This is a genomic window from Mesorhizobium sp. M0340 (genome assembly GCF_040321535.1).
Lineage (GTDB): Bacteria > Pseudomonadota > Alphaproteobacteria > Rhizobiales > Rhizobiaceae > Mesorhizobium.
The window spans coordinates 1-224,371 of sequence record NZ_JAMYRR010000005.1; the positions used below are offsets into that span (position 1 = coordinate 1).

The 224,371-nt window shown below is 62.1% G+C and carries 225 protein-coding genes, 5 pseudogenes and 1 riboswitch (1 of these 231 cut by a window edge); of the genes and pseudogenes, 108 read left to right on the forward strand and 122 right to left on the reverse strand.

Annotated features, from left to right (window positions below):
- Positions 1–320 precede the first annotated feature (320 nt).
- Positions 321–632 carry a hypothetical protein gene (locus tag NKI79_RS08810; RefSeq protein WP_352801106.1) on the forward strand — a complete coding sequence of 104 codons (312 nt, stop codon included), beginning with the start codon at positions 321–323 and terminating at the stop codon, positions 630–632.
- Between the two features lie 256 nt (positions 633–888).
- Entirely contained in the window at positions 889–1,200 is a 312-nt protein-coding gene (locus NKI79_RS08815) for a DUF736 domain-containing protein (protein ID WP_352801108.1), read from the forward strand.
- A gap of 88 nt (positions 1,201–1,288) precedes the next feature.
- Here the strand turns inward: NKI79_RS08815 and NKI79_RS08820 are convergent, their stop codons facing one another.
- From NKI79_RS08820 to NKI79_RS08830, 3 genes are all read right to left on the reverse strand, one after another.
- A complete protein-coding gene (locus tag NKI79_RS08820) occupies positions 1,289–1,813 on the reverse strand; it encodes a Ros/MucR family transcriptional regulator (protein WP_352801110.1) in 525 nt (174 codons plus the stop codon).
- Between the two features lie 365 nt (positions 1,814–2,178).
- On the reverse strand, positions 2,179–2,427 hold the full coding sequence (locus NKI79_RS08825; RefSeq protein ID WP_352801112.1) for a conjugal transfer protein TraD: 249 nt from the start codon (positions 2,425–2,427) through the stop codon (positions 2,179–2,181).
- Between the two features lies 1 nt (position 2,428).
- Entirely contained in the window at positions 2,429–2,755 is a 327-nt protein-coding gene (locus tag NKI79_RS08830) for a conjugal transfer protein TraD (protein ID WP_352801114.1), read from the reverse strand.
- Between the two features lie 172 nt (positions 2,756–2,927).
- On the opposite strand from NKI79_RS08830, the gene traA reads away from it, so the two are divergent.
- Both traA and NKI79_RS08840 read left to right on the forward strand, forming a co-directional pair.
- On the forward strand, positions 2,928–5,975 hold the full coding sequence (gene traA / locus NKI79_RS08835) for a Ti-type conjugative transfer relaxase TraA (protein ID WP_352801116.1): 3,048 nt from the start codon (positions 2,928–2,930) through the stop codon (positions 5,973–5,975).
- A 128-nt stretch (positions 5,976–6,103) separates the two neighbouring features.
- A complete protein-coding gene (locus NKI79_RS08840) occupies positions 6,104–6,319 on the forward strand; it encodes a helix-turn-helix transcriptional regulator (protein WP_352801118.1) in 216 nt (71 codons plus the stop codon).
- A gap of 84 nt (positions 6,320–6,403) precedes the next feature.
- Here NKI79_RS08840 and NKI79_RS08845 read toward each other — a convergent pair whose 3' ends face one another.
- Entirely contained in the window at positions 6,404–6,646 is a 243-nt protein-coding gene (locus NKI79_RS08845; protein ID WP_337091395.1) for a helix-turn-helix domain-containing protein, read from the reverse strand.
- Positions 6,647–6,783: 137 nt separating this feature from the next.
- On the opposite strand from NKI79_RS08845, the gene NKI79_RS08850 reads away from it, so the two are divergent.
- From NKI79_RS08850 to NKI79_RS08880, 7 genes are all read left to right on the forward strand, one after another.
- Complete coding sequence (locus NKI79_RS08850) at positions 6,784–7,464, forward strand: hypothetical protein (RefSeq protein ID WP_352801120.1); 681 nt, start codon at positions 6,784–6,786, stop codon at positions 7,462–7,464.
- A 36-nt stretch (positions 7,465–7,500) separates the two neighbouring features.
- Positions 7,501–8,049 carry a helix-turn-helix domain-containing protein gene (locus NKI79_RS08855; RefSeq protein WP_352801122.1) on the forward strand — a complete coding sequence of 183 codons (549 nt, stop codon included), beginning with the start codon at positions 7,501–7,503 and terminating at the stop codon, positions 8,047–8,049.
- Complete coding sequence (locus NKI79_RS08860; RefSeq protein ID WP_352801124.1) at positions 7,970–8,680, forward strand: hypothetical protein; 711 nt, start codon at positions 7,970–7,972, stop codon at positions 8,678–8,680. Before NKI79_RS08855 ends, NKI79_RS08860 begins: the two co-directional genes overlap by 80 nt.
- A 77-nt stretch (positions 8,681–8,757) precedes the next feature.
- A complete protein-coding gene (locus NKI79_RS08865) occupies positions 8,758–9,126 on the forward strand; it encodes a beta-barrel domain-containing protein (protein ID WP_502909800.1) in 369 nt (122 codons plus the stop codon).
- A gap of 620 nt (positions 9,127–9,746) precedes the next feature.
- The gene (locus NKI79_RS08870) at positions 9,747–10,679 is read left to right on the forward strand and encodes an alpha/beta hydrolase (RefSeq protein WP_352801126.1); all 933 of its coding nucleotides are present in this window, start codon (positions 9,747–9,749) and stop codon (positions 10,677–10,679) included.
- Positions 10,680–10,698: 19 nt separating this feature from the next.
- Complete coding sequence (locus NKI79_RS08875) at positions 10,699–11,646, forward strand: sigma-70 family RNA polymerase sigma factor (protein WP_352801128.1); 948 nt, start codon at positions 10,699–10,701, stop codon at positions 11,644–11,646.
- Positions 11,647–11,683: 37 nt separating this feature from the next.
- Positions 11,684–12,421 (forward strand): SGNH/GDSL hydrolase family protein, encoded by a 738-nt coding sequence (locus tag NKI79_RS08880; protein WP_352801130.1) that lies wholly within the window; start codon positions 11,684–11,686, stop codon positions 12,419–12,421.
- A 794-nt stretch (positions 12,422–13,215) separates the two neighbouring features.
- On the opposite strand, the gene NKI79_RS08890 is transcribed toward NKI79_RS08880, so the two are convergent.
- Both NKI79_RS08890 and NKI79_RS08895 read right to left on the reverse strand, forming a co-directional pair.
- Positions 13,216–13,863 (reverse strand): TetR/AcrR family transcriptional regulator, encoded by a 648-nt coding sequence (locus NKI79_RS08890; RefSeq protein WP_352801132.1) that lies wholly within the window; start codon positions 13,861–13,863, stop codon positions 13,216–13,218.
- 101 nt (positions 13,864–13,964) lie between these two features.
- Complete coding sequence (locus NKI79_RS08895) at positions 13,965–14,153, reverse strand: hypothetical protein (protein WP_352801134.1); 189 nt, start codon at positions 14,151–14,153, stop codon at positions 13,965–13,967.
- Between NKI79_RS08895 and NKI79_RS08900 the strand changes: the two genes are divergently transcribed.
- Entirely contained in the window at positions 14,152–15,045 is an 894-nt protein-coding gene (locus NKI79_RS08900; RefSeq protein WP_352801136.1) for an NAD(P)/FAD-dependent oxidoreductase, read from the forward strand. The genes NKI79_RS08895 and NKI79_RS08900 overlap by 2 nt on opposite strands.
- Positions 15,046–15,614: 569 nt before the next feature.
- Here NKI79_RS08900 and NKI79_RS08905 read toward each other — a convergent pair.
- On the reverse strand, positions 15,615–16,094 hold the full coding sequence (locus NKI79_RS08905) for an SRPBCC family protein (RefSeq protein WP_352801138.1): 480 nt from the start codon (positions 16,092–16,094) through the stop codon (positions 15,615–15,617).
- Between the two features lie 16 nt (positions 16,095–16,110).
- On the reverse strand, positions 16,111–16,470 hold the full coding sequence (locus tag NKI79_RS08910; RefSeq protein WP_352801446.1) for an ArsR/SmtB family transcription factor: 360 nt from the start codon (positions 16,468–16,470) through the stop codon (positions 16,111–16,113).
- A gap of 569 nt (positions 16,471–17,039) precedes the next feature.
- Between NKI79_RS08910 and NKI79_RS08915 the strand changes: the two genes are divergently transcribed.
- Positions 17,040–18,251: a carboxymuconolactone decarboxylase family protein gene (locus NKI79_RS08915; RefSeq protein ID WP_352801140.1), complete on the forward strand. Its 1,212-nt coding sequence runs from the start codon at positions 17,040–17,042 to the stop codon at positions 18,249–18,251.
- Positions 18,252–18,446: 195 nt separating this feature from the next.
- Here the strand turns inward: NKI79_RS08915 and NKI79_RS08920 are convergent, their stop codons facing one another.
- Together NKI79_RS08920 and NKI79_RS08925 are read right to left on the reverse strand one after the other, a co-directional pair.
- Positions 18,447–19,043: an NADPH-dependent F420 reductase gene (locus NKI79_RS08920; protein ID WP_352801142.1), complete on the reverse strand. Its 597-nt coding sequence runs from the start codon at positions 19,041–19,043 to the stop codon at positions 18,447–18,449.
- Positions 19,044–19,104: 61 nt separating this feature from the next.
- Complete coding sequence (locus NKI79_RS08925) at positions 19,105–19,839, reverse strand: SDR family NAD(P)-dependent oxidoreductase (protein ID WP_352473458.1); 735 nt, start codon at positions 19,837–19,839, stop codon at positions 19,105–19,107.
- Between the two features lie 270 nt (positions 19,840–20,109).
- Between NKI79_RS08925 and NKI79_RS08930 the strand changes: the two genes are divergently transcribed.
- Positions 20,110–21,006, forward strand: coding sequence for a LysR family transcriptional regulator (locus NKI79_RS08930; protein WP_352801144.1), 897 nt, complete (start codon positions 20,110–20,112; stop codon positions 21,004–21,006).
- A gap of 201 nt (positions 21,007–21,207) precedes the next feature.
- Here NKI79_RS08930 and NKI79_RS08935 read toward each other — a convergent pair whose 3' ends face one another.
- The 5 genes from NKI79_RS08935 to NKI79_RS08955 all read right to left on the reverse strand — a co-directional run bounded on the left by NKI79_RS08935 (position 21,208) and on the right by NKI79_RS08955 (position 28,782).
- Entirely contained in the window at positions 21,208–23,433 is a 2,226-nt protein-coding gene (locus tag NKI79_RS08935) for a mechanosensitive ion channel family protein (protein WP_352801146.1), read from the reverse strand.
- Positions 23,434–23,870: 437 nt separating this feature from the next.
- The gene (locus tag NKI79_RS08940) at positions 23,871–24,941 is read right to left on the reverse strand and encodes an adenylate/guanylate cyclase domain-containing protein (RefSeq protein WP_352801148.1); all 1,071 of its coding nucleotides are present in this window, start codon (positions 24,939–24,941) and stop codon (positions 23,871–23,873) included.
- Positions 24,942–24,944: 3 nt separating this feature from the next.
- A complete protein-coding gene (locus NKI79_RS08945) occupies positions 24,945–25,436 on the reverse strand; it encodes a Rab family GTPase (protein WP_254818889.1) in 492 nt (163 codons plus the stop codon).
- A 15-nt stretch (positions 25,437–25,451) separates the two neighbouring features.
- On the reverse strand, positions 25,452–28,109 hold the full coding sequence (locus tag NKI79_RS08950) for an OmpA family protein (protein ID WP_352801150.1): 2,658 nt from the start codon (positions 28,107–28,109) through the stop codon (positions 25,452–25,454).
- A gap of 7 nt (positions 28,110–28,116) precedes the next feature.
- Positions 28,117–28,782 carry a DUF3450 domain-containing protein gene (locus tag NKI79_RS08955; protein WP_352506856.1) on the reverse strand — a complete coding sequence of 222 codons (666 nt, stop codon included), beginning with the start codon at positions 28,780–28,782 and terminating at the stop codon, positions 28,117–28,119.
- Between the two features lie 536 nt (positions 28,783–29,318).
- Here NKI79_RS08955 and NKI79_RS08960 point away from each other — a divergent pair.
- Positions 29,319–32,174, forward strand: coding sequence for a trifunctional glycosyltransferase/class I SAM-dependent methyltransferase/polysaccharide deacetylase (locus tag NKI79_RS08960; RefSeq protein ID WP_352801152.1), 2,856 nt, complete (start codon positions 29,319–29,321; stop codon positions 32,172–32,174).
- Between the two features lie 86 nt (positions 32,175–32,260).
- Here NKI79_RS08960 and NKI79_RS08965 read toward each other — a convergent pair whose 3' ends face one another.
- From NKI79_RS08965 to NKI79_RS08985, 5 genes are all read right to left on the reverse strand, one after another.
- Positions 32,261–32,941, reverse strand: a complete 681-nt coding sequence (locus tag NKI79_RS08965) for a redoxin domain-containing protein (RefSeq protein WP_254818884.1) — start codon at positions 32,939–32,941, stop codon at positions 32,261–32,263.
- A 19-nt stretch (positions 32,942–32,960) separates the two neighbouring features.
- The gene (locus tag NKI79_RS08970; RefSeq protein ID WP_352801154.1) at positions 32,961–36,260 is read right to left on the reverse strand and encodes an ATP-binding protein; all 3,300 of its coding nucleotides are present in this window, start codon (positions 36,258–36,260) and stop codon (positions 32,961–32,963) included.
- Between the two features lie 210 nt (positions 36,261–36,470).
- Positions 36,471–37,856, reverse strand: coding sequence for a hypothetical protein (locus NKI79_RS08975; protein ID WP_352801156.1), 1,386 nt, complete (start codon positions 37,854–37,856; stop codon positions 36,471–36,473).
- A gap of 123 nt (positions 37,857–37,979) precedes the next feature.
- Complete coding sequence (locus NKI79_RS08980) at positions 37,980–38,504, reverse strand: GNAT family N-acetyltransferase (RefSeq protein WP_302895874.1); 525 nt, start codon at positions 38,502–38,504, stop codon at positions 37,980–37,982.
- 73 nt (positions 38,505–38,577) lie between these two features.
- The gene (locus NKI79_RS08985) at positions 38,578–39,402 is read right to left on the reverse strand and encodes a hypothetical protein (protein ID WP_352801158.1); all 825 of its coding nucleotides are present in this window, start codon (positions 39,400–39,402) and stop codon (positions 38,578–38,580) included.
- A gap of 198 nt (positions 39,403–39,600) precedes the next feature.
- Here NKI79_RS08985 and NKI79_RS08990 point away from each other — a divergent pair, with 198 nt between their 5' ends.
- On the forward strand, positions 39,601–41,016 hold the full coding sequence (locus tag NKI79_RS08990; RefSeq protein ID WP_352801160.1) for an adenylate/guanylate cyclase domain-containing protein: 1,416 nt from the start codon (positions 39,601–39,603) through the stop codon (positions 41,014–41,016).
- Positions 41,017–41,067: 51 nt separating this feature from the next.
- On the opposite strand, the gene NKI79_RS08995 is transcribed toward NKI79_RS08990, so the two are convergent.
- The 8 genes and pseudogenes from NKI79_RS08995 to NKI79_RS09030 all read right to left on the reverse strand — a co-directional run bounded on the left by NKI79_RS08995 (position 41,068) and on the right by NKI79_RS09030 (position 51,875).
- Positions 41,068–41,547, reverse strand: a complete 480-nt coding sequence (locus NKI79_RS08995; protein WP_352801162.1) for a class I SAM-dependent methyltransferase — start codon at positions 41,545–41,547, stop codon at positions 41,068–41,070.
- 208 nt (positions 41,548–41,755) lie between these two features.
- Positions 41,756–42,937 carry an ABC transporter permease gene (locus NKI79_RS09000; protein WP_352801164.1) on the reverse strand — a complete coding sequence of 394 codons (1,182 nt, stop codon included), beginning with the start codon at positions 42,935–42,937 and terminating at the stop codon, positions 41,756–41,758.
- Complete coding sequence (locus NKI79_RS09005) at positions 42,934–43,932, reverse strand: ABC transporter permease (protein ID WP_254818875.1); 999 nt, start codon at positions 43,930–43,932, stop codon at positions 42,934–42,936. Before NKI79_RS09005 ends, NKI79_RS09000 begins: the two co-directional genes overlap by 4 nt.
- A 2-nt stretch (positions 43,933–43,934) precedes the next feature.
- The gene (locus NKI79_RS09010) at positions 43,935–45,833 is read right to left on the reverse strand and encodes an ABC transporter substrate-binding protein (RefSeq protein WP_352801166.1); all 1,899 of its coding nucleotides are present in this window, start codon (positions 45,831–45,833) and stop codon (positions 43,935–43,937) included.
- On the reverse strand, positions 45,830–47,725 hold the full coding sequence (locus tag NKI79_RS09015) for an ABC transporter ATP-binding protein (protein WP_254818873.1): 1,896 nt from the start codon (positions 47,723–47,725) through the stop codon (positions 45,830–45,832). The genes NKI79_RS09010 and NKI79_RS09015 overlap by 4 nt, the downstream gene beginning before the upstream one ends.
- A 150-nt stretch (positions 47,726–47,875) precedes the next feature.
- Positions 47,876–49,216: an adenylate/guanylate cyclase domain-containing protein gene (locus NKI79_RS09020; RefSeq protein WP_352475782.1), complete on the reverse strand. Its 1,341-nt coding sequence runs from the start codon at positions 49,214–49,216 to the stop codon at positions 47,876–47,878.
- Positions 49,217–49,267: 51 nt separating this feature from the next.
- A complete protein-coding gene (locus tag NKI79_RS09025) occupies positions 49,268–50,611 on the reverse strand; it encodes a nucleotide sugar dehydrogenase (RefSeq protein WP_352801169.1) in 1,344 nt (447 codons plus the stop codon).
- A 104-nt stretch (positions 50,612–50,715) separates the two neighbouring features.
- Positions 50,716–51,875 (reverse strand): annotated as a pseudogene (locus NKI79_RS09030) (DUF3095 domain-containing protein).
- Between the two features lie 92 nt (positions 51,876–51,967).
- Here NKI79_RS09030 and NKI79_RS09035 point away from each other — a divergent pair.
- Both NKI79_RS09035 and NKI79_RS09040 read left to right on the forward strand, forming a co-directional pair.
- Positions 51,968–53,056 (forward strand): glycosyltransferase family 4 protein, encoded by a 1,089-nt coding sequence (locus NKI79_RS09035; RefSeq protein WP_352801171.1) that lies wholly within the window; start codon positions 51,968–51,970, stop codon positions 53,054–53,056.
- Positions 53,053–53,829 carry a polysaccharide deacetylase family protein gene (locus NKI79_RS09040; protein ID WP_352801173.1) on the forward strand — a complete coding sequence of 259 codons (777 nt, stop codon included), beginning with the start codon at positions 53,053–53,055 and terminating at the stop codon, positions 53,827–53,829. The genes NKI79_RS09035 and NKI79_RS09040 overlap by 4 nt, the downstream gene beginning before the upstream one ends.
- Before the next feature lie 51 nt (positions 53,830–53,880).
- On the opposite strand, the gene NKI79_RS09045 is transcribed toward NKI79_RS09040, so the two are convergent.
- From NKI79_RS09045 to NKI79_RS09055, 3 genes are all read right to left on the reverse strand, one after another.
- Positions 53,881–54,735: an MBL fold metallo-hydrolase gene (locus NKI79_RS09045; RefSeq protein WP_352645135.1), complete on the reverse strand. Its 855-nt coding sequence runs from the start codon at positions 54,733–54,735 to the stop codon at positions 53,881–53,883.
- Positions 54,736–54,857: 122 nt separating this feature from the next.
- On the reverse strand, positions 54,858–55,307 hold the full coding sequence (locus NKI79_RS09050; RefSeq protein ID WP_023675957.1) for a cyclic nucleotide-binding domain-containing protein: 450 nt from the start codon (positions 55,305–55,307) through the stop codon (positions 54,858–54,860).
- Positions 55,308–55,464: 157 nt separating this feature from the next.
- Positions 55,465–58,179 carry an ABC transporter transmembrane domain-containing protein gene (locus NKI79_RS09055; protein ID WP_352801175.1) on the reverse strand — a complete coding sequence of 905 codons (2,715 nt, stop codon included), beginning with the start codon at positions 58,177–58,179 and terminating at the stop codon, positions 55,465–55,467.
- 336 nt (positions 58,180–58,515) lie between these two features.
- On the opposite strand from NKI79_RS09055, the gene NKI79_RS09060 reads away from it, so the two are divergent.
- Positions 58,516–59,184, forward strand: a complete 669-nt coding sequence (locus NKI79_RS09060; protein WP_352476068.1) for a class I SAM-dependent methyltransferase — start codon at positions 58,516–58,518, stop codon at positions 59,182–59,184.
- 120 nt (positions 59,185–59,304) lie between these two features.
- Here NKI79_RS09060 and NKI79_RS09065 read toward each other — a convergent pair whose 3' ends face one another.
- The 5 genes from NKI79_RS09065 to NKI79_RS09085 form a co-directional block, all read right to left on the reverse strand.
- The gene (locus tag NKI79_RS09065; RefSeq protein ID WP_352801177.1) at positions 59,305–60,471 is read right to left on the reverse strand and encodes a glycosyltransferase family protein; all 1,167 of its coding nucleotides are present in this window, start codon (positions 60,469–60,471) and stop codon (positions 59,305–59,307) included.
- A complete protein-coding gene (locus NKI79_RS09070; protein ID WP_352801179.1) occupies positions 60,468–61,712 on the reverse strand; it encodes a glycosyltransferase in 1,245 nt (414 codons plus the stop codon). Before NKI79_RS09070 ends, NKI79_RS09065 begins: the two co-directional genes overlap by 4 nt.
- 1 nt (position 61,713) lies before the next feature.
- Positions 61,714–62,928, reverse strand: coding sequence for a glycosyltransferase family protein (locus tag NKI79_RS09075; RefSeq protein WP_352801181.1), 1,215 nt, complete (start codon positions 62,926–62,928; stop codon positions 61,714–61,716).
- A 776-nt stretch (positions 62,929–63,704) separates the two neighbouring features.
- Positions 63,705–63,938: a hypothetical protein gene (locus NKI79_RS09080; RefSeq protein ID WP_352801468.1), complete on the reverse strand. Its 234-nt coding sequence runs from the start codon at positions 63,936–63,938 to the stop codon at positions 63,705–63,707.
- 128 nt (positions 63,939–64,066) lie between these two features.
- On the reverse strand, positions 64,067–66,115 hold the full coding sequence (locus NKI79_RS09085; protein ID WP_352801183.1) for a N,N-dimethylformamidase beta subunit family domain-containing protein: 2,049 nt from the start codon (positions 66,113–66,115) through the stop codon (positions 64,067–64,069).
- A 198-nt stretch (positions 66,116–66,313) separates the two neighbouring features.
- Here NKI79_RS09085 and NKI79_RS09090 point away from each other — a divergent pair, with 198 nt between their 5' ends.
- From NKI79_RS09090 to NKI79_RS09135, 10 genes are all read left to right on the forward strand, one after another.
- Complete coding sequence (locus NKI79_RS09090) at positions 66,314–67,087, forward strand: SDR family NAD(P)-dependent oxidoreductase (protein WP_352801184.1); 774 nt, start codon at positions 66,314–66,316, stop codon at positions 67,085–67,087.
- A gap of 80 nt (positions 67,088–67,167) precedes the next feature.
- A complete protein-coding gene (gene hisD / locus NKI79_RS09095; RefSeq protein ID WP_352801186.1) occupies positions 67,168–68,490 on the forward strand; it encodes a histidinol dehydrogenase in 1,323 nt (440 codons plus the stop codon).
- A 15-nt stretch (positions 68,491–68,505) separates the two neighbouring features.
- Positions 68,506–69,528 (forward strand): zinc-dependent alcohol dehydrogenase, encoded by a 1,023-nt coding sequence (locus tag NKI79_RS09100; protein ID WP_352801188.1) that lies wholly within the window; start codon positions 68,506–68,508, stop codon positions 69,526–69,528.
- 30 nt (positions 69,529–69,558) lie between these two features.
- A complete protein-coding gene (hutC, locus tag NKI79_RS09105) occupies positions 69,559–70,290 on the forward strand; it encodes a histidine utilization transcriptional repressor HutC (protein WP_352801190.1) in 732 nt (243 codons plus the stop codon).
- Positions 70,291–70,514: 224 nt separating this feature from the next.
- Complete coding sequence (locus NKI79_RS09110) at positions 70,515–71,516, forward strand: ABC transporter substrate-binding protein (RefSeq protein WP_352801447.1); 1,002 nt, start codon at positions 70,515–70,517, stop codon at positions 71,514–71,516.
- Between the two features lie 97 nt (positions 71,517–71,613).
- On the forward strand, positions 71,614–72,411 hold the full coding sequence (locus tag NKI79_RS09115; RefSeq protein WP_254818910.1) for an ABC transporter permease: 798 nt from the start codon (positions 71,614–71,616) through the stop codon (positions 72,409–72,411).
- 10 nt (positions 72,412–72,421) lie between these two features.
- Complete coding sequence (locus tag NKI79_RS09120; protein ID WP_352801192.1) at positions 72,422–73,204, forward strand: ABC transporter ATP-binding protein; 783 nt, start codon at positions 72,422–72,424, stop codon at positions 73,202–73,204.
- Between the two features lie 266 nt (positions 73,205–73,470).
- Complete coding sequence (locus NKI79_RS09125; RefSeq protein WP_352801194.1) at positions 73,471–73,872, forward strand: YciI family protein; 402 nt, start codon at positions 73,471–73,473, stop codon at positions 73,870–73,872.
- An 85-nt stretch (positions 73,873–73,957) separates the two neighbouring features.
- The gene (locus tag NKI79_RS09130) at positions 73,958–75,013 is read left to right on the forward strand and encodes an RNA polymerase sigma factor (protein WP_352801196.1); all 1,056 of its coding nucleotides are present in this window, start codon (positions 73,958–73,960) and stop codon (positions 75,011–75,013) included.
- Complete coding sequence (locus tag NKI79_RS09135; protein WP_352801197.1) at positions 74,997–75,215, forward strand: hypothetical protein; 219 nt, start codon at positions 74,997–74,999, stop codon at positions 75,213–75,215. The genes NKI79_RS09130 and NKI79_RS09135 overlap by 17 nt, the downstream gene beginning before the upstream one ends.
- A 138-nt stretch (positions 75,216–75,353) precedes the next feature.
- On the opposite strand, the pseudogene NKI79_RS09140 reads toward NKI79_RS09135, so the two are convergent.
- Positions 75,354–75,780 (reverse strand): annotated as a pseudogene (locus tag NKI79_RS09140) (type II toxin-antitoxin system VapC family toxin).
- Positions 75,780–76,022, reverse strand: coding sequence for a type II toxin-antitoxin system Phd/YefM family antitoxin (locus tag NKI79_RS09145; RefSeq protein ID WP_352801199.1), 243 nt, complete (start codon positions 76,020–76,022; stop codon positions 75,780–75,782). The pseudogene NKI79_RS09140 and the gene NKI79_RS09145 overlap by 1 nt, the downstream one beginning before the upstream one ends.
- 193 nt (positions 76,023–76,215) lie before the next feature.
- Between NKI79_RS09145 and NKI79_RS09150 the strand changes: the two genes are divergently transcribed.
- From NKI79_RS09150 to NKI79_RS09175, 6 genes are all read left to right on the forward strand, one after another.
- Positions 76,216–76,539 (forward strand): ArsR/SmtB family transcription factor, encoded by a 324-nt coding sequence (locus NKI79_RS09150; protein WP_254818851.1) that lies wholly within the window; start codon positions 76,216–76,218, stop codon positions 76,537–76,539.
- Complete coding sequence (locus NKI79_RS09155) at positions 76,536–76,946, forward strand: SRPBCC family protein (protein ID WP_352801201.1); 411 nt, start codon at positions 76,536–76,538, stop codon at positions 76,944–76,946. Before NKI79_RS09150 ends, NKI79_RS09155 begins: the two co-directional genes overlap by 4 nt.
- 74 nt (positions 76,947–77,020) lie before the next feature.
- Positions 77,021–77,413 (forward strand): VOC family protein, encoded by a 393-nt coding sequence (locus NKI79_RS09160; RefSeq protein WP_352701963.1) that lies wholly within the window; start codon positions 77,021–77,023, stop codon positions 77,411–77,413.
- A gap of 86 nt (positions 77,414–77,499) precedes the next feature.
- Entirely contained in the window at positions 77,500–77,730 is a 231-nt protein-coding gene (locus NKI79_RS09165; protein ID WP_352645168.1) for a hypothetical protein, read from the forward strand.
- A 4-nt stretch (positions 77,731–77,734) separates the two neighbouring features.
- A complete protein-coding gene (locus NKI79_RS09170) occupies positions 77,735–78,205 on the forward strand; it encodes a DUF1801 domain-containing protein (protein WP_254818847.1) in 471 nt (156 codons plus the stop codon).
- Positions 78,206–78,295: 90 nt separating this feature from the next.
- Positions 78,296–78,694, forward strand: a complete 399-nt coding sequence (locus NKI79_RS09175) for a DUF1801 domain-containing protein (RefSeq protein WP_352476064.1) — start codon at positions 78,296–78,298, stop codon at positions 78,692–78,694.
- Here NKI79_RS09175 and NKI79_RS09180 read toward each other — a convergent pair whose 3' ends face one another.
- Complete coding sequence (locus tag NKI79_RS09180) at positions 78,695–79,603, reverse strand: dihydrodipicolinate synthase family protein (RefSeq protein WP_352801204.1); 909 nt, start codon at positions 79,601–79,603, stop codon at positions 78,695–78,697. It lies immediately after the preceding gene.
- Positions 79,604–79,867: 264 nt separating this feature from the next.
- On the opposite strand from NKI79_RS09180, the gene NKI79_RS09185 reads away from it, so the two are divergent.
- The 6 genes from NKI79_RS09185 to NKI79_RS09210 all read left to right on the forward strand — a co-directional run bounded on the left by NKI79_RS09185 (position 79,868) and on the right by NKI79_RS09210 (position 85,618).
- The gene (locus tag NKI79_RS09185) at positions 79,868–80,965 is read left to right on the forward strand and encodes a Gfo/Idh/MocA family protein (protein WP_352801206.1); all 1,098 of its coding nucleotides are present in this window, start codon (positions 79,868–79,870) and stop codon (positions 80,963–80,965) included.
- An 11-nt stretch (positions 80,966–80,976) separates the two neighbouring features.
- On the forward strand, positions 80,977–81,636 hold the full coding sequence (locus NKI79_RS09190) for a ThuA domain-containing protein (protein ID WP_352801208.1): 660 nt from the start codon (positions 80,977–80,979) through the stop codon (positions 81,634–81,636).
- Between the two features lie 153 nt (positions 81,637–81,789).
- Positions 81,790–82,986 carry a mannonate dehydratase gene (gene uxuA / locus NKI79_RS09195; protein WP_352801210.1) on the forward strand — a complete coding sequence of 399 codons (1,197 nt, stop codon included), beginning with the start codon at positions 81,790–81,792 and terminating at the stop codon, positions 82,984–82,986.
- A complete protein-coding gene (locus tag NKI79_RS09200) occupies positions 82,983–83,897 on the forward strand; it encodes a PfkB family carbohydrate kinase (RefSeq protein WP_352801212.1) in 915 nt (304 codons plus the stop codon). Before uxuA ends, NKI79_RS09200 begins: the two co-directional genes overlap by 4 nt.
- Positions 83,898–83,993: 96 nt before the next feature.
- Positions 83,994–84,776, forward strand: coding sequence for an SDR family NAD(P)-dependent oxidoreductase (locus NKI79_RS09205; RefSeq protein WP_352475755.1), 783 nt, complete (start codon positions 83,994–83,996; stop codon positions 84,774–84,776).
- A gap of 71 nt (positions 84,777–84,847) precedes the next feature.
- Positions 84,848–85,618 (forward strand): GntR family transcriptional regulator, encoded by a 771-nt coding sequence (locus NKI79_RS09210; RefSeq protein ID WP_352801215.1) that lies wholly within the window; start codon positions 84,848–84,850, stop codon positions 85,616–85,618.
- Between the two features lie 59 nt (positions 85,619–85,677).
- Here the strand turns inward: NKI79_RS09210 and NKI79_RS09215 are convergent, their stop codons facing one another.
- Genes NKI79_RS09215 through NKI79_RS09225 form a run of 3 tightly spaced genes read right to left on the reverse strand, consistent with a single transcriptional unit; the run spans position 85,678 to position 86,228 of the window.
- Positions 85,678–85,866 (reverse strand): hypothetical protein, encoded by a 189-nt coding sequence (locus tag NKI79_RS09215; protein WP_352801217.1) that lies wholly within the window; start codon positions 85,864–85,866, stop codon positions 85,678–85,680.
- Between the two features lie 8 nt (positions 85,867–85,874).
- The gene (locus tag NKI79_RS09220) at positions 85,875–86,009 is read right to left on the reverse strand and encodes a hypothetical protein (protein ID WP_352688544.1); all 135 of its coding nucleotides are present in this window, start codon (positions 86,007–86,009) and stop codon (positions 85,875–85,877) included.
- Between the two features lie 6 nt (positions 86,010–86,015).
- The gene (locus NKI79_RS09225; RefSeq protein ID WP_352801219.1) at positions 86,016–86,228 is read right to left on the reverse strand and encodes a DUF2934 domain-containing protein; all 213 of its coding nucleotides are present in this window, start codon (positions 86,226–86,228) and stop codon (positions 86,016–86,018) included.
- Positions 86,229–86,376: 148 nt separating this feature from the next.
- Between NKI79_RS09225 and NKI79_RS09230 the strand changes: the two genes are divergently transcribed.
- The 9 genes from NKI79_RS09230 to NKI79_RS09270 all read left to right on the forward strand — a co-directional run bounded on the left by NKI79_RS09230 (position 86,377) and on the right by NKI79_RS09270 (position 92,874).
- Entirely contained in the window at positions 86,377–86,847 is a 471-nt protein-coding gene (locus tag NKI79_RS09230) for a hypothetical protein (protein WP_352801221.1), read from the forward strand.
- The gene (locus NKI79_RS09235; protein ID WP_352801223.1) at positions 86,844–88,064 is read left to right on the forward strand and encodes an NRAMP family divalent metal transporter; all 1,221 of its coding nucleotides are present in this window, start codon (positions 86,844–86,846) and stop codon (positions 88,062–88,064) included. Before NKI79_RS09230 ends, NKI79_RS09235 begins: the two co-directional genes overlap by 4 nt.
- Positions 88,064–88,426 (forward strand): hypothetical protein, encoded by a 363-nt coding sequence (locus NKI79_RS09240; RefSeq protein WP_352475750.1) that lies wholly within the window; start codon positions 88,064–88,066, stop codon positions 88,424–88,426. The genes NKI79_RS09235 and NKI79_RS09240 overlap by 1 nt, the downstream gene beginning before the upstream one ends.
- A complete protein-coding gene (locus NKI79_RS09245) occupies positions 88,426–88,764 on the forward strand; it encodes a hypothetical protein (RefSeq protein ID WP_352801226.1) in 339 nt (112 codons plus the stop codon). The genes NKI79_RS09240 and NKI79_RS09245 overlap by 1 nt, the downstream gene beginning before the upstream one ends.
- A gap of 34 nt (positions 88,765–88,798) precedes the next feature.
- Entirely contained in the window at positions 88,799–90,085 is a 1,287-nt protein-coding gene (locus NKI79_RS09250; protein WP_352801228.1) for an SDR family oxidoreductase, read from the forward strand.
- Positions 90,085–90,558, forward strand: coding sequence for a DUF2269 family protein (locus NKI79_RS09255; RefSeq protein WP_352801230.1), 474 nt, complete (start codon positions 90,085–90,087; stop codon positions 90,556–90,558). The genes NKI79_RS09250 and NKI79_RS09255 overlap by 1 nt, the downstream gene beginning before the upstream one ends.
- Before the next feature lie 269 nt (positions 90,559–90,827).
- Entirely contained in the window at positions 90,828–91,556 is a 729-nt protein-coding gene (locus tag NKI79_RS09260; protein ID WP_352801232.1) for a WXG100 family type VII secretion target, read from the forward strand.
- Positions 91,553–91,948: a phage holin family protein gene (locus NKI79_RS09265; protein WP_352801234.1), complete on the forward strand. Its 396-nt coding sequence runs from the start codon at positions 91,553–91,555 to the stop codon at positions 91,946–91,948. The genes NKI79_RS09260 and NKI79_RS09265 overlap by 4 nt, the downstream gene beginning before the upstream one ends.
- Positions 91,945–92,874: a hypothetical protein gene (locus NKI79_RS09270; RefSeq protein ID WP_352753316.1), complete on the forward strand. Its 930-nt coding sequence runs from the start codon at positions 91,945–91,947 to the stop codon at positions 92,872–92,874. Before NKI79_RS09265 ends, NKI79_RS09270 begins: the two co-directional genes overlap by 4 nt.
- Positions 92,875–93,412: 538 nt before the next feature.
- Here NKI79_RS09270 and NKI79_RS09275 read toward each other — a convergent pair.
- The 10 genes from NKI79_RS09275 to NKI79_RS09320 form a co-directional block, all read right to left on the reverse strand.
- On the reverse strand, positions 93,413–93,982 hold the full coding sequence (locus tag NKI79_RS09275; RefSeq protein ID WP_352801236.1) for a c-type cytochrome: 570 nt from the start codon (positions 93,980–93,982) through the stop codon (positions 93,413–93,415).
- Positions 93,963–94,847: a cytochrome c oxidase assembly protein gene (locus NKI79_RS09280; RefSeq protein ID WP_352801238.1), complete on the reverse strand. Its 885-nt coding sequence runs from the start codon at positions 94,845–94,847 to the stop codon at positions 93,963–93,965. The genes NKI79_RS09275 and NKI79_RS09280 overlap by 20 nt, the downstream gene beginning before the upstream one ends.
- Positions 94,844–95,185: a hypothetical protein gene (locus NKI79_RS09285; RefSeq protein ID WP_352612694.1), complete on the reverse strand. Its 342-nt coding sequence runs from the start codon at positions 95,183–95,185 to the stop codon at positions 94,844–94,846. The genes NKI79_RS09280 and NKI79_RS09285 overlap by 4 nt, the downstream gene beginning before the upstream one ends.
- A 1-nt stretch (position 95,186) precedes the next feature.
- Positions 95,187–95,792, reverse strand: a complete 606-nt coding sequence (locus NKI79_RS09290; RefSeq protein ID WP_352801240.1) for a cytochrome c oxidase subunit 3 — start codon at positions 95,790–95,792, stop codon at positions 95,187–95,189.
- Positions 95,789–97,765, reverse strand: coding sequence for a cytochrome c oxidase subunit I (gene ctaD, locus NKI79_RS09295; RefSeq protein ID WP_352801242.1), 1,977 nt, complete (start codon positions 97,763–97,765; stop codon positions 95,789–95,791). Before ctaD ends, NKI79_RS09290 begins: the two co-directional genes overlap by 4 nt.
- Entirely contained in the window at positions 97,762–98,736 is a 975-nt protein-coding gene (coxB, locus tag NKI79_RS09300; RefSeq protein WP_352801244.1) for a cytochrome c oxidase subunit II, read from the reverse strand. The genes ctaD and coxB overlap by 4 nt, the downstream gene beginning before the upstream one ends.
- Before the next feature lie 38 nt (positions 98,737–98,774).
- Positions 98,775–99,308 (reverse strand): c-type cytochrome, encoded by a 534-nt coding sequence (locus NKI79_RS09305; protein WP_352476448.1) that lies wholly within the window; start codon positions 99,306–99,308, stop codon positions 98,775–98,777.
- Positions 99,305–100,174: a substrate-binding domain-containing protein gene (locus NKI79_RS09310; RefSeq protein WP_352801246.1), complete on the reverse strand. Its 870-nt coding sequence runs from the start codon at positions 100,172–100,174 to the stop codon at positions 99,305–99,307. Before NKI79_RS09310 ends, NKI79_RS09305 begins: the two co-directional genes overlap by 4 nt.
- The gene (locus NKI79_RS09315; RefSeq protein WP_352801448.1) at positions 100,155–101,912 is read right to left on the reverse strand and encodes a methanol/ethanol family PQQ-dependent dehydrogenase; all 1,758 of its coding nucleotides are present in this window, start codon (positions 101,910–101,912) and stop codon (positions 100,155–100,157) included. Before NKI79_RS09315 ends, NKI79_RS09310 begins: the two co-directional genes overlap by 20 nt.
- 104 nt (positions 101,913–102,016) lie before the next feature.
- Positions 102,017–102,796: a heme-binding protein gene (locus NKI79_RS09320; RefSeq protein ID WP_254818820.1), complete on the reverse strand. Its 780-nt coding sequence runs from the start codon at positions 102,794–102,796 to the stop codon at positions 102,017–102,019.
- A gap of 214 nt (positions 102,797–103,010) precedes the next feature.
- Here NKI79_RS09320 and NKI79_RS09325 point away from each other — a divergent pair, with 214 nt between their 5' ends.
- The 3 genes from NKI79_RS09325 to NKI79_RS09335 all read left to right on the forward strand — a co-directional run bounded on the left by NKI79_RS09325 (position 103,011) and on the right by NKI79_RS09335 (position 105,338).
- Entirely contained in the window at positions 103,011–103,841 is an 831-nt protein-coding gene (locus NKI79_RS09325) for an SIR2 family NAD-dependent protein deacylase (protein WP_502894251.1), read from the forward strand.
- 281 nt (positions 103,842–104,122) lie between these two features.
- Positions 104,123–104,758, forward strand: coding sequence for a LysE family translocator (locus tag NKI79_RS09330; RefSeq protein ID WP_352476452.1), 636 nt, complete (start codon positions 104,123–104,125; stop codon positions 104,756–104,758).
- Positions 104,759–104,768: 10 nt separating this feature from the next.
- Positions 104,769–105,338 (forward strand): hypothetical protein, encoded by a 570-nt coding sequence (locus NKI79_RS09335; RefSeq protein WP_352801249.1) that lies wholly within the window; start codon positions 104,769–104,771, stop codon positions 105,336–105,338.
- Positions 105,339–105,379: 41 nt separating this feature from the next.
- Here NKI79_RS09335 and NKI79_RS09340 read toward each other — a convergent pair whose 3' ends face one another.
- From NKI79_RS09340 to NKI79_RS09350, 3 genes are all read right to left on the reverse strand, one after another.
- The gene (locus NKI79_RS09340; RefSeq protein ID WP_352476454.1) at positions 105,380–105,679 is read right to left on the reverse strand and encodes a DUF982 domain-containing protein; all 300 of its coding nucleotides are present in this window, start codon (positions 105,677–105,679) and stop codon (positions 105,380–105,382) included.
- A gap of 32 nt (positions 105,680–105,711) precedes the next feature.
- Entirely contained in the window at positions 105,712–106,059 is a 348-nt protein-coding gene (locus tag NKI79_RS09345; RefSeq protein ID WP_254818815.1) for a DUF982 domain-containing protein, read from the reverse strand.
- A 118-nt stretch (positions 106,060–106,177) separates the two neighbouring features.
- The gene (locus tag NKI79_RS09350) at positions 106,178–106,381 is read right to left on the reverse strand and encodes a hypothetical protein (RefSeq protein WP_254818814.1); all 204 of its coding nucleotides are present in this window, start codon (positions 106,379–106,381) and stop codon (positions 106,178–106,180) included.
- Positions 106,382–106,677: 296 nt separating this feature from the next.
- On the opposite strand from NKI79_RS09350, the gene NKI79_RS09355 reads away from it, so the two are divergent.
- The gene (locus NKI79_RS09355) at positions 106,678–107,262 is read left to right on the forward strand and encodes a sigma-70 family RNA polymerase sigma factor (protein ID WP_254818908.1); all 585 of its coding nucleotides are present in this window, start codon (positions 106,678–106,680) and stop codon (positions 107,260–107,262) included.
- Between the two features lie 11 nt (positions 107,263–107,273).
- On the opposite strand, the gene NKI79_RS09360 is transcribed toward NKI79_RS09355, so the two are convergent.
- From NKI79_RS09360 to NKI79_RS09410, 11 genes and pseudogenes are all read right to left on the reverse strand, one after another.
- A complete protein-coding gene (locus NKI79_RS09360) occupies positions 107,274–107,450 on the reverse strand; it encodes a hypothetical protein (protein ID WP_352688573.1) in 177 nt (58 codons plus the stop codon).
- 179 nt (positions 107,451–107,629) lie between these two features.
- The gene (locus NKI79_RS09365; protein WP_352801449.1) at positions 107,630–107,848 is read right to left on the reverse strand and encodes a hypothetical protein; all 219 of its coding nucleotides are present in this window, start codon (positions 107,846–107,848) and stop codon (positions 107,630–107,632) included.
- Between the two features lie 192 nt (positions 107,849–108,040).
- A pseudogene (locus NKI79_RS09370) lies at positions 108,041–108,838 on the reverse strand (class I SAM-dependent methyltransferase); the annotation flags it as partial.
- Complete coding sequence (locus NKI79_RS09375; RefSeq protein WP_352801252.1) at positions 108,835–109,824, reverse strand: GNAT family N-acetyltransferase; 990 nt, start codon at positions 109,822–109,824, stop codon at positions 108,835–108,837. The gene NKI79_RS09375 and the pseudogene NKI79_RS09370, both read right to left, overlap by 4 nt.
- A 7-nt stretch (positions 109,825–109,831) precedes the next feature.
- Complete coding sequence (locus NKI79_RS09380) at positions 109,832–110,896, reverse strand: glycosyltransferase family 4 protein (RefSeq protein ID WP_352801254.1); 1,065 nt, start codon at positions 110,894–110,896, stop codon at positions 109,832–109,834.
- 20 nt (positions 110,897–110,916) lie between these two features.
- Complete coding sequence (locus NKI79_RS09385; protein WP_254818810.1) at positions 110,917–111,849, reverse strand: glycoside hydrolase 5 family protein; 933 nt, start codon at positions 111,847–111,849, stop codon at positions 110,917–110,919.
- Entirely contained in the window at positions 111,842–112,603 is a 762-nt protein-coding gene (locus tag NKI79_RS09390; protein ID WP_254818809.1) for a TIGR04290 family methyltransferase, read from the reverse strand. Before NKI79_RS09390 ends, NKI79_RS09385 begins: the two co-directional genes overlap by 8 nt.
- A gap of 2 nt (positions 112,604–112,605) precedes the next feature.
- On the reverse strand, positions 112,606–113,406 hold the full coding sequence (locus tag NKI79_RS09395) for a nucleotidyltransferase family protein (protein WP_352645229.1): 801 nt from the start codon (positions 113,404–113,406) through the stop codon (positions 112,606–112,608).
- Positions 113,406–114,509, reverse strand: coding sequence for a CgeB family protein (locus NKI79_RS09400; RefSeq protein ID WP_352688582.1), 1,104 nt, complete (start codon positions 114,507–114,509; stop codon positions 113,406–113,408). Before NKI79_RS09400 ends, NKI79_RS09395 begins: the two co-directional genes overlap by 1 nt.
- Positions 114,510–114,524: 15 nt before the next feature.
- Positions 114,525–115,121 (reverse strand): histidine phosphatase family protein, encoded by a 597-nt coding sequence (locus tag NKI79_RS09405; RefSeq protein ID WP_352801257.1) that lies wholly within the window; start codon positions 115,119–115,121, stop codon positions 114,525–114,527.
- Positions 115,118–116,221: an inositol-3-phosphate synthase gene (locus tag NKI79_RS09410; protein ID WP_352801259.1), complete on the reverse strand. Its 1,104-nt coding sequence runs from the start codon at positions 116,219–116,221 to the stop codon at positions 115,118–115,120. The genes NKI79_RS09405 and NKI79_RS09410 overlap by 4 nt, the downstream gene beginning before the upstream one ends.
- A gap of 159 nt (positions 116,222–116,380) precedes the next feature.
- Between NKI79_RS09410 and NKI79_RS09415 the strand changes: the two genes are divergently transcribed.
- Positions 116,381–118,213, forward strand: a complete 1,833-nt coding sequence (locus tag NKI79_RS09415) for a hypothetical protein (RefSeq protein ID WP_352801261.1) — start codon at positions 116,381–116,383, stop codon at positions 118,211–118,213.
- Here NKI79_RS09415 and NKI79_RS09420 read toward each other — a convergent pair.
- From NKI79_RS09420 to NKI79_RS09460, 9 genes are read right to left on the reverse strand one after another with little or no spacing between them, the layout of a single operon-like run.
- On the reverse strand, positions 118,150–118,509 hold the full coding sequence (locus NKI79_RS09420) for a hypothetical protein (protein ID WP_352801263.1): 360 nt from the start codon (positions 118,507–118,509) through the stop codon (positions 118,150–118,152). The genes NKI79_RS09415 and NKI79_RS09420 overlap by 64 nt on opposite strands.
- Positions 118,457–119,503, reverse strand: a complete 1,047-nt coding sequence (locus NKI79_RS09425) for a UDP-glucuronic acid decarboxylase family protein (RefSeq protein ID WP_254818803.1) — start codon at positions 119,501–119,503, stop codon at positions 118,457–118,459. The genes NKI79_RS09420 and NKI79_RS09425 overlap by 53 nt, the downstream gene beginning before the upstream one ends.
- Before the next feature lie 23 nt (positions 119,504–119,526).
- Positions 119,527–120,636, reverse strand: a complete 1,110-nt coding sequence (locus NKI79_RS09430) for a CgeB family protein (protein WP_352801265.1) — start codon at positions 120,634–120,636, stop codon at positions 119,527–119,529.
- Positions 120,633–121,727 carry a CgeB family protein gene (locus NKI79_RS09435; protein ID WP_254818801.1) on the reverse strand — a complete coding sequence of 365 codons (1,095 nt, stop codon included), beginning with the start codon at positions 121,725–121,727 and terminating at the stop codon, positions 120,633–120,635. The genes NKI79_RS09430 and NKI79_RS09435 overlap by 4 nt, the downstream gene beginning before the upstream one ends.
- Complete coding sequence (locus NKI79_RS09440) at positions 121,724–122,854, reverse strand: CgeB family protein (protein WP_352801267.1); 1,131 nt, start codon at positions 122,852–122,854, stop codon at positions 121,724–121,726. Before NKI79_RS09440 ends, NKI79_RS09435 begins: the two co-directional genes overlap by 4 nt.
- Before the next feature lie 2 nt (positions 122,855–122,856).
- Positions 122,857–123,957 (reverse strand): glycosyltransferase family 4 protein, encoded by a 1,101-nt coding sequence (locus tag NKI79_RS09445; RefSeq protein ID WP_352801269.1) that lies wholly within the window; start codon positions 123,955–123,957, stop codon positions 122,857–122,859.
- The gene (locus NKI79_RS09450) at positions 123,942–125,234 is read right to left on the reverse strand and encodes a TIGR04295 family B12-binding domain-containing radical SAM protein (protein WP_352801271.1); all 1,293 of its coding nucleotides are present in this window, start codon (positions 125,232–125,234) and stop codon (positions 123,942–123,944) included. Before NKI79_RS09450 ends, NKI79_RS09445 begins: the two co-directional genes overlap by 16 nt.
- Positions 125,231–126,310: an NAD-dependent epimerase/dehydratase family protein gene (locus tag NKI79_RS09455; RefSeq protein ID WP_352801273.1), complete on the reverse strand. Its 1,080-nt coding sequence runs from the start codon at positions 126,308–126,310 to the stop codon at positions 125,231–125,233. Before NKI79_RS09455 ends, NKI79_RS09450 begins: the two co-directional genes overlap by 4 nt.
- Positions 126,307–127,413, reverse strand: coding sequence for an NAD-dependent epimerase/dehydratase family protein (locus NKI79_RS09460; protein WP_352801275.1), 1,107 nt, complete (start codon positions 127,411–127,413; stop codon positions 126,307–126,309). Before NKI79_RS09460 ends, NKI79_RS09455 begins: the two co-directional genes overlap by 4 nt.
- A 257-nt stretch (positions 127,414–127,670) precedes the next feature.
- Here NKI79_RS09460 and NKI79_RS09465 point away from each other — a divergent pair, with 257 nt between their 5' ends.
- On the forward strand, positions 127,671–127,943 hold the full coding sequence (locus tag NKI79_RS09465) for a hypothetical protein (protein ID WP_352801277.1): 273 nt from the start codon (positions 127,671–127,673) through the stop codon (positions 127,941–127,943).
- A 29-nt stretch (positions 127,944–127,972) separates the two neighbouring features.
- Here NKI79_RS09465 and NKI79_RS09470 read toward each other — a convergent pair whose 3' ends face one another.
- Entirely contained in the window at positions 127,973–128,569 is a 597-nt protein-coding gene (locus NKI79_RS09470; protein ID WP_352801279.1) for a response regulator, read from the reverse strand.
- A gap of 367 nt (positions 128,570–128,936) precedes the next feature.
- Between NKI79_RS09470 and NKI79_RS09475 the strand changes: the two genes are divergently transcribed.
- The 7 genes from NKI79_RS09475 (at position 128,937) to NKI79_RS09505 (ending at position 134,083) form a co-directional block, all read left to right on the forward strand.
- The gene (locus NKI79_RS09475; protein ID WP_352801281.1) at positions 128,937–132,041 is read left to right on the forward strand and encodes a CheR family methyltransferase; all 3,105 of its coding nucleotides are present in this window, start codon (positions 128,937–128,939) and stop codon (positions 132,039–132,041) included.
- Positions 132,038–132,397 (forward strand): response regulator, encoded by a 360-nt coding sequence (locus NKI79_RS09480; RefSeq protein WP_352801283.1) that lies wholly within the window; start codon positions 132,038–132,040, stop codon positions 132,395–132,397. The genes NKI79_RS09475 and NKI79_RS09480 overlap by 4 nt, the downstream gene beginning before the upstream one ends.
- Positions 132,398–132,549: 152 nt before the next feature.
- Positions 132,550–132,768, forward strand: a complete 219-nt coding sequence (locus NKI79_RS09485; protein ID WP_254818791.1) for a hypothetical protein — start codon at positions 132,550–132,552, stop codon at positions 132,766–132,768.
- A 27-nt stretch (positions 132,769–132,795) separates the two neighbouring features.
- The gene (locus NKI79_RS09490) at positions 132,796–133,233 is read left to right on the forward strand and encodes a GFA family protein (protein ID WP_352801285.1); all 438 of its coding nucleotides are present in this window, start codon (positions 132,796–132,798) and stop codon (positions 133,231–133,233) included.
- A gap of 148 nt (positions 133,234–133,381) precedes the next feature.
- Positions 133,382–133,540 carry a hypothetical protein gene (locus NKI79_RS09495; protein WP_352801287.1) on the forward strand — a complete coding sequence of 53 codons (159 nt, stop codon included), beginning with the start codon at positions 133,382–133,384 and terminating at the stop codon, positions 133,538–133,540.
- Between the two features lie 135 nt (positions 133,541–133,675).
- Entirely contained in the window at positions 133,676–133,861 is a 186-nt protein-coding gene (locus tag NKI79_RS09500) for a hypothetical protein (RefSeq protein ID WP_254818788.1), read from the forward strand.
- 3 nt (positions 133,862–133,864) lie between these two features.
- A complete protein-coding gene (locus NKI79_RS09505; RefSeq protein WP_352590409.1) occupies positions 133,865–134,083 on the forward strand; it encodes a hypothetical protein in 219 nt (72 codons plus the stop codon).
- A 41-nt stretch (positions 134,084–134,124) separates the two neighbouring features.
- Here NKI79_RS09505 and NKI79_RS09510 read toward each other — a convergent pair whose 3' ends face one another.
- Entirely contained in the window at positions 134,125–134,583 is a 459-nt protein-coding gene (locus NKI79_RS09510; RefSeq protein WP_352801289.1) for a hypothetical protein, read from the reverse strand.
- Between the two features lie 251 nt (positions 134,584–134,834).
- Between NKI79_RS09510 and NKI79_RS09515 the strand changes: the two genes are divergently transcribed.
- From NKI79_RS09515 to NKI79_RS09555, 9 genes are all read left to right on the forward strand, one after another.
- Entirely contained in the window at positions 134,835–135,551 is a 717-nt protein-coding gene (locus NKI79_RS09515; protein WP_254818786.1) for a GntR family transcriptional regulator, read from the forward strand.
- Positions 135,548–136,645, forward strand: a complete 1,098-nt coding sequence (locus NKI79_RS09520) for an LLM class flavin-dependent oxidoreductase (protein ID WP_352801291.1) — start codon at positions 135,548–135,550, stop codon at positions 136,643–136,645. The genes NKI79_RS09515 and NKI79_RS09520 overlap by 4 nt, the downstream gene beginning before the upstream one ends.
- A complete protein-coding gene (locus NKI79_RS09525) occupies positions 136,645–137,190 on the forward strand; it encodes a flavin reductase family protein (RefSeq protein ID WP_352688599.1) in 546 nt (181 codons plus the stop codon). The genes NKI79_RS09520 and NKI79_RS09525 overlap by 1 nt, the downstream gene beginning before the upstream one ends.
- Before the next feature lie 89 nt (positions 137,191–137,279).
- The gene (gene dctP, locus NKI79_RS09530; RefSeq protein WP_352476480.1) at positions 137,280–138,257 is read left to right on the forward strand and encodes a TRAP transporter substrate-binding protein DctP; all 978 of its coding nucleotides are present in this window, start codon (positions 137,280–137,282) and stop codon (positions 138,255–138,257) included.
- A 74-nt stretch (positions 138,258–138,331) separates the two neighbouring features.
- Complete coding sequence (locus tag NKI79_RS09535; protein WP_352801294.1) at positions 138,332–138,844, forward strand: TRAP transporter small permease; 513 nt, start codon at positions 138,332–138,334, stop codon at positions 138,842–138,844.
- Positions 138,845–138,847: 3 nt separating this feature from the next.
- Positions 138,848–140,158: a TRAP transporter large permease gene (locus tag NKI79_RS09540; protein ID WP_352801296.1), complete on the forward strand. Its 1,311-nt coding sequence runs from the start codon at positions 138,848–138,850 to the stop codon at positions 140,156–140,158.
- 26 nt (positions 140,159–140,184) lie between these two features.
- Positions 140,185–140,898, forward strand: coding sequence for a hypothetical protein (locus tag NKI79_RS09545; RefSeq protein ID WP_352801298.1), 714 nt, complete (start codon positions 140,185–140,187; stop codon positions 140,896–140,898).
- A 41-nt stretch (positions 140,899–140,939) separates the two neighbouring features.
- Complete coding sequence (locus NKI79_RS09550) at positions 140,940–141,698, forward strand: HpcH/HpaI aldolase family protein (protein ID WP_352801300.1); 759 nt, start codon at positions 140,940–140,942, stop codon at positions 141,696–141,698.
- A gap of 12 nt (positions 141,699–141,710) precedes the next feature.
- Entirely contained in the window at positions 141,711–142,667 is a 957-nt protein-coding gene (locus NKI79_RS09555) for a C-terminal binding protein (RefSeq protein WP_352801302.1), read from the forward strand.
- 241 nt (positions 142,668–142,908) lie between these two features.
- Here the strand turns inward: NKI79_RS09555 and NKI79_RS09560 are convergent, their stop codons facing one another.
- From NKI79_RS09560 to NKI79_RS09595, 8 genes are all read right to left on the reverse strand, one after another.
- Positions 142,909–143,388: a MaoC/PaaZ C-terminal domain-containing protein gene (locus NKI79_RS09560; protein ID WP_352476485.1), complete on the reverse strand. Its 480-nt coding sequence runs from the start codon at positions 143,386–143,388 to the stop codon at positions 142,909–142,911.
- A gap of 1 nt (position 143,389) precedes the next feature.
- Complete coding sequence (locus NKI79_RS09565) at positions 143,390–144,466, reverse strand: Gfo/Idh/MocA family protein (RefSeq protein WP_352801304.1); 1,077 nt, start codon at positions 144,464–144,466, stop codon at positions 143,390–143,392.
- On the reverse strand, positions 144,459–144,788 hold the full coding sequence (locus NKI79_RS09570) for an L-rhamnose mutarotase (RefSeq protein ID WP_023676093.1): 330 nt from the start codon (positions 144,786–144,788) through the stop codon (positions 144,459–144,461). The genes NKI79_RS09565 and NKI79_RS09570 overlap by 8 nt, the downstream gene beginning before the upstream one ends.
- Before the next feature lie 9 nt (positions 144,789–144,797).
- Entirely contained in the window at positions 144,798–145,910 is a 1,113-nt protein-coding gene (locus tag NKI79_RS09575) for a mandelate racemase/muconate lactonizing enzyme family protein (protein WP_352801306.1), read from the reverse strand.
- A gap of 4 nt (positions 145,911–145,914) precedes the next feature.
- Positions 145,915–147,012 carry an ABC transporter ATP-binding protein gene (locus NKI79_RS09580; RefSeq protein ID WP_352801308.1) on the reverse strand — a complete coding sequence of 366 codons (1,098 nt, stop codon included), beginning with the start codon at positions 147,010–147,012 and terminating at the stop codon, positions 145,915–145,917.
- A 1-nt stretch (position 147,013) separates the two neighbouring features.
- Positions 147,014–147,880, reverse strand: a complete 867-nt coding sequence (locus tag NKI79_RS09585) for a carbohydrate ABC transporter permease (RefSeq protein ID WP_352645278.1) — start codon at positions 147,878–147,880, stop codon at positions 147,014–147,016.
- 2 nt (positions 147,881–147,882) lie between these two features.
- Positions 147,883–148,779 carry a carbohydrate ABC transporter permease gene (locus tag NKI79_RS09590; RefSeq protein WP_254818773.1) on the reverse strand — a complete coding sequence of 299 codons (897 nt, stop codon included), beginning with the start codon at positions 148,777–148,779 and terminating at the stop codon, positions 147,883–147,885.
- A gap of 142 nt (positions 148,780–148,921) precedes the next feature.
- Positions 148,922–150,241, reverse strand: coding sequence for a type 2 periplasmic-binding domain-containing protein (locus NKI79_RS09595; protein WP_352801311.1), 1,320 nt, complete (start codon positions 150,239–150,241; stop codon positions 148,922–148,924).
- Between the two features lie 156 nt (positions 150,242–150,397).
- On the opposite strand from NKI79_RS09595, the gene NKI79_RS09600 reads away from it, so the two are divergent.
- Entirely contained in the window at positions 150,398–151,186 is a 789-nt protein-coding gene (locus NKI79_RS09600; RefSeq protein ID WP_352801313.1) for an IclR family transcriptional regulator, read from the forward strand.
- A 67-nt stretch (positions 151,187–151,253) separates the two neighbouring features.
- On the forward strand, positions 151,254–152,090 hold the full coding sequence (locus NKI79_RS09605; RefSeq protein WP_352801315.1) for an amidohydrolase family protein: 837 nt from the start codon (positions 151,254–151,256) through the stop codon (positions 152,088–152,090).
- A 65-nt stretch (positions 152,091–152,155) separates the two neighbouring features.
- Here NKI79_RS09605 and NKI79_RS09610 read toward each other — a convergent pair whose 3' ends face one another.
- Genes NKI79_RS09610 through NKI79_RS09625 form a run of 4 tightly spaced genes read right to left on the reverse strand, consistent with a single transcriptional unit; the run spans position 152,156 to position 155,289 of the window.
- Complete coding sequence (locus tag NKI79_RS09610; protein WP_352801317.1) at positions 152,156–152,389, reverse strand: hypothetical protein; 234 nt, start codon at positions 152,387–152,389, stop codon at positions 152,156–152,158.
- 21 nt (positions 152,390–152,410) lie between these two features.
- A complete protein-coding gene (locus tag NKI79_RS09615) occupies positions 152,411–153,553 on the reverse strand; it encodes an extracellular solute-binding protein (RefSeq protein ID WP_352801450.1) in 1,143 nt (380 codons plus the stop codon).
- A 20-nt stretch (positions 153,554–153,573) separates the two neighbouring features.
- Complete coding sequence (locus NKI79_RS09620; RefSeq protein ID WP_352505388.1) at positions 153,574–154,734, reverse strand: CaiB/BaiF CoA transferase family protein; 1,161 nt, start codon at positions 154,732–154,734, stop codon at positions 153,574–153,576.
- A 3-nt stretch (positions 154,735–154,737) separates the two neighbouring features.
- Positions 154,738–155,289, reverse strand: a complete 552-nt coding sequence (locus NKI79_RS09625; RefSeq protein WP_352505387.1) for a MaoC family dehydratase — start codon at positions 155,287–155,289, stop codon at positions 154,738–154,740.
- A gap of 190 nt (positions 155,290–155,479) precedes the next feature.
- Here NKI79_RS09625 and NKI79_RS09630 point away from each other — a divergent pair, with 190 nt between their 5' ends.
- On the forward strand, positions 155,480–156,577 hold the full coding sequence (locus tag NKI79_RS09630; RefSeq protein WP_352801319.1) for a lactonase family protein: 1,098 nt from the start codon (positions 155,480–155,482) through the stop codon (positions 156,575–156,577).
- A 7-nt stretch (positions 156,578–156,584) separates the two neighbouring features.
- Here the strand turns inward: NKI79_RS09630 and NKI79_RS09635 are convergent, their stop codons facing one another.
- Positions 156,585–157,298 (reverse strand): GntR family transcriptional regulator, encoded by a 714-nt coding sequence (locus NKI79_RS09635; protein ID WP_352801321.1) that lies wholly within the window; start codon positions 157,296–157,298, stop codon positions 156,585–156,587.
- Positions 157,299–157,556: 258 nt separating this feature from the next.
- On the opposite strand from NKI79_RS09635, the gene NKI79_RS09640 reads away from it, so the two are divergent.
- The 6 genes from NKI79_RS09640 to NKI79_RS09665 all read left to right on the forward strand — a co-directional run bounded on the left by NKI79_RS09640 (position 157,557) and on the right by NKI79_RS09665 (position 163,543).
- Positions 157,557–158,645 carry an ABC transporter ATP-binding protein gene (locus NKI79_RS09640; protein ID WP_352801323.1) on the forward strand — a complete coding sequence of 363 codons (1,089 nt, stop codon included), beginning with the start codon at positions 157,557–157,559 and terminating at the stop codon, positions 158,643–158,645.
- Positions 158,646–158,681: 36 nt separating this feature from the next.
- The gene (locus NKI79_RS09645; RefSeq protein WP_352801325.1) at positions 158,682–159,971 is read left to right on the forward strand and encodes an ABC transporter substrate-binding protein; all 1,290 of its coding nucleotides are present in this window, start codon (positions 158,682–158,684) and stop codon (positions 159,969–159,971) included.
- 254 nt (positions 159,972–160,225) lie between these two features.
- Positions 160,226–161,134 carry an ABC transporter permease gene (locus tag NKI79_RS09650; RefSeq protein ID WP_352801326.1) on the forward strand — a complete coding sequence of 303 codons (909 nt, stop codon included), beginning with the start codon at positions 160,226–160,228 and terminating at the stop codon, positions 161,132–161,134.
- 4 nt (positions 161,135–161,138) lie between these two features.
- On the forward strand, positions 161,139–161,957 hold the full coding sequence (locus NKI79_RS09655) for an ABC transporter permease (protein WP_352801327.1): 819 nt from the start codon (positions 161,139–161,141) through the stop codon (positions 161,955–161,957).
- A gap of 2 nt (positions 161,958–161,959) precedes the next feature.
- Positions 161,960–162,700: an aspartate/glutamate racemase family protein gene (locus NKI79_RS09660; RefSeq protein WP_352801328.1), complete on the forward strand. Its 741-nt coding sequence runs from the start codon at positions 161,960–161,962 to the stop codon at positions 162,698–162,700.
- A 6-nt stretch (positions 162,701–162,706) separates the two neighbouring features.
- Positions 162,707–163,543, forward strand: a complete 837-nt coding sequence (locus NKI79_RS09665) for a GNAT family N-acetyltransferase (RefSeq protein ID WP_254818760.1) — start codon at positions 162,707–162,709, stop codon at positions 163,541–163,543.
- 47 nt (positions 163,544–163,590) lie between these two features.
- Here the strand turns inward: NKI79_RS09665 and NKI79_RS09670 are convergent, their stop codons facing one another.
- The 6 genes from NKI79_RS09670 to NKI79_RS09695 form a co-directional block, all read right to left on the reverse strand.
- Positions 163,591–163,737: a hypothetical protein gene (locus NKI79_RS09670; protein ID WP_352801329.1), complete on the reverse strand. Its 147-nt coding sequence runs from the start codon at positions 163,735–163,737 to the stop codon at positions 163,591–163,593.
- A 75-nt stretch (positions 163,738–163,812) separates the two neighbouring features.
- On the reverse strand, positions 163,813–165,105 hold the full coding sequence (locus NKI79_RS09675; protein ID WP_352801330.1) for an NAD(P)/FAD-dependent oxidoreductase: 1,293 nt from the start codon (positions 165,103–165,105) through the stop codon (positions 163,813–163,815).
- The gene (locus NKI79_RS09680) at positions 165,105–166,085 is read right to left on the reverse strand and encodes a branched-chain amino acid ABC transporter permease (RefSeq protein ID WP_352801451.1); all 981 of its coding nucleotides are present in this window, start codon (positions 166,083–166,085) and stop codon (positions 165,105–165,107) included. The genes NKI79_RS09675 and NKI79_RS09680 overlap by 1 nt, the downstream gene beginning before the upstream one ends.
- Positions 166,082–166,990, reverse strand: a complete 909-nt coding sequence (locus NKI79_RS09685; protein WP_352801331.1) for a branched-chain amino acid ABC transporter permease — start codon at positions 166,988–166,990, stop codon at positions 166,082–166,084. The genes NKI79_RS09680 and NKI79_RS09685 overlap by 4 nt, the downstream gene beginning before the upstream one ends.
- Complete coding sequence (locus tag NKI79_RS09690) at positions 166,987–167,736, reverse strand: branched-chain amino acid ABC transporter ATP-binding protein (RefSeq protein WP_352801332.1); 750 nt, start codon at positions 167,734–167,736, stop codon at positions 166,987–166,989. Before NKI79_RS09690 ends, NKI79_RS09685 begins: the two co-directional genes overlap by 4 nt.
- Entirely contained in the window at positions 167,733–168,530 is a 798-nt protein-coding gene (locus tag NKI79_RS09695) for an ABC transporter ATP-binding protein (protein WP_352476508.1), read from the reverse strand. The genes NKI79_RS09690 and NKI79_RS09695 overlap by 4 nt, the downstream gene beginning before the upstream one ends.
- A 124-nt stretch (positions 168,531–168,654) precedes the next feature.
- On the opposite strand from NKI79_RS09695, the gene NKI79_RS09700 reads away from it, so the two are divergent.
- Genes NKI79_RS09700 through NKI79_RS09725 form a run of 6 tightly spaced genes read left to right on the forward strand, consistent with a single transcriptional unit; the run spans position 168,655 to position 173,040 of the window.
- Entirely contained in the window at positions 168,655–169,398 is a 744-nt protein-coding gene (locus tag NKI79_RS09700) for a GntR family transcriptional regulator (protein WP_352801333.1), read from the forward strand.
- Positions 169,395–169,883 (forward strand): DUF3830 family protein, encoded by a 489-nt coding sequence (locus NKI79_RS09705; RefSeq protein WP_352801334.1) that lies wholly within the window; start codon positions 169,395–169,397, stop codon positions 169,881–169,883. Before NKI79_RS09700 ends, NKI79_RS09705 begins: the two co-directional genes overlap by 4 nt.
- The gene (locus NKI79_RS09710) at positions 169,884–170,243 is read left to right on the forward strand and encodes a TIGR04076 family protein (protein WP_352801335.1); all 360 of its coding nucleotides are present in this window, start codon (positions 169,884–169,886) and stop codon (positions 170,241–170,243) included. It begins immediately after the preceding gene.
- Positions 170,240–171,295, forward strand: a complete 1,056-nt coding sequence (locus tag NKI79_RS09715; RefSeq protein WP_352505371.1) for an aldo/keto reductase — start codon at positions 170,240–170,242, stop codon at positions 171,293–171,295. Before NKI79_RS09710 ends, NKI79_RS09715 begins: the two co-directional genes overlap by 4 nt.
- A gap of 8 nt (positions 171,296–171,303) precedes the next feature.
- A complete protein-coding gene (locus tag NKI79_RS09720) occupies positions 171,304–171,732 on the forward strand; it encodes a DUF4440 domain-containing protein (protein WP_352801336.1) in 429 nt (142 codons plus the stop codon).
- Positions 171,733–171,780: 48 nt separating this feature from the next.
- Positions 171,781–173,040: an ABC transporter substrate-binding protein gene (locus NKI79_RS09725; RefSeq protein WP_352801337.1), complete on the forward strand. Its 1,260-nt coding sequence runs from the start codon at positions 171,781–171,783 to the stop codon at positions 173,038–173,040.
- A 74-nt stretch (positions 173,041–173,114) separates the two neighbouring features.
- On the opposite strand, the gene NKI79_RS09730 is transcribed toward NKI79_RS09725, so the two are convergent.
- The 3 genes from NKI79_RS09730 to NKI79_RS09745 all read right to left on the reverse strand — a co-directional run bounded on the left by NKI79_RS09730 (position 173,115) and on the right by NKI79_RS09745 (position 175,271).
- Complete coding sequence (locus NKI79_RS09730) at positions 173,115–174,032, reverse strand: sigma-70 family RNA polymerase sigma factor (protein WP_352801338.1); 918 nt, start codon at positions 174,030–174,032, stop codon at positions 173,115–173,117.
- Positions 174,029–174,592, reverse strand: a complete 564-nt coding sequence (locus NKI79_RS33215; protein WP_502909801.1) for a dihydrofolate reductase family protein — start codon at positions 174,590–174,592, stop codon at positions 174,029–174,031. Before NKI79_RS33215 ends, NKI79_RS09730 begins: the two co-directional genes overlap by 4 nt.
- A gap of 139 nt (positions 174,593–174,731) precedes the next feature.
- On the reverse strand, positions 174,732–175,271 hold the full coding sequence (locus NKI79_RS09745) for an Lrp/AsnC family transcriptional regulator (protein ID WP_352801339.1): 540 nt from the start codon (positions 175,269–175,271) through the stop codon (positions 174,732–174,734).
- A 48-nt stretch (positions 175,272–175,319) separates the two neighbouring features.
- Between NKI79_RS09745 and NKI79_RS09750 the strand changes: the two genes are divergently transcribed.
- The gene (locus NKI79_RS09750; protein WP_352801340.1) at positions 175,320–176,495 is read left to right on the forward strand and encodes an MFS transporter; all 1,176 of its coding nucleotides are present in this window, start codon (positions 175,320–175,322) and stop codon (positions 176,493–176,495) included.
- 49 nt (positions 176,496–176,544) lie between these two features.
- Complete coding sequence (locus tag NKI79_RS09755) at positions 176,545–176,976, forward strand: GNAT family N-acetyltransferase (RefSeq protein WP_352801341.1); 432 nt, start codon at positions 176,545–176,547, stop codon at positions 176,974–176,976.
- On the opposite strand, the gene NKI79_RS09760 is transcribed toward NKI79_RS09755, so the two are convergent.
- From NKI79_RS09760 to murA, 9 genes and pseudogenes are all read right to left on the reverse strand, one after another.
- Positions 176,973–178,103, reverse strand: coding sequence for an anhydro-N-acetylmuramic acid kinase (locus tag NKI79_RS09760; protein ID WP_352801342.1), 1,131 nt, complete (start codon positions 178,101–178,103; stop codon positions 176,973–176,975). The genes NKI79_RS09755 and NKI79_RS09760 overlap by 4 nt on opposite strands.
- A 5-nt stretch (positions 178,104–178,108) precedes the next feature.
- On the reverse strand, positions 178,109–179,110 hold the full coding sequence (locus NKI79_RS09765; protein ID WP_352801343.1) for a serine hydrolase domain-containing protein: 1,002 nt from the start codon (positions 179,108–179,110) through the stop codon (positions 178,109–178,111).
- Between the two features lie 70 nt (positions 179,111–179,180).
- Positions 179,181–180,929, reverse strand: a complete 1,749-nt coding sequence (locus NKI79_RS09770; protein WP_352801344.1) for an ABC transporter ATP-binding protein — start codon at positions 180,927–180,929, stop codon at positions 179,181–179,183.
- Positions 180,926–181,765: an ABC transporter permease gene (locus NKI79_RS09775; protein ID WP_352801345.1), complete on the reverse strand. Its 840-nt coding sequence runs from the start codon at positions 181,763–181,765 to the stop codon at positions 180,926–180,928. The genes NKI79_RS09770 and NKI79_RS09775 overlap by 4 nt, the downstream gene beginning before the upstream one ends.
- The gene (locus tag NKI79_RS09780) at positions 181,765–182,724 is read right to left on the reverse strand and encodes an ABC transporter permease (RefSeq protein WP_352801346.1); all 960 of its coding nucleotides are present in this window, start codon (positions 182,722–182,724) and stop codon (positions 181,765–181,767) included. The genes NKI79_RS09775 and NKI79_RS09780 overlap by 1 nt, the downstream gene beginning before the upstream one ends.
- A gap of 34 nt (positions 182,725–182,758) precedes the next feature.
- Positions 182,759–184,279 carry an ABC transporter substrate-binding protein gene (locus NKI79_RS09785; protein ID WP_352801347.1) on the reverse strand — a complete coding sequence of 507 codons (1,521 nt, stop codon included), beginning with the start codon at positions 184,277–184,279 and terminating at the stop codon, positions 182,759–182,761.
- 99 nt (positions 184,280–184,378) lie between these two features.
- Complete coding sequence (murQ, locus tag NKI79_RS09790) at positions 184,379–185,284, reverse strand: N-acetylmuramic acid 6-phosphate etherase (protein WP_502900490.1); 906 nt, start codon at positions 185,282–185,284, stop codon at positions 184,379–184,381.
- A 169-nt stretch (positions 185,285–185,453) separates the two neighbouring features.
- A complete protein-coding gene (locus tag NKI79_RS09795) occupies positions 185,454–186,344 on the reverse strand; it encodes a glucosamine kinase nucleotide-binding domain-containing protein (RefSeq protein WP_352801348.1) in 891 nt (296 codons plus the stop codon).
- A pseudogene (gene murA / locus NKI79_RS09800) lies at positions 186,341–187,598 on the reverse strand (UDP-N-acetylglucosamine 1-carboxyvinyltransferase). The gene NKI79_RS09795 and the pseudogene murA overlap by 4 nt, the downstream one beginning before the upstream one ends.
- Before the next feature lie 186 nt (positions 187,599–187,784).
- Here murA and NKI79_RS09805 point away from each other — a divergent pair.
- From NKI79_RS09805 to NKI79_RS09815, 3 genes are all read left to right on the forward strand, one after another.
- Positions 187,785–188,633, forward strand: a complete 849-nt coding sequence (locus tag NKI79_RS09805; protein ID WP_352801349.1) for a MurR/RpiR family transcriptional regulator — start codon at positions 187,785–187,787, stop codon at positions 188,631–188,633.
- Between the two features lie 231 nt (positions 188,634–188,864).
- A complete protein-coding gene (locus NKI79_RS09810) occupies positions 188,865–189,974 on the forward strand; it encodes a carbohydrate kinase (protein WP_352801350.1) in 1,110 nt (369 codons plus the stop codon).
- A 12-nt stretch (positions 189,975–189,986) separates the two neighbouring features.
- Positions 189,987–190,916 (forward strand): pseudouridine-5'-phosphate glycosidase, encoded by a 930-nt coding sequence (locus tag NKI79_RS09815; RefSeq protein WP_352801351.1) that lies wholly within the window; start codon positions 189,987–189,989, stop codon positions 190,914–190,916.
- Positions 190,917–190,951: 35 nt separating this feature from the next.
- On the opposite strand, the gene NKI79_RS09820 is transcribed toward NKI79_RS09815, so the two are convergent.
- The 7 genes from NKI79_RS09820 to NKI79_RS09850 all read right to left on the reverse strand — a co-directional run bounded on the left by NKI79_RS09820 (position 190,952) and on the right by NKI79_RS09850 (position 198,936).
- Positions 190,952–192,367, reverse strand: coding sequence for an FAD-binding oxidoreductase (locus tag NKI79_RS09820; RefSeq protein WP_352801352.1), 1,416 nt, complete (start codon positions 192,365–192,367; stop codon positions 190,952–190,954).
- Positions 192,368–192,448: 81 nt separating this feature from the next.
- Positions 192,449–193,729 carry an amylo-alpha-1,6-glucosidase gene (locus tag NKI79_RS09825; RefSeq protein WP_352801353.1) on the reverse strand — a complete coding sequence of 427 codons (1,281 nt, stop codon included), beginning with the start codon at positions 193,727–193,729 and terminating at the stop codon, positions 192,449–192,451.
- Between the two features lie 34 nt (positions 193,730–193,763).
- Positions 193,764–194,804, reverse strand: coding sequence for an ABC transporter ATP-binding protein (locus NKI79_RS09830; protein ID WP_352801354.1), 1,041 nt, complete (start codon positions 194,802–194,804; stop codon positions 193,764–193,766).
- Positions 194,805–194,825: 21 nt separating this feature from the next.
- Positions 194,826–195,668 carry a carbohydrate ABC transporter permease gene (locus NKI79_RS09835; protein WP_254818730.1) on the reverse strand — a complete coding sequence of 281 codons (843 nt, stop codon included), beginning with the start codon at positions 195,666–195,668 and terminating at the stop codon, positions 194,826–194,828.
- Entirely contained in the window at positions 195,665–196,510 is an 846-nt protein-coding gene (locus NKI79_RS09840) for a carbohydrate ABC transporter permease (protein WP_352801355.1), read from the reverse strand. Before NKI79_RS09840 ends, NKI79_RS09835 begins: the two co-directional genes overlap by 4 nt.
- A 77-nt stretch (positions 196,511–196,587) precedes the next feature.
- The gene (locus NKI79_RS09845; protein WP_352801356.1) at positions 196,588–197,856 is read right to left on the reverse strand and encodes an ABC transporter substrate-binding protein; all 1,269 of its coding nucleotides are present in this window, start codon (positions 197,854–197,856) and stop codon (positions 196,588–196,590) included.
- 36 nt (positions 197,857–197,892) lie between these two features.
- The gene (locus NKI79_RS09850) at positions 197,893–198,936 is read right to left on the reverse strand and encodes a substrate-binding domain-containing protein (protein ID WP_352801357.1); all 1,044 of its coding nucleotides are present in this window, start codon (positions 198,934–198,936) and stop codon (positions 197,893–197,895) included.
- A gap of 226 nt (positions 198,937–199,162) precedes the next feature.
- On the opposite strand from NKI79_RS09850, the gene NKI79_RS09855 reads away from it, so the two are divergent.
- The 10 genes from NKI79_RS09855 to NKI79_RS09900 all read left to right on the forward strand — a co-directional run bounded on the left by NKI79_RS09855 (position 199,163) and on the right by NKI79_RS09900 (position 210,897).
- Positions 199,163–200,137, forward strand: a complete 975-nt coding sequence (locus NKI79_RS09855) for a sugar-binding transcriptional regulator (protein ID WP_023676028.1) — start codon at positions 199,163–199,165, stop codon at positions 200,135–200,137.
- 44 nt (positions 200,138–200,181) lie between these two features.
- Positions 200,182–201,627, forward strand: a complete 1,446-nt coding sequence (locus tag NKI79_RS09860; protein WP_254818725.1) for an ABC transporter substrate-binding protein — start codon at positions 200,182–200,184, stop codon at positions 201,625–201,627.
- A 150-nt stretch (positions 201,628–201,777) separates the two neighbouring features.
- Positions 201,778–202,701: a carbohydrate ABC transporter permease gene (locus NKI79_RS09865; RefSeq protein ID WP_352476538.1), complete on the forward strand. Its 924-nt coding sequence runs from the start codon at positions 201,778–201,780 to the stop codon at positions 202,699–202,701.
- Positions 202,702–202,710: 9 nt separating this feature from the next.
- Entirely contained in the window at positions 202,711–203,568 is an 858-nt protein-coding gene (locus NKI79_RS09870) for a carbohydrate ABC transporter permease (protein WP_023676025.1), read from the forward strand.
- Between the two features lie 4 nt (positions 203,569–203,572).
- Positions 203,573–204,691, forward strand: coding sequence for an ABC transporter ATP-binding protein (locus tag NKI79_RS09875; RefSeq protein ID WP_352476539.1), 1,119 nt, complete (start codon positions 203,573–203,575; stop codon positions 204,689–204,691).
- Positions 204,688–205,812: an ABC transporter ATP-binding protein gene (locus tag NKI79_RS09880; protein ID WP_352476540.1), complete on the forward strand. Its 1,125-nt coding sequence runs from the start codon at positions 204,688–204,690 to the stop codon at positions 205,810–205,812. The genes NKI79_RS09875 and NKI79_RS09880 overlap by 4 nt, the downstream gene beginning before the upstream one ends.
- Entirely contained in the window at positions 205,812–207,374 is a 1,563-nt protein-coding gene (locus tag NKI79_RS09885; RefSeq protein ID WP_352476541.1) for an FGGY-family carbohydrate kinase, read from the forward strand. Before NKI79_RS09880 ends, NKI79_RS09885 begins: the two co-directional genes overlap by 1 nt.
- Before the next feature lie 7 nt (positions 207,375–207,381).
- Positions 207,382–208,422: a 2-hydroxyacid dehydrogenase gene (locus NKI79_RS09890; RefSeq protein WP_352476542.1), complete on the forward strand. Its 1,041-nt coding sequence runs from the start codon at positions 207,382–207,384 to the stop codon at positions 208,420–208,422.
- A gap of 19 nt (positions 208,423–208,441) precedes the next feature.
- The gene (locus tag NKI79_RS09895) at positions 208,442–209,959 is read left to right on the forward strand and encodes a glycerol-3-phosphate dehydrogenase (RefSeq protein WP_352801358.1); all 1,518 of its coding nucleotides are present in this window, start codon (positions 208,442–208,444) and stop codon (positions 209,957–209,959) included.
- On the forward strand, positions 209,959–210,897 hold the full coding sequence (locus NKI79_RS09900) for a sugar phosphate isomerase/epimerase family protein (RefSeq protein ID WP_352505459.1): 939 nt from the start codon (positions 209,959–209,961) through the stop codon (positions 210,895–210,897). Before NKI79_RS09895 ends, NKI79_RS09900 begins: the two co-directional genes overlap by 1 nt.
- Positions 210,898–210,941: 44 nt before the next feature.
- On the opposite strand, the gene fba is transcribed toward NKI79_RS09900, so the two are convergent.
- Positions 210,942–212,006 (reverse strand): class II fructose-bisphosphate aldolase, encoded by a 1,065-nt coding sequence (gene fba / locus NKI79_RS09905; RefSeq protein ID WP_352801359.1) that lies wholly within the window; start codon positions 212,004–212,006, stop codon positions 210,942–210,944.
- A gap of 256 nt (positions 212,007–212,262) precedes the next feature.
- Between fba and NKI79_RS09910 the strand changes: the two genes are divergently transcribed.
- Genes NKI79_RS09910 through derI form a run of 3 tightly spaced genes read left to right on the forward strand, consistent with a single transcriptional unit; the run spans position 212,263 to position 214,266 of the window.
- Positions 212,263–213,027, forward strand: coding sequence for a DeoR/GlpR family DNA-binding transcription regulator (locus NKI79_RS09910; RefSeq protein WP_352701788.1), 765 nt, complete (start codon positions 212,263–212,265; stop codon positions 213,025–213,027).
- A 10-nt stretch (positions 213,028–213,037) separates the two neighbouring features.
- Positions 213,038–213,796, forward strand: coding sequence for a triose-phosphate isomerase (locus NKI79_RS09915; protein WP_352777153.1), 759 nt, complete (start codon positions 213,038–213,040; stop codon positions 213,794–213,796).
- A gap of 26 nt (positions 213,797–213,822) precedes the next feature.
- Positions 213,823–214,266, forward strand: a complete 444-nt coding sequence (derI, locus tag NKI79_RS09920; protein WP_254818715.1) for a D-erythrulose-4-phosphate isomerase — start codon at positions 213,823–213,825, stop codon at positions 214,264–214,266.
- Here derI and dhaL read toward each other — a convergent pair.
- The 5 genes and pseudogenes from dhaL to mtnK all read right to left on the reverse strand — a co-directional run bounded on the left by dhaL (position 214,263) and on the right by mtnK (position 219,101).
- On the reverse strand, positions 214,263–214,898 hold the full coding sequence (gene dhaL, locus NKI79_RS09925; protein WP_352801360.1) for a dihydroxyacetone kinase subunit DhaL: 636 nt from the start codon (positions 214,896–214,898) through the stop codon (positions 214,263–214,265). The two genes, derI and dhaL, sit on opposite strands and share 4 nt — an antisense overlap.
- Before the next feature lie 9 nt (positions 214,899–214,907).
- Positions 214,908–215,915, reverse strand: coding sequence for a dihydroxyacetone kinase subunit DhaK (locus NKI79_RS09930; RefSeq protein WP_352801361.1), 1,008 nt, complete (start codon positions 215,913–215,915; stop codon positions 214,908–214,910).
- Positions 215,916–215,983: 68 nt separating this feature from the next.
- Positions 215,984–216,458: pseudogene (locus tag NKI79_RS09935) on the reverse strand (6,7-dimethyl-8-ribityllumazine synthase).
- 76 nt (positions 216,459–216,534) lie between these two features.
- A riboswitch (FMN riboswitch) is annotated at positions 216,535–216,682 on the reverse strand.
- 56 nt (positions 216,683–216,738) lie between these two features.
- Positions 216,739–217,833: an S-methyl-5-thioribose-1-phosphate isomerase gene (mtnA, locus tag NKI79_RS09940; protein ID WP_352801362.1), complete on the reverse strand. Its 1,095-nt coding sequence runs from the start codon at positions 217,831–217,833 to the stop codon at positions 216,739–216,741.
- A complete protein-coding gene (mtnK, locus tag NKI79_RS09945) occupies positions 217,830–219,101 on the reverse strand; it encodes an S-methyl-5-thioribose kinase (RefSeq protein ID WP_352801363.1) in 1,272 nt (423 codons plus the stop codon). Before mtnK ends, mtnA begins: the two co-directional genes overlap by 4 nt.
- A 135-nt stretch (positions 219,102–219,236) precedes the next feature.
- Here mtnK and NKI79_RS09950 point away from each other — a divergent pair, with 135 nt between their 5' ends.
- From NKI79_RS09950 to NKI79_RS09960, 3 genes are all read left to right on the forward strand, one after another.
- The gene (locus NKI79_RS09950; protein ID WP_352801364.1) at positions 219,237–220,748 is read left to right on the forward strand and encodes a sugar ABC transporter ATP-binding protein; all 1,512 of its coding nucleotides are present in this window, start codon (positions 219,237–219,239) and stop codon (positions 220,746–220,748) included.
- Between the two features lie 83 nt (positions 220,749–220,831).
- Positions 220,832–221,827 carry an ABC transporter permease gene (locus NKI79_RS09955; protein ID WP_352476556.1) on the forward strand — a complete coding sequence of 332 codons (996 nt, stop codon included), beginning with the start codon at positions 220,832–220,834 and terminating at the stop codon, positions 221,825–221,827.
- Positions 221,828–221,871: 44 nt separating this feature from the next.
- The gene (locus tag NKI79_RS09960) at positions 221,872–222,927 is read left to right on the forward strand and encodes a substrate-binding domain-containing protein (RefSeq protein WP_352801365.1); all 1,056 of its coding nucleotides are present in this window, start codon (positions 221,872–221,874) and stop codon (positions 222,925–222,927) included.
- 69 nt (positions 222,928–222,996) lie between these two features.
- On the opposite strand, the gene NKI79_RS09965 is transcribed toward NKI79_RS09960, so the two are convergent.
- Positions 222,997–224,371: the 3' portion of a bifunctional aldolase/short-chain dehydrogenase gene (locus NKI79_RS09965; protein ID WP_352801366.1), read on the reverse strand. The gene runs 680 nt beyond the window's last position; 1,375 of the gene's 2,055 nt are visible here — the last part of the coding sequence; its start codon lies off the right edge, out of view; its stop codon occupies positions 222,997–222,999.

Below are 224,371 nucleotides of genomic sequence, written 5' to 3' on the forward strand. Positions count from 1 at the left end.
CGTCACCGCCCCCGCCCCCCCCCCCTCCCCCTCCCGCGCCCCCGCCCCGGCGGGCGGGCGCCCGGTATCGTCCGCCGCCGCGCGCGGCGCCGGCCCCCCCCCCCCCAACACCTCGACAGAACGAAGTTTTGCAAGCGGTGGAACCCAGAACGTCCCCGACACGAATATCTCCCCGGTGTGCCATCGCCCCGCCATGTGGCGCGATACCCTGCATGAGGTGCCTGTGCGGATGCGTCCCATTCCAGGCAATGCCTCACCGTGCGCAGAAGTCAGCGTAGTCGGATCATTCGGCGATGCGGTGGAGGATCGGGTGTGATGAAATGTTCCTGGCCATCGACCTCAACCGGGCTCGCATCCAGAGACTGAAACGCGAAATCGTCACGAGGGTTGGCGGCTTGGAAGCCGCTGCGTTCAGCAATCAATCGGTCGTCTTCGGAGCCGCCCGAAGCTCGATGGCGGGTCAGCCCAAGCTGAAGGAAATCGGCCGTTCCTTTTTTCATCCGTTGGAGGAGGGACCGCACCCTCCTGGCGTTTGGGGTCAGTTCTTTGACAGGACGGAGAAGCGCCACAGTGCGGACGACATCAGCTGTGACAGATCGCAGCTTGGTGGCGGTTCCTTCCGCCAATTCTAAGCCACGCCCACGGCGTCCTCGAATGGATTGGGTCTGACCGAAGACCGCCTTCGCTTCATTCAGTCTCGATCGTCTTCCCGCAACGACGTCGCTGCGTTTTCTTCCCCTGGCCGCTGCACGGTCCAAGAAAGCCTCGCGTCGCCGTCTTCCACTTCGTTTCAGCCCCTTTGGGGTGCGGACCGATCGCCTCCGGTCTCACGACCACCATCGAGGCCGCGATGGGCGCGGCCCGAGAAAAACAGAAGGAACCATCACAATGGCTACGATCGGCACATTCTCGCGCACCGCGAACGGCTTCTCCGGCTCGGTCAAGACCCTCAATCTCAACGTCAAGACGGTGATGTTCTCTCCGGCGGATGGCGACAATGAAAAGGGTCCTGACTTCCGCATCTTCGCCGGCGCCACCGAGTTCGGGGCGGCATGGAAGAAGACCTCGCGCGAGGGACGCGATTACCACTCCGTCAAGCTCGACGATCCCAGCTTCCCCGCTCCGATCTATGCGAGCCTGGTCGAGACCGACACCGAGGGCGACTTCTCCCTCATCTGGTCCCGCCGCACCGCAGAGTGATCCGACTTAACACGAAGCCCCACCGCAAGGCGGGGCTTCGTCATGTTCAAGTCCTGCACTGCCTGGCTCGTCCGCCAGGTGCCGCGCGCTAGGCTTTGGCCGGTGCCTTGCGCGCCTTCACTGGGGACTTGATGGCTGCCGCAGCCGTTTTCGCTGCTGCCGAGCGAGCATCCCGCTTTGGTTTTTCCGCCGCGGCAGGAGGCGCAGCCGCCTTGCGCCCGAGCCCTGATGCCTTCGCCAGAGCCGAGCGGGTGGCCGCGTAGTTCGGCGCCACCATCGGGTAATCGGCAGGCAGGTTCCACTTTTGCCGGTATTGGTCAGGGGTGAGGTCAAAATGCTGAAGATGCCGCCTGAGCGATTTGAATTTCTTTCCGTCTTCCAGACAGATGATGAAGTCCGGCGTCACCGACTTCCTGATCGATACTGCCGGCTCCTGCTTGATCATAGGTTCTACCGCCGGCGTGCCGATGCCTTTCAGAGCGGCATGGATATCGGCGATCAATTTCGGCAACTCGCCGACCGGTAGTGGATTGTTCGACACATAGGCGGCGACGATGTCGGCCGCTATCGACACGGTATCCAGTTGGCCGTCTTGTTCGAGAGCAGTGGTCATATAACTTCCTTTTATTGTGTCGGACGAATTGAGCGACGTTTGATTTCCCCGTCCCGCCGCCGAGGCAAATAGTACGTTTCTCTGTAAAATCCAAATCTCTTGCACAACACTGTAAGAGTAAGCTTCGCTTTGATCGTTCCGATCGACTGCGAATACCCTTGTCGACCCAATGGGAAGCGAGGAACTTCGCCTTGCTTCCCCGCCAATGCCGCCTGTGCAGAGCAGGGCCGCAGGCTCGCAAAGCGGCCGACTGCAGCAACAATGGCCATCAATTTCCATCCGCTCCGCTCGACCGTGTATGAGCGGTTGTTGGCCGAGTGTGACTTAATGGGCGGCTTGGATCGTTCGCCGCTCGGCGACCACCGCTATGTTCGCTGGCTCTTTTGGTCTTCATGCAATTCCGATGCAAACGCCAGCTTCCCCTTCGCATTCCATAGGCTACGCGCATGCTCGCCTTCATCGCTCTGCAGCTTAGCGGCGATCCAAAGCAGCGCGCCGTAAATGGTAGCGCGATCGTCATTAGTGAGCTCGACAATGCCTGCCTTGACGACGAGACCGCCAAGCTCGATGAGCTGCCGTGTGCGCTTGCGGCGCTCGACCTGCCAGGCGCGCATGTCATTGCGAGCCCGTGCCGCCTGCCGGCGATTGTGGGCTGCCCGGTTGCGCTTGAGCGCCGCGTGGGTTGCGCTGAGATTCCGGAGCAGTTCGCCAGGACCGGCTCTCGAAAAACATCACTCCACGCTTGGCCCATGCCTCACGCTTTGCGGCGTCTTTCGTCTCGGCGATTGCGACCAGTGCGCCGGCCAGTTCGTCGGTATTGAGCTGATCGGCGCCGGTGGCGATCACCAGCTCGCCAAGTTGCTGCACCTTTCGGCTTTTGAGCTCTCGCGCTTTTTCTTCCAGCGCCTTCAGTTCTGCGTCGAAGTCCCTTGGTTTGCGCATGGCCGTCTCCATTGATTGTCGATGTGGCGATGATAGGGGAGCGCCTGCCGGAAGGCTTCAGGGTTGCCGAGACAGCCCGGGACGGGCTGGTCCATCCCGAGAATTTTTCGAGGGAGGGCGCGCTTATACGTCGTGCCGACGTGCGGTTTGACGTGCAAATGATCTGGTCCCGATGGCGATCTATCATCTTCACGTCAAGGTCATTGGCCGCAAGGCAGGCTCGAGTGCTGTCGCGTCGGCCGCCTACCGCTCGGCTTCGCGGCTGCGTGACGAGCGGATCGAACGCAGCCATGATTTTTCAGCCAAACGCGGTGTCGTTCATTCCGAGGTGATGTTGCCGGAGGATGCACCGGAGGCCTGGCGCGACCGCGAGAGGCTATGGAACGATGTCGAGGCGTTCGAGGTGCGCAAGGATGCGCAGCTTGCGCGCGAGGTCGAGTTTGCGCTTCCGCGTGAACTCACCCAGACGCAAGGCATCGAACTGGCGCGCGACTTTGTACAAGTCGAGTTTGTCAGCAAGGGCATGGTTGCGGACCTCAATGTGCATTGGGACAGGGCGGAGGATGGCAGCCCCAAACCGCATGCTCATGTCATGCTGACCATGCGGTCCGTGGACGAGAACGGTTTTGGGGCAAAGGTTCGAGACTGGAATGCTACCCAGATCGTCGAGCGCTGGCGCGAGCGGTGGGCGGAGCTGGCCAATGAGCGCCTGGCCGAACTCGACATCGACGCGCGTATCGATCATCGCAGTCTGGAAGCGCAAGGCATTGCGCTGGAGCCGCAAACCCAGATTGGTGCGCCAGCCCAACGCATCGAGGGCAGGGGCCTGGACACTGCCAGCATTGAAGCCGATCGCGCCGAACTGCATCGCGAGATCGCACGCAAAAATGGCGCGCGCATCATTGCAGAGCCATCCGTGGCGCTCGATGCCATCACCCATCAGCAATCGACCTTCACCCGAAAAGACATCGCGAAGTTCTCGCATCGGCACAGCGATGGAATGGAGCAGTTCAACCAGGTGATGGCAGCGATCACCAATGCACCCGATCTGATTGAACTCGGCAAAGACGGACGCGGCGAAGACCGTTTCACCACAAGGCAGATGATCGACACCGAACAGCGCCTTCACCACGCGGCGGAGCGTATCGATTTGGACGAGCGCCACGCGGTGAGTGACGCGCATCGCGAGGCAGCGCTGGCGCGGGCTGTGCAACGCGGGCTTGTCCTTTCGGGCGAGCAAAGCGATGCGCTTGCGCATATCACCGATGGTCGCGGTCTTGGTGTCATTGTTGGCTTTGCCGGAACGGGCAAAAGCGCCATGCTGGGCGTTGCGCGCCAGGCATGGGCAGCGGCGGGCTACGAGGTTCGAGGCGCCGCACTCTCCGGTATCGCCGCCGAGAATCTGGAGGGCGGTTCAGGCATCCCGTCACGCACCATCGCCAGCATGGAGCATAGCTGGGGACAGGGCAGGGATCTGCTCACCACGCGTGATGTCCTGGTGATCGATGAGGCCGGCATGGTCGGCACGCGCCAGTTGGAGCGCGTGCTTTCCCATGCGGCGGACGTTGGCGCAAAAGTCGTCCTCGTCGGCGATCCGCAGCAGTTGCAGGCAATTGAAGCCGGTGCTGCATTCCGCTCGATTCACGAGCGTCATGGCGGCGTCGAAATCGGTCAGGTGCGCCGGCAGCGCGATGACTGGCAGCGTGAGGCCACGCGCGATCTGGCAACCGGCAGGATCGGCGCCGCGATCAGCGCCTACGATGCGCAAGGCATGGTGCATCAAGCTGCAACGCGCCACGAAGCGCGGAATGAACTCGTCGAGCGCTGGGATCGCGACAGGCAGGCGCATCCAGAGGCGAGCCGGATCATCCTTACCCACACAAACGACGAGGTGAGTGCGCTCAACCATGCGGCGCGCGAGCGCATGCGCGCTGCCGGCGATCTCGGCGACGAGGTTCAGGTGGATGTCGAACGAGGTGCAAGGAACTTCGCCAGCGGCGATCGCGTCATGTTCCTGCGCAACGAGCGCGGACTTGGCGTCAAGAACGGCACGCTTGGCATCGTGGAGGAAGTCAGCAAACAAAGCATGACCGTGCGCACCGACGACGGCAGGTCGGTTCGCTTCGACCTGAAAGACTACGCGCACATCGACCACGGCTATGCCGCGACCATTCACAAGGCACAGGGCATGACCGTCGACCGGACCCATGTGCTCGCAACACCTGGCATGGACGCGCATGGCAGCTACGTCGCACTGTCGCGGCATCGCGACGGGATGGACCTGCATTACGGCAGCGATGACTTCACGACGCGCGAACGCCTCGTCCGGACGCTGTCACGCGACCGCGCCAAGGACATGGCGTCGGACTACCACCAGATCGACCCGGCGCAGAGCTATGCCGAGCGGCGCGGCATCACGTTCCGCGAGCGCGTGTTCGAGATGGTGCGACAAATCGTTCCGGAGAAGCTGCGCGACAGGATCGGCGGACTGTTGGACGGGTTGCGCTCGCCCGGAGACGGCGAGCCCAGCCAGGAACGTGGACCTGGGCCGGGAAGGGAAAGTGTTGGGGCGCGGATCGGAGATGTTGGCACCACGCCTGGAAGAGAAGCTTTTGCTGGCGGAGCGCAGCGCGACACCAATGTGCCGGTGGACGCGGAAGCGGCGTTGCGCAGAGCTCGTACACAAGCGCTTGTGCGCCACGCGCGTGCCATCGACGCGATCCTGCGCACCGGAAATGCGGACGGACAGGGCAGTCCCGAGCAAATGCGCGAATTGAGAGATGCCCGCAGCGATTTCGGGAAGGTTCGGCCTCATGGCTGGCGCGATGCCGAAGCGGCTTATGTGAAAAATCCCGAACTTGTCCGTGAGGCGGGCGCCGGCCGCGTCAGCCGCATCGTGCTTGCTCTCCAGCTTGAGACGGAAATCCGCACTGGGATGGACATCGATCCCGGCCGCCGCGCCAACCGTTTCGTGGAACGTTGGCAAAAACTCGACCGGACGGGACAGGAGCAATATCAGGCCGGCGACATGTCCGGCTACAAGTCAACCCGCGCAGCCATGTCCGATATGGCCAAGAGCCTCGAACGCGATCCGCAGCTTGAATCCCTACTGGCAAACCGCAAACGCGAGCTTGGCATCAACGTGGATTCGGGTCGTCGCCTGGGCGCGGAACTCGCCTTCAGCCATGGCATCGGTAAGGGTCGCGGAATCGGTATCTGAACCCCTCCGATTTGCGGCCGTTTCCACGCTACAGGCGGATGAAGCGAAAAATCGGATTGCCTCCGGCATGGGTTCGTCCTGTCTGTCCCAACAGAAATCAGCAACAACCATTCAGGTGGAGGCAAGCTATGTCCGAGCCGGATCGTATCGTTCGTCTCAAAACAGTCCTCGCCAGGACCGGCCTGTCCCGCTCGACAATCTATCGCAAGATCGCCGACGGCACGTTCCCGGCTCAACTGAGGATCAGTACCAATGGCGCCGGGTGGCATGAATCCGAGATCAACCGCTGGGTTGACGATCCCATTCGATGGGGGCCGAAGTCTGAGGTGAAGAGGTCCGATTGAACGGGTAGGTGCAACAACCTGGGGCTTCCTTGCCGGTTCTGCAAATTGTCAATTTGCACTAGCGCGGTCACGCGCTCCCATCGCTCAACCTGTTACTTCCGATAGCTTCTTGATGGCTGACGGAGCGTTAAAACCGAGAATCTCGGCGAGGTTTATAAACTCCACGACATCAACACGTCTCTGTCCGCTTTCTAGTCGAGCTACGAACGATTGGTATTGGCCGAGCCTGGTTGCCAACTCAACTTGAGTAAGGCCTGCCGCTTCACGTTTTTTGATCAGCAGCGCGATCAAAGCTTTGTGCCGATTCGTACCGAGTGTATCGACCACTTATCACCTCATCTGAACTCAGATGGGGGCTTCCTTTATATCTGATTTTCAGTTATCTTAAATTCAGATATTTGGCTGAGGCCGCCAAAGCGTTTGGCTGTATCACCAACCAAGCAAAGCTGTTTGGAGCTCGGATCATGGATGACTCCGACAATAGCATAAATTTGTTTTTCATCACCCGGCGGCACTTGCTGACGGGAACGGCCACCGGCGCGGCGGCATGGCCCTTCCAGGCAAAATCGCTGGCTGCCGAACTGACGGACTGCAGCGCGGCCGATCCTGCTCTTCGTCTGTGTGGGAGCTGGCAAAGAATCCACGATGAGACACTGGCGCTGTGCCGCGAACAGCAGCGGTTGGAGACACACCTCGCCAGGACAGTTGGCTTTCCCTGCGCCAAGGTGCGGCTTGCCGATGGTACGGACGTGACGCTCCATTCCATCGAGAGCCTGAATGATGCCCACTCTCCTGAAAATGAAGTCGAATGGGGCAGAGCGCTTGCGGATTTCGCGGCACACCAGGCGCGCTGGGACGCTGCTGATGCTGAGATCGGCTATTCGAGAACAGACGAACTGATCCGGCAATCGGAAACAGCCGAAAGCGCACTTCTGGATGATCTACCGCAGACAGCGGCCACGTCCATCGAGGGCATTTTGGCCAAGCTCAAGGTGATCCTGCGTGACGGTGAGCACTGGGAACATCCAGACGATTTCCCCTGGCCGCACATCCGCTCGGTACTGAATGACCTCATCCGGCTTTATGGCTTAGACGCTGCAACGAACCCAAGCTCAGAAAATCGGCAAAACTCACAGAGCAGGTGAAGCCTTGTTGAAAATCTTGGATCGTTTCAAAGCGGTGTGGCACCTAATGGTGAGGTCGGTCCCCATTCGGCCGACCGTCATGTCGGCAGGCAGATCGCGACTCTGCGAGTCCAGTCGGACGTCTCGCAGGCGCAACTGGCCCATGCGATCCGCATCAGCTTTCAACAGCTCCAGAAATACGAAAGCGCGCGCAACCGCGTCAGCGCTGTCAGCCGCTTCTTCGATGGTCTGCCGGGCAATGGCGAGGCAACCGCTCCGCTCCTGCCCGTCGACGAACGCCTGGAATTCATCGCCAGCGCGGAAGGCAGACGCTTGATCAAAAGGCTGATGCGACTTCCCCAGCGTGTGCGCAACCGCGTGTCGTCCCTGCTCTTTGAATTGGGAAAGGAAATCGATCCTGTGCAAAGCACGCAAGAGGGCGCGTGCAACGACCCATTCAAGCCATCAACGCCGACCACGGCATTTGCTGACTGGGCTGCTGAGGTGCGGTGCCTGTGGCGCGGGGATGTCGTCAAAAGGCATCGACAAGTCCAGGCGCATTCGCATCCGCTGTTCGGCCGCGACAGAAAGCGGGATTTGCGCTGATCCGAAGACCTTCTATTTGGATACGGTCGAAACTGCAGTTTTGAATGGCCTTACCGCCGAGTTGCGCCATCCCGAAGTGATTGCCCAGTACGTCCAGACGTACCACGAAGAACGGAAGCGCTTGGCAGCGGATACCGATGCCAGGCGCACCCGTTTGGAGCGACGGCTCCAAGAGCTAACTCGGGAGATCGAGCGGCTGGTCAACGCCATTGCCAAAGGCCATGGCGATCCAGCCGTACTGGGACCGCAATCAACAACGTTGAACGAAGAGCGCAAGTGCATTCTGGCTGAGTTGGATCAGGTGCCGGCCGCGACAGGAGTGATCGCGCTGCACCCTGCGGTGCTGGCCCGCTACGAGGAACAACTGAATCAACTTCAGACCGGGCTCGCAAACGGTATTGCTTCCGGCGATTCCGAATGTGCAGAGGCAATGCGCGACTTGGTCGAAACAGTCACGGTGTTTCGAGATCCGTCGAGAACCGGCGGGTCGAGGCGAACGAACAGATCGAACGCGGCAAGACACAGCGCATCGAGCAGGCGGTCAGCCAATTGTCCCAGACACGCACCTCGCTGGCGGACGTCGAGGAACAGGCCCTTGCGGCCGAGGCCATCCTGGCCCGCACGGTGGTGAAGGCTCCCAGCGACGGCATCGTGGTCTCAACCGTCTACAATTCGCCCGGCAGCGTTATCTCGCCGGGAGAAAAGCTGATGGAGATCCTGCCGACGAGTTCGCAGGTTATTGTCGAGGCACAATTGAGCCCGCGCGACATTGATGCCGTGCATGTCGGGCAGAGCGCAAGGTTGCGCCTCTCGGCGCTCAACGCCAGGCTTACGCCGGAGATCGCAGCAACTGTTACAGAGGTATCCGCCGACAAGCTGATCGATGAAACCACGCATCAGCCCTACTACAGGGCAAAGCTGCATATCGCGGAGAGCCTTCCGGCCAACGTAACCGCAGAGCAGCTCTATCCGGGAATGCCTGTCGAAACCTTCATCAGCACCGGCGATCGCACTTTCGCCGAGTACCTCGCGCGGCCAATCCTGGATTCGTTCCAGCGGGCGTTCGTGGAAGAGTAAGAGCAAGGGCCGCAAGGAAAGCCGATTCGGCTCTTTGGATGATTGGAGCGGTGACGGTACTTTTCGAGACGGCTCGGGCGCGCCGTCGAACGCCACAAAGTGCAAAAATCGCCCGATTGGTCCCGATAGTTGGTGAAACCTCAAAATATTTTTTGCGGCGATTTTCCATTTAAAATCAAAAGCGTAACTTTCTGACGGTCTTGATGTCGGAGTTTGCGCGACGCTAAAAAATATTTGATAGTGATTTCAATGAGTTATATGCTGTTTAAACAATCGAGTGGGAGTGACGGGGCGTATTGTGGCGTAGAAGAGGATAGAGCAGCATGTTTAAAGCGATGTTGGCTCGGCGATAATAGTCAATAGTCCCAGCCCCCGGCCACCCGGCGACGGCATAGACGAAGCATCTGGCCGATCGGCGAATGTCTGGAACGAACGTCCCACAGAGAAGGGTGGAGCAGCCAAGCCTTGCTGGGTTTGACACCCGGGGTCCGCGGCAACTGCCACCGGCGAGGCGTTGCATCTGCCGGCCACGTATCCTTTCGCTGGGTTCATCCGTCTTAGCTGTTCATGGGCACGGTCATCCTTGACATCGCCCTCCTGGACGAATTGGAGCGTGACAAATGAACAGCAAGCAGAGCCTAGCGAACAAGATACACTACGAAACGCTCGCGGAGGCTTTCCGCAGCGGTCGAGAATCGCCACAGGAAGCATCCGAGTGGTCCGTTTTGACGGCAGAACCGGGCGGCGTCGATTACGTCGAGACGAACGTCGGCGACAAGACCGCGCTGTGGGTTCAGCCAAAAACGGCAGCCAAAGACCGGGTCATGCTTTACCTGCACGGCGGTGGCTATGTCGGCGGATCGATCTGGACCCATCGCAAGATGGTCGGACACCTTGCTAAGGCGATCGGCTGTTACGCTCTGCTCGCTACGTACGACTACGTTTTCCAGAGCAAGTTTCCGCGCCAAATCGAGCAGGCCGTGACCGCGTTCGAATGGCTCGCCGAGCAGGGTGTCGCGCCGAAGCACACCATAGCTGCAGGCGATTCCGCTGGTGCTGGCCTGATCGTTGCGGCGGCGATGAAACTCCGTGATGCGGGACGGCCGCTGCCGGCCGCGATCCTCAGCATCTCTGGCTGGTATGATCTGTCGGCGAGCGGGCACTCCTACGAAAGCAACCGCGAGAAGGACGCCTTCTTCCAGAAGGCGGTCGTGGATATGCTGGTATCGCAAGTCCTTGCAGGGACCGATCCCCGGCATCCACTCGCCAGCCCGATCTTTGCCGATCTGAAGGGCCTGCCGCCGATCTATCTGCAAGTGGGCGGAGACGAAACCCTGCTCGACGACAGCCGAGCGCTCGCCGACCGCGCGAAAGCCGCCGGCGTCGAGGTGCGCATAGACGTATTTCCGGGGATGCTGCACTCGTTCCAGATGATGGCCGGCCGCGCTCCCGAAGCCGACGACGCGATCGCGCGGTTGGCACAATGGGTTCGCCCCAAGCTTGGTCTGGCCGCAACCGCGGAAACACGCGCGGAAGGTCAGGAGGTCGCATGACTGGCAAATTGAAACCCAGATGTGGCAGCTGAAGGACATGCCCGAGCGACCGACCGGCCTGTTCGATGCGCGATATCGCGCCTTCCTCGAGACGGTGTCAGGCGTCCGCGCCCAACTGCATCGCTACTGCGCCCGCATGACGGCCTCACGCCTCGACGGTGAGGATCTCGTGCAGGAGACACTGTTCGAGGCCTATACGAACATTGAGACCCTCGACGATGCCCGCCGGCTGAAGCCCTGGCTGTTTCGCATCGCTCACAATCGCTGCATCGACTTTCTGAGGCGACGCGATGTGCGCGAGCGCGCGGAGCACGCCTATTCGGACGACATCGGCGTTGTCTCTGCAGAGCCGGCAGCGACCGATGCACGCCGCGCCATAGAACGGCTGGTTGGCCGCTTGCCGCCCAAGGAGCGCGCCTGCATCCTCCTGAAGGACGTGTTCGACTATTCGCTGGAAGAGACCGCAGAACTCGTGGACTCGACGGTTGGGGGCGTCAAATCCGCGCTCTCCCGCGGACGGGCGAAGCTCGCCGACTTGCCCCCTGAACCTGCCGGTGAACCGAACCGTCCGCTTGATCCCGACACCGCGCGGCTCTTGCAGCGCTATGTTGACCTCTTCAACCGCCATGACTGGGATGGCGTGCGGAGCCTCACCAGCGCCGATGCTCGGTTGCGGGTCGCCGACTGCTTCGACGGCCTGCTCAGAAGTTCTCCCTATTTCGTCGAATACGAGCGAAACCCGGAGACGTGGACCATGGAGTTGGGGGCGATCGACGGAGAGCCTGTCCTGATCGTGCTCTTCCAGCGAGGCGACCGGTGGCTGGTCGCGTGGCCGGTTCGTGTCCATGTCGCCGGTCGCGTCATCGATCGCATCGAAGATTATTATGGCTGTCCATGGATGTTGGGAAACGCCGCGGAATCCGACCTGAAACTCATGACTGGGCCAGCCATTTTGGGAAGAGCATAAGGCGACGATTTCTCACTTCTGGCCTGGCGGAGTTACGATGGTGCGTCCTCAACGAAAAATCGTGGCGTGCCTCGGATCGAGCAGCACGGCGGGCAAGGGCCAGGCATTCGATTGGATGGCGGAGCTCCGCCGGCGGCCGGGCAACGGGCAATTTGAGTTCCGGAATTTTGGCGTCGGCGGCGACTTGGCCTACAACGCGCTGCAGCGGTTGCCGGATGTGCTCGCCTGTCGTCCCGACAAGGTCATCGTCTGGGTCGGCGGGAATGATGTTCTCACGCTCGTGTCACGCAAAGTGCGGCGGTTCTTTACGTTTTGGAAGCGTCTGCCCCGCACGCCTTCGCCCGATTGGTTCCACGAGAATCTGGCCGAGATAGCACGCAGGCTGAAGCGCGAGACGGCGGCGGACATCGGCCTTTGCTCGCTCCCTCCGATAGGAGAAGCGCCGGATTCGGACGACCCGTTCCAGAGCGAGCTCAACCGGCGGATCAAGGAATATTCTGCGATCGTGGCGGCCATCGCGCACGAGGAACGCTGCGGCTATGTCCCCCTCCATGAGGCGCTCACCGAGGCGGTTCGCGCCTCGCCTGGCCGGGCCTACACGGCGTTCAACTTTCTTCCATTCTATCGCGATGCTTTTCGCGTACTGGTGCTGCGGCAGAGCCCGGACGATGTCGCACGCCGAAATGGCTGGCAGTTTCACACCGACGGCGTGCACTTGAACAGCCGCGCAGGGCGGATCGTGGCGGATCGCATGCAGAAGTTCATTGACGCCTGAACCTGTGCGGCCGTGTCCGATTGTGCAGCTGTCTGAATTGTCTTATCGCGCAGGCTGTCGGCATTTTTCTCAGGTTCGGCCCAACTGATCTCGCGTAGTGACGGTACTTCTCTCGCTCACGCCAAACTACGCTATGGGCTCGATGAGACGAGAAATCGACCGATTCATGCCGGTAGTCGCTGGAACCGACTAGATTTCCACCATCGAAGTTCCCCTGCAAATTTCTGACGGATCGCGGAGTCGATCTTTTGGCGAAGGCCGAAAAGCTTTGTGCTTCTGAAACAGCACATTACAATACGTCGCGAGGATCGAGTGGGAGGGCCGCTCGGAGCTTTTGGCGGTGCTTTTCGTATCCGATAGAGCATTCTAAAAAGTACCGTCATTCGTTCTTAGGGTTTGACGGTACTTTTCTGTGCGTCAACGCTTTGAAATATATAACGGAAATTGCCCGTAGCATGACATTTTCCGCGCTGACGGTACTTTAGTTATCGACATACATAGTTTCAGCTTTGGCTGCGGTACCGATCGATGTTCCGGACCTGATCGCATATCGTCGGATCGCACCGTCGCATCACCTATCAAAATGTTGTCCCGACTGCTGCCGGATCTGCGATGGAGAGAAGCGTCGACCGCATCCAGGCGGGAGCTTGGACCGCGGTAGATGCGAGCGTCTTTTATCGTTGGGAGAAAGATGAGGTGCCGCGATCTGTGCAAGCTCGGCCGCGCGCGCCGGCCCAATATTACGAAGCGCCTGGACGACGGTCCCGGCCAAGCTGCCCGGAGCAATCAAATGCTTATCCGCCCGCGTGGTCGTTGCCACCGTGCGCGGCGATGAACATGGCGACGGCCGACCGGCAATAGGATTCGATTTCGTTGTCGTCCTCTGCTCTCGCCTCATCGAAGCGTGCGATAATCAGGAGATCGGATCCTTTGAAAAGCGCGGCAAACAAGCGGGCGGACCGGAGAGGATCGGGCACGTTCAGAACCGCCTTCGCGTGCAACTGACGCAACAGGGCCTCGATTTGGGCGATGACATGGGCGGGGCCGGCTTCGTAATGGAGCTTGCTTAACGACTTCTGATTCGTCTTGTCGGCCATGATCATGGCTTCGACATTGCGGACGTCCGAGCTCAACAGCGTGCGAAGCAGGGATGATCCCACCGCCATGAGCTGATCTTCGGCCGAACCGCCGAGGCCTTCAAAAAGGGCCTGTGGTGCAAACTGATGGCAGCGGGTCGCGATGGCCGCGCTGAACAGCGCCTCCTTGTTCTCGAAGTGCCGATAGATGCTGAGCTTGGATATTTTCGCCCGCTGGGCGACCTTGTCCAATGTCGTCGCTTGAAAACCCAATTCCACAAAGAGTTCGCACGCGGCGTCGACTATCGTTTGGCCAAGCGCCTCGTTGGCGGGCCGGCCGCGCCGACCCTGGCTGTTTTCGGTCACGACAATTCCCGTACTTGACAGTATCCTAATTCTTGCGTTACGATACCATGTAGTATCTGAAATGTGCAAGCCAATGGGTAGGTTTCAACCTGTCCTCCAAATCAAATTTCCCCGGGCCGCCCGGCGATATCGAATGCGGCATTGTCCGGCCGGTCAACACAGTGATGGGCGACTTTCTCGTCGATGCCGAAGCCCTGCTCGCTGCCCGTCTCGAGCGCGTATCGCTGGACGATATTTCGCGCCAGGCCCAGCCCAACCCCCTCCATCCACAACACGGAGTTTATCACCATGGATGACGTCATCATCATCGGCGGCAGCTTTGCCGGTCTCGCCGGCGCCCTGCAGCTCGGCCGTGCCCGTCGCAAGGTTACCGTTCTCGATACCGGCCTACCGCGCAATCGCTTCGCCGGCCACTCGCATGGCCTGCTCGGTCACGATCACAAGCCACCTCTGGACATCCTGGCCGAGGCGCGGCAGCAGCTGGCGCGTTATCCCACGATCAGGCTGGTCAGTGCCCGGGCCGACAGCGTTTCCGGCGCCATCGACGATTTCTCCGTCCTCACTGGCGATGGCGAAAGCCTTGCGGCGCGCCGCCTGATCCTGAGCTATGGCGTCGCCGACCAGATGCCTGATGTTCCGGGCTTTGCCGAAAGCTGGGGCACGTCCATCGTGCCCTGTCCCTATTGCGACGGCTTTGAAGTCGCCGGCCAGCATTGGGGCCTTGTCTGGTCCGGCCCGCAGTCGCACAATTATGTCAGGCTGTACCACGATTGGACCGACAGGTTGACGCTCTTCGCCGATGGTCACGACGTTCCACCCGATATCCGGGCCGATCTGGCGCGCCGCAACATACCTGTCGTCGATGGCCGGATCACCGAGATCGCCCATCGCGGGGGCCATATCGCCACCGTCAATCTCGATACCGGCCGCAATGTCGCGGTCGACATCCTGTTCGCCCATCCGCGCAACAAGCCGTCCGCAAGCCTGCATGAATCATTGGACCTCGCCACGGTCGATACGCCCCTCGGCATCGCCCTCAAGGTCGACGAGCGCCGCGAAACCAGCATTCCCGGCATCTACGCCGCCGGCGACCTCGCCAACCCCCTCATGGCCTCGGTCACCACGGCATCATCGCACGGCGCGATGGCGGGTATCTCCGCCCAGCAGTCGATGCTGGTTTGAGAGCACAGATACCCTTCTCCGGTTGCCGCGGGCCATCATATTCTGAAGGTTGCGGGCCGGTGCCACGGAACGCGGCCCCCTCTCCCCTGAGGGCGTCTTTGGCCGGTCAGCCGTCTCGAAGGGGCAGTTGAGCAAAACGATTCCCAGGCTCAGGCCGGTCCGCAAACGGTCCCAAAAGACCCACAGGCTTTCCACAGGTTATTCAACCTCCCCCGACCCCCTCCGGGAAGAAGTTCAGCAAGCGAGGGCGCGACATTGCACCTTGAACCGTGCTGTCGCGCCCTCGGAGCGGGACTGAGCGGCCGAACCATCCTCGACGAGGACATTTGATTGCGGCCCACCGCGCACGTCGGCCTCGGAATGCGTTTCCGAATGCGGTAGTGCTCCAGCGTAGAATGGCGCGCAAAAAGGTGGTTGAGGCGGACGCGCACGACGAGACCACCTCGGTTGGTCGTGTTGCCAATGAGGTTGATGATGGTCTCGTAGGTCCGCAGAGGGCGGCGACGACCTCGTCGGGGTTCTCTTCCGCGTAGTGAAGAGCCAAGCGGCCGACCGCGAGATCGACGACTTCATGACCGTCCCACGCGCGCGCCCAGGGTGATAAGAAGCTCGTCCAGTTGCTCGAACGTCTCGACCATTGCATCCGCCGCCCCGGTGCCGGCAGCCTCGAGAACTTCCTTCGAGGGATAGAGCTCGTGCAGGACCAGCAGCGTCTTGCCACCTTTTTCCTCGAAGGTCACCGTGGTCACGGGCCCACCCTCACCATCTTCCTCATTGGTCCAGACGAGGCGCGAGTGCGCTGTCACTTCGAGGTACGTGCCGAAGAACGCCATAGCATCGGGTTCGAACTCGAGACGGTACTTGCCCCCGACACGAACATCCATTTCGCAGGAACGCAGGAGCATGCCCATCGACTTCGGCACCCACCACTGCTTGAACAGCTCCGGCTTGGTCCACGCCTCGAACACGATGCGCGCCGGGGCGTCAAAGGTTCGCGTAACGACTAGCTCACGCTCGGACTTCCGTTCCACCGTCGTGCGGTTCTTCATGGGGGTAGGCTCACTCTCACTTCCTGCGTCCATCGACCTTCTCCTTCTGTTTCAGTTCCTCGATAACCTTATCCAGCCCGTCGAAGCGTGCGTCCCAGAGCCGGTTGTACCTCTCGATCCATGCCGCCTCTTCCTCTAGTCGGCGCAGGCCGAGCTTGCAGGTCCGCACGCGTCCGACCTTCTCCGTGGTGACGAGCCCCGCCTGCTCCAAGACGCCGACATGCTTTTTCATGCCCGTGAGGGTCATGTGGAACTTCTCGGCAAGGTCCGTGATCGAAGCGTCTGCACGTCCGAGCTGCTCCAGAACGCCGCGTCGGGTGGCGTCCGAGAGCGCGGCGAACGAGGCATCGAAGCGGGTCGGAGAACACTGAACCATGCGGTTCAGTATGTAACGCACGGATTAGCGGCATTCAAGGGGAGGCCGAGCGCGCGCTGCGTTGGTTCTCCATTGAGTGTAGAAAAAATTGCGCCGTTAGATCAGTGCCTTGCCATACTCAAGAACAATCGAGTGGAGTGAGGGGCGTGCTGTGGAGTAAAGTAGGATAGGATATCGCGCTGTAGGCGATACCAGCACAGCAAAAGTAGCCGATAGTTCTCAATTCGCGATGACTGGGATCAGCCGGCATTAGCGTCGGCTCCGATGATACAAACCCTCGACTGCAGAGGTCACGTTCCGAGGGTTTGTATCAAATCCGGCTGTGCCGGGTGTGGGCCGGTCGCGACCAGCATTCCTTGTCGAGCGCCTTCGACTATGGCTAGTTCCGCGATGCCTTGTTTGGGTTCACGGCCAAGTCCGGCACGCTTCGTGAGAGAGATCGCCGATGTCGTGTCGCCCTAACGCAGCAATAACCGAGCACAGCGCACCGCATCCGGCCAGAGTTCTTTGGAGCTGCCCTTGTCGCCGTGGGCGGGACTCTCGCCACGATCAATCAGAAAGCATATGCAATGACAACAACATCTCAAGCTAGTCGTTATTCGCGCGGTCTTGAAATCTTACGGCAGATTGGCGGAGAGAATTTCGACGCGCCGATTAATAGTCTTGCCGAGACATCCGTCGACCTTTCTCGTTTCACCGTAGAATACCCATACGGAGACATTCTATCGCGGCCAGGTCTCGACCTCCCATTGCGTCAGCTGTGCACTATTTCAATGCTGCTTGCCGACGGAAGCGCCCAGCCGCAGTTGAAGTTTCATATGGCGGGCTTTCTCAACGCCGGCGGCGAGCCGAAGGCGCTCATCGAACTCATGTTTATATCTGTAGCGCTCCTCGGCTTCCCGCCAACGGTAAATGCGATCGGCCTTATTCGTGCGGTGTTCGCTGAGCGCAAGCTCGCTTTTGAACCCATCGAGCCCTCCGCAGGCGATGGATCGACACGCCGACAGGCCGGGTTGGAGGCGCTCGACCGGCTCTCTGGAGGCGATGTGCAGGCATATTTCGATGGCTTTGCTGCCGGTTCGTCTGACCTCGCGCAACTCTCCATCGAGTTCGCCTTTGGTGAAATGCTGGCGCGCGACGGCCTCGAACAAAAAGCCAAACTGTTAGCAATCATCTCGATGCTTGCTGCCAGCGGCAATCGTGCGGCGGCGCTCCGTCTTCATCTCGCCGGCGCGCTTGCCCATGGCGTGACGCGAGAGGAAATCATCGAGGTGCTGATCCAGCTCAGCGTCTATCGGGGTTTTCCGGCAGCGCTCAACGCCTTCGCCGTCGCCAAGGATATCTTCGCTGCCGGGTCGCCAACGATTGCGGCAAACGTGCCCCCACCCGCCGTGGTCGAGAGCCGCGCAGACCGGTTGGAACGGGGGCGTGCTACGCTTGCAAAGACGTCCGGTTCATCGGGCGATGCCGTGGTCCGCAGTTTCGATGATGTCGCACCTGATCTCGGTCGAATGATCGTCGAGCATTCTTATGGTGAGGTGTTCTCGCGGAGCGGAATCGACATGAAGTCTCGGGAACTCAGCGCCTGCGCTGCTCTAGCAGCCGTTGGGTCTGCCACGGCAGAGATTCCGCTTCGCGTGCACATCAACGCCGCGTTGAACGTTGGCGCGACGCGGGAAGAAATCCTGGAAACGCTCATAAACCTCACTCCTTACAGCGGATATCCCGCGACACAGCAGGCGGTTCGTATCGCAGCCGAGGAATTCTCTAAGCGCGGTTAGTCCCAAAAGGGCAGATCACCTCAGGGGCTTTCAAAACGCTGACGACGGCCGATAACGGTGGAGCGGACGTAGGAGAGGCCGTCGCGAAACGGTCTCTCTCGCCCATGCGCTTTACTGCTGACGGTCTTTTATCAGGCGCTATGCCGAATGTGCGTGTGCCTGCGAAGCGAAAAATCGACCAATTGATGTCGATAGTCACTCCTTCTTGAACAAATCCTGGAAGATAAGCTGGCCCCAAGTACGGCCGCGTGCGTGCACCAGCGCGCCACCCTCGTTGAGCTTTCCCAGCTTGACGGGTGCGAACCCGAGTTGTTTGGCCAAGGCCGCCACGGGAGCGATCGCGTCCTCGTCGTCGCTCGACAGAAAGACGACCCGGTGGCCGCCCTCGACGGTCGGATCGGCAGCCAGGGTGGCCGCAATCAGGTGATTGAAAGCTTTGACGAGCTTGGCGCCGATGAACGCCTTCGCGATGACGACGGAGGACGGGAGACCGTCCAGCTCTTCAGGGACTGGAAACACGTTCGTCGCGTCGATGACTGTCTTGCCTTCCCAGCTCGGCAGGGCCTTCGCGACCTCGCGGTGCTCCCAGAACGGGATTGCCAAGATGATCGTATCGGCCTCGAGTGCTTCCCGCAGCGACTTGGCGACGACCGTGGGGCCGATCGCCCGAGCCTGCGGCGCCAACGCCTCGGGCGGCCGGCGGCTCGCGACGGTCACGTCGATGTTTTTACGGGCGAAGGCGTGGGCGAGGGCCTGGCCTATCTTACCGAATCCTACAATCGCGTAGCTCATGATCTTCTCCGATCCGTGTTGGTATTGATTCCCCGGCCTTCAACGGCGCTGGGTTAGCGCGTCAGAGTTGCGCAAGACCGCCGTCAACGGCGACCTCGCTGGCAGTCATGAAGCTGCTGTCCGACGACGCGAGAAAGGCCGCCGCCGCCCCGATCTCCGCCGGATCGGCCATGCGCTGGAGCGGAGTCATCGAGGCGAAGACCTTCTGGCCCTCCTCGCCCAGCGCTTCCTTCGCTAGCTCGGTCGCAGTGGCCCCGGGCGACAGCACGTTTACCCGGATGCCGGTGCCCTTTAGGTCCTCCGCCCAGGTCCGCGCGAGGTTGCGCACTGCCGCCTTGCTCGCGCTGTAGGCGCTCATCCCCGGGGCGCCAGTGGTGCCAGCGCTCGATCCGGTCAGGATTATCGAACCGCCCTCGCTCATCAGCGGCAGCGCCTTCTGGATCGTGAAGATCGTACCCTTCACATTGGTGTCGAAGGTTTCGTCAATGTGCTCGGCGGTAATCTCGCCGAGCCGAAGCTGGCTTCCCGCCCCAGCATTGGCAAAGACGATGTCGAGGGTTCCACGCTCGGCCTTCACCGCAGCGTAAAGTCGGTCGAGGTCGGTCAGATCGGAGACCGAGCCCTTCACCGCGCGGGCATTGGGGCCGAGGTCGGCCACAGCGGCGTCGAGCGCTTCCTGCCGGCGGCCGAAGATGAAAACGAAGGCGCCCTCCTCGATGAAGCGCTTTGCTGCGGCGCGGCCGATGCCGGTAGCGCCGCCGGTGATGACTGCAACCTTCCCTTCAAGCTTTCCCATGACTTATCCTTCCAGGCCTTCGCCTTTGGTTGTGCGGGGACACCCCCGAGAACCTCGAAATAGGTCCGCCGGCGTCAGGTGTTGAGTGCGGAAGCGCGCACATCGGTGGTGCAAAATCCATCCGGCGGGACGCCAGCCGCGACGATCGATGTCCGCCGTTCGGAATTGGGCCGCGCTCGTCGACATAAGCTATGATTGACCGCCCGTACTGCTGTTCGATGTGTTAGAGACGGGCTTTGGAAGGCGCACCGTGCGGTGCCGGATTGCACCATGATCGACTGGGATGACGTTCGCTATTTTCTTGCCGTCGCGCGCGGAGGCTCGGTGCGGGCCGCCGCCGAGCGCGTCGGGGTGAATCACTCGACCGTGCTGCGGCGCATCGCCCAGCTCGAGGAACGCCTCGGGGCGCACATGTTCGAAAAGCTGCCTTCGGGCTACCGCCTGACGGCTGCGGGCGAGGAGGTCCTCGAACTCGCGAACCAGATGGAAGCGTCGTCGCACCAGCTGGAGACGCGCGTCTTCGGGCGCGACCAGAGCGTGCGCGGGCTTCTGCGGGTGACGCTGGCACCGCCCCTCGCGACACACCTGCTCATGCCGGATTTCGCCGATTTCGCGCGTCTGCATCCGGACATCGAGATGGAAATCTTGTCGTCCGGCGAGCTGGCAAATCTGACCAACCGGGAGGCCGACGTCGCGATCCGCGTCGTCTACGACCGCAAAACCCTGCCGCTCAATCTTCACGGCCTGAAGGGACCGGAGCTGTTCGGCGGCGTCTACATGTCTCGCGATCGACTAGCCGCGTGGCGTGCGGGCGCGCCTGATCCCATCCGGTGGATCGTCATAAGCATTCATGGCATCCCGGACTGGGCCAGCGAGGGTGAGGTTCGTACCACGGGGGTTCCGTTCAGGACCACGGACGGCGAGGCGCAGATCGTTGCAGTACGGCAAGGGCTCGGGATGACGACACTGCCGTGCTTCGTCGGAGATGCCGACCCCCTACTGGTGAGGGTGCCGGGCACCGACCTGCACATGTACGGAACGCTCTGGCTTCTCACACAGGGGGAGACACGCAAGACGAAGCGAGTGCGGCTCTTCACCGAGTTCGTATCCCGCACGCTCGCCGCGTACGCGCCGCTTCTCGCGGGACGGTCCTTATCGCGTGACTGACGCGCGGCAGGTAGCCGATGGCGCTGTCTCGAGCGTACCGCTGTATCAACTTACGCAGCCCGATGTAAATCTCGGGACGGACTCTGGTTGTAGACTGCCTCGTGACCGTCTTTTTCGTCTTAACGGTTGAAGATAGAAGAGTATCCCTGCCACGGGCGATGCGCGGAAAGCGACGCTGTGACCGGCAGGTGTCACAGCTTTCTACTCCGTCGTGCTAGCTTTTTTTCTGCGCCGATTGGTGTGCGACTGCGCGACGGCCATTTTCAACTCGGGTGTGAGCTCCAACGGCGCATTCTCTGCCCCATGTGGGTTCTGTAGCCCCTGGACCTGGACGGTCGGAAATGGGAGTTCGATGCCCTGCTCCTTGAAGACCTGGCGCAGGCGTACATAGAACTTGCGTTTCATACCGAAGGCGCCTCCCGGTCTGGTTGTGGCCTTGACCCTCAATACGATGCCGTATTCCCCGAACTCCTGCACGCCCTGCATCTTGATCGGGTCGAGCACCCAGTGTTTGAACTCTGGATCTTCCGCCAGTTCGAGGCCGATCCGCTTGATCAGCTTGCGAGCGAAGTCGATATCGGTGTCATAACCAACGGTGATGTTGAATTTGTCGATAACCCAGTCACGACTCTGGTTCTGGACTGCCCCGAGTTCACCGAAAGGTATCGTGAACAGCGGACCACGATGGTGGCGCAGCTTCACCGAGCGCAGCGAAAAGCTTTCCACAGTACCCTTGTAATTGCCCGATGAAATGTATTCGCCGACACGGAACGCATCATCGAGCAGGAAAAACACGCCTGAAATGACGTCCTTGACGATGGTTTGTGCCCCAAAGCCCACGGCGACGCCGACGACGCCAGCGCCGGCGATCAGCGGGCCGATCTGGATACCCAGCGAGGCGAGCATCATAAGCACCGCCATCACGATGATCGATGCGAGCAGAATGTTCTGGAGGATCGGCAAGAGCGTGTGCAGCCGCGCCTGCTGCGGATCGAGGACCGGAACGTCCTCGTCGCTGATCACAGGGTGCGGTGTTTCGATGCCCAGCTTTCGTTCAATCAAAGCTTTGATGATCGACCAGCCGAAATCGGCTGCTAGGGCAATGACCACGACATTGACCAAGCCGCGCAATATGAACGTCGTCGTCGTATCGCTGTCCCGCATGGATTGCATGTCCAGACCCCAGACACGTGCGAGAAAGTAAGCCGCCGCCAGGATGAAAATCATTCGGATTGCGCGATCGATGACAGCGATCGTCACCGCCGGGATCGTAGGCCGGCCGACATCTTCCGAACCTGGCCGCAGAACGAAATTAACCCCGCGCTGCGTCATCACGATTGCAAAAGGCAGGAAGAATGCGGCGAAGGTAAACCAGAAGTATGTATAAAGGCCGGCGATGCGCTGCAGGAACAGGACGACGAAATAAGCAGTCAATAGCCACGTCGCTTCCGTGTGACCGATGTGGCGCGCACCGTCTCGCTGCGTTCTTGGCCGACGCCAAATGGCAAGCAGCAGGAGCAACAGCAGCACGAAATCGGCGCCCAGTGACAGGACCATCATTCCGTCCTGATCGATGCCGAGACCTGGCAGGAGGATAAACGCGGCGCCGAAGAAGGCGAAGACGCCGACGATCCAGGGTAGCCAAAAGGACCAATGGTCAGCCGCTTCGTTGGTGATCGGCAAAGCACGAACCTCGACGGCGTTCTCGACGTTCATGAAGGAAGGGACGAGCATGGCCATGACGTACATGCGCACACCCCATGTAACGACTGCCGCCATCAGAAATGTGAGTACAATCTCGCGGATAAGCATCGGCCAGTCGAACAACATGAATGCGCCGGCGCTGCCCAGTGCGAAAGAGACTATCAGCATGCTGGAATAAAGCAGGCGGCCACCAATCTTCTTGGCTCGCCCAACCGGCGTATCCTTCGGTTGCGCGATAATCCAGAGACGAAATGGGCGGGTGAGCTTGTACGTTGCCCAAGTGAGCGCCAGGCCGGCAGCGATGAACATTGCAATCAGCACAAATACGCCGGCAGGCCCCTTGCTGGACATATCCTCCATTGTCTCTGCCCGAACGCGCGCGAACTGGCTTGGCAGCAAGGGCAAAGTTCGCACGATTCTTTCGATATGATGCCTGATCCCATCGAGCGTCGAGGATGCCATCGTATTCATCGGGCCTGGTGCGGCCACGGCGCCGGACGATGCGTCGGTCGGCGAAGCCCCTGGCTCGGCAGGCGCTCCCGTTGACCCGTCGTCCTGATTTCGCTGTTCGGCCACCCAGGCCTTCACTGACGGATCGTCGAGAAGCTCGAACAGCTGTTTGACCCTTTCAGGCGGGACCGTCGCCGGCGCCTGCGCCTGTGCCTGACCAGCCAACAAAAGGGCGATCCCAAAGACGAGCGGCCTGGCAATCAAGGCAAGCATCGCGGTCAGGTCTCCGAGACGCCGTGCCGGGCGCGCCAGATTCCTGGCCCCCAATCGTCGAGTGATGCGTGGCATCGTGCTGTAACCTTCCGGTCAAATCGGCAAGCAACGACATCTATGTCGGTTGTTGCCCTACCTTGAAGAAACCGATGTTGCGGTGCAAGACGTCATCGTTCCGAGCCGGACCTTGCGCCGGGTACTTGGCGGTGTTTATTTAGCCGCGGGGGCAGGGCATTCCGACCTCGGCCCAGGTCTCCGGCCGTTCTATGAACTGGGCATCGACGTTAAACCTCAGGAACTGATTTCCTGAGCTGACCAGGACAGACCTTTGGCGGTCGCTCGGTGGTCAACTGCTTCGCGCACCGCTGCGGACATTGGAAACCATGATGTTGCTTGAGATGCAATGCGCTTCCGAGTCGGCGCTGCCATGCGGCAAATCAGGCCGGGAGCCGCCACATTCGCACACGACCTGTACCACGCAATTCCGTTTCCGCGAGTGGGTCGCAAGCAAAATTTGGTCCAAGCAGTTGATGAGTTGCATCCGAAATGCGGATTTCATCGGGCTCCGCGGACGTTTGGATACGTGCGGCGAGATTAACGGTGTCGCCCCATAGGTCATAGGCAAACCGCCTTTTGCCTATGACGCCCGCCACGATTGGTCCTGAGTGAATTCCAATTCTGAGTCTTATCGGTTCTCCTGCGAAGCGTTCGCGCTTGACCTCGTTGCGCAGTTCAAGTGCATAGTGCGCAAGGGCTTCCGCATGATCGGATCGCGCGGCGGGCAGGCCAGCCACCACCATTACACAATCGCCGATTGTCTTGATCTTTTCGCAGCCGTATTGCTCCGAGAGCAGATCCGCCGCCTTGAAGAAGTAATTTAAAATAGCGAGCGTCGTTACGGCTCCGACGCTCCGCGCTCTTTCCGTGAAACCGACGATGTCGGCAAAAAGCACACTCACGTCAGCATGGTTGTCTGCAATTTGTTCGTCCGCTTTCAAGCGCTCCGCGATCGACGCCGGAAGAATGTTGAGGAGTAGGGCTTCGGCGCGTTGGTATTCACGCGACAATCCCTCTTGGCTCGCCCTCAACGCCTCGTTCATCGATTGTAATTTCTCGTTGAGTTGACGCTCCCTCTCTTGCAGAAGCGTCATTTCATAAGCCTTCTGTTGAAGCCGCTGCCTATTGTCGCGTTCGGCAGCGGCGTCAAGAAAGAGCAGCCACACGCAGGCATTGTCAGCAAAAAGATGGAGGTCCGCGACACGCCCGCCGGGCAGTTCGACCATGTCCATATCAAATGGAAGCTCCGGGCAGGGCAACAAACCTTCCATGAATTCAAGCTGCTCGGCAACAGGCTTACCTATGCGAACTGACGAGAGTCCGTAATGTTTAACGTTACCGCCCTTCGCAGCTACGCAAAGCTGGGCGTCGATTTTTAGATATGCGACCGAGCGCTCGTTGTAGAAGAAATCGTAAATCCAGCTTCTAACTTCTCTTGGCAAGACATGCATGGTTTATTTGCTGACCATCGAAGCAAGTTGACGAAACGCATCATCAACATGTTCACCAGAAAGCGCACTTGTTAGATAGATTTGCCATCCAAGTTGCCTCAGTTCGTCAATTTCACTATCCGATATTGCCCACCGATCGGCCAGATCGGATTTGTTGAACAGCAATACAAACGGCATAGCGCCGAATTCAGCCTCGGCCCGCTCGCGCAACGTGAGCGCCACGGCAAGAGTAGCAGCGCGTGTTCCATCGACGACAAGCACGAGCCCACTCGCACCTCGCACATAGCTGACGCGGAATGAGCCGATATCGTCTTCGCCGGCCAAGTCCCACAAAATCAGATCCACGGTTTTGTCCGGGAATGCGACACTCTTCTTGTCGATTTTCACTCCCACCGTGGTCAAGTAGGTTTCTGAAAAGATGCTTTGCACAAACCTGCGAACCAGACTCGTCTTTCCGACAGCGAACCCGCCCAACATGCAGATCTTCTTTTGCAATATCCTGGGCTCCGCCTAGTGGAAGTTTACCGTAACCGAAACTCTGCGGTTCGCGGAGCTCCCGGTTCGGCTATTTTCGGTCTCCGCTGGCTCAAAGGTGCCCGCGCCGCGAACCAAGAGCAATTCCGGATCGACGCCGCGTTTCTTGAGAAGCGCACGAACTGTTTCCGCGCGCGCCGCGCTGATCGACAACTTGGCCGTTTCACGGCCCGTCTCGTCCGAATGGCCGGTCAACATGAATTGTGCTGTTACCCCTGCCTTGCGGGCGTCCGTGGCCAATTCCTTCAACTGACTCGCCAATTTGTCGAGAACCGGCAGTTGCTCTGGTCCCGGTACAGCCTTGCCAGAATCGAAGAAAATGCTGACCGTTTGAATAGCCTCCCTCAAATGAGTCAGTTCCGGAGGGGTCAACTCACGCAGCTCGGAGAGTTCTAGAGAGAGTCCGTCCGCGGACAGCTGTTGGGCGGCGACCCGCGCCCGATCTATCCAGGCGGCAGGAGCCTCACCCTGGGCAACGATGCGATCCTTGATGATCGAAAGCCGTACTGAATCCGGCGGAGTCAGCGACGCCATCAGCCGCTTCACCACGAACTTCGGATGAAGGCTTTGATAGAATTGCCATTGCGAATGAACGCGGGCAGGATCGACACCTGTTCCGGACAGCAGAACCTGCGGGTCGGCGGCCTGCGGGTCTCTCAGGCCGGAAATATAGAAATGTCCGCCCCTCGCCGTTTGCTGGGCGACGATGATTCCCGCTTGGGCCTCCAGTCGTGACACATAGGCCTGCCAGTGCTCCGCCGCGCGTGCTTCGGGGCTCACATCACGAACTTTGGAGATGTCGAATTCCGGTCCGCCTGCCGAAAGCTGTCGGGCCGCTGCGCGCGCCCGATCTATCCAGGTGTCGGGAGCCTCACCCTCGGCAACGATGCGATCCTCGACGATCGAAAGCCGAACCGATTTCGGCGGGTTAAGCGACGCTGTCAGCCGCTTCAGCACGAACTCCGGCTCAAGGCTCTGATAGAATTGCCACTGCGAATGAACGCGGGCGGGATCGACCTGCGTACCGGCCAACAGCGACTGCGGGTCGGCGGCAAGAGGGTCTCTCAGGCCGGCAATATAGAATTGGCCATCGCGCACCTTTTGTTCGGCAACGATAATACCCGGCTGGGCCTCCAGTCGCGACACATAAGTCTGCCAGCGGTCCGCCGCGCGTGCTTCGGGGCTCACATCACGAACCCTGGAGATATCGAATTCCGGTCCACCTGCCGAAAGTTGCTGGGCTGCTGCGCGCGCCCGATCTATCCAGGTGTCGGGAGCCTCCCCCTCGGCAACGATGCGATCCTCGACGATCGAAAGCCGTACTGAATCCGGCGGAACCAGCGACGCCGTCAGCCGCTTCAGCACGAACTCCGGCTCAAGGCTCTGATAGAATTGCCAGTGTGAATGAACGCGGGCGGGATCGACCTGCGTTCCGGCCAACAGCGACTGCGGGTCGGCGGCAAGAGGGTCTCTCAGGCCGGTAATATAGAATTGGCCATCGCGCACCTTTTGGTCGGCAACGATGATGCCCGGCTGGATCCCCAGTCGCGACACATACGCCTGCCAGCGCTGCCCGGATTGCCAGGAAAGAAAGAACCAACCGCCTGCGGGAATCAAAACCAGCAGGACTGCAGCCAGGACCAGCCACGGAAATCCCTGGTTTGATTCCTCCTGCTTCAGATCAACGCAGGTCTGCAACTGCGTCTCGACGCCGGCCAACTGCGAACTGTCGCCGTCAAACTGCTCCAGGGCCTGTGAGCATTCATCATGGATGCGAAGCAATACATCGCGAATTATTTCATGTAATTCCTCCGGCGGATTTCCCCGGATCACCGCAACCAAGGTCGCAAACGGCCCAACTTCCGACCAGAGACGAAGCTCCCCGAAACGGATAGTGTCCAGGCCACTCTGTTCTTTCTCGTTAAATGAGTCTTTTACAAAATCCTGAATTGCACTAAGCATCGAGGAAATCAGTTGAGGATCTTCGCTGGTTGCGTTTTCGGCAGTTACATGCTTGATCAAAAGCCCGGAATTGCGGTGAATGAGAAAGACATGTTCTACACGATAGACAAGAGAATGCCTAAGAACAACTTCTGAGAAGCTTGCCCCCGTTCTCCAAGCTTCAAATCTCCACTTGAGCCCATGCCAAGTAAATATATGTCTTAAGGTTTCATTCAGCGACTGAAAGGTTTGGTCGATCTTTTCGCCGATCGACTTGCGAATAGCCGGCAGAAACACCGGGTATAATATATCCGTCAGCGTGCGCGGGCTTTTCTGGATGGACCGTTGCACAGCCCTCTCGACAACTGGCGCAAGGGCCTCGCCGAGTTGCGCATGAGACGCCCGTGCGGCTGCACCGGGGAGGACGCCCCCCACTGCCGCCGCAAGCTGCTCAGGTTCGTCGAGCAGGTGGGTAACTCGTGAAAGCTCCGAAATTTCGCGGCCGACCAGCAACTGGCGAAGCGTTTCCATGCGAGGATCGGCGGTTGGGATTCCGTCGAGACGCGCACGATAGTCCGGATCAACGTTCCGGGCAATTTCGATCAACAGGCGGGCCAGAGCCTCGCGATCAATCTCTGTATCGTTCGAAGCCGCTCTTTTAGGGAGGCTGATTGGGTCGACAGTCGACGTCAAGTTCCCATCAACTCACTTTCCAGGTACGCTCCGAGTTGTTCTTGCTGCCCACCGGATCCTGATTTAGACATTTTGCAACCTCGACAAACAGGCCAGCCAAAAGATTTCGGTCGGTCTTGACATTGCCGAGATCGGAAAACATTTTCTCCATCAGCATCTGAATGCTTTCATTCTTTTGCTTGATTTCCTCACGCAGCAAATGATCGTTTCGATTTATCCGGTCCGCAACTTCCCGCTCAAGCTCGCTCAACTGATCCGACAACGCGCGCACCTGCTTTTCGAGCGCCTGATTTTGCTCGCGAAGATTCCGATCAATCTCCTTATCGGCGTCGGCTCGCGCGTCTTTTTCGTTCCGCAATTGCGCCGCAAGCGAGTCGACCTGCTTCTTTGCATTTGACTCGTACATTTCAAGATTGCGCTTGGCCTCGGATTCGACATCCTTGAAGCGCTGCAAGACCCGTTCTTCAAGCTTGGAAAAGCGGCGGTCATAGTCCTGCATCTGGTTGCCGAACAGCAGATCACGTATCTTGTCGACACCTACAGCGTCGCCGGGAGGCCCGCTCTCGCGAGCCTGGCCCGCCATGAAGTTCAGCCCGCTTCCGTCTGCATTACTTGTCAGATTTGCGTCCGCTTTATTTGCCGAAGAAGCGGTACTCGAAGATTCCTTGGCCATCCCATGCCCCTTCTTTTGACATTGCCACAGCGCTAATTTAGAAACTGATAAACATGTCAGCAAAATAGCCGACCCGCAAGCCGGAATTTTCTCGGCTCAAGTCGGTTCGTGCGTCCCCATTCGGATAGATTTCGACATGCGGCTCGATCCGGATCAGCTTGCGCTCGTGTCTTCGCCCGCGATCATCTCTTTGCAGATGAAATGCGCGAAAGGAAATGCCCAGGCACATCGACCTCAGCTCCAAGCCGTCGGGCATGCGCGCTTGCTATTCGGCCTGTCTTCAAGTCTTTTGCCTGTCTCTAATTCGCCCCGATCTTGACAGGGCAGTGCTGCCATCCGATGCCGTCATCCGGTTTTGACATTCGCCGACTCTTGCCGAAGAAAACGAAAGCTCGATGATCCAGGACAATGCTACCGCAAGGCGGTATGGTACCGATTTTCAATGCCGAGCAAACCGTCGGCGCAACGCTTGCCGGCACGCCAAGAAAGATCAACGCATCTTGTTGTGCCTTTGGACCGGGCGCGGGTAAGACGGCGTGGCGCATGATCCCTTGGTTTCAATCGTGATTCCTGCGCACAACGCGGAGGTAACGCTGGCGCGCACACTCGATTGCCTTCTCGATCAGGAAATAGTGGATTGGGAGGCGATCATCGTCGACGACGCCTCCACGGACCGCACCCCCTCGATCATCGCCGGGTATGTAGAGCACGATGCCCGATTTCGGACGTTGAGGTCGTGCGCGTATAGCGCCGCCGGCGCGCGCAATAGCGGGATTTCGACAGCGCGCGGCCGCTGGCTTATGTTTCTGGATGCCGACGATTGGGTGGATGCCAGCTTCCTCGCCAAAATGCTGGCCGCACTGAAATCCGTTCCCGATGCAGTGGCCGCCTATTGCGGTTCCCGGCGCGTGATGCCCGATGGCGAACTCACCCCGTCGAGCATCGCAACGGAGGTTGCGATCCAGCCCTTCGAGACATTCGCCCGCAGACGTGCCATCGCCATTCACGCGCTGCTGGTCGACCGGGAGACAATTGTCGCGTTGGGCGGTTTCGATGTGTCGCTGCGCACCTGCGAGGACTGGGACCTGTGGCAGCGCCTCGCACGTCTGGGCAAAAATTGGGTGATGGTCGATGAGCCGCTCGCTTTCTATCGGACCAGCCTCAACGCGCTCAGCCGCAATTCGACGCAGATGCTGGCAGATGCTGAAATCGTGATCGCCCGCGGCTTTTCCGCCGATCCCAGGGTCAAACACCCGGCGTCGGCTCATGCCAATGGAGCGATCGAGGCGAACGGCGGCACCGCCTCCGAGGCACTCGCGTGGTTCGCGTTGTGGAACGCCGCGTCGGATTGCGGCAGCGGCTCGCGCTCGATCAACCCGCAGTCCCTGCGCGCGCTCCCGCCAGGACGCAAATGGGCGCGAGAGATCGCCAAGGTGATCTTCGATGGCCTAGCGGTCGGAAGCCTGTCGGTGCCAGCGCAATTGGCTGCCAGGTGGGACAGGTTCGGCGGCTCCCTCACCGAGTTGATCATCGAACTCGGTAAGGTCTGGAACAATCCCGATGCGGCTCGCCGCGTCCAGTATCATCTTGAGCAAATGCTGCTCGATGTCGACGATCTCGCCGCGCCGCGCAGGCTGGCGCGGACACTTGGAATTCGTGTCGACGCGCGAAATCCGACCTCGATCGAAGTGCCGGAAGGAATCGATCAAATCTATGCCTATCTGACGATGGATGGCCAGATCGAGGCTGTCGTGCAATTCGGCGTACTTGGGACAGTGACAAGGGATTATTGGATCGAATTGATCCTGAATGTCGTGCCCCCCGAGCGGCTTGAAGGCCGGTCCGATCCGGACAGTCACTTCGGCAAACTCGCCCAATTGGCCGAGGAAGCGCGGGAGCTGGTTCGGTCGAGCGCCGAACCCGCGGAGCCTCCCCCGGCGCTGCGCCGCGCACGGGCCAGGCACGACAAGGATCGCACGTCGTTCTGGAATGGCTATTTCGCGACCGAGGATCCCTGGAATTACGGTTCGTCCTATGAGCAGGAGAAATATGAGCGGCAGCTCGAAATTCTGCCTGCCGGTCCCATTGGACGGGCGCTTGAGCTGGCCTGTGCGGAAGGCCACTTCACGCGGCAACTGGCGCCGCGCGTGAGCCATTTGACCGCAACTGACATCTCCGCCATAGCCATCGAGCGGGCGCGCGCGCGATGCGGCGATCAGCCGAATGTTGAGTTCGGCGTACTGGATTTCATGGCCGATACGCTACCGGGTGAGATGGATCTGATCTTCTGTTCGGAAGTGCTCTACTACCTGGATGATCTCGCCGAGTTGCAACGCTTCGCCAAGAAAGTCGTTGAGGCATTGGCGCCTGGCGGCAGCTTCATCAGCGCACACGCATTCGTGCTACGTGACAATCCTGAGAGGACGGGCTTCGACTGGAACACATTCGGTGCACAAGCGATCTCGGAGACGCTGGCGGGGACCGAAGGTCTTGTCCTCGAGCAATCGATCCAGACCGAGCTCTATCGCATAGACCGCTTCCGCCGCCTGTCACCAGGCGACGTGGCGATGGAACCAGTCATTGATCATGTGCCAATCCGCGCGCGCATCGATATGGGGGTCGCGCGAAAAATCGTCTGGGGCGGGGCGCGGGCCTTGCGCCGCGACGTCGCACGTAGCGAGCGGCGGCAGCGTATCCCTGTCCTCATGTATCACAGCGTCTCCGATGAAGGTCCGGCCGCGCTCGCCCGTTTTCGGCTCACGCCCGCCGCATTCGCCAGCCAAATGACATGGCTGCGCGCCAATGGCTTTCACGCGATTAGCTCCGAGCAGCTGGAATGGTTCATTGCCAACCGTCAGCCTTTCGTTGGCCGCCCGGTGCTCATCACCTTCGATGACGGCTTCCAGAACTTTGCCGACCATGCCTGGCCGACCCTGCGCGCGAACGACCTGACCGCGGAAGTGTTCCTGGTGACGGACTTGGTGGGTGAAAGTGCACAGTGGGACGCCTACAGCGGCCCGCCGACGCCGCTTATGGACGCCGGGACGGTGCGACGCCTCGCCGGCGAAGGTGCCTTCTTCGGAAGCCATCTGGCGACGCATCGCGCGATCGATGGTCTGTCGAGCTCTGACTTGGCCGCTGAGCTTCTGCGCTCTCGTATGTTCATCGAACGGTGGACCGGTCGGCCAACCGCGGCGTTCGCGGCACCCTTCTCAGTCACCGACCGACGGCTTGGCAGGCTGGCCAAGGAGTGCGGCTATCGAATCGGCTTCGGCGGCAGACACGGGCCGGCGGACCTCGATTGCGATCCCATCGACCTTCCGCGCATCGAAATTCGTGGGGATCGTTCGCTCGATGACTTTGTTGCGGTTGTCGAGGCCGTGCTCGCATGAACCGTGAACTTGTCAGTGTCTAGATTTGTAACAAGTTGGTTCCGCGTTTTGTTCAGCGTCCCGTTCCGCTTACCTCGTTCGCAAGTCTATTGGGCGACTTGGGACACGGCTGACATCAGCTCCTGCGGGCTTGGCGCCCCAAACATGTATCGCCCGCCCTCTGGAACCTCCGTGAAGCTCCAGCGGACGATCCCTTGCCGGTCCAGCAGGAACTGACCGATCAATTGTCCGTGTCCCGTTGCTATCATCTGCTCGTCGGCTTCCGTCAGTTCGTAATGGTCTTTCTTGTTGAGGATTTCGCTGGCCTCAAGAGGATCCATAGGACCGGGCAACTCGCCTGGTATGTCGACCCGCATATCCTTTGCCGCTGCCATCGAGACCTTGTACGGCCAGTTCGTCTCGTTTTGGGTGAATTCGAGATTGGGCAGTCCAAAAGCACGATGTGAAGCACGTTCAGGGTCGGAGGCCGCAAGCAGATTCGGCATCGGATGGTAGCGGAAATAGAGACGCGCCCGTTCGATCGGCGTGTTGACCACCGTCAGGCTCTCCACGCCCTTTTCGCGCAGCTCCGGATCAAGCCGCGCCTGGGCGGCGATATGGCGCCGGCAAAACGCACAATGCAGACCTCGAAACAGGCCGACCAGCACCGGTTTTTGGCCGCGAAAGTCGTCAAGCGCGATCTTGCCTTCCTGTGTAATGGCGTCGAGTACCACGTTCGGCGCACGGTCGCCCGGTTGAAGCGGCACCAAGTCACTACGCGCGGACATTTCCAACCTCCAACCCCGGCTAGTCGAGAAAAGGCAGCACCACGAGCGCTTCCGGGTCGAGCCCGTGCTGGGCGCATATACCCTGCGCCAGGGAAAAGTAGCGTTCGGCCTCGGCCAGATTGTCGAGGTCGAGATTAAGCGTTGCAAGACCATCATAGCACGGAAACAGCAGTTGGGGTTCGCCCGTTTCGCGGGCTACGTCCAGTGCTTCGTGGAACAAACCAACGGCCAGGTCCGGACGGCCGTTGCACTGGTGGATCTGCCCAAGCACGATCAACGGCACCGGCAGGTGCTCGCGCTGGTCGAGCGCCCGGTCGATCTCGATGGCCTTCTCGGCAGCAGGCACGCCCTCCGTTGGACAGCGATCCGTGAAAGTACAACAAGCGACCGCCAGATTGGCGAGGAGGCGCGCCTGGAAACCCAAATCACCAATACGGCGCGCCACTTCAAGACCGCGCCGACAGACCTCCATCGCCTGTGCCGGATCGATGGTCGTGTATAGCACGCCGAGATTGGTGTAGCCGCGGCAAGCTGCGCCCAGCAGACCGGCGGCTTCGGCCAATTCAATGCTACGCTCAACCTGACGCACGGCCTCACGGTTTCGCCCAAGGCGAGCCAGCGCGACAGCTTTGGTATTGAGTGCCTCGGCGGTCACAAGAGTGGCATCACGCCCTACCTCGGAGACATGCTCCGTTGTCAGATTGCGTACGCAATCCAGCGCCGCGTCTGCCCATTTTGCCGCGAGAGCGTGATCTCCGCTACGGAACGCCTGTCGGCCACGTTCTTGCCACAGATGCGCCTGCTCGATCGGGGCATCCGCTCCATCGAGGAGCGCTGCCGCCTCAGCATAGCAGGGTTCTGCCTTGTCCCGCTTGCCGACGTCCCAGAGCAGCCGACCGATCTTACGCAAAACTCGCGCCGAGGCGACGCGATTGGCCGATTCGCGGTATGCCTGCAACACGGTCTCGTAGTGGTGGTGCGCGATCTCGCGGCGGCCTGCCGGGCCGCTCAAATCGGCAATGCGCTCTGCAATTGCCAGTTTGAGCGGTGTTTGCCCGATCGCGTCCAATGCTGTCAGTGCTCGCTCGTAGAAACGAAGGGCGTCGTCGTTGGCGTATATCATGCGAGCGCGATCGCCTGCCGCCTGCAGGTAATGCGCGCCCTTCTCCCGCTCGGCGCTCAGTGCGAAATGATGACCGAGCACGGTCAAATCCTCGAGCCGTTCCGGCTTGTCGCCGCACAGTTGCTCCAAGGCAGCACCGACCCGCCCGTGGATGTCGGTCCGGCGTTGCAGGAGCAGATTCTGGTAGATCACGTCCTGCAGCAATGTTTGCGTAAAGCGGTAGCTTTGCGACGAGACCGAGCCTGATCCGGCAACTTCCTCGATAATTTCCGCATCGCAAAGCAGTTCGCAGCCGGCTTCAAGCCGGCCGGGGTCGGCCGTCACGGATTTCAGAAGTGTGGCGTCGAAGCGCGGGCCGATTACCGCGGCCTCCTGAGCCAACCGGCGCACCTCTGGGGGCAGCCGGTCGACGCGGGCAAGCAACATCGCCTGGATAGTGGCGGGGATGCCGGTTGCGGCTTCGCCGGCCACAGTCCGCCATCGCTGGCCCTCTCGCATCAGTACACCGCGATCGATAAGGCCGCGAACAATCTCCTCTACAAAAAGGGGGTTGCCGCCCGCGCGCTCGAGGATCTGATCGAGAAGCCCTCCTGCGGAGTTTACCCAGCTCTCGCCGAAAAGCGCCGCGAGCAGCCTGCGTCCGTCATCACTATTGAGCGGCGGAAGCCTGAGCGCTGTGTGACTGACCCGACTTGAGTCGAGCTGGTCGTTGTCCGGCGCCGGACGATGCGTGACCAGCAACATCAACCGCGTGCGTTCTAACCTGTCCATCACGAAACGTAGTGCCTCGAGCGACACGGCGTCGGCCCAGTGCAGGTCTTCGACGACGATCAACAGCGGCGACAACGCAAGCCGCCGTTCGATGATTGTGCGGACTGCGTAGAGAATTTGCCGCCGCAACTGCTCAGGCTCGACATGCTGCAAGGTGGCGTCGGGGTCGCCAAGGCCGAGCACATGATAGAGCAAAGGCATCAGCCGCTTCGCCTCCTCGCCCTGCAGGCCGAGATCGGCAAGCAAGCCTGCGAGCTTCCCCCGCATTTCGTCCCCATTGTCGTTTTGCATCATCCCGGCAGCGCTGCGCACCACGGCGCCCAAGGCGCCAAAAGATTGTTCACCCAGCGGTGAGCACGTGGCCTGCCGCACGGCGACGTTGCGAAAACGATCCTCGTCGCCGACGCGGGCGACGAACTCCTTCACCAGCCGCGACTTCCCGATGCCGGCTTCTCCGACGAGGCGGACAAGTTGGGCCGAGCCGCCGCACGCCTGGTCAAGGCTCGCCAGCATTCTATTGAGCTCCGCACCACGACCAATTAGCGGCGCACTGAGGCCGAGCGCCTCGAGCCCGCGCGCTGCACGCGGCACCGCTAACGGTGCGTCCAGTCGATGGACGAGCACGCTGCCAGCTTTGCCGCGAAACACGACATCACCGAGCGACTCATAAGAGAAGGCATGCCGGGTCAGCCTGTGAGTGAGCTCGCCTACCAGCACCTCACCCGGTGCGGCCAGCGATTGCAGGCGTTGCGCCGTATTCACTGTGTCGCCGGTCACCGAATAGGATCTGGCGGTGCCGATGCCCAATCCGCCAGTAACGACCGGACCAGTGTTTATGCCGATGTGGAGTAACAGAGGCGAGCCGGAGTGGGGGGTGCTTTCGCCGAGCCGCGCCGTCCGGGCGATCATGTCGAGAGCGGCGCGAAGCGCACGTTCCGGATCGTCCTCATGCGCGACCGGCGCACCGAACAAAGCGAGCAGTGCATCGCCGATGAATTTGTCGACGAAACCACCAAAGTTTCGCACGGCCGCCGTCAATTCCTTGAACAGTTTATTCTGCAGCGCTTGCATGACCTCGGGGTCGAGCTGCTCACTGAGTGTCGTGAAGCCGCAAAGGTCGGCGAACAGGACCGTTACGGTCCGGCGATCGGCGTCGGAGACGGGATGCAGCCCTTCTTCGCTTTCGATGTTCGGAAGCAGCGACGGAGTTCGAGAAGGCGGCACAATGGTCCGGCTTGGTGCCGGAGCAGGCCGTTCGACGGCTTTTGCGGGCGCACCGACGCTTGCCCCACATTTCGGACAGAACTCGAAATCAGGTGCGCAGGTGTAGCCGCAACTGGCGCATGCCACGGGCTGGCGCCTGCCACACCTCGGACAGAAGGCGTAACCGCCCTCAATCTCGAAACCGCAGCCCGAGCAGTCCATCGAACAAGACCTCACTAGTGGCCGTGACGGCGTGATCTCGCCCGCACTGCACGGCCAGGCTAATCACAAGGATGCACCGATAGCCGTCGACGAGCAAGCGGCAGCGCAAATGGGCATCGAGCCATCCGTGTGGGTCCGGTGGCAGAGCGCTACGCATGACCTCTTGATGCAACGGCTGGCTCGCTGTCAGCTTGCGGTTGCGAATTAGGCTCAGGTCGGCTTGATCTCTGCCTGGCCGATCTTGCGCCATCTGGCGTTTTCGCGAACCAGTTTTAGGTCGTCGGTCGTCTCGGCAAATGTCCGCAATCGGTATTGCCGGAGCAGGTCCGGGAAGAGCGCTCCTTCCGGCAGGCCGGCAAGCTGCTCGCGGACTGAGATCTTTTCATCGATGACCCGCATGCCCCAGGCATTTTCCCGAACCTGCAGCTCCGCAGCCAGATCGCGCTCTTCCGGCGCGTTTTCGTCTAGCGCGGCCAGAAGGATAGAGTGGAAAAGCGCTACATAGCCAATCTGTCTTAGGCCCCCCACGACCCGCGCGCGCGGCAATATGGCAAGGACGAGGAACGTCAGGAACAAGTTCGGCAGCAGCACGCCGTCCAGCAGCGCCTGCCTGAGATACGGCCGCTCGAACGGGATGGAAAGACCTTGCGGCCTGTCGGGCTCGATCAGGTGCCCGTTCTCGAGAACGAGTTTGCGCACGCGCTCCTCGCGGATGCCCCAGAAATAGTCCGTGGCATTGGGCAGGAATCTGCCAAATGGGCTCGATGCGGCCTCTTGCCAGGCACGTTCGAGACGCTGGCGTCTTGCGGGTTCAATGAGCAGTCTGGAAAGAAGGCTGCCGTCATATTCCAGATGCCGCGCCATGGCAGCCGCGGCGGCTCGATCATCGATGAAAACCGGCAGGGCCATGCCGGCACGATCCCAATTGCCGACCAGATCCTTGTTCAGGGCAGTCAGCGCATCGGCGGCGGTTTCAAACACCTTGTCCTGACTGGCAAGCAGTGTGCCCAGCCAGCGGCTGGCATCCGTTTCATCGCCCACCGTTTCGAGCGCGCGCTTGTTGAGGGAGACGGGACCGGCCACGCAGGCGCTTTTGCGGCACAGTTTGTGGCGCCCCATGCCGAACAGGTTGACCTTGTCGTCGCCGACATCGAGCCATCCCGGCCCCTCCCGGCCAACTGTCTCCATGGTCATCGTCGCTCCCATGAAGCCGACGAAGGCCGACAGCCCGTTTTCGACCGCGCCGAGCCAGGCAAGCAGGAGGGCATCGAAGGTGATCCGGTCCATCAGAAGCAGGCAGTGCAGGCCGGACTGAATCACCGGTCTGTGCTCGAACTCGTCGAGGGCTTTGCCGATCTCCTCAGGCCGCATGATCCTATCGAGTCGCTGATGCAGGACTTCGCGCAGGATCGAGCGGGCAGCGATCGCCGGGCCCGATGCAGGCCTTGCCACCGGCCGCCACAGATGGCGGGCGTAATCGGAAACCGGTGCATTCCAGTTCTGCTCGATGTCGCGCACGACCTCCGGGCAGAGCAGCGACAGCACAGCCAGAATTTCCGGCGGAGGGGTAGGGGTTGGATCAAAGACGGCGGTCATTGGTCCCGTCTAGCCGCTTGCGGTGTAAACGCCAAGCGAGAGCAGACTTGGTGGATGCAGCCCTGTTCGCTGACTCGGCACGAATTGTCAGATTGGCTAAACAGCTAAGGCAAACGGCGGATCTTAGAACCGCAGCCGGGCCATGCTCAGGAGATCGTGGTACTGCCCGTCGGTAAAGCCGGCCTTCACATGCCGGCCTTCGATCTCAAAGCCGTGGCTCTTGTAGAGACGGAGGGCCGGTTCGTTGTCGGCATAGACGGTCAATTCGACTCGCTTCAGGGCGCGCCAGTTGTCGGCCACGTCAAGCAGCGCGCCAAGTATGGCAGAGCCGATACCTTTGCCGACAAAGGCATCGTCAAGGCCGATATTGATCTCGCCGATGTGCGAACGGCGGGGTGAACCCTGCACGACCAGGCTGCCGTGGCCGACGACCTTGCCGTCCAGCTCGGCAACGATCCAGGTGGTTTCCGGGCCGGACTTGGCGATGCGCCGCGCCACCTGCTCCACCATCTCGAAAGGCATCCTGAGCGTGCCCTGGCGGAAGCCCGGCATGTTGAAAATAGCGCAAAGCGCCTCTGCATCGCTTGGCCGGACGGACCGGAGCAGCGGCTGGCTTTTCTCGGAGGGTGGCGACGTCGTGCTGGTCATGGCGTTCCCGGCGAAGGCAATCGGCCCGGTACGATGCACCGGACGCCACCTGAAAATCCAGCCGTCTCTCAACCTATGATGCCGATTGCGAGCTGAAATACCGGGAGGCGGCGTAGAGTTTGAAGACGCCGCTGATGCCGATCCAGCCGAAAAGCGTGAGCCAGCACAATGTCCCGATCGCCGTCCAGTCGATCCGGTGCACCGCAGCGTCGGTGATGACGACGCCGAGGATGGCAAGCAGGCCAACCAGAAACTGTGCCAACCCGAGCACCAGCAGTTCCTGGCGCGGCGCGCTTCTCCAGACGAGATATATACCGCCCGCACCGGCGAGGAAGATTGCGCTGTAGACCTGAGCGTGGAAGGCATCGATCGGCCATGGCCAGATGCCACTGAATGTCAGGGGAAACAGCAACAGGCCGACGCCATAGAGCCCAAGGATCGCGGATTCCACCGGCATGTAGCCGCGCCATGCGGGATTTAAGGTCACGCCTTTCGCAGAAGGACGGGCTCTGGCCCGCCACAGGAACAGCCCGGATACCGCGACCGAAGCAAGATAGACCAAAAACCACAGCCAGGGCGCTTTGCGCTCGAAGTTGAAATAGCCGAGATTGATGAACGAAGCCACCGACACGATGACGGTGAAGATGAAGGCCATGACGAGCACGAGCCTGCCGGGCGACCAGCGATTCCAGACCAGCAGCGCCGCCATCACGACCATTTCGGCGGTGTAGAAGCCGCCGAGAAAGCGCGCATTGAACGGCGTGACGGCCCAAGGCCAGCCCGGTTTGACCAGAACAGGCACGAAAAACAGGCCGGCGCCTACGATCAGGACGATGATGACGACCGCAGAGAAAAGGCGCAGGGTCGCGGGAAATGGCGGATTGTCGGATGTCGGCATGGGAGAAAATCCCAAAGATGAAGGCTCCATGGACCATCATAATGCTGCTTGCGGCCGGTTAAAATCGGCCTAAGTGAACGGTCACCAGGCTTATCCATTCGAATGGCCGCACGGTTCGTTTCGAAGTAAGATGGAGCATTCGGACCAAAGACCGGTCCGGTCAAAACGCCACGGGGTGCATTTTCCGGAGCCTGCACGATGAACGAAGCTCAGGATCTGTTCTCACTTCTGCGACAATCGGCCGATGTCGATCCACAGGCGATCGACGCGATCAAGCGAACCATCGCGGAGGGCGAGGACCGCGAACTTTGCCGCATCAATGCGCCAGCCTTCGCCAGCAAGCATGGCCTCGACGAGGAGCGCGCAATAGGCGCCTTTCTCCATGCCGCGCGGGTGGGCATCTTCGACATTTCCTGGAATGTTCTGTGCCCCGGCTGTGGCGGCGTGCTCGACACCAACGCCACGCTGAAAACCCTGCAAAAGGACGAATACACCTGCGCGCTATGCTCCGAGGGCTATTCACCGACCCTCGACGAGATGGTCGAGGTGACATTCACCGTCAGTCCCCGCGTGCGCAGGATTGCCGCCCACAATCCACACGAACTGCCGGTGGCGGAATATTTCCGCCAGATCTACTGGGCGTCCGGCGTCGATCTGCCGGAAGAGCAATTCGCGGAAAAGATGGAAACGTTCTCGCTGGAGGATATCGAGCTTGCGCCCGGTGAAAAGGCGGTTCTGCCCATACAGCTTCCGTCCGAATTCATCATCGTCTTCGAGCCGGTCACCCACTCGGCGCAGTTCATCGACGGGAAGGGCGAACCAACAAAGGAGCGCCGGAGCCTCTCTTTGGTTTTCGACCGCGACCATGTCCAGAACCAGACGCTGGAGATGCAACCCGGCCCGTTGCGCATTTCGCTGGAAAACCGGACCGACACCCGCGTGCTGCCGACGGTCTTCATCGCCAGCCAGGCATTGCATGATTTCCTGGGAAAACGCCGGCCCTTCCTGACCGCCAAGCGCCTGCTCACCAACCAGACGTTCCGCGATCTCTATCGCACGGATACACTCGACATCAACCAGCGCCTGAAGATCACCAGCCTGACGTTCCTGTTCACCGACCTGCGCGGATCGACCGAGCTTTACGAGCGGGTGGGCGACCTTTCAGCCTTCGATCTCGTACGCGAGCATTTCCAGGTTCTGCACGAGATCGTCACGGCGGAGGCAGGCGCGGTGGTGAAGACGATCGGTGATGCGGTGATGGCGACCTTCGCGACGCCCGATCGTGCGATCGCTGCAGCCCTCAGGATGCGCGATGCCATGCGTACGCTCAACGACAAGAGCGGGCGCGAGGATCTGCTGCTCAAGATCGGAGTCCATGCCGGCCCCTGCATCGCCGTGTCTATGAATGAGCGACAGGACTATTTCGGCCAGACGGTCAACATTGCTTCGCGGGTCCAGAACCTTGCCAACGCACAGGCGATCTTCGCCACTCGAGCGGTGGTCGACGACAATCTCACCGCTGATCTCTTGCACAGGAATGCGCTGACGCCCGTGCCCCACGAGGTCTCGCTGCGCGGCATTGACCGGGAGATAGCAGTATACACGATCCCCTGAAGGTTCGGCCCCTGAAGGCTTGGCCCTGAAGATTTGGCTCGTCCCGGCCCCTCACACACGCCTATAGATAAAATAACGATCGGCGGGAACCGAAGGTGGCGGCGGGAGGCGTTGCAACTGCGGGTGATCGAGCGGCGTGCCGCTGACCGCGATGCCGCCGACGCGAAGTAGGCGCGCGGTCAGATCGGGAAGCCAGGTAGAGATCACTGCATCGCGATCTTCATAGCCGGTGCCGATGTCGGCATGAACAAGGGCGGCGTCGATGCCAATGAACCTGCTCGCCGTCTCGCGTATTTCGCCGAGCACGAGGTTTTCAGCTTCGGGAATTGAGCTGGCGTGTGCGGCAAGTGCACGGTCGAACGCTATGATCCGGCGTCCGGGCAGGCGCTCGCGCAGATGGTGGAACGTCCGGCCATTACCGAGGCCGAGCTCGAGCACGGGGCCCTCTATCTTCGCCACCTCGGCGCAGACATGATCGAGTATGTCGCGCTGTGCGGTCATCCTCCGGATGAAACTGTCGAGGCGACTCATGCGCGATTGTATCTCCTGAACAAGTCCACGAAATCAACTGCCCCCGACCAGAGCGTTTCGCGGCTGAAACCAGAGGCGACGTGTTAAACCCCGATCGAGTCTTGCCGCGTGTAGAGGCGAACGATGAACACTGCAACAAGGGAACAGGCTGCCGACAAGGATCATACCGGGTGGAGTCGGCGGCGCGGCGCGCGGCGGTATGGTGATGTCACTTGTAGGGGTCCGCGGCGTCCCGCAACCCATCGCCGAGGAAGTTGAACGCCAAGATGACGAGAACGACGGGGAGCATCGGCAAAAGCAGCCATGGATAGAACGCGATCACGCTGACGCTGCGCGCCTCGGTGAGCAGGATGCCCCAGCTGGTTATCGGCGCCCTCAGGCCGAGCCCGAGGAAGCTCAGCGCTGTCTCGCCCAGGATCATGCCGGGTATGGAGATCGTTGCCGTCGCGATCAGATGCGACATGAAGCCGGGGATGAGATGCCGCCGTATAATGCGGCTGCTTCTGGCACCCATCAATTGCGCAGCCAGAACGTAATCCTCCTCGCGCAAGGCTAGAAGCTTCGAACGCACGGCCCGCGCCAGTCCGGTCCAGTCGAGCAGCCCGAGGATGACGGTAATGCCGAAATAGATCAGGATCGGACTCCAGGTTATCGGCATGATCGCCGCCAGAGCCAGCCATAGCGGAATGCTGGGGATCGATTGCAGAACTTCGATTATCCGTTGAACGATCAGATCGAAGATACCGCCGTGATAGCCGGCCAGTCCGCCGATGACAATGCCGAGCAGGAAACTGAAACTGATGCCGACGAGGCCTATTGTCAGTGAAATGCGTGCGCCATAGATGATGCGCGAGAGCACATCGCGCCCCAGCCTGTCAGTGCCGGCCAGAAAGAGCTGGCCGTTTTCGGCGGGGCAGACAAAATGCCTGTCACCTTCGATCAGGCCCCAGAACCGGTACTTGTCGCCCTTGCAGAAGAAACGGATCCGCTGAACATCATCCTGTTGCTCGATGTAGTTCCGCTTGAGCGTGTCCATATCCAGCGTCATCTGGCGGCCATAGACGAACGGCCCGACGAACTGGCCGTTGTGGAACAGGTGCACCCGTTGCGGCGGCGAATAGATGTAGTCCATGTTGCGCGTGTGCAGATCGTAGGGCGCCAGGAACTCGCAGATCAGTATCCCGAAATAAAGCGTTGCCAGGAATATGCCGGATACAAGGGCAAGCCGGTGCCGGCGGAATTTCCACCACATCAGCCGCAGCTGCGACGCCTGAAAGACCTTCTCCTGCTCCGGCGTCATCGCCTCGACCGACTGCAGGTCAAAGGACTCGATGGAAACGTAGTGTTGCAGTGGGGCACCCGGAGCGGGCAGCGGCGATTGCGTGTTCATTTGGTGCTGCCGCCTTGCAAACGAATTCGCGGATCAAGTAGCGCCAGCGCCAGGTCGGAAATCAGGACGCCGATGACCGTCAGGAAGGCGAGGAACATCAGGAACGACCCTGCGAGATACATGTCCTGGCTTTGCAGCGCCTTGATCAGCATCGGCCCGGTCGTTTCCAAAGACAGCACGATCGCCGTGATTTCGGCACCGGAGATGATGGCCGGCAGGATAGAGCCGATATCCGAAATGAAGAAATTGAGCGCCATGCGCAGCGGATATTTGACCAGCGCCCTGAAGGGATGAAGGCCTTTGGCGCGCGCGGTCACGACATATTGCTTATGCAGCTCATCGAGCAGATTGGCGCGCAGCCGCCGGATCATGCTTGCCGTGCCCCCGGTGCCGATGATCAAGACCGGGATCCAGAGATGGGCGAGGATCGACTTCGCCTTGGCCCAGCTCATCGGCTCGCCGAGATATTGCTGGTCCATGAGGTGGCCGATGGACGTGCCGAACCAGATGTTGGCGAAATACATCAGGATCAGCGCCAGCATGAAGTTCGGAATCGCAAGGCCGAGAAGGCCGAAGAAAGTCAGGCCGTAGTCGCCCCAGCTGTATTGATGCGTGGCGGAGTACATGCCGATCGGAAAGGCAATGAGCCAGGTGAAGATGATCGTGACGAAGGAAACCAGCACCGTCAGCCACATTCGGTCCCCCACGACGTCGCGAACCGGCAGCTCATATTCGAAGGAATAGCCGAAATCGCCGTGCAGCATCCCGCCGACCCAGTAGAAGTAGCGAATGACCGGTGGCTTATCGAAACCATATTCCTTGCGCATCATCTCGATGCGATCGGAATCCACCGCTTCGCCCTGAGCCCGAAGCTCGGCAACATAGCTGTCGAAATAGTCGCCTGGGGGAAGTTCGATGATCGTGAACACCAGTGCCGATATGACCAGCAGCGTTGGAACCATCACGGCGATGCGCCAGACCAAATATCGAAGCACGCTCAGGACTCTCCAAGCCAGAATGTATCCGGCATATAGACACCGAAATAGGCGGTCGGGTCGTAGCCGTAAAGCGCCTTGTCGGGCAGATTGCGCAGCCGCGAGGATGCCAGAACCGGCTGATGCGTTCCGTTCACCGTGCCGATCGAAAACACCTGATCGGTATAGATCGACAGCATTGAATTCCAGATCTCGGCGCGCTCCGTGGCTTCGGTCGATGCGTTCCAGCGCTTGAGTAAATCCATCAACTCGACCACGGGCGGAAGATCGGGCGCTTCGCCGACCTTGCCACGGGACAAGTAGTGAGCACCCCAGAGCGGCCATTGCAGCTGGTCGTCGACGGTGGGGGCCAGTTGGTAGGGGTTCATGTCGGCGGTCGGCACGCCATTGTCGATGCCCGACCACATCGACATCATGATCTGGCCACCAAGCGCGCGGCTGCGGAAGATGTCGCGCTGCGAAGTCCGGATGAACAGAGCGATGCCGATCTTGCGCCAGTGATCAGTGATGAGCTCGAGCGCGTCGGTTTCCAGCGTGCTTTCGCCGGCCGTTTCCACTACGAGCTGCGCCGGGCGTCCGTCGGGAAGTATCCGCAGGCCGTCATCGTCACGCGCCTGAAGGCCGACCTCGTCGAGCAGGGCATTGGCCTGGTCGGGATCATGGGCGACCCAGGCTTTCGCGAATTCCGGCCGGTAGAGCGGGCTCTCCGGCAGGACCGTATCGGCACTTTCCTGCGCCAACCCGTAGAACACGGCCAAATTGATCTCGCGCCTGTCCACAGCGAGCGAAAGTGCGCGGCGCACGCGCACGTCACGAAAAAGGCCGCGCCACACCTGGTCGGCACAATTCAGATTGGGCAGCAGCGCCAGCCGCGAACCTTGTGTGCGTTTCCAGAGATGCATCTTTACCGGGTAGCGCTTCTCCGCATCCTTCAGGAAGGCGTAATCGGTGAAGTCAATTCCCATGCCTTGCAAGTCGCTCTCGCCCGCACCGGTCTTGGCGGAAATGATCGCCGACGAGCTGACGTTCATGACTATCCGGTCGACATAGGGCAGTTGCCGGCCATTCTCGTCTATTCGATGAAAGAACGGGTTCCGCTCGAAGACGAACTGCTCAGCCGGCGGCTTGGTCCGGTTCTGCCAGGGATCGAGCGTCGGCAGTTCCGGGTTCTCCGGGCGATATTGCCGCGACATGCGGATATGCAAGAGCGTCCATTTCTTGGCCCGGTTCTCCTTCATTAAACCGGCGAGCCGGAATGGATCCTGGTATTTCTTGTGGAACTGCTTGAGATAGGCGGCCGGCAGAACAAGCGATAGGGGCGAAGCAGCGGCGAGCTTGGGCAGGAAGTCGGGATTGGGCGCATCCCAACTGTAGCGGACCGTCAACGGATCGACGATTTCGAAGCGTGGCGGCTTGCCGTCCGCCAGCAGGGCCGGGGCGAGCCCGCCTTGCGAAAGCTCATCGTTCAGCCAGACATCTTCCCAGCAATAGCGAAAATCCTCCGACGTCAGCAGGCTACCGTCAGACCATTTATGTCCTTCTCGTATCTTGAAAGTGAAGACACGATCATCCGCTACATCGAAACTTTCGAGAATGTCGGCTTGCAGGTTAAGCTTTTCGTCATAGCCGACCAGGCGAGCGTACCCGTAGATCGTCATCATCCGGATATCTTTCTGGCTGCCGATGATCGTGCGCAGCGTGCCGCCATATTGGCCGGGCTGCCGGCCCATCGCAGCGAGATTCAACGCGCGCGGGCGCTTGGGCAGGCGTTCGGCGAGTGCCGGCAGCGCCCTGGCCTTCAGCTGCGGCTGAAGAAATTCCGGCTCCAGATCGCCGGCGCGCAACGTGCCCGGCAGAAATGCCGAAGCCATGAGTCCAAGGACGGTGCGCCGGCTGATCAATGGCGTAGCTCGCTGACATCGGCCGAACGTCGCGCCAGCACGAGGTGGCCGCCGCCAAGATCGAGCGGCGACAGCATGTCCTCGTCGCCCTGGTCGCGGAATTGCGGTCCCCATGCGCTGGTATCGGAAGCGCCGCTGAGCTTCAGAGTCTTGAAATCCATCGGCCTGTCGAGATCGGGGAAAGGGACTGCGGCGACCAGTGAGCGCGTGTAGGGGTGGACCGGTTTCCTAAGCAGAATTTCGCGCGGCGCTAGCTCGACGATACGCCCGCCGCACATCACCGCGATGCGGTCTGCCATGTAGTCCACCACCGCCAGGTTGTGGGATATGAACAGGTAGGTCAGGCCCAGTTCCTTCTGCAGGTCCTTCAGAAGATTCAGGATCTGCGCCTGGACAGAGACATCGAGTGCCGAAACTGGCTCGTCGCAGATCAGGAGTTCAGGCCCCAGCGCCAACGCGCGCGCGATGCCGATACGCTGACGCTGTCCGCCGGAGAAACTGTGCGGATAACGCTTTATGAAGCGCGGGTCGAGTCCGATTGCCTGCATCAGGTTCTTGACCGTGGCGAGTCGGGACGCGGCATTGCCACGTTGATGGATTTCCAGCGGCTCGCTCAAAATGTTCTCCACCGTCATGCGAGGTGAAAGCGACGAAACCGGATCCTGGAAGACCATCTGGATTTTCGCGCGCAGCATGCGCAGAGCGTCTCCCTCGGCTTTCAAGACGTCGATCGGACCATCGCGGCCGTTGAAGATCACAGAGCCGCCGCTAGGGGTGACAGCCCGCATGAGGACCTTGCTGACGGTGGTTTTGCCGGAGCCGCTTTCGCCGACAAGACCCAGGCACTCGCCCCGCCTGATATCAAAGCTCACGCCGTCCACGGCGCGAACAGAGGTTTGATGACCTCCGCCGAACCATCCGGACTTGCGGATCGTGAAGGTCTTTGTCATATCCCTGACCGACAGCAGGAGGTCGTCCGGCCCCTTCGATGCCGGCGCCGTCTGCTTGCCGAGCAGGTTCCCGACATTCACCGGCACCTCGCGGAGCGCCTTTAGCCTTTCGCCGGGCTTCAGGTCGAAATGCGGAACGGCGGCCATCAGGCCCTTCAGGTAAGGGTGGCCCGGCCGGCGGAATATCGCCTCCACAGGTCCCGCTTCCATGATCTCGCCATGGTACATGACCACCACCTCGTCGGCGACATTGGCGACGACGCCAAGGTCGTGCGTGATCAGCAGCATCGCCATGTTCAGCTTCGTCTGAAGCTCGCGCAGCAATTGCAGGATTTGCGCCTGGATGGTGACGTCCAACGCCGTTGTCGGCTCGTCGGCGATCAACAGGGCGGGCCGGCAGATAAGCGCCATGGCGATCATGGCGCGTTGACGCAATCCTCCCGAAAGTTCAAAGGGATACATGTCATAGGCGCGCTTGGGGTTGGGAAAGCCGACAAGTCCGAGCATTTCCTCGGTCCGCGCCTTGCGCTCCACCCGAGCCGTGGGCGTATGAATCTGCAGGGATTCGCTGACCTGATTGCCGATCGTATGCAGCGGCGACAGTGATGTCATCGGCTCTTGAAATATTTTGCCGATGCGGCTGCCTCTCAACGCCCGGATTTCGGGTCCGTCACGCGGCATCTGCAGGATATCCTGCGTCGTGCCGGGCTTTTCAGGATCGGAAAACAGGATACGGCCGCGAACATGGGCTGTGTTCGGCAAAATGCCCATCACAGCCTGGCTGAGAACCGATTTTCCGGAACCGGACTCGCCCACAAGCGCGGTAACCTTGCCGGGCAAGACGCGAAGATTCGCACGCCTGACGGCATGCAACGGTCCCCCTATAATGGCAAAAGAGATGCCAACATCCTCGATCCGCAGCAGATCAACGCCCAAATTCATTCTCACACCAGCCCCCACTCTGGCCGCTCCAGAAGGCGAGACTAGCGCATTGCCAGCCTAGAGCAACTTGGATTCGAACAGTCGCCAGTTCCCTGGCGGAACCGACGATCGGACTGCATACCAAACGCGTTCGGATCAGATCGTGGCGGTTTACTGGAGCTTCCTCGGGTCGCCCGCGGACGGCCGCGCGGCATTGCGATGAAGCAGCATGACCTGCTCGGCGTCCGATATTCGGTCGTAAATCGGCTCCACCGCACCGTCTTCGTCGAGCGAGAGAGCACCCGTCAAATCGGGTGAAAGCACCGTTAGCTTCTGCCTGATGCCCGCCAGTTCCTCCATGCCGAGCGCCAGCCAGTTGTTGGCGCCGCAATAGCTGGCGAAGTCTTTGCTGGCGAGAACGCTGTGCGGATATTTCTTGGTCAGGGTCTGGAGGCGCTGGACCTCGTTTACAGCCGAGCCGAAGACGGAGAATGTGAGCCGGTCGGTAAGCCCGACATTGCCGAACATCACATTGCCGACATGCAGGCCGATACCATAGTTTATGTCGCTCAATCCCTGCTGCTTTCTGCGCAGATTGAGATCCATCATGCGCGCGGTGGCCTTGTGCGCTGCTGCAAGAGCGGCCTGGCAGGCGATCTCAGACTGTGAACGGTGCCTTGCGCAAGGGTAAACGGCAATGAAGCCATCCCCTATGAAACTCATGATCTGCCCGCCCTTGCGATTGAAAGGTGCAGCAGCGGCATCGAAAAACTGGTTCAGCGTATCGATATAGACTTCGCGGCCGGAGGTTTCGGCAAGTCTTGACGACCCGCGCATGTCGCCCATGACCAGTGCCGCCCGGATTGTATCACCCTCGCCGCGCTTGATCTGGCCGTCGAGCACGCGCCTGCCGGCGTCGCCGCCGAGATAAGTGGTCATCATGTTGTCGGCAAGCTTGGTGAGCACGGCCATCTTGGTTGCGATAGCTAGATGGTTCTGGATGCGCAGCAGCGCCGCAATCATGCTGTCGCTGAAGCCTGCGGCACTGTCGGTGGACCAAGACCCGATCATGCCCTGACTGGTGTTGCCGCTGAAGGGATGGACGAAAGCCATGTAATCGGTGACGCCCATCAGCTTGAGGTCATCGAAAACAGGAAATTCCGACGGCACCGACGGGTCGAGCCGGCGCCGCAGATGGTCGAGCTTGTGGCTGAGCAGATGGTAGTATGGGCTGGTCAGGAATCTGTCGGAATGAACGCCGTTCTCCTTGCGGAAGCCTTCCACTTCCAGGCCCTGGCCGCGGAGCCAGGTGAAGCCGAGCGCGTCATAAAGCGGATGAAGCATCGAAAAGCTCAAATGCACCCGCTTCAACGGCAGGCCGGCAGCAGCCAGCCGTTCACAAAAGCCCCTTACCAATGTTTCCAGGTCGTCGCCCGCCAACGCCGATTGCGTCAGCCAATCGGCAACCTTATCCATGAGAATGGCAGAAATTTCTGCTTGCGCTGTGCTCATGCTATCTCGAAATCTCCTTGATCCGCCACAAATTCGCCGGCTCGGACGCCGTCAGGCCTTCACCACCGTCTCCCGGGCTAGCCCGAGGCGGCCAAAAATATTGCGTGTGTCAACGATCAGTAGAGCGTGATCCGCGATCGCCTGATAGTCGATCGCGTCGTGGTCGGTTGCAACGACGACAGCGTCGAAATCCTTCAGGGCCACCTCGGTCAATTCGACCGAGCGACGCCCCTTGATCGCCATATGCTCCCGTGTGGTCGGGATTTCGGTAACATGCGGATCGTGGAATTCCGCCTTGCCGCCCCATTCCTCGATGAGTTCAATGAGCCGCAATGAGGGGCTTTCGCGGATGTCGGGCACATTCTTCTTATAGGCGAGCCCGATGATGAGAATGCGCGAGCGGCTGAGCGCCTTGCCGCAGCGCCGGTCCAGCGCCTTCGCCAGTTCATCGACCACATGACGCGGCATGGCCGTGTTGATCTCTGCCGCCAGCTCGATGAAGCGGGTCGGCAGTTCGTATTCGCGCGCCTTCCACGTCAGGTAGAAAGGATCGATCGGAACGCAGTGCCCGCCAAGTCCAGGGCCAGGATAGAAAGGCATATAGCCGAACGGCTTGGTCTTTGCCGCCTCGATCACCTCCCAGATGTCGATTCCCATCGCACCGAGCACGACCTTCAACTCGTTGACGAGGGCTATGTTGACCGAGCGGAAGATGTTTTCCGTCAGCTTGACCGCCTCGGCGGTTGCCGTGGTGGAAACCGGAACGACGGTCTTGACCACGCCATGGTAGAAAGCCTGCACGAGCATCGCCGCTTCAGTGCCGTCACCTGCCACGACCTTGGGGATCGTCGCGACTTCAAAGCTGCGGTTGCCGGGATCCTCGCGTTCGGGCGAGAAGCCGAGGAAGAAATCTATCCTCGACCGCAAGCCGGTTTTTTCCAGGATGGGCTTGATCACGTCGTCGGTGGTGCCGGGATAGGTGGTCGATTCCAGCACGATCAGCTGGCCGAGACGCAGATGCTTCGCGATGGTGCCTGCCGTGTTCCTGACAAAGGAGAGATCCGGCTCGCGGTGTTTCGTCAGTGGTGTCGGAACGCAGATGATGATGACATCGCAGACGGCCAGCTCGGCAAAATCCGCAGTGGCGCGGAACCGTCCGCTCGCCACCTGGCCGGCAAGGGCTGTCGACGTCACCGCCTCGATGTAGGATTGGCCGTTGTTCAGGCTCTCGACCTTTTGGGCTTCGATGTCGAAGCCGGAAACCGGGAAGCCGGCGCGTGCGATCGCAACCGCCAGCGGCAACCCGACATAGCCCAGTCCGATCACGCCGACTTGCGCGGCACGCGTCGAAATCCGGTTCAGAAGACGGTCATATGTCGATCGTGAGGCGCCCAAAATGTGCTTCCCGTCAATTCGGACAGGCCGTCCGCTTCCATGGTGAGGCTCACCGCTCACAAGAGCCCCGAGGCATATTGCGGAAAATCGATGTCCGCAAGCCGTCAGACCGGCACCTTCGCCTTAAGGCTTGCGGCAGCCATCGCATAGCCGCCGGCGGCGCCATCGATGAAATGAACGTGATCGCGCTGCAGCGGCGATGCGACGAGGCATGTCATCAAGGCCGATTTCTGGCGGTGCAGGCCATAGTTGCAGATGCCCGCCTCTTCCGCCTGTTTCAGCCGGTTCTCGATCCGTTGCAATACATCCGCGTCAACGTCGATGGTCATCTTCAAGCCATCGTCGAACTTCCGGAAATCCGAATTGCTGGCCACTTCCCGTTTGTAGATCTTCGGATCGAATCTGCCGATCGTCCAGCCATATCTATCCGTAACAGCCGTAAGCGTCATCAGGAACACTATCCACAGCTTCGACAGCCACCGCCGTCCTGCCGGCGCCATGGCCGCGCCTCGATATCGAGGCCGGCGGGCAGCAAACTGTAGTCCGGCCCGTTCACTGGCACCGGGTGGCCATCGCGTTCCTGCCTGCCGGCAAGGGCGATGATGTCGGAAACCAGAAACTGAAAACCGCGCAAGTCGCGCGACGCCCCCGGTATGGCTATGATCGAGACGATTTCGCCATGCCGGGCTTCGATTGGGTTCCAGCGGCAGGAGAGGCCGGTCAGATCCGGCCGCGCGCCGGCCGGCGCAGGATCGATGCGGTAGCGCCCCGCTTTCATCTCGGCTTCCGCCCAACTGCCGCCACCTCCGGCGAACATGGCATAAAAGACTGCATCGGAGGCCTGGAACCTCGCCACGCGAACGTCGAGGCCTTGCGCTCTTATATCCTTTATCGGCACGATTGCGGCACGCAAGGTCAGATCCAGCTCGTCCGCCACCCATCTCTGGACAGCCGCCAGCGCGTTGCGGGTGATCTCCAGCGCCGAGCCGGGAAACGCCACGAGCGCCCCGTCGCCACCGAAGACAAAGGGAAGATCTTGCCTACCCAGCGCATTGAGCAGCGCCGAAATGACGCTGGCACCGGCCATATTGACGGTTTTATAGCGCCCCGCCTCGATCGCCTTGGTCGAGCCGACGATATCTGCGGTGGCCAGCGCCCAGCCATCGGGGAGAGGCCGATAGTTATCGATATCGGCAACGCTTTCGAACCTGGCGAAGACCGGTAGGGAAGCGACAAACGGGTCGGACGCGGCAGCTGTTTCCATGAGCATCAGATAGCACATTCCAGTGCTTGAGGGTGAAGTCGATCATGCTTCGAAATTGACTTGCGCAGGCTTTCCGATGATAGGGTCCGGCGATGCGAATTGCCTTCTACGCGCCGCTGAAGTCGCCCAATCATCCCGTTGCCTCCGGCGACCGTCAGATGGCACGGATGCTGGTCAAGGCGCTGGAGCATGGAGGGCACAGCGTCGAACTGGCATCCGAATTGCGCTTCTATCTACGCGAACCGGATTCGAAAAGTTTCGATGCGCTCAACATCGAGGCCCGGGAGGAAGCCGCGCGGCTGGCAGGGCTTTGGGATCGTGACGGCAAGCCCGATCTGTGGTTCACCTATCATCCCTATTACAAGGCGCCCGACCTGATCGGGCCCGAACTGGCGTTGGCCTTTGGCGTTCCCTATGTGACAGCGGAAGCCTCCTATTCGAGGCGGCGCAACACCGGTTTGTGGGCCGATACGCAAGCGTTGGTGGCGCGAGCCGTCGAACAGGCGGCGCTGAACATCTGCTTCACGCAAAGGGATCGTCAGGGACTGGCAGATGCGATACCCGACGCCGCTTTCGGCATGCTTTCGCCCTTCATCGACACATCGCTATTCCGGGAAACACCGGCACGGGGTTGTCCGACGCGCCTCGTTACCGTCGCCATGATGCGCCCGGGCGACAAAGTCGAAAGCTATCGCATGCTGGCGCAGGCGCTCGGTTCGATCGGTCATCTGCCCTGGACCATGTCGGTCGTCGGGGACGGACCTGCCCGCGAGGAGATCAAAGCGCAATTCGCCGGCTTGCCCGCCGAGCGTATCGAATGGCTTGGCGCGCTTGAGCCAGCCGCAGTGCCGGATGTCCTCTACAGTGGGGGAATTTACGTCTGGCCGGGTTTCGGCGAGGCCTATGGCGTTGCCTATCTTGAAGCACAGGCCGCCGGCCTTCCGGTTGTGGCTCAGGACGTCGCCGGCGTGCCGGAGGTCGTGCGGGATGGCCAGGCCGGGTTTCTCACCCCGCCGGGCGATGTGGCGGCGTTCGCTTCTGCCATCGAAAGGCTTCTGGCCCGTAACGACGAAAGATCCATCATGGCCGCAGAAGCCAGACGTTTCATCCTCGAAGAACGTTCTCTCGGTGCTGCGGCGGCGCGTCTGGCCGAACTTCTTGCGAAGATCCCGGTCTCATGACATCCGATCAAATCTGGCAACCCTTGATGGAGGAACTGGCGAGCCGGCAATGGGCGGACCGTAAGGCACAGTTCTGGCTGCGCGACGATGACGCCGTGGATCCGACGCCTGCGCTTGATCGGTTGCTCGAGCTCACCGGTGAATTCGCGGTTCCGGTGACTCTGGCCGTCATTCCCGCCCTGACTGACGAAAAGCTCGTCGTTCGGCTTGACGAGGCGCCGCATGCCACGGTCGCCATCCATGGCTGGGCGCACCGAAATCATGCTCCCGAGGGCCAGAAGAAGCAGGAGCTCGGCGCGCATCGGCCACGCGAGGTGGTGCTCGATGATCTGGCTCGCGGGCTGTCGCACATAACCGGCCTGCACGGCGCACGTGCCGTTCCGATGCTGGTGCCACCCTGGAACAGGATCGACGCCGGCTTGGTATCCGACCTTGGATCGATAGGATTTTCGGCATTGTCGGTCTATGGGCCGCCAAGACCGGCTTCACTTGCGGTCATCAACAGCAATGTCGACATCATGGATTGGCATGGCACGCGCGGCTGCCGCGATCATGGCCTATTGGTTCGGGCCATCATCGCGCAGTTGCAGCATGCATTCGATGGAGGCGAACCGGTCGGCCTGCTCACCCACCATCTCGTACATGATGAATCGGCCTGGCTCTTCCTCGAACGGCTGTTCACAGTCACCGCACAGACTGAAGCCTGCGTATGGCTTCCGATCAGGACATTGATCGGGCGCAGCGCCGGTAGAGCAATTCCAGGAAAGGTGTGAACGGTTTTCCGTCCGGAATTGCGTCAAAACAAAGAGATAGAGGAAAACAGCTCAGCGCTTTTTGCGCAATGAGACTGGAAATTTGAGCGTCTGGCCATCCCGCGCGGCAAAAGCGCCGGTAAACCTGTCTTTGGCCAGTTTCTCGATCTCGTCCAGTTCCTCGTCGATCCGTGTCGGATCGTGGTGAAACAGCGCAAGCCTCCGCGCACCGGCCGCCTCACAGAGCTTGACACCCTGTTGCCATGTCGAGTGCCCGTAACCGCGGCGGCGTTCCATTTCCTCCTCGGTGTAGGTGCAATCGTAAATGACGAGGTCGGCATCTTCGATCAGGCCGAGCACCGCCTGATCGAGTTTGTCCGGCTCGTGCTCAGTGTCTGTGATCATCGCCACGACGCGGCCGCCCCATTCGACCCGGTAACCTATGCAGCCGCCCGGATGGATAAGACTGCCGGTTCGGACCACCACCCCTTCGCGCGGGCGAAGCACGTCTCCGGATACGAAATCGCGATAGTCGAGGCTTGCCTTGCAGGCTTCCAGTTTCACCGGAAACCACGGCGGCTGCATGAACTCATCGACCATCTGCCGGGTCGTCATGTGTCCTGCAAGATGCCCGGACCAAAGCGTAACCTTGGCGCCCCGATCATAGATCGGCGCAAAAGACGGCAACCCGATGATGTGATCGTAATGGCAATGGGTGAAAAGCAGGTCGAAATCGGTCACGCCCAACGCCTGAAGTGCGGCGCCGGCAGGCCGTAGGCCAGAGCCTGCGTCGAACAGAAGCGTATGCTTACCGCATCGCATTTCGACGCAGATTGAGTTGCCGCCATAGCGAGAGAATTCTGGCCCTGATACCGAAATGCTGCCGCGGACACCCCAAAACCTGACCAGGAAAACGTTGTCGTCCATGCTACCCCTTCGCCCATCATATCCAAACAACCGCTGCTAGGCGAGACAGGCTTTCTCCGGGTGATCTTCTCAGCGAGAGGACAGTGCCGTCACGACGGCGAGGATCGGGCGCACGTCCTTCGTTATTTGGCGCTTCGTGCGTCGATCAGATCCGCGGTCGTATGGCTTAGGCGATCGGCAAGAACCCGCAATATCTCGATGGTCATTTCCGGGAACTCCCTCATAAGCCTCAGGAAATGATCCTTGCGGATTCTCAAGGCTTCCAGCGGACTTGCCGCTCTGACGGTGGCAGTGCGGGAGCTGTTGCACAATATGGCGATCTCGCCAACGATCGAATTTGGCTCCAGTTCGGCAACTTTTATCGGTCCGCTATCGGAATCGACAAGAATATCCGCTCTGCCTGAAAGGATGACATAGGCGGCGTCTCCCTCGTCGCCCTGCCTGAAAAGGATCTGGCCGGCGCTGTAGCTCACACGATCGGATGTGAACGCAAGCAGCTTGAGCTTTGTCGGCTCGATGGCAGAGAACAAGGGAACGCGTTGCAGCATTCCAACTTCATCCTTGAGCAGCATTGTCGCAAACCTTCCAAAATTCGCGTTTGCCAGACTAGAGCAAAGGACGCCCACATGGAATTAATTCTCTTTCCGGCATGGCGAGACAAACCACGCGAAAGGTGGCGAGCCCGATGTCGTGCACCCCCCAGAATGATCCATCTGAATGTCCGTTGCTCTATGACAACAGTTCCTTGAAGATACCGTTCCCCGCCAAAAGTGTCTCGTGTGTTCCGTCTTCCGCCAACTGACCCGAGTCGAAGACGACAACGCGATCGAACATCATCGCCATTGCCGGATTCGTCACGACCCACACAATTGCCGGCGAATGGCCGTCGCGCCTGGCTTCCTCGAGCACATTTCGCAGCACTTTATCCTGCATGCGCTGGTCGAGCGCCGACAGCGGCCGGTTGAGAATGAGAAAATCGGGACGCTTGAGCAAGGCCCGGGCAACATCGAGCTTCTGTCGCTGTCCACCGGTCAGCCGCCTCCCGCCGGAGCCGACGTTGAAGTCCAGGCCGACATCCAGAAGTTCGCCATAAAGCCCGAGTTCGTCAAGAATGTCATAGACGATGGAGCGTATGCGGTCGGGCGCGTCGGGATGATTGTTGCCCACACGCCCGAACAGGACATTATCCATGACGGTGGCCGCGGCAATGTATTTGGCAGGATCATACCGTTCGATCGCATTGTGCAACTCGGGCGGCAGGTCTTCATAGAACCGGTTGCGTGCAGCGACGATCTTGCTCATCAGCTCGTCGCTCAGCAGGCCGAAGCGGTGCCGGGGCTCGATGTAGGCAAAGCTCAAGGTGACGATCATGGCGCGATCGTTCTCCGAAACCGCCTCGTAGGGACGGTTCTTGAGCCGTTGCAGCAAGGTTTCGTAGGCGGGTATCTCCTCCGCGCTCATGAAGGCGAGCTGCTGGAAGAACTGGTGATCGGGCGGCAGGTCGGCAAACAACTCGATCGCCTGTTTGGCGATCTCCAAGCCCATTTCGTAGAGCGTGCGGTCGAGGCCGGCTTGCCTCAGCACGGAAGCAAAATAGGGATTGGCCGCCAGCGCCCTGTCGGCCAGTTCGGGGCCGGCGGCAGCGCCGAAGAGCAGGTTTTGGCCGATCGTTGCTTCCTTGTTGTAGGCGCCCGGTTCGAAAGGAACCACCAGTCCGCTCAGCCCCTCTTGTTCCAGCCGGGCCCGCAGCGCCGCACGCAGTTCGACGATCCGCCTGGCAAGCTCCGTGTGACGGGTGAGGTCAGCTGAAGAGCGCAATCCGAGATCCAGAATGTCACGCGACAGAACAACCGCGTCGAGCACCCGGCGCACTGCTTCAAAGAGGTCGTGCGGGCCGGTAGCGCCAGCGGAAGCATAGTTGATCCAGTCGCCGTGGATATCAAGATCCGGATTGCCCGACCGGCGCGCCTCGTGAATGTTCCAGCGGTGCTGATCTGCCGCAGCACCGTCATAAGGCACCGATGTCAGCGGCGCATGCTTCAACCCGTAGAGCAGGTTGTCGCGGAGGCTTGCCTGGAACAGGAAAACATCCGACGAGGCGTACGATATGCGCCGGCCGGTTACTGCTTCCGGGAGTTCAAGCAGGTCGTCGGTGCCCGAAGCGACCTTTCCGCTGTCCGGCCAGATCAGCCGCGCGAAGGCTTCTGCAAGCGCCTCCGCTCCACCTGTTGCGGTACTGACCAGTGCCACCGTCTCACCCGGCTTGACCTGGAGGGAGATACGGTTGAGGAGCATCGCACCGCCATCGTCTGCTATGGACAGATTGATCGCTGACAGCGGCTTGGTCATCGGATCGGGATCGTCCATCGTCAATGCCATGATACTCGGCGCGATGAGACCTTCGACGGTGAACTGTTCAACGACCTGTTGATATTTGACCTGGACATCCTGCCGATCCTGATCCCAGTCGATCAGTTCCTTCATCGGTCCGGGCAGGTCCTTGTAGGCGCCGATCACGGCCACGAGCTGGCCGACGTCCAGCCGTCCCTGGAGGACCAGATACCCGCCGATCATGTAGAACAGAAAGGGCGTGAGCTGCGCGAGAAAATTGTTGAGGAACTTCACCATGAATTTCCATTGGTAAAGATCGAAGCGGATCTTGAAGATGAGCCCGAGCCGGGCAGCTATGTCGGCGCGCTCGTAGTTTGATGTATCGTGGACGTGAACCGTGCCGATGCCGTCGACGATTTCGCCAACCCGGCCCGAAAGCGCGCGCGCCGTCAACTGCCGTTGGCGCCCGAGCACGATCAGCCGCCGCCGCATTCGCGGGATGAGCACGATCTGGATCGCCACGATCACGACCGCTATCATTCCTAGCCAGACGTTCTGGATCATGATGAACAGCATGGCCGTCAGCGCTTGGCCGCCGAGCAGTACCGGCTGCAGGAAGGCGTCGCCGATGAAGCCGCCCAGCGGCTCCACCTCGTCCTTCACCATGGTCGCCACTTCGGCGGATTTCACCCGCTTGAAGTAAACCGGCGGAAACCGCAGCACACGGTCGACCAGATCGAAGCGGATACGCCGCAGCATGCGTTCGCCGAGGCGGCCCTTGTAGGTGTTGATGTAGAATTTGAACAGGCCGTTGATGACGACTAGCAAGAGGAACACAAGGCTCAGGGCAAACAGGGTCTCCTCGCGGTCGAGCTGAAAACCGGAGAAGAGCTGGACCTCTCCAATGAACGGCAGGTTATAGTGTAGCCTCATGAATGGCTGGGTCGCGCCCGGTTGCTCGAAGCCGCGACCTTGGATCGGTCCGTTGACGATCAGCTTCGGCAGGTCGAAAGACATGAAATATGGGATCATCGAAAGCACGACGATCATCAATATCCAGAGCTGCTGCTTCTTGGTGTGCGTCCAGATATAGCGGGCTAGGCTGGCTTCCATATGCGACTGTGGACCCTTCAGTTGGAAGCGTGCAGGATGTAAAAGCACCTGCTGGCGAATGGCGTATCGGCAATTTCTTCATCGCCAACGAGCTGGCCAAACGGTCCGCGGCTTTCGCAGGGCTTTGGCGAACAGCTGAGCAGCACGAGGCCGCAGCTGCGCGGCTGGTGCTGGCGGATGGACGCCGATGATCCGGACAGATGCAATAGGCTCTCTCCGGCACCGGGCAATAGCCAAGCGGCTTGCAGCATGATCACGTCCGCGGAATCAAACAGTCTTGCGGGAGGCAAGATTGCGTTGTGTCGCCCAGAATCCCAACATACAAGACGAATTATGATGGATGTCACGCAACCACGCAATGCCATGGACTGGCATGAGCAAGCCTTGGACCTCACACGGGGAATTGCTGCTTATGTCAACTGCCCTCTCGTGGCAGGGCTGGCGCGCGTCGTCGCCAAGCATCCGAAGGCCGATATTGCCAACGCCTTCAACCACAAGCAGGTCGCCTGCAAGATGTGGGCGCTCGACAGGCTGTTCGAAAGCGGCGGCGGCCGCTTCGGGCGCATATGGGTTCTGGGTGGATGGTACGGCGTATTGCCGGCAATGCTTTTCAACGATGCCCGCTTCGACATCGCGGCGATCGATAGCATAGACATCGATCCTGAAGTCGCGCCGGTCGCCCGGACCCTCAACCGGGAAGCCGGCGACCGGTTCCGGGCGCTGACGGCAGATATGTACGCACTCGACTATGCGGCCGGGCGGCCCGACCTGATGGTCAATACGAGCTGCGAACACATAGCCGATCTGCGCGCCTGGCTTGCTCTGCTTCCGCCGGGCACGAATGTACTGCTGCAATCGAACGATTATTTCAGCGAGCCGACGCACATCAACTGCGTGGCTTCGCTTGCAGCCTTCGAGGCAATGGCGGCGCTACGGGAGGTGCGGTTCTCCGGCGAACTGCCGACAAAAAATTATACGCGCTTCATGCTGATTGGAACTGTTTAATGCATTTCGCCCAAAAGTGCGTAGCGGTTTTGGGACAACGACACGCATAAAAACAGGACTTGAAGCGCGTCGCACGAACCTCACAGACGCTACGCGCGTTAGGATCTATCGTCTGTTTGATCATGAACTTCTCCGAAACCGGGCCCGGGACCATGTTCGATACCGCTCGCGCAGGATTTGCGCCGAGCGACGCCCGCCTTCCAGATCGAGACGATGCGCGGATGGCGTCCGTCCCACAAGCGCCTGTTCGATAGCTTGCGCCAAACCTTCAGGCGTCAGGTCCTTTTCCGTCAGCACCGTTGCAAGACCGAGTTCTTCGAGCATCAGGGCGCGAACCGTCTGTTCGGTTTCCCCGCCGGCTGCAAATGGAACGAGCAGGGAGCGACAACCCGCGCGCAGTACATCGCAGACCGTGTTGTAACCCGCCTGCGAGACTGACAGGCGGGCGCCGGTCAGCAGGCTGGCGAAATCCTCGCGGAACCGGAAGATGGACAGGCCCGGCGTGGCATCGCGTGCGATCGCGTCAAACTCGTCTTTCGGCAGGTTCGGGCCGGTGATCAAACACCATTTCCAAGCGTTGTTGGCATTCCGCGCCGCTGCGATGGTGGAGCTGACAAGGCTCCTTCCGGCAGCCCCGCCGCCAACCGACACCAGAACGTCGAAGCGCTCGGAGGCCGCGGGCGATGGCGGCGCGGCAACGAGCCCTGTGTAGGTGACCTCGGCCCTGATCGCCCCAGCCAATGGAAATGTCTTGTCGATGGTTGCGAAAGCCGGATCGCCGTGGACCATAACAAGGTCGAAATGCCTGTTGATGAGATCGACCGTTTCCTCGTTTCGGCCCGGCTTGACGCGCTCCTGGAGGATATCGCGGACGGACGTCACCAGCAGCGGTCTGGGCGACGTCGCGTCGATGGCCTCGATCAGCGGCAAGAGTTCGAAACGCATCTGCCGGCGTCCAAATGGAAACGCTTCGACAATGACGATATCAGGCCTGCAATCCCGGAATGCCTGCAGCAGCATCTCTGAACGCCATTTCTTGAAATCATCGTCGATCGGGTTGCCTTGCAGGTCGACAAGTCCCGAAAATCCTTCATCACCGGAGGTGACAGGTGGCAGGGTTACAGATTTTACCCCCGGTCCCGGAAACCCGGCGATCGGCGCTCCACCGGTCACGACGGTTACGTCAAACCCGTCATCGACCAGAGCCGCCGCAATGCGGCTGGCGCGCGCGAGATGGCCGATGCCGAGCAGGTGCTGGACATAGAAGAAAGCGCGCAGCCGCTTCATTCGGCGGCCCGCCACTCCCGCTCGAACAGTTCCTTGAGCTGTCCAATGCTTGCCATATGATCGAAATTGCCGCGCACGCGCCGCTCTGCGGCGTCGCCGAGACGGCCGCGGAGCCCGGGATCACGGATCAGGCGCTCCAGCGCCTGTGCCAGGGCAATCGGGTTTTCCGTCGGAACCAGCAAGCCGGTTTCATCCGGCGATAAAAGCTCTGGCACGCCGGAAATATCGGTCGACACGCAGGCAAGCCGCTGGCTAGCCGCCTCCACCAGAACATTCGGCAGACCGTCCCGGTCGCCATTTGCGGTGATCCTGCAGGCCAGGGCGAAGATGTCGGCGCGGCGGTAGTGCTCAAGCACCTCCTCCTGCGCAAGCGCGCCTTTCCAAGAGACGCGACCATCCAGGCCGAGCTTTTGCGCCAGCGCCTTGAACCGTTCCAGTTCTTCGCCGCCGCCGATATGCTCGAAACGCCACGCCAAATCGCCGGGCAACAGGGCAAGGGCCTCCAGCAACGTGTCGTAACCTTTCTTTTCAACGGCGCGCCCGACACTCAGAACGACAACCGGTTCGTCCGGAGCCGAGCCGTCATGCTGCTTTCGCGCCTCATCGAAACTGCCAAAGCGATCAAGGTCGAGCCCATGATAGCTCAGATGCACAGACGAGTTGCCGTTAGCGAGTTTTTTCAGACGGTCGAAGCCGGTTTTCGTGCAAGTGACCGTCCAGCGCGCCGAGGAAAGCTTGCCGGCCAGATCCCAGTCCGCCGAAGTCCAGATGTCCTTGGCATGGGCCGAGCAGGTCCAGGGCAGGCCACGAAGCTGGCTGGCATAGCGCGTCACCGATGCAGGCGTGTGCGCGAAATGAGCATGCAGCCAGCCCGCGTTTTCCGGCCATTCGGCCGCCAGCACGAGCGCTTGCCCGAAGCGGCGCGCGCGATTGCGCGTAAAGTCGCGGGGCATATCGGCAGCCAGCGATCCGAGCGCGCGCCAGAAGCCCGGACGCAGCAGATAGGCAAACAGCGAGCGAAACACGCGCAGCGGCTCTTCATGCAGATATTCCGGCAGATAATGGACGGGCGCTTTGATCTCGTCATGCACGGGGTGGCGTTTTTCGTCGGTCGGCCGCCTGAGCGCGACAAGTATCAGGTCGAACCCCGCACGCTCAAGACCGAGCAGTTCCTGCGCGATGAAGGTTTCGGACAGCCGCGGATAACCCTTCAGAACCACGACGATCTTGCGATGTTGCAACTCACGTCATTCCTTCAATGACCGAAAGGTGATGGCCGGCCCGCCGGTCGAGCAGTTCGGCGACGATTTCGGAAATATGAGGCAGCCCTTCCAGCGTCAGATGCGGATTGCTCTGCGATGGGCGGGGCCGGTCCGGCAGCACCTTCAGTGCATCGGCAAACCGCCGGGAATCCTCGGCTTCTTCCGGCAAAAACATCTCGATGAGGCCGAGTTCGGCCGCGCGCCGTGCGCGGATCAGTTGTTCCTTGCGGGGCTCGACGCGCGGCACGATCAGCGCCGGCTTGTCGAAAGACAGTATCTCGCAATAGGTGTTGTAGCCGCCCATCGCCACTACCGCCTTGGCGCCGGCAATCAGGTCTTCCATGCGGTTGTCGAACTCGATGATCCTGATATAGGGGATCTTGGACCCCTTCTTGAGCAGCTTGTTGCGCTTGCGCGCCGGCATGTAAGGCCCAAGCACGATCAGGGCCCTATGCTGCAATTGCGGATCCTGCTGATAGGCATCGATGACGTCGTGAATCAGATCGGCGCCGTCACCGCCGCCACCGGTGGTAACGAGGATATAGTCGCCCTCGGGCCGATGGCCGGGCAACTCGTTCCGCTGCAGGCTCCGTTGCAGGAAACCGACGAACCTCATCTTTGCCCTGACAGCCGGCGGCACATCCAAGCCGGTCAACGGATCGTAGAAATCCGGCGGGCCATAGGCCCAGACCTTGTCGTAGAACAGGCCTATCTTGCGCATCACGTCCCGGCGTGCCCACTCTGCTTCGAGCAGATGCGGCGCATCCATCACCTCGCGCAGGCCAAGCACCAGCGTGGTGCCCCGCGTCTTGAGGTAGGACAGCGTGTCCTCAATCTCACCGCGCAGGCCGAGCGGTTCCTTGTCGACGATGAAGATATCCGGCCGGAAGGTCTCGGCCGTGTGGCGGATGATCGACTGGCGCATCCTTAGCGTCTCATGCAGATCGATGTCCTTTTCCAGCGAGGTGTATTCGCCGTTGCGCAGCTTGATGACGCTGGGGATCTTCACGAAGTCGACACGGGCACGGTAGTCGAAGGCGCCAGCGATAGTCGCACCCGAAATGATAAGCACCTGAAGTCCGCGGAAATCCTCGACCAGCGAATGCGCGATAGTTCGGCAGCGCTGCAAGTGGCCCAGCCCGAACGTGTCGTGGCTGTACATGAGAATTCGAGCGTTTTCTGTGTGCTGGGTCATTGTTGAACGTCTCTTAGAATTCTCGCTTTGAGGACCGTGAGCGACCCGCCGGCTTCGAAACCATCCTGGTTTTGAAACAAGAGGCCGCGATTTTGAATTTGCATTACTTCTGTGGAATGCCTGTCAGATAGGGCTTTCTGATTGCCTGAGTCCGAAACTAGATGGAGTGGCGAATATCGCCTCGGCCGGGGCGGGCCGAGACTCCCCGTTGTTGTTTTGGGATGAATCGAAGGGGAAAGCGGTGTCCAAAGGATCGGCAGAAGTCATCCCTCTTGATTCCAATAAGCTCCGGTCTCTCCGAACTCGATGGTTTCGGAGCGGTGAAAGCGATTCCGCGATCCTGCCCATATAGTCAATTGCTTGATCGGTATACGAAAGGACAGGGTCGCCGGGCGTCGCACGGCACATGTTGTTGCAGAACTCGTTTCGCGCGCCATCGCTCTCGGTCTTGGGAGACCAAAGGTGCTGCCCATCAATCTCTTGACGGGCGGTCTGATTATGATTCACCGACCAGAACTGAGCCATCTATCGCCCAAGCTAGCCTGAATTTCGCCAGGAATCGAGTGGATGCCAGCGCTCACAACACACCGCCCGCAGCGGGGTATGTGCAACACCGGTTGCTTGTCGATCGCTATGGCCTCTGGCTAATGCCTTAGCGGGGGCGGTGGCGGTACTTTTTGAGACGACCTCAGCGGGCCATCGAAACGTCGCGAGGTGCAAAAACCGCTCGATTGGTCCCGACAGTAGGCGAAACCTCAAAATTTTTTGCGGCGATTTTAGCATTTAAAGCCAATAGCATAATTTTTTGACGGCGTTGAAGTCGCCGCGATCGGGGAAAAACGCGGCATTTCTCTCCCCCAGTCCGCCCATTGCTGCAAGCCGACGGCATCAATCGCATCCTGCTCGGGCTTAGGCAGGCTGCCAAAGCGAGCGAGGTCTTCGGGCTTCATGGTGTAGACGGCAAGAAAGCGGGGTATGCAGCGGTTTTTCCTTCGTGCTGTCAGAAGCATGCTGGCTGCTTAGACTCTTGGAGGGCCCAAGTCACTGCGCAGTACCACTCTCTAAATGCCCGCCCGCTATCGGGGACGCCGCGCTCCTCAAGGTCCCGCAGTCCGCTGGTCAGTACCTTCGCCGAAGGTTATTGATTTTCTCGGCCGGGTTCTTCTTTCGTGGTGCCGAGGCGGTTAAGCAGATTGAGCGTGATCCTGCCGACATCGTTCATGGCGCCTGCGGCTGGCAGCGCGCCGCACCAGGCAACCGAGCTTGCCGAAAAGATCAAGCCGCCTGCTGCGAGCTTTCGCAGGGTCATTTCGGCGCAGCGGCGGGCGATGCGTTGCGTATCGCCGCCCTCATACCAGCGCGTCGGATCCTGGAAGAAGCTGTCGGGAAATCCCGTCGCCCGCGCGATCACGACGGTGTCAGCGGAAGTGCCGAGGGCTGGATCTGTCGCATCCACTTCGTAGCCCGCGGCACCGCCCAGCACGATGCCGTCCGTGCCGAAGGTCGCATTTTCAACGCCTTCGAACAGCCATGCGCATCCTGCTTCACGGCTTTCCTCAGTGCGCGTGAAGGGGCGCGCGCCTTCGAATCCCATCAGTGAGATCGCGCCGCCGATCAGCGAGAATTCGCCTCGGCCGCGCGAGCGGAGATAGCCGCCTGGTTCGTTGGTGATCGACAGCGCCTGTTCGGCGACCGGGCCATCCCAGGTGCGGCCTGCCTCCAGCGGCGAGCGCCGCAGCTCCATCAGGTCGTCCTTGAAAGCCACAGTGGCAGCGAAGCCGTTTCCGCCGAGATAGGCGATGCTGCCGCCTTCGGCCACAAACTCCCGCAGCGCCTGCTCCATCTCGATCGACATATATTCAGGGTGACTGCCGGTGACGACGGCTTGATGTCGACGCAGACCGTCTATGCCGCATTCGTGCAAGTCGTGATCGGTCAGGACGTCAAACATGATTCCATTTCCGTGGCAGAATCGGAGGAAGTGCAGATCGACCGGCAAATTGTGTGGGCAGCCGCAGAGCGGATAATCGTAATCGTCCCTGAGCGTCACTTTCGGCTTTTTGTAGGAACAGATGGAAACACCGCTAAGGTCGGAATGGTAGTCGTAAAGAGATTTCAGATTGTTGGCGATCGCGAAGCGATGTCCCCGGTCGTCGCCTTTCCATTCATAAAGATGATCCGGGAGATATTCGTCGGCATAAGCGAGATAGGTGGCCGTCGGCACGAGATACAACAGCGGCGACGAGACCTGTGACGAGGTGACGAAGAACACCACGCGTTCGTAGCCACCCTCCCATTCGACCTGGAACGCGTAGACGCCTGGGTGTGCGTTTTCCGGGATCGTCACGCGGTGCGATGCCGGCCACTCAAGCGGGCCGATGTCGTCGTCGTGGCAATGGATAGCGTCGTAGTGCGACGGCACCAAGCGAGGCTCGAAGCTCGATCCGTCCGAGCGTGCCGAAGTCACGCAGAAGGCTGGCTGATTGATCACTTCTAGGAGCAGCGGATCTGCTCCGCCAGACGACAGGATCGGTTGCGTTGGTAACAGCGTCGGGAAATCCCAGGCAACAGTCCCCTGTGGGGTGTCGATCCGGATCGCAGCAAATTTCGCGTTGAGGGTAGGTTCGTGGTTGGTGGCACTTGCGCCGAAATGGATGCCGTGCCCTTGGAGGTTCCACGCCGGGCTGCCAAAACCTTCACGGAGTTCGTAAGGCGCGAGAAGATCATGGGATTTGATGCGCAGACGCGATTGTTCCAACTCGACAGTAAGCCACACACCGGTTGGCGCCTTCTTCTCGACAAGAGTTTCGCCGCCGATTTCCACGACAAATGCGCCGTCGCGGAGGCGCAGCCCGACGGCGCCTGCCTCCAGGATCGTGCGCGCGCCTTCGTTGCGCGTGAGGAACAGCTCAAAACGTATGCCGTGGACGGCTTGTACCTTGGCCAGTTCGCCGGGTCGCACGAACAGGAACGACCCCTGGTCGAAATGCCGATGCCGTGCTTCACCTACCGTTTCGATGGGCCAGGTGAGAAATTCCGGAGCCGGCTTGTCGAGCCGGCAAATTCGTGTGGCCTTTATCGGCCGATCGCATGACAGGCTGAGCTTGATCCGCTGGCCTGCTTTGGCACTCCAGGGGGTGGTATAGCCAACCACGCTCATCGCGTCGTGGTCTACTGCGCGCTTCATCTATCCCTCCCGATGAACTCCAGATGGGCTGGGGCGAACCGCGTAGACCGGTCCGATGGCGGCCAATGCGCTGCCGCTCTGACAAGCAAAGTTTCGCATGGCGCACTACAGCCATAATGTACATGCTTGTATAGATAAGCTGCATTCGGATAGTCTCGACGCGATCGGTCCAAGCGCGACATTACCAAGGAGGATGACATGCGCAACGCATCTCTCTTCGATCTGTCAGGCAGGAAGGCGCTTGTAACCGGCGCAAGCCGTGGCATCGGGCGCAGCATCGCCGAGGCGCTCAGCGCGGCCGGCGCCGACGTCGCCGTCACGGCGCGCAGTGTGGCCTCGCTCGAGAAGACGATAGCCGCCATCCGCACCGCCGGCGGGGTCGCGCACGCCGTCGCCCTGGACGTCACTGACGTCGACCGGTGCCGGACGGCGACAGCCGAGGCCGGCAGCCTGCTCGGAGGTCTCGATATTCTCGTCAACAATGCAGGTACGGAAGAGATCCGGCCTTCACTCGATGTCGACGAGGCCTTGTGGGACAGGATTGTCGATACGAATCTCAAAGGCGCCTTCTTCTGCGCCCAGGCCGCTGCGCGGCAGATGAGAGACGCCGGACGGCCCGGCGTCATTATCAATCTCTGTTCGTTGACCTCCGAGGTTGGGGTTCCCACGGCGGTGCCGTACGGCTCGTCGAAATCAGGCCTCCTCGGCATGACGCGGGCGCTTGCGGCGGAGTGGGCCGATCTTGGGATCCGGGTCAACGCCATTGCGCCTGGCTATTTCAGGACAGCGATGACAGACGTTTTCTACAGCAACCAGGCATGGCAGCAATCGATGCTCGCCAAGATTCCGCAGCGCCGTTTTGGTGATCTCTCGGACCTGCACGGAATCGCGGTGTTCCTCGCTTCGGATGCGGCAGCCTACATAACCGGCCAGTCCATTCCCGTGGATGGAGGCTTTCTCGCATCGATTTGAAGGCTTCAGGGGCTGGAGATGTGTCCCAGAAGTGATCGACAAGCGCTAACCGTAATTGCGTCCTAAGAAAAGGAGCCGCCATGTCTGACGTCAGCTTCCACCGCCTGTCATCCCTCAGTGTCGATCAGCGGTCCAGTTTACTGAAACGCGCAGAAGGAGATCTGTCTTCCTTCATCGAAAAGGTCCGTCCAATCATCCAGGCCGTCAAGGATGAAGGTGACGCGGCCTTGCTCCGGTTTGCGCGCGAACTCGACAAAGCCGATGTTGCCGACGGTGGGCTGAAAGTTTCGGAAGCGGAGTTCGACGCGGCATTCGACAAGGTCGACAAGGATGTCGTGGAGAGTATCCGGTTCGGAATTGAGAACATAAGGCATTTCCACGAGGAGCAGCGCCCGGAAACGATGTGGCTCAAGGAAGTTCGGCCGGGCGCCTATGCGGGTGACCGATACACACCGATTGCTTCCGTTGCGCTTTATGTTCCGCGCGGCAAAGGCGCCTTCCCCTCGGTGACGATGATGACCTCGGTTCCGGCGGTGATTGCCGGGGTTCCCCAGATCGCGATCGTGACGCCTGCGACTTCGGATGGTTCCGTCGACGCCGCGACGCTGGTTGCTGCCCGCATTGCCGGCGTGGAGACCGTGTACAAGTGCGGCGGCGCCCATGCGGTCGCCGCCGTCGCCTATGGAACCGAGACCGTGAAGCCTGCCGTCAAGATCGTCGGGCCGGGGAGCCCGTGGGTGGTGGCGGCAAAGAGCGTGTTGTCCCCGATCATCAACACAGGCCTGCCTGCCGGCCCGTCCGAAGCGATCATCTTTGCTGATGACAGCGTCGACGGCGGCCTGGCCGCTCTTGACCTGTTGATAGAGGCCGAGCACGGCCCGGATTCGTCGGCCTATCTGGTGACGCATAGCCGCAAGGTCGCCGAAGCCGCGTTGATTGCGATACCGGAACACTGGTCCCGAATGAGCGAACAGCGTGTGGAGTTCTCGCGCGCGGTGCTGACTGGAAAGCGCGGCGGCATCGTGCTGACCGAGTCGCTGGAGGACAGCTACCGTTTCATCAACGATTATGCCCCGGAGCACCTCGAGATTCTGTCAACGGAGCCATTTGCGCATCTTGGACGTATCACAGAAGCCGCCGAGATCCTCATGGGACCGCACACGCCGGTGACCCTCGCTAACTTCGTCCTGGGACCCAATGCGGTGCTGCCGACCAGCCGGTGGGCGCGAACCTTTGGACCGCTTTCGGTGACGGATTTCGTCAAGAGATCGTCGGTCGGCTATGTGACCTCGGCGGCCTATCAGGAACTCGCGTTGCATGCCCGCAGGCTCGCCCGCTACGAAGGGTTTAGCTCGCATGAGAACGCGGTTTCGGAGATCCGCGATCGCTATCTCGCCGGCTGAGCGGAAACGATGACGATGAGGGCGGCGCGACTCCATGGACCCCGCGACCTGCGCGTCGAGGATATCGCCGCGCCAGGCGCTCCCGAGCCAGGCTGGGTGAAGCTGAGGGTCGATGCCGCAGGCATTTGCGGTTCCGATCTTCACAACTTTCGCACGGGCCAATGGATAAGCCGGGCGCCCTCGACGGCTGGCCATGAGCTCACAGGCACGGTGATCGCCATCGGCGAGGGCGTGGACATCATCGCTGTTGGCGACCGCGTGGTCGCCGATTCCCGTTTATGGTGTGAAGAATGCGCGCAATGCCATGCAGGCAGGCGGCATCTTTGCACGTCGCTGGGCTTTGTCGGCGAGATATGCGACGGCGGATTTGCCGAACAGGCGGTCCTGCCCGCACGCCTGCTGCACGTCGTCGATGCCGCGCTTGACGAACGGGTCGCTGCGATGGCCGAGCCGCTGGCTGTAGCGTTGCACGCAGTGCGGCGTCTGCCGAAAACGGCCGGCTCCGTTCTTGTGGTCGGCTGCGGGACTATTGGCGGGCTTGCCGCACTGCTGCTTTCCCGGACATTCGCAGGTACCGTGCTCGTCGCCGATCGCAACCCTGGCCGATGCGCCCGGGTGGCGCGGGTGACCGGCGCCAGCATCGTCGACTTGAACCGGGACGCCATTGCCGCCGCCACCGCGGATGCCCCCCTGCTTGCTGCCGTCGAAGCGACCGGCAGCATCGCAGCACTCAGCCAGTTGCTCGGCGTTCTCGATGCCGGTGGCACCGTTGCGATGGTCGGCATATTCCATGGGCGCCTCGACATCGATCCCAACATCCTGGTTGAACGCGAAATCGCATTGCTGGGATGCCACGCCTTTGCCGATGAGCTTCCCGACGCCATTCGGATGCTCGGCGAATTGACCGAGCCCATGGTCGAACTGATCGACCGCGAGATCGGCCTGGATGATGTTCCCGCAGCCTATGAGCGGCTGTTGGCGGGGCAGGGCGATGGTTTGAAAACAATCATCCGGATGCGGTCTTCCGGGCGCGTGTGATTTCCGAACGTTGCCGGAAAGGATTTTGAAATGATCACTTTGCCCGACACCGCCAGCCCTCTTTACGAGAAGGTCAAGGACTACATCCTGACGAACATCGGAATGGGCCAATGGAGCAAGGACCGGAAGCTGCCGTCCGAAAATGAATTCGTGGCGACACTCGGCGTGTCCCGGATGACGGTCCATCGTGCCTTGCGGGAGTTGACCTCTGCGGGTTTTCTGATCCGGCTCCAGGGCGTCGGCACATTCATCGCGCCACCTCGACCGCAATCAGCACTGATCGAGATCAACAACATCGCGGCGGAAATTGTCGCGCGGGGAAACAGGCATCGCTCCGAGGTTATCGTGCTCGAAAAGATCACGCCGACAAAGGAGCTCGCGCTTTCCTTCGAGTTCGCAAAACGCGCGCCGGTCTATCATTCCATCGTCGTCAACTTCGAGAACGACCTGCCTGTGCAACTGGAAGAGCGCTTCGTGAACCCGGGCCTGATACCCGACTACGACAAGCAGGACTTTTCCAAGACAGCAACCTACGACTACCTCATGCAGAAAACCCCGGTGACGGAGGTCGAGCACATCATCTCGGCGACCCCTGCCGATGCGGAGACGGCGCGGTATCTGGGCATCGATGTCGGCAGCTGCTGTCTGTTTCTGCATCGCCGGACATGGACGGGCGCCATCGTTGCCACGATCAGCAAGCTGACTTACGTTGGCAGCCGCTATTCGCTTGGCAGCCGGTATTCTCCGTCCAAAAAAACTTGATCGCAGTGAAGCGAATCAGACTCGGGAGAAGGGGGCTAACTTGTATATGCATGTATGTATTTAGCCTTGACATCCACTGTTGCTAACGTTGAAGTGTCGTCGCACTTTCGTTGAACGGACAGCTAAGATGCCGAGGCACGGTGCCGCAAGAGCAGACGCCGGCATTCTCACCAGGCCGGAGTTTGGTTCAAAAAAGCGGCCTGATCATCAAGGGGAACAAGATGATGCGTAATCTAGCAGGACAATTTCGGGCACTCGTTATGGCTGCTGCTGTCGGGTTTGCCCCGGCGGCCTACGCGGCCGACACGACAATTCCGGCGACGCCTGAGGCAGGAACGTTCAAGATCGGCATCGAGCCATGGCTGGGCTACGGCCAGTGGCATGTCGCCGAGGCCAAGGGCCTGTTCAAGGCAAGCGGGCTGTCCGACGTGCAGATCGTGAACTTCGCAGAGGACAAGGATATCAACGCCGCCCTGGCGAGCGGCCAGCTCGATGCCGCCAACATCGCGACGCACACGGCTATGGGAATGGTTGCGGCCGGCCTGCCGGTGAAGATCGTGCTTCTGCTCGACGTCAGCATGACGGCAGACGCCATGATCGCCGGCAAGGACATCGCCTCCGTCGCCGACCTCAAGGGCAAGCAGGTCGCTTTCGAAGAAGGCACCACGAGCGACATCCTGCTCAAATACGCGCTCGCCAAGAACGGCATGTCCATCGCCGATGTCCAGCCGGTTCCAATGCCGGCGGCGGATGCCGGCAGCGCCTTGATCGCCGGCCAGGTTCCAGTCGCAGTCACCTATGAGCCTTATCTCACCGCGGCAAGAGCGCAGAACAAGGACCTCAAGCTGCTCTTCACCGCGGGCGAAGATCCCGGCCTGATCAGTGACGTATTCGTGGTGCGCGACGAGGTGATCAAGTCGCGTCCCGGCCAGGTGCTTGCCATGATCAAGACCTGGGATGCGGCCCTGAAGGCCTACAACGCCGACACGCCCGACGGCCGGGCGATCATCTCCAAGGCGGTCGGGTCGAGCGTCGAAGACCTCAACACCGCCTTTGATGGCGTGCGTTACTATACTCTCGCCGAAAACAAGGATGCCCTGACCGGGGAGTTCTCCACCAAGACATTTGCGGATGTAGAGGCGGCCGCCAAGAACGCCGGGCTGCTGCAGGCGGACGTGACGCCGGAACAGATGATCGACCCGTCATTCGTCAAGGCCGCGAAATGACGAGGGCCGGCTCGCGGTGGTGACGCAAATGTCCGAGCAGCGTGCGACCGAGCCAAGCCCGTCTCACGCAGCGCCGGGGCCGGCGATCAAACAGCCGATGCGCCGTCGCCGATCCTCCGGGATCGGCGCGCCCATCGCACGCTCGCGCTTCCTGATGATAGCAGTGGCCGTCTTTGCCGGCCTCGGCCTCGCCTGGTGGGCGGCAACGGGGCTGGGACTGGTAAAGCCAATTTTCCTGCCGTCGCCGGGAAGCGTGGTGACCCAGCTCGGCAAGCTCTCGGGTGACGGCACGCTGTGGCTGGATCTCAGGACCTCGATATACCGTATTTCTGTTGGCTTTCTCATCGCCTCCGCATTGGCGATTCCGATCGGCGTGCTGATCGGCAGCTTCAGAACCTGGGAAGCGGCGATCGAGCCACTTGTGGATTTCATCCGCTACATGCCGGTGGTCGCTTTCGTGCCTCTCTCCATCCTGTGGTCGGGGACGGGCGATGCCCAGAAATTCCTGATCATCTTCATAGGCACCTTCTTCCAGCAGGTGCTGATGATCATGGACAATGTGAAGCGCGTTCCCGCTGATTTCATCGGCCTTGGCAGGACGCTCGGCCTGCCGGATCGCAAGATCCTGACGCGCATCGTCGTTCCCAGCGCCTTGCCAGGCATCTGGGATACGTTGCGCATAAGTCTCGGCTGGGCATGGACCTGGCTGGTGTTGGCGGAACTTGTCGCGGCGACATCAGGCCTCGGCTACCGCATCACCGTGTCCCAGCGCTATTTCCAGACAAACACCATCATCGGCTACATCCTGCTGCTGGGCGTGCTTGGCCTCATTACCGACCAGGTCATGAAGGCACTGGGAAAAGTGCTGTTCCGGCAGGAGGGCCACGTGCAATGAGGCCGGGCCAATGAGTTTGCCCAAACTGCGGATCGAAGGCCTCCACAAAAGCTTCGGCACGGGCGCACGGCGCACGGAAGCACTGCGCGATATCAATCTCGATCTTGCCGACAACGAGTTCGTCTCGCTGGTGGGCACGTCGGGTTGCGGCAAGAGCACGCTGCTGTCGATCGTTGCCGGACTGCAGGATTTCGAAGCGGGAGATCTTGCTATCGATGGTGCGCCGATCCTGCGGCCGGGCCTCGACCGCGGCGTCGTCTTTCAGTCCTACACCCTGCTTCCCTGGCTGACGGCGCAGCAGAACATCGAGTTCGCGCTCAAGGCCGCGGGTCATGACCGCGCGACCTGCCGCAGGATAGCGCGCGAGCATCTCGATCTGGTCAAGCTCCCTCATAGCGCCAATCGCTATCCATCTGAGCTTTCTGGCGGCATGAAGCAACGCGTGGCCATAGCGCGTGCCCTTTCCTATCGACCCAAAATGCTTCTGATGGACGAGCCCTTTGGCGCGCTCGATGCCTTGACCAGGCATCAGATGCAGGAACTCCTGACGCAGATCTGGGAGGAGCACAGGCTCACCGTGCTCTTCGTCACCCATGATGTGGAAGAAGCCGTCTACCTGTCGGACCGCATCGTCGTGATGGGGATCGGGCCGGGACGCATCATGCAGACCTTCAATGTCGATATCGAGCGCCCGCGCCGGGAAGAGGTCATGGAAACTCCGGCCTTCATGGATTTGCAGCGCCGCGTGCACAAGGCGATCCGCGAGGCTTCTAAACGTCCCGAAATGGTTTAGGCGGGCCGCTCATGCGTGTCGGGTTCAAGAGCGGAACCAACGCGGCTGGACGCGGAGGACTCTAGCGTAGAATTACTTGCAATCGGCGACCAGCGTTGCCCCCAAATCTCGATATCGCACCATCGCGACCCCTGACCAGGGGAGCAGCCATCGGCATCTTTCTCTTCAAGCTCGAAAAAAAATCTGCAGGACAATGTCGATTTCCTAAACTCCGTTCGTCGTTTCGCTGCCGGTCGGTGAGGCCGGCTCAAACAAGGAGACAGACGATGCGTGTGATGGTGCTCGTGAAGGCTACCGAGGACAGCGAAAAGGGCTTTCTCCCGACGGCCGAGGCGAAAGAGGCGATGGAGGCGATGGGCAAATTTAACGACGAGCTGCGCAATGCCGGCATCTTGCTCGACGCCGACGGCCTCAAGCCCTCCTCGCAGGGCAAGCGCGTTGCGTTCGATGGTCCCCGCCGGACGGTCATCGACGGGCCTTTCGCCGAGACCCGCGAACTGGTCGCCGGTTTTTGGCTCTGGGAAGTCAAGGACATGGACGAGGCGGTCGCCTGGGTGAAGCGCTGCCCCAATCCCATGCCGGGACCGAGCGAGATCGAAATCCGGCCGCTGTACGAGATGGCTGATTGGCAATGGGAATCTGACGCCGGAGGTCACGGAAATCCGTGACCGGACGCGCGAGAAGCGCAGCGGCAACTGAACCTGTCGGCCGCAACCTGCTTGCCTCCATTGTGGCTTTGGCCGACAAGGCAGCATGACCGCAGGCGAGACGCACCAGGCGATCGAGGCGATTTTTCGCATTGAACGGGCCCGGCTCATTGCGGGCCTGGCCCGCCTCGTGCGCAATGTCGACCTTGCAGAGGAACTGGTGCAGGACGCCCTGGTCATAGCCCTCTCCGAATGGTCCAGGACCGGCGTTCCGGCCAATCCCGGCGCTTGGCTGATGACGGTCGCCAAACGCCGCGCCATCGACGCGATCCGTCGCGACAAGATGCGCGAGCGCAAGCATGAGGAGATCGCCCGGGAGCTGGACGGCGAGTGCGACCGTACGGCCGAGGGAAACGAAATGGCCATGAACGACGATCTTGGCGACGAGCTGCTGGGCCTCATCTTCACAGCCTGCCACCCGATACTCTCGGCCGACGCTCGCGCAGCGCTCACGCTGCGTGTCATCGGCGGCCTGACGACGGACGAGATTGCCCGTGCTTTCCTGTCGAGTGAGGTGACGATCGCCCAGCGCATCGTCGGCGCGAAGAGGACGATCGGAAAGGCCGGGCTCAGCTTCGAGGTGCCGCGCGGTGCCGAGCGTGCGGAGCGTCTCTCCTCGGTGCTGGAGGTCATCTACCTCATCTTCAATGAAGGCTATGCTGCCACGGCCGGAGACGACCTTGTCCGGCCGGGCCTGTGCCTGGAGGCACAACGGCTGGGCCGTATGCTGGCGGGTCTGATGGCCGAGGATGCCGAGGTGTTCGGTCTGCTGGCTCTGATGGAAATCCAGGCATCGCGCCTGCCCGCACGCATCGGGCCGGACGGCGCCCTCTTGACCCTGACCGAGCAAAACCGCGCACGCTGGGACCAACTGCTGATCCGCCGGGGCCTTGACGCGCTGGCCCGTGCCGAAGCTCTCGGGGGCGATGGCCCCTATGTGTTGCAGGCCGCGCTTGCAGCCTGTCACGCGCGGGCGCGCAGTCCGGCCGATACCGACTGGCCCCGCATCGCAGCGCTCTACGACCGGCTACGAGCAGTGATGCCCTCGCCGGTGGTCGATCTCAAATCGAGCGGTCGCCCACAGCATGGCCTTCGGGCCTGAAGCGGGCCTGCGGCTGGTGGACGAGATTGCCGACGCCGCCGCCTTGCGCAATTATGCGCCATTGTCGGCGGCGAGGGGCGATTTTCTGTTTCGGGCCGGCCGGCTGGCCGAGGCCCGCGCCGAATTCGAGGCTGCGGCCAAGCTCACCCGCAACGCGCGCGAAGCGGCCTTTCTCCTCGCCCGTGCAGACGCTTGTGGTTGACAGCATCGCTCTGCGTGCCCGACGCGCCGCTAGGGCAACATCGAAAGCCGTCAGTTCGCTCCCGGCCAGCTCCCTTCAATGAGCGTGATCAACTCGCAACGCAGCTTGGGTATATTCATTTTGGAGGAGAGGCCTTGATCATGCCAGCAACTGCGTCGGTACGCCGAGAATCGGTCCTGCCTCGGCGAGCCGCTGGTCGAGGGTCCACACTGTGGCGCCATGCTCCGATGCCGTCGCGAGGTGCAGGGCGTCGCCAGCACGAAGCCCGAGCATATGCTGATCGGCGAATTTCGCGGCGACCTGAAAATGCCCGCCCGTCACCGGCAGCACGGTGAAGCTCTCAGCGACCAGCTTATTGAACATCGCGAGCGCAGCCGCGCGCTGCTCCAAGTCGATCTGTCCGGTCCGAAGCTTGATCGCCATGGCGGAGGACATCTCGGTGATGCTCCAGGTCGCTGATCACAAGTTGCGCTGGGTCCTGCTCCGCCAGCCAGCCCTGAACGCGCGCGGTCATGGCTTCGTTGGATAGCGCCGCGACGATCAGCGAAGTATCGAGATAGGACATCAATAGCGATCGCCATCTCGCATCGATCGCACCAGATCGGCGGTAGCCTGAGCCTGCAGAGGCATGGTTGCGGTCAGGGATTGGAGCAGGACGGCGTCGATCCGTTTGCGAGGGCGGGCCACGGCCGTGAGCCTGGCGACCGGCTTGCCACGCCGGGTTATGTCGATCGAGTCTCCAGCCTCGACCCGGTCGATGAGCTCACTCAGATGTGCCTTGGCGTCCGCCAGATTGACCGCGTCCATGTCAGCTCCTGACCATGTAGATGGTCATATAGCGCATCACGTGTGACAATTCCAGTGCACGGCGAATAAGCAACTGGCTGCGTGAGCGAAGAAAGTGACTGCTCCTGCAACGAGAATTATGCCGCTTCCCGCTTGACTCACACATATCCCGCTGGTTATGCATTGATCAATAGCCGAAGGGTTATCTATCCCAATGCCAAACGCTCACGATGTGCTCTTCAGAACGCTTGCCGATCCGACTCGGCGCGCTATTTTTGAGCGACTGTGTCGCGAGGGAGAGCAGACAGTCGGCGCTCTGACGGCTCAGGCCGGGATCTCGCAACCGGCCGTGTCGAAACATCTCGGGATTTTGCGGCAGGCGGGGCTGGTGCGCGACCGCCATGCGGGACGGCAGACCCATTATAGCGCGCAGCTCGCCGCGCTTGCCCCCCTGATCGACTGGACAAGCCAGATGACCGGGTTCTGGCAGAGCCGGTTCGACGACCTCGAGGACCTGCTCAAAAGGATGGACCAGTGAACGAAATAGCGACCGAAACGCTCTCCGTCATTGTCGAACGGGAAATCGCTTATCCGCCCGAGAAGATCTGGCGCGCGCTCACGCAACCACACTTGATCGAGGAGTGGCTTATGAAAAACGACTTCAAACCTGTCGCGGACCACCGTTTCAACCTTCACGCGGCCTGGGGCTCTGTCGAATGTCAGGTCCAGACGGTCGAGCCGAACAGAACGCTGACTTACACGTGGAATACCAAGGATCTCAAGAGTGTCGTCTCCTGGACGATCACCCCCACGAGCACCGGCGCCCGCTTGCGCATGGAACAGTCCGGCTTTCGGCCGGATCAGCAGCCTTACTTCCGGGGTGCCAAAGTCGGCTGGCCGAGGTTCTTTGACGATCTGGAGCAGGTTCTGGCGCGAACGGACTGAGATCCGCCAGCGCTATTCAAGCAAGGGCTCTGTTACAGGGCGGCAGATGGCGGAGCGATAATGGAGGCAAGCCAATGAAGATCAAGTTGACCAAAGTATACGTGGATGACCAGGAAAAGGCTCTGGGTTTCTACACCGAAACGCTCGGCTTTACCAAGAAGGCCGATTTCAGCAATGGGCCGTTTCGCTGGCTGACCGTCGCATCACCCGACGAGCCGGACGGTGCCGAGCTGCAACTCGCGCTCAATGACAACCCCGCTGCAAAGACCTACCAGCAAGCCATTTTCCAGCAGGGCCAGCCCGCGGTCATGTTCTTCACCGATAACGTCAAGGGGGACTACGAGCGCATCAAAGCGCGCGGCGCCAAGTTCACCATGCCGCCAACCGAAGTAACCGGCTCGATCATAGCCCAGCTGAACGACAACTGCGGCAATCTCGTTCAAATCACACAGCTGGCGCGCTGGTAAGGCATGCATTCAGTGGCGTGGCTGCCCGGCGGGAGCCGCCAAACGGGCCGCCCGATCCGCTCGGTTCGTCTTCAGAGGAGGTCTCAATGGATTGGAACAAATGGGTTCGGCAGATCCACCGCTGGCTGTCGATCATCTTTGCGGCGGTCGTCGCCGCCATCTTCATCAGCCTGGGAGTAGGCAAGGAACCCTCCTACTGGGTATACCTCTTGCCGCTGTTTCCACTCGGCTTGCTCCTGCTTACCGGACTGTACATGTTCGTGCTGCCTTACGCGCCCAAGCGGCGCAGCGCGGGGGGCACCGGCGCATTGGAGTGAATGCATGGCCAACAAGACGTCCATCAGGTCATCGGCGGTCGCGAAGAAGTCCGCCGCCAAGCCTGCAGCCGCCAAGCCGGTCCTCCTCGCAGGCGGCAACCCGCAGATCCCGAAGGGTGATGGTGACGCTCCTGTGCAGGCCTACATCGCGGCCATGCCGGGCTGGAAACGCGACGTCGGGCGTCGCCTCGACGCGCTCATCGTGCGCAACGTCCCTGACGTGCGCAAGGCCGTCAAATGGAACTCGCCCTTCTATGGCGTCGAAGGCCAAGGCTGGTTCCTCAACTTCCATTGCTTCACAAAGTACATCAAGCTGGCTTTCTTCCGCGGCGCGTCGTTGCGTCCCGTCCCACCCGGTGAGTCCAAGCACAAGGACGTGCGCTACCTCGATATCTACGAGGACGACCTGCTCGACGAAGCTCAACTCGCCGACTGGATAAAGCAAGCCAGCCAGTTGCCTGGCGAGCGAATGTGAGTGGAATGGCAGTCATCTCGGCAAATCCGGTGCCGACTAGCGGTATTCATGTGACGGGCGAGCGGCAACAACCAAGGGAAAGCGACAATGATGATGAAGAGTGACTCGATGGAAGGAAATGCAGGCAACTCTCCCTCTCAGCTGATCGATGCGAGGATCAGCGAACTGGGCGATTGGCGAGGCAAGACGCTTTCCCATGTCCGCGCCCTCATCAAGCAGGCCGACCCGGAAGTGGTCGAGGAGTGGAAGTGGCGAGGCGTTCCGGTGTGGTCGCACGCCGGAATAATCTGCACTGGCGAGACCTACAAGAACGTCGTGAAAGTGACCTTCGCAAAGGGCGCCTCGCTGCAGGACCCTTCCGGCCTGTTCAACTCCAGCCTCGAAGGCAACACCAGGCGCGCCATCGATATCCGTGAGGGCGAAGACATAGATGAGAATGCGTTCAAGGCGCTGATACGCGCTGCTGCCGCCCTGAACACGGCCCGATAGTCAGCTCCGGCCGATATGGTCGGCTAGCGGGCCGAGAGCGGCGAGCACGGCTTCGCCGGTGGCTTGCGTCGCGTTCTCATGCGGCGCGCGCAGATTCAGCCAGCGTCTGTCGCCGGACCGTACCGCCAGCACTGCCTTCATCGCAGTGATGAGGCCAGCGTCCTGGATGATTTTGCGGAACGCCCTGATGGCGGCATCCGCGTCGGTAGTGTCCTCTCCCGCCAGCACTGCGTCGTAGAGGGCCCGGATCGCTGCGGCATTCAGATTGACTGTCGCCGAGATGCAGCCGGCAGCACCGTTGGCGAGACCTTTCGTCAGCTGTGCTTCCGAACTCGGGAACACCGCGACCCTTGGGGCTGCCGCAATGACCGCCGCGGTGTTGTTCCAGTCGCCGGCGCTGTCCTTGTAAGCCACCACGACATCGGGAAACGCTTCGCTCAAGCGGGCGGTCAGCGTCGGGCTCACCGCTACGCCGGAATTTTGCGGGATGTGGTAGAGGATCATCCTCATCGCCGGGTTCGCCACCCGTTCGATCAGCTCGCCATAGTAGCGGGCCTGACCGTTGTCGCCGGCGGCCGTATAGAAGAACGACGGCAGCACCATCACCCCGGCACAGCCGAGCCCGACGGCGTGCGCGGTCAGCTCGACAGTCTCGGCAAGTGCTGTGACACCGGTGCCGGGCATAAGCCGGCTTGGCGAAATGCCGGCCTCGACCAGCCACTCCAGCGCTTGCATGCGCTCGCGCAACGAGACGGACAAGGCCTCGCCCGTGGTGCCGAACGGCGACAGGAAATGCGCTCCCTGATCCAGCACCCACTTGGCGTGTGATATCCAGAGGTCGCGGGCAATGCAGCCGTCGTTTTCGAACGGCGTCAGGATCGGTGCGATGGTTCCTTGCGGGCGGGTCATGTGCGTCCTACTACGGGTGAAAATCTGTGCTGTGCTCAAAGCCGGCATCAAAATGTCGAGCAAGCTACAGGAAGCAGTGTTGCTGAGTACCGGCCGTTCGACCTCGAAAGCAAGTGGCTCGCGCATAAGCGCGCGATTGTGATCGGGCGGCGGTTCTGAGGCTCTCGAGGTATGTACTTGTCACGGGACAACCGCGTCCGGCCGAAAGGGGGGTGACAAACGAGTTCTGCTGTTTCATCAATGCCGCCTTTTGAGGAGAAGCCTATGCGGAGCATCGGTGTCGGCATTATCGGCTGCGGCAACATTTCGGATGCCTATCTGAAGGCATCGCCGCAATTCCCGGTGCTCGACATTATCGGCGTCGCCGACATCAACCGGGCGGCAGCCGAGGCCAAGGCAGCGGCCTACGGCCTGGCTGCGATGCCGGTCGACGCGCTGTTGGCCGATCCGCGCGTCGAGATCGTGCTCAATCTGACGACGCCGCAGCATCATGTGCCGGTCGGCCTGCAGGCTGTCGGGCAAGGCAAGCACGTCTATTCCGAGAAGCCGCTGGCAACGACGCTCAGCGACGCCGAGCGGCTGGTCGCGGCCGCGCGCGAACAGGGCGTGCGCGTCGGCTGCGCACCCGACACTTTTCTTGGCGGCTCCCACCAGACGGCGCGTCGGCTGGTCGAGGAAGATATCATTGGAACCATCGTCGCCGGCTCTGCCTTCATGCAGGTGCCCGGCCACGAGCTCTGGCATCCCAATCCGGATTTCTACTATCAGCCCGGCGGTGGGCCAATGCTCGACATGGGACCGTACTATCTGACCTGCCTGGTCAATCTCCTGGGTCCGGTAAAATCCGTGACCGGACAGGCGAAGTCATCCTATCCCACCCGCATCATCGGTTCCGGACCGCGCCAGGGCGAAACCATCCGGGTCGAGGTGCCGACCCATATTTCCGGCCTGCTCGCATTCGAGAACGGCGCGGCGGTTTCGATCACCACCAGCTTCGACGTCTGGAAGCATGAACACAATCACATCGAACTTTACGGGACCACCGGCTCGATGATCGTCTCCGATCCCAATCAGTTCCAGGGCGACATCAGGACCAGCCAGCGCAAGGGCGACTGGACGGTGGCCGATCAGATCCATCCCTATGGCGACGGCAATTACCGGGGCCTCGGCCTCGCCGACATGGCGCAGGCGATCGTCTCGGGCAGGCAACACCGCGCCAGCCTCGATCTTTCCCTCCATGTCCTGGAAATCATGGAATCGATCATCTCTTCAGCAGAGACAGGGCGGCGTATCGACCTGAGATATGGCTGCGCGCGGCCGGCGCCAACGCACGCCGATCTGCCTTTCGGAATTCTGGAATAGGGGATGACACGATGAGCAAGACGGCACTGATTTTCTGGGGCGGCTGGGAAGGCCACACGCCGGCCCGTAGCGCCCACATCGTCAAGGAGATGCTGGCCGGCAACGGCTTCGACGTGCAGCTGGAGCAGGGGACTTCGGCGCTTGCCGATCCGCAACTGGGCAAGCTCGATCTCATTGTCCCGGTGATCACTATGTCGACGATCGAAAAGCCGGAACTGCAAAACCTGACCAACGCCGTCGGGGCCGGCACCGGCCTTGCGGGCTTTCACGGCACGATGTGCGACAGCTTCCGCAACGAGCCGGAATACCAGTTCATGACCGGCGGCCAGTGGGTCGCCCATCCCGGCAACATCATCGACTATCACGTCGATATCACCATGCCAGACGATCCGGTCATGCAGAGCATCGACGGCTTCGCGTACCGTTCAGAGCAGTATTACATGCATGTCGATCCGACCAACGAGGTGCTGGCGACGACTACTTTCACCGGCGAGCATCTCGATTTCATCGCCGGCGTCGTCATGCCGGTTGTCTGGAAGCGCCGCTACGGCAAGGGCCGCGTCTTCTACAGCGCACTCGGCCACACCGCCGACGAGTTCGCAGTGCCGCAAATGCGTACGATGTTCGAGCGCGGCATGCTTTGGGCCAGCCGAAACCCGGATCTTGCGTAGCCGTTCAATCTGAACGCCACGTATCGTTGTAATCTCTCATAGGGCGGCCGCCCGAACGCGGACACAGCACTGGGCTGCGGCAAGCAATTGACTGCCATGGTAGTATCCAATAGACCTGCAGTCTCGTCGGGGAGTTCCGTAGCTGGGGGTCGAATGGAGCAGACGTGGCGATGGTTTGGCCCGAGCGACGCGGCAACGCTTGCCCATGCTAGGCAGGCCGGCGCGACCGGCATCGTGACGGCATTGCACGACATTCCTTACGGCGAAGTCTGGCCGATCCACGCCATCAGGCAGCGCCAGGCGCTTATCGAGGCGGATCTGGCGATGGGCCTCAAATGGAGCGTCGTCGAGAGCGTGCCCGTGCACGAGGACATCAAGCTCGGCCGCGGCGATCTCGACCGGCTCTACGACAATTTCAGGCAGACCTTACGCAATCTCGGCGCCTGCGGTGTGCGCACGGTCTGCTACAACTTCATGCTGATCCTCGACTGGACCCGGACCGACCTGGCTGCGCCGCTGCCGGGCGGCGGGCGGGCGCTCCGCATGAACATGCACGAGCTTGCCGCGTTCGATTGTTACATGCTGCAGCGCAAGGGATCTGAGCGCGACTATGCGTCCGATGTTCTCCAGCGGGCAAGCGAATGGTTCGAGGCGACGCCGGATGCGTCAAAAGAGCGTCTGCTTGCCAACATCATGGCCGGCCTGCCGGGCGCCTTCAAGCGCTATGACATAGCGGAATTGCGCGAAGTTGTGGCCGAGCAGTCGAGCCTGTCTCACGACCGGCTGCGCGAGAATCTCGTCCGTTTTCTCGAACACGTGCTGCCGGCGGCCGAAGAGGCGGGCGTCACGTTGGCGATCCACCCGGACGATCCGCCGCGCGATCTCGTCGGCCTGTGCCGGATCGTCAAGAACGCCGACGACATCGCCTTTATCCTGGACGCGGTGCCGTCGGCCCATAGCGGCCTTACCTTGTGCACGGGGTCGCTGGGCGCCAATCCGGCCAATGACGTGCCCGCCATCGCCAGGCGCTTTGCGCATAAGGTCAACTTCGTGCACCTGCGCAACGTCAGCAAGGATCCGGACGGGTCATTCATGGAGTCCGAGCATCTGAACGGGGATGTCGACATGATTTCGGTGGTCTCGATCTTGCTCGACGAGCAGCAACGCCGCCGCGACGCCGGGGAACCGGCGCTGCTGCCGTTTCGCCCGGATCACGGCCACGAGCTGATCGATGACGCCACGCGGCACACCCATCCTGGCTACCCCGTGATCGGCCGTCTTCGCGGCCTTGCCGAACTGAGAGGCGTAATGACGGCGATTGCCCATCAGCGCGGTTATAGGCTGCAATGAGGGCGCCCCGCCTGCTCTGCGTCGGCGCGCTCACCTACGACACGATCTTGCGCCTCGATGTCCTGCCGTCCGGCGCCGGCAAGTTCCTGCCGAGCGAGGCCGTGCAGATCGCCGCCGGCATGGCGGCAAGTGCCGCCGCGTCGGCAAGCCGCCAGGGCGGGCAGGTCTGGCTATGGGCAAGCGTCGGCAACGATGCCGTCGGCCGCGATGTCATCGCCCAGATGGAGGCGGAGCGGGTCGACTGTTCGTTGGTGCGCAGGGTTGAAGGTGGCCGCTCGGCCATTGCCACGATCCTGGTCGATGCCGCCGGCGAGCGCATGATCGTGCCCTTCTACGATGCCGTCACGCAAGCCGATCCGGACCGTCTTCCGCCCGTGGATTTTTCCCGCTTCGACGCCGTCCTGGTCGACGTTCGTTGGCCCGGAGCCGCCGCGATGGCGCTGGCGAAGGCCCGCGAATGCGGCATTCCGGCGATCCTCGACGCCGATATTGCGTCGCGACCGGTGCTCGACCGATTGCTGCCGCTCGCCTCGCATGTCGTTGCTTCGCTGCCCGCGGCGCGTATCCTTTGCGGTCCAGAGGTTTCCGCCGGTTCCGCCGTCACTATTCTGGGCGAACGGACCGGCGCCTTCGTCGCGATCACCGATGGGGCGAACGGCACCGCGTTCCAGCACCCGAGCAGCAATGATGTCCGTCATCTGCCGTCGCCGCGAGTCGAAGCCGTCGACACGCTGGCGGCGGGCGACGTGTTTCACGGCACCTTCGCTCTGGGGCTGGCTGAAGGTTGGGATGAGGAGCAGGCCATAGCAGTGGCAAGTGCTGCCGCCGCGCTGAAGTGCCTGCGTTTTGGCGGACGGCTCGGCGCGCCGACGCGCGCGGAAACACTGGCCTTCATGCAAGGATCGACATGACGCCGAATACGCTCCGGCCGGCTCGGCGAAAAGAGTACGTCATGCGTCGCTGATCGACTACCATGGCAGCCGCTGCAACTGTTCGTGGGAGGAGAAATGGCTGAGTTCAAAAAACGCGCACTGGTCACCGGGGCGGCCATGGGCATCGGCCGTGCTGTCGCCGAAAGGCTGGCCCAGCAAGGTGTCGACCTGATCCTCTTCGACCGTGTGGGCGATCAGCTGGACGAGGTCGCGGCGCAGCTTGCGGCGCGCGGCGTGACCGTGCACACCGTGCTCGGCTCGACCGCCGACGCTGAAGCCTGCGGCCGCGCCGTCGAGCTTGCCCGGTCCGCGTTCGGCGGGCTCGACATGCTTTCCCACAATGCCGGCATCCAGCGTTACGGAACGGTGGAGACCACGGACGAGGCGCTTTGGGACGAGGTGATGAACGTCAACCTCAAGGCTGCCTATCTGCTCTCCCGCGCGGCGATGCCGCTGCTGCGGCAAAGCCGCGGCGCCATCGTCCATATGAGCTCGGTGCAAGGCCTGGCCAGCCAGGAAGGGGTTCTGGCCTACAGCACGGCCAAGCACGGCTTGATCGGGCTGGTCAAATCCATGGCCGTCGACTATGCGCCGCTCGGTGTGCGCGTCAATGCCGTGGCTCCGGGCGCGGTCGACACGCCGATGCTGCGGGATGCGGTCAAGCTCAACGATAAGCCCGACGAGATCCTGCGCATCCTTGACAACATGCATCCGCTCGGCCGCACCGCCCAGCCGCAAGAGATTGCGGCCGTCGTTGCCTTCCTGCTGTCCGACGATGCCTCCTTCGTCACCGGTGAAGTCGTGCGCGTCGATGGCGGCCTGCTGGCGCGCATCGGCGGTTCTCCGCGCAAGGAATAACGTCGGCGCTGCTGCTCGCGCAGCCATTTCATGAATGGCTTGAAGCTGCCGAGCCTTTAAGGGAATTGCCGATGGCAGGGCTTTTGGGAATGCGGACCATCACCGAGGGGCGGCTTGGCGAAACCGGCCCCGGCGCTTCAGTCGCGGCGAGGACGTTCGAGGTCCTGCTCGACCAGATCCTGACCTTCCGCCTGAAGCCGCACGAGCTGATTTCCGAAAAGGCGATGTCGGAAGCCCTCGGCGTGAGCCGCACGCCGGTCAGGGAGGCGCTCGCCCGGCTGGCCGGACTTGGCCTGATCGACATCTATCCGCAGCGCGGCAGCATGGTGGCGCCGCTGCGGATCGCCGATCTCGAGAAATCGCAGTTCCTGCGCGAAGCGCTCGAAGTCGGCCTGGTCAAACGTGCGGTCGAGAGCCCGCGCCGCGCCGAACTGCTCGCCATGCTCAAAGGCGAACTGGCGGTCCAGGAGACGTTCGCCTCCATTTCGGACGACAGTCGCTTCTTCAAGTCGGACGAGCTGTTCCACCAGCACATCGCCAGCCATGCCGGCTTCCCCGGAATCTGGGCCGACATCAGCGCGGCGAAGCTGCACATGGACCGCTTCCGCTTCTTGTCTTTCCCGCGCCTCGACAGCATGTCGGTGGTTCTCGGCCAACATCGGCGGATCGTCGATGCGCTCGAGCAGGCCGACCCCCTTGCGGCGGAAGAGGCGATGCGAACGCATCTTCGCCGCATCTTCGAGGTGCTCGCAATCGTCCGGGAACGCTATCCCCATTATTTCAAGGCACCGGGCTCGGCTGGAAAGAGGACAGAAGCGGCTGCCGCCGATCTGCCCGAATGACAACCATTCGCGCGACGCAGCGAGAAGGAATGACGACGTGGAAACGTGAAACCAGCCGCTCAGTCCAGGCCTGAGCCTTTCTTCGGCGCTTCCGGAGGCAACTTGGCCTTGCTGCCGGATTTGTCGGAAGTCGGCTTGGCTTCACGATTTTGCGCCTCGCCGCCTTGCTCCTTGCGGAGCTGCTTTTCTATCGTCGATCGCGATCCTTCCGCAGGGTCCTGTTCGGGATGGCTTTCCCTAGCCGTCATGTCAGCTCCTATCCATTCTGGTCTATTGCATGTGGCGAGGGCTGAGTTTCGCCACCAGTGCTGGTCCTGTCGCGCCCAAGCATCAGCCATGCGGCGAAGAGCACGACCAGTACGACCACGATCCAGGCGACGAGGCGAGGCATTGGGGCTCACTTCCCCCGCCGCTTGCTGCCGCGCACCTCGGGATCGGAGCCGGTCCCAACCGTTGGATCGGGCACGACCGGACCGCGTTCGGCTTCGGAGCCCTCAGCTTCGATCTCCTGCACGGCCTGGTCCCAATGCTCGCGCTCGCGTCCTTGCGGATGGCCTTCGCGCTCCCATATCTCATGGGCCTGCTGCCTGATACGCTCTTCCTTGTCCATGACCTTTGCCTCCTGATATCCCTAATCCGGCGATCGAAGGTTTGTTCCGCGTTGCCAGGCAGTTCCCGACGGTTCAGTTGACGTGACCACCGGGCGCCCTAGATGAAATTGCACGCCGAAGTCGCCTGGTGCCGGGGAGAACAATCGTGTGGCAGCAACGCTACAAGCACGTGTTGTAGATGCCATTGCAGCTATCGGTCTTCGACCAGACCGGCTGTGCCTGCTGCTGACAACGTTTGTGCTGACGGCATGCTCGCCTTCCGACCAGATCGAGCAGCAGTCGAAAACCGCGGCTTCGGCCGCACAGACAGCATCGCTGGTCCTGGGTGCCTGGGCCGCCGGGGCAGCCCCTTCGACATATACGTCGCGCACGTTGCAATCGGTCGGCAAGGCGCTCGTCGATGCCGGTGCGCAAATCCAGTCCGCCAAGTCGCCTGAGCCCAGCGAGCAAGCCGGTCTGACGGCGGTAGTCGGACAGCTGTCGGCGGCGGTGACACGCGCCGCGACGGCGGTGCAGGACGGCAACCGATCGGAGGCGGAACAGGCGCAGCAGGATATCCAGGCTGCCACCGCCGCCCTGAATGCATCCTACGCCAAACATTTCGCGCCGAAACCATGAAGAAGCTGCTCGAAATATCGCTGGGCATCGTCACCAGCGTCGGTGGCTTTCTCGAGGTCGGATCGATGGCAACCGCCGCACAGGCGGGTGCAGCGTTCAGGTTCCAGCTGATCTGGGCCGTCCTCCTGGGCACGATCTGCATCATCTTCCTGGTCGAGATGGCCGGCCGCTTCGCCGCCGTCAGCCATCACACCATCGCCGACGGGATTCGGGAACGGTTTGGCTTCACCGCCTTTCTGTGGCCGTTGCTTGCGACTTTGCTGGTCAACTTCATGGTCATGGCAGCCGAGATCGGCGGTGTCGCCATTGCGCTTGAGCTCGCCACCGGCATCGGCTTTCAGTGGTGGGCCCTGCCGGTCGCTTTTCTGGCATGGCTGTTCCTCTGGAAAGGCACGTTCGGCTTCATTGAAAAGGGCGTCTCGATCCTCGGCCTGGTCACGTTGTGCTTCGTGGTTGGCGCCGTCATGCTGAAGCCCGATTGGGGGCAGGTCGCGGCCGGTGCCGTGCCCACTCTGCCCGAGCACGACGCGGCCAATTACTGGTTCATGGCGGTCAGTATTCTTGGTGCGTCGGTCTCGCCCTACCTGTTCATGTTCTATTCGTCGGGAGCCATCGAGGACCAGTGGGACAAGAGCTATCTCGGGACCAATCGGGCCATTGCCGGATTGGGAATGAGTTTTGGCGGCACAATCTCGATCGGCGTGCTGATCGTGGCGGCGCTCGTGCTGGCAGCGCACGGTATAGAGCAGGTCGACGACTACCATCAATTGCCGCTGATGCTGATCCAGATCTTCGGTTTCTGGGGGTTCGTCCTGTTCGTTGCTTCACTAGGCATAGCCTGCTTCGGCGCTGCGCTCGAAATCGGGCTGCAGCAAGCGTACTTGGTGGCGCAGGGTTTCGGCTGGACCTGGGGCGAGGACCTGAAACCGCGCGACGATCCCGGCTTCAGCACCGTCTACACGGTCTCGCTGTTTCTCGCCGCCATTCCGATCGCCTTGGGTCTCGATCCGCTGAAGCTAACCATCTTTTCCATGGCGCTGACGGCCGCCAGCCTGCCGCTGACCGTGGTGCCGTTCCTTTTCCTGCTGAATGACGAGCGTTATGTCGGCGAGCACTGCAATGGCATGATCGCGAATGCCGCGGTCATCTTCATCATTGCGCTCGGTTTCGTGCTCGCGATCGTGACCATTCCTTTGCAGATATTCGCAGGCACGTGATGGATTTGCTGCGCGACATCCTGGACAAGCAAGTGGTTGACCGTGAGCAGGTCAAGATCGGCAAGGTGGACGGGCTGGTAGCCGAGGTCAGGCCGGGCAAGCCACCCAAAATCGTTGCGGTCGAGCTCGGCTCGATCACGCTGGCGCGTCGGCTTGGCGAGCGATCCGGGCGCTGGATGGCGCGCCTTGCGGCAAGGCTCGGCGGCAAGCGCCATGCCGAACCGCACCGCATCGCCTGGAACAAGGTGCGCGACATAGGCGTCGACATCGAATTCGACATCGACGTGCGCGAAACGGCGATTTTCGACTGGCAGGATTGGCTGCGCGACCATGTCATAAGGCGTATCCCGGGAGCCGGATGATGGCCACCGTCAACCTTGAGCAATTGGCAGGCAGAAATGTGCTTTCGCAGCGCGGCAAAAGCATCGGCCATATCGAGGAGATACGCGCCGAACCGGATGGCGACGACCTCGTGGTTACCGAGTACCATATCGGCATCTACGCGGCGTTCGAGCGTCTTTCCGCTTCGGCCATCGGCACCGCGGTCCTCGAAGTCTTTCGACTGCGCAGTCGCGACAGCATGTACCGCATTCCCTGGGACAAGCTCGACATCTCCGACCCGACGCAGCCGCGACTGTTGTGCACGATGGAAGAACTTTCCGCTATGAAGGGCAGTATCGAGGGCGATAAACCGGAATGAACGACACTTTCCCGCCGTCGGAGAATGGGGTTCAGTGAAAGTCCTGGTTACCGGCGCCACCGGCCTGATCGGTGCCTCCGTCGTGGCACGCCTTCTTTCCGAAGGGCATGAGGTAATCGGATTGGTCCGCAGCCCCGGTGCAAACCGGGCCGGCAATTACCAATTGCTGGTGCTGGACATGGCGGTGGCGCTGCAGCCCGAAGACTGGCTACCGCATCTCAGGGGTGTCGACGCCGTCGTGAATTGTGCCGGCGTTCTCCAGGACAGCCCCCGTGAAAAGACGCGCGAAGTCCATCGCGATGCGGCGGTCGCACTCTTTCGCGCCTGTGCGCGGGCAGGGGTTGCCCGGGTGATCCACTTTTCGGCGATCGGCGTCGATCGGGCGCAGCCTTCGGCGTTCTCGGCGACGAAACTGGCCGGGGACCAGGCGCTTATGACGCTTGATCTGGATTGGGTGGTCCTGCGCCCGTCCGTGGTGCTCGGCCGGCCGGTGTTTGGGGCCAGCGCATTGTTTCGGGGTCTCGCTTCGCTGCCAGTGCTGCCGTCCATGCCCGGCACCGGCCGGCTCCAGGTGGTACTACTCGACGATGTGGTCTCAACGGTCGTTTTTCTTCTCGATCCCGCCAGTCCGTCTCGCGTCGTGCTGGAACTTGTCGGTCCCGAACAACTGAGCATGGACGAGGTCGTCGGCAGTTATCGCCGATGGCTCGGTTGGGCTCCGGCAGCCAGGTTTGTCTTGCCGGCGCCTGTTGCAAGGCTTCTCTACGGCCTAGGCGACCTTGCCGCGATGTTCGGCTGGCGTCCACCGATGCGCACCAACGCGGCCAGGGAGATCGCCCGAGGAGCGGTTGGAGATCCCTCGGACTGGACCGCCGCGACCGGCATACGCCCGCAAACCCTGGCGGGCTTCCTCGCGCTCAATCCGGCAACGGTGCAGGAGAAATGGTTTGCCCGGCTGTATTTCATCAAGCCGGCGATCTTCGTCGTCCTGCCCGTCTTCTGGATCATGACGGGAATTGTGTCGCTGACAACCGGCTACGGCAGCGGCGTCGATCTGATGCAAGGCACGGGGGCCGGCATCTTATCGGCACCGATCGTGATCGCCGGCGCTCTTGCCGACATCGCCATCGGCGTGCTCATAGCCTGGCGGCCGGCGGCGCGAAAAGGCCTCTATGGCGGCATCGCGCTCTCGCTTTTCTATCTGGTCGTCGGAAGCTTCCTGAGCCCCGATCTGTGGAACGACCCGCTTGGGCCGTTCCTCAAAGTGCTGCCGATCCTGGTGCTGCACTTTGTGGCCTTGGCAGTGCTGGAGGAGCGCTGATGCTCTATTTCCTGCTGAAATTTCTGCATGTCATCGGCGCATCTGCGCTGCTTGGCACCGGCGCCGGCATCGCTTTCTTCATGCTGCTCGCCCACAGGACCGGCAATGCCGCGACGGTTGCGGCGGTGGCCCGTATCGTCGTCGTCGCCGACTTCGTTTTCACAGCGACGGCCGTGGTCGCGCAACCTTTGACTGGAGCCGCGCTCGCCTGGCAGGCAGGCTACTCGCTGTCGGAGGGCTGGATCGTACTTTCGGTCGCGCTCTATATCTTCACCGGAATGTTCTGGCTCCCGGTCGTCTGGATGCAAATGGAGATGCGCAAGCTGGCATCGCAAGCCGCCGCTGCAGGCGCGCCGTTGCCGCCGCGCTACCATCGGCTGTTCTGGTTGTGGTTCGCCTTCGGCTTCCCCGCCTTCGCTGCCGTGCTCGGGATTTTCTGGCTGATGATCGCGCGGCCAGCGATCGAGTGGTAGGTCGCAGGCAGGTCCCACTGCGATAATGCCCAGTCAAAGCACTGCGGAAAATTCCGGCCCCTGCACCGCGAATATCTGCCGGAGCGGACGTGCGTCTCGACCTGTAAGTCGCACCGGAGTACGGTCTCGTATCATTTCCAACCGCGCGCTCACGCCCATCGGCACAGGACAAGATCCCGTCTTGAGGCTGGTTAGGCTTCGCTTACAAAAAGATGACGCCTGAGGGGAACACGGGAAGCACATGCAAGTTCGGTGCGCAGTGGAGGAGATTGCGCCATGAACAGTGTTATTTATCTCATCGGTCTTGTCGTCGTCGTGCTTGCGATCCTCTCCTTCCTCGGATTCCACTAGGAGACACCATGCAGGACAAAGACGATCAAGGCCGTCAGACGGCCGATTTCGAGACAGCCAGAAGCGAGCTTTCGGAAAGACTACAACGGGAAAAGCAGACCGCGACGGAAGCGCTCCACGATGCGCGTGACGAGATCACCAGGAAAGCCGGAGATTACGCATCGGAAGCAAAGCAAGCATTGTTCAACAAGGCGGAGGGAACGCAGCGCGACATGAGCGCCAGTCTCAAGGCCTTCAGCGGCGCTTTGCGCGCGGCAAGCGAGCATCTTGCCAACAATGATCAACGGACCGCTTCGAAATTCGCCCTTGACGCCGCAGGCGGGCTCGAGCGGCTTTCCTCGTCCCTGAAGGATAAACCCTTCGACGAGGTGCTTGGCGAAATTCAGTCGTTCGGCCGCGAAAACTCGGGGGCGCTGATCGCCGGCTCGGTATTGGCAGGCCTGGCTTTGGGGCGGTTCATCAAGAGCTCGCCACCCTCTGCCCAAACCGGAGCACCGGGCCAGTCGGGAAAAGGCCGGGCGCCCGAGACGGGTCCTAGCTCGAATGAGTCGGGATGGCGATCGGCAGAGCCAGTTGAACCAGCCCCGTTAGGATCCGATCAGTCCGGCGATGACTGGGCCAATGCAAGCCTGGAGCGAAACCCATGACTGACAACCAGGACACTCGCAGCCTGACAACCCTTGTCAGCGATCTGGCACAGCAGGTCACAACACTGCTTCAAACCGAAAGCAGGCTGTTGCGGGCTGAAATGTCAGAAAAGTTAAGCAAGGCCGGCGCCGGCGCCGTGGAGGTAACGGGAGGCGTCATTTGCCTGCTTGCCGCCCTGATGGTGCTTTTGCAGGCGCTGGTGATTGCCTTGGCGAGCGCCGGCCTGGGAGCCGGATGGTCCTCGCTGCTCGTCGGCGTCGTGGTGGCAGTACTGGGCGTCATACTCCTGCGCTCCGGCAAGGCAAGCATGGCTCCCTCAGAGTTGACCCCCGACCGGACACAAGACCAACTTAAACGCGACGCACGCGTGATCAAGGACCAGATAAGATGACCGACAAATCCGCAGCCGAACTCGAACGCGATGCCGACATTGCCCGTGCCAAGATAACGGACACGGCAGACTCGATCCGGAGCAAGATGACACCAGGTCAGCTGATCGACGAATTCACCGGGATGTTCAGCGGCGAGGGATCCGCCATGCTCAGCAATCTTAAGACTCAGGTCAGGGACAATCCGTTGCCGCTTACATTGGTCGGCGCGGGCCTGGCCTGGCTGATGCTAGGCAAGGGCACGTCGGTAGACAGTTCAGCACTTGGTGCCTATTCGACCGGCAGGGAACCTGACGGCACCCGAAACTTCTCTGACCAGAGGGGCTTGGGCGGGGCCTGGCAGGACTCACGCGGCGATGAGTACGGTGCCGAGGGCGAAGGTTCCGCCGGCTCCATGCTCTCCGATGCCGCCCGTTCGGTTGCGTCCGTGGCAGGCGGTGCGACTGAGGCTGTGGCAGACGTTGCGAGCGGCGCCAAAGAAAGATTAGGAAGCACGGTCGGGCAGTTCGGCTCGGCGGCCACCGATATATCGGGGCGGGTACGGCAGTCGGCGCAGGACCTGTTCCAGCGCGAACCTCTGGCAATGGCCGCGGTGGGCCTTGCCGTGGGCACCGCCATCGGCGTGATGCTGCCTCACACAGCCGCGGAAGACGCGCAACTCGGTCCATACCGCGACAAGCTTCGTGACAGTGCCGAGGAAGTCTTTGAAGAAGGCGTCGAGCAAGCCAAGCAGGTCGCCGCCGAAGCATATGAGACTGTAAAGGAAGAGGCTGACCGGCAGGGTTCCAGTGGCGACGCCGAGACGTTGGTCGACCGCGTCGAGAAAGTCGTGAAAAAGACGGCAAGCAAAACCGAGGAAGCCATTCGCGATCGTTTGCCGGAGACCGACGAGGCTCCCAAATCGAACGAGTCTCCCGAAACGACGTGATTGCGCTGCGGTCGTTCGTGGCGACTCCGACCGCGATCGCCTCGGGGTTGGAACATCGAAGCCGGCTAGGAGCCCGCAACCTTCCGCTGACAAATGTGATCGCGGCGCTCAAGTCATTAGCCGAGGCGCTCCGGTCCATTCCGATTCTTCGCTCTGAATCCGTTCGGTTCTTCGGCTCCATGAGGCGTGTCTGCCCACGGCGTGGCACGCAATTCTCAGCAGCACTGTCCAATTCGGAAAAAACAACCACCCCGTCAATTCGACTGGGACGACGACGTCGAGATTGCACTCGGCCCATTCGCCAAAGAAGCTCATGTCCGAGATGCCCGCGAAACAATCCGCACAGCAGATTATCGGGCATAGCGGCGCTCGGCGATGTCCGACGTGATCGCGGGCAGCCTCGCCGATGCGGGCCGGTTCCGAAAGGTTCGTCGGCAGCTAAGGCATCGAGCCGAAGGCGGTGACGATTGCCGGTCCCGGCAAACCGGCATCGGTAGACCGCCGGCAGGGTTTGATCTCGACTAGGCGAGCAACGATGTCATTTCATCGAATAGAGATAGGCGGCGATATCCCGTGCCTCCTGCTCGGAAATTCTGGTCGAAGGCATTGCCGTGTGCGGATTGATCTCCCTTGCGGCCCGTATCCAACGGACCATGTTTCGCGGGTTGTTGGACAATACGCCGCCGATATAGACCCGCGTGGCCAAGCTGGCGTCGAGGCGTGGACCGACCATTCCCTGCGCGCCGGGAACGCCGGTGATCGTGTGGCATCCAGCACAGCCATTGGCCATCATGATAGGTATGGCGCGGGCGCCAACACCGCCGGTTGCATTGTCGGCCTTCTGCTCCACTCGACGGCTTTGCTCGAAGTACAACGCGATCCCGGCCAGGGCTGCAACGAGCACGACAATTGCCGCGGCGCCGAGGATGGGTCCGGACGGAGTGAAGCGCGATGTGGCGCGCACGCCGATGCTGCTGGTGGCATTGTCCGTTTTGTGCGCGACCCTGACGAGGCGCTCCGGCCACAACGTCAGCGCCGCCCAAGCTGCGGCCAGCACGGCAATTGCCGTCCCGGCACCAATGACCAGCTTAGATAGCTTGGAGCGCATGCGACGTCTCCCATCTTCTCTGTCCACTTGAGCGGATCCACAGGCCGGCCAGCAGCAAAACCGCGCCGCCATAGATCAGGCCGGCCGGAACCCACATCACCAGACCGGCGAGCTGCTGGTCCTCGAGCGAACTAAGGTTCCACAATTTCGCACCGGCTGCGTTTGCCGGATACCACAGCCTTGGCGAGACCAGCAGCAGCACCCCGAGCAGGCCGGTGTGAAGCGAGGTGAAGAAGAGGTGCATGACTGCGCTGCCATAGGCTTGTTCGCGGCCTGAACGCGGCAGCAGCACCCACCAGAACAGCAGCCCTGTACCGAAGAAGCTGGCATGTTGCGCATAATGCAGGACACCCTGCGCAAGCGCCGCCTCGAACAGCGCCGGAACGTGCCACGCCCATATCGCGACGCCGTGCAGGAAGGTCGCGGCAACGGGGCGGCTGATGGCGGCCCAAACGGTTCGAAGCACCTTCGCCTGCCCGGCTGCGCCAAATGCCAGCCGCAGCTTGATCGGCAATGCCCACATCATCGCCGCCGCCGGACGGGAGGCGACCAGCAGGGGTGCCGCCACCGCCATCAACAGCTCGTGCTCGATCATGTGGGCGGTGAAAACGCGCTCACCCAATGCATGGAGCGGACTGACCAGTGCTGCCGCCAAAATGGCCCAGCCGGTCGCGAACAGCAGGGCTTGCCGCGTCCGCAACGGGCGGCTGCGGGCGCTCCGCCGCCACAGCCGAAAGGCGCCTGCCGCGTAAAGCAGTGCGACCACGCCTAGCGGCAGCGTGATCGGCAACGCCAGTGTCCAGCCGGCCTGCGGGGCACCGGCACCGTAGCAGATCGAGGTCGAGAAAAGCGCGTCGAAGCTCATCGCAGACAGCCGTCGAGAATGAGCGAGGCGGCGCCTTGCATGACGATTACCAGCGCAAACAGCAACGCGCTGAGAATGCCGATATTGGCGACGAAATCTTCAGTGCCGCGCGCACGGTCCGGTTTAAAGGCGGCGCCACCTTGCTGGCGCGCCCGCCACGACAGCGCCCCGCCGAGCAAGGCCAGCACTGTCAGCATCAGCGCAACGACCGGTATGACAGGAATGCCGTGGGCGCACTGCCACTCCACGACCGCGTAATTCAGCTGCGTCGACACCGCCCAGGCCAAAGGCCCGGACAACAGCCCGCCCCATGATGTGCCCAAGCGAAGCGCACGCATCTCAGTCAAGCCTCGGCATCCAATAGATCAACAGATAGATCGGGATCCAGGTCGCGACCACGAAATCCCAGTAGAAGACGTTGTCGCCAACATCCCCGAAACGCCGGCCGCTATAGCCATGGCGCGTGAACATCAGGACCGTCAGCACCAGCGTGTCGCCGACGTCGGTGATCAGGTGTGTGGTGTGGAGGCCGAGCAGGACCCACAGCATTGAGCCGTACGCATTGGTATCCCAATAGATGTTGAGGGCCGGAAATTCGAACCACCGCACGACAAGCGGTGCGATACCGAGCAGCGACATGACGATCAGGCCGATGCGCACGGGCACCATGGCACAGGCTTCGGCGTAGCGGTTCAGTATGTGGTTGGGCACCACGCTGGCGAGCAGCAACAGCGTGACGATGGTGCCCGGCCAATGGTTGGGCGGCGGCACGCCCAATGGCCATTCGGGCGACAGATAGGCGAGGTAAAGATAGGCGCCTGCGGCGAGCGCGAAGCCGGTGCCCTCCAGCGCCATGAAGGCGAGAGTGCCCCACCAGGTCGGGCTGCGCGGTCCGATCCCGAAGGTCGGGAGTTTGGAAAGATCGGCGGCAGGACGCTGTTTCATTCCTCATCCTCCGGATCGCCTTTCGGCCAGAACCAACCGATCAAAGTGATGGCGATTGGCCCGCCTCCCCAGACCACCGCCCACGGGCTGAAGATCGAATAGAGAAAGGTGGCGCCGATGGCGAGCGCGGCGAACAATGGCCAGATCGACGGCGTCGCGGACTTCTCGCGCACATCTGGATGCGCTTCTGCCACGGTCGAAATAACAAGTTCGCGCACGTCGACGCGAAGCCCGGTCGCGACAGGCAGCGTGTCACGTTCGGCCCAGAGCGGCTCGGAGTGGGTAACCACCGGAATCCGAGCGAAATTATAGCTCGGCGGCGGGGAGCTTGTCGCCCATTCAAGCGTGCCCGCATTCCAGGGATTGTCCCCGGCCGGGGCGCCCCTCGAGGCGCTGTACACCAGGTTTATGGTGAACAGAACGAAGCTTAGGAACAGGACGACCGCGCCGGCTGTGATGAACAGGTTGATGTTGCCCCAGCCGAGCTCCACCGGATAGGTGTAGACCCGGCGCGGCATGCCCCACAGGCCGACAATGTGCATCGGAAAGAACGCCGCATTGAAGCCTATGAAGGCAAGCCAGAAGTGCCAGCGTCCAAGACGCTCGCTTATCATCCGGCCGGTGATCTTGGGGAACCAGAAATAGGTCGCGCCGAGCAGCGGGAACACCGACCCGCCGATCAGCACGTAGTGGAAATGCGCGGTAACGAAATAGGTGTCGTGTACTTGCAGGTCCAATGGCACCGACGCCAGCATCACGCCGGTCAGGCCGCCCGCGACGAACGTGAAGAAGAAGCCGAACACGAACAGCAGCGGCGTCCTGATTATCGGGCGTCCGTCCCACAATGTCGCCAGCCAGCAGAAGATCTGCAGCCCGTTCGGGATGGCGATCAGCATGCTTGAGGCGGTGAAGAAGCTCGCGCCGAGCTTGGGTAGGCCGGTTGCGAACATGTGGTGAACCCACAGGCCGAACGACAGGAAGCCGACCGAAATCAGCGACAGAACCATGCCCAGATAGCCGAATACCGGACGCCGGGCGAAAGCGGCGATGATCGAGGACACCATGCCGGTGGCCGGCAGGAAAATGATGTAGACTTCGGGGTGGCCGAAGAACCAGAACAGGTGCTGGAACAGCAGTACGTCGCCACCCTCGGCGGGATTGAAGATATGGGTGCCGACCAGTCGGTCGAGGATCAGAAACGTCGACGTGATCATGACTGCCGGCATGGCGAACACGATGACGAATGAGGTGACCAGCATCGCCCAGACATAGAGCGGAATCTTGTCCAGCGACATGCCCGGCGCGCGTTGCTTCAGCACGGTGACGATGGTGGCAACCGCGACCGCCAACGACGACACTTCGGTATAGGTGATCATCTGCGCCCACACGTCGGAACGCTTGCCTGGCCCGAATTCAGGACCGGACAGCGGCACGTAGGAAAACCAGCCGACGTCGGGCGCCATGTCGAGTGCAAACGACACCCAGGCGAAGAGGCCGCCGGAGAGATAAATCCAGAAGCTGAATGCATTGAGGCGCGGGAAGGCGATGTTGCGGGTGCCGACCATCAGCGGCACAAGATAGATGCCGGTCGCCTGAACGATTGGCACTGCAAACAGGAACATCATGGTCACGCCATGCATGGTGAACAGCTGGTTGTAGCGGTCCGGCCCGATCAGCCCGCGCTCCGGCCCCGACAGTTGGATGCGCATGGCAACGGCGCTGAGGCCACCGAGGCACAGGAAGACGAAAGCGGTGATCAGGTACCGCCGCGCGACAATTTTGTGGTCGACGCTCGAGAGCGCACCGATGATGCCCGGCACGGTCTGCCATGTCCGCGCCAGCCAGCGCTCAAGGCTGGCCTCGTCGAGGCCGGTATCGCGAGGGCCGTCGCGCTCGGGAGCCAGGTCACCCTTTTGTGCTGCGGCGCGTTGCTGGGCGAGGTCTCGCCCATGGGCTAGGTCGGCGCTGCTCATTTCAAGCCCTCGAGATAGGCTACTATCGCATTCAGCTCGTCCCCGTTCAGTCCCACCACGGGCATGTGGGCACCTGGCTTGATCCCTTGCGGATCGGCTATCCAGGCTGCGAGATTGCCGCGGCTCATCGCCAGCGTTCCGGCAGCGAGCGTCCGCCGACTTGCGATATGTGTAAGGTCGGGAGCGACCGTACCGCCGGCGATGGTGCCGCCGATCTTGTGGCACATCACGCATGGCCGTTTGAGGAACAGGTCGTGGCCGGTTTTGGCCTCGGTCGACACGGGAGCAGCTGCCGGCCGCAGCTGATCGTTCAGCCACGCGTCGAAGACGGGCCGAGGTTCGGCGATGATGAAGGTGCTCATATTGGCGTGCTGCGCGCCGCAGAACTCGGCGCACTGGCCGCGATAGACGCCGGGCTTGTCAGCCTTCAGATCGAGAACGTTCTCGTGGCCTGGAATGAGGTCCAGCTTGCCCGAGAGGTTCGGCACCCAGAAGGAATGGATGACGTCGGTCGAGGTTACTACAAGCCGCACCGGCTCGCCCGCCGGGATGTGGATTTCATTGGCGGTCGTCAGGATGCGGTTCGGCTGATCGTTTTCGTAGCGCACCTCCCACCACCATTGATGCCCGGTCACCCGGATCGTCAGCGCCGCATCCGAGCCGATGGCGGCGAGCGTCCGGTTAGCGAAGTAGCTCAGCAGCGTCAGGCCGACCAGGATCAGGGCGGTAGCGGCGAGTGCGGCGACGACAATTCGCATCTTGCCGCGCTCGGCGGCAGCGTCGAGGACAAGCGGATCGCCGACCGGCGCGGGGCGTCGGGCCAATGGCAGGATCAGCACGGCCATCACCAAAAGCCAGACCACCGTGCACAGTGCTGTGAAGAACCAGATCAGCCATGCAAGCTCGCCCGCGGCCGGGCCTTTTGGGTCAAGCGCGGATTGCCAGCCGCTGCATCCTGCAAGGAGCAGCATGCAGGCTGCGCCGCAGCACACGCTGCAGACAAGGCGGTTCACGGTGACTTCCCCAGAGTTGCGGCATCCGGCAGGCGATTTTCGGACGGATGGGGCATCATGTCGTCGTCGCGGCTCGGCGCAGCCGATTTCGGCGCGTTGCCGCTCAACGCGCGGACGAAGGCGGCAAGCTCCCAGATCTGGTCGTCCGGGATCTTGTCCCGGAAGCTCGGCATGCCGTTTGGCCGACCGTCCCTGATCGTGGCGTGGATGCTTTCGATCGAGCTGCCATAGAGCCACTTCTGGTCCATGAGCGCCGGGCCCATGCCGCCACCGCCATTGGCATGGCAGCCGGAACAGTTGAACCAGTTGAACAGACGCTTACCCTCGCTGAGGTGGAAGGCGTTGGCCTCGAACACTCCGGCCTTGTTGTTGGACGAGGCTGGCCGCTGGCCGCCCGGCTCGAGGGCTGTGACGGCTGCCGGTTGGTCGCCCGAGCCGAGCGCCGACTGTGGACGCGTGTCGCGTTCCTCACGCTGGCAACCGGCAAGAACGAGCATCGCCGACAGCACGCATGGAAGGCCGCGGTTCATCGCGCTGCCGCCCCGGCGACGTCGAGGCGAGGCACGTCATATGCCGCCAGGATTGCATCGATCTCGGCGCGGTGTTTGGCGAGCGCTGCGTCTACCTCGCTGCGCAGCGCATCGTCGTCGTGGCGCACGCCCATCGAGATGTCGTAGATCATCGGCAGCAGCGGACCGTCGATGCGCGGTGCAACCGGCGTAATCCGCAACGGTACTTTTTGCCTGGCACCGAAGTAGCCGGCCAACGGCCCCCAGACGACGGCCATGTCGATGTCGTCATTCGCGACCGCCTCAATGATGCGCGCTGGCGGGTTCGGCGCCGAATAGTCGCCATAGACGGGGAAACCGACGAGATGACCGACGATGCCGCGACTGCCGAGCGCCTGGACGGGTGGCGAGTTGGCGCCGTCGTCGCCGATCAGCTGGACGCCGATGTGCAGATCGCGCAGGAGAGGATCGTTGAAAGATGCGATTTCCGGCGCATCTCTGCGCGTCACGAAGACGTAGGAAGACCGGTAGTAGGGCGCGGTGGTGCGCAGCATCTCGAGATTGGTGGGCGTGCCCGGCACCAGATCGCACAGGCCGGCTTTCAGCGTGTTGCGGACGAAGCCGCGCCGCTGTGCCCACCACGTGTAGGAAACAGTCGCACCCAGCTCCCGGCCGACGAGTTCGGCAATCTTGTTTTCAAAGCCTTCCCGGGCGGCATTGGAGAACGGCATGTTGTTGGGATCTGCGCAGATCCTCAACTCGCGCGCATCGGCAACGGCGGCGACAAACGAGAGCGCCAGTGCGCCAACCACGGCGGCAAGCCGCCGCGAACGCGCTTTCCGTGAGCACATAACGCGGCCGATCGTCTCAAGGCAGCCGGAACACATACAGCGTACCTCCCGGCGTGGTTACATCCTTCAGATCCTTCATGACGTTGACGAAGCCGAGCGCGGCGGTGGCGTCGCGCGGGTCGAGATCGCCGGATACGATCGCACCGGCCCAGCCGCCGACGCCCGAAAGAACCGCAACATATTGGTGCCCGTCCGGGCCGCGATAGGTGATCGGCTGGCCGATGATGCCGGACGACGTCTTGAACTGCCAAAGCAGTTCGCCGGTCCTGGCGCTGACCGCCTTGAACCAGCCTTCCATTGTGCCATAGAACACGACGTTGCCGGCGGTGGCGACGGCGCCGCTCCACACCGGAAAGTTCTCCTTCAGGCTCCACGCCGGCTTGGCGGCGGCGACATCCCAGGCAGTAAATGCACCGCGATTGCCGCCCGGCCCGGGAATCATGCGCACGTTCATGCCGACATAGGGCGTGCCGGCGATGTAATTCACCTCGACGCCTTCTTCGTCCATGCACATGTTATTATGCGGGATGTAGAGCAGGCCGGTCTTGGGCGAGAACGCCGAAGGTTGCCAGTCCTTGAGGCCCGATGCGGTGGGACAGATGTCGCGGACGACCTTGCCGGTGCCGGTCTTCTTGTCCGGATTTACAATCAGCCGGCCGGTCTTCAGGTCGACGCCCTTGCTGGAATTGACAGGCCCGAACGGCACTGCCGACAGTACTTCGCCCGTAGTGCGGTCCAACAGATAGACGTAGCCGTTGCGTTCCGGTCGGACCAGCACCTTGCGGGGCTTGCCCTGCCAGGTCATGTCGAGCAGCACCTGTTCGTTGATGCCGTCGTAGTCGTGCAAATCGTGCGGGGTCCATTGGTAAAACCATTTGGCTGCGCCGGTGTCGGGATCGCGGGCAAAGATGCCGGCGGTCCATTTGTTGTCGCCGGGCCGCAGATCCGGATTCCACGGACCGGGATTTCCGGTGCCGTGGAAGATCAGGTTGAGGTCCGGGTCATAGGAGATCCAGCCCCACACATTGCCGCCGCCGATCTTCCAGGCGTCGGGCGGCCACGATGTCACCCCGAGATCCTTGCCCTTGTCCATGTCGTAATGCGGCTTGAAATCGGGGCCGATCAGCACCTCGGCGTCCGGGCCGGTATTGTAGGCCGTCCAGACGACGTGCCCGTCGCCGGCGTCGAGCGCCTTGATCCAGCCGCGTACGCCCATTTCGCCGCCGGAATTGCCGACCAGTACCTTCCCCTTCACCACCAGCGGCGCCATGGTGATGGTCTCGCCGATATTGATGTTGCCGATATGGGTGTTCCAGACCGGTTTGCCGGTGGCCGCATCGATGGCGATGGTATGGCCGTCGAGCGTGTTGAAATAGATGCGCCCGTCGAAGAAGGCCGCACCGCGGTTGACCACGTCGCAACAGGCAACGCCCTGTGCGGCGGGCTCGGGGTTGGGCTCGAATTTCCACTTCATCGGCGCGCCGGGCTTGGTAAGGTCAAGCGCATAGAGGATGTTGGGAAACGGCGTCACGATGTACATCGCGTTGCCGACGACCAGGGGCGCAGCCTCCTGACCCTTGTTGACGCCGGTCGAGAAGGTGAAGGCCACTTGCAGGTTTTTGACGTTGTCTTCGGTGATCTCCGCAAGTTCGCTGTAGCGGGTCGAGGCGTAGTTCTTTGCCGGCATCGCCCACTGGCCGTCGTCGGGCGGAGCAGCTGCGGCCGGCGGATTTATCGCAGGGCCTGATAAAGACTGAGCAACCGCCGCCGTCATCAGTGCAAACCCCGCCAGCAGCGTCCATCCCAGCCTCGCAGCCATTGGCCTGTTTCCGCCTTTGGCTGACACACGAGTTTTCGCCGCCACCTGTCGCCCTTTCCTCATTTGCGTATCGAGCCGCCGACCCCGGCGCCAAGCTCCGCCGCCACGTCCGCCTCGCTTCCGGCACACAATGGATGGCCCCAGCCGGAGGCGCTCTTGCCGCCGGGATCGAGGTCGTAAATGATAGCGTCCTTGCGGTTTGGGTTGACGCCTGCCGGTACCTTGTCCAGCCCGAGCGCGGCGCGCACACGCCAGGCGACATTGTGGTCGGCACAGGAGGAATCGCCGCTTATCCCCAGGGCCCCGACGATCCCCTTGCCGTCGTAGAGAGCCAGGCCGCCGCCAAACACGACGACACCGCCGATAGGCTTTCCCAGCAATGGATCGCTGGAGCTTCCAAATGTCGAAGGATCGCCGGCATAGGCCACCGCTGGATTGACCGGATTGGTGGCCTGCAGGCCGAATAGAGGACCGCCGGGCTGCACCGGCGCATAGAGGTTCGCGGTGGACAACGCCATGTGGGCGAGGCTGAGCCCGTTGGCGGTATTGGCTTTTTCGGCGGCGATCAGCCGGCTGCCAGGCCACTGGGCGTCGGCGGTCGGCCCACTGAAGGCGACGGCGCAGACGGTTCCGTCGCGAGCCACGACTGCCGCCCATTCATTAGTGTCGAAGCCGCCATTGCCGGGACCGCCGCTGGATTTGACGTTGGCCTTGAGGGCGGCCAGCAACTTGTCATGGTCGGCCGGGCAAGGTGCTTGAGCCCAAGCCTTTTGCTGGACGGCGCCGATCGTAAGCAGGAACAGACATAATGCTACCGAGACAATCCGATGGCGATCCATTAGCTGCGCCGTCTTTGTTGAACACTCTCCAACGCGTAGGAGGCGCAGAAGTGCCAAAGGGAACGAAATAAATATCGGATTCGGTCGGACAAACTCGGGGACCGGAACTCGGGACAGCCGATCTCGGTGTTGGCACTCAACCGGAAATCGGAATTATTCTTGCGATGGTCCAGGCGCGGTCGGAACAGAGCAGCACTTCTGGCAGTTGTGTCGAATGCTGTCCGCAGTCGAGCAACTGGCTCAATCGGTGAAAGAGCGACGAGCTATCTTGTTCGTTGGAGCCGGGGTGTCGATGAGCGTCGGCTTGCCGTCTTGGCAAAAGCTCATCGAACACATGCAAAACGAGCTCGGCCTTGACGAGGACATGATCGGCGCACCGGAGGCCAGCTATCAGGCGCTTGCCGAATATTACCGGCTGAAGCAGGGGAGCCTCGGCCCTTTGCGCAGTTGGATGGATCGTGAATGGAGCGTCTCGCGGGAAGAAGTGCAGCGGTCGGCAATCCACAAGCTCATCGTATCGCTCGATTTTCCGATCATCTACACCACCAATTATGATCGCAACCTCGAGGTTGCCTTCGAGATTCATGGCCGGCCCTTTGTGAAGGTGGCCAACGCAAAGGACTTGCCCAAGACGACCGGCGAGGTGACGCAGATCATCAAATTCCACGGCGATTTCGACGACGACAAATCGCTGGTCCTGGCGGAGACCGACTATTTCGACCGGCTTTCGTTCGATTCGCCGCTCGACGTGAAGTTTCGCGCCGACGCACTGGGGCGCACCATCCTGTTCATCGGCTACAGCATGTCTGATATGAACATCCGTCTGCTGTTGCACAGGCTTTGGCAGACCTGGCGGCGGTCGGGCTACGAGAAGAGCCGCCCGAAATCCTTCATCTTCATGTCGCAGCCGAGCATCGTCCAGGAGGCTGTTCTTGGCCACTGGGGCATCGATATGCTGACCGAAGAGGCCGACGATCCTGAGGACGCGCTGCTCGCGTTCCTGAACGAACTCAAGGATAGGGTGGGCCGGCCAGACAGCGCGTGAGAAAACCTGCGGAAAGCGGATTGGTCCGGCAGTGGAACCGACTGATCCGATGTGAGTTCGGGAGGACTAACGTATCCGGGACCGAGCCTGAATGGGCGCACGCAAACACAAGCGAAGAATGCATGCCAAACACGACCTGTCGGCCGAGTTGGCCTATGAGATCGATTTTTTTGCCCGCAGGTGCGGCCTGACGAGGGACGAAGCACTCAAGACGATGCGAGATGCCGGCCGGTTGAAGGATAGCGCGAAGGCATCTTACGAAACCGGGGCGAAGTAGCGGCGTGGATCCCGCTTCGTGGACGGCTTTTGTCGGAACGGTCATCCTGATGCAGATGCCGCCGGGGCCCGACAGTCTGCTGGTGATTGCGCGCGGCATCGGGCAGGGCCGTGATATTGCCCTGTTCACCGTCCTCGGAATGACTCTCGGCGCCGGTATGGTCCAGCTGCCGCTCCTTGCCCTCGGCATATCGTCGCTGCTTCAGGCATCGCCGCTTGCCTTTGCCATGCTTCGCTGGGCGGGTGCAGCTTATCTCGTTTGGCTTGGATCGCGTCTGGTGCTGTTGCCCTCAGCCAGCGTCGCCGTCGAGGAGGCGCGCAATGTCGGACCGCTTGTGGCCGCACGCGAAGGAATGATCGCCAATCTGATAAATCCTTGGCCGATAACCTTTATGGTGGCATTCCTTCCGCAGTTCGTCGATCCTGCTCGCGGATCGGTCACGCTGCAATTGCTGCTGCTCGGTGGCACCCAGAAAATGACCGGTGTGCTGGTGCTGGGCACATATGCACTCGCATCCGGCACGCTCGGGGCCTGGATTATGAAACGACCGAAGGTAAGGCTCTGGCAGCAGCGGGTGGCAGGCTGCGTCGTCGTCGGTCTCGGTATCCGCATGGCAGTCGGTGGTGGCGCGCACCGCTGAGGATCGAGCGATGCAGCGGCCGCGGATGGAACATCCGCCGACAATTTTCGTTGACATGCTCCACAAGGCGAAGAGGTCGAGCATGTCGAAGTTCCAAGCCGCTACCCCGGAGCGTTTGCAGCAGCTCAGGCTTGAGGCCACGGCGCACTTTGCGCCACTCATACTGCGCGAGGCGCTGGTGCGTCTCTGCCGGGCTTGCGGAAGCGATAGCCTCGAACGTTTCGAGAAGACCATGGTCGACCAAATCGAGGCATTGCGTGACGAAAAGGCCGATTTCGACACGATGAAGGAATTTGCCATCGAACAGCTCTATGGCTGGATTCGAGAAGTCAGGTCTTCACCGGACATGACACAGCCCCTGGAGAGCGTAGATACCCGAAGGACCCCCGGCCGCTCTGAAGAGCCGCAAACGCTGGAAGACCAGTTGCAGGCAGGCCTGGAAGATTCCTTCCCGGCAAGCGACCCACCGGCTGTTGTGTCCACCGCGATTCCCGGCGGATCGAAGAAGCTGGTCGGAACCGACGAGGTCCTCAGGCAACAGCGCGAGAAAAAGGCCGAGAACGCCAATCATTCGCGATAAACCAAGCTTTGGGCGGAACTGCAGGGAGGCAGCCTGCCGCTTCACCCGCAGTCCGATATGAAGGCTGTCGTGGCATGCCCGTCATGCGGCTCGCCTTCGACGAGAATGTTTGCCTCCCACGCGGCGTCGACAAACGCTTGCCGCGCTTTGCCGGCCGTAATTTCACCGGTTCGGGCGCGATTCAATACATCAGCGGCCGCCAGCGCCAGTGGGGCATTGCGCGCCGGCCATTTCTCGCTTTTCAGGCAATGCACTGCTTCGAAAACGGAACTGACCAATCGCGATCGCCCAGGCTTGCCGAAATAGATGCAAACAGGTGTATCGAACTCTATTCTCTGCACCGTATTCCTCCCGGTTCAAGCAAGGTGTCGCTTCAAGCAAGCTGCGTGTCTTCAGGGTCTACACGACTGTCCGATGGGCGTTTCAGCCAAACGTCGTAGGCCTTCGCAGCTGTTTTGGCGCGTGCTGGTGTTTCGGCTGCGATATCGTAGGCCAGAATGCCCGCCTTGCGGGCGAATTTATCGAACGCCGCGCGCACCGTCTCGACGTCGACCTCGTCAGCCAGCCCGGCGCGACAGGCGTCGAACGCCGCCTTGTGCGCCGGACCGCGGCTCGGCCATTCATTTAAGACGTCATAGGCCTGCCAGATATTTTCGACATAGCGAGGGAAACCAAGGCCGACGAGAATTGGAACGGGGCGGCCAAACAATTTTTTTGTCATCTGTGTCTCCGCGAAAGAGCCTGTCGCATCAACGCCCGGGGCGGACCCGAGGCTCATGCTCTTTAACGCGGGATTGCTGCACGGGTTGCAGCAGGTTTGTTCGATCGTGCGCGGCCGGTCACTTGTTGGTCCGCATCTTTTGCCGAGGATTGATACCGCCTTGCGGCGTGGTGTCGTTCTCGACATCGCCTTCGAACGTATTGGTGCCCTGATCGAGCCGGTCGCCCTCCTTGATCGTGCCCCTGGAACTGCCGATGCCGGGATCGTTGGCAAGATCGCTATCGGCCGGCGTTTTGCCTTTGGCGTGCTTGTTTCCTGTCATGGACTCCTCCTGTTTCTTGAGGTGGCAGGCCGCCCTTGAGGTCGCGGCCAAGGCTCGCTGCGAATCGCATTTCGACGCGCCAAATGGCGGCGCCCGAATTGTCGGACGACCTTGATTTTGAACTCCGCGATCCCGATGGTTGTTCCGTCAAAAATATCGCCGTCGGCCGGGATTGCTCAGCCAAGCCCTCTCCGGTTTTCTGGAGTCGGGTGATTTTCGCCAACCGGAACGATCTTTCGCCCAATGCATTTAACTGGTCTGCGCTCGCGAACTCATTCTGGACGGGAGCTGGACCATTGCCACCCACAGCCTACGCCTTAGCGACCCGCGAAACCGAAGACGTTTCCATCGTCGACCTCATACCCGCTTTGAGGGCTTTCGCCCGCACCTTCTGCCGCACTCCCGATGATGCCGACGACCTGGTCCAGGAGACGCTGACCAAGGGCCTGGCCAACATTGACAAGTTCGAAGCTGGAACGCGTATGAAGTCATGGCTCTTCACGATCATGCGCAACACCTACTACACGCGTGTCAGGGCCGCCGTGAGGGAAGCGCCCGGCCTGCTCGACTGTGCTTCGCTGCGGCCGATCTCGGAAGCGACGCAGGAATGGTCCGTACAGGGCAAGGAAGTCCACCAGGCCATCCAGAGCCTTCCCGAGCATCAGCGCGAGGTTCTGATGCTGATAGGCGTGCTGGGCGTCAGCTATGAGGAAACCGCCGAAATATGCGGTTGCGCGGTGGGAACCGTGAAGAGCCGGCTCAACAGGGCCCGCGCCGGCGTGCTTGAATACCTAGGCGAAAGTTCCTCGCAAACTCTGATGGAAAGGCGCAGCTATCTGTCCGAAGGACAACTGGACTTCGAAGCCGAGAGGCGCCGCTAATATATGTCACGTTAGTTACTGGTTCCGCGCAAGCGTCTTTCGATAAGCGCATGCTGCAATTCGATCGCAAGTTTGGTCAGCCGGTCAGGAACCCTTTCCTGCTCGATTGCCGCAAGCAAGGAAGCGATTTCCCGGTCTATCGTCAGATCGGCGCGCGTGCCGACGGAATCTTCCCTTGCGCGAGACATCGCGTTCTCTTGGCAAATGTTGGTCCCTTCATCTCACTCTGGTGGCAACAGTGCGAGTTTGCAAGAATTTGCAGGCCATCCATGCGACCGGCTTCGGTCCTTGCACAGCTTCGTCAGCGGTTGGGCTCTCGCTGCGTTTCAATTGCTCGCCGGCTGCAAGCCATATGCCGCCGCAACGATCAGTCTTCAGGCCGCCGATCCGCTGAATGATCCTGGTACTGCTCGGACTTGACCCGATTGCCGTCGAGCCCACGCTCCTTGGTGTGCTGCTTCTTGTCTCTGTTGGACAGAACGGCGTTCTCTCCGATCTTGTCCTTGGGAAGATCGGTCATCGCGCCAGCGCCGGCGCCTTTGCCGTGACTGCCGCGACCGATGTGCTTCTTGTTGCCGGACGCCATCTCGTCCTCCTTCCTGCTGTCGAATAGCGGCTTTTCCCGTTCGGCATCCGAACCTGCGTTGGGCCGCAATGTTCCGCCGGAAATCGTAAGCAGGAAGGCATCGCCATCCCAGTGCCGGAACGGCTTTTCGCCGTCGACGACAACTTGCATGCCATTTGCGTTGGCGAAGTTATGAACGTCGGCGCGATCCAGCGCCGGCGATTCGCGATATGAATAATTCAAAAGCACGGCCATGCCTGGCCTCTTCAGCACGCGTGCGATTTCCACGAAATGTCGTTCCGCGAGGCCGGCCAGCACCAGATAGGGAAAGCTGTCGACGGCCAGCACGCGGTCGAAGCTGGCATCGCGAAAATCGGCAAGATCGAAACCGCGGGTAGGGCGGAATTCTACATTGCCGAGCCCGGCGCATCGCCGGCGGGCGATCGAGATCATCGCCGGGGATATATCGCTGCCGACGATCCGGTGCGACAGAGCGGAGAGCGCCTGTTCGAACCGACCGATGCCACAGCCGATATCCAGTATGTCGCGGCCGATTCCGGTAAAGCCTCGCCTCTCCAACCATGCAACGATTTCAGCCGTAGCGGCCGCGAGCTTTTCCTCATCGCCCAGCGACGACAGCTGGACGCTCGCCGCCGGCGAGATCGCCGCCGCCGCGTCAAACCCTGCCGCCAGCCGCTTGACAACCGCATCGTCGGTCTCGCCACCGCCACGCTCATGCCGAACGGCAGCACCTGTTTTGCGCAGCGTGGCGAAGATCTCGGGCCTGCGCTGAAGCAGGTCCGCAATCCGTCGTAGTTTTGCCGTCTTTCGCGGATCGGCCGAATGCGTGTTTTGTGCAATCTTCGCCAGTTCTGCGGGTTCGATTCCTGTCTCGAAACGGAGAGCCAGCCTGGCGATGACGGCTTCGACGCTGGCACCGTCTGCCATGCAGTCCTCCAGCACCCGCCTTGCTGATGTCGACCGCCGAGATCCTGGCTGGGTCGCGCTCATCGCCCTTTGCTCCGCGTCCAGATCTTGCGCATCGTCCACCGGTCGACGGCGCCCCAACTGTATTTGTAGGCCTCTTGTCCGCGCAGAAAATCGAACTCTTCCGCGCCTTCGCAGATCGCCTGCCTTATCGCCTGGCCGATGAGCAGCGCGCCGGGACTTTCCTCAGCATAGGCCGGATCGAAGCCACCGAGGTAAGCGTAAGCGCGGCCCCGATGATGGAACCCGTAATAGGCGCCCACGATCGCGTCACCGATGGTGATAAGCCAGCATCGGGCAAGCACTTGTGCGACCAGCTGCGGCAGCGCCTGACGGTGGAATGCTTCCACGCGGGAATCGGACAGAACGCCGTCGCCGTGTCCGGCCCAGCGCGCGCGGTGAAGGCGGATCAGGTGATCGAGGAATGTCTGCGGATCGGACAAAGCGGATTCGATGGAAACCTTGCCGCGTCTCGACGCGGCCCTGAGGGCGCGGCGCAATTGGCGCCTCCGCCGCGCCGGAACACAGCCCTGAAGCGTCTGGTCGCCGGCGAGAGCGAGCACCGGGCAAGCGGCATGACTGACGGCTTGGCACGATTCGAGCGCGGCATGCCCGATGGCAAGGCCGGCGCCGCCGGGAGGCAGGTCCTGCAAGATCCACTGTGACCAGCCGAGGGAAAGAACCGTGTCGGCGATGGCGATGGCGACCGGTTCGGCGGTTTCGGGAATACAAAGGACATCCAGATAGTCGCTCAACGAAATGCCGAGCGGAAGCAGCCGCGCGCCAGCGTCCTGGCATTCCAGATAAAGTGGCGCCAGGCCGACCAGATCGTCGCCACTCCAGACGGCGACCGTCGCTAGCTCGCCGGGAGCGAATGTCCGCCACCATGGCAGCAACCATGCGGGAGACTGGAACGGCGTCGCCGAGGGACTGCGCGACCAGAGTTCCCACCAGTGCGGCTCAAGGGCTTCGAGGCCGGCCGGATCGTCGATGATCTCACCGCGGAGCATGTCCCGCTCACTTCACCGTCGCGAGCTGCCCGCTGTCTGTGCCGAGCCGTGCCAGCGCCCGATAGGCGTCCATGTAGGAGGAAACCATGCGGTCGAGTGAAAAGCGCCGCCGCGCCTCGGCCCGGCAGGTCTCGGGGTCCAAGTCGCGTGCGGCAACGATGGCTTGCGCCATCTCGTCGACATCCCCGACCAGATACCCGGTTTTGCCGTGCTCGACCACATCCGGCAGTGCGCCATTCGGGAAGGCCACCACGGGGGTGCCGCAGGCGAGCGCCTCCATGGCGACGAGCGAACTGGTTTCCGCGGCAAGGCTCGGGATGACCAGGCAGCGGGCTGTGTTCAGCAGGCGCCGCTTGGCGACAAAGCCGACCGGACCAAGGAAGCGGCGCCGGTCGTCCAGCCGAGGTCCGACGTCGTCGCGAAAATACGCGGTGTGGGTTTCGTAAGGGTAGACTTTGCCGCCGATGACCAACGGCACACCGGCCTTCTTGGCTGCGTCCAGCGCCAGATGGATGCCCTTTTCCGGGCAGACGCGGCTGAGCACGAGGGCAAAGTCGCGCTTGGCCTGCCGCTCGCTGAGCGCGTCGATGTCCACTCCGTTCGGGATCGGTTCGATGAGCCTGGCTCCCGGCGGCGCGGTTCTTTGCTGAGCCGCTGATACCGCATGCAGCCACAGATCCTCCCGTGTCGGATTGAGAGCGTCGGCCGGATACCAGTCGAGCGGCAAATGCAGGGTCACCAATGTCGGCCCGTCGCCCGGCAGATAGGCGTCGAAATCGATGCCGTGCAAATGAACCACGTCGATTGGCCAGCGAGCGCGTGCGGTAGCGATTGCAGCGCGATGAGCACGCTGCGCCCGGCGCTTCGCCGCTTCATCGAGCACGCCCGGTTCGGCCGGCGTCTCGATGAGAGTGCCCGCAGCGCTCGAGCCCTGGCAGCCGATCACGATCGAGCGGTGTCCGGCCTGTACGAGCGCCTGGTCGAGCATCGACAGCACCTGCTCGGCACCACCGACCGCATCCGGCCCGACCGGGGCGAGGGGATAGGCGACGTTGAGGACGGTGAGCGTCATGGCTGGAGAGCCGAAGCTCCTCACGCCGCGGAGGCGCGTAGCCTGCCGACGGAAGGGGCAGCGATGCTGCCGGCATAGCGGCGCGTCATTGCCGCGCAGAACTCGGCGAATTCCTCCGGCACCAGCGGCGGACTGCTGTGGTGCGGCATCATTCCGCGATGCTCCGGCGTGAAGCAGAAAGTAACGGTCACGTCGAAGTCGGCCAGCGCCTCGATCTGCCGGTCGAACCAGTCAAGCGCATTCGGCCTGAAGCTGTCGGCCCAGGAAAGCCCGGTACGCAGATTGGTGACACCGAGGCGTTTCATCCAGGCAACGGCGTCATCAAGCCGGTGATCTTCGAAATGGAACCACTGCACCAGTCCTAATGCCGGCGTGTGGTGCAGGAACTCCTCGAGCGCGGGCTTTGGCGTGCCGTCCTGGCGAAGCAGGCCCATGTAGAAATGGCGATAGTAAGACGAGCCTTCCGCCTCGCGATGGCGCGTCGTCGCTTCCCACTCGCGCGGCAGGTCGTAGAGGCTGTACCATTGGATGCGCGGTGCGTTGCCGATCAGCAATTCCGCGGTCCGGCGCAGGCCCCAGACCTGTACCTCCTCGGCGCCGAAGGTCGACACGCCGACCTCGCTGACCCATACCGGAAGATCGGTGACAGCCGAGATCTCGCCGACCTTCTGCGGCCATTCGTGGATCTGCCAGAGGTTCCAGTCGAGCGGAAAGCCGTGCACGGCGACCGCGTCGACGTGATCGAGCACGCCGAATTCCTTCATCCGTGTCATGAAGCCGGCATCGATCGGCGAGATGCCGCCCAGCACCTTGGTCAAGGCGGGATTCTCCGCCGCGATTGCGTCGGCGGCCAGGATTGCCGTAGCGGCGAAGCGGCTCCAGTCGGGGTCGAGCTCGGGATCCCAGTGGGATTTGTTGTTGGGCTCGTTCCAGATCATCGCGGCTTCAATCATTTATCTGTCCTTTCGACGGGTAGACGGCGCCGCCGCCGGCCGGCACGTCGGCGGTGCGGCAGAAATAGACCTCCTGTTCCGGTTGCAGCACGATCTTGAAGCCGGCGCTGCGAAGCATGGCTTCGGTGCATGCGCGATTGGGAATCCACCAGTTGGTCGGGTCGTCGGCGTAACGATACTCGATGAAATGCAGCTTTGGGAATTCCGGCCGGTCGAACAGGTCGTGGGTCCAGAAATGATAGTTCTGCTCGAGCGCCGGCACGTTGGTGCTGCCGCGCTGCATCGACTGGAAGATCATCAGGTCCTTGGCGACGTGCTCCCGGATCAGATCGAGTGCGAGCAGAGGATGGCGCAAATGGTAGAGCACGCCCATGAACAGCACGATGTCGAACCGCTCATGCAGGGCGCCAACGTCGTAGACCGAGAGCTGCCGGAATTCGATGTCGCAGTCTGCTACCTCGGCGGCAAAGCGCGCCTGCGCCAGGTAAGCTTCATCGAAGTCGATGCCTAGCACGCGGCCGGCGCCGCGACGTTTCATCTCGATCGAGTAGAAACCCGCATTGCAGCCTATGTCGAGCACCGCCTTACCGGAAAGATCGGCGGGAATCGCGTCGGCGAATTTGCGCCATTTGATCAGCGGATAATTGCCAAGGAAATGGTCGGGAGCGGTTTCGATGCCGGCCAGCTCCATATTGTGGAACCATGGGCCGAGCGCATCGATACGGCGGCGGATCTCGGCATCGGAATGCAGCATGGCTAGCCTCCTTCGCCTGCGAGGATAGGGACGTGCTGGTGGCCGGGCAGCGTAATGGCGGCTTGGCCGTCCTGGGTACCGGCGGCGCTTTCAAGCAGCCGCAATGCGGTGCGGTAACCGTTGAAGGTGCCGACGTCGACATAAGCGGTGCCAGCCTTGATGCCATAGGCTTCGCCCCCGGCGGCGAGATAGGCGTTGACCAGCGTGCCGATATATTCGTCGCACCGGTCCCGTTCCCGCCACAGCGCGGCGAGCTGATGAAGGGTGCGGCCGGGCATCTTGAACGCACCCCAGATCCAGTTCGACGCGGCATTCTGTTGCTTGACCTGGATTTGCTTCACCCGGCCGTCCTCGTCGACAACGACGGCATCGAAGAACTCCGGCTGGTCCACCGGAAACAGCAGGAAGGACAGGCCGTCGTCCGGGAGGGCCAGGAAGCCGTCTTCGGGAAACCAGATCGTGTCGGGCAACCCGACCAGAACGGTCTCGTCGGCTGCGACGAGCGGTGCGGCGCGGAAGATGGCGTCGCAAAGGCCGACCGGAGAAGGCTGCACCACAAACAGAGCGGCCGCGTCGGCATAGCCGGCAGAATAATATTCCAGGATATCCGACTTACCCGAGCCGATGACGAAACAGATCTTGTCGGCCCCAGCGCGGACCATGCGGCGCACCAGGTATTCGCTGACCGCGCAAGGTCGCTCGGTGTTGCCGTCGATGCGGCTGCCGACCGGCAGAAGCTCCTTCGAAAAGCCGAGCGGCTGGATGCGGCTTCCCCGTCCGGCTGCGGGCACGATGCCCAACATCAAACTGCCTCCTTCAACGGCTCGCCATGCGTGGAGCCGTGCAGTGCATCGGACAGGATGCGGTCGAATTCCTTCGCACGCCGCGCGGAGGTGTGTTCGTCCAGCACCCGCTCGCGCGCACGGCGGCGGATCGCGTCAAGCTCCGCGTCGGACAGGTCGAGCGCGGCGACCACGTCGTCGGTGCTGTTGGCCACGACGATCTCTTCGCCGGGCCGGAAAAAGGCCTCCAGTCCGGGCCATGTATCGCTCACCATCGCAGCCCCGCAGGCGGCGGCTTCGAACAGCCGGCCGGAAGGACACCAGCCCCGTTCGGCCATCGCCTCGCGGGTCACGTTCAGGGTCAGTCGTGAAGATGAAAAGAAGGCGGGGTGGTCGGCCGGCGGCAGATGCCGGACGAAGAAAATATTGTCGCTCCACGGGAATTCCTGCGGATATTGTGCGCCGCCAATAATGAAACGGCGATCCGGCAGGCGCGCAGCCGGGCTGACCAGCAACCTCTCGACCCCGGCCTGGCGGTCTGCCGCATAGGTTCCAAGATAGGACAGGTCGCCGGCAAACTCCGGCCTGGGCGGGGCGGGCCGGTGTCGCTCTGGATCGACATGGCCGTAGAGCGGCATGACGCGGCGTGCACCCAGCGTCGACCTCAATGCGTCGATCGCGGTTCCTCCCGTGTAGCTCAGCACGAGATCGAAATCGCGAAGCCCTTCCGGCCCGAAATAGGCCGGAGGCTCGCCTTGTTCGATCCGCGCCAGCGTCACCGGCGTGTCCAGATCGTAGAAGACCTTCAGCCCGCGACAGGCCTGGTGAGCAAGGCGCGACGCGCTCACGGCATCGGGGCAATAGGAGGTGACGATGACGACATCGGCCTCTTTCATCGCCTGCTCGGCAACGCGCTGGATGTCCTCCCAATCCGGGTAAAGGACAAGGTTGCCGCCATCCAACTGGTCGAGATCGCGTGTACCGGCATAATAGGGGGTGTTGCGTTCGAAGAAGGTGATGGACCAGCCCAGCCCGGCCATCGCCCGGATCAATCCGCGCCACAGCGTGGCGTGGCCGTTGCCCCACGACGATGTCACGGTAAGACCGAAAATGACCATGCGCATCCGGCAAATTCCTCGTCAGGCAGCTTCGTTGAGTCTGATCAGCTTCGACCCCCAGTCCCCCCAAACAACCGTGGTGATCGACGCTGGGTCGATATCGAAGCGAAAGCAGTTCCCCAGCGACAGGCCGAGCACTTTGCACACCGCGGCCTTGATGATGTCGGCATGGCTGACCAGTGCAACGCATTGGTTCTGGTAGGTGCCGCGGACCTGTTCGATCAGCAAGACGACGCGTTGCTGCACGTCTAGCATGGTCTCGCCGCTCGGCGTTCTCGCCTGCTGACGCTGGTCGTTCCACGCTCGCCAGTCGGCATCCTTGTTCAGCTCCTCGAAGGTCTTTCCCGACCAGGTGCCGAAGTCGATCTCATCGAGTTCCTCGCGGATCACGATTTCACCGGCATTACAGGCGAGCGCCATCGGATTGGCAGTCTCCTGCGTGCGTTCGCGCGGGCTGCAGAAGATTGCCGCTACCGGCTCGCGTGCCATACGGTCAGCCAGATGGGAGGCCTGTGCCCTGCCGGCTTGGCCGAGGCAAACGCCGGCCATCCGCCCGGCAAGATAACAGCCGACATTGTCGTGCGCGGCGTGGCGCACCAGAAAAAACGTCGTCGTCATTCCGCCGCATCGAGCATCGGCTCGTCCTTGCCGGCGATGAAAGAGAGCGTGCGCTGGCGGGCTTCCGCGTCGGTGAACTGCTCGGGCGGCGATTTCATGAAATAGCTGCATGGGCCGGTCAGCGCGCCCGCGATGCCGCGGTCGAGCGCCAGCTTGGCGCAACGCACCGCATCGATGACGACGCCGGCCGAATTGGGCGAATCCCACACTTCCAGCTTGAGCTCGGCATTTAGCGGCACGCCGCCGAAGGTCGTGCCTTCGACCCGGATATAGGCCCACTTGCGGTCGGTCAGCCACGGAACATGGTCGCTCGGCCCGACGTGAATGTTGCCGGGCTCCAGGGGGACGTCGATCTGGCTGGTGACGGATTGCGTCTTTGAGATCTTTTTTGATTCCAGCCGCTCGCGCTCCAGCATGTTGAGGAAGTCGGTGTTGCCGCCGAAATTGAGCTGGTAGGTGCGATCGATGCGCACGCCGCGCTCACGGAACAGGTTGGCGAGCAGCCGGTGGACGATCGTCGCACCGACCTGGCTCTTGATGTCGTCGCCGATCAGCGGCAGCCCGTGCTGCTCGAAGCGCCGGCGCCACTCTGGCCGCGAGGCGATGAAGACTGGTATGCAGTTGACGAAGGCGCAGCCCCCCTCGAGCGCGCACTCGGCATAAAAGCGTGTTGCCTCCTCCGAACCGACAGGCAGATAGGACACCAGGATCTCGGTGCCGCTTTCGGCGAGGATCTTGCCGACGTTGGCGACCGGCTCGTCGGCCTCCTCGATCTCGTCGCGCAGATATTTGCCGATGCCGTCCAGCGTCGGTCCGCGTTCGACGCGAACGCCGGTAGGCGCAACATTGGCAAAGCGGAAAGTATTGTTGGGCGCGCTGTAGATCGCGTCTGCCACATCACGTCCGACCTTGCCCTTGGCGACGTCGAAAGCGCAGACCACCTCGATGTCCTTGACATGGTAGCCGCCAAGATCGGCATGCATCAGCCCGGGTATGGGCTCATTGCTCCTTGCGTCGCGGTAATAGGTGATGCCCTGAACAAGGGAGGAGGCGCAGTTGCCGACGCCGACTATTCCGATCCGAACTTTCTTCGATCCCACGAAACCGCTGCCTATGCTGTTGAAGGTAAGTTCTTCGTGCCAAACCGCCTTCCTCCCGGATTGTTCCTTGCCGGCTGTAAAAATCGTGCAACCGACGGTGGATCAAAGTAGCGCCCGCCGAGTTGTGCAGCCGGGGGTGAGGCCAACCGGGACGAGACAATGATCGTCTATGGCGACCACAAGCAAACTGAGAGCGCGCGATACGTTCGCGCCTCGGCTTGCGACGCGGCCGGGCACATCGCGGACATGCCAAGCGGGATCGGACGGCACGCAGCCCTGGTCGGCCTGTTCATCAAGGTCTCGGAATTGGTCCAGGGCCTTGCCGACGCGGAATTCGAGGCCAAGGGCACGGACAGGAATTCCCCACAACGGATCGCGGGCGCAAATCTCCTGGTCGGCTTGGCCCGGGACGTGGGCAGATCGTGGAGAGCCGGATTCGCCGTCGACGGCCCGGTCGATGCCGAAGTACCGCGAATGTTGGCCGAACTCGAATGCGATGGCGACATTCTGACCGGCGCGGCTGAGGGCTACGCTCATTACGGGCTTTATCCGGAGAGCTATTTCGTCGCCGCCCGGCAGTCGGGTCTCGATGCGAACACGTGCGTAATCGGCATCCGCAGCATCGGCCTGGGGCTTGCAGCGATGGTGGCTGCAGCCATCGGCGCGCCAGCACCCGTCAGCGTCCGTCCGACCGGCCACCCGTTTCGCAGGCGGCTTGCCGCCGATCCGGAGCTGATCGGGGGCTGGATGGCGAAGCCGTCGGCCCGCTTTGCCATCGTCGATGAGGGCCCGGGTCTGTCCGGCAGCTCGTTCCATGCCGTCGTCGCATGGCTACAAGCGCTGGGCATCGATGCCAGACGCATCCATCTGTTCCCAAGTCATTTGGGTGGCCCGGGCCCCGAGACATCGGCGGACATCCGTGAGGCATGGACGGTGTGCCAAAAACACACCGCGGATTTCGAACGGACTTTCCCCGCTGGATCCGCTCTGCCGGCGCTGCGGGATTGGGTGGCTAGAATGATCGGCCGCACAGCGGTCAGCCTGATGGAAATATCCGCCGGAGAGTGGCGTCGCTTGCATTATGGCTCGCAGGATCAGTGGCCGCCCGTTCATCGCGGCTTCGAGCGGCGGAAGTTCCTCGCTTCCGCCGGCCGGGAAAAATGGTCGGTCAAATTCGTCGGCCTCGGTGAAATCGGAATGCACAAGGCCGAGACCGCCAGGAGGCTGCACGACGCAGGCTTTGGCCCGGAAGTCGCGGGGCTGTGCCATGGCTTTCTGGTCGAACGTTGGATCGACGGCACAACGCTGGACCGGGCAACGCTTTCGAACGAAAAATTGGTCGCTCACCTGGCGGGCTATTTCGCCTGGCGCGCAGCCAATCTGCCCGCCTCGGAGCCAGGTGCCTCGCTGGAGGCGCTTGCGGACATGGCCGTGCGGAATACAAGTGAGGCGCTGGGCGAACGCCGCGCGGCGGAGCTGCAGACCTGGTTCTCGAAACAGGCTCCCCCCAAGACCATGCAGCGGGTCCAGATCGACGGGCGGCTTCATCCGTGGGAGTTCATCCTTTCGCGCAGTGGAACGCTGGTCAAGACGGACGCCCTCGATCATTGCCGATCGCACGATCTGATCGGCTGCCAGGACATCGCCTGGGACATTGCCGGCGCCCGTGTCGAGTACAGCCTCTCCGACCCGGCGACTGGGGCGCTTTGCAAGGCCGTGGAAGCGAGAGCCTCCCGTCCCGTCGATGCCAATCTGGTTCAATACTTTGAGCCCTGCTATCTTGCGTTCCAGCTTGGCTTGTGGAGCATGGCTGCACGATCTGGCGATGATCGGGAACAGATCCGGCTGGCGGCCGCGGCAAGACGTTATACCTCGATGTTGCTTCGTTTCCTGGAGAACCAAGGGGAACTGCGGCCCTTCGACCAGGATCAATCCAGCCGGCGAAGCATATCCGCTTCCTTTTCGAGGATAGCGACTACCTCCTCGCGCTGAAGATGCGTCATCATCAGGCTCACGCAGCATTCCAGATAGGTGATGGAGGCGCGCCGCAGGAAGGCAGCCGTCTCCTTCGCGGCCATTTGCTCGATGTCTTTGGCGGATCGCTTCGGATGCACAATCGTCTCCATGCCGGTACCTTGGCAGAACCAGAAGCTGGACGGGTTGTTCCCGCGACGAGAAAAAGTGACCAAATCCGAAACGACCGCGCGATCATGCAGCGGCCAGACGCTCCCCGCCTCAGGCTGGCAGGTTTTGCAGCCGGCCTGAGGCAGAACGCACGGTGGCGGCAATTTGACGTCTTCTGTCGATCATCTGCGCCGTCTCAAGCTCGGCAAAATAGCCGATCGTGCGCATCAAACCTTGCCTGAGCGGCACTTTTGGCGACCAGCCGAGAAGCTTCTTTGCGCGGGATATGTCGGGTTGCCGACGACGAGGATCGTCTTGTGGCAGCGGCAGGAATTTCAGGCCCGATTTGGTTGCGGTCATGCCTCTCACCAGGCTCGCCAGTTGCAGGATGGTGAACTCCCCCGGATTGCCCAGATTGACTGGCTGGCGTGGATTGGGATCGACCTCCATCAACCGGATCAAGCCGTCGACCAGATCGGAAACGTAGCAGAACGACCTGGTCTGCAGCCCGTCGCCGAATATCGTCAGCGGCCGTCTCTCGAGTGCCTGCATGATCAGATTGGAAACGATCCGTCCGTCCGCAGGGTCCATCCTGGGGCCGTAGGTGTTGAAGATGCGCGCGACACGGATATCGGCTTTTCCCATTCTCAAATAATCGAAGCATAAGGTTTCGGCGGTGCGCTTGCCTTCGTCATAGCAGGCGCGGGGGCCGATGCAGTTCACGTGGCCGACATAGTCTTCCTTCTGCGGATGCTGTTCGGGATCGCCATAAATTTCGCTGGTGGACGCCTGCAGGAAGCGGGCGCCACTACGGGCGGCGAGCTCCAGCAGATTGAGCGTCCCGATGACACAAGTCCGCGTCGTGTGGACCGGGTCGGCCTGGTAACGCGGCGGCGATGCCGCGCATGCCATGTTGAAGATGCGATCCACCGGTTCGCCAAGCTCCAACGGCCGGCAAATGTCTTGCTCGATCAGCCGAAAATCCGGACGATCGGCGATCGATGCTATGTTCTCCATGCGGCCGGTAAGGAAATTGTCGACGCAGATCACGCGCCAGCCGGCCTGGAGCATTGTCTCGCAAAGATGCGAACCGAGGAAGCCGGCGCCGCCGGCGACAAGTACGGTCCTGGTCCGTTGCGCCTTTCTTGATAGCTGCATCTCTATCTTCTCCCGTCTGCGGGTCATGCTGCGCTCTCGACGTCCAGATCGAGAACAGAACGTGGCGATTTGGCCTGCGCCAACAGCGCAACGAATTCGCGGGCTCTTGCGATGCTAGTGTGAGCTGCCAGGATGAGCACGCGCGCCTGCTTGGCCATGGCAAGCCGGGCGCCGTCGGATTCTCCAGACAGGATACCGATTACGTCCTCGGTCCTGCGCGCCGTGTGGATCGTCCGCCCTGGAAACAGGCTGTCCAGTCCGGCCCAGCAATCGCTGATGATCGCCGTGCCGCAGGCGGCTGCCTCGAAGAGTCGCACGCTGGGCGACCATCCGGCCGCGATCATGGAACTGCGCGTGACGTTCAACGTGTAGCGTTGGCGGCTGTAAAAGGCGGCATGGTCTGCCGGCGGCAGGTGTTCGATGCGATCGACATTGTCCGGCCAGGCGATTTCGCGCGGATATTGCGAGCCGGCAACGACGAAGCGACGCTGCGGCATGCGACGCGCCGGTTCGAACAGCAGGGCCTCCAGCGCCGTCTGGCGGTCGGGGCTGTAAGTGCCGAGATAGCCGAGATCCCAGCGGATCGGGTCGCCGGTTCCGTGATGCCGTTCCGGGTCGACGGAGCAGTAGAGCGGCTCGGCCCGCCTCGCGCCGAATTCCGCCGTCAGACGGGCAAGCGTCGGCCCGCCGGTGAAAGAGAAGTAGACATCGAAATACGGGACCTGCCGCCTGGCAATATACTCGCAATCATCGCTTGAAAGCTTTGCCAGCGTGACCGGCGTGTCGATGTCATAGAAGCAGAACTGACCCGTGCACAGCGATGCCACGATGTCGATGATTTCAGGGCCTTGCGGAACGAAGGAGCCGACGACCACGATATCGGCATCGCGCAGGCAGCGCGCAAAATTGCGGCGAAGATCATCGGTCGTTTCATAGTAGCGCAACGCGCAGAAATCGGGATCGCGCAGATCCCGGTGACTTGCGTACCACGGCACGTCGCGTTCGAGAAAGGTGACGCGGTGACCGAGTTCGTGGAGACCTTTAAGCAGCCCCCGAAAGGTGGTGGCGTGGCCGTTTCCCCAGGACGAGGAGAGCGACAGCCCAAGAAAGACGATGTCGAGCGGCTTCGTCATTCGGCCGCCTCCACGGTCGGACGCTCGAAATGGCGCCTGAAAATGGCGTCGGCCAAAACGGCCCGTGTCGTATAGGTATGTTCGCCAAGTACCCGCCGAAGCGCGGATGCCCCGATCGCCTTGGCCCGTTCGGCGCTAAGGCTTTGCATGATCTCGGCGACGTCCTCGCCATCGCGCGCGACCAGGATTTCCTCGCCGGGTTTCAGGAACAGGTCCACACCGAGCCAGGCGTCGGTGATGAGGCACGCGCCGGCGCCGGCTGCCTCGAACACGCGCGTCGCAGGTGAGAAGCCATTGGCCGCCATGCTGTCGCGGCTGATGTTGAGCACCGCCTTGGCCGTGACGTTCAGTGCATTGTGGTCACGCGTGCCGACATGGCCGAGCCATCGGACATTGGCGGGCATCTGCTTGTCGCCCCAGCCAGATCCGCCGAGCAGGAAGCGCTGATCGGCCGAGCGGCCCGCCGGGTCGAGGAAGAAGGCCTCGACGCGCGCCTCGCGGTCCGGCAGCCGGTTGCCGAGGAAGGCGAGATCGCAGGCAAAACGCATATCCTTGCCGACCGGATGATGCGTTTCCGGATCGAGCGCGTTGTAGATCGGCACGCATTCGGCCGCCCCCATGGCCCGATAGGCCCAGACCACCGGGTCGCCGCCGCCATAGGTCAGCACGAGGTCGATTTCCTGCAGCGCGCGATGCAGCGGATGGTCGGGCTCGTCGCGCAACTGGCCGAGCGTCGCCGGCGCATCGACATCCCAGAATACGGTCAGCGCATCGGCACGGGCGTGATCGAGCACCGCCCGCAGCAGCGCGTCGTCGGCGAAACCGACGCCACTCGCCTTGACGACGATATCCGCCTCCGCCGCCCGCGCCGCCACCTGCATCATGGCATGCGGGGTGGCCTCGTAGACGACCACGGCACACCAGTCCGGCGCCTCGATGTCGCGGTTTTTCTGGCGATCGTAGACGTCCGGCTCGTAGAAGGTGATGTCATAGCCGAGCCTTGCCAGGGCCTTGAGCAATCCGCGGTAATAGGTTGCCGCGCCGTTCCAATAGGACGACAGCAGGCTCGATCCGTAGAATGCGATCTTCATTCGGCGGCCTCCTTTGCAAGGATCGTGTCGGCGGCTTGGCGGTGCCCGCATTCGGCGAGCACGCCGAACAATTCATCCGCCCGGTGCCGGCATGTGTGCCGCAGGCGGATGGTCTCGAGGCCCGACGTCGCCAGAGAAGCGGCGAGATCCGCATCGTGCAGCACGGCGCGAAGATGACGCCGCATCTCGAAGCCATTATTTGCAAACAAGAAATCGGTGCCGGGCCTGAACAAGCGTTCGACATCGGACCAGGGCGCCGAAACAAGCGGAATGCCGCAGGCGAGCGCCTCGAACATGCGGATGGTCGGGATGCCGGGCAGGCTTTCGCGATATGGACGCCGCGGGATGTGAACCGTGATGCGGTTCGCCGCGAATGCCTTCGGCACGTCGGTATTGGCGATCCAGCCTTCGTAGCGCAGGCCGGCGGCCGCAAGGTCGGCGAGCGCCTCCCGCGGATAGCGAACACCGTGGACCGTTCCGCTCAGGCCGAGCTCACGTACCGGGCCGACCAGGAACTCCCTGATTTCGGCGCTGCGCTCGTCGTCGCCCCAATTGCCGATCCAGATAAGGTCGGAACTACGCTCGATTTCAGGATGCGGCCGGAACAGGTGGTCATCGGCTGCCTCGTGCCAGGTGAAGACCCGCTTGCCCCATCCGGCACGGAGATAGCTTTCCCGCAGCGCCTCGCCGAAGGCGAGCACGCCGTCATAATGTTCAAGCCGCAAGGAGGAGATCGCTTGCGTGGCCGATATGGCGCGATGGTGCGTGTCGTGGAACAGCAGCGTGAAACGCCCGCCATTCGCTTTCGCCCTGCCCAGCCGCGCGACAAGACCCGGCTCGGTCCACTCATGCACGATCACCACATCGGCATCGGAGATCCAGGCTTCGTGGTCGAAGCCGGCGTCATAGGTGACCGGCATCAACTCGGGAAAGTCCTTCCGGAATCGTTCGATCGCGAAGGATCCTTTCTCGGCCAGCAGGTTCGACCGGCTCCAGCCGTCGGCGGGCTCCAGCGCGATAGCTTTGTGCCCGCGCGCGACCAGCTCACGCATGATGCCGCGCAGGAAATGTGCGTTGCCGTGGTTCCAGTCGGAAACGATCGAATGGGTGTAGAACAAAAACCGCATAGTCAACTATCCGCCATGGTGGCCAGGGCCGCCTTGTCGTAGACGCCGCGCATGGCGGTCGCCTGTCTTGCCAATGAAAATCTGCGGCTTCGGCGGGCCGCTGCCTCACCGAGTTCTCGCCGGCGCTGCGCGTCGCTGCAAAGGCTGCTGATGCATCTGGCGAGATCGCCCGGATCGCGCGCGTCGTAGAACATGGCCGCGCCGTCCCAAAGTTCACGATAGGTCGAAATATCGGCGAGCACCAAAGGCGTCTTCGACATCGCGGCTTCCAGCGTGGCCAGACCGAACGGTTCGTAGAGCGACGGCGATACGAAAATGCCGGCCCGCGCCATCAGCGGGCGCACTTCCTCATGCGGTACCGGCCCGACGGGAACGGCGTGGCTGAAGCCAACATGCTGGCCGTCCGGCCCTTGCAGCGAGCCGGCGACGAAGATCGGCCATTGCGTCAGGGAGGCGGCCCGGTCCAGCACCGCCGCATTCTTTCCTTCGTCCCACCAGCGCGCGGCGGCGAAAACGACCGATTCCCGCCTTTCGCTCTTCGGCCCGGGCCGTGCACCGTTGCCGACGACGCTCAGGCGGGCGATCGGCCCGTAGCAGGTTTCCAGCATGTCGGCATGGCTGCGGCTGGGTGCAACGACAATGCCTGCTTCGTCGAGACCGCGCCGGTTGCGGTCCTTCTGCCAGGCCCAATCGCCGTCCGCCGCATGTCCCTTGACGGCGTGGAACCATGTCACCACGCAGGAATGCGACACCGCCACGACCGGGCAGGGCACGTCGAGCCCCGCAGCCTGCGTCGGCGCGTTGAGATGGACGATGTCGATGGCGTAGTCACGGATGAGCGGGAGCAGCTCCTGCTGCAATGTGTCGAGGTCGTGCTCGTCGCGGGTCATCCAGTCGGGCGGCGTGTTGAGCCAGGTCAGCGCCGCGAATGACTGTGCCTCCTCGGCCTGCTGCCTGGACGGTTCCGGACCAAGCCCGGCAAACACGACGCTGTCGCCGCCGGCGACCAGTTGCCTGGCCAGATCGAGCGCATAGCGCCAGACGCCGCCGACGGCATCGACAGTCATCAGGATGCGACGCGGCGGGCTCAGTGTCCGCAACATGTGGCCTCCAATTCAGCCAGCGGACGCGGACGCTCCTCCTGGATGTCGCTGAACGTCCGGAAGGCGGCGAGGTAATGTTCATGCGCGCGCTCCCAGGCGAGGTCGTCCGGCTCGCCCCAAAGTTCGCGGTAGCTGGGCGAACTCGGATAAGGATAAAGCGGCACCGGTTCGTTGGCCCAAACGCCGTTGTCGATCAGGTGCTTTCGCCAATAGTCGACCAGCGCGGGATCGTCTTCGACCACGCCGATGAGATTGGCCTGAACGAACGGCACATGGCGCCTTGCGTCGACCAGCAACGCAGCCAGTTCCTCGGTTCCCAGCCGGCAGCGTTTTGCCAGCATGGCGCGGCCTTCCACCGTCAGGCTTTCGAGCCCCGCCTCGATCGAGACGCAGCCGGCTGCGCCGAGCAGTTTCAGCAGTTCCGGTTTCCAAAGGTCGATGCGCGTCTGCACCCCGAACTTCACATCGCGATCGACCAGCGCTTCCAGCAATGCCTTTTGCGGCAGGAATATCTCGTCGATGAAGTAGATGTAGCCGACGCCCTGTGCGATCAGCCGGTCGATCTCGGCGATCACCGCTTCGTGGTTCCGGCGGCGATAGGCGTCGCGGAAATCGATCTTGGCGCAGAAGCTGCAATTATACGGGCAGCCGCGCGAAGCCTCGACCTCGGCGCCAAAGCCGACCTGGTTGTCGTCGAAGCGGTGATGGTGGTGCGAATGGGCGGCAATCCAGTCCGATGGCCATTCGAGCGCTGGGTGATCGATGAACGAGCTCGCATGCACGCCGCCGTTCGAAACCAGTTCTCCATCCTTAAAATGGGCGGTGGACGGCACAGCATTCCAGTCGTTGCGCCGGGCGAGTTCCGCGACCACTTCCTCGCATTCGCCGCGCACGACAATGTCGACGCCAAGCTTGCGCAAAGTCGGCGTCGGCGTCGCCGAGCCATGCGGCCCGACGGCGACGGTGCGGCCGCCGCACCCGGCAAGATGGTTGAGGAACTCAGCTGGCACGCGCAACTCGGGCGGTGCGCAGCGCCAGAACAGGTAGGTCGGCGCGGTGCTGACGACGGTCATATCAGGCTCGAAAGTGGCGACGCGATCGGCAAGCGCGGCATTGTCGAGCTTCTGGATCTGCCCGTCCAGCATCAGTACCTCGTGGCCGGTGGCTTCGAGCAAGGCTTTCGAATAGCCGAGTTCGAGCGGCAGATGCGGCTGGCGGCAGCCGAAATAGATGCTGTCCTGGTAGGTCCAGGACGGATTGACCAGAGCGACCTTCATGCCACGTACCTCGCCGGTTCGGGATGCGGGTCGACGCGATGACGATGCAGCCAGTCGGCGAGGTCGCGGATGCCGTTTCGCCACGAGACATGCGCTTTCCATCCTAGCGCCGCCTCGATCGCGCGTGTGTCGGCGACGAAGAATGGTTGGTCGCCGGTGCGTTCGCGGTCGTAACGGATCGAAACGTCCCGTTTCGTTATGTCGCAAATCTCGTTCAGTAGCATGCGCAGGCTGACGGCGTTTTCCGGTCCGCCGCCGAGATTGAATGCCTGGCCCTTGATTTCCTCGATCCGGTCGAGCACCGCGCGGTAGGCCGCGACCGCATCGGCAACATGCAGGATGTCGCGCACCTGCTTGCCGTCGCCATAGATGGTGATCGGCCGGTCGGAGAACGCGCTAAGCAGGAAATGGGCGACCCAGCCCTGATCCTCCGTCCCGAACTGGCGCGGTCCATAGATGCAGCTCATGCGCAGCACCGCCGTCGGAAGATCGTATGACTTGGCGTAGTCGAGGACATACTGGTCCGCCGCGCCCTTGGAGCAGCCATAGGGCGTGCAGAAATCAAGGCCGCGCGTCTCGTCAATGCCGTGCGCCTGGATGCTGGCGTCGCAAGGCACATATTTGCCGTCGTCTTCGCGCATCGCAATGTCAGCGAGCCGCCCATAGACCTTGTTGGTGCTGGCGAAAACGACGGGGATGCGTTTGCCGCTGCGGCGAGCGGCTTCCAGGACGTTGAACGTTCCGCGCAGGTTGATGTCGAAATCCTCGTCCGGCCGAACCAGGCTCGTGGTGACGGCGGTCTGCGCGGCAAAGTGGAAAACCGCCTTCGAACCAGCCACCAGCGGCATCAGCGCCTCGGCCTCGCGGATGTCGACGATTTCAATGGTGAGACGGCTGCCGTGCTTTTGCGTCAGCCATTCCAAGTTCTGCTCGACGCCGGGACGGCTCAGATTGTCGATGACCAGAACCGGCTCGCCATCCGACAACAGGCTGTCGGCGAGGTTGGAGCCGATGAAGCCGCTGCCGCCGATAATGGCGACGGGCGCTTCGCGAAAATCGGGTGAATCCGGTCTCATGATACCAGCCCTCGCGCTTCGAGTTCCCGCTTCATCTCGGCGCTGCGATCGATGGCGACGGTGTTGCGCACCCATGCGACGAAATCGCCGAGCGAATGCTCCAGCCGGAATTGCGGCTGGAAGCCGAGCAGTTCGCGCGCCTTCGATATGTCGGCAAAGCAATTGCGGATATCGCCGGAGCGTGCCTTGCCGAGGATTTCCGGCTGGCGGCCAGGCACGCCCATTGCTTCGGCGAGCAGCCGGGCGACGTCGCTGACTGCGTAGGCCCGCCCGCTGCCGATGTTGATGACGTGGCTGCGCGCCTGGGGCTGCTCCAGCGCCAGCCGGAAGGCGCGGGCAACGTCGCGCACGTGCACGAAATCGCGCTGCTGTTCGCCGTCCTCGAAAATCAGCGGCCGCTGGCCATTGGCGATGCGCGAGGCGAAGTTCGCCAGGACGCCGGTATACGGGTTCGAGAGCGCCTGTCCGGCGCCGAAGACATTGAACAGGCGCAGTGCCACCGCGTCGATGCCATAGGCTTCACCGAAGATCAGTACGGCGCGTTCCTGGGCGTATTTTGTCAGCGCGTAGATCGAGGCGAGGTCAACCGGTTTCTGCTCGTCCGTGGGCAGCGGCGACAGGACTTCGCCTTCCGGCGACAGGGGATTCCATTGGCCGCTGCGGATATCGTCCGGCTGCCGTCTTGCATTATCGATGCGCCGGCCGTCCGGCGTGGCATAGAGACCCTCGCCATAGACGCTCATCGACGAAGCAACGACGATCCGTTCGATCGGGCGTTTGATCAGCGCTTCCAGCAGCGTGGCGGTGCCGAGGTCGTTGGCGCCGACATAGCGGGCGATCTCGTACATGGACTGGCCGACACCGACTTCGGCCGCCAGGTGAATGATCGCGGCGACATCGTCGACCGCCTCTGCGATGGCCTCGCGATCGCGAACGTCGCCTTTGATCAGCTTGGCGCCTGGCGGCAGGCTGATTGCCTCGCCGCCATGCACCTGGTCCAGCAACGCATCGAGAATTGAAACCCCATAGCCATGTTCAACGAGTTCCTGGGCGACGTGGCGGCCGATAAAACCGCAGCCTCCCGTGACCAGTATACGTTTCACGACAACTCCTCATACGAATGGCTTTGCCGCCCCAAACTTCCGGGCGAAAGGTTTGTTCCCTTGCTTCAACAAAGTTCCCGAGCGCTGCGCTCCGGAAGCGACCGCCTTGGGCTGGGCACGGGAACATCGAAGCGCGCTTGGTGTTAGGAGCCATAATCGACCAACCGCGCGCATATGCTCGGCAGCAATGCATCTGCTGGTTGTACGAAGGCAGACCGGGATCTCGCGGTGTGCGGTGGAATCGAAGGGAGATTGGAATGTCTGAATCGAAAACGACCACCGATCATGATGAAATCCGCCGTTGGGCCGAGGATCGCGATGGCCGGCCGGCGGTGGTGCGCACCAAGGGCGAGGGCGGCATACTGCGCATCGACTTCGGCGAGCCTGAAGAGACGTTCGACCCCGTCGAGTGGGACGAGTTCTTCAGGATATTCGATGAGAACGAACTGGCCTTCCTCTACCAGGAACAGACCAGCGGCGGCAAAACCAGCCGCTTCAACAAATTCGTCGAACGCAGCCGGAAAGGCTGACCTCGTCTGATTGCCGGCAACTGCCGCGGTCAGTGCAGCAGGTTCGCTCCACGTGCCCTGACGATGTTTCGCATGATGCCGTTGAGCCAGTCCTCGGTGGAGGAGCCGGATCGCCTGCTGTCGATCTCGCCGATCGCCTGCTCCAGCGTCCGCTCGACCAGCCGGTCGGAAGCGTCCACGTCTCCCAGCAGCAGACGTGCCGCGAGCCTGAGCTTCGGCAGCAGCGAAAATACGTCGTCCGAGGGCTCCGACGATCGGCCTCCTTTCGATGCCGACGTCTCGGGCGGGAAAAGAGCATCGAACACGGCTTGGCCGTCCGAGGATTTTCTCAGGCTGCTGGCGTGGCGAAGCCGCTCCGGAATGATGATGTCTTCGTCGCCGCTGAAAAACACGAATGGCACGCCGCGGCGCATCAGTTCGTCCGCGATCGGGAATACCCGTCGTCCGTTGAGATTGACGTCCAGGATCGCGGCTTCCGCCTCATCCGTATGTTTCGATGCCTGTTCGACCGTCGCCACGGGGCCAAGCACCACGGCGCCCATCTTGCTGAAATAACGTGCAAGATCGCCCGCCAGCATCCATTCGTCCTCGACGATCAGAATATGCAAGCCTTGCAGGTCGCGCACCTCATTGTTCCTTCTTCCTGCGGGGATTTACGGCTGTCAGCGCGGACTTGTCCAAAATGGCGGGCCATAGCCTCTTGCAACCGTTCCGCGCCTCTTGCAACCGTTCCGCGAGCGCGAGCAGGCGAGGCGGGATTTCTTCGGATACCGGGACCTTGGCCAGATCCGGCGAGCGTAACGAAATTTGTTTTGCCGGCTTTGTCTCAGATGGTCGTTTTGCCATTGGAACCGCCTCGAAAACCGGGTGTTAATGCCCACCAGCGGTGCTTTGTTCCGTTCGTGAACTATTTACTGGCCCGAGGCTCGGCCCGGTCTTAGTCTGAGGGCCGATTTGGCGGTTTCGCGGGCGCGGCTGTTACCGAGGCATGGCATGGTGTTCCAGAATGGAAGATTTCCCATTGTCGGCGTCGGCGCATCCGCTGGCGGCATTCCCGCGATGGAGGGCCTGTTCAAAGGACTGACCGGCGGCACCGGCATGGCGTTTGTCGTCGTCACGCATCTCAGCCCGGAACGGGAGAGCCTGCTGCACGAGGTCATCCGACATTACACCGAAATGCCGGTCGTCGTGGCCGAGGAGGGCGTGGCGGTGCAACCGGACCAGGTCTATGTGATGCCGCAAAACGTCGTCCTCACCATCCGTAACGGCGCGCTTTCGCTGCGCCGGCCGAACACGCTCAACCGCGAACGCAAGCCGATCGACATCTTCTTCAGCGCATTGGCCGAGGACCAGGGCGAGTATGCCGTCGGCGTTATCCTGTCGGGTGGCGATTCGGACGGCACGCTCGGCGCCCGGGCCATCAAGGAACATGGCGGGCTGACCATTGCCCAGGCCTCCAACGGCTACGGCCCCCGCAATCCAGATATGCCGCAGAGTGCGATTTCGAGCGGCCTGATCGACATAGCGGCGCCCGCCGAGCAGATCGGCGCAAAGCTTCAGGCGTTTGCCCGCGGCTTCGATGTGCTGAACGGCCTCGTCGAAGCGGACGACGAGCACAAGGCCGAGATGGATCGGGCCCGCGATGAAATCCACGCTATTTTGCGCAGCCATTCCGGTCACGACTTTTCCGGCTACAAGCCCAAGACGTTCCTGCGTCGCGTAAGGCGGCGCATGCAGATCACGCAGCTACAGTCGATCACCACCTATATAGAGCGGCTGAAGAGGGATCCCGACGAGGTGGCGAAGCTGTTTCGCGACCTGCTCATCAATGTCACCAGCTTTTTTCGCGACGCCGAAGCGTTCAAATTGCTGGAGGACAAGATCATACCGCAGATTTTCGAAGGCAAGAGCGCCTCCGATGCGGTGCGCGTCTGGGTGCCCGGCTGCGCCACCGGCGAGGAAGTATTCTCGATCGGCATGCTGATGCGCGAGCGCATTGACAAGCTTTCGGCGCCGCCGCGCGTCCAGATATTCGCAACCGACATCGTCGAGCCGGCGCTCGCGGTGGCGCGTGCGGCGCGTTATCCCGAAGCGTTGCTGCACGGGCTATCGCCACAGCGCAGGCAACGCTTTTTCCACAGCGACGGCGAGAGCTATGTGCTGGGTCCAGAGGTGCGGGAACTCTGCATTTTTTCACCGCACAGCGTAATCCGCGATCCTCCCTTCTCGCGCATCGACATGATTTCGTGCCGCAACCTGCTGATCTATTTCGGCCCGCAGATCCAGAACCAGGTCATTCCGATCTTCCATTACGCGCTGAGGCCGGGCGGTTATCTGTTCCTGGGCACGTCGGAAAGCGTCGGTCAGTACAGCGACCTGTTTACCACGGTCGACAAGAAGCACCGGATATTCCAGGCGCGGGAACATGCCACGCCACGGCCGCCGGTCCTGGTCGGCGATGGCCGCACGGCTGCCTTTCCGGTCGCAAGCGGCGGCTCGAAGAAGGATGCCGCCGGCCGTTCTCTCCGCCAGGCGATCGAGGCTCAGGTGCTGGAGCGGTTCGCCCCGCCTCACGTGCTGGTCAATGGCGACGGCGACATTGTCTACTATTCGGCGCGGACGGGCAAATATCTGGAAGCGCCGCAAGGCGCCCCGAGCCGGCAGTTGCTGACCCTGGCCCGTCGTGGGCTGAGACTTGAGCTGCGCGCCGCGTTGCGGGAAGCAGTCACGACGCGCCGCACGGTCGTGCGGGAGAACATAGCTGTCGAGGAAGACGACGGACAGCTTCAGTTCATTACGCTGACGGTCGAACGGTACACCGGGCGCGGCAATGGCGAGCCCCTCTACCTCGTCCTGTTCAATCCGGTGGCACAAGCCCAGCTACGCCTCGAGCCGGCAAGCAAAAGCAGTGGCACCGACGGCGCGTCTGAACTCGAACGGGAGTTGCGCGACACGCGCGATCGGCTGCAGTCGACCATCGAGGAATACGAAACCGCGCTGGAGGAAGTAAAGTCTTCGAACGAGGAGCTCGTCTCCGTCAATGAAGAGGCGCAGTCGACAAACGAAGAGCTTGAGGCCTCGAAGGAGGAGATGCAGTCGCTCAACGAAGAGCTCAACACCATCAACGCCGAGTTGACTGGCAAGATAGAGGAGCTCGATCGCGCAAACAACGATCTCAAAAACCTGTTCGAAAGCACAGAAATCGCGACTATCTTCCTCGACCGCAACCTTGTGGTGCGGACTTTTACGCCCGCGGCATCGTCCTTCTTCAACTTGCGTCCATCCGATGTCGGCCGGCCGCTGACCGATCTTTCGAGCCGGCTCGACTACCCCGAGCTGAAGGGGCACATCCAGGCTGTGTTCGAATCGGGAGAGACCCTGAACCATCATCTTGCGCGCGACGACAACGACCGGTCTCACCTGGTTCGCATCAACCCCTATCGGGACAAGAGCGGCAGCATCCAGGGCGTGGTCGTGACACTGATCGACGTGACGACACTGGCGCAGGCTGAAGAGCGTCAGCAGGTGCTCATCTCCGAGCTGAACCACCGGGTCAAGAACATGCTGGCGGTTGTCGCCAGCATCACCAACCGTACGCGTGAATACTCGGCGTCGAAAGACGAGTTCGCCGACGCCTTGATAGGTCGCCTGCATGCAATGTCACGTGCCTACAGTCTGCTCTCGCGTGAGAGCTGGACGGAAGCCTCCGTCGAGGAATTGCTGCGCCAGGAACTCGACCCCTTCGGGCATGAACGGTTTAAGCTTGATGGCGAGAGGGTAAGCCTCAAGCCGGCACAAGGGCTTTCGTTCGGCATGGCGATTCATGAGTTGGCGACCAATGCCGCCAAATATGGCGCATTGTCGAAGCCAGCCGGGCGGATAGTTGTTAAATGGTCGGTGGCAGACGGGACCTTCAGGCTCGTCTGGCGCGAGAAGGGCGGCCCTCCCATCAAGCAGCCAACCGACAGCGGCTTCGGCCTAACCCTTCTACGCGGAGAAATCGGTTACCGACTGGGCGGAAAGGTTGAAACAACTTTCCACTCGAATGGTTTGGAGGCGGAAATCGCATTCCCCCTGACCCGCGAGGGCTCGTCGTGACCGGACAGATGCGCGTGCTGATTGTCGAGGACGAATGGCTGATCGCCGACGACGCGGCGGTTTACCTGCGCAAAGCCGGCCATCAGGTGGTTGGACCGGTGTCGTCGGTGACGGCGGCACTTCGGCTCGTTGGCGAAGGCGGCATCGACGCGGCGTTGTTGGATATCCAGTTGAACGACGAAACCAGCTATCCGATCGCGGAAGCGTTGCAAACGCGCGGTGTTCCGTTCGCCTTTCTCTCCGGGTACGGCGAACGCGAAATTCCGGCCGGGTTCCGCACTTGCAGGATCGTGCAGAAACCGGCGAGCCAGAGTGCGATCCTGAATGCCGTGAATGAGCTCGCGCGCGCCGGCTGAATTCCTGTCGTTCCAGCGGGCCCGCCTTTTCAATCCAGCGGCTTGTCGGTGGGGCAGCGTGGTGCCAGCCTGCCGCCGCCGATTCCGGGTCGAGGCCTGCCGGAACCATTTCCGCCATCGTTTGTTCGGCTCGAAGAAAGGAGCCGCGCGAAATGGAGCGACGTAACGCGTTAATTGCGATGGTGATTTCGGCCATCATCATCGTCGGCTTTCTCATAGGCTTTTTGTACGGCGATATGGGCTGGCAAACCTCGCCGCTCAAAAGAGCCCCTGAACAGAACCAGGGTGGCAACGCTCCGGCCGATACTTCGCCTGCCGCCGGCATCAAGAAGAACCCCAAGGAGAATACCGAAATGCCAGGCCAGCAATGAAGGCCGGTCCAGCAATGAAGTTAACCAATGCCACGAACTGAAACGGGCTCCTGTTTTTGCGGCGCCGTAACGGCGGAGATGCGCGGCGAGCCTTTCTGGATTTGCTCCGATCACGATGACGACTGTCGCAAGGCGATAGGAAGCCCTCTGACGGTGTGGGTCGGTTATCGGCCTTCTGAATTCACATTGCTCGCCGGCACACCGAAAACCTTCTCGAAAACCCCCGGCGTGCTCCGGTCCTTCTGCGCGGATTGCGGGACATCGATCGGCTATGTCGACCGGGGCCTGCCGGACGAACTCTATCTGGCGATCGGCTTCCTCGATCATCCCGAACGATTTCCGCCACAAGCCCACGCATATTGGGACATGAGGCTGCCCTGGGTCGACTTTCCAGACGATCTGCCGCGGGTGGGGACGTATTCGAGGCGGCGAGATCCTGCCTTCGGAAATCCGGCGGACCGCTAGCCTGCAATCCGTTGCAGGTTGGAAAACGTGCCATTCGGGGCTTGGTACGAAAACAACAATTGGCGCGCGGCCGAAAACGCGCAATTATCAGCGAATGGGCCGCCGTTTGGATGACAAGCTCGATTGCAAGGCGTGCGGGACGATCCTGATGGAGATTCCCGACAACCCGAAGGATTCGACGCCGATCTATTGCAGCAATTGCGGCGCCTATCTCGGCGAATGGGGCGAACTGCAGCAGGATTTCTACAGGCAGGCTTTCGGTACCGAGGCCTTCGATCTGAACCACGGAACCATCATCAAGAAATAACCCCGGATGTGCAGGCGTCCCCTGGCCTCAAGCCGTGGTCCGGGACCCGGCTCGTTGCGACAAGCGCCGTTCGTATCGGACCCTCGGGAACCTTTCTCCCGAGCCGCTTGTTTGGGTGGCGGAAGGAGAAACGCCATGAGCACAAAACCTCCCCCTGTTCCACCGGAGAATCTGAGCCCAAAAGGAGCCGGTGACAAGAAACCGGTAGCCGCCGACCAAGCACCGCACGGCCAATCGACCGTGCCGGATCCCGACAAGCAGGGCCAGCAAGGCAATACGAAGGTCAACACCACCCATCAAGGCAACGTCCAGGATCGCTAGGTCATGTCCACGTCGAAGAAGACTCCTGCCAGCATCCGTCAGGGTGGTCCCGGCGCGGCGCACGAAAACGCCAAGAAGCCGCTGAGCGTCGAAAAGCCGCCGGCCGATTCCGACCGGCGCAGCCACAGCAAGGTCTCCGGTGGTGGCGGCGAACGCGACAGCCACCATACCCACGACCCCGAAAAGAAAGGCGACACCCGGCCTGCGCATCAGGGCAAGTGAAATCGGGTGGCGACGCGAAGATCGGTGGCTCGAGCGAAATTTCAGCGGGGACGGCGCGCCGAGGCGAACGGCACGACATTGTCGACATTTGCCGCCGGCAAATCAAACAGCATCGGAAGCCCTCGCGTCGTGGCCATCTCCACGATCAGCTCTTCGATGGAGTGATTGGTCAGACGCGTCTCGACGCCCAGTCGGATCATCGCCGCCAGCTTGTGCACCGGCACCGGCACGGACTTCGCCCGGTCGTCGAGCAGCTTGCTGATTTCGATCACGACGTCTGCGTCGATATCCCTGGGCAAGTCTCGCATAAGCGCCTCCCCGCCAAACGAAACGAAAAGCCCGCCGCACCTTTCGATACGGCGGGCGATCCAGTAATGCGCACCGGCGAGGGGATCGGGTGGGCGTGCCGGCGCGCGCAGATCGCAAGTATCTTTAGTTAAATCCGCCAGCTTCGATGTGTCACGCGAAAACGTCTGTATGTTTTTTACCGAACCGAGCATCGCTGGCTCTCCCCGCCGTCGCGCGGCGCGACCGCACGGATGGCGTGACCCTCTGTCTTCCGGACAACGAACCCAAACAGTATACATTATAAACTTAAAACATCTTGCCAGGCGATCCAGCCTGTGCTCCACTTCGCGCTGGAACGTGGCCTGCAGGTCGAATTCTCTCGATATGTAGCTGCATTTCAACGGATCACTGCGAGAGCACCAGCCTCAAACGATATACGAAATCTTCGCATGGGAAGGCGTGGATGACGGAAACGATAGAGCTCAAACGGGTTGGCGATGGCAATCTGCGTGCCCAGGTTTATCAACAAATCCGTCTGACCATACAGCATGGCGAATTGGCGCCTGGCCAGAAGCTCGTCGATGTCGACATTGCCGCCCAGCTCGGTATTTCCAGAATGCCTGTCCGCGACGCCTTGATGCAGTTGGTGCATGAGGGCTATCTCGTCGGCACCACACGCGGCTTCACGCTGCCCACGCTTACCGCAACGGATGTCGCCGACATCTTCGAGGTCCGCCGCTTGCTCGAGCCGCGGGCCGCCGCACACGCTGCGCGGACACTCGACGCCGCTGGCCTCAAGACGCTTGCGGCCGCGCTTCGGGAGGCGGAGGCTGCGGCCGCCGCCGGCGATGCCGACCGCTTCTTCCAGGCCAATTCGGCATTCAGGAATTGTTGGCTCGGCGCTGTCGAGAACCAGCGCCTTTCACAAACCATTGCAAGGTTCGCCGACCATGTCCTCGTCGTCCGTTTAAGGACGCTGTCGCACCAGCCGACGCAGGCCGTCGTCGTGGCCGGCATGCGCGCAATCTATGAGGCATTCGTCAAGCGCGACGCCGTCGCCGCTTACGACCGCATGACCCACTTCATTCAGAACGCCGAGGAGCGTTTCATGAAGCTGAGCCCTCCGTCTCAAAATTCCACAGGTGAAGGTGAGAGCATGTCGCAGCGGGGGAAACCATGACCAGGAAGCAGCACCCGCTGAAAGGGCCGAACAGGTTCAAGCTCGGCGTCTTCTCCATGAACGCCGATGGCGGCCTGGCAATGACCACCGTTCCCGAGCGCTGGCGTGCCCGCTGGGAAGACAACCTCAATTCCGCCTGCATCGCCGACCGCGCCGGCCTCGAGTTTCTGCTGCCGATCGCCCGCTGGCGCGGCTTCGGCGGTTTGACGCATGTGCGGGAATGGTCGTTCGAGACGTTCACCTGGGCGGCGGGTCTTGCTGTCGCCACGGAAAACATCGGCCTGTTCATGACGGTGCATGTGCCGCTGGTTCATCCGCTGCAGGCTGCCAAAGCGCTGGCGACGGTCGACCACATCTCCAACGGGCGTGCCGGCTTGAACATCGTCTGCGGCTGGAACCCGGACGAGTTTGCTATGTTCGGGCAGACGGTCGGCGAGCGGACCTACGATCAGGCCGAGGAATGGATCAACATCATCGTGCGTGCCTATCAATCGAGGGAGCCGTTCGACTTCAGCGGCGAGTTCTATGATCTCAAGAGTGTCGTTAGCCGGCCGCCAAGCTTGCAAGTGCCACGACCGGTGACCATGAACGCCGCCTTCGGCGCGCCGGGGCGCAACTACGCGGCGCGCCACTGTGACTATCTGTTTTCGACGTTTTCCGAAATTGCCGACGGCCGTGCGCATGTGGTCGACATTACCAACCGAGCGGCCGAAGTCGGGCGCGAAGTCGGCGTCTATACGGTCTGTCACGTCGTCTGCCGGGAGACCCAGCAGGAAGCCGAGGATTACTACCGGCACTACGCGCTCGAATGCGCGGACGAGGGTGCCGTCGACGAGCATATGCGCAAGAAGAAGGAATTCGCGAACTCGCATGACGCGAAGGCCTTCACCGAATATCGGCAGAGGTTCGCCGGCGGTGCCGGGACCTTCCCGCTCATCGGCACGCCGGAAAAGATCGTCGACGACCTCACCGAGATCGTGGAACAGGGTTATTCCGGCGCCGCCCTCACATTCGTCAACTACACCTACGAACTGCCCTTCTTCTGCGACCGCGTGCTGCCGCTGATGCGCCAGGCCGGGCTTCGAGTAAATTGATGCCGGCGGCCGCCATTCCGACGCTATGGGTGGATGGGCACAACGCCATCGATCCGCGCGCGTTCAAGCAGGCTATGCGGGCCGTGGCGGGCTCCGTCGCCATCCTCGCGTCGGAACATGACGAGATCGGCTTTTGCGGCATCACGGCGACGGCTCTCTGCTCGTTCAGTGCCGAGCCGCCTTCGCTGCTTGCCTGTGTCAACCGCGGCAGCACCTTTGCCTCGGCCATTCGCGAAGGTTTGCCTTTTTCGGTCAATCTTCCCGCCGGCGACCAGGAGAACGTTGTGCGTGCGTTTGGCGGCATGACCAAAGCCAAGGGCGCCGCGCGGTTCTCGTCCGGATCATGGGTGCGCGGCGAAACCGGCGCGCCCTTGCTTGTCGGTGCGCGGGCAATGTTCGAGTGCGTGGTGGCCGAAATCATCGTGCGGGCGTCGCACATGATTGTCATCGGCATCGTCTCGGGCGTTGCGCTGGACCGCGCACACCGATCGCCGGTCTTCTACGCGCATGGGCGGTTCCTGACAGTAGGAGATGATGTCAACTAACCGCCGTTCGTGTGGCGGCGAAGCGTGCAATTTCAGATCGGCCCGATGATGGGCTCCGGCGAAGTGAATCTATCAGAGGGAATACGGCAATGCGCATTTGGAAATCCCTTGTTCTGGCTGCACTCATGTCGGGTGTGGCGGGTATCGCCATGGCCGAAGAGGTCGTCCTCAACGCCGTGCATTTTACGCCGACGCAGAACGGCTACGCCCAGAGCTTCCTGAAGTTCGTTCAGAAGGTGAACGAAAAGGGCAAGGGCGTGGTCCAGATCAACGTGCGTGGCGGGCCGGAGGTCATTCCACCGATCCAGCAGGGTGCGGCGCTCAGGAGCGGCCTGATCGATGTGATCGACACACCGGCAGGGCAGTTCCTCGAACTCGTGCCCGAAGGCGAGGTTTTCTCCGCATCGACGAAGACGCCGTGGGAGGTTCGCGACAATGGCGGCTGGGACTTCATCAGCGCAATTTTCGAGAAGAAGGCCAATGCCCATCTGCTGGCGCATGTCGACGCGGGCTCGGGCTTCAACGTCTTCACCGTCGACGAACCCAAGCTCAACGATGAAGGCAGCATCGACTGGGGCAGCCTGAAGATCCGCTCGTCGCCGCTCTATCGCGATTTCCTCGAATCCCTGGGCGCGACCGTGATCGTGCAAGCGCCGGGGGATGTCTATACCTCGCTCGAGCGCGGCGTCGTCAATGCCAACGCCTATACCGTATTTGGCTATGCATCCTTCGGCTGGGACAAATTCACCAAATACCGTGTCGATCCGCAATTCTTCAAAACCGACGTGCTGATCTCGATCAACAAGGCCAGATGGGACACGCTGTCGCCCGAGGCGCAGAAGCTGCTGGCCGACACGGCCGTCGAATACGAGCGCGCGAGCTATGACGCCAACCTTGCCGAGTCCGAAAAACAGGCACAGGCGATGATCGACGGCGGGCAGAAGGTTGTCAGCTTGACCGGCGCCGGCCGCGACAAATTCCTGGCGGCTGCCACGCAGGCGAGCTGGGCGAGAATGGCCAAACGCGATCCCACCAACATCGATCAGTTGAAGAAATTCTTTCAGTAGCCGAGCCGAGGGTGCCTTGTGCGCCCTCCATCAAAGCTGGGCCAAGGGCAAAGGGGACATGAGGGTCGTCGGGCATGGACAGATTGTTTGCAGCGATTGGGAAGCTGAGCCTTGCGTTGGCGGCCGCGGCAAAATTGGTGCTTGGCCTCATCATTGTCGCGGTGGTTGCTGATGTGTGCGTCCGCAATCTGGGCCTGAGGCCGCTTGCCTGGGCAGTATCCGCGACGGAATACGGCTTGCTTTACGCGGCATTTCTGCCGATGCCCTGGCTGGTCCACAGCAAGGGCCATGTCTTCGTCGAGTTCCTGCGCAAGGCGCTGCCGGTGCGGGCACGGGCGGTGCTTGAAAAGCTGGTCTATCTCGCCTGCATTGCCGTCAGCCTCTACCTCGGCAGCGTCGCTCTGTCGTCCCTGATGAGTGCCGTGGCGGGCGGCGAATATGAAACGCGCAGCTTCGACATGCCGAAATGGCTGGTGTTTCTGCCCATCATGCTCGCCTTCTACCTCTCGGCGCTGGAATGGCTCAGATATCTGCTCGGCCGTGACACGCTGTACACGCTGGATCCTCTGGAAATGGAAGGGCTCTGACCGGTGGCCTGGCTGTTTCCATTCGCCGTGCTCGTTGGCACCATCCTGGTGTTGATGGGGCTGGGGCTGCCGGTCGCCTTCGCGTTCTTCGTCACCAATGTGATCGGGCTGTACCTGTTCTTCGGCGGTTCGATCGGCGTGACGCAGATGGTCGCCAACTTCTCCGACGCTGTCTCGACCTACGCGCTTGCCCCGCTGCCGATGTTTCTTGTCATGGGCAGCCTGTTCTTCCGCTCCGGCCTCGGCGAGAAGGTCATCTACGCGCTCGACCTGTGCATCGGCAATCTGCGCGGACGCCTCGCCTATGTCGTCCTCGCCGCCGGCACGATATTTTCCGCGCTGTCGGGCTCGAGCCTCGCCAATACCGGCATGATGGGCTCGCTGATGGTGCCCGAGATGCTGAAGCGGGGCTACAAGCCGCATATGGCCTACGGCCCGGTGCTTGGCGCCGGAAGCCTTGCCGTCATCATCCCGCCATCCTCGCTGGCTATCTTGCTCGGCTCGCTTGCCCAGATCGACGTCGGCGCGCTGCTCATAGCGGGGGCTCTGCCCGGGCTGCTGCTCGTTGTCATGTACGCAGCGCTGATCTTCGCCCAGACGAAGATCGACCCGGACGCCGCTCCGCACTATCCGGTGCCCGCCGTTCCCGCGGCCGAGAAGGTGAGGGCGGTCGCCGTCAACATCATTCCGATGAGCGTCATCGTGTTCATGGTGGTCGGCACGATCATCCTTGGGATAGCGACGCCGACGGAATCGGCGGGACTCGGCTGTGCCGCCGTTTTCGCCTTGTTGTTTGTCTACCGACGGTTCAGCTGGTCGGTCGTCTGGAAGTCGCTGGACGACGCGATGAAGGTCACCGGCATGACCTTCCTGATCATCTCGGCTTCGACGACGTTCTCGCAGATATTCGCCTTCTCCGGCGCCTCCAACGGCTTTATCCAGTTCATTGTCGGCTACGATCTTGGACCGTATCCCATGCTGCTCATGATGGTGCTCGTCATCCTGCTGCTCGGCATGTTCATGGATCAGGTCTCGATGATGCTGATCACGCTGCCGATCTTCGTGCCGATCGCCCAGCAATTCGGCTACGAGCCCGTATGGTTCGGGCTGATCCTGCTGCTCGCCTACGAGGTCGGCTTCACCACGCCGCCGTTTGGCCTGCTGTTGTTCATCATGATCGGTGTCGCGCCGAAAGGCACATCGCTCAAAACGGTTGCCATGTCAGCGGCGCCTTACATCGCGCTGACGCTTCTGCTGATCCTGCTGATTGTCCTCTTTCCGCAGATCGCTCTCTTTCTTCCGAATTTGATCTAGCCGAACTCGATCCAGAGGGTCTCCACATGCGCTTTGCCTATCTTGCCTTCTTCCATGACGACCGCGAGGCAAATTTGGCCATCGCCGGTGAAGACGTTGACGCTGCGCGGCGTGTGATTGCGTCGACCCCGGGCCTTGCGCTTGCCAACATCTATCTGCCCGAAGTGGCGACGGACATGTTCAACAACGATGGTCCACCGCCGGTCTTTGGCTTCCAGCTCTATTTCGACGAATTGGCGGACACGGAGGCGGCGCTGGCGCCGTCCGGCCATCTGCAGGCACTTGCCGCACCTGGCATGCTGTCGAGCATCGCCGGTTCGAGGCCGACGCAACAGGCAATGTGCGTGCGTCCGTTTCCCGTCGATGACGCTGGCGTCAAGACGTCCGGGCTGCCCTGCAGCTATCTTGTCCACTATCCCGGGCCGGCCGAAGACATGAATGTCTGGCTCCACCACTATGTGACGCATCATCCGCAATTGATGCGGGGCTTCCCCGGCATTCGCCACATCGAGGTTCTGTCGCGACTGGATTGGTGCGGTTCGCTGCCCTGGCCGCGGATCGACCATATGCAGCGCAATCGCGTCATGTTCGACAGTCCCGCTGCATTGACGCACGCGCTGCAATCGCCGGCGCGGCTGGAGATGCGCGCCGACTACAAGACTTTTCCGCCGTTTTCAGGCGGCAGCCGGCATTTTCCGATGTCGACGGAAGCCGTGCATCCTTCGTCAAGGGCCACATAGGCAAACAGGTTTTGCCGACGCCGAAAATTTCTGGAGATTTCATGTACGACTTTCGCAAGAAATGTATCTCTCTCGATCGCCTCATCGGCACCTTCTGCGCCATCCCGCACCCTGTGGCGGTCGAAGTGGCGGCCGCGAGCGGGGTCGATTTCCTGTGCATCGACTGGGAGCATTCGCAGATCGGCCGCGAACGGCTCGAGGATCTGATCCGCGCCGCCGATGTCCACAAGGTTCCCGCGATGGTGCGCGTTCCCGGCCACACGCCGGAGTGGATCGCGGCCGCGCTCGACGCCGGCGCGTCGGGCGTCCTGGTGCCGCGCGTCTCCACGGCCGAGCAAGCCCGCATGGCGGTCATGGCCTGCCGTTACCCGCCGGTCGGCGCCCGCGGTGTCGGCCCGGGCCGCGCCGCCGGTTATGGCTACAGCATTCCGGACTACCTCAAATCGGCCAACGAGGTCCTGACGGTCGCCATCCAGGTCGAGACGGCCGAAGGCCTCGCCAACATCGACGACATCGTCCAGGTCGACGGCGTCGACGTGATCTTCATCGGCCCCGGCGACCTGTCGGTCTCGATCGACGCCATGGGGCCGGCCGGCCAGGACAAGCTCAATGCCGCGATTATGAGGATCGCGGCCGCGGCGCGCACGGCCCGCAAGGCCGTCGGCATCTTTCGCCCTTCGGCGGATGATGTCGGCAAATGGTCGCGGCACGGCATCAGCTTCCACGTGCTGGCCAGCGACACGATGTTTCTCGGCGCCGGCCTTGCCGCCGGTGTCGCGTCGGCGCGCAGCGCCTCATAGCAAGAGTTTGGCATGAAGATCATCAAGACCGACGGCGTGTTGTCAGTCGAGGAAGAGCAGTTGCGCTACCTCGACGGCTTGAGCGCCGAGTTTGTCGAAAAGACGCTGCTCACGGAAGATGCCCTGATCGAACACTGCCGCGACGCCGACGCATTGATGGTATTGCGAGAGCCGATCACGGCTCGCGTTTTGGCGGAACTGAAGAGGCTCAAGGTCGTCGGACGGTTCGGCGTCGGGCTCGATTCGATCGACGTCGAGGCCGCCAGCCGTGCCGGTGTTCAGATAACCTACGTGCCGGATGCCAATCTGGTGGAAGTCAGCACCCACGCCATGGCCCTGATCCTGGCCTTGACCCGCAGGCTGAAGCAGTTCGACAGCGCGGTGCGCGCCGGCCGCTGGGCTGCAATGACCGATGGCGCCGGCATCATACGGCCCGACAGGCAGATCATCGGCCTGATCGGCTTCGGCCAGATCGGGCGCCTGACTGCCGAGCGGGCGCGTGTCTTCGGCTACCACATCATCGCCTACGACCCGTACATGCCGGCCGAGCGCATCACGGCCGGTGGTGCTGAACCGGTCGGCTTCGACGAGTTGCTTGCCAGCGCCGACATCGTCTCGCTGCACGTTCCCGCGACACCGGAGACCAGAAACATCATGTCGGCGCAAGCCCTGTCGCGGATGAAGGAAGGGGCGATACTCATCAACGTGTCCCGCGGCGGCCTCGTCGACGAGGTCGCCTTGGCGGATCTGATCCGGCGTCGCCATCTGGCTGGCGCCGGCATCGACACTTTCGAGCGGGAGCCGCCTTCGCCCGACAACCCGCTGCTGGCGCTGGACACCGTCCTGGTCAGTCCACACGCGGCGCACTACTCGACCCAGTCTTACGCGGAGGTTCGCAACAAGGTGTTTGCCGATGTCGCATCGGTCCTGCGCGGCGGCAAGCCGGTATATCCGGTCAACCGGATATGACCATTCCCGATGTCGGCACCATCCGCTGCCTGTCGACAGTTCCACCTTGACGTTCCGGGGCAGGCGCCCTTGAGCGCGACCTCGGCAAGCGGATAGAGACGGGAACGGGTGAAGAGTGAATTCGCATTTTTTGCCGACAGCGCCACATTTTTGTTCTTGCTTTGTGCCGGCAGCTATGTTACTAATTTGCGTATGGTGCTGATTCGCACCGAGGACCCGTCGCAAGGCGGGTTTTTTGTCTTTAGGTTTCAGCGCCATCCGTCGAGGCTCTGCTCGGCTTGTCGCGACGCTCGACGATGTAGATGTGGTCGGCGACCAACACCACGTCGCCATGCTGGTTGATCACCTCGCAGCGCTCGATGACCCGGCCTGAATCGGGTCGCTTCGGATCGTCTTCCCTAGCTGAGATGGTGGTGCGGGTCCGGATCGTATCGCCGATGAACACCGGCTTGATGAAGCGCAGCCTGTCGTAGCCATAGGAGAAGGCAACCGGGTTGACGACGCTTGCCGTCAGTCCGACGCCGACCGAAAAGACCAGCGTGCCGTGGGCGATGCGCTGGCCAAACGGCGTCGTCTTCATGAACTCGGCGTCCATGTGGTGGGGAAAGAAATCGCCGGTATGGCCGGCATGGACGACGAAATCGGTCTCGGTGATGGTGCGCCCGCTGGTCATGCGCGACGACCCGATCTGATAGTCCTCGAAGTAGATCGTCTGCTCCATGTCAGGGCCTCGCCGGTATCGGTGTTGCTGGCGCCGCGCTCGATTGATAGGCGGCTTCGACCAGCGCCATGGTGCTCCAGCCGTCCTCGACGGAACTGACAAGCTCGGCGTCCTCGCCCGACGCGTAGCGCTGGACATTGGCCATGCGGCCGGCAAAGGCGTCCGGAAACCATGAGCCGACGAGTGGAACCGCAATCCAGCCCTTGCCGCCTTTGGGGTAGATTTCGAGAATATCCGGCTCGCCGCGCGGATAATCGAGGTTGACGCCTAATTTGAGGTAAGCGGCGCCCTCGGTGCCGCAGATGCGGAATTCGCAAGCCTGGTGTTTTCGACCGAATTTGTGATCGTGGTTGATCGACAGCGCACAGCGCACGGTGTCGCCATAGTCGAGGATCGCGCTGGTGCGCGTTTGCGCAACCTTATGGCCGGGGTGGCCGAGTGTCTTGGCGTGAACCCCCTTGGGATCGCCGAGCAATTGCCGGATCAGGTCGAGATAATGGATCGAATGCATGGCGATCTCGACACGCGGCGCCTGCAACAGGAATTCCCAGAGCTGCCAGGGTGTCGCCAGCGCCAGCCATGCGTCGAAATCGACCACTTCGCCCAGCCAGCCCTTGGCGATCGCATCCTTCAGCGCCAGCATCATCGGCGCAAAACGGAGTTGGAAATTCACAGCGGCCCTTAGGTTTTTGGAGCGGCAGATTTCGAGGATCTCGGTCGCCTCGGTGAGATCGCTGCCCATCGGCTTCTGGATCAGCGCCACCGCACCATCGGGCAGCGCCCTGAGCACGCCGGCATGATTAGCCGGCGGTGTCGCCAGGTCGAAGACGGCGTCCCTGATTGACGCAGCTTCCTCGAGCGACCGGTAAGCGGTGACGCCCCATTTCTGCGCCAGTTTTTCCGCCTTGGCCAGGTCGGGGTCGAAAAGCCCGGCAACCGGGAAACCGGCTTTCCCATAGGCCGGGAAATGCGCATCGCCGACGATCGAGCCGGCGCCGAAAATCACGATCGGCCTGGGCTTCGAGGGCTGTAGCCAGGCCTGGGAAAGCGAGGCAGGATCGAAAATGTCATCAGTCATAGTGGAAGACTTCGTCCATCGACGCCCACCACTCGCCCTCCTTGCGGGTCGGCAGTGGCTCCTGGCATGGCATGCACAGCGCCCACCATTCCTGCGTCGTGGGATCGGCAGCCATCTTGGCCATGTCGGCGGCATAGTCGGTGCCGTGGTACTCGAAGGTGCTGAACAAAAGGTGCTCCGGCTCCCTCAGATAGATCGAATAATTCTTGATGTTGCAGGCGGAAATCATCTTGAGGACGTCCGGCCAGACGGCAGCGTGAAGCCGCACATACTCGGCGACTTTCTCCGGCTTGAGACCGAGCACCATTCCCATTCGCTGCATGTCCGCCTCCTATTTCACTATCGCCACGGTGAATTCCGCGATGCTCTTCGATTTGATCGCGTCCCAGTCCCAGTCGATGCCGATGCCGGGCTCGTCCGGCGCCAGCGCGTGCCCGTCCTCGATACGCATTTTCTTGCCGGTCAGCTCGTCGAGCTGGGGAATATACTCGACATATCTGCCGTTCTGAACGGCGCATGTCAGGCTGACATGCAGTTCCATCAGGAAATGCGGGCAGACCGGTATGTCGAACGCCTCGGCTGCATGCGCCACCTTCAGCCACGGCGTGATGCCGCCGATGCGACCGACATCGACCTGCACGATCGAACACGCGCCCTTTTGCATATATTCGCGGAAATGCCGGATCGAATAGAGCGACTCGCCGATGGCGATCGGCGTCGATGTGGCACTCGACAGCCGCACATGGCCGTCAATGTCGTCGGCCGGCAGCGGTTCCTCGATCCAGGCGAGGTCGAGTTCACGCAAGCGCTCGGCCCGGCGGATCGCCTCGTCGACAGAAAAGCCCTGGTTGCAGTCGGTCATGATCTCGTAGGAGTCTCCAACCGCCCGGCGCACCGCCGTCAGCCGGGCAAGATCCTCGGAACCGTGCGGCTTGCCGATCTTGACCTTCGAGCCGCGAAACCCCTTGGCCTTGGCGGCCAGCGCATCCTCGACCAGTGCCTCCGTTTCGATATGCAGCCAGCCGCCTTCGGTGGTGTAGAGCGGGCAGCGGTCCTTGGCGCCGCCGGCAAGCTTCCACAGCGGCAGGTTTTGCTTCCTCGCCCGCAGATCCCAAAGCGCAGTGTCGATGGCCGCCAGCGCGATTGCCGTGATCGCGCCGATCGTCGTGGCATGGGTGGCGAACTCCAGCTCGCGCCAGATCGCCTCGATCATGTCGGCGTCGCGGCCGATCAGCCGCGGCGCAAGGTGGTCGGCCAGCAGCCGCATCACCGAGGAGCCGCCGGTGCCGATCGTGTAGCTGTAGCCGGTGCCGACCGCGCCGTCGGCGTCGGTGATGGTGACGATCGGTGTTTCCTGGCTGACAAAACTCTGGATGGCATCGGTGCGCTTGACCTTCGGCACCAAGTCGACCATGCGCAGTTCGACCTTCTCGATCTTTGCCATGATTTTAACCTCGCAATGTCTTGCCCGTTTCGGCAGAAAACAGATGGGCCTGCGACAGGTCCAGGCTCATCTTGACCCGGTCTCCGGCCTTGAGCGGCTTTGGATTGAGCATCCGCGATACCCAGTCGCTGCCGTTGAATTCGGCAAACACCAGCGTCTCGTTGCCAAGCGGTTCGGTGACGGTCACCGGCAGTTCCACCTGGTGGACGTCGACATCTTCGCCGGAGCTGATGCCGTGTCCCGTCGGATAGATGTCGTCGGGCCTGAGGCCGAATACGACCTTGTCGCCGGTTCCGACATTTGCCTTGAACTGGCTGGGCAGAGGCAGTCTCTCTCCGCTGGCGAACAGCAGCTGTCCGTCGTCGACAACCGCCTCGTGCAAATTCATCGGCGGCGAGCCGATGAAGCCGGCGACGAAGCGTGTCTGCGGCCGGCGGAAGACCTCGTCGGGTGTGCCGACCTGCTCGATGAACCCGTCACGCATGATGACGATGCGGTCGGCCAATGTCATTGCTTCGACCTGGTCGTGGGTGACGTAGATCACCGTCGACCGGACCTTGGCATGCAGTTTCTTGATCTCGGTGCGCATCTGCGTCCGAAGCTTGGCATCGAGATTGGAAAGCGGCTCGTCGAACAGGAAGACGTCGGGATCGCGCACGATGGCGCGACCCATGGCGACGCGCTGGCGCTGTCCGCCCGACAGCTGCGACGGCCGGCGGTCGAGCAACTGGTCCAGGCCGAGAATGCGGGACGCTTCGGCTACGCGACGGTCCATTTCTTCTTTCGCGGCGCCGGCTATCTTCAGCGAGAAGCCGAGGTTTTCGCGCACCGTCATATGCGGATAGAGCGCGTAGGACTGGAACACCATCGAGATGTTGCGCGAGCGCGGCGGCAGGTCGTTGACCATGCGGCCGCCGATCTCGATGATCCCGTCGCTGATCGCCTCGAGACCGGCGATCATGCGCAGGGTTGTCGACTTGCCGCAGCCAGACGGCCCGACCAGCGCGATGAACTCGCGGTCGGCGACCTCGAGGTCGATGCCGTGCACGACCGCCACCGGACCATAGCTCTTGGTGAGTTTCTTGAGCGATACAGTTGCCATGTCAGCCTTTCACCGCGCCGGAAGTGAGGCCGCCGACGAGATGTTTCTGGACGATGAAGGTAAGCGTGAGCGCCGGTATGATCATAACCACGGCCAGCGCGCACATGCCGCGCCAGTCGATGGTGAATTCGGCCGTATAGTCGAGCAGGCCGACCGGCAGGGTCTTGGAGTTGATCGAGCGTGTCAGCTGCGAGGCGAGCGCGAACTCGTTCCAGGAGGTGAGGAAGGCAAAGATGCCGGCCGAGGCGATGCCCGGCCCGGCCAACGGAAACTCGACCTGCCAGAAGGCCTGCCAGCGCGTGCAGCCGTCGATCTGCGCCGCCTCGGCAAGGTCTTTCGGCACCTGGCGGAAAAAGCCGTCGATCAGCCAGACGGTGAAGGGCACGTTGAGCGCGACATAGACCAGGATCAGCCCGAAATGCGTATCGATGATGCCGAGCCGCGCAAAGACGAAGAACAGCGGCAGCGACAGCGCAATGCCAGGCACCGTGCGCGTCAGCATCAGGCCAAGGAACATCGCCGATTTGGCGCGAAAGCGGTAGCGCGCAAAGGCATAGCCGCCGGCCATGCCGATAACGATGGCGATCACCGTCGAGGTCACCGAGACGATCAGCGAATTGCGGAAGTAGTCGAGCACCGGAATGCCGCCCTGGCCGACGCCGCTGAACATGGCTATGTAGGCATCGAGCGAGAGTTGCTGCGGGATCCACACCGGCGGCTTGGCCATGATCTCGACGGTCGGCCGCAGCGACGACAGCACGATCCAGATGCCGGGCAGGCAGATGACCAGCATGGCCAGGAACAGTCCGATGCCGTGAACGATGCCGAGCGCCTTGTTGCCGACGCGATGCAGGCTGTTCTGGTCCATCCTCACCACTCCGCCGCGATCTGCGTGCGCGCCGCGGCGAGCTTGCGGTAGAAATAGACGGTGAACAGGATGGACAGCAGGATCGAGAAATAGGCCATGGCATTGGCCATTCCCATCCGGGCATCGCCATAGGCAGTGCGGGCGACGAGCGTCCAGACGAGTTCGGTGCGGCCGGCAGGACCGCCGTCGGTCATGATCTTGACGATGTCATAGGCGCGCGCGACGTCGAGCGAGCGGATGGTCATGGCGATGAAAGCAAACGGCATGATGAACGGCCAAGTGACATAGCGGAATGTCTGCCACGGCGTGCAGCCGTCGACGCGGGCCGCCTCGACCGGTTCGCGCGGCATCGCCAGCAGCCCGGCAAGGATCAGGATCGCGAACACCGAGGTCGACGACCAGATCTCGGCGGTCAGGATGGCGATGAAGGCGAGATTGCCGTCGATCAGCCACGGGATGGCGCGGTCGGTCAGGCCGAGCCCCTGCAGGGCGTTGTTCACCAGGCCGATATTGTCGTTGAACATGAATTTGAACTGGAAGCCGACCAGGATCGGCGAAAACATCATCGGAAACATCATGATGGTGCGCAGAACCCGCTGGCCGCGCGATGCCTTTTCCACCAGCAGCGCCAGCCCGAGCCCGATCACCATTTCCAGGTTGAGCGCCACCGTCAGCAGGACCACGGTGCGGGCAAAGGCAACCCAGAAAGCGCGGCTGGTCAGGATGGCGACGTAGTTGCGCGCGCCGATGAAGACCCAGAACGTCTCCGGCCTGGTCAGCCGGAACGGCGTGAAGCTGGAATAGAGCGACAGCAGCAGCGGCACCACCACCACCGCCGCAAGCACGATCACCGCCGGCAGCAGGAGCAACAATGGCGGCGAAGGTCTCCAGCCTTTCATGGCGATCCGGTTCTGGTTGGTGCCCGGACACCGAAGGCCGCCATTGGCGAGCTGGGATCAAGACACAGCGTGTTGCGCATGGTTCGAAAAAAGTTCGGGGCGCCGCTCTTCAATGAGCGCGGCGCCCCCCTTGGTTGAATGATCAAAGCTTGCCTGCGTCCTCGAGGATCTGGGTGGCCTTGGCGGCAGCGTCGTCCAGCGCCTGCTTGGAGGTCTTGTCGCCAAGGATGGCGGCCTGCAATTCGGGATAGACGGCGTTGGAGATTTCAATCCATTCAGGTGTCTGCGGCACGGCAAAAGCGTGCTTTGCCTCTTCCTGGAAAGCCGCCAGCACTTCCTTCTTATAGGGATCGCTTGCCGCCTGCTGGATGTCCCAGTCCCACACCGCCGTGCGGGTCGGCAGTGGGCCGCTTGCCGCCTCGAGCTTCTGGCTCTCCTCATTGGTCAGGAACCAGACCAGCGACGCCGCAGCCTCCTTGCTGGCGCAGTTTTCGGTGACCGAAAATCCGTGGTGCCCCGACCAGCCGGTGCGAATGCCGGCCGATCCCTTCGGCGCCACCTTCACCCCGACATTGCCGGCGACCTTCGACGACTTCGGATCGTTGAAGAAGCCTGCCCAGCCCGGCCAGTCGAGGTTGATGGCGACGGTGCCTGAGGCAAAGCCCTGGCCGAGATCGTCCCACAGATAGTTGGTGGTGCCGGCCGGCACCGCCTTGGCCTTGTAGAGATTGACGAACCAGTCGAGTGCGTGCACGCCGGCTTCCGAGTTGAAGGCCGGCTTGCCATCCTTGTCGAGGTATTCGCCGCCGTCGGCGATGAGCATCTCGTAAAACCGGCCGTTGATCGCCTCTTCCTTGCCGGCGAACTGGGTGCCGTAGAAATCGGGCGGGCTGGCGAAGAATTCCGCCTGCTGGGCGACCTCGTCCCAGGTGTCGGGCGGTGTCAGTTCCTTGCCGTACTTGGCCTTGTAGGCGGCCTTCTTGGCTTCGTCCTGGTAGAGGCTCTTCTGGTAATAGAGCGCCGACACGTCGAACTGCGCGCGCGGCAGCATCACCAGCTTGCCGTCGAGCGTCGAGGCCTTGATCGTCGACGGCACGAAGGCGTCGATCTCCTCCTTCGGCAGCAGCTTGTTTAGGTCGGTGTAGATATCAGGATATTGCGGCGCGAAGGACGAGTGGTTCGACCCAACGCACCAGTTGATGCTGCCGGAGGCGATGTCCGACTTGATTTCCTTGTCGAGCTCGAAGTGATTTTTCTTCGAGATCACGTTGACCTTGGCGCCGGTCAGTTTTTCCCATTCGCCGATGCGCGCGTAGAGCCCTTCATATTGCTGGCCGCCGATCAGCTTGGCATCGATGGTGACGCCGTCGAATTTGCCGGGCAGGTCGGCAGCAAGGGCAGCACTCGCACCAAGTGCGAGCAGCGTTACGCCGGCTGACAGCCCGCAGAACAGTTTCGTCATTGGTATCCTCCCAAGAGCCTGCATCGATCGCGTAGTGAGGTCGATCGGCTTCATTCATATACAAACAAAACATTCATAGGATCGTCAAGCCGAAAGTTCTTTCGGAAGCAATACCGTTATGCGTATATGAAAAATGCAATTCACTGGAGAGGCGGAATGGCAGAGGACGAGGAAGACGACCGCTATCGAGCCCCGGCGCTGGACAAGGGGCTCGACATCCTCGAGCTGCTGGCCGGGGTCGATGGCGGCCTGACGCAAGCGGAAATCGCCAAGAAGCTCGACCGCAGCCCGAACGAGTTCTACCGCATGCTGGACCGGCTGGTGCGGCGGGGCTATGTCACGCGGCCGGATGGTGACCGTTACTCGCTGACGCTGAAGCTGTTTGGCCTGGCGCAGCTGCACGCGCCGGTGCGACGGCTGGTTTCCTATGCGACGCCGCTGATGCGCGAGCTGGCCGAGACCACACAGCAGGCAAATCAGCTGGTCGTCTTCGATCGCGGTTCCGCCGTGGTGATCGCACAGCAGGAGGCGCCGGATTACTGGGGCATCTCGATCCGCGTCGGCTCGCATATCAGCCTGTTCGACACCGGCTCCGGCCATGTGTTGCTGGCGTTCCGCCCGCCGGAAGAGCGGCAGATGATGATCTCAGAACATCTGCGCAGCACCGACAAGCCGCCGCAATCGCCGGAGTTCTTTGCCCGCCTCGACCAGATCCGGGAACGCGGCTACGAGATGATGGCATCGATGCAGACCGCCGGTGTCTTCAACCTGTCGACACCGGTTCTTGGCTCGGACGGCAGGGCGATCGCCGCGCTGTCGATCCCCTACATAACCCTGGTCAACGCACCCAAGGCGCCCGACATTACGAGGACGATTGAGCTGCTGCTGGCAGCGACCGAAAAGCTGTCGCACCTGGCGGGATCGACCGTCAAGCAATCGCGATGAATTCTTATTTGAATGAAGAATTTCTCCATGAGATGATCGCGAAGTCGCCAAGGAGGAGCGCGCCACCATGATTTTCGACACTCATCTGCACCTGATCGACCAGTCCGCGCTGCGCTATCCCTGGCTGGCCGGCGTGCCGGCGCTCAACCGCGATTTCTCGTACGACGAATATGCAGTCCAGGCCCGCCGCGCCGGCATAGAGGGCGCATTGCACATGGAGGTCGATGTCGATCCAGCCGATATCGAGGCCGAGACCAGTCATGTGAAAACGCTGTCGCAGCAGAAGGGCAGCCTGCTACGCGGTGCAATCGCCTCCTGCCGTCCTGAAGAGCCGGGCTTTGCCGGCTATCTCGAGCGCCAGCGCGCCGATCCTTTCGTCAAGGGCTTTCGGCGTGTGCTGCACGTCATGCCGGATGAACTGTCGGAAGGCGCGCTGTTTCGTGAAAACATCAAGCGGCTTGCCGGCAGCGGCCTGACCTTCGACCTCGTCGTCCTGCCGCACCAGATCCCCAAGGCGATCGTACTCGCCGACCTCGCGCCGGATGTGCAGTTCGTGCTCGACCATTGCGGCGTGCCGGACATCAAGGGCGGTGCCGAGCACCCCTGGCGCGAGCACATGGCGGAGATCGCGCGGCGCCCGAATGTCGTCGGCAAAATTTCCGGTGTGGTCGCCTATGCGGATGCCGGATCCTGGACTGTCGAAACGCTGCGTTCCTATGTCGAGCATACCATCGAATGCTTCGGCTGGGATCGGGTCGTCTGGGGCAGCGACTGGCCGGTCTGCACGCTCGGCGGTGGGCTTACGACCTGGATTGCGGCAACGCACGCGCTGCTTGCCGGCACCAGCGACGATGAACGGCAAAAGCTGCTCTCCGGCAACGCCAAGCGGCTGTGGAGTTTGTAGAGCATTTTGCAGCCAAGTGGAATCACTTGGCGTCGCACAAATGCGGCTAAAACGAATAGACGGCCTCAGATGGTCGCCGACACGCGCCGCTCGCGACCGTAGAGCGAAACCAGGAGCACGATGACCATGCCAGGTGCCGCCCAGGCCGACGGCAGCACCTTCTGCGGTGCGCCGTCATATTGCGCCGTCAGTTCGGTCGCCAATCCAGCAATCACGCCCGAACCGTCTTGAGCGCAGGCTATGGTCGTGAGCGATGCAAGTGCGGTTGCGGCCATAAGGCCGCGGATCAGCCTATTCATGTTCTCCTCCGTTCGGTTGTTTCAGGCGCCTCCGCCGGCAACGCCGGACACCTGCGTCGAAAGGCTCTCCCGAAACAGGCGATTGAGATCGGCAACGACGCGAGCGGCATTGTGCCTTTCGCTCAGGCCAAGATTGATGCGATCTGACGCCGCCTGCTGGAAGCCCATGTAGCCGTCGTGCCGCGGCCTGACCCAGGCACCTTCGAGCGTGGCTCGGGTGTCCTTGTAGAAATTACCGCTGGCGGCGTTGACGGCGTCATCCGCCCAGGCTGCCGCATGGCCGGGCTGGCCGCCGGCCGAGGCGTAAGGGCCGCGCTGCACGTCACCGCTGGCGATCCAGTAAGCGAAGTCGATGGCGGCCCGCCTGGCCTTCGAAAAAGCCGACACGGCGATGCCGGTCCCGCCGAGCGCCGAGCCTTTGGGACCGACATTGCCCGCAGCGGGGATATCGGCGAAAACAACGCGGCTGGGCCGGAATCCGGCGATGGCGTAGGAGACATAGCCATAGATCAGCGGCGCACAGGCGATCCGCGATCCCGATCCGGCCATTTGCTCCAGAACCGCGATCGGGTCCATGCCAAGACAGGCCGGGTCGACGAGGGCCGCGATCTCGCGCATCATCTCGAAAACCTGCTTGCCGATTGCAGGATCCACATGGTCGCCCGGGCCTTCACCGGCGGGCCGGCCGAGATTGCCGGCGAGCGTGTAGAACACCATCAGCGAATGCGGCGGCCTGAGCGGCAACAACACGCGGCCCTGCCGCGCCAGATCGAGCGCATCGGCCCAACTCGCCGGCGCAGCCGAGAGCATGTCGGGCCGCCACGCCTGCACCTGGCTGGCCGCGTCGATCGGAAACGCCCACTGCCGGCCCTGCCAGTTGTAGCTGGCATAGGACCGGCCCACGCTGCCCGCCGCAAGTGCTTTACGTTCGGCTTCCCGGCCGGCGACATCGAGCGGCGTCAGGCAGTTCTCGGCGGTGATCTGGCCGACATGCGGATGGTCGATGACGATCAGATCATAGGCGCGGGCCAGTTCCTCGACCGGGAAGGATTCGAAATCCTGCAGCGAGCGCTTGTCCCATTCGATAGTGACGCCGGTCCGTTCCTTCCACAGCGCCGAACAGGCGACTATCGGGTCATAGCCGCGCGGATGGCTCCAGGTCATGCCTTTGAGCATGACGTCGCTCACAGCCCGAACTCCGCGCGGATTTTTGCGCTGTGCTCGCCGATGCGTGGCGCGGCCCGCTCGACCTTGGCGCGGATGCCGTCGACCCTGAGCGGCGAGCGCGTGGTAAGGATCGAAACGTCATCCTCGCGCGTCACCGTCTGCAACATGTCGAGAACCTGGAAGCCTTCACTGGCCATCATTTCCGGCCAGGTCAAAACCTTGGCGCACCAGATGTCGGCAGGCTCGAGGATGGCAAGCCACTCGTCGACCGTTTTCGTCGCGATTTTTTGCGCGATGATCGCCTTGATCTCGTCGCGGGCAGTGAACCAGGTCGACGGCTGATCGCGGTAGGGCGCAAGTTCCTCGAGCCCGAGGAGATCGGCGAGTTTCGAGATCGGCGTCATGGCGATCGCCAGATAGCCGTCCTTGGCCGGATAGACGCCGTAGGGCGCCGACAGATAGGCGTGTGCGCTGCGGAAGCTCGACCGCCGCGGCAGCCGGCGCCCGTCATTGAGATGCGTGGTCAGCACCTCGAACTGGAAGTCGACCAGCGCTTCGAGCAGGCTGGTCTCGACATGGCTGCCCTTGCCGGTCACACCGCGCCGCACCAGTGCGGCGAGGATGCCTTGCGCGGCGGCCGAACCCGCCAGCATGTCGGCGATCGCCAGGCCGAAGGGCACCGGCCCCTGGTCCTCGTCGCCGTTCAGCCACATGACGCCGGAGCGGGCCTGCGCCAGCAGATCCTGCCCGGGCCGCTTGACCCATGGGCCTTCCTCGCCGTAGCCGCTGATCGAGGCGTAGACCAGGCGCGGATTGATCTTGCGCACCGCCTCATAATCGAAGCCCAGTCGTTCGATGACGCCGGGCCTGAAGTTCTGGATCAGCACGTCAGCCCTGGCCAGCAGGCCGCGCAGTGCCGCAAGGTCGGCCTCGTCCTTCAAGTCGATGGCAAAGCTTTCCTTGGCGCGGTTGATCGCGTGGAAAATAGTGGAATCGCCGCCGATCTCGGTGTCGCTGAGATAGAGTCGGCGCGACAGGTCGCCGCCATCCGGCCGTTCGATCTTGATGACGCGAGCGCCGAGGTCGAGCAGTCGCAGCGAGCAGTAGGGCCCGGACAAGAACTGGCTCATATCGACAACGATGAGCCCGGTCAGCGGCAGTTCGGCAATGGCAGCCATTGCCTATTTCTCCGTCTTGCCGGCGAAATCGGCCGGATTGCGGTACTTCACCGTCTGCAGGTGCTCGCAATAAAGCACAAGCTCGCCTTCACCTTTGAAGACTTCATAGCTGGCGCGGATCAGCCCCATTTCCTTGTATTTTGGCTTCTTGTCGAGGTTGGAGCGGATCGAATAGATCGTGTCGCCGATGAACACCGGCTTGATGAAGCGCAATTTGTCGTAGCCATAGGAAAAAGCGTTGATGCAATTGGTGGCAACGAGGCCGAGCCCGGCCGAGAACACGAAAGCGCCGGCGACCAGGCGCTTGCCGAAGATGCCTTCTGTTTCGGCGAACATCTGGTCCTGCACGTAAGGGTGGATATCGAGCACCAGCGCGTTGAAAAGATGGCTGTCGCCCTCGGCAATGGTCCTGCGCAGCGAGCGGATCTTCTGGCCGACCGGCCAGTCTTCGTAGAACCAGTTCTCCGCGTTCCAGACGGGAAGGTCGGCGTGATCCCTGGGCATGTTGGCGGGGTGTGTCGATGCCACGCCCACGGTTGGGGCGAAACCGCTCATGACGACTTCCTCTGGGAACGGGAATCGTCCATCAGGGCGCGCCACAGACCAGCGAAATGCATGATCGATCCTCCCGTCAATCTTCTTTTGTGAATAGTATTTTCACATATGGGGTTGTGATGCAAGCGAGTCTCGGTGAAATTTTGGCGGCTCCGCCGCGGCCAGTGCCGGCGGAACATGGGAGGAAGTGATGCAGAATGCCTGTCTGGTTTTCGTCGGCAGCCTCAATCGCGACGCCCCATATTTTCAGGGCGCGCGCGGCGTCGGGCTGGGCGTCTACAGTTTCGACGAGGGGACGCTGGAGACAAAGAAACTGGCCGAGACGGAAGACATCGACAATCCGACCTTCCTGTCGGTGACGCCGGACGGCTCCCACGTCTACGCCAATTCCGAAGTGTTCACCTGGCGCGAAGGGGTTGTCTCGGCCTACCGTTTCGACAGGCAGACCGCCACGCTGTCCTACATCAACAAGCAGCCGACGCTGGGCAGCATCACGGCGCATAACACCATCACGCGCGACGGGACCAAGCTGCTGGTCGCCAATTACGGCATGGGCGAGGGCGGCCCCGATCGCTCGGTCGTGGTCTTGGGGCTGCGCGAGGATGGCGGCCTGACCGCACCGTTGTCGAGCGTCGCCAATAGCGGGACCGGACCAGACCCCGCACGCCAGGAGCGGCCGCACGCCCATAGCGTAACCGAGACGGTTGCCGGCGGCATGGCGATCGTCGCCGACCTCGGCATCGACCAGCTGGTGTCCTATCGCATCGGCTCAGACGGCAGTCTGACGAAGCTCGCCGAATCGGCGCTTGCGCCGGGGGCTGGTCCGCGCCATCTCGCGCTGCATCCGGGCGGCCGCTTCGTGTTCGTCATGAACGAGCTGGATTCGACGGTCGTCTCGCTGGCGCTGGAAGACGGATCAGGCAAGCTTGCGGTGATCGACAGTAAGCCGGCGGTGCCGCCCGAGGCACGCGACGGCAATCATTGCGCCGACATCCAGATCTCGCCGGACGGCCGCTTCCTCTATGGCTCCAACCGCGGCCATAATAGCATCGCTGTGTTTTCGGTCGACCAGCAAAACGGCAGGCTTACCCTTGTGGGCTATACGCCTTGCGGGGGCGCCACGCCGCGCAATCTGGCCCTGACGCCTTCGGGCGGCCATCTGTTCTCGGCCAACCAGAATGCCGACCGCATCTCGATTTTCGCCCGTGATGCCGCAACCGGCCGGCTGACCGACACCGGCCGATCCATCGACATCGGCACGCCGATGTGCGTGAGGATCGTGCGTTGAAGTGACCTCAGAACTCGAGCGCCTGCCTGAGTGCCGGGCCGCTCCTGACGCGCAAATCGAGGTCGGCCTCGATATGGTCGATGTGGTGCAGCATCAGGGCACTGCCGCGTTCGGCATTGCCATTTTCCAGCGCTTCGAGGATCTGCGTGTGTTCGTTGTGGCCGCAGCTCGAGATACCCGAGCGGCCATAGAGTGCGATCACCAGCGATGAACGAGCGACCAATTCCTCCATGAAGCGCTGCAGGATGACGTTTCCCGCGACCGACGCCAGAAGCAGGTGAAAATCCCCCGACGCCTTGATCTCCGATCGCCTTGCGTTCGGTCCGCGTTCGGCGATGAAACGGCCTTCTTCGTCGAGCTGGGCCTTGAACGCGGCGACATGCGCCGGCGTCATCCGCCCGGCGGCGGCAATCGCGATGCCGGGTTCGATGAGCCGGCGCGAAGCAAAGACTTGTCGCGCTTCCTCCGGCGACGGATTGGCGACGAAGGCGCCGCGATTGCGCTCGGTGCGCACCAATCCCTCGAAGGAAAGCATCTGCAGTGCGGCGCGCGCCACGGTGCGGCTGACATCGAACAGCGTGCCGACTTCGCCTTCGGAAAGCTTGGTTCCTGGCGCCAGCCGGCGATCGACGATCGCGTCGCGCAACTGGTCGCGGATCGCCTGCGCGCGATCCTCGTTGGCGGCCTCGATAGCAGGGATAGTCTGGTTGGCAATATTCATGGCAGTGGTCCTGCCTTCTTCTATCCTGAATCGCATCGCTTGGACGAGAGACAAAGTGAATACAGGAACGAAAAAGATTGCATACGATTTTTGCGAGGATCGGCGGCAATCGCCTATAATTTGTGCATTGCACAAGGATGCCGAATCGGCAGTCATATAGAGGCGGCCCTGATTTCTTCGAGGATTCAGTCGGTTGGTGCGGCGGTCCGCAACTGGCACGCATGATGCTTTGGCTAATCCGACCAAAGGGGAAGCTGGATGTCCAAAGCCGCCGAAATCGACATTGTGTCCGTTTCGAAAGTCTATGGCGCGACGACTGCCGTCGAAGGCATCAGCCTGAAAATCCCGGCGGGAACCTATTGCTGCCTGCTCGGCCCATCCGGCTGTGGCAAGACCTCGACGCTGCGCATGATCGCCGGGCACGAGAGCATATCGAGCGGTGACGTGCGTCTCGGCAACACAGTGGTTACCGACCTGCCGCCGGCCAGGCGCGGCACCGCCATGATGTTCCAGTCCTACGCGCTGTTTCCGCATCTCGACCTGATCGACAATGTCGCCTTCAGCCTGAAGATGAAGGGCGTCGGCAAGGAAGAGCGCCGCGCCAAGGCACTCGACATGCTGAAGCTGATGCAGATGGAGGCCTATGCCAGCCGTCGTCCGGCGCAGCTTTCCGGCGGGCAGCAGCAGCGCGTTGCTCTCGCCCGCGCATTGATCACCGATCCCGAGGCGCTGTTGCTCGACGAACCGCTTTCGGCGCTCGATCCGTTCCTGAAGATCCGCATGCGGGCCGAACTGAAGAAGTTGCAGACATCGCTCGGCATCACTTTCGTCCACGTCACCCACAGCCAGGAAGAGGCGATGGCGCTGGCCGACCTTATCGTGGTGATGAACGACGGCCGAATCGAGCAGGCGGCGCACCCTCGCACGGTGTTCGAGCGGCCGGCCACGGCCTTCGTCGCTCGTTTCATGGGCGACCACAATGTCATCTCCGGCCGCGTCGCCGGTAGTCGCGACGGCATGGTCGTTTTCGACGTGCCCGGCGGCGTCGCGCTCGCCGCGAGCGGGCAGGGCAGCGGGACCGGGGAGCCCATCGACATCGCCATTCGCACCGACCACGTGCGCATCGGCCAGCCGCCGGCAGCCGGGCTCGGCTTCACCGGCATTATTGCAAACGTCGAGTACCGCGGTTCGACCGTGAAGCTCTCGGTCAATGGCGCCGGCATCGAGGATTTCACGGTGATCGTCGACGACACCAGCTTCTTCGCCAGGCCGGTCGCCGTCGGCGACGCAGTGCCGATCGCCTGGGACGCCGAGGACGCGATCGTCCTTGGCCGTCTCGATTCCTGAAACCCAGCATAACCAACCAAAACAGGGGAACTGAACATGACCAACACCACCGACAAGAAGACTGGAATATCGCGACGTTCGCTGCTCAAGACAGGTGCCGCCGCCGTCGGTTTCGCCGCCGGTTCCGGCGCCATATCAGGCTTTCCGACCATATGGGCGCAATCGAACATCACGCTGCGCCAGTTCGGCACCGGCGTGTCCAACCTCAATGCCATCGCCGACAAGTGCAAAGCCGATCTCGGCATCACCCTGGAGATGACGGCAACCGATTCCGACGCCGCCGCGCAGCGCGCCGTGACGCAGCCCGACAGCTACGACATCGCCGACATCGAATACTGGATCTGCAAGAAGGTGTTCCCGACAGGCGTCCTGCAGCCGATGGATGTCAGCAAGCTGAAATATTACGACGAACTGGTGCCGCTGTTCAAAACCGGCAAGCTGACGCCGGACAGCGTCATTGCCCAGGGCACCGCGCCGCATACCGTCGGTTACGTCGAGGCGCAGGACAGCAAGGTTTTCGCCAAGGCGCCGACCAATTGGTTCACCATGGTGCCGACGATCTACAATGCCGATACGCTCGGCATCCGCCCCGACCTCGTCGGCCGCGATATCACCACCTGGGCCGACATCATGGATCCGGCCTTCAAGGGCAAGACCGCCATCCTCAACATCCCGTCGATCGGCATCATGGATGCGGCGATGATCATGGAGGCAACGGGCAACATCAAATACGTCGACAAGGGCAACATGACCAAAGAGGAGATCGATAAGACGATCGACTTCCTGATCAAAGCCAAGCAAGCCGGCCAGTTCCGCGCCTTCTGGAAATCCTTCGACGAAAGCGTCAACCTGATGGCTTCAGGCGAAGTGGTAATCCAGTCGATGTGGTCGCCGGCCGTGGCCGCAGTCCGCTCCAAGGGCATCGCGTGCCGCTTCCAGCCGCTCAAGGAAGGCTACCGCTCCTGGGGTGGCGGGCTTGGCCTGGCAGCCCATCTCTCCGGCGCCAAACTCGACGCCGCCTATGAATACATCAACTGGTACACGTCAGGCTGGGTGGGCGGCTATCTCAATCGCCAGGGCTACTACTCGGCCAACATGGTGTCGGCCAAGAAGTTCATGTCCGAGGACGAGTGGGGCTACTGGATCGAAGGCAAGCCGGCAAAGGGCGATATCCTGTCGCCGGACGGCAAGGTCATGGAAAAGGCAGGCGCCGTGCGTGACGGCGGCTCGTTCGAAGAGCGCATGGGCAAGGTCGCCTGCTGGAACTCGGTCATGGACGAGGACCGCTACATGGTGAAGCGCTGGAACGAGTTCATCGCTGCTTGATGCAAGGCGGCAATAGCTGAGATGCCTCATTCCTTCCCACCCCCCTCTGTCCTGCCGGACATCTCCCCCGAAAGGGGGGAGATTGCGCCGTCATCTCTGATTTCGCCAATCTCCAATGCTTCAAGAGGAGAGCTAGCAGCCAAATTGCCGATCTCCCCCCTTGCGGGGGAGATGTCCGGCAGGACAGAGGGGGGTGGGAAGGATCACGGCGTGCCGGACTATCGGCCCTTTGCGACACCCCAGGGCTGTTCCAGATGACAGTGGCACTCGATCAGCCCGCAACCATTGCCACAAAGCCTGCCAGACGTAGGCGCTCCTTTGCCGGCGTCGCACCCTATCTCCAGGCGGCACCGCTGGCGCTGATCCTCGGCGCGTTCCTCCTGCTGCCGATCCTGATGATCGCCGTGGTCTCATTCTGGGACTACGATTTCGCAGCGATGTACCCGGATTTCCTGACCACCAACTACGCCGACACGCTCGGCTCGTGGGTTACCTGGAAGACCTATTTAAATACGCTGAAATACGCCGCCATCGTCTGGGCGCTGACGCTGTTCATCGGTTTCTGGGTCGCCTATTTCCTCGCCTTCCATATCAGAACCACAGCCATGCAGATGGTGCTGTTCCTTGTCTGCACGGTGCCGTTCCTGACCTCCAACATCATCCGCATGATCTCGTGGATTCCGGTGCTTGGCCGCAACGGCCTGGTCAACTCGACGCTGGTGCAAATCGGGCTGATCCCGAAGCCGATCGAGTGGCTGCTCTATTCCGAATTCGCCGTGGTGCTGGCCATGGTGCATCTCTACACGCTGTTCATGGTGACGCCGATCTTCAACACGCTGATGCGCATCGACAAGTCGCTGATCGAGGCCGCGCGCGACGCCGGGGCTTCCGGCTGGCAGGTGTTGTGGAACGTCATCATCCCGCTTGCCAAGCCCGGCATGGCGATCGGCACCATCTTCGTCGTCACGCTGGTGATGGCCGACTTTTCGACGGTGCAGGTGATGTCCGGCGGCCAGAGCGCCTCCGTCGCGCTGATGATGAAGAACCAGATGTCGCTGCTGCAGTATCCGGCGGCCGCTGCCAACGCGGTCGTGCTGCTGGTGCTGGTCCTGCTGATGGTCGCGGGCATCCTGCGCATCGTCGACATTCGCAAGGAGCTGTGAGACTTTGAGACACGACAAGCGCAGCTTCGAATTCTACGTGCTGGCGGCGTTCTTCGCGGTTTTCGTGCTGTTCCTCTACGGCCCGCTTTCGGCAATCCTGATCCTCTCTTTCCAGGGCGAGAACGGCGGTCTGACATTTCCGCTGAACGGCGTCTCGCTGCACTGGTTTGCCAACCTGTTCGAGCGCCAGGCGGTCGGCGACTTCGGCGGCAGCTTCAAACGCTCGCTCGTCCTTGGCCTGATGGTGATGGTCGTCACTGTCGCCGTGTCGCTGCTTGCCGGCCTGGCCTTCCGGCAGAAATTTCGCGGCGCAACCGCACTGTTTTATCTGGCTGTCGCCAGCCTGGTCGTGCCCTCGATCATCATCAGTCTCGGCATTGGCGTCGTCTTCCAGCAGATCGGCTTCCGCCCTGCCTGGTACACGTCCGCTTTCGGCGCCCATCTGACCTGGACCCTGCCTTTCGGCGTGCTGATTATGTTTGCTGTCTTCAACCGGTTCTCGCCGGCCTACGAGGAAGCCGCGCGCGATCTCGGAGCATCGTCGTGGCAAACCTTCGCGCATGTCGTCCTGCCGATGATCGCACCCAGCCTGATCGGCGTCGGCCTGTTTGGTTTTACCCTCTCCTATGACGAGTTTGCTCGCACGCTGATGACGTCGGGCACCTTCAACACGCTGCCGCTCGAAATCTACGGCATGACGACGAATGTCACGACGCCGGTGCTCTATGCGCTGGGCACCGTGACGACCGTGTTTTCCTTCCTGGTGATCTTGCTGACGCTCGGCGCGATCGTCTATGTCGGCCGCCGCCGCGAGCGTGCCTGACCGTGCAGATCCTCGTCGTCAATCCGAACACCACCGCCAGCATGACCGAGACTATCGCGGTCGCCGCCCGATCGGTCGCTGCTCAATCGACCAAGATCGTTCCCGTCACCTCTATGATGGGCCCGGTGTCGATCGAAGGCTATTACGATGAAGCGCTTGCCGTGCCCGGCCTGCTGGTCGAGATCGCCGCCGGCGAACGCTCGGGCGCGGGGGCCGCGATCATCGCCTGTTTCGACGACACCGGCCTCGATGCCGCGCGCGCCATGGCCAACATTCCGGTCATCGGAATCTGCGAGGCATCGCTCAGCACGGCCTCGTTCATCGCCCAGCGCTTCACCGTCGTCACCACCACCGGGCGTTCGCGCGTGCCGGTCGAAGGCCTGGTGCAGCGCTATGGCATGGCGCGGCGGGCACGCGTGCGCGCTGCCGACATTCCGGTTCTTGCCCTCGAAGATCCGGCGTCCGGCGCACTCCTCAAACTGCGCAACGAGATTGCGCGCGCCATCGACGAGGATCGCGCAGAGGCGATCGTGCTCGGCTGTGCCGGCATGGCCGATCTGGCGGCGGCGCTGCAGCGGGAATTCGGCCTTCCGGTCATCGACGGCGTCAGTGCCGCGGTCAAGCAGGCCGAGGCCTTGATCGCGCTTGGCCTGACGACATCCAAGCGCGGCGCCTATGCAAGCCCATTGGCAAAGCCCTATCATGGCGCGTTGAAGTCCTTCGCGCCTGGTGCCGCCGAGTGATCGCAAATGCTCAGAACGATCCGAACACTCGCACTTGAAGAGGTGGAAACCCTTGTCGACTGGGCGGCGCAGGAAGGCTGGAATCCCGGCCTCGGCGACGCCGCGCTGTTCCAGGCAGCGGACCCGCAGGGCTTCATCGGCGCCTTTGTCGAAGGCGAGATGGTGGCCGGCATTTCGGCCGTTGCCTATGGCGAGGATTTCGGCTTCATCGGCCTCTACATCTGCCGGCCGGACAGGCGTGGCCAAGGTCATGGCAAAGCCGTTTGGGATGCCGGCATGGCGCGGCTCGGCAACCGCACGATCGGCCTCGACGGCGTTGTCGAACAGCAGGCCAACTACCGCAGCATGGGTTTTGCACCGGCCTACCGGACGATCCGGTTCGTCGGATTGCCGAATGTCCCGGCAGCGGTCGGCAGTGACATTTGCACAATAGGGCCGGACTTCGTGCCGGACATATTGGACTATGACCGCCGCTTCTTTCCCGGCCCGAGGCGATCGTTCCTGGAACACTGGCTGCGCCCGCCGCATATGGCGCTTGCGATCCTCAAGCACGGCGCCATTGCGGGATACGGCGTCGCGCGCCAATGCCGGGACGGCTGCAAGATCGGCCCGCTCTTTGCCGACAGCCTGGACGCGGCAAGCCGTCTCTTCGCCACGCTTGCGCAGATGTGCGGTCCCGGAAACGTCCATCTCGACGTTCCCGAAACCAGCGGGCAATTGGCAGATTTGCTGTCATCCGCAGGTCTTCAACCGGGTTTCGAGACTGCCCGAATGTACAAGGGAAGCGCGCCGCAGCTCACGCAGTCGGGTGTCTATGCGATAACGACCTTGGAGCTTGGTTGAGACGGTGCAAGTCGGCTTCTAGCGCGCAAGTCGGAGAGCAGAAATGTCTACTTTTCCTGAACTGAAATGCCGGAATCGTCGATACGAAGTTCCACGCCTTTCGGCTTGGTCTCCTCGCGATAGACGTAAATGCCCAAGGCAAGGACTGCGACGACCAAAGCGCCGATGATGAGATAAAGATAGTTCTGCTTCATCCGCTGTCGTTAACAACATGATTTGAGCGAGTCTAGCGGTTCGGTATCAGGACGGCGGACGGACACGCACGTCGATCAGCCATCCAGCCGATCGCGCAGCATGCTTAGGGGAAGCAGCATGTTTGGCGCGTGCCGCGTCAGGCCGTGGAGCGGGATCGGCGCCGGCGGCGCAAACGGCAGCGGCAAATCCTGAGGCTTTGTTCCATCAGCCCAATCTGCAAGCACCTTGCCCATGCTCGTCGTCATGGCGATGCCGCGTCCGTTGCAGGCAAAGCCCGCGATCAGGCCGGGGCCGAGATCGACAAGGCGCGGCAGGAAGTCGGGCTCGACGGCAGCCATCCCCGACCAGCTATATTCAAGCGGCGGGATCTCCGGGAGGTCGAGGTGTTTTGCCAGGCGCCGCCAGATCGCCCGCGGCACCCGCGTGTCGGCACCGGGGCCAAAAACATGCATGCCGCCGGTGATCAGCCTGTGTTCGCCGTCGAAGCGGAAGGTGAAGAGATTGCGTCTTGTGTCGCCGACGCCTTGCCCGCCAGGAAGCAGGCGAGTGCGTATTTCGCGCGGCAGCGGCGCTGTCGCGATCTGGAAGATTTTCAGCGGGAAATAGGTTCGCCGCAGCGCGCGATCCAGCGGCCCGCCATAGGCGTTGGTGGCGACCAGCACCTTTCCTGCGCGTACCGAGCCGGAGGCCGTCTTCAAAGCCCAACCATCGCCTAGGTGATCGATCGACGCGACACGCGTATGTTCGAAAATGCGCGCGCCGGCTTTTTCCGCCGCATCGGCGAGGCCGCGCGCATATTCGACCGGATTGAGGACGCCACCCGACCGATCCATCCAGCCGCCGAGATAGCCGCGAACGCCGGTCAGCTCCTCGACCGCCGGTCTATCCAGCGCAACAGTCGGTCTTCCGCGCCGTGCCCATTGTTCGACACGCGATCTGGTCTTTTGCAAAGCGGGCGGCGAATGAGCTGGTTGTATCCAGCCGCTCTGGACGGCATCGCATTCGATGGCATGCCGCTTGATCAGGTCGAAGACGAGGTCGGCGCTGCCGGCGGCGAAGCCGACAAGGCGTTCGCCGCGTTCGGGCCCGAGTTGGGCAATGATATCGTGGGGGTCTCTTTTCGCGAAATTCGGCACGACGAAACCGGCGTTCCTGCCGGTCGCTCCCCAGGCGATGATTTCGGCTTCGAGGACGGCGACCGAGATGCCTTTCTCGGCGGTGTGCAGCGCTGCGGAAAGGCCCAAGAATCCGCCGCCGACAATCGCCAGATCGACATCGAGTGCGCCTTCGAGCGAAGGCCGGTCGCGGCGGTTACGGCCGACGGCGTGCCATAGCGAAAGGCCGCGTGGCACTGCAGCGCTGCTCATCACCGTGCCGCGCTCTCGTCCGGAGCCGCTTTCGCGCCCTTGCCGAACCTTGCGCGCCGCGGCCTGTCGCCGAACAGGCCGTTCGGCCTGACTAGAAGGATGACGCACAGCATCACGCCGATCGCCACGATCTGCAGCGAAGCGGCGCGTGCCTGCTGTTCCGGCGAGAACAACACGCTGGTCAAGGCTCCCGATCCGGCCCATATCGCCCAGACCAGGATGCTGCCGATGACGGCGCCGATGTTGCTGCCCGAGCCGCCGACGATCAGCATCACCCAGACCTGGAAAGTCAGCGCCGGCAAATAATTGTCCGGAGCGATGAAGCCGGTGAAATGCGCCTGCAACGCGCCGGCCAGCGCCATGATGGCACCGCCCACGGCAAAGGCCTGGACACGGTAGAAACGTGCGCTTTTACCTAGGGATATCGCGGCCCGCTCGTCCTCGCGAAGCGCCTTCAACACGCGCCCCCACGGGCTGCGCGACAGATGCTCCAGCGCGAGATAGACGATCAGCGTCACCACCGAGACGATCGCAAGGTTCGAAAGGTTGAACAGCAACGGCGTTTCGGCAAGACCGCCGAGCGGACGCGGAATGAAGCCGATGCCGAACGGGCCGCCGGTCAGCGTCTGGGCATTGAGCGCTACCAGTTGCACGACGACGGCGACGCCGAAAGTAGTGATCGCCAGATAGTCCGATCTCAGGCGCAGCGTCGCGATGCCGGTGATGGCGGCCGCGACGCCGCCCACCAGCATGGCGCCGAGCCAGCCGACAAGGATCGGCAGATCGAAGCCGCCGAGCCGCGCGGCATCGTCGGGCGTGGTCAGCAGTGCCGAGGTGTAGGCGCCGATGGCAACGAAGCCGGCGACCCCGACATTGAAAAGCCCGGTCAGCCCCCATTGCAAATTGAGCCCGAGCGTGACGAGCGAAAAAATCAGCGCGGTGGTCAGGAAGAAAGCGCCGTAGCCGAGCAGATCCATCAGCGTTCCCTCACTCCGAAAAGGCCGATGGGGCGCACGAACAGCACCGCCATCAGGATGACGAAGGAGACGGCCGCCCGCCATTCGGCGCCGATCAATTGCACGGCACCCGCTTCGGCCATGCCGATGATCAAACCGCCGAGGACGGCGCCGGGCACGCTGCCGATGCCGCCGAGGATGGCGGCCGCGAACATCGGCAGCAGCATCTCGAAACCCATGAATGGGCGGATCTGGATGAGAATGCCGATCATGACGCCGGCGACGCAGGCCAGCGCCGCGCCGATGATCCAGGTAACGCGCACCACCTTGGCGACGTCAATGCCAACGATGCGCGCCAGTGCCGCGTTCTGGCTCAATGCCTGCATCGAACGGCCGGTCTGGGTGCGGGTCATCAGGAGGTGCACACCGAGCACGAGCACGGCCGTCAGCAGCAGCAGCGCGATCTGGTCGGGGGTGATGCGAATGCCGAAGCCGACGGGCATGGCGATCTGGATGGCCCGGCTGAAATAGGTCGGACGCGAGGTGAAGAGGAATTCGAGCAGGCTTCTCAGCGCCATGGAGGCGCCGAAGCTCGCCATCACCACGATGATCGCCTGGCCCTTGGCCCGCAGCCGCGCGAACAGCACCAGATCGAGCGCCAGTGCCAGCAGGCCGGTGACCGCCATGCCGATGATGAGCGCGGCGATCAGCGGCCAACCGAAGGAGAGGGGCGCGATCGGCGCGATCTTGCCGAACATCGCACCAATGGCGCCAACCACGGCCAGCGTCGCATAGGCGCCCCAGGCCATGAAGTCGCCATGGGCGAAGTTCGAGAAGCGCAGGATCGAATAGGTGAGCGTCACGCCGATGGCGCCGAGGCCGATCATCGAGCCTGCCAGCAGTCCGTCGACGACAAATTGCAGGTTCATGCCGCGCCTCCTTTCCCAAAGTCGGGGCGGCGCTGGCCAAGGTAGAGTTCGGCGACGACCGGATCGTTCCAGAGCTCGGAGGCGATGCCCTGGTGCCGCTCCTTGCCCTCGACCAGCACGTAGGCGCGGTCTCCAATGGCAAGCGCTGCCTTCGCGTTCTGCTCGACCAGCAGGATGGTGACGCCGGATTTGCGGATGCCGGCCAGCATCTCGAACACCATCGACACGAATTTCGGCGACAGGCCGGCCGACGGCTCATCGAGCACCAGCGCCTTGGGATGGACGATCAATGCCCGCGCGACGGCCAGCATCTGCCGCTGTCCGCCTGAGAGATTGCCCGCGGCTGTTCTGCGCTGACGGGCGAGATCGGGAAAGACCGCATACATTTCCTCGATGCGGGCGGGGACCTCGCGCGGCCTCAGAATGCCGCAGGCGACCCTGAGATTGTCCTCGACCGACATCAGCGGGAAGATGTTCTCTGTCTGCGGCACGAAGGCAAGGCCAAGGCGGACCATGGTGTGGGCGGGCGACGCCGTGATATCCTTGCCGTCCAGCAGCACCGTGCCGCCGGTGATCGGGACAAGGCCGGCGATGGCCTTGATAAGGCTCGACTTGCCGGCACCGTTGGGACCGAGGACGACGACGATCTCGCCCTTGTCGACGGTGATCGAGGCGCCGCGCACGATCGGAACGCCGGGCTCATAGCCGGCTTCGAGCTCGCGGACATCGAGTACCCTTTGGCTCATGCCGTGCCTCCGAGGTAGGCCTCGATGACGCGTGGGTCACGCGCCACCTCGTCCGGAGTGCCTTCGCGCAGAAGCTGGCCGCTCGCCATGACCAGCACGCGGTGGCAGAGTCGCGTCACCATGTCGATATTGTGCTCGATCAGCAGGAAGGTGATGCCGCGCGCATTGATGTCGCGGATGCGGTCGATGATGATCTCGAGCAGGGTTGCGTTGACCCCGGCCGCCGGCTCGTCGAGCAGGATGATCGCCGGGTCGGCCATCATCACGCGGGCCAGCTCGAGCAACTTGCGCTGGCCGCCTGAGAGCACGCGCGCCGGCTCGTGCGCAAGGTGAGCGATCGTGACGAGCTCGAGCAGTTCGACGGCTCTTATCTCGGCAGCCCTTTCTTCGGCAGCGACCCGCCGGGGCGTCAGGAAATTGGCGAGCAGTTTTTCTCCGGCCTGCCCTTGCGCGGCCAGCATGACGTTTTCGATCAGCGTCAGGTTAGGCAAGGGCCGGGGGATCTGGAACGTGCGGCCGAGGCCGCGGCGGATGCGGCGATGGGCAGCTTCCCCCGACACCGATACGCCGTTGAGGAGGATTTCGCCGCTGGTCGGCAGAATGCTGCCGGCGAGCAGGTCGAACATCGTGGTCTTGCCTGCGCCGTTCGGGCCGATAAGGCCAAGTATTTCGCCCGGCCGGACGTCGAACGAGACATTGTTGACCGCAACGAGCCCGCCGAAGCGTCTGAGGACGTTCCTGGCCGTGAGGACCGGCGTGCGGATCTCCTCCTGCCATTCCGTCGTGTCGCTCATCAATCCCTCTGGTCGAAAGCGATCTTCGTCGCCTATGATTTGATTTGTGATCACACTTGCTTGATCACGCTATTCGGCTTTAATTTCTTCCGCAAGCCGAAAACGGCCAAGACCGGAATTGCCAATGCAGAAGGCCGCCGTCGAAAAGAACAAGAACAATGAGGTGATCGCGGCCCAGCTTACACCGGTCGGCCGCGAGACCGTGCAGGATCGCGTCTATTCGGAGCTTCGACGCGCCTTGATCGGCGGCCTTTTCGAGCCGAGCCAGGTTCTGACCATCCGCGGCCTCGCCGACGCTCTGGTCACCAGCACCATGCCAGTGCGCGAGGCGCTCGGACGGCTGATCACCGAGAAGGCGCTGGAGGCGCTTCCCAACCGTTCGGTGCGTGTGCCGCCGATCACGCTGGAGCGTATCGACGATCTCTTGCGGGCTCGGTCGCTCATAGAGGGGGAAGCGATAGCACTTGCCGCCACGCGCATGAGCCCGCGCCAGATTGCTTCGGTCGAAGCCATGCTCGGCGAATGGGACGAGATGCGGGCACTGAAGCACAAGAAGGATATCGATCGCGAGGCGACGCTCAACCAGAGCTTCCATTTCGAGATCTACCGTTGCTGCGGTTCCGCCGTGCTGATCCCGATGATCGAGAGCCTTTGGCTGCAATCCGGACCCTGTATCCGCGTCGCCATCTACGCCTTTTCCGACGCCGGCGAGGTCGACACCGCCCACTATCACCGCAGCATCGTCGCCGCGCTTGCCAAGCAGGATGCGCAAGCGGCGCGTGAGGCGCTGGTGGCCGACATCAGCCGGCCCTTCGCCTTTCTGCGCGACAAGCTCCAATCCAAAAGCAAGGAAGGATTGAGGGCATGACGGCGCTTGGCATCAGCATCACCGAGCCGCGCTCACAGCTTTCCGTGACCGCACTGCTGTTGCCTGAAAAGGCGCCCGACAACGCCGCCTTCCTGCTGGCCTATCTCGAGCAACCGCGCGTCGTTGCCAGCATCCATGCGATGTGGACGGGGCCTGAGATTTCCTGCCCGGTTCCATCAGTCGATCTTGAGGGCCAAACCTATGCCAGGCCCTTGCCGGCGGAGAATGCAACGCTGACGCCGCAGCCGGGCGACATCGTGTTGTCCTACGTGCCGCCGCGCATGTGGGGCGGCAATCCGAATGCTATTTTCGACATCGGCTTGTTTTATGGACAGGGTGCGCGGCTGCTGTTCCCTATCGGCTGGCTTGCCGGAAGCGTCGTCGCGCAGGTGCTGCCTGAGCAGCGCGATAAATTCGCAGCCGCTTGTGGCGTGATCCGCCGCAACGGCGCCTGCGACATCACCTTTACCCGGGTGGAGATCTGAATGGCTGAGCAAGACGACAGTTTCGAACTCTTCGACCTTCGTGTCGAAGCGGTCATCCCTGAGGGCAAGCCAGTCTATTGCGGTGCCAAGGCCGGCGACTATTTCGAGCTGAAGGGCGAGATGCTGTCGATGCCGGCGGGCCAGGGTTTTTCGATCTATTCGATATCAGCCGTTCTGCCGCTGCTCGCGGCAAAACAGCGCCCGACCCACAGGAATGACTGGATGACATCGGACGCCGAGATCGCTTGTCCAGATCCCAATTGCGCCAGCCGGCTGCGGATCATCAGGACCGGCAAGCGGCGGTTCAGCCATGCCGAAACCACGGCGGTGCCGCTGCCCAGGGAAAGTGACCAGAGATGACCGCCAAGGCATTCGAGCTCAGCCCCGGCTACACGATCTCGCGCGTCATTCGCGGCGGCTGGCAGCTTGCCGGCGGGCACGGCGCGGTCGATCGCCAACAGGCGGTGAGCGACCTGATCGCCACGTTCGACGCCGGCATCTGGACCTATGATTGCGCCGATATCTATACCGGGGTCGAGGAACTGATTGGTGCGGCGCGCCTGCGCCTCGCCAATGAGCGTGGCCTCGACGCTGCCGCCAAGATGAAGGTGCACACCAAGCTGGTGCCTGACCTCGAACGGCTCTCCACGATCGGCCGCGACTACATCAGCAGCATCGTCGACCAGTCGCTGCGGCGGTTGAAGACTGAGCGCCTCGATCTTGTGCAGTTCCATTGGTGGGACTATTCGGTGCCCCGCTATGTCGATGCGATGGGCTGGCTTGATGAGATCCGCAGGGAAGGCAAGGTGCGCAATATCGGCACCACGAACTTCGACACGCTGCGGCTGGCCGAGATCCTGGCCGCGGGTGTGCCGCTGGTCAGCCAGCAATTGCAATACTCGGTGCTCGACCAGCGGCCGGCCAACAGCCTTGCAGCACTCGCCAGCCGGCATGGCGTCAGTTTCCTCTGCTACGGTTCGGTGGCGGGCGGCTTCCTTAGCGAAAAATGGCTTGGCGTTACCGAGCCGCAGACGCCGCTCGAAAACCGGTCGCTGGTCAAATACAAGCTGATCATCGATGATTTCGGCGGCTGGGAGCTTTTCCAGGAGTTGCTTCGCACACTGAAGGCCATCGCCGACCACCGCGGTGTCGACATCGCCACCATCGCCAGCGCCTGGGTGCTGCAGCAGCCGCAAGTGGCGGCCGTCATCGTCGGCGCCCGCAACCAGGCGCACGCCCTTGCCAATGCCAGAATCATGGACGTCGCGCTCGATGCAGACGAACGGGCGAGGATCGCTGCCGTAATCGCGCAAAGCCGGGGGCCGCTGGGCGACGTCTACACATTGGAACGCGACCGTCACGGCCGCCACGGCTCGATCATGCATTACAATTTGAATGCAGGCAGGAAATGAACGCGGCCATGGACGAAAACCCCTCCTTGCTTTCCCGCGCCAGCGTCGAGGTGGTCGATCTCCACCGCTTCTTCGTCGACTGGTTCAATGCAGCAAGTGCGGACAATGCAGATTTCAGGCGCTTCGAAAGCGTCATGGGCAAAGGCTTCCAGATGGTTGCACCGGATGGCCAGGTCCTCGATCGTGACGCGGTGCTCGACCATGTCAGGGCAAGCCGCGCCAGCTGCGACGGCGATTTCAGTATCTCGATCGAGGACATCCGGGCCGGCTGGCAGGCCGGGGACACGATCGTCGTCTGCTACGTCGAGGCACAGCAACGCGCCGGCAGGCACAGCCGCCGTCGCTCGAGTGCCGTTTTCACCACCAGTTCATCGGCGCCTAACGGCGTCGAATGGCGACATCTGCATGAAACCTGGCTGCAGGTGCCGGAAGGCTGAACAGGCTCAAGACGTGAATGAGAGTCGTGTAACGAAAGGGGAACAACAATGACAAAGACGATACTTCAGATCACCACCGCGCTCGCCTTGCTGACAGCGGCCGGCGCAGCGCAGGCCGCCGACTGCAAGATCACCGTCGGCCTCGTCATGGAACTGACCGGCCCGGCCGGCGAATATGGCCAGGCTGGCGCCAAGTCGGTCGAAATGGCATTCCGCGACATCAACGATGCCGGCGGCGTGCGCGGCTGCGATCTCGCGACCGACACCCGCGACAGCCAGACCCAGGGCAACATTGCGGTCGACGCCGCAACCCAGCTCGTGCAGGTCAAGAAGGTGCCGGTGATCATAGGCGGCATCATCTCCTCGGTGTCGATCCCGATCCTGACCTCGGTCACCGCGCCGGCCAAGATCGTCCAGGTGTCGCCGGCTTCGTCGTCGCCGACGCTGACGGCGCTCGGGCGCGACGGCAAGACCAACGGCATCTTCTTCCGCACCATCACCTCGGACGCTCTGCAGGGCGTCGCCGCCGCCAAATATGCCATCGACAAGGGCTTCAAGAAGCTGTCGGTCATCCACGTCAACAACGACTTCGGCGTCAACATGGTGGCGGAATTCTCGCGTGCCTATAAGGCGCTCGGCGGCACTATCGTCTCCGACACGCCCTACAATGAAAAGCAGTCGAGCTATGCCTCTGAAGTGACCGCGGCCATGGCCGGCGAGCCGGACGGGCTTTACCTCGTCAGCACGCCTGTCGATGGCGCAACCATCGCCCGTACCTGGATTTCGCAGGGCGGCGTCCAGAAATTCCTGCTCAATGACGGCATGAACAGCCCGGATTTCATCGAATCCGTCGGCGCCGACTATTTGAAGGATGCCTATGGCACTTCCTCCGGCACCAGCCCGACCGCATCGACCGAATATTTCACCAAGAACTACAAGGAATTTTCGGGCATTGAGCCGTCGAACCCGGCGGCCGACCGGTCCTATGATGCCGGCGCCATCGTCGGCTTGGCTATCGCGATTGCCGGCTCCGAGGATCCGGCCAAGATCAAGGACGCGATGTACAAGGCGGTCGATCCGGCCGGCACACCGATCTATGCCGGCAAGGACGAGTTCGCCAAGGCGCTCGGCCTGATCAAGGACGGCAAGCCGATCCGCTACGAAGGCGTCATCGGGCCGGTCGCCTTCGATAAGTACGGCGACATCACCGGCCCGTTCCGGCTCTGGAAGATCGTCGACGGCAAGGTGACGACCGATGGCGAAATGACGACGGATGACGTCAACGCCTTGCAGGCGAAGCTCCAGTAAGCCCTTATGTCTTGTCCGGCATCGATCCCGTTTCATTGAGGTTGATGCCGGACGCTTGCATGTCCTGTTGCTGGTTATGCCGGCCTGGAAACGACCACCGCACCAGCCGTCGGCATGATCCAGGGGCAGGCATAATAATCGGTGATGCGATTTATGGTCCCGCCAGCGGCTTCGATTCGAACCGGATGGGCCGGCCTCCAACCGTCTTCGCCATGGTGGAGCACGAGCAGCACCGCCTCGCCATCGATCATGCCAATCGCCATTTTCCAGGCCGTCGAGGCTCTTTCATATTCAACGAAGTAAGGTGATTCCGACAGCCTGCCCTTGAAGCAATCCGCGACCCGCAATTGTGCGTCGGCGCTGGTCAACGCCCGAACCCCGTCCCAGTCGCGGCGGTTGAACAGTTCGACATAGCGGCTGAGCAATTCCAGAAGTTCCGGATCGCGCTGGGGCTCCGAACGCACGATTGGCTCGCCTGACAAGGCGGCCAATTTGGAGCGGCCACGGCTCAACGCGGCCTTGACGCCACCCACGGTCGAGCCGACGAGATCGGCAATCTCTTCCAGCGAATAGTCGAAGACGTCCTTGAGCAGGGCGCAGGCGCGTTCCTTGGGCGGCAGGTGGATCACCAACCGTTCCATCGCGCGATCCGCGCCCTGGGCCGCCGGCTCGACCGGCAGGATGATCTCGTCTTCGACGAAATTGGCCTCCGCATGCTGACGCACCTGCCGGCTTCGCAGGAAATCGATGCAGCGATTATGTGCAATGCGAAACAGCCAAGGGCGAAGAGCAGTCGCATCGTCCAGCTTCTCGATCTTCCGATAGGCCTCGAACAGCGCCTCTTGCATCACGTCTTCGGCGTCGAGCGTCGAACCGGTCATACGCGCACAGTAGCGGTGCAGCCGTCCACGCAAATGCGCGACTGTCTCCAGGAAACCGACGTAGCGGACGTCGAAAAGCCCGGTCGGGTCAAGTCTTGGCTGCATCTTCATTGGCATTCAATTCGGCGGCGGATCACATCGGGACATAGGTCAACGTGATCACGCCGTTCTTGAAACGGTGCGTATCTATAAGCTCCAGCTTGACCAGGGACGGGTCGACATCCTGGAAAGCGCGTTTGCCATGCCCGACGCGGGTCGGCACGATCGAGAGTTGATACTCGTCGACAAGCCTGTTGGCGAGCAGCGTCTGGTCGAGATTGCTCACTCCATACTTCAATGTTGCCGCCGGTTTGCTGCTTGATCCTGGCGATTTCGGCAGCGACGTCGCCTCCGATCAGCGACGCGTTCCAGCTCACTGCCTTGAGGCTGCGCGAAGCGACGAGCTTGTTCAGCCCATTCATGCGGTCCATGTACTTGCTGCCTTTGACCTGCGGCCAACGCGCCGAAAACATTTCATAGGTGATGCGGCCGAGCAGGAAAAAATCCGCCTCGCCGGCCTTTTCATAGGAGTGTTCCTTCATCTCCTCGTCGAAGAAGGGTGAGGCCCATTCCATTGGTGCTTCGATGACGCCGTCCAGCGAAATGAAACTGCCTACGATTAATTTTCTCATCGCATGTCTCCGGTTGCGCAACAGGCATCTCGTCGGATCCAAGAACCGGGGCAAACGAACCGGCCCGACGGATGACCACAGGATGCAGTGCCTAAGACGTTTCCGGTTCGACTTTGGATACGCGTGAGGATCGTATGAGCTAATAAAGCGGCTTGGCCATGTGCCGGGGGGTCGGCCATTCCGTCGTTATCCCCGGCTGCACCGGCCGCTCGAGATAGGTCGACAGGACCACATAGCTTCGGGTCGAGGTGACACCAGGCGTTTCGTAGAGGCGCGACAACAGGCCTTCGAGTGCCCGCGTGTCCTCGGTGCGGACCTTGATCAGCATGCATGTATCGCCGGCCACCGAATGAATCTCCTCGACTTCGGGGTGTTCGGAGATTGCCATCAGCTCCGGCGTCTTGCCCCACCCCTTGGTGTCGATATGGACGAAGGCAAGCAGCGGCTTGTGCACCGCTTTTGGATCGATGATGATCGTGGTGTTGCGAATGGCGCCGCTGCGACGCAGGCGCTTGACGCGTTCATGGGCTGCCGGCGGTGAAAGGCCGACCCGGTCGCCGAGCTCGGCATAGCTGATCGTGGCGTCGTCGACCAGAACGCCTAATATTTTTCGGTCGATTGCATCGATATCGCGGGCGGCAGGCCTGTTCTGCGGAATGCCATCTGTTTCTTCATCCATAATGAAATTCCCTATTGATGCAGAATTTAATACGGCCATTATCGCCGTATGTCGAACAGTGATCAAGTCGCAACATTTACGGCAAGGCCGCCTATCCCGGCGCTCGCTTACCTCCTCACCGGATGCATTGCCGTGATCGGCTCGAACTCGCTGGTGCTCGGTCCGATCGCACCGGCGGTGGCCGCGTCCTTCGGCACAAGCGTGCCGGCGGTTATGATCGCGTCCGCCGCGTTCGGGCTCGGTACTTCGGCGAGCGCCTTGTTCCTGGCGCGCTATATCGACCGGCTTGGTGCCCGCCGCATGCTGCAAGGAGCGTTGCTGCTGCTGGCGATAGCGCTCGTCGCCAGCGCTGCTGCGCCGACGGTGACGGCGCTGGTCGCGGCCCAGCTTCTCGCCGGCATCGCTGCAGGTGTCGCCATGCCGGCAATCTACGCCAGCTCCGCCGCGATTGCACCGCCCGGCCGCGAAAGCGGCACCATAGGCGTCGTGCTGACCGGCTGGACGCTGAGCATGATCGCCGGGGTTTCGCTATCGGCCGTACTTGCCGACCTGGTGCATTGGCGCGCTGTTTTCGCGGCGGTCGCGGTGCTCTCAGCACTCGCATTGGCAAGCCTGACGCTGACGTCGCTGAGCGATGTCAGGACGAGCGGCCCGGCGCCGACGCCGCTGGGCGCCTTGAGCGTCCCCGGCATAGTGCCGCTTCTGGTTGCCTGCGCCGCATTCATGACCGCGTTCTATGGTGTCTATGGCTATCTTGGCGATCACCTTCACAATGGCTTGGGACGGCCGGTCAGCGCCAACGGGCTGGCCGCGCTCGCTTATGGCGCCGGATTTGGTGCGGCGGCACTTCTTGACGGCGTTATCGACCGCCTGGGCGCGCGGCGTATCATGCCATTTGCCTACCTGCTCGTCGCGGCCGTCTATGTCGCGATTGCCGCGGCGAGCAGTAGTTTCCATCTGACTATAGCGATGATAGCCGTCTGGGGCCTTGCCAATCATTTCGGCCTGAACGTCCTGGTGATGCGCCTGTCCGCGCTCGATCCTGCGCGGCGCGGCACGATCATGGGCTTGAACAGCGCGGTGACGTATCTCGCGGTGTTCGTCGGCACCACGGCGTTCGGACCGCTTTATTCCACATTCGGTTTTGCGACGTCGGCGGTGGTTGCAGCCCTGCTCATGCTGATCGCTGCTGTGGCAGCGGCGTGGCGTTCGCTGAAGCTATAGCGCAGCAAGGCTTGCGTCTCGGCCCCGTCCATCGATAGATGCTTGGTGGATGGACAATACAACGCTTGAGACAACCGCCGATCCCTTGCCGCACGAGCTGGCTTTTCTCGGAGAGCGGCTTGCTGCGTTCAACGACAGTGATGTCGGCGCCTCCCGCAGGAAGGCATTGGCCGTGTTCGTGCGCGATGAGCACGGCGTTATTATCGCCGGCATCTCGGGATACACCGCCTGGGGCTGGCTCTATGTGCAATGGCTCTGGGTCGATGAAAAACTGCGCGGCCACGGCATGGCCGGCAGGATGCTCGAGGCGGCCGAGAGGGAGGCGATCGCGCGCGACTGTCACGGCGCCTGGATCGACACGTTCAATCCCAAGGCGGCCAAGGCCTATGAGCGCCACGGCTACCGGCCGTTCGGTGCGCTCGCCGACTTTCCCATCGGCCGCAGCCGCATCTTCTTACAGAAGAACCTGAAGCACGACTAGCCGGCGAGCCGCCCTCCGCGCATCGGCTGCGGCACGCCGGTCGTGCTGGGGAAGCTGATCGGCAAGCCCCTAAGCACGCGCACTGCCAGGAAGGCAAAACACTCCGCCTCCACCGCATCGCCCTTCCAGCCCATCGCCTCGGCCGGCACGGCCTCGACACCGGCGCGGCTGGCAAGCATGGCCATGATCGTTGGATTGTGGCGCCCGCCGCCGCTGACCACCAGCCGCTTCGGCCGGCGCGGCAGAAGATCGAGCCCTTTGCCGACCGCGGCCGCGGTGAAGGCCGTCAGCAGTGCTGCGCCATCCTCGGCATTCATCCCGTCCGCCATCGAGGCGTCGAAATCGAAACGGTCCAGCGATTTCGGGTAAGGCTTGGTCAAATACGGGTGCTGCAGGAGCTTGGCCAGCCGTGCCTCGTCGACCGTCCCGGCGCGGGCCAGCGCGCCGTCACGGTCCATTTCGCCAAGACCCTTCGATTTGATGAAGTCGTTCAGCGGTGCGTTGGCTGGCCCGGTGTCGAAGGCAACAACATTGTCCGTGCCGTCCCACCAGGTGATGTTGGCGACGCCGCCGAGATTAAGCACCGCCGTGTCGCCGCTGGCGTCGGCTTCGTGCAGCAGCGCGGCGTGATAGGCGGCCGAGAGCGGCGCACCCTGGCCGCCGGCGCGCATGTCGGCCGAGCGGAAGTCATAGGCGACTTTGGTGCCCAGGATGGCATGCATCAGCTCGCCGTCGCCGAGCTGGCGGGTCTGGCCCAGCCGGCTCACTTGCGGGGCACGGTGCAGCACGGTCTGGCCATGGAAGCCGACGACGCCGATATCGGCCATCGTCAGCCCGTGGCGTTCGACCAGGTCCTTGACTGCCTGAGACTGGGCGCGCGTCAGCGCCTCCTCTGCCTCGTGGAAGATTGCCGGTTCCGGCCCGGTGAAATTCCAGCTCCTTGCCTGCCTAAGCGTCTCTTCCAGCAAGGTCCGGATCGACGGCGGGTAGGGGGCCAGCGTGTAGGTGCCGAAATCCGCGATCCGTTCGCCGTCGGTCTTGATCAGCGCGACGTCGATATTGCCGTCCAGCACGGTGCCGGTCATCAGGCCGACGGCCCAGATTGGTTCGCCATTCTTCGGATTCATGATTGTCAGGCTCCGTTGACGAGATCGCCGACCGCTTGGCGAAGCGCTGCGATCCCGCTGTTGAAATGACGTGTCGGATGGATCCGGTTGGTGAGCAAGGTCCATGCTCTGCCTTCGTCGAAGTCGATCCACAGCCCGGTGCCGGTGAAGCCGGTATGGCCAATTGTGCCGGGGCTGCACAGCCGCCCACCGGACCAGCCTTCGTAAGGCCGCTCCCAGCCATGGGTGCGGGTTGCCGACAAGGGCGTGCGCATCAGCGCTATAGAACTCTCTGATGCGCCGCTCCCGTCCAGCAGCCCTAGCGCAAAATCGAGGATCGCGGCCGCCGTTCCGAACAGCCCGGCGTGACCGGCCCCTTGCAATGCCGAGCAATTGTCGTCGTGGACCTCGCCGCAGAGAACACGATGGCGCCATGTGCAGTCTTCTGTGGCCGCCGCGCGATCCGGTTCGGTGGAGAACGCGAAGCCCGGACCGGGATCCATGTCGCGAATGGTCTTGCCGGACAGGCGCTCCAGGACGAAGCCGAGCAGAATGAAATTGATATCGGAATAGACCGGCTCCCCGGCCTGCCACTCGCGCTGCAGGACAAAGGCGCGCAACAGCTCGGGATCGCGGCCATAGGTGTAGATTGGAGCAACGGCGGGAAACGGCGTCTGATGACCGAGGCACTGGCGAAACGTCACCTTCCGTTCCCAGGCTTTTTCATCATATTGGCGAAGGTCGGGCAGGACCGAAATCAGCGGCGCGTCGAGGTTGATGACGCCTTCCTCCGCCAGTGCCAAGATGCGCGGCGTCGTAAAAATGACTTTGGTCAGCGACGCCAGATCGAACCATGTTTCGATATGCATCGGCCTGACCTTCGGCACGACTTGGGCCGAGCCGATTGCCCGGACGATGCGTTGACCGTCCCGGTCGACTATGCCGAGCACGCCGCCAGGAATGCGCGACGCAGCCACGGCCGTTTCGAGCGGGGCGAATGCACGGTCGAAGAGATCATGCTTGGTCAAATGCGGCCTCCGTCTGAAAAGCAGCGAGGGGGCTGTCCGTCTGCCTCTGCATGCTTTCGAGCGACAATCATCACGCTTCCACCCGTGCCCTATGATCCGGCCCGAATTGCTGCCAATTGGCCGGGCCCGGCTCAAATCCCAGCGGACGCACGAGCGAGGGAACCTGGCGCGTGTCCAGCTCGAAACGTTCATGCCGCCGGTCTATGGTGGGAACGGCCGCGATAAGCTGTTTGGTATAGGAGTGCTTCGGCTCCGAGAGCACCGATCTGGCATCGCCGATCTCGACGATCTGGCCGGCATAGATGACCGCAATGCGATGGGCGATCCGCTCGACGACAGCCATGTCATGCGAGATGAACAGGTAGGCCAGCCCGAATTCACGCTGCAGCTCGACCAAAAGCTCCAGCACCCTGGCCTGCACCGACACATCGAGCGCCGAAACCGCTTCGTCGAGGACGACAACCGAAGGATTGAGCATCAGCGCGCGAGCGATGCACAGGCGTTGCCGCTGGCCGCCGGAGAATTCGTGCGGATAGCGCTGCAGGCTGTTTTCCGGAAGGCCGACGCGTTTCAGCAGCGCGGCCATTTTCGCCCGCGTTTCAGCAGTTATCCGTCCGCCGCTAGCGATCACCGGCTCTGCGAGGATGCTTTCGATGGTGAGTCTGGGATTGAGCGAGCCATAGGGATTCTGGAACACCATCTGCACGGGAAGGGCGCTCTGCCCGGCGACGGCCTTGCGCGTGCTGGCCGAGATTGTGCCGCGTGTCGGGCGCACCAGCCCCAGAATCGCGCGGGCGGTGGTGGACTTTCCGGAACCGCTCTCGCCGACGACCGCCAATGTCTCGCCCGGCATTAGCTCGAAATCCACCCCGTCCACCGCGTGCACGGTACCGCTGGTGCGGCTGAAAAACCCAGGCTTGACTGGAAACCGCACCACGAGGCCATCGACCATCAGCGCCGGCTCGGCAGCTTTTTGCGTTTCGCGTTGCACGTCCTTGCGTACGGCACTGCCGCCGGCGAAATGCGGCACCGCATGAAGCAGATGCCGCGTATAGGGATGCTGCGGATCGTCCAATATCTGGTTCAGCGCGCCCTGCTCGACAGCTTCCCCGCTTTGCATCACCATGACCTTGTCAGCGATGCCTGCAACCAGACCGATGTCGTGGGTGATGAAGATCATCGACATCCCGGTTTCCTGCTTCAACTCGGCGAGCAGCGCCATGATCTGCGCCTGCACCGTAACATCCAGCGCCGTCGTTGGTTCGTCGGCAATGAGCAGGCGCGGGTTGCAAGCGAGCGCCATGGCGATCATCACCCGCTGCAGCATGCCGCCCGAAAGCTGGTTGGGCGTGTATTTCAGTCGCCGTGCAGCGTCCGGAATACGCACGCGGTCGAGCGCGTCCTTGGCCGCCGCCGTTGCTTGCCGGCCGGTCAGGCCGCGATGCAGGCGAAACGATTCCTCGATCTGCCTGCCGATGGTCAGCACCGGATTGAGCGAGCTCATCGGCTCCTGGAAGATCATGCCGATTTCACCGCCGCGGATCTTCGTCAGTTGCGGCTCGTCCGCGGCGGTCAGGTCGAAAATGCTGTTGTCGACCCGCTTCAGCGTGATCGAGCCTGCGGTGATGCGGCCGCCGCCATAATCGACAAGGCGATTGATCGACAGCGCCGTGACCGATTTGCCCGAGCCGCTTTCGCCGACGATTGCCAATGTCTCGCCGTCGGCGAGATCGAAGCTGACGCCGCGCACGACCTCATTGGCTTTCGGGTTGCGGCCGAAGCCGACGCGCAATCCGCTGACGGACAGCAGCGGAATCATGCAATCGATCTCCGCATCTTCGGGTCGAGGACATCACGCAACGCATCGCCGAGCAGGTTGAAACCGAGGATGCTGATCATGATCGCCACGCCGGGGAAGATCATCAGCCAGGGAGCTGTCTCCATCAGATTGCGGCTGTCGCTCAGCATCAGGCCAAGCGACGCGGCGGGCGGCTGCGTGCCTAGCCCGAGGAAGCTTAAGCCGGCCTCGGTCAGCAGTGCCCAGGCCAGCGCCAGCGTCACCTGAACCGTCAGTGGCGCCACCAGATTGAGCAGCAGATGGCGTGTTACGATATAGCCCGCACTGCTGCCGAACGTGCGGGCCGCGTCGACGAACTCGCGCGCCTTGAGCGACAGAGCCGGACCTCGCACGACGCGCGTGAAGATCGGCGTGTAGACGATGGCGATGGCAATGACGCTGGTCGAGGTTCCCGGTCCAGCAACCGCGACGATCAGCAGCGCCAGCAGGATCGCCGGGAACGCCAGCACAACGTCCATGATGCGCATCACCAAGCCGTCCCAGCGGCGCCCGAACCAGGCTGCCGCCAGCCCGAGCACGGTGCCGGCCAGTGTCGCGAAGGCGACCGAAAAGAAGGCCACGATGAAGGACTGGCCGATCCCGGTCATCAGCCGACTTGCGACATCGCGGCCGAACAGGTCCGTGCCCATCCAGTAGGTGCCGTCAGGCGCATGCAGTCGCTCGACCCGGTGCTGCGTCAGCGGATCGTGCGGCGTCAGCCCCAGCATGCCAAGCACGGCAAGCAGCAGATAAAGCGCAACGATGGCACCGCCAATGCGGCCGCTGGGATGCGCAAATATAGCCCGCAATGTCGCCATCAGTGCTCGCTTAGCCGGATACGCGGGTCGAGCGCGACATAGGCGAGGTCGACGAGGAGATTGACGATCATGAAGTTGAAGGCGATGAACAGCACGCTTCCCTGCACCAGCGCGTAGTCGCGCTGCAGGATGGCATCCAGCACCATACGGCCGAGACCGGGCAGCGCAAATATCTGCTCGACGATGACTGCCCCGCCCAGCAGATAGCCGAACTCTATGCCGCTCAGCGTCACGACCGGGATGAGCGCGTTGGGCAAAGCATGCCGCCAGATGACGCCGCGCGCCGAAACGCCTTTGCTGCGCGCCGTCCTGACATAGTCGTCGCAGAGCACATCGAGCATCGCCGAACGCGATATGCGGGTCACCGAAGCCGCGAAGGCAAATCCAAGCGTGACCGCAGGCAGCAACAGCTGGCCGAGATTGCGCAGCGGATCCTGCCACAACCGCGAAAACTCGCCCATCGCCGGCAAAACGCCAAACCCCGCCGACAGCGTGTAGATGATCAGCAGGGCAAGGACAAAGTTCGGCGTCGACTGCCCGATCATTGCGACAACGCGCACGCCGAGGTCGGACAGCTTTTCATTATGGGTGGCGGCAAAAATCCCGGCCGGCATGCCGACAACCAGGGCGATGACCATCGAAAGCAGGGCGAGCTCCAACGTTAGCGGGAAACGCTCGAGGATGACGTCGAGCACCGGCCTGCCATAGGTGGACGAAATGCCGAGATTACCTTGGAAAAGACCAAGCAGCCAGCGCCAGTACTGGATGAACCAGGGCTGGTCGATGCCGAAATAAGCTGCAAGCGCATCGCGCTGCTGCGGCGTCAGCAGGCCGGCTTCGGTCCCCAGCATTGCCGTGATCGAATCGCCCGGAACCATCCTGATCGCCAGGAACACGACGATGGACACGCCAAGCAGGACGAGAGGGAAGGTTGCCAGTCGCCGCATCAGATAGTTCACGCGAAGAATACCCTCTCGTCTGGCGCCAAAGCAGCTACTGGATCGTCACCTTGGCGAGGCTGAACAGCGAGCCTGTCGGCACCGGTTCGAATCCTGCGATATTCTTCTGCTGTGCCGTGTAGCTGTAGGACGTGTAGAGCCAGATCCAGGGCGACATCTCAGTGATGTGTTTCTCGAAGTCGGCGAAGATCGCCTTGCGCGCTGCCGGGTCGGTCTCGCTGCGGCCCTTCTGCATAAGACTGTCCAGCGTATCGTCGATATAGTTCGCGACCTTCTGCAGATTGCCCGTCTTGGTCCAGTAACGGTTGTACATAGTGTAGGGATCGGCCCTGCCGCCGTTCAGGGCGATGGCCATGTCGAAATCGCCCTTCAGCCAGGCATCGACATAGACGTTGAGCTCCATCATTTGGATGTCGAGCTTGACGCCGATTTCTGCGAGTTGCGACTGGATGACCTGGGCTTCCGCCGCCGCTGTCGGCGGCTCGCCGGTGGCGCCGATCACGGTCGCCGAAAAACCGTCGGCGTAGCCCGCTTCGGCCATCAGCTGCTTGGCTTTCTCGACGTCGCGCTTATAGCAGAACAACTGGCTCGGATCGGTCGCCAGCGCCGGGATAGTCAGCGGGCCGGTGACTTTGCCTTCACCGAGCGAGGCGGTGTCCAGCACTTCCTGCCGGTCGATGGCGCAGGAAATCGCCTGACGCACCTTGAGTTCGGTCATCGGCTTGCGGGAAGGATTGAGCTGCAGCACGTGATAGGCAAGCACCGGCACACGGTTCAACTGCAGACTGGCTTCCTTGGGCACAAGCGTGGCGACAAGCGGATCGTTGAGCAGGGCAAAATCGATCTGCTTGCTGCGCATCGCCGCCAGGATCGCCGTCTCGTCCGGCAGCACGCTGATCTCGATGCCGTCGACGCCGGTCGTGCCGCCCGCCCAATCCTTGTTGGCGACAAGCACTTCCTTGGAATTCGGATCCCACTTTTCCAACTTGAACGGACCCGAGCCGATCGTCGTCGTGCCGATCGAGCCGGCCGTGATTTCGCTTGCCGGGACGATCGCGGCGTTGACGTCGCTCATCGCCGTCAGGATCGGCACATCCGGCTGCGAGAGGTGGAACACGACGGTGGCTGGATCGGGTGTGTCGATGCTGGCGATCGAGAGAAAGTTGGCACGCGCGGCCGCGCCGGTCTTCTCGTCGAGTATGCGCTCGAATGATGCCTTGACATCGGCCGAGGTCACGGCGGCGCCGTTCTGGAATTTTGCTTTCGGATTGAGTTTGAAACTCAGCTCCTTGCCGTCCGGCGAGAACTGCCATGAATCGGCAATCGCGGGCGTGATTTGCAGGTTTGCGTCGAGCCGCACCAGTGGCTCATAGATCAGTTCCAGCAGCCGCAGTGAGGAGAATGCCGTCTGCTTGTGCGGATCAAGACCGGTGGCGTCCTGCGACCACGCCATATGCAGCGTCGCCGCACTCGCCTGCGCCGGTAGCGCGGCGATGCCAACCATTGCCGCGAGTGCCATGCCGGAAAGCAGTTTCTTGCCAATGTGCCGTACCATTGTCGTCTCCCATTATTGTTAAACCTGATGCCTTGCAGTTCCCCGGACCGCTTCAAAGGGACACACGTCCCGGAACATCGGCCCAGTATCCATGCGGTCTTACACCGTCTTTTCGCCTATCGCCTTGCGCAGGAAACCTCCCGCGTTGGCAAGCGCCTTACGTGCTTCCTCGACGCCCATGCCGGTGATCGTCACCAGGATTGCCAGTTTTACATCATTGCCGGTCTGGTCGAGTGCCTGTCGTGCCTGCTGTGCGGCGCAGCCGGTCGTCTGCATCACGATCCTGACCGCCCTGGCGACAAGCTTCTTGTTGCTTGGATTGAGGTCAACCATCAGGTTCTGATAGCTCTTGCCGATGCGGATCATGCTGGCGGTAGACAGCATGTTGAGCACCAGCTTTTGCGCGGTTCCCGATTTCAGTCGGGTCGAGCCGGTGAGAACCTCCGGGCCGACCACCGGAGAGATGGCAATGTCGGCTATGCCGGCAATGGTCGATCGCGGATTGCAGGACAGCGCCACAGTGGTCGCTCCCACCTGCTTGGCATAGGTCAGGCCGCCGATGACGTAGGGCGTGCGCCCGCTGACAGCGATGCCGACCACCACATCGTCGGCGGTCAGCTTGATGTCCTGCAATGCCTTTACACCCTGTTTCGGGTCATCCTCGGCGCCTTCCGCGGAGCGCACCAGTGCGTCGTCGCCGCCGGCGATCAGGCCCACCACCATGTCCTCGGGTACGCCGAAGGTCGGTGGACATTCCGAGGCGTCGAGGACGCCGAGCCGGCCGCTGGTGCCAGCGCCCACATAGACAAGGCGCGCACCCTTCTGGAACGCGCTGACGATCCGGTCCACGGCAGCAGCAATCTCAGGAATGACCTTCTCGACGGCGGCCGCAACGCCTTTATCTTCGTCATTGATCTTGCGCAGCACCTCGATGGTCGGCAACAGGTCGATGTCGATGGTTCTCGGGTTGCGGTCCTCGGAAACCAGCCGCTCCAACTCCGACATCAACCCGTGTTCGACCACTTGCTTACTTTCAATCTGCCGTGAGCGGGAACGCGATGCCGTGCCGGGCAGGCGACCGGCTGTCTTGTTTCTGCTTAGTTAACTTTTTAGAATTTGGTATTCCCGGTGTCAACGGATTGCAGGAATAAAATATTCCTCTTTGAGTAGCGCGTTACTCGCCGCAAAGCGACTTTCTGGCCAGGATTATGGCTCCCGAAACCGCATCGCCGTCGGCCGGCTTCAGCCGTCGGCGGACGTCGGGAGCAAGCCATGGCTCAAGGGGGCTGGACAACCCTCCGAGTAACGTAACCCGCGGCGCGCCTTTTTCGAACAGCACCCGCACGAAGGTGTCGATCTGCTCGGCAGCGCCTTGCACGATCCGCCGACCGGCCGGATCGCCCTGGTCGGCGTGGCGGATCACCATCGGCGCCATGGCGGCATAGTCCGTCGCACTGGCGCGGTCCATCCAGGCCACCGCCTCGAACGGGTCGTCCTTGAAGCGCTGCATCACCTCGGCCAGCAGCGCGGTCCGCTCGTGTCGGCCGTCATGGGCGCGCAAGGCGAACTGTACCGCTTTCAACCCTAGATCGGCGCCGCTGCCCTCGTCGGAAATCGGAAAACCGTAGCCGCCGACACGCAGGTCGCGCCCTTCGACAAAGCCGAGCCCGATCGAACCGGTCCCGGCTATGACGATGGCGCCGTCCTGGCCCGAATGCGCGCCCAGGCAAGCCGCGACGCCGTCGCTGACGAAGTCGAGACTTGCAAAGGGATGGGAGATCGCACGAAACGCCTCAAGCGACCCCTTGCGGCCGATGCCGGCAAGACCGACGCCGGCACGGATCCTGGCGATTTTCGTCGCCGTGAACCCTGCCTCTTTGATCGCAGCACCAAAGGCTTTGGCAACGGAGGCCCAGGCCGCCTCTATACCGAGCCGCGTTGTCGCCGGACCCGAGAGACCTTGCCCGAGCACGGTTCCCGCCTCGTCTTCGATACGCGCCCGACAGCCGGTTCCGCCGCCATCGACGCCCAGGAAATAATGCGAAGACGCCGAGCCGGCACTCATCCACTTATCCGCTCGATCTGGGCGCCCGCAAAGCCGGAGCTTGTGGTCCAGTTGCTCATAGCCGCGATCGAGATGATAGACGCGGTTGATCGTCGTCTCACCCTGGGACACCAGCGCTGCCAGCACCAGCGAGACGGAGGCGCGCAGGTCGGTGGCCATCACTTGCGCGCCCTTCAGCTTCTCGCCTCCGCGCACCAGCGCCATGGTGCCTTGCAGCTTGATGTTGGCGCCGAGCCGCATCAGTTCAGGCACATGCATGAAGCGGTTCTCGAAGATCGTCTCACGCAACAGCGAAGCGCCCTCGGCACAGCACATCAATGCCATGAACTGCGCTTGGAGATCGGTCGGAAAGCCCGGATAGGGCTCCGTCGTCACATCGACGGCTTTGAGCGGCCCGTCTCTCGATACGATCAGCCCGCGGTCGCCCGGCCAGATTTTCACACCGGCTGTTTCGAGCAGCTGGACGACGGATGCCATGTGCTCGAGCCGCGCGTGGGTCAGCTCGAGCTGACCGCCGGTGATAGCCGCCGCGACGGCATAGGTGCCGGCCTCTATCCGGTCCGGTATGATGTCGTGCGTGGCGGCGCGCCAGCCTGTGCTGCCCGCGATCAGGATACGGTGCGTGCCGGCGCCGTCGATCCGCGCGCCCATGGCGATCAAGCAGGCAGCAAGGTCGGCCACCTCCGGTTCGCGCGCCGCATTGAGGATCTCGGTTTCGCCCTTTGCAGTCGTCGCTGCCATCATCGCAGTTTCGGTCGCGCCGACCGATGGTGAGCTCAAAACGATACGCGCGCCTTTCAGTCCGCCCGGCGCGGACGCGACGATCAGCCCGTTTTCGATCGCAATGTCGGCGCCAAGTGCGGCAAGTGCGGCGACATGCATGTCGACCGGCCGTGCGCCGATCGCGCAGCCGCCGGGCAGCGAAACCATGGCGTGGCCGAAGCGGGCAAGCAGCGGGCCGAGCACCAGCACTGTCGCGCGCATACGCCTGACGGTATCGTAGGTTGTCTCCTTGGAGACGGCAGCACTGGTGTTGATCGTTGCGGCGTGTGCCGATCTGGTGACCTGGGCGCCGTGGAGCCTGACGACGCCAAGCATGTTTTCGACGTCGGTCACCGCAGGCAGGTTGGTCAGTTGCAGCGGATAAGGGCTGAGCAACGCCGCCGCTATTTGCGGCAAGGCCGCGTTCTTGGCGCCGGAGATCGTCACCGCGCCCTCAAGCCTGTGCCCGCCGACGATCCGCAATTTGTCCATGGCTCTGACCTAATCCCGAGCTGTCGGTGTGTCTACGATCTTTCATGGCCGAATCGTCGACATGCCCGAAGGCTGGGGCACAACCGCACCAGTCGAGATTTGATGGTTCATTCTTCGCTGTCAATCAGAGACGGAATAATTTATTCCTTGGTTTGGCATTGTCCGTGACTGGCAACAGGTGAACGCATGTCCATCCTGAAGAAAATCGAGGCCAAGCTCGAAATCATGGCGCCCGGTGGCCGCGAGATCGGTCGGTATATCGTCGATAATCCCGACCAGATGCTGCGCCTGTCGACGGCGGCGCTTGCCGCCGAGATCGGCCGCAGCCAGTCGAGCGTCGTCAAGTTCAGCCAGAAGCTCGGCTATTCCAGCTATCAGGAGCTCAAGCTCGCCGTCAGCGAGGCCAAGTCGCAGGAATGGCACGTGCCGGCCGGCATGATCCACGGTTCGATCGAGGTCGGCGACAGCTATCTGGTCATCCTGCGCAAGCTGATCGGCAGCAAGCTTTTGTCGATGCAACAGACGGTCGCGGCCAACACCGAGCAGGAAATCGGCAGGGCCCTCGAGGCGCTGAACGGTGCGCGCCGCATTCATTTGGCAGGCGTCGGCGCATCCTCGCTGGTGGCGCGCGATTTCTCATACAAGCTGATGAAGCTCGGCCGCAACGTGCTGCACGACAGCGACAGCCACGTGCAAATGGCCAATGTCTCGACGCTTGGACGAGGTGACGTGCTGTTCGCGCTCTCCTATTCCGGGGCGAGCATCGAAACCTTGCGGATAGCCGAACTTGCCCGCAATCGCGGCACCACCGTGATCGCCGTCACCGGGCTTCGCGACAATCCGCTGAGCCGGGTTGCCGATATTCGCCTCCACACGATCGCCGATGAAGAGCGCGCGCGCTCGTCATCGATAACCGCGCGTGATGCGCAACTGACGCTAACCGACCTGCTGTTCATCCTGCTTGTGCAGAAGCAGCCTGACGCCAATGAATATGTCCACAACAGCGAATTGGCCGTCTCGGTGCTGAAGGCTTAGCAGTCTTCGGCGTGGCGTTAAGGCCCCTGTTCCTCCCTGATGCTGCACGTCGACAAGAGCGAGTTTCGTCCTCCGAAGTACCTTTCTTCAATGCGCTCACACGCTCTCCGGCTGGCAGAGCCGCGGGAGCGCCGATTGGTCAAACGCCGCCTCGACAAACCAATGTTGACAAGATCATCTGTTGTTTCATACATCGAGTTCAGCCTCGAATTTGGCGGGCCAGGTGAGACGATGGACGACCTTGGAGCACAAGAACAAGCGGTTCTCGACCTCATTGCGGCGAATCCGTTTGCCGGCCAGCAGGATATTGCAACCGCGCTCGGCATTGCCCGCTCGACGGTCGCCGCCCACATCGTGCAACTCATCAACAAGGGCTACATTCTCGGCCGCGGCTATGTCTTGCCGGCGTCCAAACGTATGGTCTGCATCGGCGGCGCGGTGCTCGACCGCAAATACCACGCCAAGAAGGATCTGATCTTCGAGACATCGAACCCGGTCGACGGCTATCGCAGCTTCGGCGGGGTTGCCCGCAACGTCGCCGAAAACCTTGCCCGCCTCGGTGTCGACATAAGCTTCGTCTCGATCGTCGGCGAGGATGAAACCGGCCGCGCGCTGGTGCGGCATTTGCGTGATTTCGGCGCCGATGTCAGCCAGGTCATCACCACCACGGAGCGGCCGACGGCCGAATATGCGGCCATCCTCGACCGCAACAACGATCTCGTGCTCGGCATCGCCGACATGGAGATCTTCGATCTGTTTTTGCCCTCCTATCTCGACCGTTTCTGGCCGCATCTGGCTTCAGCGACATGGGTGTTCATCGACTGCAACCTGCCGGCCGCGACCATCGCAGCGCTGATCTCGCGCAAGCACGGTGCGCGCTTCAAGCTCGCAGTCGACACGGTATCGGCGCCGAAGTCGGCGCGCCTGCCGAAGGACCTGACCGGCATCGATCTTCTGTTCACCAATCATGACGAGGCCAATACGATGCTCGGCATGACGGATGCCGACAGGCGGCTGACGCCGGAGGAAGCAGCAGCAGCGCTGCGCGCGGCCGGCGCTGGCGAAGTGATCGTGACTGTGGGTGCGCATGGATTTGCCGTTGCGACCGAGAGCGGTGTGACGGCCATGCGCTCCGTCCCAGCGCAGGCCGTCGACATCACCGGCGCCGGTGACGCGATGATCGCCGGCACCCTGTACAAGGTGCTTTCGGGTGAGCCGGTCGCTCATGCCGTGCGCACCGGCGCGCTGCTTGCCACACTGACCACCGAGAGCGAATCCAGCGTCCACCCCGATCTGTCGCCGCGCTTCCTTGCCGCCGGCATGTACCGCATTCCTGCCTGAAAGCGAGATGATATGAAACCTTCCCTTGTCCATTTGAACGATGAAGTCGCTGCTGCGCTTGATAAAGGCCGCGCGGTGGTGGCATTGGAATCGACGATTATCACCCACGGCATGCCATATCCGGCCAATCTGGAAACCGCTCGTGGTGTCGAGACCGTGGTGCGTGAAAACGGCGCCGTGCCCGCCACGATCGCAGTGGTCGCTGGCAAGATCAAGGTTGGCCTCGACGACCCGGAACTGGAAGAGCTGGCAGCGGCAAAGGGCGTGGTCAAGGCTTCCGGGCGCGATCTCGCCGCAATCATGGTGCGCGGCGGCTCGGCCGGAACCACCGTCTCGGCGACGATGCGGATTGCCGCTTTAGCCGGGATCGGTATTTTTGCGACCGGCGGCGTCGGTGGCGTGCATCGCGGCGCCGAAGCCACTTTCGATATCTCCGCTGACCTGACCGAACTCGGCCAGACCGGCACGACCGTCGTCTGCGCCGGGGTTAAGTCGATACTCGATATTGCGAAGACGCTGGAATATCTGGAAACTCAGCGCGTGCCGGTCATTGCCTATGTGAGCGATTATTTTCCGGCTTTCTACACCCGCTCCAGCGGGCTCAAGGCCGACCATCGCCTCGATACCCCCGACGAGGTCGCGCGAGCCATGCTGCTGCATGACGAGATGGAATCCGGCACCGGCATTCTCGTCGCCAACCCGATTCCCGAAGCGGACGCGCTCGATCCGGCGTTCATCGACGGCACGATCGCAGCGGCCGTGGCTGAGGCTGAGAAGCGCGGCATCGGGCGCAAGGAACTGACGCCGTTTCTGCTCGCCCGCATCAACGAGCTTTCACAAGGCCGCAGCCTGAAGGCCAACATCGCGCTTGTCCGCAACAACGCCGCGCTTGCTGCCCGCATCGCGGTTGCGCATGCGGAATTGAAGGCCGCGACCAGATAGAGACAGCGCCCGGCCAGCGCTACGTGCCTTCGATTTCAGCCCGGCGCGAGGTCGAAGATGCGCCCGGCATTGAGGATGTTGTTCGGGTCGAAGGCCGCTTTCAGGCGGCGCATGGCCGCGATCTCGGCGTCGCTGCGCACCAGATGCAGCCATTCCTTCTTGTCGAGGCCGATGCCATGCTCGGCCGAGACGCCGCCGCCAGCCGCGGCCACACCCCGGTAGATGATCCCGTATGCGGCCGCCGGATCCACGGTGCGGACCTGGTAATGCAGGTTGCCGTCGCCGAGATGGCCGAAGACGTAGATGTCGGCGCTCGGGTCGACGGCCTTGATAACGGCTTCCGTCTCGCGCAGAAAAGTCGCCATTTTCGCCAGCGGGATGCTGATATCGACGCCGATCAGTCCTGCCATCGAAAACAGGAAACGGTTGGCCTCCTCGCGCACCGCCCAGAGCGCCCGGAATTCGCGCGGCGATTGCGAGGCGACGACGTTGTCGATCAGGCCATCTTCAACCGCCTGCATCAGCACCGCGGCGAAGCGGTCGCCGTCGCGGTCCGGCTCGCTGCCCTGTATCTCGGCCAGCACATAGACGGGTGAGCCGACCGGCAGCGGCGCCGGCGCCTCCATGCCGGCGATCATGGCGCCATAGAGGGGTGCGAGATTCACCTCATAGGCCGAGAGCAACGGCCCAAGCTTCTGCCGGAGCTGCGCAAGCAGCGCAATCGCCGCATCGAGCGATGGAACTGCGCAGAAGGCATTGACCTCGGTGGCAGGTTTGGGATGCAGCCGCAGGCAGGCGCGCGTGACCACGCCGAGCGTGCCTTCGCTGCCGATGAAGAGCTGGTTGAGGTCATAGCCGGAATTGTCCTTTGGCAAGCCCTTGAGCGACGTGAGCACACTGCCGTCGGCAAGCACCGCCTCCAGCCCAAGCACCTGCGCGCGGTACATGCCGTAGCGCAGCACGCGAATGCCGCCGGCATTGGTGGCGACATTGCCGCCGACGGTGGCCGTGCCGCGCGCGCCGATGTCGACGCCGAAAAGCAAGCCGGCCGCATCGGCCGCGTCCTGCACCATTTGCAGCGGCGCGCCGGCCTCGGCGACGATCGTCGCCGCCTCGCGGTGGGGCGCCGCGACCGCCGTCATGCGCTCCAGCGACAGCACCGCCTCGCCGGGCTGGATGCGCGCCGCGCCCGCAAGACCGGTGCGGCCACCCTGGATGACGAGCCTCTGCCCGGCCTCGTTGCACAGGCGCAGAATGTCCGACACCTCGCCGGTCGTGCGTGGACGCAAGACGATCGCTGGCGGCGCGCCGTCCTTGCCGTCGGGATCTTCCCGGTAGCGTGGTCCGGCCTCCTCAGCCGAGACAATCGCTGATCTGTCCAGCCGCTTTTCCAGCCGCGACAGAAGCTCGGCGGTCAGCGGGGACAGAGCGCTCACGGATGTTGTCATCATGCGCCGCTCCTGGAAAAGGCCGACGATAGACACGGACTGCTGGTTGTCAAACCTTGCGGGACTGCCAATCGCGACCGGCCGTCAGCCTCGAGCGTTCAGAAACTCGATCACCATCGCCGCGGTCCAGGTGAAGCGATTGCCGCCGAGCGGCTCGCCGCTGAGGGGACCGTAATATTCGGCAAAACCGCTCTCGGCGATCAGGTCGAGACTGGATTGCGTGATCCGTTGTGCGATTTGGCTGTGGCCGGCGGCGGCAAGGCCGTCGGCGATCATGTAGTTGACCACCAGCCAGACCGGGCCGCGCCAGTAGCGCTTTGGGTCGAAGCGTCCATCGCCAGGATCGTGCGAGGGGACGATGTAACGCGCTTTGCCGGCGATGCGCTCGATCGTTGCAGCGATGGCCGCTGCCCGGCTTTCCGGAATGGCCGAAAACACCGGCAGAATGCCGCCGACCGACGCGCTGTCCACGAGCTTTCCGGCCACTCGGTCGAAACAAATGTACTGGCCATGTGTGTCGCTCCACAGCCGTTCCATCGTCGAAAGCCCCTTTTCGGCACGGGCGCGATTGGCTTCTGCGATTTCGGTTTCGCCAAGTGTATCGGCGAGATCGGCAAGGTCGGCGGCGGAACGGATGAGGATGGCGTTGAAGCCGGGATCGACGACCTGGAAGGGCGAGGCATCGTGCAGCCGGGTGTTGTCCCAACCAAGTTCGCGGAAATGCTGCAGCAGCCAGATATAGCGATCGTACTGGGCCCTGGTCGGTCGATGCGCAGGGTCGGCGTGCAGGATGTCGCGGCGGGTGTAGGGCTCGACGCCTTCGGTCGGCACGCGCTCGAACGCCTCGTCCCAGTCGATCGAGTTGTCGCGGCCGGACTCCCATGGGTGAATTATGGCGACCAGCCCTTCGCCGTTCGGGTCGCGATTTTCGTAGAACCAGCGATGCCAGGCATCGATTTTCGGCAGCAGCGCACGGGCGCGCTCGGCCGCCAGTTTCTTGTCCTTGGCCTGATCGAACAGACGGCGCACGGCAAAGCCGGCGACTGCCGGCTGGGTGATGCCCGAGGTGGCGGTCGGGCGGTCCGTTCGCCAGACCTCCGGCCCGGGGAAATAGCCGTCGCTCCAGACGTGGAAGACGATGTGCGGCACCATGCCGTCCGGCCACTGGTGAGCGAACAGCGTGTCGATCTCGGTCCAGGCTCGGGCCTCGTCATAGTGGGCAAGACCGAGGGCGGTCAGGCAGGAATCCCAATTCCACTGGAACGGGTAGAGGCCCTTGGTCGGTATGGTATAGGTGCCTTGGTCATTTTCCCTGAGCACCTCGACGGCGCGGGCGATGGTTTCGTCAATGGCAAGAGATATCATCGGGGCGTTCGTACTTTCAGGATCGAAGGGAGGATCAAAGGGCGTTCGTGGTTTCGGGATCGAACCAGCGGATGCGATCGGGTTTGGGCGAAAGCCGCAAGTGATCGCCGACGGCGACCGTGGCGTTCGATTCGAGAATGGCGCGAAACAGGCCGCCCTCGACATCGCAGGTGACCAGCGTGTGCGGTCCGAGCGGCTCGACGACGCGCACGGTGGCGTTAATACCTTCGTTGCCGGCGTCCACATCCTCGGGGCGAATGGCGAATTCTATTGTCTGCTTGTCCGATTTGGGGCCAGGCAGCGTCACCCCGGCGACGGTCCAGTTGCCGTTCGCAGTCTTCGTCGCCGGGATGAAATTCATCGGCGGGTTGCCGATGAAGGAGCCGACGAAGCGGGCCGCCGGATTGCGGTAGACCTCTACCGGCGAGGCCGCCTGGACGATACGGCCCTGATGCATGACGGCGATACGGTCGGCAAGGCTCATCGCCTCGACCTGGTCGTGGGTAACGTAGATGGTGGTGGTCTTGGACGCCGCCAGCACGCCCTTGAGCTCGGCGCGCATTTCGAGCCTGAGCAGCGCGTCGAGGTTCGATAGCGGCTCGTCCATCAGGATCACATCGGGCTCCATGGCGAGCGCGCGGGCGACGGCCACACGCTGGCGCTGGCCGCCGGAAAGCTGGCCTGAATAGCGCTTCAAAAGTTGCTCGATATGCATGAGCTCCGCGGTGCGGTTGACGCGCCCGTCGACCTCCTGCTGCGGCAGCTTCTTCATGCGCAGGCCGAAGGCGATGTTCTCGAATACCGTCAGGTGCGGAAAGACCGCGTAATTCTGGAACACCATGGCGATGCCGCGGTCGCGCGGCGGCAGATGGTCGACGCGACGGCCGCCGATCCAGACCTCGCCCTGGCTTGGCGTTTCCAGCCCGGCGACGATCCTCAGCAGCGTGGTCTTGCCGCAGCCCGAGGCGCCAAGCAGCACCATGAATTCCTGGTCGGTGATGGTCAGGTCGATCGAATGCAGTGCGGTGAAGCCGCCGAAACGTTTTGCCACCTGCTTGATGACGATCTCAGCCATCGGCGTTCTCTTTTGTGCGCGTCATCGATTGGCGATCCCCCACATGGCGAACAGATATTTGCGGACGGCGAAGATGAAGATCAGCGCCGGAATGACCAGTGCCGCGCCACCGGCAAATTTGAGGTAGAGCGGCGACTCGCCGAGGCTCTGCAGCAGGAAGGCGGTCAGCGTCCGGTTCTCTATGGTGAGCACTGCGGCGGCAAACACCTCGTTCCAGGAGATGGTGAAGGCAAACACCGCCGACGCCGCGATGCCCGGCAGCGCCAGCGGCAGAATGACTTTTCGGAATGCCTGCAATCTCGTGCAGCCCAGCGTCCAGGCAGCTTCCTCCAGCTCGACTGGGATGCCGGAGAACAGCGAGAAGGTGATCAGCACGGCAAACGGCAGCGCCAGCGTGGTGTGGACCAGCGCCAGCCCGATCGCGGTATCGTCGAGGCCGGTGCGGATGAACATCACCGCCAGCGGCAGCGCCAGCAGCGGCAGCGGGAAGGCGCGGGTCATCAGCACGAGGAAACGGAACGTTTCCTTGCCTGGAAAATCGAAGCGCGACAGCGCGTAGCCCGCGGGTGCGCCGAAGCCGATCGAGAGCAGCATCGTCAGCGTGGCGACGAGAACGGAGTTCCACAGCGCCTTGGCGACACCGGCGAAATTGATGAAGAAAGAAAGGCTGCCGAAATCGAATGACGGGAAGAAGCGCTTGGGAAAGGCGGTCACCTGTTCCGGCGACGACAGCGCGTTGACGATCAACAGATAGATCGGCAGCAGCACCCAGACGCAAAGCAGGATGACGGTGGCGACCAGCAACCAGTTACCGGCTTTGCGGGCCTCAGGCGCGGCGATCGAGAGCTCCGCGACCGTGCTCATATCCGCGCCTCCTTCGGCACACGCAGCACCCGCAGGAAGAACAGCGTGAAACCGATCGAGATGGCGAGGATGAACAGCGCCATGGCGGCGGCGACATTGTGGTCCTGCAGCGTGAACTGCCAATTGTAGGTCTCGCCCATCAGCACCGGCAGATTGGTGCCGCCGAGTGCTGCAACCACGGCAAAGACTTCAAAGGCAAGGATGACGCGCAGGATGATGGCCGTCTGCAGGCTTGGGCGCAGCAGAGGCAGCGTGATCTTGATGAAGCGCTTCCACGGGCTAGCGCCAAAAACCTCCGCCGCCTCGTAGTATTCCCGGGGGATCAGCCCCATGCCGGCGACTAGAATGACCATCATGATGGCGGTCGCGCGCCAGATCTCGGCCAGCGCCACGGCGATGAAGATCGTCAGCTTGCTCTGGTAGCCGAGGAACATAACCGGCCTGTCGATGACGCCGAGATTGGAGAGCAAGGTGTTCAGGAAGCCGGACTGGTCGAAGATGGCGAGCCAGATCAGCCCGGCGGCGAGATCGGAGATGCCGAGCGGAATAGCGAAGATGTAAAGCGCAGCGCCGCGCCCGGTTTCAAGCCGCGACACCACCGTTGCCATCAGCAGCGCCATTACCAGTTGGATCGGCACGACGATGGCGCTCAGCAGCAGCGTATTGCGGACAGTGACCGGAAACTTCCAGCTGCCCGCCATGGTGCGGAAATTATCGAGCGTAAAACCGCCGTCGCGGGTGAACGCCTCGAAGGCAACCAGCGCGAACGGGTAGAGGAAGAAGACGCAGAGGAACAGCGTCGCCGGCATCAGCAGCAGATAGGGAAGGGCCTTGCCGTGCATGGAGCGCTCTCTATTCGACGCTTGAAAAAAGGGTGGGCGCCCGGCGCGCTAGAAATCCGGACGCCCAGGGAGGATTCCTAATCGACCGGGCAGGCGCCTTGCGATGGCTTGTCAGGCGCCCAGCACGGCGCCTTCGCCTGTTCGATGATCGCTTTCAGCGCCGTCGCCTGTTCGTCGAGCACGCCGTGCGCATCCTCGCCGCCGAGCACGATGCGCTCGAAGCTGTCGGTGTAGATCTGATTGAACTTGCCGCCGAGGCCGCCAAGTCCCATCGGCAGCAGCGCCGGCAACGCATCGGGAGCTCCGGTCATGGTGGCGATCACTGGGCTGAAAGCCTTCACCGAGGCCGGCATGTCGTCGGGCAGCTTGACGTCGACGATGGGGAAGAAGTTTGTCGCCTTCAGCGTCGCGATCTGGGTTTCCGGTTTCAGCATATAGGCGACCAGCGCCTTGGCCTTGTCCATGTCAGGCGAGGTCTTCGGGATAGCGACACCGGCCACCACCGGCATGTAGCCGCGGCCTGCCGGGCCAGCCGGCGCCGGGAAGGCGACGAAGTCATTGGGTTTCTGGTTAAAGGCGTCGGCAAGCCGCGCCACGTGGTCGAATGCCACCCACACTTCGCCGGTCAGCAGCGGCTCCTGCATGAAGGCATAGTTGGTCGAATTCGGGTTGGTGTACTGCCACAACTCCTTGAATTTGTTCCACGCCGTCTCGGCCTCCGCCGAGCGGAACTTGGTCACCATCGAACCGGTATAAGACGGAAGGAGAAAACCCTCGAAGAAACGATGCTTCAGCCCTTTCGGGCCGGCCGGAAAACCGAACTTGGGCGAACCGGTCTTTTCCGCGATGTTTTTCGCCCACTCGATCAGTTGGTCATAAGTGATGGTGTTGAGATCGGTGCCGGCCGGCAGATATTGCAGCGCCTGTTTGTTTGCCGCCATCAGAAAGGTGGCCTGCATCCATGGCAGGTACTTCTGCTCGCCGGTGCCGAGCATGCCGAGCTTCTTGTAGGTCTCGTTGACCTTGACGCCACCGAGATCGACGCCAGAGAGATCGACAAGGTTCGCGCCCACGGTGGAGAAGTCTCCGTGCAGGCCGCCGAGCACACCTATGGTGCCGGAGCCGGCCTGCAGTTCGGCCTGAAGGCGGGTGAGCCAGGGCCCGTCCTCGGCGACCTGATAGTCAACCTGGCCGTCAAACCCCTTCAGCACTTCGCTGCGCATCTTCTGTGTCTCTTCCACTGGTCGCGCCTGTGTCGACCAGAACAACACCTGCTGGGCTTGTGCTGCGCCGGCAGCAAGCGACAACGCCAGCACTGCACCTGCCAATGTCCTCAACGCATTCATCGTCATCTTCCTCCCTGGTTGTGCGCCGCTAAGGCGTCAGTTCCGTCCTGTGGATGCCGGGCCATGGCTTGCCCGTGAGACAAGTATCGGCCGCACCAGCCGCGTCAGCGGCGTGGTCGGCCTGTCGCCAATGACGGTCAGCAGCATCTCGCCGATCTCGCGCGCGCACTGGCGGATCGAGGCGTCGAAAGTGGTCAGCCCCGGCGGCGCATAGGCGGAGGCGGCTATGTTGTCGAAGCCGATCACCGACAGGTCGCGAGGAATGGCAAGTCCGGCGCGCCCCGCCTCTTCCATCACAGTCAGCGCCAGCTCGTCGAACAGCGCGACAATCGCCGTCGGCCGCTCGGCAGCGTGCAGCAGCCGGTTGATCGCCTGGATGCGGGCACCGCGATCGAAACGCGGCGCCGTCGCCACATCGAGCCTGACCGACGGATCGCCCCGGCGGGCGATCGCGGCGGCGAGCCCATCCTGCCTAAGATGGCGAAACGTCATCGGCTCGGAAATCGTCACCAGGCCGAAATGCCGGTGTCCAAGGTCGTAGAGCATGTCGAAGGCTTCGCCGAAAGCATGTGCGCCATCGGTATCGAGCCAATGGTAGGCAAAGTCGCCGTCGAGCAGCCTGCCATGCGCGACGAACGGGAAATTGCGTTGGCGCAAATAGGCAAGCCGCTCGTCGACCTCGGCGATACGGGTGACGACGACCCCGTCGGCGCGGCCCGATTCGACGACATGGCGAAGCACGGAAAGTTCCGACTGGCCCTGCGCCGCTGCGGCCAGGATCAGGTCGGAGCCGTGCGAAACCAGCCCTTCGCCGAGCCCTGTGACGAATTCGCCGAGGAAGGAATCGACCAGATTGGGGCCGCGGATCGGCAGCACCATGCCGATAAAGCCGCTGCGGCCGGAGACCAGCGTGCGGGCTGCGGTATTCGGCACATAGCCGGCCAGGCGCGCGGCCTCGGTGACACGTTGGCGCGTTTTCAAGGCGATCTGCTCGTGGCCGGCAAGGGCCCGCGAAACGGTGGTGATTGACAGGCCGAGCTGCGCAGCAAGTTCCTTGAGGGTGGTAACGCGGGCCGGCATCGTTCCTCCCGAACGAAGTTTGAAACGTTTGTAATCACTTCAAGCGAAATTGCAAACGTTTTAAATGGCGCGCGGTTGGTGTGATTTCTTGCCCGTTGGGTAGCGCGGCCCTATCGACCCCGGCCCGCAAGCTCCTGGTCGGCGATTTAAACGCAGCGGTTGCTTGACTCGGGCGACGCCTTGTGAAAAATTTTGCAGCAACTGATAAAAATATCAAAGGGCGGAAATGGTTGGTTTTGGCAACGGCCTGCTGCGCGACGATGAGACAGGTATGGCAGCCCGTGCCGCCTGGCTTCACTATGCCGGCGGCCTGACCCAGTCGGAGGTCGCCAAGCGGCTCGGCCTGACCAGCCTCAAGGCGCATCGCCTGATCACCAAGGCCAATCAGGAAGGCCTGGTCAAAGTCTATATCGACGGCGAAGTCTCCGAATGCGTGGAGCTTGAGGACGAGTTGTCCGGCCGCTACGGCCTCGACTATTGCGAGGTGGTTCCGGACTTCGATGCCGAAGACCTGCCGCTCAAGGCGCTCGGCATCGCCGGCGCGCAGTTTCTCAAGCGCGAGATCGAACGCGGCGAGGAGGCGCTGATCGGCGTCGGCCACGGCCGCACGCTTGCCGCCTGCGTGGAGTATCTGCCGCGCATATCGGCCGGCCGGATCCGTTTCGTCTCGCTGCTTGGCGGCCTGACGCGCAAGTTCTCGGCCAATCCGCATGACGTCATCCACCGCGTCGCCGAACGGACCGGTGCGGAGGCCTATGTGATGCCCGTACCGATGTTCGCCAACACGGTCGAGGATCGAACCGTGTTGCTCGGGCAGAAGGGCGTCAGCGATGTCTTCGACCTCGCCAAGTCCGCCGACTTGCTTATCGCCGGCATCGGCACCGCCGAGCGTGAGGCCTCGCTTGTCGCCACCGGTATGATCGAGAAGGGCGAAATGGAGGAGATCCGCCGCAATGGCGGCGTCGGCGAACTGCTCGGGCATTTCTTCGACGACGCCGGAAAGGCCGTTGCGACGACGCTTTCCGACCGGGCGCTGGCGCTGGCGCGCGAAGACATCAGCAACCGCAGGATCGTCGCCGTCGCCGGCGGCAAGGTGAAGGTTCGTGCCATCAAATCAGTGCTGGAGGGCCGCTATCTCAAAGGCTTGATAACCGACGAGCGGACGGCGCGATCGCTCGTGGAACAGACGCCGGTCGGGTAGCCGGCAACCATTTCGTTGAAACTACCCTGTGGAGGAGAAGAGAAATGCATGAGAAAGAGAAAGACCTCATCGACGCGTTCCTGCGTGGACAAGTCGACCGCCGTGGGCTGATCAAGGGCCTCGGTGCAATGGGCCTTGCCGCCAGCACCGCCGGCACACTGCTCAATTTCGGGCAGACCCGCGCCCTGGCGGCTGATTTCGACTGGCAGGCGCATAAGGGCAAGACCATCAAGCTGTTACTCAACAAGCATCCTTACGCCGATGCGATGATCGCCAACCTCGACAATTTCAAGCAGTTGACCGGCATGAATGTCGTCTATGACGTGTTCCCCGAAGACGTCTATTTCGACAAGGTTACCGCCGCGCTGTCGGCCAGCTCGCCCGAATACGATGCCTTCATGACCGGCGCCTACATGACCTGGACCTACGGCCCGGCCGGCTGGATCACCGACCTCAACGAATGGATCAAGGATCCGGCCAAGACCAACCCGAAATATGCCTGGGACGACTTCCTGCCAGGCGTCAGAAAGTCCTGCGCCTGGAACGGCCAGCCTGGCGGAGTGCTCGGCTCCGACGACGCCAAGCAGTGGTGCATTCCGTGGGGCTTCGAACAGAACAACATCACCTACAACAAGGGCATGTTCGACAAGGTCGGCGTCAGCGTTCCCGGCAATATGGATGAGATGGTCGCTACGGCGGCGAAGCTCACCAAGGACGTCGGCGGTGGCGTCTACGGCATCGGCGTGCGCGGCTCGCGCTCCTGGGCAACGATCCACCCGGGCTTCCTGTCGGCCTACGCCAATTTCGACCAGAAGGACCTGAACGTCTCGGCTGACGGCAAGCTGTCGGCCGCGATGAGCACCGCCGAATCCAAGGCTTTCCACAAACAGTGGGTCCAGATGATTCAGGAGAGCGGCCCGAAGGACTGGTCGACCTATACCTGGTACCAGGTCGGCACCGATCTCGGTGCAGGCGCCTCGGCGATGATCTACGATGCCGACATTCTCGGCTACTTCATGAATGGCGGCGATAACAAGATGGCCGGCAAGCTCGCCTTCGCGGCGTTCAAGGCCAATCCCGCCGCCAAGGCACCGACGCCCAATATCTGGATCTGGTCGCTGTCGATGTCCAACTTCTCCAAGGACAAGGACGCCACCTGGTACTTCATGCAATGGGCATCCGGACCCGAGCATGCACTGTTCGGTGCGACCAAGATGGACTTCGTCAATCCGGTCCGCCAGTCGGTCTGGAACGACCAGATGTTCCGGGACAAGTTGAACAAGAGCTATCCCGGTTATGTCGAGATGTTCGACGTCTCGGCGCCGGGCGCCAGCATCAAGTTCACTCCGCAGCCGCTGTTCTTCGATCTCACCACCGAATGGGCGGCGACGCTGCAGAAGATGGTGGCCAAGGAAGTGCCGGTCGACGAGGGCCTCGACAAGCTCGCCGAGAGCATCAACGGTCAGCTCAAGGAAGCCGGGCTCGGCTAAGGCGCGGCAAAGGCTGGCCCGTCGCGGGCCAGCCTTTGAGATGTGATCGTTTGCGACGCGGTCCCGAAAGGTGCCGCCTGCTCGCCCGACCGGCCGCCTTGCTCCCTTGGGCGGCCGGGACGGCGAAGCAACAGGATGACGGAGCAGCAGATGACTGCGGCGACAATACAAAGAAACGGGCCGTCGGGCTTCAGGATCAGCAAGCGTGTGCTGCCTTACCTCCTCAGCCTGCCGGCCCTGCTGGTCTGCATCGGAATCCTGATCCCGTTCCTGACCTCGGTGGTCTATTCGTTCCAGCGCTACCGGTTGAGCCAACCCTGGGCGCGGCAGTTCAACTGGGGCGACAACTATATCTCCTTCTTCACCGACCCGAAGTTCTGGAACACGCTGGAGATTTCGCTGCTCTACGCCGGCATCACCGTCGTGCTCGAGCTGCTTCTCGGTCTCGGCATCGCCATGCTGCTGCAGAAGCGCTCGACGTTAAACAACTTCATCTCGATCATGCTGTTGATGCCGCTGATGACGGCGCCGGCGCTCGCCGCGCTGATGTGGAAGCTGATGACCAATCCCGGCTTCGGTGTGCTCAGCTATCTCGCTAGCCTGATCGGGCTGCAGGATTTCCGCTGGGCCTCGTCTCCGTCGACGGCATTGCTCACCGTCGTCCTTGTTGACATCTGGGTCTACACGCCTTTCATCATGATCCTACTGCTTGCCGGACTGCGCAGCCTGCCGACGCAGCCCTTCGAGGCGGCAGCACTCGACGGCGTGCCGCGCAGCTTCGTCTTCTTCCGCATCACCCTGCCGATGCTGACCCCCTATATCCTGACAGCGACGCTGTTCCGCCTGCTCGATTCAATCCAGCAGTTCGACATCATCTACGCCATGACCCAAGGCGGCCCGGGCGATACGCTGACCGTCTTCCAGGTGGAGGCCTATCTCAACTTCTTCCAGTCGACCAATGTCGGCCGCTCGGCAGCACTGATGATCATCCTGTGGGCGATCACCTATTTCCTCTCGAACATTTTCATCAAGAACTGGCTGCGGCTGCGCGAACGCGCCCGCGGCCATGCATAGGAGGCTGGCATGGAACACACCTCCCTTCTCGAACGCATCCTGCGTGGCATAGCCCTGGCGCTGGTCGTGATCTTCTTCATGTTCCCGATCGTCTGGATCCTGATGATGTCGTTCCAGACCAACGAGACAATCCTGCGGATCCCGCCGCAGCTTGTCTTCGAGCCGACGCTCGCCAACTACACCGCCTTGATCACAGGCAAGCTGATGACGGCAGCCGGCACGCTCGACATCGCCTTCATGCGCAATCTCTGGAATTCCGTCTTCCTGTCGGTCACCTCGGTTGCCGTCGCGCTACTGCTCGGCGTTCCCGCAGCCTATGCCTTTGCCCGGCACAAATTCCGCGGCTCGGAGGACATCGCCTTCACGCTGCTGTCGTTCCGGTTCGCGCCGGCGCTGCTGGTGCTTTTGCCGCTCACCCTCTATTTCCAGAAGCTCGGGCTGGCCAACACCTATATCGGGCTGATCTGGGTCTACCAGCTGATCTGCCTGCCGCTGATCCTGTGGATCGTGCGCGGCTATTTCGAGGATATTCCGGCCGACATCGAATACGCCTACCGCATTGCCGGCCATTCCTGGTTTGCCACCTTCCGCAAGATCGCGTTGCCGCTCGCCGGGCCGGGCATTGCCGCTGCCGGCCTGCTCGCCTTCATCTTCGCCTGGAACAATTTCGTCTTTGCGCTGGTGCTCGCCTCGGCCGACAAGCAGCCTGTGACGGTCGGCGCGCTGGCGTTCATCACCTCCTCCGGCATCCAGTACGGCCAGATCTCAGCCGCGATCGTGCTGTCGATCACGCCGACGCTGGCGCTCGCGCTTTATGCGCAGCGCTATCTCGTCGAAGGCCTGTCGCTTGGCGCGGTGAAAGGATAGTCCGATGGCAAGCCTCGAACTGCGAAACATCGTCAAGCGCTACAAAAGCCAGACCGTTCTCGACAATCTGTCGCTGACCGTCGCCGACGGCGAAACGCTGGTCCTGTTCGGGCCGTCCGGCGCCGGCAAGACGGTGCTATTGCGGCTGGTCGCCGGCGTCATCGACCCCGACGAGGGAAAGATCCTCATCGGCGGCGAGGACATGACCGACGTCGACGCCGAGTTCCGCGGCGTCGGCATGGCATTCCAGAACTTCGCGCTGTTCCCGCATATGACGGCGTTCGACAACATCGCCACGCCGCTGCAGGCGAAGCATTCGTCGCAGGGCGCGATCAAGGCTGGCGTCGAGAGCGTCGGCAAGCTGTTGAAGATCGGCCATGTGCTCAGCCACAAGCCGCGGGCGCTGTCCAACGGCCAGAAGCAGCGCACTGCGCTTGCCCGCGCCCTGGTCGGCTCGCCGCCGCTTCTGCTGCTCGATGATCCCTTGCGCAACGTCGATGCCAAATTGCGCTTCGAAATGCGGCTCGAACTGCCAAGACTGCTCGCCGATCGTGGCGCAACTGTTGTCTACGTCACCCAGGACTACAAGGAAGCGATGGCGCTTGGCGATCGCATCGCAGTGATGTCGCAAGGCGTCGTGAAACAGCTAGGCACACCCGAACAGATCTATCGCGAGCCGGCCAACGTCGAGATCGCCCGGCTGTTCGGCGACCCGACCATCAACCTGCTCGACGTCAAGCCGTCCCGGGATGCCAAGGGCGTCTATGTCGGCCTGTCCAATGTCCAGGTCCATCTGGCGGGCGCGCATGAGGCGGCGGTCGGCCGTGACTGCGTGATCGGCTTGCGGCCGGAGGCGCTGGCCTTTGTTGACGAAGGCACGTCCGGCGCCATCCCGGTGACGGTCGAGGCCGAGACGCCGCTCAACGAGAAGATCGTCACACTGGTGCGCACCGTGCGAGGCCGTGAAATCCTGGTTTCGCGTCCGTCCGGGATACCGGGTCAATCCGAGGGCAGGGCGCATATCGCTGTCGACAGCAAAAGCGCCCTGCTGTTCGATCGTGCAAGCGGCGAGCGCATTGGCTCGAAAAATGTCGTCAATTTGCGCAGTGGAGAAGCGGCATGAGCCCGAGCGCAATCACCATTTCGGGCGTCGACAAGTTCTACGGTCCGGTCGACCGCGGCGTGCACGCCGTCAAGAACCTGACGATGGAAATCGCCAAGGGCGAGATCGTGGCACTGCTCGGCTCATCCGGCTGCGGCAAGACCTCGACATTGCGCATGATCGCAGGCTTCGAAGAGGTCTCGCGCGGCACAATCTCGGTTGCCGGCCGCAAGGTGCACACGTTGCCGCCGGTCAAGCGCAACGTCGCGATGGCCTTCGAGGGCTATTCGCTCTACCCGCCCCTGACCGTGCGCGAGAACATGGCCTTCGCCCTCAAGGCTGCCAGGCTGGCTAAGAGCGCGGTCGATGCAAAGGTTGCTCATATCGCCAAGCTGCTTGAGATAGAGGACATTCTCGAGCGCTATCCGAGCTCGATCTCCGGCGGCCAGCAGCAGCGCGCCAGCCTCGGCCGGGCGCTGATCCGCGAAGCCAACCTGCACCTGCTGGACGAGCCGATGGGCCAACTCGAGCCGCAGCTTCGCGCTGTGCTGCGCGGCCGCATCAAGCACTTCATCAAGGAGCGCGGCCTGACCGCGATCCTGGTCACCCACGATCAGACGGAGGCCAATGCGCTGGCCGACCGTATCGCCGTCATGGAAGGCGGCGTGCTGCAGCAGTTCGATACGCCTGACAGGATCAAGGAGCGGCCGGCAAACCTGTTCACCGGCACCTTCGTTGGCGAGCCGCCAATGAATGTCTTCGAAGCCTATGTCGGCACGACTGACGGCAAGATCAATCTCAAGCTGCCCGACGGGCTTTCGCTCGACTACGACAAGGATGCCTTCAGCGGCCCGGTTCGCGACGAATTGCTCAACCGGCAGCGCGTCGTCATCGGCGTCAGGCCTTATGCTGTCCGCCGCTCCAAGGACGGCGTGCCGGCCACGGTTTCGGCCAATCAATGGCTCGGCGATCAGACCCATATCGCCGCCGATTTCGCCGGCGGTTCGCTGGTTCTGGTTGAGCATGACCGGACCCGCCTGGAGCTCGGGGCGCCGATCAAGGTCAGCATCGATCCAAAAAACCTGCACGTCTTCGATCAGGCGAGCGGTGACGCCATTTCGCATGGCACGGAGCTTGCCTGATGCGGGATGTGCTGATCGGCGTCGACGCCGGCACGTCTGTCATGAAATCCGTCGCCTTCGACACGGCGGGCAGGCAGATCGCGGCCGCCGCGCTGCCCAACAAGTACGAGACACTGCCGGGCGGCGGCGCCGAGCAGGACTTGACACGCACCTGGGCCGATACCGCGACGACCTTGCGCGAGCTTGCCAACAAGGTGCCGGACCTCGCCAGCCGGACCATTGCCATCGCCGTGACCGGGCAGGGCGACGGCACCTGGTTGATCGACAAGGATGGTGAGCCGGTGGCCAAGGGCTGGCTGTGGCTCGACGCGCGCGCTGCCGCGGTCGTCGAGGAGATACGCGCGCGGCCCGAGGACCGGCTGCGCTTCGAAAAGACCGGCAGCGGGCTCGCTGCCTGCCAGCAAGGATCGCAGTTCGTCTTCATGAAGCGCCACATGCCCGCGATGCTTGCCAATGCAGCGACGGCCTTCCACTGCAAGGACTGGCTCTATTTCAAGTTGACCGGCCAACGCGCCACCGACCCGTCCGAGGGCACCTTTACCTTCGGCGACTTCCGCACGCGCGGCTATTCAGATGATGTGCTCGAGGTACTCGGAGTCACCGATCTCCGGCATCTGCTGCCGCCGATCGTAGATGGCACCAGGCAAAGCACCTCGCTGTCGGCGGCAGCAGCCAAAGCGACCGGTCTGCTCGCCGGCACGCCGGTCGTTCTGGCCTATGTCGATGTCGCCTGCACGGCGCTTGGCGCCGGCCTGTTCGATCGCGAGCGCAAGCCGGGATGCTCGATCATTGGCTCCACCGGAATGCATATGCGGCTTGCCGAAACGCCGGAGGAGGTTCTGCTCAATGAGGCTGCAACCGGCTACACGATGACGATGCCGGCACCGGGCGTCTTTGCGCAGATGCAGTCGAACATGGCGGCAACGCTCAATATTGACTGGGTCCTTGGCCTCGCCTCCGGCATTCTCGCCTCGCAAGGTATCACACGGACCAATGGCGAGATGATCGCGCTGGTCGACCAGTGGATATCGTCGTCCGAGCCAGGCTCGTTGCTCTACCAGCCTTATGTCTCGGAGGCCGGCGAGCGCGGCCCGTTCGTCGATGCCAATGCCCGGGCCGGCTTCATCGGCATTTCGTCCAGGCACGGCTATGCCGACATGGTTCGTGCGGTGTTCGAGGGACTGGCTTTCGCGGCACGCGATTGCTACGCCGCCATGGGGCCGCTGCCCAAGGAAATCCGCCTGACCGGCGGAGCGGCCAGGAGCCCGGCGCTGCGCAATATCCTGGGTGCTGCGATCGGCGCCGACATTCGCACCAGCGAGCGCGAGGAGGCCGGTGCGGCGGGCGCTGCAATGATTGCTGCGGTCTGCGTCGGCCAGTACGCATCGATGGACGATTGCGTCAGTGAATGGGTCACACCGTTGCTCCGTGCGTCCGAGCCCAGCGATCGAAAACTTGCCGCTGCCTATGAGGCGATGGCTCCGTCCTACACATTGGCGCACGAGGCGCTGCGGCCAGTCTGGCGTTCGCTGGCCGCGTCCAGGCAAACCGACGTGAATTGAGAAGAGCATGCCCAAGAAAATTGCGATCATCGGCGACCGCTTCATGCTTCCGAACGTGTTTCGCGAGAAAATCGAGGCGGCCTGCGGCGACAATCTCGACATCCGCACCGTTGAAACCGCTTGGCCCGACGAGCCGATGCAATTCGGCAATGCGGCGCTCGGCCTCGACAAGGTCAAGGAGTATTTCGGCGATCCGGACGAGGTGGTCGATTTTATCGGCGATGCCGAAATTTTTGTTACCCAGCTTGCGCCGCTCTCCGAAGCCATGATGCAGCGCCTGCCCACACTCAAGCTGGTTGCGGTGTCGCGCGGCGGGCCGATCAACATCGACATGGCTGCCGCCAAGACCCATGGCATCACGGTGGTCAATGTGCCCGGCCGCAACGCCAGCGCGGTGGCCGAGTTCACCATTGGCGCCATTCTCGCCGAAACGCGGCTGATCCGCGTCGGTCACGAAGCCTTGCGCAAGGGCGAGTGGCGCGGCGATCTCTACCGCGCCGACCGCACCGGCCGCGAGCTCAACGAAATGACCGTTGGCGTCATCGGCTATGGCAATATCGGCACCAGGCTGGTTCGGCTGCTGCGTGCTTTCGGCTGTCGCATCCTGGTCTGCGATCCCTATGTGCAGTTGAGCGTCGAGGACCGCAATGCCGGCGTCGAGCTGGTAGCGCTGGACGATCTGCTGTCGCGCTCCGATGTGGTCACGCTGCATTCTCGGGTCACCGAAGAGACGCGCGGTCTCATCGGCAAGGACGCTATTGCCCGGATGAAGCCAGGCGTAATCTTCGTCAATACCGCGCGCGGACCGCTGGTCGACTACGATGCACTCTACGAGGCGCTCGTCTCGGGACAGATCGGCAGTGCCATGTTGGAGACGTTCGCCGTCGAGCCGGTGCCTGCCGACTGGCCCTTGCTGCAGCTGCCGAACGTGACACTGACGCCGCATATCGCCGGCGCGTCGGTGCGCACGGTGACTTATGCGGCCGAGCAGGCGGCCGAGGAAGTGCGCCGCTTCATCGCCGGTCTGCCTCCGGTCAATCCATGCTGACGACAGGGCATCGAGCGAGATGAACGGTGAAACCGAAATCGTCGACCTCTTCGTCGTCGGCGGCGGCGTCAATGGCGCCGGAATCGCGCGCGATGCGGCGGGCCGGGGCCTGTCGGTCATTCTTTGCGAAAAAGACGATCTCGCCGAGGGCACCAGTTCGCGATCGGGAAAGCTCGTTCATGGCGGTTTGCGCTATCTCGAATATTACGAGTTCCGCCTGGTGCGGGAGGCGCTGATCGAGCGCGAGGTGCTGCTCGAATCCGCGCCGCACATCATCTGGCCTATGCGCTTCGTGCTGCCGCACAGCCCCGATGACCGGCCGGCCTGGCTGGTCCGGCTCGGCCTGTTCCTCTACGATCATCTTGGCGGCCGCAAGCGGCTGCCGGCCACCCGCACGCTCGACCTGCGCACCGCACCCGAAGGCGCGCCGATCAAGGACGCCTTCAAGCGCGGCTTCGAATATTCCGACTGCTGGGTCGACGACGCCCGCCTGGTCGTCATCAACGCGCTCGACGCCGCCGAGCGCGGGGCCAGGATATTCACCCGCACCGCATGCATTGCCGCCCGTCGCGAACACGGCCTGTGGTCGGTGGAGATGCGCGACGGTCGAACCGGCGTCAGGACCACCGTCCGGGCACGCGCGCTGATCAACGCCGGCGGTCCCTGGGTCAACGACGTCGTCAACCGCGTGGCCGGCCAGAACTCCAAGCGGAACGTGCGCCTGGTCAAGGGCAGCCATATTGTCGTGCCAAAATTCTGGGAAGGGCGACAGGCCTATCTCGTCCAAAACAGCGACAAGCGCGTGATCTTCATCAATCCCTACCAGAACGATCTGGCGTTGATCGGCACCACCGACATCCCCTATGACGGGCGGCCGGAAGACGTCACCGCGGATGCCGGCGAGATCGACTATCTGATCAAGGTGGTCAACCGCTACTTTAAGCGCCAGCTTGCGCGCGGCGACGTCCTTCATTCGTTTTCCGGCGTCAGGCCGCTCTATGACGACAATGCCGACAATCCGAGTGCGGTGACCCGCGATTATATTTTCGAACTCGACGCTTCGGCAGGGCAGGCGCCGCTGCTTTCCGTCTTCGGCGGCAAGATCACCACCTTCCGCAAATTGGCCGAGCACGCGCTGGACCGCATCGCCCCGTTCTTTCCGAAGATGGGCAAGCCGTGGACCTCGAAAGGGCATCTGCCGGGCGGCGATATCGCCAATGCCGATTTCGAGCAGTTCCTCGGTGACCTCGGCCACGAATATCCCTGGATGCCCGCCTCCCTGGTCAAGCATTATGGCCGGCTCTATGGCACAAGGACGCGTGATCTGGTCGGCGCGGCCGGTTCGCTCGCCGAACTGGGCCGGCGCTTCGGCAAGGATTTTTTCGAGCGCGAAGCCAACTACCTGCTCGAGCACGAATGGGCCGAGACCGCGGCCGATATTCTCGAACGACGCACCAAGCACGGCCTGCATCTGTCCAGCGCGGAAAGAGAAGCGTTCGAGGACTGGTGTTCGAATCGGCTGGCAAAGGCCGGCTGATGGCCTTTACGCTGTCCCTCAACACCAATCCGCTGGTCAACCGTTTTGCCGAGCCGGACGACCTGATCGATACGATCGCCTACGACATCGGCATCCGCGACGTGCAGCTCACGCATGAGTTCATCAATCCCGGCTGGCCGGCGGCAACGATCGCCAAATTCACCCGCCTGTTCCGCTCCGCTCTCAACCGCACCGGGGTGCGCGTGACCTCGGCGATGACCGGCCCTTACGGCCGGCTCAATCATTTCGGCCATCCCGATGCCGACGTGCGACGCTACTACGTCGACTGGTTCAAGACCTTTGCCGAAATTTCGGCCGAGCTCGGCGCCGGCGGCATGGGTACGCAGTTCGCGATCTTCACCCATCGGGATTACGACGATCCTGAACGTCGCGCGCGGCTTTTCGACATCGCGCTGGCGTGCTGGCGTGAGGTTGCCGAGCATGCCCAGGCCGCCGGCTTGATCTACCTGTTCTGGGAGCCGATGTCGGTCGGCCGCGAGTTCGGCCATACGATCGAGAGCTGCCGGACGCTGCAGCGCGAGATCGATGCCGCCGGCATGGCGATCCCGCTCAAGATGATGGTCGACATCGACCATGGCGACGTGACGTCGAGCAATCCGGACGACATCGACCCTTATGCCTGGGCCGAAGCCTTTCCAAAGCAATCGCCGATCATCCACGTCAAGCAGTCGTCGATGAACAAGGGTGGCCATTGGCCGTTCATTGCCGCCCACAACAAGGACGGCCGCATCACACCGGAAAAGCTGCTGGAGACGATTCGCCGTGGCGGCGGCGTCGACAACGAGATCTGCCTCGAATTGTCGTTCCGCGAGCGCGAGCCCGTCGACCACCAGGTCATCGCCATGATCCGCGAGTCGGTCGGCTATTGGGCGCCCTTCATCGAGGCCGGCAGGGCCGATCTTTTGCCGCGAGCATGATGGATGAGCAGGAGCCGATGCGGCCCCTGCTCATCCAGAACACATCAGCCGAATTTAGGGTCGAGGCTGCCGGATTTATAGCGCCTGGCCATTTCCGATAGCGGCAGCGGCTTGATCTTCGGTGCGTTGCCGGCGGTGCCGAATTGCTCGAAACGCTCCTTGCAGAGCTTTCGCATGGCGGCCATCGCCGGCGTCAGATATTTGCGCGGGTCGAATTCGCTCGGGTTCTCGGTCAGCACCTTGCGAATGGCGCCGGTCAGCGCCATGCGGTTGTCGGTATCGATGTTGATCTTGCGCACGCCGTGCTTGATGCCGCGCTGGATCTCCTCGACCGGCACCCCCCATGTCGGCTTCATCTGGCCGCCATATTTGTTGATGATCTCCTGCAGCTCCTCCGGCACCGAGGACGAGCCGTGCATGACGAGATGCATGCTCGGCAGGCGGCGGTGAATTTCCTCGATGACGTTCATGGCGAGCACAGCGCCATCCGGCTTGCGGCTGAACTTGTAGGCGCCGTGGCTGGTGCCCATGGCGACGGCCAGCGCATCGACACGGGTGTCGCGCACGAACTGTTCGGCCTGCACGGGATCGGTCAGCAGCTGGTCGTGGCTGATGACGCCCTCGACGCCATGGCCGTCCTCCTGCTCGCCGCCACCCATCTCCAGCGATCCGAGAACGCCGATCTCGCCTTCCACCGAGACGCCGCCCCAATGCGCCATGTCGACGACGCGGCGGGTGATGCCGGAATTATAGGCGTAGTCGGCCGGTGTCTTGCCGTCTTCCTTCAGCGATCCGTCCATCATCACCGACGTGAAGCCGTGCTGGATCGCGGTGACGCAAGTGGCTTCGTTGTTGCCATGGTCGAGATGCATGCAGACCGGGATATCGGGATGGATTTCGACCAGCGCGTCGATCAGCTTGGCCAGCACCACATCGTTGGCGTAGGCTCGCGCGCCGCGGCTCGCCTGCAGGATAACCGGCGATTTGGTCTCCTCGGCTGCCTCCATGATGGCGAGGCCCTGTTCCATATTGTTCAGGTTGAAGGCAGGCACGCCATAGCCGTATTCGGCGGCATGATCGAGCAATTGTCTCAGTGTGATGCGAGCCACTCAGTAGTCTCCCGTATCCGGTTTCGAGCCAGTGTTTGCGGGCTGTTCGGTTGTCGTCGAGCCCCTGATGCTTCTGGCCGGATTTCCGCGGCACCGCAACCGCTGGGCGCTCGGCCGGCAGCAATTCTTGTTACAGCACGCGACCAGAAGCGTCATGATATCCCATAGAGACATAACATTATCACAAAAAATTTGATGGCTTGTGCGACGTTTGCTGTCATGTCTCGGAACCGGGGTGCACGAGGAAGCCGCGGAAATGAAGAGCGACGGCCGTCGGCAAGGCATCATGGATTTTCTGATGGACACCGGTACGGCCAGTGTCGACGATCTTGCCTCACGCTTCGGCGTGTCGAAGATGACCGTCCACCGCGACCTCGACGAGCTCGAGGAAAGCGGCTTTCTGCGCAAGGTGCGCGGCGGCGCCTCGATCCAGCCGAGCAGCCTTTTCGAGAGCGATTTCCGTTACCGCCAGAGATTGGCTGGCGACGAGAAAAAGCGCATCGCCGTCGCCGCCGTGAGGATGATCGAACCGGGCCAGACGGTGATTATCGACGACGGCTCGACCGCGGGCGGCGTTGCTCGGCACCTTGCCGATCTGCGTCCGCTGACGGTGATCTCGAACAACCTGGCTGTCATCCAGGATTTGGCGGGCGTTGCCGGCATCAACCTGATTGCGCTTGGCGGCCAATACAGCAAGAAGTTCCACGGCTTCTTCGGCCTGCTCGCCGAAGACACGCTGAAATCTTTGCGCGCAGATGTCGCCTTCCTGTCTTCATCGGCCATCCATGGTGCCTCTGCCTTTCACCAAGATCAGGAAGTGGTCCAGACCAAACGGCTGATGATGGCCGCAGCAGCGCGCAAATATCTGCTGGCCGATCACGGCAAGTTTGGCCGCACCGCCTTGCACTTCCTGACCGATCTCAAGGCCTTCGACATGGTCTTCACCGGCCGCGAGCCGCAGCCGCAGATGCGCGCCGCGCTGGATGGCGCTGGCGTTTCGCTGACCGTGATCGCAGACTAGGAGGGCGCGTATGGTTTATTGGGTCGGCACCAGCTGGAAAATGAACAAGACGCTCGCCGAGGCGATGGCTTTCGCCGAGGCGCTGGCGGAGTTCGTCCCCGGTTTCGACGAGCGCATTCAGCCTTTCGTCATCCCGCCATTCACGGCGGTCCGCGAGGTCAAGAAAGCGCTGTCGCCGACACGCATCAAGGTTGGCGCGCAGAACATGCATTGGGCCGACGCCGGTGCCTGGACCGGCGAGATCTCGCCGGTAATGCTGAAAGACTGCGAACTTGATATGGTAGAGTTGGGCCACAGCGAACGGCGCGAGCATTTCGGCGAGACCGACAAGGCTGTCGGGCTGAAGACTGCAGCGGCGGTGAAGCACGGTCTCGTGCCACTCATCTGCGTCGGCGAGACCTTGGCTCAACGCAACAGCGGGCAGGCCGCTGCGGTACTGGCCCTGCAGGTGCACGGCGCACTGCAGTTTCTCGAAGGCGCGGCGAAGGCGGCGACGATCCTGTTCGCCTATGAGCCGGTCTGGGCGATCGGCGACAAGGGCGTGCCGGCCAGTTCGGATTATGCCGACAGGCAGCAGGCGCTGATCAAGAAAATCGCCCGCGACCTGCTGCCCGTGGTGCCACCGGTGCTTTATGGCGGCAGCGTCAATCCGCAAAATGCCGCCGAATTGGTCGGCCAGCCCAACATAGACGGCTTGTTCATCGGCCGTTCCGCCTGGCAGGCGGAAGGCTATATCGACATCCTCAAACGCGCCTCGGCGGCGATCTGAAGCATAGAACAGGAAGGAAACCGAACATGAAAATAGCCATTGGAGCCGACAGCGCCGGCAAGCCGCTGCTCGACGTCATTGCCGCTCACCTCGCTACCAAGCCCGGCCTCACGGTTAGCGACCTCAGCCAGGCGGGCTACTATGCCGACCTGTCGCAGAAGCTCGCCCAGACCATCCTGGACGGCGAGAACGATCGCGGCATCCTGTTTTGCGGCACCGGCATCGGCGTATCCATATCCGCCAACAAGGTCCCCGGCATTCGCGCCGCACTCACCCACGACACCTATTCGGCAGAGCGCGCCGCGAAATCCAACAACGCCCAGATCATCACCATGGGCGCGCGCGTCATCGGCCCGGAACTGGCCAAGTCGATCGTCGACGCCTGGCTCGCATCGGAATTCGATGAGAAGGGACCATCGGCCGGCAATGTCCAGGCCATCGACAGGCTCGACGCGGCGAAGCGGGGCTAAGCCAGACTGTTCCGCATCGCCCTGACGATCGTCACGGCCGACGCGGCGCCAGGATCGACGTGGCCGAGCGAGCGCTCGCCGAGACGCGAAGAGCGGCCCTTGGTGGCGATCATGTCCTTGGTCGCCTCGGCGCCGCTTTCGGCCGCGGCAAGTGCCGCATCCAGGCTCTCGGACAGGCTCTTGCCGGCTTGCTTCGCGGCACCCGCTGCCTGCGCTGCCGGCAGCCAGGCGTCGACCATGGTTTTTTCGCCGAGCTCGGCCTTGCCGCGATCCTGGATGCCTTGTGCCATCGCCCGGAACATGGCGATGACGTCAGCGTCCTCCAGAATTGCCTTGCCTTTCACGGCGGCGGCACCGCGCATGAAGGCGGTCGCATAGAGCGGGCCCGACGAGGCGCCGACTGCGTTGAGAAACGACTTTGCCGCGGTGTTGAGCAATGCTGTCGGCTCGGTCGACGCATCGATCTGGTCCAGCGCGTCGCGCACAGCGCCGAAGCCTAGTGCCATGGCGATGCCATGGTCGGCGTCGCCGATGACACCGTCGAGCTGGCAGAGCCTGTCCTTATCGGCGTCGATCGCCGCCGCGATCGCATTGAACATTCTTTTCAATTTGGCCGTATCGGTGGATGTCATGATGCTCTCTCAGCCGGCACGGAACATGGCGCAGTCGCAGGGATGGTCGAGCATCTCCTGCAATTCGCCGTCGAGATGCATCAGCGTCACCGAGGCGCCGGCCATTTCGAGCGACGTGCAATAATTGCCGACCCAGGTCGCGTGGACGGAAACGCCGATATCGTCGAGCCTCTGCTTGACGCGTCGGTTCATGATGTAAAGCTCCATCAACGGCGTTGAGCCGAGCGAATTGACGAGCACGGCGACCTTGTCGCCGCGCGCCGGCGCCATCTCGTCGAGCATCTTGTCCAGCATCTCGTCGGTGATCTCGTCGGCGGTTTTCAACTTTCCACGCGCGATGCCTGGTTCGCCGTGGATGCCCATGCCGATCTCCATCTCGTCCGGACCGATCTCGAAATTCGGCCGGCGGGTCTGCGGCAGCGAGCAGGGCGACAGCGCCACGCCCATGGTGAAGGTGTGATCGTTGGCCTTCCTGGCGATGCGTTCGCATTCATCGAATGACAGCATCTGGTCGCATGCGGCACCGGCCGTCTTGAAAATGAAGAAATTGCCGGCGACGCCGCGCCGCTTCTGCCTCTGGTCGCGTGGCGCCGAGGCGACGTCGTCGGTGGTAAGCACGGTGCGCACTTCGATGTCGTCCATCGCCGCCATCTCTGCGGCCATGTCGAAGTTCATCACGTCGCCAGCATAGTTGCCGTACATAAACAGCACGCCGGCGCCGCCGCTGGCCGCCTTGGCGCATTCGAGGATCGGGTCCGGCGGGGGCGAGGCGAAGACATTGCCGATCGCGGCCGCGTCGGCCAGCCCCTTGCCGACGAAGCCGAGGAAGGTCGGCTCGTGGCCGGAGCCACCGCCAATGACGAGGCCGACCTTGCCGGGGCGTGGGCCGTCGCGGGCGATGATGGAGCGCGGACTTCCCTCCGCACTTCTGAGATGGCGCGGATGCGCAGCCAGGATGCCCTCCAGCATCTCGTCGACGGAGCGGTTACCGTCATTGATGATCTTCTTGGTTTGCACCGGCATCCTCCCTGGTTTTCGTGAGATACTACAGCGCCTTACCGGGATTTCCACCCGCGACGGAGATTTCATGCCGCGATGCGTTCGCGTGCCGCCAGCAGTTGCACGCAGGCACTGGCCGCCTCTTTGCCCTTGACCTTGAAATGCTCGAAGAAGAAGCGGTGATGGTCCGCGCTGTCATGGTAGTTGTGCGGCGTCAGCACCGCCGAAAGCACGGGCACGCCAGTCGACAATTGCACGTTCATCACGCCGTCGATCACAGCGCCCGCCACGAATTCATGGCGGTAGATGCCGCCATTGACGACAAACGCCGCGCCGAGGATCGCCGCATAGCGACCGGTCTGGGCCAAGGGTCTTTGCATGCAGGGGAATCTCATAGGCACCCGGCACGTCGAAGACATCGACGGCAAAGCGTTTCTCCCCGAGAACCGCCAGTTCCGCCTCGAACGCTTCAACGCATTGGTCGACGATGTCGGCGTGCCAGCGCGCCCGAATGACGGCAACGCGGATCGTTTCATAGTTTTTCCGGGAATGCTGATTCATGGGTCCATCCTTCCGTTTCGAACCAGAATCAGGACGCACGATACGGAATCCGAACCGCGAAAGCGGACCGTCTTCCATTCGTTCTCTTCCATCCGGACTTTGACCGTCGGCTCCGGAATCACACCGGATCTGCTGACCCTTCCGATCATCTGGAAGGCGCTCGCGGGCTTGGGCCGAAACCCTTCACCGCCGGTGGGGACTTTCACCCCGCCCTGAGAACATTGACGGCAGATGTATGGGAGGGCAGGGCTGTACTGTCAATCGCGGCGCCGACCGCGGATCATCCGCGCTCGGGAAACATCGCCTTCAGGCCTTCGCGCGAGGCCGTAGCGACACCACGTTCGGTGATCAAACCGGTGACCAGCCGCGCCGGCGTCACGTCGAAGGCCGGATTGGCCGCCGGCGTGGCTTCCGGCGACACGCGGACCTGGGCGATCTCGCCGGAAGCGGTCTTGCCCCAGACCAGCGAGACCTCGTCGGGCGAGCGCTGTTCGATCGGGATTTCGGCCAGCCCGTCGCCCACGGTCCAGTCGATCGTCGGCGACGGCAGCGCGACATAGAACGGCACGTCGTTGTCGGCGGCCGCCAGTGCCTTGAGATAGGTACCGATCTTGTTGCACACATCGCCGTTGGCTGTGGTCCGGTCGGTGCCGACGACGACCATGTCGATCTGGTCGCGCTGCATCAGATGGCCGCCGGCGTTGTCGACGATGAGCGTATGCGGCACGCCGTGGCCGGCCATCTCCCAGGCGGTCAATTGGGCACCCTGGTTGCGGGGTCGCGTTTCATCGACATAGACATGGACTGGAATGCCGGCTTCCGTCGCCAGATAGATCGGCGCGGTGGCGGTGCCGTAGTCGACGGTGGCCAGCCAGCCGGCATTGCAGTGGGTCAGGATGTTGACTGGTTCGCCCGGCTGCTTGCGCGCCGCGATCGCCTTGATAATTTCGAGCCCATGGGCGCCGATGGCGCGGTTGAGGCCGACATCCTCGTCGGCGATCTCGCCGGCACGCCGATACGCAGCCGCGGCACGTTCTGCCAGGGGAAGCGTCAGCAGGAAGCGCTGCATTTCGTTCAGCGCCCAGCGCAAATTGATCGCCGTCGGGCGCGTTTCGTGCAAGGTTGCCCAGACGACGTCGAGTGCTGCATCCGACGGGTCGTCGGCCATCTGCATGGCGACGCCATAGGCCGCGGTGACGCCGATCAGCGGCGCCCCGCGCACCCACATGTCGCGGATTGCCGTGGCGATGCCGGCGACGGTATCGATCTTTTCGATGCGGAAATCATGCGGTAGCCAGCGCTGGTCGATGATCTCCACCGAACGCCCGTCGTCACTCGGCCAGATGGTGCGGTAGTGGCGGTCGCCGACGTTCAAATCCTGCTCTCCCGTTCGATCAGCGCGGCCAACCGGTTGACCTCGTCGATGCTGTGGATCTGGCGCCGGTTGACGGCGAGGTGACGGCCGAATTTCAGCGCCTTTGCCTCACATCTGGCGCGCAGATCCGGATCGGCAATAGTCTCGAAATCGGCATTGTGGGCAAGGCCGAGAATGCGCCGGTGAACCTCGACGCCGGCAAAGCCGAGCAGATCGGTCCAGATCGACTGCAGCATGTGGTCTAGCGCCTGGTCGGCGCCAAGCCTGTCGCCCTGATCTTCGAACAGGCTCTTCTGGTAGAGCATGCCGGTGCGCTCGGTTCGCCACAGATGCGAGAACTCGACGCGAAACACCGACCATGTCTCGGCCGTAACGCCGAGCAGATAGTCCCGCATGGCATCGCGGCTTCCGTCCTGTTCATGGCCGCGCTGCGAGAAGAACGCCATCCAGAAATTGGCGAGCAGCATGCCGACGTCGAAGGCGATCGGGCCGTAGAAGGCGAATTCGGGATCGATCATCCGCGTTTCGGTGTCGGTGACCATGATCGAGCCGGAATGCAGGTCGCCATGCAGCAGCGTCTCGGCATTGGCAGCGAAGATGTGCTTCATGCGCTGCGCCTCGACCTTGAGGTCGCGGTCGGCGCGCAGCTCGGCGACAATGCCGTCGAGCTGCGGGCTGGTGTGCCGGTTCATCTTGGCATCGAAATACGGATCCGAGAAAACCAGGTTCTCGGTGATGTCGCAGAGTTCGACATTGTCGGCGAACAGCGCCAGATCGGCCTTGCGATCCTTGGTCGCCATATGCAGGTCGGAGCCGCGAAACAACGTGCGGGCCATGAACAAGCCGATGTCTTTCGCGATGTTCGGCAATTGCCGGCCTTCGATCAGTGCCCGCCGCAGGATGATGTGCGGCGACAGGTACTCCATGATGATCAGCGCCTGGCCTTCATCGAAGTGGTAGATCTCAGGCACCGAACCCGGCGCCCGTGCCTGTTGCCGCGTCAGCGCATGGTATTCGAAATAGGAGCGTTTTAACGGCAGCGGCCAGCTGTCGCCGACCAGCCGGACGTAGGGCAGGGCCTGCTTGACGACGGCCGCACCCTCAGCACCTTCGACGATGAACACAAGGTTCAGATTGCCGTCGCCGACTTCACGAACCTTCCACTGGCTCGTATCCTTGCCGATCTGCGAACACAGGGCCTCGTTGGCACCGAGACGGCCCGCCAGTGTCTCGACCGACAGTGCTTCGAACGGCGATTTCCCAGTCATCCTCACCTCCCGCTTATGTGCTCCGATGATAGCGGAGCCATGGCGGCCGGGCCAAGCTAGGAAGCCTTCTGGCAATTGTCAATCGTGTTGACAATTGCCGATATAGCCCATAGCGTCACGGTCAGGGAGGAACGAATGGGCAATGATGCCGTGTTCCGCGTCGACGGCCTGAGGAAATCCTTTGGCCATATCGAGGTGCTTGGCGGCGTCTCGCTCGAATTGCATGCCGGCGAAGTGACCGTGCTGATGGGCGCCAACGGCGCCGGCAAATCCACCCTCGTCAAAATCATCAGCGGTGTTTACGACCATGGCGGCGGCTCGATGTCGCTTGCCGGTCCGGACTTCGCCCCGAAAACGCCGGCCGAGGCGATCCGCGCCGGCGTCGTTACCGTTCACCAGAACATCAATGACGGTGTCGTCGCCGACCTCGACGTCGCAACCAACCTTACCCTCGACAGGCTGAGCGGCAGCGGCGTGCCGACGCTGTTCAATCCGGGCCGGGTGCGTCGCGAGGCAAAGGCGGTGGCCGACCGCATGGGACTGGCCATCGACCTCAAGGCCCGGATCAGCGATCTCTCTCTGGCCGACCGCCAGATGGTGGCGATCGCCCGCGCCATGGCGCACCGGCCGAAAGTGCTGATCCTCGACGAGCCGACCTCCTCGCTGTCCAGCGCCGAAGCCGACCGGCTGTTCGCATTGCTCGACCGGCTCCGCCAGCAAGGCGTGGCGATCCTCTACATCTCGCACCGTATGTCGGATATCAGACGGCTTGCCGATCGCATCATTTCAATGCGCGATGGGGTTATCTCAGGTATCTTCGACAAGAAGCCGCTGGATTACGAAGGTGCGGTCAACGCCATGCTCGGCCGTAAGATCCAGCTCGAGCGGATCGTCGCCAGGAATTCGGCCAAAGCAATTTTCGCTGCCGATGCATTGCGGATTGCTGAAGGCGCCAGGCCGATTTCGCTGACCCTGGGCGACGGCGAGGTCGTCGCCATCACCGGCCTCGTCGGCGTCGGCAAGACCGCACTCGCCGAGACGCTGTTCGGTTTGCGCAAGCCGCTGTCCGGGACCATGGTGCTGAACGGGAAACCCTATGCGCCGGCGTCGACCGGCGAAGCGATTGCCGCCGGCGTGTTTCTCGTCGCCAAGGACCGTGGCGAAAACGGCATCGTCGGCGACTTCAACATCCAGGAAAACATCAGCCTGCCGTTCCACAGTCGCATGTCGCGTCTCGGTGTTCTCAAACGCCGTATCGAACGCGCTGTTGCCCGCCAGCAGATCCAGGAGTTGGGTATCGTCTGCCGCTCCGAGAGGGACGAGATGGCGTCGCTTTCCGGTGGCAATCAGCAGAAGGTGATGGTCGCCCGCTGGATGTCGCAGGCGGCAAGGCTTTTCATCCTCGACGAGCCGTTTCAAGGTGTGGACATCTCGGCCAGACGCGATATCGCCGCAAAGCTGCGGGCGAGCGCCCACGGCCGCGCGACGCTGCTGTTCGTCACCGAACTCGACGAAGCCCTGGAGACGGCCGATCGCATCCTGGTGATGTCGGAGCAGACGATCGTCGGCGAGCACCGCAATACCGATGTCGATCTCGAGCGTCTGCTGGCCGAAGTGGCCGGCGGGCCGTTGCACAGCGCAGCCTGACAGCGGGAAGACGATGGGAATGGGAATGGAGAGGGCATGAATTCGGGTCGGATAAAGACGGTGCCAGCGTGCGGGAGCGCTGAATGATCCTGCGCGACCATGCTATTCGCTACGGCTTCATCGTTCTGTTGTTCGGGCTGATCGCCTATTTCGCCGTCGCCGCCGATGGTTTCGTCTCGCCGCAAAGTGCTGTCTTCATCTTTCAGTCGGTCGCCATCACCGGCGTTCTGGCGCTCGGCGTCACCGCCACGCTGGTCGTCGGCGGCTTCGACCTGTCGATCGGCTCGGTCGCCACCAGCGCCATGATGGCGGCTGCCTACGTCATGGTGGTGCTGGAACAGAACGCCGTCGTGGCGGTCGTCGTCTGCCTTGTGATCGGCGCCGTCGTCGGCCTCATCAATGGCTGGCTGATCGTCTATATGCGGGTGCCGGACCTTTTGGCGACGCTCGGCATGATGTTCCTGCTTGTCGGCCTGCAGCGCATACCTACCGAGGGCCGTTCGATCGCCACCGGCATGACCATGCCCGACGGCTCGGTCGCCAACGGCAGCTTCGGCGCAGCGTTCCTGGCACTTGGGCGTCACCGCTTCGACTTCTTCATCCCGAACCTCATCCCGGTGTCGGTCGTCGTCCTGCTCGTGCTGGCCGTACTGATCTGGTTCTTTCTAGAATACACGCGTTTCGGGCGCATGATGTATGCGGTCGGCAGCAACGAACGCGCTGCCGAACTCGCCGGCGCGCCTGTCAAGGCATACAAAATCTGGGCCTACGTTATTTCTGGGGTTTTTGCCTCGATCGGCGGCATTTTGCTCGCCGCCCGGCTTGGACGTGGCGACATCGCCTCGGGTAATAATCTGTTGCTCGACGCGGTGGCTGCGGCACTCATCGGTTACGCGGTTCTCGGCGCCGCCAAGCCGAACGCCTTCGGCACGGCTGTCGGCGCGGTGTTTGTCGGCGTGCTGCTGCAGGGCCTGACGATGATGAACGCGCCTTACTACACGCAGGATTTCGTCAAGGGCGTGGTTCTCGTGGTCGCCCTTGTCTTCACCTTCGCCCTGTCCGGCAGGGGCAGGAGATAGGTTCGACCGGTTACATTTTGGGTTCAACAAGTGGAGGAAGCGACGTGAACATCACAAGAAGACTTTTGGGGAAGGCAGCGCTCGGGCTTGCCGGCGCAACATTGCTGATGCAGTTGCCAGCGATGGCGCAGGATCGGCCGGCGCCGTTCGACAAGCCGGGCGGCGTCAAGATAGCGCTGGTGCGCTATCTCTCGACCGGCGACTTCTTCCAGGCGTATTTGTCCGGCGTCGAGGCGCAGGCCAAGGCACTCGGCGTCGACCTGCGCGTGCTCGACAGCCGCCAGGACGCGGCGCTTCAGGCGGACATGGTCGACCAGGCTATCGCGCTCGGCGTCCAGGGCATCATCATCCAGCACGGACTGACGGAATCGATGAAGGACGCCGCCCAGCGCGCGGTCGATGCCGGCATCAAGGTCGTCGCCTTCGACGTCAATGTCGAAAACCCCAAGATCCCGCAGATCGAGCAATCCGACCGCGACCTCGCGCGCCTCGCACTCGAACAGGCGGTCAAGGACAATGGCGAGAGCTGGAAGGCCGGCTATGTCTATGTCGCCGGCATCGCCCCACTCGACCGCCGCAACGAGACCTGGGTCGAATTCAAGAAGAAATATTCGGGCATCAACGAAGTCGCCATGTTCGGCACGCTCGACAATCCGATCGCCAATTCGGTCGCCAACCAGGCTCGCTCGGTGTTGTCGGCTCATCCCGACATCAAGGTGATGTTCGCGCCCTATGACGAATTCGCCAAAGGCGTGAAAATCGCCGTCGACGAGGCCGGGTTGAACAAGGACATCAAGATCTATTCGGCCGACATCTCCACCTCGGACATCGCCGCGATGCGCGAGCCGGACAGCGCCTGGGCGGCAACCGCCGCCACCAACCCGGCCGTCGTCGGCCAGGTCTCGGTGCGTGCGCTGGCGCAGCTGTTGGCCGGTGAAGATCCCGGCCACAACGTCATCGTGCCGCCGACGCTGATCACTCAGAAGGATCTGATCGACAAGGACATCAAGAACATGGAGGATCTCTCGGCCAAGCTGCCGCAGTTCGCCCATGCCGATGTCGCCATGCCGGCCTGGATGCCAAACCCGAACGCGAAGTAGTCTTTCGCTATCGGTAAAGGAAAAGAGCGGCTCGCGGGCCGCTCTTTTTTGTTGGCCCGGTGTTTAGATCTACCTCAACGCCGCCGCGATGTTGCCGCCATCGACCGTCGTCACATCGGCGGTTGTCCGCTCGGCCAGCGCCTGATGCAGGAAGGCCTGGGCGACGTCTTCGGCCGTTACTTCCTGCCCGAGCAGGTTGCCGGACATGTACTCCTTCTCCGACACGCCGCGCGCGCCCGAGCGGCTGGCGATCATGGCATCGGTCAGCAGCCCCGATCGGATGCGGTCGGCGTTGACGGCATTGGAGCGGATGCCATGCGCGCCGTAGTCGAGTGCATATTGCCTGGACAAAAACAGCGTTGCCGCCTTGGGAACGCCATAAGCGCCGAACTTCGGCCCCGGATTGACCGCCTGCTTGGAGGTATTAAACAACAGCACGCCGCCGGTGCCCTGTTCGAGCATGATGCGCACGGCATTCTGCGCCGCCGACTGGTGGGCGAAGAAATTGAGTTCGAAACTCCTGCGCAAGGTGGCGTCGTCGAGCTCGCCGATCCGGCCCTCCCAGGCGGCACCGGCATTCGAGACGAGAATGTCGAGGCCGCCGTAGACGGCGACCGCTTTGTCGAACGCAGCGCGCATCTGCGCCGGATCGGTGATGTCGGCGCCAATGCCGATCGAATTGTTGCCGGCTTTTTTTGCCGCCTCGGCAGCCCTTGACCCATCGAGATCGACGACGACGGCATGGGCACCGTTGTCGGCGAACAGCTTTGCCGTGGCAGCACCGATCGCCCCGGCGCCGCCGGTGACCAGCACAACCTGGCCGGTCAGCGGCTTCGGCTTGTTGGAGGCGAGCTTGGCCTGTTCCAGCGACCAGTATTCGAGCGGGAACAGGTCGGCTTTGGACAGTGGACGGAAGTCGCCGACCGCTTCCGCTCCGCGCACCGCCTCGATCCACATTTCACCGACATCGGAGGCGATCTTCGCGTCCTTGAGCGTGCGGCCGTGGCCGAACATGCCGAGGCCGGGCACCAGCGTCAGCCGCGGCATCGGGTCGAGCATGGTGCGCTTCACGTCGTCGAGCGCGTCATTGGTTTCGAAATAGGCGCGATAGTCCTTGGCGAATTTCTCGACATGCTGGCGGATGACGGACTTGTAGTCGCCTACCTTGTCAGCGTCGGGCGCCGGCAGCGCCATCGGTCCGGTCTTGATGCGGATCGACAGGTCGGGTGTCGACACGCCCCGCCCGGCGTAGTCGGCGATCTTTGCCGAATTGATGAAATCGACGATCGCATCCGAGGTGCGGAAATCGCTGATCATGCGGTCGAAGCGGCCTTCACCGCGCGCCACCGCCACCGCGCCGCGCAGCATCGGCGCAATCTCCGCGGGCTTGGCCAGCCTGGCCGGCAGTGCCACTTTTTCGGTGCGCGGCTTGCCGTGGCTGGCG

Coding starts and splice junctions, on each gene's coding strand:
- NKI79_RS08810 (WP_352801106.1), top strand. CDS start 321: ATGTTCCTGGCCATCGACCTCAACCGGGCTCGCATCCAGAGACTGAAA.
- NKI79_RS08815 (WP_352801108.1), top strand. CDS start 889: ATGGCTACGATCGGCACATTCTCGCGCACCGCGAACGGCTTCTCCGGC.
- NKI79_RS08820 (WP_352801110.1), bottom strand. CDS start 1,813: ATGACCACTGCTCTCGAACAAGACGGCCAACTGGATACCGTGTCGATA.
- NKI79_RS08825 (WP_352801112.1), bottom strand. CDS start 2,427: ATGCGCGCCTGGCAGGTCGAGCGCCGCAAGCGCACACGGCAGCTCATC.
- NKI79_RS08830 (WP_352801114.1), bottom strand. CDS start 2,755: ATGCGCAAACCAAGGGACTTCGACGCAGAACTGAAGGCGCTGGAAGAA.
- traA (WP_352801116.1), top strand. CDS start 2,928: ATGGCGATCTATCATCTTCACGTCAAGGTCATTGGCCGCAAGGCAGGC.
- NKI79_RS08840 (WP_352801118.1), top strand. CDS start 6,104: ATGTCCGAGCCGGATCGTATCGTTCGTCTCAAAACAGTCCTCGCCAGG.
- NKI79_RS08850 (WP_352801120.1), top strand. CDS start 6,784: ATGGATGACTCCGACAATAGCATAAATTTGTTTTTCATCACCCGGCGG.
- NKI79_RS08860 (WP_352801124.1), top strand. CDS start 7,970: ATGTCGTCAAAAGGCATCGACAAGTCCAGGCGCATTCGCATCCGCTGT.
- NKI79_RS08865 (WP_502909800.1), top strand. CDS start 8,758: ATGGAGATCCTGCCGACGAGTTCGCAGGTTATTGTCGAGGCACAATTG.
- NKI79_RS08870 (WP_352801126.1), top strand. CDS start 9,747: ATGAACAGCAAGCAGAGCCTAGCGAACAAGATACACTACGAAACGCTC.
- NKI79_RS08875 (WP_352801128.1), top strand. CDS start 10,699: ATGTGGCAGCTGAAGGACATGCCCGAGCGACCGACCGGCCTGTTCGAT.
- NKI79_RS08880 (WP_352801130.1), top strand. CDS start 11,684: ATGGTGCGTCCTCAACGAAAAATCGTGGCGTGCCTCGGATCGAGCAGC.
- NKI79_RS08900 (WP_352801136.1), top strand. CDS start 14,152: ATGGATGACGTCATCATCATCGGCGGCAGCTTTGCCGGTCTCGCCGGC.
- NKI79_RS08895 (WP_352801134.1), bottom strand. CDS start 14,153: ATGGTGATAAACTCCGTGTTGTGGATGGAGGGGGTTGGGCTGGGCCTG.
- NKI79_RS08905 (WP_352801138.1), bottom strand. CDS start 16,094: ATGAAGAACCGCACGACGGTGGAACGGAAGTCCGAGCGTGAGCTAGTC.
- NKI79_RS08910 (WP_352801446.1), bottom strand. CDS start 16,470: ATGGTTCAGTGTTCTCCGACCCGCTTCGATGCCTCGTTCGCCGCGCTC.
- NKI79_RS08915 (WP_352801140.1), top strand. CDS start 17,040: ATGACAACAACATCTCAAGCTAGTCGTTATTCGCGCGGTCTTGAAATC.
- NKI79_RS08920 (WP_352801142.1), bottom strand. CDS start 19,043: ATGAGCTACGCGATTGTAGGATTCGGTAAGATAGGCCAGGCCCTCGCC.
- NKI79_RS08925 (WP_352473458.1), bottom strand. CDS start 19,839: ATGGGAAAGCTTGAAGGGAAGGTTGCAGTCATCACCGGCGGCGCTACC.
- NKI79_RS08930 (WP_352801144.1), top strand. CDS start 20,110: ATGATCGACTGGGATGACGTTCGCTATTTTCTTGCCGTCGCGCGCGGA.
- NKI79_RS08935 (WP_352801146.1), bottom strand. CDS start 23,433: ATGCTTGCCTTGATTGCCAGGCCGCTCGTCTTTGGGATCGCCCTTTTG.
- NKI79_RS08940 (WP_352801148.1), bottom strand. CDS start 24,941: ATGCATGTCTTGCCAAGAGAAGTTAGAAGCTGGATTTACGATTTCTTC.
- NKI79_RS08955 (WP_352506856.1), bottom strand. CDS start 28,782: ATGGCCAAGGAATCTTCGAGTACCGCTTCTTCGGCAAATAAAGCGGAC.
- NKI79_RS08965 (WP_254818884.1), bottom strand. CDS start 32,941: ATGTCCGCGCGTAGTGACTTGGTGCCGCTTCAACCGGGCGACCGTGCG.
- NKI79_RS08970 (WP_352801154.1), bottom strand. CDS start 36,260: ATGGACTGCTCGGGCTGCGGTTTCGAGATTGAGGGCGGTTACGCCTTC.
- NKI79_RS08975 (WP_352801156.1), bottom strand. CDS start 37,856: ATGACCGCCGTCTTTGATCCAACCCCTACCCCTCCGCCGGAAATTCTG.
- NKI79_RS08980 (WP_302895874.1), bottom strand. CDS start 38,504: ATGACCAGCACGACGTCGCCACCCTCCGAGAAAAGCCAGCCGCTGCTC.
- NKI79_RS08985 (WP_352801158.1), bottom strand. CDS start 39,402: ATGCCGACATCCGACAATCCGCCATTTCCCGCGACCCTGCGCCTTTTC.
- NKI79_RS08990 (WP_352801160.1), top strand. CDS start 39,601: ATGAACGAAGCTCAGGATCTGTTCTCACTTCTGCGACAATCGGCCGAT.
- NKI79_RS08995 (WP_352801162.1), bottom strand. CDS start 41,547: ATGAGTCGCCTCGACAGTTTCATCCGGAGGATGACCGCACAGCGCGAC.
- NKI79_RS09000 (WP_352801164.1), bottom strand. CDS start 42,937: ATGAACACGCAATCGCCGCTGCCCGCTCCGGGTGCCCCACTGCAACAC.
- NKI79_RS09015 (WP_254818873.1), bottom strand. CDS start 47,725: ATGAATTTGGGCGTTGATCTGCTGCGGATCGAGGATGTTGGCATCTCT.
- NKI79_RS09020 (WP_352475782.1), bottom strand. CDS start 49,216: ATGAGCACAGCGCAAGCAGAAATTTCTGCCATTCTCATGGATAAGGTT.
- NKI79_RS09035 (WP_352801171.1), top strand. CDS start 51,968: ATGCGAATTGCCTTCTACGCGCCGCTGAAGTCGCCCAATCATCCCGTT.
- NKI79_RS09040 (WP_352801173.1), top strand. CDS start 53,053: ATGACATCCGATCAAATCTGGCAACCCTTGATGGAGGAACTGGCGAGC.
- NKI79_RS09045 (WP_352645135.1), bottom strand. CDS start 54,735: ATGGACGACAACGTTTTCCTGGTCAGGTTTTGGGGTGTCCGCGGCAGC.
- NKI79_RS09050 (WP_023675957.1), bottom strand. CDS start 55,307: ATGCTGCTCAAGGATGAAGTTGGAATGCTGCAACGCGTTCCCTTGTTC.
- NKI79_RS09055 (WP_352801175.1), bottom strand. CDS start 58,179: ATGGAAGCCAGCCTAGCCCGCTATATCTGGACGCACACCAAGAAGCAG.
- NKI79_RS09060 (WP_352476068.1), top strand. CDS start 58,516: ATGGATGTCACGCAACCACGCAATGCCATGGACTGGCATGAGCAAGCC.
- NKI79_RS09065 (WP_352801177.1), bottom strand. CDS start 60,471: ATGAAGCGGCTGCGCGCTTTCTTCTATGTCCAGCACCTGCTCGGCATC.
- NKI79_RS09075 (WP_352801181.1), bottom strand. CDS start 62,928: ATGACCCAGCACACAGAAAACGCTCGAATTCTCATGTACAGCCACGAC.
- NKI79_RS09080 (WP_352801468.1), bottom strand. CDS start 63,938: ATGCTTCTGACAGCACGAAGGAAAAACCGCTGCATACCCCGCTTTCTT.
- NKI79_RS09085 (WP_352801183.1), bottom strand. CDS start 66,115: ATGAAGCGCGCAGTAGACCACGACGCGATGAGCGTGGTTGGCTATACC.
- NKI79_RS09090 (WP_352801184.1), top strand. CDS start 66,314: ATGCGCAACGCATCTCTCTTCGATCTGTCAGGCAGGAAGGCGCTTGTA.
- hisD (WP_352801186.1), top strand. CDS start 67,168: ATGTCTGACGTCAGCTTCCACCGCCTGTCATCCCTCAGTGTCGATCAG.
- NKI79_RS09100 (WP_352801188.1), top strand. CDS start 68,506: ATGAGGGCGGCGCGACTCCATGGACCCCGCGACCTGCGCGTCGAGGAT.
- hutC (WP_352801190.1), top strand. CDS start 69,559: ATGATCACTTTGCCCGACACCGCCAGCCCTCTTTACGAGAAGGTCAAG.
- NKI79_RS09110 (WP_352801447.1), top strand. CDS start 70,515: ATGCGTAATCTAGCAGGACAATTTCGGGCACTCGTTATGGCTGCTGCT.
- NKI79_RS09115 (WP_254818910.1), top strand. CDS start 71,614: ATGCGCCGTCGCCGATCCTCCGGGATCGGCGCGCCCATCGCACGCTCG.
- NKI79_RS09120 (WP_352801192.1), top strand. CDS start 72,422: ATGAGTTTGCCCAAACTGCGGATCGAAGGCCTCCACAAAAGCTTCGGC.
- NKI79_RS09125 (WP_352801194.1), top strand. CDS start 73,471: ATGCGTGTGATGGTGCTCGTGAAGGCTACCGAGGACAGCGAAAAGGGC.
- NKI79_RS09130 (WP_352801196.1), top strand. CDS start 73,958: ATGACCGCAGGCGAGACGCACCAGGCGATCGAGGCGATTTTTCGCATT.
- NKI79_RS09135 (WP_352801197.1), top strand. CDS start 74,997: ATGGCCTTCGGGCCTGAAGCGGGCCTGCGGCTGGTGGACGAGATTGCC.
- NKI79_RS09145 (WP_352801199.1), bottom strand. CDS start 76,022: ATGGACGCGGTCAATCTGGCGGACGCCAAGGCACATCTGAGTGAGCTC.
- NKI79_RS09150 (WP_254818851.1), top strand. CDS start 76,216: ATGCCAAACGCTCACGATGTGCTCTTCAGAACGCTTGCCGATCCGACT.
- NKI79_RS09160 (WP_352701963.1), top strand. CDS start 77,021: ATGAAGATCAAGTTGACCAAAGTATACGTGGATGACCAGGAAAAGGCT.
- NKI79_RS09165 (WP_352645168.1), top strand. CDS start 77,500: ATGGATTGGAACAAATGGGTTCGGCAGATCCACCGCTGGCTGTCGATC.
- NKI79_RS09170 (WP_254818847.1), top strand. CDS start 77,735: ATGGCCAACAAGACGTCCATCAGGTCATCGGCGGTCGCGAAGAAGTCC.
- NKI79_RS09175 (WP_352476064.1), top strand. CDS start 78,296: ATGATGAAGAGTGACTCGATGGAAGGAAATGCAGGCAACTCTCCCTCT.
- NKI79_RS09180 (WP_352801204.1), bottom strand. CDS start 79,603: ATGACCCGCCCGCAAGGAACCATCGCACCGATCCTGACGCCGTTCGAA.
- NKI79_RS09185 (WP_352801206.1), top strand. CDS start 79,868: ATGCGGAGCATCGGTGTCGGCATTATCGGCTGCGGCAACATTTCGGAT.
- NKI79_RS09190 (WP_352801208.1), top strand. CDS start 80,977: ATGAGCAAGACGGCACTGATTTTCTGGGGCGGCTGGGAAGGCCACACG.
- uxuA (WP_352801210.1), top strand. CDS start 81,790: ATGGAGCAGACGTGGCGATGGTTTGGCCCGAGCGACGCGGCAACGCTT.
- NKI79_RS09200 (WP_352801212.1), top strand. CDS start 82,983: ATGAGGGCGCCCCGCCTGCTCTGCGTCGGCGCGCTCACCTACGACACG.
- NKI79_RS09205 (WP_352475755.1), top strand. CDS start 83,994: ATGGCTGAGTTCAAAAAACGCGCACTGGTCACCGGGGCGGCCATGGGC.
- NKI79_RS09210 (WP_352801215.1), top strand. CDS start 84,848: ATGGCAGGGCTTTTGGGAATGCGGACCATCACCGAGGGGCGGCTTGGC.
- NKI79_RS09215 (WP_352801217.1), bottom strand. CDS start 85,866: ATGACGGCTAGGGAAAGCCATCCCGAACAGGACCCTGCGGAAGGATCG.
- NKI79_RS09220 (WP_352688544.1), bottom strand. CDS start 86,009: ATGCCTCGCCTCGTCGCCTGGATCGTGGTCGTACTGGTCGTGCTCTTC.
- NKI79_RS09225 (WP_352801219.1), bottom strand. CDS start 86,228: ATGGACAAGGAAGAGCGTATCAGGCAGCAGGCCCATGAGATATGGGAG.
- NKI79_RS09235 (WP_352801223.1), top strand. CDS start 86,844: ATGAAGAAGCTGCTCGAAATATCGCTGGGCATCGTCACCAGCGTCGGT.
- NKI79_RS09240 (WP_352475750.1), top strand. CDS start 88,064: ATGGATTTGCTGCGCGACATCCTGGACAAGCAAGTGGTTGACCGTGAG.
- NKI79_RS09245 (WP_352801226.1), top strand. CDS start 88,426: ATGGCCACCGTCAACCTTGAGCAATTGGCAGGCAGAAATGTGCTTTCG.
- NKI79_RS09255 (WP_352801230.1), top strand. CDS start 90,085: ATGCTCTATTTCCTGCTGAAATTTCTGCATGTCATCGGCGCATCTGCG.
- NKI79_RS09265 (WP_352801234.1), top strand. CDS start 91,553: ATGACTGACAACCAGGACACTCGCAGCCTGACAACCCTTGTCAGCGAT.
- NKI79_RS09270 (WP_352753316.1), top strand. CDS start 91,945: ATGACCGACAAATCCGCAGCCGAACTCGAACGCGATGCCGACATTGCC.
- NKI79_RS09275 (WP_352801236.1), bottom strand. CDS start 93,982: ATGCGCTCCAAGCTATCTAAGCTGGTCATTGGTGCCGGGACGGCAATT.
- NKI79_RS09280 (WP_352801238.1), bottom strand. CDS start 94,847: ATGAGCTTCGACGCGCTTTTCTCGACCTCGATCTGCTACGGTGCCGGT.
- NKI79_RS09285 (WP_352612694.1), bottom strand. CDS start 95,185: ATGCGTGCGCTTCGCTTGGGCACATCATGGGGCGGGCTGTTGTCCGGG.
- NKI79_RS09290 (WP_352801240.1), bottom strand. CDS start 95,792: ATGAAACAGCGTCCTGCCGCCGATCTTTCCAAACTCCCGACCTTCGGG.
- ctaD (WP_352801242.1), bottom strand. CDS start 97,765: ATGAGCAGCGCCGACCTAGCCCATGGGCGAGACCTCGCCCAGCAACGC.
- coxB (WP_352801244.1), bottom strand. CDS start 98,736: ATGCTGCTCCTTGCAGGATGCAGCGGCTGGCAATCCGCGCTTGACCCA.
- NKI79_RS09305 (WP_352476448.1), bottom strand. CDS start 99,308: ATGAACCGCGGCCTTCCATGCGTGCTGTCGGCGATGCTCGTTCTTGCC.
- NKI79_RS09310 (WP_352801246.1), bottom strand. CDS start 100,174: ATGTGTTCCGGCTGCCTTGAGACGATCGGCCGCGTTATGTGCTCACGG.
- NKI79_RS09315 (WP_352801448.1), bottom strand. CDS start 101,912: ATGACGGCGGCGGTTGCTCAGTCTTTATCAGGCCCTGCGATAAATCCG.
- NKI79_RS09320 (WP_254818820.1), bottom strand. CDS start 102,796: ATGGATCGCCATCGGATTGTCTCGGTAGCATTATGTCTGTTCCTGCTT.
- NKI79_RS09325 (WP_502894251.1), top strand. CDS start 103,011: ATGCTGTCCGCAGTCGAGCAACTGGCTCAATCGGTGAAAGAGCGACGA.
- NKI79_RS09335 (WP_352801249.1), top strand. CDS start 104,769: ATGCAGCGGCCGCGGATGGAACATCCGCCGACAATTTTCGTTGACATG.
- NKI79_RS09345 (WP_254818815.1), bottom strand. CDS start 106,059: ATGACAAAAAAATTGTTTGGCCGCCCCGTTCCAATTCTCGTCGGCCTT.
- NKI79_RS09350 (WP_254818814.1), bottom strand. CDS start 106,381: ATGACAGGAAACAAGCACGCCAAAGGCAAAACGCCGGCCGATAGCGAT.
- NKI79_RS09360 (WP_352688573.1), bottom strand. CDS start 107,450: ATGTCTCGCGCAAGGGAAGATTCCGTCGGCACGCGCGCCGATCTGACG.
- NKI79_RS09365 (WP_352801449.1), bottom strand. CDS start 107,848: ATGGCGTCCGGCAACAAGAAGCACATCGGTCGCGGCAGTCACGGCAAA.
- NKI79_RS09375 (WP_352801252.1), bottom strand. CDS start 109,824: ATGCTCCGCGGTGAGATCATCGACGATCCGGCCGGCCTCGAAGCCCTT.
- NKI79_RS09380 (WP_352801254.1), bottom strand. CDS start 110,896: ATGACGCTCACCGTCCTCAACGTCGCCTATCCCCTCGCCCCGGTCGGG.
- NKI79_RS09385 (WP_254818810.1), bottom strand. CDS start 111,849: ATGATTGAAGCCGCGATGATCTGGAACGAGCCCAACAACAAATCCCAC.
- NKI79_RS09390 (WP_254818809.1), bottom strand. CDS start 112,603: ATGCTGCATTCCGATGCCGAGATCCGCCGCCGTATCGATGCGCTCGGC.
- NKI79_RS09395 (WP_352645229.1), bottom strand. CDS start 113,406: ATGTTGGGCATCGTGCCCGCAGCCGGACGGGGAAGCCGCATCCAGCCG.
- NKI79_RS09400 (WP_352688582.1), bottom strand. CDS start 114,509: ATGCGCATGGTCATTTTCGGTCTTACCGTGACATCGTCGTGGGGCAAC.
- NKI79_RS09405 (WP_352801257.1), bottom strand. CDS start 115,121: ATGACGACGACGTTTTTTCTGGTGCGCCACGCCGCGCACGACAATGTC.
- NKI79_RS09415 (WP_352801261.1), top strand. CDS start 116,381: ATGATCGTCTATGGCGACCACAAGCAAACTGAGAGCGCGCGATACGTT.
- NKI79_RS09425 (WP_254818803.1), bottom strand. CDS start 119,503: ATGCAGCTATCAAGAAAGGCGCAACGGACCAGGACCGTACTTGTCGCC.
- NKI79_RS09430 (WP_352801265.1), bottom strand. CDS start 120,636: ATGACGAAGCCGCTCGACATCGTCTTTCTTGGGCTGTCGCTCTCCTCG.
- NKI79_RS09435 (WP_254818801.1), bottom strand. CDS start 121,727: ATGAAGATCGCATTCTACGGATCGAGCCTGCTGTCGTCCTATTGGAAC.
- NKI79_RS09440 (WP_352801267.1), bottom strand. CDS start 122,854: ATGCGGTTTTTGTTCTACACCCATTCGATCGTTTCCGACTGGAACCAC.
- NKI79_RS09445 (WP_352801269.1), bottom strand. CDS start 123,957: ATGTTGCGGACACTGAGCCCGCCGCGTCGCATCCTGATGACTGTCGAT.
- NKI79_RS09450 (WP_352801271.1), bottom strand. CDS start 125,234: ATGAAGGTCGCTCTGGTCAATCCGTCCTGGACCTACCAGGACAGCATC.
- NKI79_RS09455 (WP_352801273.1), bottom strand. CDS start 126,310: ATGAGACCGGATTCACCCGATTTTCGCGAAGCGCCCGTCGCCATTATC.
- NKI79_RS09465 (WP_352801277.1), top strand. CDS start 127,671: ATGTCTGAATCGAAAACGACCACCGATCATGATGAAATCCGCCGTTGG.
- NKI79_RS09475 (WP_352801281.1), top strand. CDS start 128,937: ATGGTGTTCCAGAATGGAAGATTTCCCATTGTCGGCGTCGGCGCATCC.
- NKI79_RS09485 (WP_254818791.1), top strand. CDS start 132,550: ATGGAGCGACGTAACGCGTTAATTGCGATGGTGATTTCGGCCATCATC.
- NKI79_RS09490 (WP_352801285.1), top strand. CDS start 132,796: ATGCCACGAACTGAAACGGGCTCCTGTTTTTGCGGCGCCGTAACGGCG.
- NKI79_RS09495 (WP_352801287.1), top strand. CDS start 133,382: ATGGAGATTCCCGACAACCCGAAGGATTCGACGCCGATCTATTGCAGC.
- NKI79_RS09500 (WP_254818788.1), top strand. CDS start 133,676: ATGAGCACAAAACCTCCCCCTGTTCCACCGGAGAATCTGAGCCCAAAA.
- NKI79_RS09505 (WP_352590409.1), top strand. CDS start 133,865: ATGTCCACGTCGAAGAAGACTCCTGCCAGCATCCGTCAGGGTGGTCCC.
- NKI79_RS09510 (WP_352801289.1), bottom strand. CDS start 134,583: ATGCTCGGTTCGGTAAAAAACATACAGACGTTTTCGCGTGACACATCG.
- NKI79_RS09515 (WP_254818786.1), top strand. CDS start 134,835: ATGACGGAAACGATAGAGCTCAAACGGGTTGGCGATGGCAATCTGCGT.
- NKI79_RS09520 (WP_352801291.1), top strand. CDS start 135,548: ATGACCAGGAAGCAGCACCCGCTGAAAGGGCCGAACAGGTTCAAGCTC.
- NKI79_RS09525 (WP_352688599.1), top strand. CDS start 136,645: ATGCCGGCGGCCGCCATTCCGACGCTATGGGTGGATGGGCACAACGCC.
- dctP (WP_352476480.1), top strand. CDS start 137,280: ATGCGCATTTGGAAATCCCTTGTTCTGGCTGCACTCATGTCGGGTGTG.
- NKI79_RS09535 (WP_352801294.1), top strand. CDS start 138,332: ATGGACAGATTGTTTGCAGCGATTGGGAAGCTGAGCCTTGCGTTGGCG.
- NKI79_RS09545 (WP_352801298.1), top strand. CDS start 140,185: ATGCGCTTTGCCTATCTTGCCTTCTTCCATGACGACCGCGAGGCAAAT.
- NKI79_RS09550 (WP_352801300.1), top strand. CDS start 140,940: ATGTACGACTTTCGCAAGAAATGTATCTCTCTCGATCGCCTCATCGGC.
- NKI79_RS09555 (WP_352801302.1), top strand. CDS start 141,711: ATGAAGATCATCAAGACCGACGGCGTGTTGTCAGTCGAGGAAGAGCAG.
- NKI79_RS09560 (WP_352476485.1), bottom strand. CDS start 143,388: ATGGAGCAGACGATCTACTTCGAGGACTATCAGATCGGGTCGTCGCGC.
- NKI79_RS09565 (WP_352801304.1), bottom strand. CDS start 144,466: ATGACTGATGACATTTTCGATCCTGCCTCGCTTTCCCAGGCCTGGCTA.
- NKI79_RS09570 (WP_023676093.1), bottom strand. CDS start 144,788: ATGCAGCGAATGGGAATGGTGCTCGGTCTCAAGCCGGAGAAAGTCGCC.
- NKI79_RS09575 (WP_352801306.1), bottom strand. CDS start 145,910: ATGGCAAAGATCGAGAAGGTCGAACTGCGCATGGTCGACTTGGTGCCG.
- NKI79_RS09580 (WP_352801308.1), bottom strand. CDS start 147,012: ATGGCAACTGTATCGCTCAAGAAACTCACCAAGAGCTATGGTCCGGTG.
- NKI79_RS09585 (WP_352645278.1), bottom strand. CDS start 147,880: ATGGACCAGAACAGCCTGCATCGCGTCGGCAACAAGGCGCTCGGCATC.
- NKI79_RS09590 (WP_254818773.1), bottom strand. CDS start 148,779: ATGAAAGGCTGGAGACCTTCGCCGCCATTGTTGCTCCTGCTGCCGGCG.
- NKI79_RS09595 (WP_352801311.1), bottom strand. CDS start 150,241: ATGACGAAACTGTTCTGCGGGCTGTCAGCCGGCGTAACGCTGCTCGCA.
- NKI79_RS09600 (WP_352801313.1), top strand. CDS start 150,398: ATGGCAGAGGACGAGGAAGACGACCGCTATCGAGCCCCGGCGCTGGAC.
- NKI79_RS09605 (WP_352801315.1), top strand. CDS start 151,254: ATGATTTTCGACACTCATCTGCACCTGATCGACCAGTCCGCGCTGCGC.
- NKI79_RS09610 (WP_352801317.1), bottom strand. CDS start 152,389: ATGAATAGGCTGATCCGCGGCCTTATGGCCGCAACCGCACTTGCATCG.
- NKI79_RS09615 (WP_352801450.1), bottom strand. CDS start 153,553: ATGACCTGGAGCCATCCGCGCGGCTATGACCCGATAGTCGCCTGTTCG.
- NKI79_RS09620 (WP_352505388.1), bottom strand. CDS start 154,734: ATGGCTGCCATTGCCGAACTGCCGCTGACCGGGCTCATCGTTGTCGAT.
- NKI79_RS09625 (WP_352505387.1), bottom strand. CDS start 155,289: ATGAGCGGTTTCGCCCCAACCGTGGGCGTGGCATCGACACACCCCGCC.
- NKI79_RS09630 (WP_352801319.1), top strand. CDS start 155,480: ATGCAGAATGCCTGTCTGGTTTTCGTCGGCAGCCTCAATCGCGACGCC.
- NKI79_RS09635 (WP_352801321.1), bottom strand. CDS start 157,298: ATGAATATTGCCAACCAGACTATCCCTGCTATCGAGGCCGCCAACGAG.
- NKI79_RS09640 (WP_352801323.1), top strand. CDS start 157,557: ATGTCCAAAGCCGCCGAAATCGACATTGTGTCCGTTTCGAAAGTCTAT.
- NKI79_RS09645 (WP_352801325.1), top strand. CDS start 158,682: ATGACCAACACCACCGACAAGAAGACTGGAATATCGCGACGTTCGCTG.
- NKI79_RS09650 (WP_352801326.1), top strand. CDS start 160,226: ATGACAGTGGCACTCGATCAGCCCGCAACCATTGCCACAAAGCCTGCC.
- NKI79_RS09665 (WP_254818760.1), top strand. CDS start 162,707: ATGCTCAGAACGATCCGAACACTCGCACTTGAAGAGGTGGAAACCCTT.
- NKI79_RS09670 (WP_352801329.1), bottom strand. CDS start 163,737: ATGAAGCAGAACTATCTTTATCTCATCATCGGCGCTTTGGTCGTCGCA.
- NKI79_RS09675 (WP_352801330.1), bottom strand. CDS start 165,105: ATGAGCAGCGCTGCAGTGCCACGCGGCCTTTCGCTATGGCACGCCGTC.
- NKI79_RS09685 (WP_352801331.1), bottom strand. CDS start 166,990: ATGAACCTGCAATTTGTCGTCGACGGACTGCTGGCAGGCTCGATGATC.
- NKI79_RS09690 (WP_352801332.1), bottom strand. CDS start 167,736: ATGAGCCAAAGGGTACTCGATGTCCGCGAGCTCGAAGCCGGCTATGAG.
- NKI79_RS09695 (WP_352476508.1), bottom strand. CDS start 168,530: ATGAGCGACACGACGGAATGGCAGGAGGAGATCCGCACGCCGGTCCTC.
- NKI79_RS09700 (WP_352801333.1), top strand. CDS start 168,655: ATGCAGAAGGCCGCCGTCGAAAAGAACAAGAACAATGAGGTGATCGCG.
- NKI79_RS09705 (WP_352801334.1), top strand. CDS start 169,395: ATGACGGCGCTTGGCATCAGCATCACCGAGCCGCGCTCACAGCTTTCC.
- NKI79_RS09710 (WP_352801335.1), top strand. CDS start 169,884: ATGGCTGAGCAAGACGACAGTTTCGAACTCTTCGACCTTCGTGTCGAA.
- NKI79_RS09715 (WP_352505371.1), top strand. CDS start 170,240: ATGACCGCCAAGGCATTCGAGCTCAGCCCCGGCTACACGATCTCGCGC.
- NKI79_RS09720 (WP_352801336.1), top strand. CDS start 171,304: ATGGACGAAAACCCCTCCTTGCTTTCCCGCGCCAGCGTCGAGGTGGTC.
- NKI79_RS09725 (WP_352801337.1), top strand. CDS start 171,781: ATGACAAAGACGATACTTCAGATCACCACCGCGCTCGCCTTGCTGACA.
- NKI79_RS09730 (WP_352801338.1), bottom strand. CDS start 174,032: ATGAAGATGCAGCCAAGACTTGACCCGACCGGGCTTTTCGACGTCCGC.
- NKI79_RS33215 (WP_502909801.1), bottom strand. CDS start 174,592: ATGAGAAAATTAATCGTAGGCAGTTTCATTTCGCTGGACGGCGTCATC.
- NKI79_RS09745 (WP_352801339.1), bottom strand. CDS start 175,271: ATGGATGAAGAAACAGATGGCATTCCGCAGAACAGGCCTGCCGCCCGC.
- NKI79_RS09750 (WP_352801340.1), top strand. CDS start 175,320: ATGTCGAACAGTGATCAAGTCGCAACATTTACGGCAAGGCCGCCTATC.
- NKI79_RS09755 (WP_352801341.1), top strand. CDS start 176,545: ATGGACAATACAACGCTTGAGACAACCGCCGATCCCTTGCCGCACGAG.
- NKI79_RS09760 (WP_352801342.1), bottom strand. CDS start 178,103: ATGAATCCGAAGAATGGCGAACCAATCTGGGCCGTCGGCCTGATGACC.
- NKI79_RS09770 (WP_352801344.1), bottom strand. CDS start 180,929: ATGATTCCGCTGCTGTCCGTCAGCGGATTGCGCGTCGGCTTCGGCCGC.
- NKI79_RS09775 (WP_352801345.1), bottom strand. CDS start 181,765: ATGGCGACATTGCGGGCTATATTTGCGCATCCCAGCGGCCGCATTGGC.
- NKI79_RS09785 (WP_352801347.1), bottom strand. CDS start 184,279: ATGGTACGGCACATTGGCAAGAAACTGCTTTCCGGCATGGCACTCGCG.
- murQ (WP_502900490.1), bottom strand. CDS start 185,284: ATGTCGGAGTTGGAGCGGCTGGTTTCCGAGGACCGCAACCCGAGAACC.
- NKI79_RS09795 (WP_352801348.1), bottom strand. CDS start 186,344: ATGAGTGCCGGCTCGGCGTCTTCGCATTATTTCCTGGGCGTCGATGGC.
- NKI79_RS09805 (WP_352801349.1), top strand. CDS start 187,785: ATGTCCATCCTGAAGAAAATCGAGGCCAAGCTCGAAATCATGGCGCCC.
- NKI79_RS09810 (WP_352801350.1), top strand. CDS start 188,865: ATGGACGACCTTGGAGCACAAGAACAAGCGGTTCTCGACCTCATTGCG.
- NKI79_RS09815 (WP_352801351.1), top strand. CDS start 189,987: ATGAAACCTTCCCTTGTCCATTTGAACGATGAAGTCGCTGCTGCGCTT.
- NKI79_RS09820 (WP_352801352.1), bottom strand. CDS start 192,367: ATGATGACAACATCCGTGAGCGCTCTGTCCCCGCTGACCGCCGAGCTT.
- NKI79_RS09825 (WP_352801353.1), bottom strand. CDS start 193,729: ATGATATCTCTTGCCATTGACGAAACCATCGCCCGCGCCGTCGAGGTG.
- NKI79_RS09830 (WP_352801354.1), bottom strand. CDS start 194,804: ATGGCTGAGATCGTCATCAAGCAGGTGGCAAAACGTTTCGGCGGCTTC.
- NKI79_RS09835 (WP_254818730.1), bottom strand. CDS start 195,668: ATGAGCACGGTCGCGGAGCTCTCGATCGCCGCGCCTGAGGCCCGCAAA.
- NKI79_RS09840 (WP_352801355.1), bottom strand. CDS start 196,510: ATGCACGGCAAGGCCCTTCCCTATCTGCTGCTGATGCCGGCGACGCTG.
- NKI79_RS09845 (WP_352801356.1), bottom strand. CDS start 197,856: ATGAATGCGTTGAGGACATTGGCAGGTGCAGTGCTGGCGTTGTCGCTT.
- NKI79_RS09850 (WP_352801357.1), bottom strand. CDS start 198,936: ATGCCGGCCCGCGTTACCACCCTCAAGGAACTTGCTGCGCAGCTCGGC.
- NKI79_RS09855 (WP_023676028.1), top strand. CDS start 199,163: ATGGTTGGTTTTGGCAACGGCCTGCTGCGCGACGATGAGACAGGTATG.
- NKI79_RS09860 (WP_254818725.1), top strand. CDS start 200,182: ATGCATGAGAAAGAGAAAGACCTCATCGACGCGTTCCTGCGTGGACAA.
- NKI79_RS09865 (WP_352476538.1), top strand. CDS start 201,778: ATGACTGCGGCGACAATACAAAGAAACGGGCCGTCGGGCTTCAGGATC.
- NKI79_RS09870 (WP_023676025.1), top strand. CDS start 202,711: ATGGAACACACCTCCCTTCTCGAACGCATCCTGCGTGGCATAGCCCTG.
- NKI79_RS09875 (WP_352476539.1), top strand. CDS start 203,573: ATGGCAAGCCTCGAACTGCGAAACATCGTCAAGCGCTACAAAAGCCAG.
- NKI79_RS09880 (WP_352476540.1), top strand. CDS start 204,688: ATGAGCCCGAGCGCAATCACCATTTCGGGCGTCGACAAGTTCTACGGT.
- NKI79_RS09885 (WP_352476541.1), top strand. CDS start 205,812: ATGCGGGATGTGCTGATCGGCGTCGACGCCGGCACGTCTGTCATGAAA.
- NKI79_RS09890 (WP_352476542.1), top strand. CDS start 207,382: ATGCCCAAGAAAATTGCGATCATCGGCGACCGCTTCATGCTTCCGAAC.
- NKI79_RS09895 (WP_352801358.1), top strand. CDS start 208,442: ATGAACGGTGAAACCGAAATCGTCGACCTCTTCGTCGTCGGCGGCGGC.
- NKI79_RS09900 (WP_352505459.1), top strand. CDS start 209,959: ATGGCCTTTACGCTGTCCCTCAACACCAATCCGCTGGTCAACCGTTTT.
- NKI79_RS09910 (WP_352701788.1), top strand. CDS start 212,263: ATGAAGAGCGACGGCCGTCGGCAAGGCATCATGGATTTTCTGATGGAC.
- NKI79_RS09915 (WP_352777153.1), top strand. CDS start 213,038: ATGGTTTATTGGGTCGGCACCAGCTGGAAAATGAACAAGACGCTCGCC.
- derI (WP_254818715.1), top strand. CDS start 213,823: ATGAAAATAGCCATTGGAGCCGACAGCGCCGGCAAGCCGCTGCTCGAC.
- dhaL (WP_352801360.1), bottom strand. CDS start 214,898: ATGACATCCACCGATACGGCCAAATTGAAAAGAATGTTCAATGCGATC.
- mtnK (WP_352801363.1), bottom strand. CDS start 219,101: ATGACTGGGAAATCGCCGTTCGAAGCACTGTCGGTCGAGACACTGGCG.
- NKI79_RS09950 (WP_352801364.1), top strand. CDS start 219,237: ATGGGCAATGATGCCGTGTTCCGCGTCGACGGCCTGAGGAAATCCTTT.
- NKI79_RS09955 (WP_352476556.1), top strand. CDS start 220,832: ATGATCCTGCGCGACCATGCTATTCGCTACGGCTTCATCGTTCTGTTG.